At 61.8% G+C, this 230686-nt stretch carries 188 protein-coding genes, 2 tRNA genes and 2 pseudogenes (1 of these 192 cut by a window edge); 99 read left to right on the top strand and 93 right to left on the bottom strand.

Annotated features, from left to right (window positions below; translation table 11 throughout):
- The 5 genes from GCN75_RS05260 to GCN75_RS05240 form a co-directional block, all read left to right on the top strand.
- Positions 1-1259, top strand: partial view of an NAD(P)-dependent oxidoreductase gene (locus tag GCN75_RS05260; RefSeq protein WP_152281669.1) — the 3' portion only. The gene continues 109 nt to the left of window position 1, outside the view; 1259 of the gene's 1368 nt are visible here — the last part of the coding sequence; its start codon lies off the left edge, out of view; it ends in the stop codon at positions 1257-1259.
- Positions 1259-2539, top strand: coding sequence for an NAD-dependent dihydropyrimidine dehydrogenase subunit PreA (gene preA, locus GCN75_RS05255; protein ID WP_226941118.1), 1281 nt, complete (start codon positions 1259-1261; stop codon positions 2537-2539). The genes GCN75_RS05260 and preA overlap by 1 nt, the downstream gene beginning before the upstream one ends.
- Before the next feature lie 142 nt (positions 2540-2681).
- The gene (locus GCN75_RS05250) at positions 2682-4166 is read left to right on the top strand and encodes an NCS1 family nucleobase:cation symporter-1 (RefSeq protein WP_152281667.1); all 1485 of its coding nucleotides are present in this window, start codon (positions 2682-2684) and stop codon (positions 4164-4166) included.
- 33 nt (positions 4167-4199) lie between these two features.
- The gene (gene hydA / locus GCN75_RS05245; protein ID WP_152281666.1) at positions 4200-5591 is read left to right on the top strand and encodes a dihydropyrimidinase; all 1392 of its coding nucleotides are present in this window, start codon (positions 4200-4202) and stop codon (positions 5589-5591) included.
- A 10-nt stretch (positions 5592-5601) separates the two neighbouring features.
- Complete coding sequence (locus GCN75_RS05240) at positions 5602-6837, top strand: Zn-dependent hydrolase (RefSeq protein WP_152281665.1); 1236 nt, start codon at positions 5602-5604, stop codon at positions 6835-6837.
- Positions 6838-6858: 21 nt separating this feature from the next.
- Here GCN75_RS05240 and GCN75_RS05235 read toward each other — a convergent pair whose 3' ends face one another.
- Complete coding sequence (locus GCN75_RS05235; RefSeq protein WP_152281664.1) at positions 6859-8613, bottom strand: allantoate amidohydrolase; 1755 nt, start codon at positions 8611-8613, stop codon at positions 6859-6861.
- 73 nt (positions 8614-8686) lie between these two features.
- A complete protein-coding gene (locus tag GCN75_RS05230) occupies positions 8687-9625 on the bottom strand; it encodes a LysR family transcriptional regulator (protein WP_034754583.1) in 939 nt (312 codons plus the stop codon).
- A gap of 131 nt (positions 9626-9756) precedes the next feature.
- Between GCN75_RS05230 and GCN75_RS05225 the strand changes: the two genes are divergently transcribed.
- The 14 genes from GCN75_RS05225 (at position 9757) to GCN75_RS05160 (ending at position 25629) form a co-directional block, all read left to right on the top strand.
- Positions 9757-10989, top strand: coding sequence for a urate hydroxylase PuuD (locus GCN75_RS05225; protein ID WP_152281663.1), 1233 nt, complete (start codon positions 9757-9759; stop codon positions 10987-10989).
- Positions 10986-12221: a M20/M25/M40 family metallo-hydrolase gene (locus GCN75_RS05220; protein WP_152281662.1), complete on the top strand. Its 1236-nt coding sequence runs from the start codon at positions 10986-10988 to the stop codon at positions 12219-12221. Before GCN75_RS05225 ends, GCN75_RS05220 begins: the two co-directional genes overlap by 4 nt.
- Positions 12222-12290: 69 nt before the next feature.
- Positions 12291-13217 carry a LysR family transcriptional regulator gene (locus GCN75_RS05215; protein ID WP_152281661.1) on the top strand — a complete coding sequence of 309 codons (927 nt, stop codon included), beginning with the start codon at positions 12291-12293 and terminating at the stop codon, positions 13215-13217.
- 146 nt (positions 13218-13363) lie between these two features.
- Entirely contained in the window at positions 13364-14038 is a 675-nt protein-coding gene (locus GCN75_RS05210) for a DUF4286 family protein (protein WP_152281660.1), read from the top strand.
- Between the two features lie 108 nt (positions 14039-14146).
- Positions 14147-15481, top strand: coding sequence for an MFS transporter (locus GCN75_RS05205; RefSeq protein WP_152281659.1), 1335 nt, complete (start codon positions 14147-14149; stop codon positions 15479-15481).
- A gap of 7 nt (positions 15482-15488) precedes the next feature.
- Positions 15489-16166, top strand: a complete 678-nt coding sequence (locus tag GCN75_RS05200; RefSeq protein WP_152281658.1) for a DUF2848 domain-containing protein — start codon at positions 15489-15491, stop codon at positions 16164-16166.
- Positions 16167-16170: 4 nt separating this feature from the next.
- Complete coding sequence (locus tag GCN75_RS05195) at positions 16171-17529, top strand: amidase (RefSeq protein WP_152281657.1); 1359 nt, start codon at positions 16171-16173, stop codon at positions 17527-17529.
- 127 nt (positions 17530-17656) lie between these two features.
- Positions 17657-18952, top strand: coding sequence for a paraquat-inducible protein A (locus tag GCN75_RS05190; protein ID WP_405002781.1), 1296 nt, complete (start codon positions 17657-17659; stop codon positions 18950-18952).
- Positions 18945-20576, top strand: coding sequence for a PqiB family protein (locus GCN75_RS05185; protein ID WP_152281655.1), 1632 nt, complete (start codon positions 18945-18947; stop codon positions 20574-20576). Before GCN75_RS05190 ends, GCN75_RS05185 begins: the two co-directional genes overlap by 8 nt.
- Positions 20573-21169, top strand: coding sequence for a PqiC family protein (locus GCN75_RS05180; protein WP_152281654.1), 597 nt, complete (start codon positions 20573-20575; stop codon positions 21167-21169). Before GCN75_RS05185 ends, GCN75_RS05180 begins: the two co-directional genes overlap by 4 nt.
- Positions 21170-21222: 53 nt before the next feature.
- Positions 21223-21615: a DUF2946 domain-containing protein gene (locus GCN75_RS05175; protein WP_152281653.1), complete on the top strand. Its 393-nt coding sequence runs from the start codon at positions 21223-21225 to the stop codon at positions 21613-21615.
- A 77-nt stretch (positions 21616-21692) separates the two neighbouring features.
- Positions 21693-23804, top strand: coding sequence for a TonB-dependent receptor family protein (locus GCN75_RS05170; RefSeq protein WP_226941114.1), 2112 nt, complete (start codon positions 21693-21695; stop codon positions 23802-23804).
- Positions 23805-23812: 8 nt separating this feature from the next.
- Positions 23813-25153, top strand: coding sequence for a PepSY-associated TM helix domain-containing protein (locus tag GCN75_RS05165; RefSeq protein ID WP_152281652.1), 1341 nt, complete (start codon positions 23813-23815; stop codon positions 25151-25153).
- A gap of 89 nt (positions 25154-25242) precedes the next feature.
- Entirely contained in the window at positions 25243-25629 is a 387-nt protein-coding gene (locus GCN75_RS05160) for a hypothetical protein (protein WP_152281651.1), read from the top strand.
- 10 nt (positions 25630-25639) lie between these two features.
- Here GCN75_RS05160 and GCN75_RS05155 read toward each other — a convergent pair whose 3' ends face one another.
- The gene (locus GCN75_RS05155) at positions 25640-26554 is read right to left on the bottom strand and encodes a LysR family transcriptional regulator (RefSeq protein ID WP_152281650.1); all 915 of its coding nucleotides are present in this window, start codon (positions 26552-26554) and stop codon (positions 25640-25642) included.
- A 102-nt stretch (positions 26555-26656) separates the two neighbouring features.
- Here GCN75_RS05155 and GCN75_RS05150 point away from each other — a divergent pair, with 102 nt between their 5' ends.
- The 4 genes from GCN75_RS05150 to GCN75_RS05135 all read left to right on the top strand — a co-directional run bounded on the left by GCN75_RS05150 (position 26657) and on the right by GCN75_RS05135 (position 30424).
- Entirely contained in the window at positions 26657-27766 is a 1110-nt protein-coding gene (locus tag GCN75_RS05150; protein ID WP_152281649.1) for a muconate/chloromuconate family cycloisomerase, read from the top strand.
- Between the two features lie 10 nt (positions 27767-27776).
- A complete protein-coding gene (catC, locus tag GCN75_RS05145; RefSeq protein WP_152281648.1) occupies positions 27777-28067 on the top strand; it encodes a muconolactone Delta-isomerase in 291 nt (96 codons plus the stop codon).
- 33 nt (positions 28068-28100) lie between these two features.
- Entirely contained in the window at positions 28101-28916 is an 816-nt protein-coding gene (pcaD, locus tag GCN75_RS05140; RefSeq protein ID WP_152281647.1) for a 3-oxoadipate enol-lactonase, read from the top strand.
- Between the two features lie 104 nt (positions 28917-29020).
- A complete protein-coding gene (locus tag GCN75_RS05135) occupies positions 29021-30424 on the top strand; it encodes a sodium:solute symporter family protein (RefSeq protein WP_152281646.1) in 1404 nt (467 codons plus the stop codon).
- Between the two features lie 12 nt (positions 30425-30436).
- On the opposite strand, the gene GCN75_RS05130 is transcribed toward GCN75_RS05135, so the two are convergent.
- The 3 genes from GCN75_RS05130 to GCN75_RS05120 form a co-directional block, all read right to left on the bottom strand.
- The gene (locus GCN75_RS05130; RefSeq protein ID WP_152281645.1) at positions 30437-31831 is read right to left on the bottom strand and encodes a GntP family permease; all 1395 of its coding nucleotides are present in this window, start codon (positions 31829-31831) and stop codon (positions 30437-30439) included.
- Positions 31832-31982: 151 nt separating this feature from the next.
- Positions 31983-32059: transfer RNA gene (locus GCN75_RS05125), tRNA-Pro, on the bottom strand.
- A gap of 54 nt (positions 32060-32113) precedes the next feature.
- Positions 32114-34207 carry an AsmA family protein gene (locus GCN75_RS05120; protein WP_152281644.1) on the bottom strand — a complete coding sequence of 698 codons (2094 nt, stop codon included), beginning with the start codon at positions 34205-34207 and terminating at the stop codon, positions 32114-32116.
- Between the two features lie 122 nt (positions 34208-34329).
- Between GCN75_RS05120 and GCN75_RS05115 the strand changes: the two genes are divergently transcribed.
- The 3 genes from GCN75_RS05115 to arsH are packed head-to-tail and all read left to right on the top strand — an operon-like array spanning position 34330 to position 35862.
- On the top strand, positions 34330-34704 hold the full coding sequence (locus GCN75_RS05115) for an ArsR/SmtB family transcription factor (RefSeq protein ID WP_193317384.1): 375 nt from the start codon (positions 34330-34332) through the stop codon (positions 34702-34704).
- Positions 34701-35123, top strand: a complete 423-nt coding sequence (gene arsC, locus GCN75_RS05110) for an arsenate reductase (glutaredoxin) (RefSeq protein ID WP_152281643.1) — start codon at positions 34701-34703, stop codon at positions 35121-35123. Before GCN75_RS05115 ends, arsC begins: the two co-directional genes overlap by 4 nt.
- Position 35124: 1 nt before the next feature.
- Positions 35125-35862 (top strand): arsenical resistance protein ArsH, encoded by a 738-nt coding sequence (gene arsH / locus GCN75_RS05105; RefSeq protein ID WP_152281642.1) that lies wholly within the window; start codon positions 35125-35127, stop codon positions 35860-35862.
- Positions 35863-35928: 66 nt separating this feature from the next.
- On the opposite strand, the gene ispB is transcribed toward arsH, so the two are convergent.
- A complete protein-coding gene (gene ispB / locus GCN75_RS05100; protein ID WP_152281641.1) occupies positions 35929-36918 on the bottom strand; it encodes an octaprenyl diphosphate synthase in 990 nt (329 codons plus the stop codon).
- A gap of 304 nt (positions 36919-37222) precedes the next feature.
- On the opposite strand from ispB, the gene rplU reads away from it, so the two are divergent.
- The 5 genes from rplU to proB all read left to right on the top strand — a co-directional run bounded on the left by rplU (position 37223) and on the right by proB (position 40640).
- On the top strand, positions 37223-37534 hold the full coding sequence (rplU, locus tag GCN75_RS05095) for a 50S ribosomal protein L21 (RefSeq protein WP_034754730.1): 312 nt from the start codon (positions 37223-37225) through the stop codon (positions 37532-37534).
- 40 nt (positions 37535-37574) lie between these two features.
- Positions 37575-37847 carry a 50S ribosomal protein L27 gene (gene rpmA / locus GCN75_RS05090; RefSeq protein WP_070219281.1) on the top strand — a complete coding sequence of 91 codons (273 nt, stop codon included), beginning with the start codon at positions 37575-37577 and terminating at the stop codon, positions 37845-37847.
- 114 nt (positions 37848-37961) lie between these two features.
- Positions 37962-39071, top strand: coding sequence for a GTPase ObgE (gene obgE, locus GCN75_RS05085; RefSeq protein ID WP_152281640.1), 1110 nt, complete (start codon positions 37962-37964; stop codon positions 39069-39071).
- Positions 39072-39143: 72 nt separating this feature from the next.
- A complete protein-coding gene (locus tag GCN75_RS05080) occupies positions 39144-39494 on the top strand; it encodes a hypothetical protein (protein WP_226941111.1) in 351 nt (116 codons plus the stop codon).
- 27 nt (positions 39495-39521) lie between these two features.
- Positions 39522-40640 (top strand): glutamate 5-kinase, encoded by a 1119-nt coding sequence (gene proB, locus GCN75_RS05075; protein WP_152256550.1) that lies wholly within the window; start codon positions 39522-39524, stop codon positions 40638-40640.
- Between the two features lie 177 nt (positions 40641-40817).
- Here proB and GCN75_RS05070 read toward each other — a convergent pair whose 3' ends face one another.
- From GCN75_RS05070 to GCN75_RS05040, 7 genes are read right to left on the bottom strand one after another with little or no spacing between them, the layout of a single operon-like run.
- Positions 40818-41948 (bottom strand): MBOAT family protein, encoded by a 1131-nt coding sequence (locus GCN75_RS05070; protein ID WP_193317383.1) that lies wholly within the window; start codon positions 41946-41948, stop codon positions 40818-40820.
- A gap of 1 nt (position 41949) precedes the next feature.
- A complete protein-coding gene (locus GCN75_RS05065) occupies positions 41950-42834 on the bottom strand; it encodes a hypothetical protein (RefSeq protein WP_152281637.1) in 885 nt (294 codons plus the stop codon).
- 1 nt (position 42835) lies between these two features.
- Entirely contained in the window at positions 42836-44635 is a 1800-nt protein-coding gene (locus tag GCN75_RS05060) for an AMP-binding protein (RefSeq protein WP_152281636.1), read from the bottom strand.
- Between the two features lie 14 nt (positions 44636-44649).
- A complete protein-coding gene (locus tag GCN75_RS05055; RefSeq protein WP_152281635.1) occupies positions 44650-47508 on the bottom strand; it encodes a class I adenylate-forming enzyme family protein in 2859 nt (952 codons plus the stop codon).
- A 27-nt stretch (positions 47509-47535) separates the two neighbouring features.
- Positions 47536-48183, bottom strand: a complete 648-nt coding sequence (gene nth, locus GCN75_RS05050; RefSeq protein ID WP_152281634.1) for an endonuclease III — start codon at positions 48181-48183, stop codon at positions 47536-47538.
- The gene (rsxB, locus tag GCN75_RS05045) at positions 48180-48911 is read right to left on the bottom strand and encodes an electron transport complex subunit RsxB (RefSeq protein WP_152281633.1); all 732 of its coding nucleotides are present in this window, start codon (positions 48909-48911) and stop codon (positions 48180-48182) included. Before rsxB ends, nth begins: the two co-directional genes overlap by 4 nt.
- A gap of 21 nt (positions 48912-48932) precedes the next feature.
- Complete coding sequence (locus tag GCN75_RS05040) at positions 48933-49232, bottom strand: hypothetical protein (RefSeq protein ID WP_152281632.1); 300 nt, start codon at positions 49230-49232, stop codon at positions 48933-48935.
- Here GCN75_RS05040 and GCN75_RS05035 point away from each other — a divergent pair.
- From GCN75_RS05035 to GCN75_RS05025, 3 genes are all read left to right on the top strand, one after another.
- Positions 49231-50016 carry a substrate-binding periplasmic protein gene (locus GCN75_RS05035; RefSeq protein WP_226941109.1) on the top strand — a complete coding sequence of 262 codons (786 nt, stop codon included), beginning with the start codon at positions 49231-49233 and terminating at the stop codon, positions 50014-50016. The genes GCN75_RS05040 and GCN75_RS05035 overlap by 2 nt on opposite strands.
- Before the next feature lie 126 nt (positions 50017-50142).
- Complete coding sequence (locus GCN75_RS05030; protein WP_152281631.1) at positions 50143-52707, top strand: TonB-dependent receptor plug domain-containing protein; 2565 nt, start codon at positions 50143-50145, stop codon at positions 52705-52707.
- A gap of 42 nt (positions 52708-52749) precedes the next feature.
- Positions 52750-53445, top strand: coding sequence for a DOPA 4,5-dioxygenase family protein (locus GCN75_RS05025; protein ID WP_152281630.1), 696 nt, complete (start codon positions 52750-52752; stop codon positions 53443-53445).
- 54 nt (positions 53446-53499) lie between these two features.
- Here the strand turns inward: GCN75_RS05025 and GCN75_RS05020 are convergent, their stop codons facing one another.
- From GCN75_RS05020 to GCN75_RS05005, 4 genes are all read right to left on the bottom strand, one after another.
- A complete protein-coding gene (locus GCN75_RS05020; protein WP_152281629.1) occupies positions 53500-54720 on the bottom strand; it encodes a polyhydroxyalkanoate depolymerase in 1221 nt (406 codons plus the stop codon).
- 275 nt (positions 54721-54995) lie between these two features.
- Positions 54996-55319 carry a ferredoxin FdxA gene (fdxA, locus tag GCN75_RS05015; RefSeq protein ID WP_010395176.1) on the bottom strand — a complete coding sequence of 108 codons (324 nt, stop codon included), beginning with the start codon at positions 55317-55319 and terminating at the stop codon, positions 54996-54998.
- A gap of 332 nt (positions 55320-55651) precedes the next feature.
- Positions 55652-55939: a protealysin inhibitor emfourin gene (locus GCN75_RS05010; RefSeq protein WP_152281628.1), complete on the bottom strand. Its 288-nt coding sequence runs from the start codon at positions 55937-55939 to the stop codon at positions 55652-55654.
- Positions 55940-56034: 95 nt separating this feature from the next.
- A complete protein-coding gene (locus GCN75_RS05005) occupies positions 56035-57435 on the bottom strand; it encodes a gluzincin family metallopeptidase (RefSeq protein ID WP_152281627.1) in 1401 nt (466 codons plus the stop codon).
- A 199-nt stretch (positions 57436-57634) separates the two neighbouring features.
- On the opposite strand from GCN75_RS05005, the gene GCN75_RS05000 reads away from it, so the two are divergent.
- The 4 genes from GCN75_RS05000 to proX all read left to right on the top strand — a co-directional run bounded on the left by GCN75_RS05000 (position 57635) and on the right by proX (position 61905).
- Positions 57635-57919 carry a polyhydroxyalkanoic acid system family protein gene (locus GCN75_RS05000; protein ID WP_152281626.1) on the top strand — a complete coding sequence of 95 codons (285 nt, stop codon included), beginning with the start codon at positions 57635-57637 and terminating at the stop codon, positions 57917-57919.
- Positions 57920-58510: 591 nt separating this feature from the next.
- Positions 58511-59743 carry a glycine betaine/L-proline ABC transporter ATP-binding protein ProV gene (proV, locus tag GCN75_RS04995; protein ID WP_076569217.1) on the top strand — a complete coding sequence of 411 codons (1233 nt, stop codon included), beginning with the start codon at positions 58511-58513 and terminating at the stop codon, positions 59741-59743.
- On the top strand, positions 59740-60843 hold the full coding sequence (gene proW / locus GCN75_RS04990; protein WP_152281625.1) for a glycine betaine/L-proline ABC transporter permease ProW: 1104 nt from the start codon (positions 59740-59742) through the stop codon (positions 60841-60843). The genes proV and proW overlap by 4 nt, the downstream gene beginning before the upstream one ends.
- A 9-nt stretch (positions 60844-60852) precedes the next feature.
- Entirely contained in the window at positions 60853-61905 is a 1053-nt protein-coding gene (gene proX, locus GCN75_RS04985; protein WP_152281624.1) for a glycine betaine/L-proline ABC transporter substrate-binding protein ProX, read from the top strand.
- Positions 61906-62007: 102 nt separating this feature from the next.
- On the opposite strand, the gene GCN75_RS04980 is transcribed toward proX, so the two are convergent.
- From GCN75_RS04980 to GCN75_RS04970, 3 genes are all read right to left on the bottom strand, one after another.
- Positions 62008-62478 carry a GNAT family N-acetyltransferase gene (locus GCN75_RS04980; RefSeq protein ID WP_152281623.1) on the bottom strand — a complete coding sequence of 157 codons (471 nt, stop codon included), beginning with the start codon at positions 62476-62478 and terminating at the stop codon, positions 62008-62010.
- Positions 62479-62525: 47 nt separating this feature from the next.
- On the bottom strand, positions 62526-62780 hold the full coding sequence (locus tag GCN75_RS04975; protein ID WP_152256538.1) for an acyl-CoA-binding protein: 255 nt from the start codon (positions 62778-62780) through the stop codon (positions 62526-62528).
- Positions 62781-62976: 196 nt separating this feature from the next.
- Positions 62977-63333: an FKBP-type peptidyl-prolyl cis-trans isomerase gene (locus GCN75_RS04970; RefSeq protein WP_034782471.1), complete on the bottom strand. Its 357-nt coding sequence runs from the start codon at positions 63331-63333 to the stop codon at positions 62977-62979.
- Positions 63334-63530: 197 nt separating this feature from the next.
- Between GCN75_RS04970 and GCN75_RS04965 the strand changes: the two genes are divergently transcribed.
- From GCN75_RS04965 to GCN75_RS04935, 7 genes are all read left to right on the top strand, one after another.
- Complete coding sequence (locus tag GCN75_RS04965; protein WP_034760259.1) at positions 63531-64502, top strand: YVTN family beta-propeller repeat protein; 972 nt, start codon at positions 63531-63533, stop codon at positions 64500-64502.
- Between the two features lie 7 nt (positions 64503-64509).
- On the top strand, positions 64510-65445 hold the full coding sequence (locus GCN75_RS04960) for a polysaccharide deacetylase family protein (RefSeq protein WP_405002780.1): 936 nt from the start codon (positions 64510-64512) through the stop codon (positions 65443-65445).
- Positions 65442-66482, top strand: a complete 1041-nt coding sequence (locus tag GCN75_RS04955) for a sterol desaturase family protein (RefSeq protein ID WP_152281622.1) — start codon at positions 65442-65444, stop codon at positions 66480-66482. The genes GCN75_RS04960 and GCN75_RS04955 overlap by 4 nt, the downstream gene beginning before the upstream one ends.
- A complete protein-coding gene (locus GCN75_RS04950) occupies positions 66482-67309 on the top strand; it encodes an EI24 domain-containing protein (protein ID WP_152281621.1) in 828 nt (275 codons plus the stop codon). Before GCN75_RS04955 ends, GCN75_RS04950 begins: the two co-directional genes overlap by 1 nt.
- Before the next feature lie 31 nt (positions 67310-67340).
- Positions 67341-68126, top strand: a complete 786-nt coding sequence (locus GCN75_RS04945) for a competence/damage-inducible protein A (RefSeq protein WP_152281620.1) — start codon at positions 67341-67343, stop codon at positions 68124-68126.
- Between the two features lie 364 nt (positions 68127-68490).
- Positions 68491-71607 (top strand): transglycosylase domain-containing protein, encoded by a 3117-nt coding sequence (locus tag GCN75_RS04940; RefSeq protein WP_152281619.1) that lies wholly within the window; start codon positions 68491-68493, stop codon positions 71605-71607.
- Positions 71608-71667: 60 nt separating this feature from the next.
- Positions 71668-72048, top strand: coding sequence for a hypothetical protein (locus tag GCN75_RS04935; protein WP_152281618.1), 381 nt, complete (start codon positions 71668-71670; stop codon positions 72046-72048).
- On the opposite strand, the gene GCN75_RS04930 is transcribed toward GCN75_RS04935, so the two are convergent.
- A complete protein-coding gene (locus GCN75_RS04930) occupies positions 72045-72650 on the bottom strand; it encodes a glutathione S-transferase family protein (RefSeq protein ID WP_152281617.1) in 606 nt (201 codons plus the stop codon). The genes GCN75_RS04935 and GCN75_RS04930 overlap by 4 nt on opposite strands.
- Positions 72651-72781: 131 nt before the next feature.
- Here GCN75_RS04930 and GCN75_RS04925 point away from each other — a divergent pair, with 131 nt between their 5' ends.
- A complete protein-coding gene (locus GCN75_RS04925) occupies positions 72782-74128 on the top strand; it encodes a TAXI family TRAP transporter solute-binding subunit (RefSeq protein WP_152281616.1) in 1347 nt (448 codons plus the stop codon).
- 85 nt (positions 74129-74213) lie between these two features.
- On the opposite strand, the gene GCN75_RS04920 is transcribed toward GCN75_RS04925, so the two are convergent.
- Positions 74214-74675: a rhodanese-like domain-containing protein gene (locus GCN75_RS04920; protein ID WP_152281615.1), complete on the bottom strand. Its 462-nt coding sequence runs from the start codon at positions 74673-74675 to the stop codon at positions 74214-74216.
- 385 nt (positions 74676-75060) lie between these two features.
- Here GCN75_RS04920 and glnA point away from each other — a divergent pair, with 385 nt between their 5' ends.
- From glnA to GCN75_RS04885, 7 genes are all read left to right on the top strand, one after another.
- Complete coding sequence (gene glnA, locus GCN75_RS04915; RefSeq protein WP_152281614.1) at positions 75061-76476, top strand: type I glutamate--ammonia ligase; 1416 nt, start codon at positions 75061-75063, stop codon at positions 76474-76476.
- 183 nt (positions 76477-76659) lie between these two features.
- Positions 76660-77142 (top strand): DUF4124 domain-containing protein, encoded by a 483-nt coding sequence (locus GCN75_RS04910; protein WP_152281710.1) that lies wholly within the window; start codon positions 76660-76662, stop codon positions 77140-77142.
- A 7-nt stretch (positions 77143-77149) separates the two neighbouring features.
- Positions 77150-78238: a nitrogen regulation protein NR(II) gene (glnL, locus tag GCN75_RS04905; RefSeq protein WP_152281613.1), complete on the top strand. Its 1089-nt coding sequence runs from the start codon at positions 77150-77152 to the stop codon at positions 78236-78238.
- A 48-nt stretch (positions 78239-78286) separates the two neighbouring features.
- Positions 78287-79777: a nitrogen regulation protein NR(I) gene (ntrC, locus tag GCN75_RS04900; RefSeq protein WP_152281612.1), complete on the top strand. Its 1491-nt coding sequence runs from the start codon at positions 78287-78289 to the stop codon at positions 79775-79777.
- A 139-nt stretch (positions 79778-79916) separates the two neighbouring features.
- Positions 79917-80882, top strand: coding sequence for a magnesium/cobalt transporter CorA (gene corA, locus GCN75_RS04895; protein ID WP_131374183.1), 966 nt, complete (start codon positions 79917-79919; stop codon positions 80880-80882).
- A gap of 134 nt (positions 80883-81016) precedes the next feature.
- A complete protein-coding gene (locus tag GCN75_RS04890) occupies positions 81017-82390 on the top strand; it encodes a GAF domain-containing sensor histidine kinase (RefSeq protein WP_152281611.1) in 1374 nt (457 codons plus the stop codon).
- Positions 82391-82694: 304 nt separating this feature from the next.
- Positions 82695-85511: a TonB-dependent receptor plug domain-containing protein gene (locus GCN75_RS04885; RefSeq protein ID WP_152281610.1), complete on the top strand. Its 2817-nt coding sequence runs from the start codon at positions 82695-82697 to the stop codon at positions 85509-85511.
- 79 nt (positions 85512-85590) lie between these two features.
- Here GCN75_RS04885 and GCN75_RS04880 read toward each other — a convergent pair whose 3' ends face one another.
- Together GCN75_RS04880 and GCN75_RS29105 are read right to left on the bottom strand one after the other, a co-directional pair.
- Positions 85591-87222 (bottom strand): NAD(P)/FAD-dependent oxidoreductase, encoded by a 1632-nt coding sequence (locus tag GCN75_RS04880; protein ID WP_152281609.1) that lies wholly within the window; start codon positions 87220-87222, stop codon positions 85591-85593.
- Positions 87223-88068: 846 nt separating this feature from the next.
- The gene (locus tag GCN75_RS29105; RefSeq protein ID WP_193317387.1) at positions 88069-88410 is read right to left on the bottom strand and encodes a hypothetical protein; all 342 of its coding nucleotides are present in this window, start codon (positions 88408-88410) and stop codon (positions 88069-88071) included.
- On the opposite strand from GCN75_RS29105, the gene GCN75_RS04875 reads away from it, so the two are divergent.
- Complete coding sequence (locus tag GCN75_RS04875) at positions 88316-91312, top strand: TonB-dependent receptor (protein ID WP_193317382.1); 2997 nt, start codon at positions 88316-88318, stop codon at positions 91310-91312. The genes GCN75_RS29105 and GCN75_RS04875 overlap by 95 nt on opposite strands.
- A gap of 857 nt (positions 91313-92169) precedes the next feature.
- Positions 92170-94950 carry a TonB-dependent receptor plug domain-containing protein gene (locus GCN75_RS04870; protein WP_152281607.1) on the top strand — a complete coding sequence of 927 codons (2781 nt, stop codon included), beginning with the start codon at positions 92170-92172 and terminating at the stop codon, positions 94948-94950.
- 122 nt (positions 94951-95072) lie between these two features.
- Here GCN75_RS04870 and GCN75_RS04865 read toward each other — a convergent pair whose 3' ends face one another.
- Positions 95073-95798, bottom strand: a complete 726-nt coding sequence (locus GCN75_RS04865) for a 16S rRNA (uracil(1498)-N(3))-methyltransferase (RefSeq protein WP_152281606.1) — start codon at positions 95796-95798, stop codon at positions 95073-95075.
- 188 nt (positions 95799-95986) lie between these two features.
- Here GCN75_RS04865 and tkt point away from each other — a divergent pair, with 188 nt between their 5' ends.
- Together tkt and gap are read left to right on the top strand one after the other, a co-directional pair.
- Positions 95987-97984 carry a transketolase gene (tkt, locus tag GCN75_RS04860; RefSeq protein WP_152281605.1) on the top strand — a complete coding sequence of 666 codons (1998 nt, stop codon included), beginning with the start codon at positions 95987-95989 and terminating at the stop codon, positions 97982-97984.
- Between the two features lie 101 nt (positions 97985-98085).
- Complete coding sequence (gene gap, locus GCN75_RS04855; RefSeq protein ID WP_152258909.1) at positions 98086-99096, top strand: type I glyceraldehyde-3-phosphate dehydrogenase; 1011 nt, start codon at positions 98086-98088, stop codon at positions 99094-99096.
- Positions 99097-99154: 58 nt separating this feature from the next.
- Here the strand turns inward: gap and GCN75_RS04850 are convergent, their stop codons facing one another.
- From GCN75_RS04850 to glnE, 3 genes are all read right to left on the bottom strand, one after another.
- Complete coding sequence (locus GCN75_RS04850; RefSeq protein ID WP_152281604.1) at positions 99155-99343, bottom strand: hypothetical protein; 189 nt, start codon at positions 99341-99343, stop codon at positions 99155-99157.
- Between the two features lie 135 nt (positions 99344-99478).
- Positions 99479-100258, bottom strand: a complete 780-nt coding sequence (locus GCN75_RS04845; protein ID WP_152281603.1) for a YoaK family protein — start codon at positions 100256-100258, stop codon at positions 99479-99481.
- A 13-nt stretch (positions 100259-100271) separates the two neighbouring features.
- Positions 100272-103025 carry a bifunctional [glutamate--ammonia ligase]-adenylyl-L-tyrosine phosphorylase/[glutamate--ammonia-ligase] adenylyltransferase gene (gene glnE / locus GCN75_RS04840; RefSeq protein ID WP_405002779.1) on the bottom strand — a complete coding sequence of 918 codons (2754 nt, stop codon included), beginning with the start codon at positions 103023-103025 and terminating at the stop codon, positions 100272-100274.
- Between the two features lie 260 nt (positions 103026-103285).
- Between glnE and GCN75_RS04835 the strand changes: the two genes are divergently transcribed.
- The 3 genes from GCN75_RS04835 (at position 103286) to tldD (ending at position 109828) form a co-directional block, all read left to right on the top strand.
- Positions 103286-107455, top strand: a complete 4170-nt coding sequence (locus GCN75_RS04835; protein WP_319633282.1) for a YhdP family protein — start codon at positions 103286-103288, stop codon at positions 107453-107455.
- 43 nt (positions 107456-107498) lie between these two features.
- A complete protein-coding gene (locus GCN75_RS04830; RefSeq protein ID WP_152281602.1) occupies positions 107499-108299 on the top strand; it encodes a carbon-nitrogen hydrolase family protein in 801 nt (266 codons plus the stop codon).
- A gap of 68 nt (positions 108300-108367) precedes the next feature.
- Positions 108368-109828: a metalloprotease TldD gene (gene tldD, locus GCN75_RS04825; RefSeq protein ID WP_152281601.1), complete on the top strand. Its 1461-nt coding sequence runs from the start codon at positions 108368-108370 to the stop codon at positions 109826-109828.
- 182 nt (positions 109829-110010) lie between these two features.
- Here tldD and GCN75_RS04820 read toward each other — a convergent pair whose 3' ends face one another.
- Positions 110011-112857, bottom strand: a complete 2847-nt coding sequence (locus GCN75_RS04820; RefSeq protein WP_152281600.1) for a TonB-dependent receptor — start codon at positions 112855-112857, stop codon at positions 110011-110013.
- 508 nt (positions 112858-113365) lie between these two features.
- Between GCN75_RS04820 and aroG the strand changes: the two genes are divergently transcribed.
- Complete coding sequence (gene aroG / locus GCN75_RS04815; protein WP_319633281.1) at positions 113366-114430, top strand: 3-deoxy-7-phosphoheptulonate synthase AroG; 1065 nt, start codon at positions 113366-113368, stop codon at positions 114428-114430.
- Between the two features lie 77 nt (positions 114431-114507).
- On the opposite strand, the gene GCN75_RS04810 is transcribed toward aroG, so the two are convergent.
- From GCN75_RS04810 to GCN75_RS04800, 3 genes are all read right to left on the bottom strand, one after another.
- The gene (locus GCN75_RS04810) at positions 114508-117354 is read right to left on the bottom strand and encodes a TonB-dependent receptor (protein WP_152281599.1); all 2847 of its coding nucleotides are present in this window, start codon (positions 117352-117354) and stop codon (positions 114508-114510) included.
- A 349-nt stretch (positions 117355-117703) separates the two neighbouring features.
- Positions 117704-120376, bottom strand: a complete 2673-nt coding sequence (locus tag GCN75_RS04805; RefSeq protein ID WP_152281598.1) for a TonB-dependent receptor — start codon at positions 120374-120376, stop codon at positions 117704-117706.
- Between the two features lie 179 nt (positions 120377-120555).
- Entirely contained in the window at positions 120556-123336 is a 2781-nt protein-coding gene (locus tag GCN75_RS04800) for a TonB-dependent receptor (protein ID WP_152281597.1), read from the bottom strand.
- 622 nt (positions 123337-123958) lie between these two features.
- On the opposite strand from GCN75_RS04800, the gene GCN75_RS04795 reads away from it, so the two are divergent.
- From GCN75_RS04795 to scpB, 7 genes are all read left to right on the top strand, one after another.
- On the top strand, positions 123959-125815 hold the full coding sequence (locus tag GCN75_RS04795; protein WP_193317380.1) for an ABC transporter substrate-binding protein: 1857 nt from the start codon (positions 123959-123961) through the stop codon (positions 125813-125815).
- A 28-nt stretch (positions 125816-125843) separates the two neighbouring features.
- A complete protein-coding gene (locus tag GCN75_RS04790) occupies positions 125844-126782 on the top strand; it encodes an ABC transporter permease (protein ID WP_131374152.1) in 939 nt (312 codons plus the stop codon).
- A gap of 6 nt (positions 126783-126788) precedes the next feature.
- Positions 126789-127907, top strand: a complete 1119-nt coding sequence (locus tag GCN75_RS04785) for an ABC transporter permease (RefSeq protein WP_152281596.1) — start codon at positions 126789-126791, stop codon at positions 127905-127907.
- A 9-nt stretch (positions 127908-127916) separates the two neighbouring features.
- Positions 127917-129608 (top strand): ABC transporter ATP-binding protein, encoded by a 1692-nt coding sequence (locus GCN75_RS04780; protein WP_152281595.1) that lies wholly within the window; start codon positions 127917-127919, stop codon positions 129606-129608.
- A gap of 27 nt (positions 129609-129635) precedes the next feature.
- On the top strand, positions 129636-130598 hold the full coding sequence (locus GCN75_RS04775) for a VTT domain-containing protein (RefSeq protein WP_152258920.1): 963 nt from the start codon (positions 129636-129638) through the stop codon (positions 130596-130598).
- Between the two features lie 390 nt (positions 130599-130988).
- Positions 130989-132008: a glucokinase gene (locus GCN75_RS04770; RefSeq protein ID WP_152281594.1), complete on the top strand. Its 1020-nt coding sequence runs from the start codon at positions 130989-130991 to the stop codon at positions 132006-132008.
- 397 nt (positions 132009-132405) lie between these two features.
- The gene (gene scpB, locus GCN75_RS04765) at positions 132406-133200 is read left to right on the top strand and encodes an SMC-Scp complex subunit ScpB (protein WP_131688802.1); all 795 of its coding nucleotides are present in this window, start codon (positions 132406-132408) and stop codon (positions 133198-133200) included.
- Here the strand turns inward: scpB and GCN75_RS04760 are convergent.
- Positions 133147-135015 (bottom strand): alkaline phosphatase D family protein, encoded by a 1869-nt coding sequence (locus GCN75_RS04760; RefSeq protein ID WP_226941105.1) that lies wholly within the window; start codon positions 135013-135015, stop codon positions 133147-133149. The two genes, scpB and GCN75_RS04760, sit on opposite strands and share 54 nt — an antisense overlap.
- A gap of 185 nt (positions 135016-135200) precedes the next feature.
- Here GCN75_RS04760 and GCN75_RS04755 point away from each other — a divergent pair, with 185 nt between their 5' ends.
- The 11 genes from GCN75_RS04755 (at position 135201) to GCN75_RS04705 (ending at position 144662) form a co-directional block, all read left to right on the top strand.
- Complete coding sequence (locus GCN75_RS04755) at positions 135201-135926, top strand: YebC/PmpR family DNA-binding transcriptional regulator (protein ID WP_152281593.1); 726 nt, start codon at positions 135201-135203, stop codon at positions 135924-135926.
- A gap of 58 nt (positions 135927-135984) precedes the next feature.
- Complete coding sequence (gene purD, locus GCN75_RS04750) at positions 135985-137253, top strand: phosphoribosylamine--glycine ligase (RefSeq protein WP_152281592.1); 1269 nt, start codon at positions 135985-135987, stop codon at positions 137251-137253.
- Between the two features lie 124 nt (positions 137254-137377).
- Positions 137378-138175 (top strand): SHOCT domain-containing protein, encoded by a 798-nt coding sequence (locus tag GCN75_RS04745; protein WP_152281591.1) that lies wholly within the window; start codon positions 137378-137380, stop codon positions 138173-138175.
- Between the two features lie 90 nt (positions 138176-138265).
- Positions 138266-139180, top strand: coding sequence for an oxygen-dependent coproporphyrinogen oxidase (hemF, locus tag GCN75_RS04740; protein WP_152281590.1), 915 nt, complete (start codon positions 138266-138268; stop codon positions 139178-139180).
- 5 nt (positions 139181-139185) lie between these two features.
- The gene (gene nadD / locus GCN75_RS04735; protein WP_405002785.1) at positions 139186-139872 is read left to right on the top strand and encodes a nicotinate (nicotinamide) nucleotide adenylyltransferase; all 687 of its coding nucleotides are present in this window, start codon (positions 139186-139188) and stop codon (positions 139870-139872) included.
- Positions 139873-140562: a ribosome silencing factor gene (gene rsfS / locus GCN75_RS04730; protein ID WP_152281588.1), complete on the top strand. Its 690-nt coding sequence runs from the start codon at positions 139873-139875 to the stop codon at positions 140560-140562.
- A gap of 6 nt (positions 140563-140568) precedes the next feature.
- Complete coding sequence (gene rlmH, locus GCN75_RS04725) at positions 140569-141039, top strand: 23S rRNA (pseudouridine(1915)-N(3))-methyltransferase RlmH (RefSeq protein WP_034747108.1); 471 nt, start codon at positions 140569-140571, stop codon at positions 141037-141039.
- 6 nt (positions 141040-141045) lie between these two features.
- Positions 141046-141666, top strand: coding sequence for a Maf family protein (locus GCN75_RS04720; RefSeq protein WP_152281587.1), 621 nt, complete (start codon positions 141046-141048; stop codon positions 141664-141666).
- 43 nt (positions 141667-141709) lie between these two features.
- The gene (rng, locus tag GCN75_RS04715; RefSeq protein ID WP_092796031.1) at positions 141710-143173 is read left to right on the top strand and encodes a ribonuclease G; all 1464 of its coding nucleotides are present in this window, start codon (positions 141710-141712) and stop codon (positions 143171-143173) included.
- Positions 143174-143175: 2 nt separating this feature from the next.
- Positions 143176-143955: a helix-turn-helix transcriptional regulator gene (locus GCN75_RS04710; protein ID WP_152281586.1), complete on the top strand. Its 780-nt coding sequence runs from the start codon at positions 143176-143178 to the stop codon at positions 143953-143955.
- A gap of 83 nt (positions 143956-144038) precedes the next feature.
- Positions 144039-144662, top strand: a complete 624-nt coding sequence (locus GCN75_RS04705; protein WP_152281585.1) for a LysE family translocator — start codon at positions 144039-144041, stop codon at positions 144660-144662.
- Here GCN75_RS04705 and GCN75_RS04700 read toward each other — a convergent pair.
- Both GCN75_RS04700 and GCN75_RS04695 read right to left on the bottom strand, forming a co-directional pair.
- On the bottom strand, positions 144638-145177 hold the full coding sequence (locus tag GCN75_RS04700) for a hypothetical protein (RefSeq protein ID WP_152281584.1): 540 nt from the start codon (positions 145175-145177) through the stop codon (positions 144638-144640). The two genes, GCN75_RS04705 and GCN75_RS04700, sit on opposite strands and share 25 nt — an antisense overlap.
- A gap of 73 nt (positions 145178-145250) precedes the next feature.
- Positions 145251-146276, bottom strand: a complete 1026-nt coding sequence (locus tag GCN75_RS04695) for a LacI family DNA-binding transcriptional regulator (RefSeq protein ID WP_152281583.1) — start codon at positions 146274-146276, stop codon at positions 145251-145253.
- 207 nt (positions 146277-146483) lie between these two features.
- On the opposite strand from GCN75_RS04695, the pseudogene GCN75_RS04690 reads away from it, so the two are divergent.
- From GCN75_RS04690 to GCN75_RS04675, 4 genes and pseudogenes are all read left to right on the top strand, one after another.
- Positions 146484-147722 (top strand): annotated as a pseudogene (locus GCN75_RS04690) (malic enzyme-like NAD(P)-binding protein); the annotation flags it as partial.
- A 255-nt stretch (positions 147723-147977) separates the two neighbouring features.
- Positions 147978-149189 (top strand): O-antigen ligase family protein, encoded by a 1212-nt coding sequence (locus tag GCN75_RS04685; protein ID WP_152281581.1) that lies wholly within the window; start codon positions 147978-147980, stop codon positions 149187-149189.
- 58 nt (positions 149190-149247) lie between these two features.
- Complete coding sequence (gene msbA / locus GCN75_RS04680; RefSeq protein WP_152281580.1) at positions 149248-150981, top strand: lipid A export permease/ATP-binding protein MsbA; 1734 nt, start codon at positions 149248-149250, stop codon at positions 150979-150981.
- A 34-nt stretch (positions 150982-151015) separates the two neighbouring features.
- On the top strand, positions 151016-152116 hold the full coding sequence (locus GCN75_RS04675; RefSeq protein WP_152281579.1) for a glycosyltransferase family 9 protein: 1101 nt from the start codon (positions 151016-151018) through the stop codon (positions 152114-152116).
- 15 nt (positions 152117-152131) lie between these two features.
- Here the strand turns inward: GCN75_RS04675 and GCN75_RS04670 are convergent, their stop codons facing one another.
- The 4 genes from GCN75_RS04670 to GCN75_RS04655 form a co-directional block, all read right to left on the bottom strand.
- Positions 152132-152743, bottom strand: coding sequence for a response regulator transcription factor (locus tag GCN75_RS04670; protein WP_152281578.1), 612 nt, complete (start codon positions 152741-152743; stop codon positions 152132-152134).
- Positions 152730-154325 carry an ATP-binding protein gene (locus tag GCN75_RS04665; protein WP_152281577.1) on the bottom strand — a complete coding sequence of 532 codons (1596 nt, stop codon included), beginning with the start codon at positions 154323-154325 and terminating at the stop codon, positions 152730-152732. The genes GCN75_RS04670 and GCN75_RS04665 overlap by 14 nt, the downstream gene beginning before the upstream one ends.
- A gap of 118 nt (positions 154326-154443) precedes the next feature.
- The gene (locus GCN75_RS04660) at positions 154444-155832 is read right to left on the bottom strand and encodes an ATP-binding protein (protein WP_152281576.1); all 1389 of its coding nucleotides are present in this window, start codon (positions 155830-155832) and stop codon (positions 154444-154446) included.
- A complete protein-coding gene (locus GCN75_RS04655) occupies positions 155829-156515 on the bottom strand; it encodes a response regulator (protein ID WP_152256710.1) in 687 nt (228 codons plus the stop codon). Before GCN75_RS04655 ends, GCN75_RS04660 begins: the two co-directional genes overlap by 4 nt.
- A 157-nt stretch (positions 156516-156672) precedes the next feature.
- Here GCN75_RS04655 and GCN75_RS04650 point away from each other — a divergent pair, with 157 nt between their 5' ends.
- The 4 genes from GCN75_RS04650 (at position 156673) to GCN75_RS04635 (ending at position 159590) form a co-directional block, all read left to right on the top strand.
- Positions 156673-157494, top strand: coding sequence for a MipA/OmpV family protein (locus GCN75_RS04650; protein ID WP_193317379.1), 822 nt, complete (start codon positions 156673-156675; stop codon positions 157492-157494).
- A 103-nt stretch (positions 157495-157597) separates the two neighbouring features.
- A complete protein-coding gene (locus tag GCN75_RS04645; protein WP_152281574.1) occupies positions 157598-158137 on the top strand; it encodes a universal stress protein in 540 nt (179 codons plus the stop codon).
- Positions 158138-158182: 45 nt separating this feature from the next.
- The gene (locus GCN75_RS04640) at positions 158183-159178 is read left to right on the top strand and encodes a VirK/YbjX family protein (RefSeq protein ID WP_193317378.1); all 996 of its coding nucleotides are present in this window, start codon (positions 158183-158185) and stop codon (positions 159176-159178) included.
- Between the two features lie 181 nt (positions 159179-159359).
- Positions 159360-159590: a DUF6139 family protein gene (locus GCN75_RS04635; protein ID WP_152281572.1), complete on the top strand. Its 231-nt coding sequence runs from the start codon at positions 159360-159362 to the stop codon at positions 159588-159590.
- Positions 159591-159653: 63 nt separating this feature from the next.
- Here the strand turns inward: GCN75_RS04635 and dnaE are convergent, their stop codons facing one another.
- A complete protein-coding gene (gene dnaE, locus GCN75_RS04630; protein WP_405002778.1) occupies positions 159654-163202 on the bottom strand; it encodes a DNA polymerase III subunit alpha in 3549 nt (1182 codons plus the stop codon).
- 213 nt (positions 163203-163415) lie between these two features.
- Between dnaE and GCN75_RS04625 the strand changes: the two genes are divergently transcribed.
- Positions 163416-164324 carry a sulfurtransferase gene (locus GCN75_RS04625; RefSeq protein ID WP_226941103.1) on the top strand — a complete coding sequence of 303 codons (909 nt, stop codon included), beginning with the start codon at positions 163416-163418 and terminating at the stop codon, positions 164322-164324.
- 37 nt (positions 164325-164361) lie between these two features.
- Here GCN75_RS04625 and GCN75_RS04620 read toward each other — a convergent pair whose 3' ends face one another.
- From GCN75_RS04620 to GCN75_RS04555, 14 genes are all read right to left on the bottom strand, one after another.
- Positions 164362-165600, bottom strand: coding sequence for a lipopolysaccharide biosynthesis protein (locus GCN75_RS04620; protein WP_152281571.1), 1239 nt, complete (start codon positions 165598-165600; stop codon positions 164362-164364).
- A gap of 69 nt (positions 165601-165669) precedes the next feature.
- A complete protein-coding gene (locus GCN75_RS04615) occupies positions 165670-167607 on the bottom strand; it encodes a polysaccharide biosynthesis protein (RefSeq protein ID WP_152281570.1) in 1938 nt (645 codons plus the stop codon).
- Positions 167608-167724: 117 nt separating this feature from the next.
- Positions 167725-168903 (bottom strand): DegT/DnrJ/EryC1/StrS family aminotransferase, encoded by a 1179-nt coding sequence (locus GCN75_RS04610; RefSeq protein WP_152281569.1) that lies wholly within the window; start codon positions 168901-168903, stop codon positions 167725-167727.
- A gap of 1 nt (position 168904) precedes the next feature.
- The gene (locus GCN75_RS04605; RefSeq protein WP_151096885.1) at positions 168905-169579 is read right to left on the bottom strand and encodes an acetyltransferase; all 675 of its coding nucleotides are present in this window, start codon (positions 169577-169579) and stop codon (positions 168905-168907) included.
- Positions 169579-170184, bottom strand: a complete 606-nt coding sequence (locus GCN75_RS04600) for a sugar transferase (RefSeq protein ID WP_152281703.1) — start codon at positions 170182-170184, stop codon at positions 169579-169581. The genes GCN75_RS04605 and GCN75_RS04600 overlap by 1 nt, the downstream gene beginning before the upstream one ends.
- Positions 170185-170192: 8 nt before the next feature.
- On the bottom strand, positions 170193-171428 hold the full coding sequence (locus GCN75_RS04595; protein ID WP_152281568.1) for a glycosyltransferase family 4 protein: 1236 nt from the start codon (positions 171426-171428) through the stop codon (positions 170193-170195).
- 24 nt (positions 171429-171452) lie between these two features.
- On the bottom strand, positions 171453-172583 hold the full coding sequence (gene wecB / locus GCN75_RS04590; RefSeq protein ID WP_099378153.1) for a non-hydrolyzing UDP-N-acetylglucosamine 2-epimerase: 1131 nt from the start codon (positions 172581-172583) through the stop codon (positions 171453-171455).
- Positions 172584-172585: 2 nt separating this feature from the next.
- A complete protein-coding gene (gene wbjC / locus GCN75_RS04585; RefSeq protein WP_226941102.1) occupies positions 172586-173713 on the bottom strand; it encodes a UDP-2-acetamido-2,6-beta-L-arabino-hexul-4-ose reductase in 1128 nt (375 codons plus the stop codon).
- The gene (locus GCN75_RS04580; protein ID WP_151096887.1) at positions 173694-174728 is read right to left on the bottom strand and encodes a polysaccharide biosynthesis protein; all 1035 of its coding nucleotides are present in this window, start codon (positions 174726-174728) and stop codon (positions 173694-173696) included. Before GCN75_RS04580 ends, wbjC begins: the two co-directional genes overlap by 20 nt.
- Positions 174729-174762: 34 nt before the next feature.
- A complete protein-coding gene (locus GCN75_RS04575) occupies positions 174763-175959 on the bottom strand; it encodes a hypothetical protein (protein ID WP_151096888.1) in 1197 nt (398 codons plus the stop codon).
- Entirely contained in the window at positions 175952-176944 is a 993-nt protein-coding gene (locus tag GCN75_RS04570; protein ID WP_152281567.1) for a glycosyltransferase, read from the bottom strand. Before GCN75_RS04570 ends, GCN75_RS04575 begins: the two co-directional genes overlap by 8 nt.
- A 15-nt stretch (positions 176945-176959) precedes the next feature.
- Positions 176960-178189: an oligosaccharide flippase family protein gene (locus tag GCN75_RS04565; protein ID WP_152281566.1), complete on the bottom strand. Its 1230-nt coding sequence runs from the start codon at positions 178187-178189 to the stop codon at positions 176960-176962.
- Between the two features lie 85 nt (positions 178190-178274).
- Positions 178275-180338 carry a beta-glucosidase family protein gene (locus GCN75_RS04560; RefSeq protein ID WP_193317377.1) on the bottom strand — a complete coding sequence of 688 codons (2064 nt, stop codon included), beginning with the start codon at positions 180336-180338 and terminating at the stop codon, positions 178275-178277.
- A 999-nt stretch (positions 180339-181337) separates the two neighbouring features.
- Positions 181338-182879, bottom strand: coding sequence for a DEAD/DEAH box helicase (locus GCN75_RS04555; protein ID WP_152281564.1), 1542 nt, complete (start codon positions 182877-182879; stop codon positions 181338-181340).
- 318 nt (positions 182880-183197) lie between these two features.
- Between GCN75_RS04555 and GCN75_RS04550 the strand changes: the two genes are divergently transcribed.
- A complete protein-coding gene (locus GCN75_RS04550; RefSeq protein WP_226941099.1) occupies positions 183198-183461 on the top strand; it encodes an oxidoreductase-like domain-containing protein in 264 nt (87 codons plus the stop codon).
- Here the strand turns inward: GCN75_RS04550 and GCN75_RS04545 are convergent.
- Entirely contained in the window at positions 183458-185140 is a 1683-nt protein-coding gene (locus tag GCN75_RS04545) for a methyl-accepting chemotaxis protein (RefSeq protein ID WP_152281563.1), read from the bottom strand. The genes GCN75_RS04550 and GCN75_RS04545 overlap by 4 nt on opposite strands.
- A 76-nt stretch (positions 185141-185216) precedes the next feature.
- On the opposite strand from GCN75_RS04545, the gene GCN75_RS04540 reads away from it, so the two are divergent.
- The 3 genes from GCN75_RS04540 (at position 185217) to GCN75_RS04530 (ending at position 187090) form a co-directional block, all read left to right on the top strand.
- Positions 185217-185432: a hypothetical protein gene (locus GCN75_RS04540; RefSeq protein ID WP_152281562.1), complete on the top strand. Its 216-nt coding sequence runs from the start codon at positions 185217-185219 to the stop codon at positions 185430-185432.
- Positions 185433-185696: 264 nt separating this feature from the next.
- On the top strand, positions 185697-186416 hold the full coding sequence (locus tag GCN75_RS04535; protein WP_034779829.1) for a Crp/Fnr family transcriptional regulator: 720 nt from the start codon (positions 185697-185699) through the stop codon (positions 186414-186416).
- A 68-nt stretch (positions 186417-186484) separates the two neighbouring features.
- A complete protein-coding gene (locus tag GCN75_RS04530) occupies positions 186485-187090 on the top strand; it encodes a glutathione S-transferase (RefSeq protein WP_152281561.1) in 606 nt (201 codons plus the stop codon).
- 4 nt (positions 187091-187094) lie between these two features.
- On the opposite strand, the gene GCN75_RS04525 is transcribed toward GCN75_RS04530, so the two are convergent.
- Positions 187095-187511 (bottom strand): GFA family protein, encoded by a 417-nt coding sequence (locus tag GCN75_RS04525; RefSeq protein ID WP_152281560.1) that lies wholly within the window; start codon positions 187509-187511, stop codon positions 187095-187097.
- 120 nt (positions 187512-187631) lie between these two features.
- Between GCN75_RS04525 and GCN75_RS04520 the strand changes: the two genes are divergently transcribed.
- Positions 187632-188126 carry a DUF4265 domain-containing protein gene (locus GCN75_RS04520; RefSeq protein ID WP_152281559.1) on the top strand — a complete coding sequence of 165 codons (495 nt, stop codon included), beginning with the start codon at positions 187632-187634 and terminating at the stop codon, positions 188124-188126.
- A 15-nt stretch (positions 188127-188141) separates the two neighbouring features.
- Here GCN75_RS04520 and GCN75_RS04515 read toward each other — a convergent pair whose 3' ends face one another.
- Positions 188142-188675, bottom strand: coding sequence for a DUF2947 family protein (locus GCN75_RS04515; protein ID WP_152281558.1), 534 nt, complete (start codon positions 188673-188675; stop codon positions 188142-188144).
- Positions 188663-189388 (bottom strand): pyridoxine 5'-phosphate synthase, encoded by a 726-nt coding sequence (locus GCN75_RS04510; RefSeq protein ID WP_152281557.1) that lies wholly within the window; start codon positions 189386-189388, stop codon positions 188663-188665. The genes GCN75_RS04515 and GCN75_RS04510 overlap by 13 nt, the downstream gene beginning before the upstream one ends.
- Positions 189389-189518: 130 nt before the next feature.
- Here GCN75_RS04510 and GCN75_RS04505 point away from each other — a divergent pair, with 130 nt between their 5' ends.
- Both GCN75_RS04505 and GCN75_RS04500 read left to right on the top strand, forming a co-directional pair.
- The gene (locus tag GCN75_RS04505) at positions 189519-190232 is read left to right on the top strand and encodes a YjjG family noncanonical pyrimidine nucleotidase (protein ID WP_152281556.1); all 714 of its coding nucleotides are present in this window, start codon (positions 189519-189521) and stop codon (positions 190230-190232) included.
- Between the two features lie 97 nt (positions 190233-190329).
- Positions 190330-190806, top strand: coding sequence for a DUF2726 domain-containing protein (locus GCN75_RS04500; protein ID WP_152281555.1), 477 nt, complete (start codon positions 190330-190332; stop codon positions 190804-190806).
- Positions 190807-190822: 16 nt separating this feature from the next.
- Here the strand turns inward: GCN75_RS04500 and GCN75_RS04495 are convergent, their stop codons facing one another.
- The 11 genes and pseudogenes from GCN75_RS04495 to ybiB all read right to left on the bottom strand — a co-directional run bounded on the left by GCN75_RS04495 (position 190823) and on the right by ybiB (position 202398).
- Entirely contained in the window at positions 190823-191158 is a 336-nt protein-coding gene (locus GCN75_RS04495; RefSeq protein WP_152281554.1) for an FKBP-type peptidyl-prolyl cis-trans isomerase, read from the bottom strand.
- Between the two features lie 225 nt (positions 191159-191383).
- Positions 191384-192028: a retron system putative HNH endonuclease gene (locus tag GCN75_RS04490; RefSeq protein ID WP_152281553.1), complete on the bottom strand. Its 645-nt coding sequence runs from the start codon at positions 192026-192028 to the stop codon at positions 191384-191386.
- Positions 192025-193350, bottom strand: a complete 1326-nt coding sequence (locus tag GCN75_RS04485; RefSeq protein ID WP_152281552.1) for an ATP-binding protein — start codon at positions 193348-193350, stop codon at positions 192025-192027. The genes GCN75_RS04490 and GCN75_RS04485 overlap by 4 nt, the downstream gene beginning before the upstream one ends.
- Before the next feature lie 182 nt (positions 193351-193532).
- Positions 193533-193835: pseudogene (locus tag GCN75_RS04480) on the bottom strand (tyrosine-type recombinase/integrase); the annotation flags it as partial.
- A gap of 311 nt (positions 193836-194146) precedes the next feature.
- A tRNA-Ile gene (locus GCN75_RS04475) sits at positions 194147-194225 on the bottom strand.
- A 108-nt stretch (positions 194226-194333) separates the two neighbouring features.
- Positions 194334-196574 carry an RNA polymerase sigma factor RpoD gene (rpoD, locus tag GCN75_RS04470; protein WP_152281551.1) on the bottom strand — a complete coding sequence of 747 codons (2241 nt, stop codon included), beginning with the start codon at positions 196572-196574 and terminating at the stop codon, positions 194334-194336.
- Between the two features lie 464 nt (positions 196575-197038).
- Positions 197039-198835, bottom strand: a complete 1797-nt coding sequence (gene dnaG, locus GCN75_RS04465) for a DNA primase (protein WP_152256679.1) — start codon at positions 198833-198835, stop codon at positions 197039-197041.
- Between the two features lie 130 nt (positions 198836-198965).
- Positions 198966-199418, bottom strand: coding sequence for a GatB/YqeY domain-containing protein (locus GCN75_RS04460; RefSeq protein ID WP_152256678.1), 453 nt, complete (start codon positions 199416-199418; stop codon positions 198966-198968).
- A gap of 320 nt (positions 199419-199738) precedes the next feature.
- Positions 199739-199951, bottom strand: a complete 213-nt coding sequence (gene rpsU / locus GCN75_RS04455) for a 30S ribosomal protein S21 (RefSeq protein WP_008451879.1) — start codon at positions 199949-199951, stop codon at positions 199739-199741.
- Between the two features lie 183 nt (positions 199952-200134).
- On the bottom strand, positions 200135-201349 hold the full coding sequence (locus tag GCN75_RS04450) for a BaiN/RdsA family NAD(P)/FAD-dependent oxidoreductase (RefSeq protein WP_152281550.1): 1215 nt from the start codon (positions 201347-201349) through the stop codon (positions 200135-200137).
- Positions 201350-201405: 56 nt separating this feature from the next.
- The gene (gene ybiB / locus GCN75_RS04445) at positions 201406-202398 is read right to left on the bottom strand and encodes a DNA-binding protein YbiB (RefSeq protein ID WP_152281549.1); all 993 of its coding nucleotides are present in this window, start codon (positions 202396-202398) and stop codon (positions 201406-201408) included.
- A gap of 160 nt (positions 202399-202558) precedes the next feature.
- Between ybiB and GCN75_RS04440 the strand changes: the two genes are divergently transcribed.
- Together GCN75_RS04440 and GCN75_RS04435 are read left to right on the top strand one after the other, a co-directional pair.
- Complete coding sequence (locus tag GCN75_RS04440) at positions 202559-203236, top strand: hypothetical protein (RefSeq protein ID WP_152281548.1); 678 nt, start codon at positions 202559-202561, stop codon at positions 203234-203236.
- Positions 203237-203386: 150 nt separating this feature from the next.
- Entirely contained in the window at positions 203387-204448 is a 1062-nt protein-coding gene (locus GCN75_RS04435; protein ID WP_099666639.1) for a 3-deoxy-7-phosphoheptulonate synthase, read from the top strand.
- A 47-nt stretch (positions 204449-204495) separates the two neighbouring features.
- Here the strand turns inward: GCN75_RS04435 and GCN75_RS04430 are convergent, their stop codons facing one another.
- Positions 204496-204906, bottom strand: coding sequence for a Rieske (2Fe-2S) protein (locus tag GCN75_RS04430; RefSeq protein ID WP_152256674.1), 411 nt, complete (start codon positions 204904-204906; stop codon positions 204496-204498).
- Between the two features lie 209 nt (positions 204907-205115).
- Here GCN75_RS04430 and tsaD point away from each other — a divergent pair, with 209 nt between their 5' ends.
- The gene (gene tsaD / locus GCN75_RS04425) at positions 205116-206156 is read left to right on the top strand and encodes a tRNA (adenosine(37)-N6)-threonylcarbamoyltransferase complex transferase subunit TsaD (RefSeq protein ID WP_152281547.1); all 1041 of its coding nucleotides are present in this window, start codon (positions 205116-205118) and stop codon (positions 206154-206156) included.
- A 10-nt stretch (positions 206157-206166) separates the two neighbouring features.
- On the opposite strand, the gene eutC is transcribed toward tsaD, so the two are convergent.
- From eutC to ybaK, 21 genes are all read right to left on the bottom strand, one after another.
- Positions 206167-206940 (bottom strand): ethanolamine ammonia-lyase subunit EutC, encoded by a 774-nt coding sequence (gene eutC, locus GCN75_RS04420; RefSeq protein ID WP_152281546.1) that lies wholly within the window; start codon positions 206938-206940, stop codon positions 206167-206169.
- Positions 206941-206949: 9 nt separating this feature from the next.
- Positions 206950-208338 carry an ethanolamine ammonia-lyase subunit EutB gene (locus GCN75_RS04415; protein ID WP_152281545.1) on the bottom strand — a complete coding sequence of 463 codons (1389 nt, stop codon included), beginning with the start codon at positions 208336-208338 and terminating at the stop codon, positions 206950-206952.
- Positions 208339-208382: 44 nt separating this feature from the next.
- The gene (locus GCN75_RS04410; RefSeq protein ID WP_152281544.1) at positions 208383-209846 is read right to left on the bottom strand and encodes a TIGR01777 family oxidoreductase; all 1464 of its coding nucleotides are present in this window, start codon (positions 209844-209846) and stop codon (positions 208383-208385) included.
- Entirely contained in the window at positions 209843-210448 is a 606-nt protein-coding gene (locus GCN75_RS04405; protein ID WP_152281700.1) for a DUF4166 domain-containing protein, read from the bottom strand. The genes GCN75_RS04410 and GCN75_RS04405 overlap by 4 nt, the downstream gene beginning before the upstream one ends.
- 35 nt (positions 210449-210483) lie before the next feature.
- Entirely contained in the window at positions 210484-211047 is a 564-nt protein-coding gene (locus tag GCN75_RS04400) for a GbsR/MarR family transcriptional regulator (protein WP_152281543.1), read from the bottom strand.
- Between the two features lie 67 nt (positions 211048-211114).
- On the bottom strand, positions 211115-212233 hold the full coding sequence (locus GCN75_RS04395) for a fatty acid desaturase family protein (RefSeq protein ID WP_226941097.1): 1119 nt from the start codon (positions 212231-212233) through the stop codon (positions 211115-211117).
- Positions 212230-213345, bottom strand: a complete 1116-nt coding sequence (locus GCN75_RS04390; protein ID WP_152281541.1) for a sterol desaturase family protein — start codon at positions 213343-213345, stop codon at positions 212230-212232. Before GCN75_RS04390 ends, GCN75_RS04395 begins: the two co-directional genes overlap by 4 nt.
- Positions 213342-213980: a phosphatase PAP2 family protein gene (locus tag GCN75_RS04385; protein ID WP_152281540.1), complete on the bottom strand. Its 639-nt coding sequence runs from the start codon at positions 213978-213980 to the stop codon at positions 213342-213344. The genes GCN75_RS04390 and GCN75_RS04385 overlap by 4 nt, the downstream gene beginning before the upstream one ends.
- Positions 213977-215281 (bottom strand): F390 synthetase-related protein, encoded by a 1305-nt coding sequence (locus GCN75_RS04380; RefSeq protein WP_152281539.1) that lies wholly within the window; start codon positions 215279-215281, stop codon positions 213977-213979. Before GCN75_RS04380 ends, GCN75_RS04385 begins: the two co-directional genes overlap by 4 nt.
- Complete coding sequence (locus GCN75_RS04375; RefSeq protein ID WP_152281538.1) at positions 215278-216108, bottom strand: MBL fold metallo-hydrolase; 831 nt, start codon at positions 216106-216108, stop codon at positions 215278-215280. The genes GCN75_RS04380 and GCN75_RS04375 overlap by 4 nt, the downstream gene beginning before the upstream one ends.
- On the bottom strand, positions 216101-217138 hold the full coding sequence (locus GCN75_RS04370) for an NAD-dependent epimerase/dehydratase family protein (RefSeq protein WP_152281537.1): 1038 nt from the start codon (positions 217136-217138) through the stop codon (positions 216101-216103). The genes GCN75_RS04375 and GCN75_RS04370 overlap by 8 nt, the downstream gene beginning before the upstream one ends.
- A 10-nt stretch (positions 217139-217148) precedes the next feature.
- Entirely contained in the window at positions 217149-218129 is a 981-nt protein-coding gene (locus GCN75_RS04365) for a 3-oxoacyl-[acyl-carrier-protein] synthase III C-terminal domain-containing protein (protein WP_152256662.1), read from the bottom strand.
- 49 nt (positions 218130-218178) lie between these two features.
- Positions 218179-219087, bottom strand: coding sequence for an ion transporter (locus GCN75_RS04360; RefSeq protein ID WP_152281536.1), 909 nt, complete (start codon positions 219085-219087; stop codon positions 218179-218181).
- Positions 219088-219168: 81 nt separating this feature from the next.
- Positions 219169-220920, bottom strand: coding sequence for a cation:proton antiporter domain-containing protein (locus tag GCN75_RS04355; RefSeq protein WP_152281535.1), 1752 nt, complete (start codon positions 220918-220920; stop codon positions 219169-219171).
- Positions 220921-221025: 105 nt separating this feature from the next.
- Entirely contained in the window at positions 221026-222270 is a 1245-nt protein-coding gene (locus GCN75_RS04350) for a metal-dependent hydrolase (protein WP_152281534.1), read from the bottom strand.
- Between the two features lie 50 nt (positions 222271-222320).
- Positions 222321-223976 (bottom strand): GDYXXLXY domain-containing protein, encoded by a 1656-nt coding sequence (locus GCN75_RS04345; RefSeq protein ID WP_152281533.1) that lies wholly within the window; start codon positions 223974-223976, stop codon positions 222321-222323.
- Entirely contained in the window at positions 223973-224938 is a 966-nt protein-coding gene (locus GCN75_RS04340) for a DUF2157 domain-containing protein (protein WP_152281532.1), read from the bottom strand. Before GCN75_RS04340 ends, GCN75_RS04345 begins: the two co-directional genes overlap by 4 nt.
- Before the next feature lie 47 nt (positions 224939-224985).
- Positions 224986-225276 (bottom strand): DUF427 domain-containing protein, encoded by a 291-nt coding sequence (locus tag GCN75_RS04335; protein WP_152281531.1) that lies wholly within the window; start codon positions 225274-225276, stop codon positions 224986-224988.
- A gap of 70 nt (positions 225277-225346) precedes the next feature.
- On the bottom strand, positions 225347-226012 hold the full coding sequence (locus tag GCN75_RS04330) for a DsbA family oxidoreductase (RefSeq protein ID WP_152281530.1): 666 nt from the start codon (positions 226010-226012) through the stop codon (positions 225347-225349).
- A gap of 90 nt (positions 226013-226102) precedes the next feature.
- Positions 226103-226747 (bottom strand): glycerol-3-phosphate 1-O-acyltransferase PlsY, encoded by a 645-nt coding sequence (gene plsY / locus GCN75_RS04325; protein ID WP_226941095.1) that lies wholly within the window; start codon positions 226745-226747, stop codon positions 226103-226105.
- A 104-nt stretch (positions 226748-226851) separates the two neighbouring features.
- Positions 226852-227343: a Cys-tRNA(Pro) deacylase gene (gene ybaK / locus GCN75_RS04320; RefSeq protein WP_152281529.1), complete on the bottom strand. Its 492-nt coding sequence runs from the start codon at positions 227341-227343 to the stop codon at positions 226852-226854.
- A gap of 37 nt (positions 227344-227380) precedes the next feature.
- Here ybaK and GCN75_RS04315 point away from each other — a divergent pair, with 37 nt between their 5' ends.
- On the top strand, positions 227381-228358 hold the full coding sequence (locus tag GCN75_RS04315) for an endonuclease/exonuclease/phosphatase family protein (RefSeq protein WP_152281528.1): 978 nt from the start codon (positions 227381-227383) through the stop codon (positions 228356-228358).
- A gap of 8 nt (positions 228359-228366) precedes the next feature.
- Here the strand turns inward: GCN75_RS04315 and GCN75_RS04310 are convergent.
- On the bottom strand, positions 228367-230686 hold a 2320-nt coding region (locus GCN75_RS04310; RefSeq protein WP_226941093.1), incomplete at its 5' end, for a putative bifunctional diguanylate cyclase/phosphodiesterase.

Raw genomic sequence — 230686 nt, 5'->3', positions numbered from 1 at the left:
AAAGCGCCCGCTGCCTGTACTGCTACGACGCGCCGTGCAGCCGCATCTGTCCGTCGGAAATCGACGTGGCCAGCTTCATCCGCAATATCCACGTCAAGAACATCAACGGCGCCGCCGCCGGCATCCTGAAGCAGAATATCCTGGGCGGCAGCTGCGCCCGCGTCTGCCCCACGGAAATCCTGTGCGAAGACGTCTGCGTGCGCAACCACGACGCCGAAGGCCAGCCCGTGAAGATCGGCCTGCTGCAGCGCTATGCCGTCGACCACATGCATTTTGCGCAGCACCCGTTCCGGCGCGCGGCCGCCACGGGCAAGACCATCGCTATCGTCGGCGCGGGACCGGCCGGCCTGTCGTGCGCGCACCGCCTGGCCATGCTGGGCCACGACGTGGTGGTGTTTGAAAAGGAAGACAAGGCGGGCGGCCTGAATGAATACGGCATCGCCAAATACAAGCTGACGGACGACTTCGCGCAGAAGGAAATCGACTTCCTGCTGCAGATAGGCGGCATCGAGATCCGATGTCGCCAGGTGCTGGGCGAGAACCTGCAGCTGCGCGACCTGCACGCGCAGTACGATGCCGTCTTCCTGGGCCTGGGCCTGGGTGCCAGCCGCAAGCTGGGCCTGACGGGCGAGGATGCGCCGGGTCTCCTGGCCGCCGTCGACTACATTAGCGCGCTGCGCCAGGCCGACGATCTGGCTGCGCTGCCCGTGCCGAAGCGGGCCATCGTGATTGGCGCCGGCAATACGGCCATCGATATGGCCGTGCAGATCCAGCGCCTGGGCGCCGAGGAAGTCACCCTGGTCTACCGGCGCGGTTTCGACGCCATGACGGCCACCCACCATGAACAGGAAATCGCCAAGGCCAATCAGGTGCGCATGCTGACGTGGGCCCAGCCGCAGCAGGTGCTGCTTGACGCTGGCGGTAAGGTAGCCGGCATGCGTTTCGAGAAAACGTGCATGCAGGGCACGCGCCTGGCGGGCACGGGCGAGACGTTCGACGTGGCCGCCGACGCCATCTTCAAGGCCATCGGCCAGAGCCTCGACACGGAAGTGCTGCATGACCCGATGGCGTCGCTGTTGCGGCGCGAGGGCGACAAGATCGCCGTCGATGCGCTGTTTCGCACGGTGCTGCCGGGGATCTACGCGGGCGGCGACTGCGTGGCGCCGGGACAGGACTTGACGGTGCAGGCCGTCCAGCATGGCAAGCTGGCCGCACTGGCCATCCATGCCGATCTTCTTTCCAAAGTGGAGGCTGCATAATGGCTGATCTCAGCATCGAATTTTGCGGCATCAAGTCGCCGAACCCCTTCTGGCTGGCCTCCGCGCCGCCTACCGACAAGGCCTATAACGTGGTGCGCGCTTTCGAGGCGGGGTGGGGCGGCGTCGTGTGGAAGACGCTCGGTGAAGACCCGGCCGCCGTCAACGTCTCGTCGCGCTATTCCGCCCTGTATGGCAAGAACCGCGAAGTGGTGGGCTTCAATAACATCGAACTGATTACCGACCGCTCGCTGGACATCAACCTGCGCGAAATCACGCAGGTGAAAAAGGACTGGCCGGACCGCGCCATCGTCGTCTCGCTGATGCTGCCGTGCGAAGAGCACTACTGGGCCGATATCCTGCCCAAGGTCGAGGCCACGGGGGCCGACGGCATCGAGCTCAATTTCGGCTGCCCGCACGGCATGCCGGAGCGGGGCATGGGCGCGGCCGTGGGCCAGGTGCCCGAGTACGTGCAGATGGTGACCGCCTGGTGCAAGAAGCACAGCCGCCTGCCCGTCATCGTCAAGCTCACGCCCAACATCACGGACGTGCGCATGCCGGCGCGCGCGGCCAAGGCGGGCGGCGCGGACGCCGTCTCGCTGATCAACACCATCAACTCGATCACCTCGCTGGACCTGGACCGCATGGTGGCCTTGCCCATCGTGGGCGGCGCCAGCACGCACGGCGGCTATTGCGGTGCGGCCGTGAAACCCATCGCGCTGAACATGGTGGCGGAAATCGCCCGCGATCCGCAGACGCGTGGCTTGCCCATTTCCGGCATCGGCGGCATCGGCAACTGGCGCGACGCGGCCGAATTCATCGCCCTGGGCGCCGGCTGCGTGCAGGTGTGCACGGCCGCCATGCTGCATGGCTTTCGCATCGTCGAAGAGATGAAGGATGGGCTGTCGCGCTGGATGGATGAAAAGGGCTATGAACGCATCGGCGACTTTGCCGGCAAGGCCGTGGCCAACACGACGGACTGGAAATACCTGGACATGAATTACCAGGTCATCGCGCACATCAACCAGGACGACTGCATCAAATGCGGCAAATGCTACGTGGCTTGCGAAGACACGTCGCACCAGTCGATCGCCCAATTGATCGACGCCGCCGGCATGCGCACCTATGAGGTGATCAAGGAAGAATGCGTGGGCTGCAACCTGTGCGAAATCACCTGTCCGGTGCAAGGCTGCATCACGATGGTGCCGCAGGCCACGGGCAAGCCGTACATGAACTGGACGCAGGATCCCAGGAATCCCCGCGCGTTGGCGGAGACGGCATAGGGCACGGTTATTGCGTGCGTTTATTTTATAAACAGCGGCGCGTCTTTGCAGTAAGCTAGATTACTTAAAAGCCGAGCCGTTTCCACATTGCCGTATCCCTGGCGCCTTCGCGCGCCAGCGGTCTAACCGATGGAGCAACCCTGTGAACCACGACTACTCAGGCAACACGCAACTCTGGAATGAAGACCTGGCGCCCACCACGGCGGCGCAGCGCACCTGGCGCTGGTATCACTTCGCCGCGCTGTGGGTCGGCATGGTCATGTGCATCCCCGCCTACACCCTGTCGGCCAGCCTGATCGACAGCGGCATGTCCGGCTACCAGGCCGTGCTCACGGTATTTCTCGCCAACGCCATCGTGCTCCTGCCCATGCTGCTGATCGGCCATGCGGGCACCAAGTACGGCATCCCGTATGCGGTGCTGGCGCGCGCCTCGTTCGGCACCATGGGCGCGCGCTTGCCGGCCCTGATGCGCGCCATCGTCGCCTGCGGCTGGTACGGCATCCAGACGTGGTTCGGCGGGCAGATGATCTATACCCTGATGGGCGTATTGATGGGCCATGAACTGGGCGGCGAGAAGATCGCGGGCCTGGGCATCAATGGCAGCCAGTTGCTGTGCTTCCTGGCCTTCTGGGCCATCCAGTTCTATTACATTCTGCACGGCATGGAGTCGATCCGCAAACTGGAAACCTACACGGCTCCCTTGAAAATCCTCATCTGCTTCGTGCTGCTGTACTGGGTGCACAGCAAGGCGGGCGGCGTGGCCAGCCTGCTGGACCAGCCATCGCAGTTCATCCCCGGCGGCAAGAAGGCGGGCCAGTTCTGGAGCGTCTTCTGGCCGTCGCTGACGGCCATGGTGGGTTTCTGGGCGACCCTGGCATTGAACATTCCCGACTTCACGCGCTTCGCCAGGACGCAGCGCGACCAGGTGATCGGCCAGTCGATCGGCCTGCCCGTGCCCATGGGTTTACTCGCCATGCTGGCCGTCATCGTCACGGCCGGTTCGGTGGTCATGTACGGCAAGGCCATCTGGGACCCCGTCGACCTGGCCAGCCGCATGACGGGCGCCGCCGTGCTGATCGCCCTGATCATCCTGCTCATCGATACGGTCAGCGTCAACCTGGCGGCCAACCTGGTGGGCCCCGCCTATGACTTTTCCTCGCTGGCGCCGAAGCAGATTTCGTACAAGATGGGCGGCTATATCACGGCCTTCATCGCCATCGTCATGATGCCGTGGAAGGTGCTTGAATCGACGCAGGGCTATATCTTCACCTGGCTGATCGGCTACTCGGCCCTGCTGGGTCCCATCGCCGGCATCCTCATCGTCGACTACTACTTCGTGCGCAAGACGCAGCTCGACGTCAGGCAGCTGTACCGCGACGATGGCGTCTATTCGTATGGCAGCGGCTGGAACATGGCGGCGCTGATCGCCTTTGTCATCGCCGTGCTGCCGAATATCCCGGGCTTTTTGAATGCGGCGTTTCCCGCGGCCTTCCCCGACGTGGCCGCAGGCTTTAAAACCATCTATACCTACGCCTGGTTCGTGGGCGTGGCCATCGCCGCCGTCGTCTACGGCATCATGATGAAGGGCAAGGTGACGGCGCGCGTGCAGCAGGCGCCGCAATCCTGAGCTGTTCGGGTCTGTTCGAGTAAAGGAGACAAGATGACTACACTGATACGTGGCGGTACCGTCGTCAATGCCGACCGCGCCTTCCGCGCCGACGTGCTGATCGAGGGCGACACGATAGCCGCCGTCGGCGAGAACCTCGCCGTTCCGTCCGGCGCCACCGTGATCGATGCGGGCGGCCTGTACGTGATGCCGGGCGGGATAGACACGCACACGCACATGAATCTGCCCTTCATGGGCACGGTGACGTCCGACGATTTTTTCACGGGCACGGCGGCGGGGCTGGCGGGCGGCACCACCACCATCATGGACTTCGTCATCCCCGCGCCCAAGCAGTCGCTGATCGAGGCCTATCACCAGTGGCGCGCATGGTCGGCCAAGGCGGCCGGCGACTACACCTTCCACGTGGCGATCACCTGGTGGAGCGAGCAGGTACATGAAGAGATGGGAGTGCTGGTGCGCGAGCATGGCGTGAACAGCTTCAAGCATTTCATGGCGTATAAGAACGCCATCATGGCCGACGATGAAACCCTGGTAAAAAGCTTTACCCGCTCGCTGGAACTGGGAGCGCTGCCCACCGTGCATGCGGAAAACGGCGAGCTGGTTTTTCAATTGCAGCAAGCCTTGCTGAAAAAGGGCATCACGGGGCCGCAGGCGCATCCGCTGTCGCGCCCTCCAGCCGTGGAAGCGGAGGCGGCCAACCGCGCCATCGCGATTGCCAACGTCCTCAATACCCCCGTGTACATCGTGCACGTGTCGTGCGCCGAGTCGCTGGACGCCATCACGCGGGCCCGCGCGAACGGCCAGCGCGTGTACGGCGAAGCGCTGGCGGGCCACCTGGTGATCGACGACAGCGTCTACCAGAGCGACGACTTCGACTACGTGGCGGGCCACGTCATGAGTCCGCCGTTCCGCGGCAAGCACCATCAGGCGGCCCTGTGGCACGGCCTGCAAAGCGGCAACCTGCACACGACGGCCACCGACCACTGCACTTTTTGCGCGGAACAGAAGGCGGCGGGCAAAGACGACTTCACGCGCATCCCGAACGGCTGCGGCGGCGTCGAGGAACGCATGGCCGTGGTGTGGGATGCGGGCGTCAATTCCGGCATGCTGACGCCGTCCGAATTCGTCAAAGTGTCATCGACCAATGCGGCGCAGATCTTCAATATGTATCCGCGCAAGGGCGTCATCGCCGCGGGCAGCGACGCCGACATCGTGCTGTGGGACCCGCAGGGCACGCGCACCATTTCCGCCGCCACGCAGTTCGCCAAAGGGGGCTTCAACGTCTTCGAAGGGCGCACCGTGCGCGGCATTCCCCGCACCACGATTGCCGCCGGCAAGGTGGTGTTCCACCAGGGCGAGCTGACGGCCGTCGAGGGCGCGGGGCGCTATATCGAGCGCCCCGCGTTTTCCGCCACCACCGCATAAGGAGTTGACGATGGATGAATTGCGTATCAATGGCGAGCGCCTGTGGGCAGCCCTGATGGAACTGGCGCAGATCGGTGCGACAGCGAAGGGCGGCGTCAAGCGCCTGGCCCTGACCGACTTGGACAAGCAGGGCCGCGACCTGGTGGTGGGCTGGGGCCGTGAAGCGGGCATGAGCATCACCATCGACCAGATCGGCAATGTCTTCATGCGCCGCGACGGCGTGGACAATACCCTGCCGCCCGTGATGACGGGCAGCCATATCGACACGCAGCCCACGGGCGGCAAGTTCGATGGCAACTACGGCGTGCTGGCGGGCCTGGAAGTGGTGCGCACCCTGAACGATCTGAAGATCAAGACGCAGGCCCCCATCGAAGTGGCTTTCTGGACCAACGAGGAAGGCTCGCGCTTCGTGCCCGTGATGATGGGCTCGGGGGTGTTCTGCGGCGCCTTTTCGCTCGAAACCTCCTACGCGGCGAAAGACACGGAAGGCAAAACGGTAGGCGAGGAGCTGGCGCGCATCGGCTATCGTGGCGACCAGGTACCGGGCGACCATCCCATCGGTGCCTACTTCGAGACGCATATCGAGCAGGGGCCCGTGCTGGAAGACGCGGACAAGGTGATCGGCGTGGTGCCGGCCGTGATGGGGCTGTCGTGGTACGACTGCGTGGTGACGGGCATGGAAGCGCACGCGGGCCCCACGCCCATGGGCTTGCGCAAGGATGCGCTGCAGGTGGCGACCGCCATCATGCAGGAAGTGGTGGCCATTGCCAACCGCTACCCGCCGTACGGGCGCGGCACGGTGGGCATGGTGCAGGTGTTCCCGAACAGCCGCAACGTGATCCCCGGCGAAGTCAAATTCAGCATCGACCTGCGCAATGTGAACGACGAACTGCTCAACACCATGCATGGCGAAATCACGGCCTTCATCGATGCCACGCGTGACAAGACTGGGCTGGGCATCACGCTGGAGCGCGTCTCCTACTACCCGCCATGCCCGTTCCACCCCGACTGCGTGGGCGCCGTGCGCAACGCGACTGAAAAGCTGGGCTACTCCGTGATGGACGTGGTCTCCGGCGCCGGCCACGACGCCATCTATGCGGCCCGGCTGGCGCCGGCCGGCATGATCTTCGTGCCGTGCAAGGATGGCATCAGCCACAATGAAATCGAGGACGCCAAGCCCGAGCACCTGGAAGCGGGCTGCAATGTACTGCTGCACGCGATGCTGGAGCGGGCCGTGGCTGTGTAGCTCCGCCGGCCCGCGCCTCCTTCAGGGCCTGGGCTGGAAGTGGCGCAGGAAGGCCAGCAGCGCGCGCGCCGCGATGTCGGCGTCGTCGGCCGTCATGGTTTCCAGCGGGTTGTGGCTGATGCCGCCATTGCCGCAGCGGGTAAACAGCATGGCCACGTCGGTGATGGCGGCCATGGCCATGGCGTCGTGGCCGGCGCCCGACAGCAGCGCGTACGGTTCGACGCCGACCGATTCCACGGCCTGCGCCAGCTGCGCCATCAGCCATGGCGCGCACGGTGCGGCACGCGCCGACAGCAGCAGTTCCAGCTGGTAGTCGATCTGGCGCCGCGCGCAGATGGCGGCGATGCCATCCAGAATATCGTCGACGGCCGCCTGGCGCACGGCGTCAACGGCCGCGCGGATGTCGAGCGACAGGGTGCAGGCACCGGCGATCACGTTGACGGAGCCGTTCGGCACGTGCAGCTGTCCCACGGTACCCACCAGCGCCTCGCCCTGGTTGCAGCGCCGTTCCACCAGCAGGATGATTTCGGCGGCCGCGCTGGCCGCATCCTTGCGCATGTTCATGGGCGTGGTGCCCGCATGGCTGGCCACGCCGCCAAGACTGACCAGGTAGCGCGAGCTGCCGGCGATCGCCGTGACGATCCCCAACGGCAGGTCGCGCTCCAGCAGCACGGGGCCCTGTTCGATATGCACTTCCACATAGCCGAGCAAATCGGCGGGATCGCGCGCGATGGCGCCGATGGCGGACGCTGCATGGCCGGCGGCGGCCAGCGCCTCGCGCATGCTCACGCCATCCGTATCGAGCTGCTCCAGCAGCGAGACGTCGAACTTGCCCGTGACGGCCGTGCTACCCAGGAAGGTGCTCTTGAAGCGCACGCCTTCCTCTTCGGCGAAGCCGACGATCTCGAGGTGGAACGGCAGTTTTTCGCCCCGCTCATGCAGGTGGCGCACGACGGCGATCGGCAGCACGATGCCCAGGCGGCCATCGTACTTGCCGCCGTTGCGCACCGTGTCGTAGTGCGATCCCGTCATCAGGGTCTTTGCGCCGGGGACGTCGGACAGGTAGCGGCCGACGACATTGCCGACGGCGTCGATATGCACCTGCATGCCTGCTTCCCGCATCCAGTCGGCCAACTGCGCCGCCGTCTTGCGGTGCGCCGACGTCAGGTAGGCGCACGTCAGGTTGTAATCGCTGTCGCTCCAGCCGGCCAGTATTTCCGCATGCTGCATGATGCCCGGACCGAAATCCAGGCGCACGTCGAACAGGTCGTTCAGGCGCAGCTCGGCAATGCGCTTGATCTGCCGCAGCGATTCGGCCAGTTCATCGGCGTGGCGGTTTTTCAGGCGCCGCGCGAACGTGGCGATGATGTCCTGGCGCGTCAAGCCTTCGCCCGTCGGGCCCTTGACGGCCAGGATGAAGGGAAAACCGAACCTGGCGTTGTACTCGGTATTCAGGCGCTGCAAGGTGGCAAATTCGTCAGCGCTGCACAGGTTCAGGCCGGACTTGGCCTGCTCGCGCGTCGACTCCGCCGTCAGCTGTCCCGCGATGGCGGCCTTGCCGGCCAGCTCCGGGTGGGCGCGTATCAGCCCCAGTTGTTCTTCGGGCGAGGCTTGCGCCAGCACGCGCTGCAGCTCCGTCTTGAGCGCCGTGAGGCTGGCAAACGGCCGGGCGGCGGCCGCGCGCTGGGCGATCCAGGGCGAATGTTCATAGATGCCATGCAGGTGCGCGATAAAATCGGCCTGGCTGCCGGCGTTCAGGTCTGAAAGGGTGGTCATGGTTTTCCGATCATGCAAGCGGTGATGATAGCGCCCCGTTCCGCCATCCATTATATGCGCGCGCTGATAGCGGCTATCGCTGCACCAGCGCCTTGGCGGCCGCGCTGACCTGGTCGCGCAGCCATTTGTGCTCGGGCGCCTGGTGCACGCGCTGGTGCCACAGCTGGTAAAAACGCATGGGCGGGAATTTCAATGGCACGGTATACGTTTTCAGCGGCAGGGTCTTTTCATAGAAGCGCATGAACTGCCGGCCCGTGGTCAGTACCAGGTCGGTCTGCGTCAGCATGTAGGGAATCAGGCCGAAATACGCCGATTCCACCACCACGTTGCGCTGCAGGTTCTGGCGTTCCAGAAAGGAGTCGATCACGCCGTGGTAGCCCGGCATCATCTGCGACGGCGCCACATGGGGCAGGCTCAGATAATCGTCGAGCGTCATGGCGTCGCTGGCCGTGCGGCGCGCATACGCGTTTTCCGCATGCATGGCGCAGATGATGGGGTCTTCGAACAGCTTCGAGATGTGCAGATGGGCGGGCGGCTCGTCCCAGTTGGCGATCACCAGGTCCAGCCCCCCGTCGGACAGCTGGCGGATATGGTCGATGCCCGGCCCCAGGCTGTGCAGCACCACGCGGCTCTTCGGCGAACCGCGGCGCAGCAGGGCCACCACGTTGGGCAGGAACTGGCTGTCCAGGTAGTCGGGCGCGGCGATGTGGAAGGTGCGCGCCTCTTCCTGCGCCACGAACGGCGTCTTCTTGACGAACAGGCTCTCCGTCTGGTCGAGGATGCGCTTGGCCGGATTGAGCAGGCTTTCGCCATGCTGGGTGGGCACCATGCCGCGCGCGCCCCGCACCAGCAGCGGATCGCCCGTCAGTTCGCGCAGCTTGCGCAGGGAAGCGGAAATCGAAGGCTGCGGCTGATTGAGTTTGAGCGCCACGCGCGAGACATTCTTTTCCACCAGCAGCAGATAGAGGATGCGGATCAAGTGCAGGTCGAGGTGTTGCGGCAGGCTGGACATGTGGCGGCGGCTCTGTTGTATATCGATTTGAATATGTCAAATATACGATATTTTTCATGTGATGGGCGGTAAATCCGTTTATCTTGTGTAGATTGGCACGAATATTGGTTCGGTCTGACTAGAGGAAATTTATGGAAGTATTTGCCTACCTGATTCCGTACGGCCTGGAGTGGCTGAACCTGATCGTCCGCTGGCTGCACGTCATCACGGGCATCGCCTGGATCGGTGCTTCCTTTTATTTCGTCTGGCTCGACAACTCGATCCGCCCGCCCGCGCCCGGCTCCGAGCTGGCAAAGAAAGGCGTGTCGGGAGAATTGTGGGCCGTGCACGGCGGCGGCTTCTATAACCCGCAAAAATACCTGGTGGCGCCCGCCGAACTGCCGAAGGAACTGCACTGGTTCAAGTGGGAAGCGTATTCCACCTGGCTGTCCGGCTTTGCACTGCTGACGATAGCCTACTACTTCAATGCCCAGGCCATGATGATCGACAAATCCGTGGCCGACATCAGCAGCGGCCAGGCGATCGGCATCGGCATCGCCACCCTCGTCATCGGCTGGACCGTGTACGACCTGCTGTGCCGCTCGAAGCTGGCGCAATACGAGCTGTGGTTCGGCGTGACGGTGTTTGCGCTGATCGTCGGCGCCGCGTATGTGCTCACGCACCTGCTCAGCGGGCGCGCCGCCTACATCCACGTGGGCGCCATGATCGGCACCATCATGGTGGCCAATGTGCTGATGCTGATCATTCCCGGCCAGCGCAAGATGGTTGAAGCCATGGCCGCCGGCAAGCTGCCCGACCCCAAACACGGCCTGAAAGCCAAGCAGCGCAGCGTGCATAACAATTATTTCACCTTGCCCGTGCTGTTCATCATGATCAGCAACCACTACGCGATGACCTACCGCAACGATCACGCCTGGCTGGTGCTGGCGCTGATCATGGCGGCCGGCGTCTTCATCCGCCACTTCTTCAACCTGCGCCACAAGGGCCGGGTCGAGTGGCGCTATCCGGCCCTGGGCGTGGCCTTGCTGGTGGCCGTGGCCGTGGCCATCGCGCCGAAAGCGCCCGTGGCCGTGGCGGCCGCGCCGGCCGCGGACCCCGCAGCGCAATTCAAGCACGTGCATGCCATCATCGCCCAGCGCTGCGCCACCTGCCATTCGGCCCAGCCCACGCAGCCGGGCTTTGCCACGGCACCGGCCGGCATGATGCTGGATAATGAAACGGAAATCCGCCAGCATGCGGCGCAAATCTACAAGCAGGCCATCGAGCTCAAAGCCATGCCGATCGGGAACCTGACCAATATGACGGACGCCGAGCGCAGTGAACTGGGCGTCTGGCTGCAACAGACCATGCAAGGAACAAAATGACAACGCACGCAGAACGTATCACGGCCTGGATCGACGAACACTTCGACGAGGAAGTCGCATTTTTACAGAAGGTGGTGCAGCAGCCGACGGACACGCCACCCGGCAACAACGCGCCTCACGCGGAACTGGTGGCGCAGCTGCTGCAGGCCTACGGCTGGCAGGCGGAACAGCATGCCGTGCCAAAAGAACAGGTGGAGGCGTATGGCATGCAGAGCATCACCAACCTGATCGTGCGCCGCCCGTATGCGGCAGGCGGTCCGACGGTGGCCCTGAATGCGCATGGCGACGTGGTGCCGCCCGGCGACAACTGGACGTATCCGCCGTATGGCGGCCAGATCGACGGCGGCTATATCTACGGCCGCGCGACGGCCGTCTCAAAAGGCGATTTCGCCACCTATGTGTTTGCCGCGCGCGCGCTCGAAGCGCTGGGCATTCCACTGCAAGGCCAGCTGGAACTGCACTTCACGTACGACGAGGAATTCGGCGGCTTGCTGGGGCCGGGCTGGCTGCTGGAACAGCAGCTGACCAAGCCCGATTTCGTCATCGCGGCCGGTTTCAGCTACGGCATCGTCACCGCGCACAACGCCTGCCTGCAGCTGGAAATCACCGTGCACGGCAAGTCGGGCCACGGCTCCATGCCGGAGACGGGGCATGACGCGCTGCAGGCGGCCAACAAGATCCTCAACGCCATCTACGGCCAGCTGCCGGAGCTGAAAAAGATCAAGTCCAAGGTCGCCGGCATCGACTCGCCCACCATGCTGGTGGGGCGCATCGATGGCGGCACGAATACCAATGTGGTGCCGGGAAAAGTCGTCATGAAGATGGACCGCCGGATGATCCCGGAAGAAGACCCGGTGGCGGTGGAAGCGCAGGTGCGGGCCCTGATCGAAGACGCCGTGCGGGGCGAACCGGGCATCCGCCTCGAGATCCGTCGCCTGCTGCTGTCGCACGCGCTGCGCCCCTTGCCCGGTTCCGAGCAGCTGGTGGGCAGCCTGCAAAAGAATGCGCAAGCCATCCTCGGCGAGACGATTCCCGCCGTCGGCACGCCCCTGTATGCGGATGCGCGCCTGTATGGCGAACGGGGCATCCCGGCCGTGCTGTATGGCGCCGGCCCGCGCACGGTGCCCGAATCGAATGCGAAGAAGGCCGATGAACGCCTGGCGCTCGACGATCTGCGCAAGGCCAGCAAGATCGTCGCCCTGACCTTGCTCGATTTCCTGGGCAAGAAATAGGGCGGGAAATAAGGCAAGGCAGTTTGGCTTACAATGGGCCGACCACACATTATGTGAAGAAGAGCTCCATTGAATACCCGTTTTCTCGAAGCGTTTGTCTGGGCTGCGCGGCTGGGCAGCTTCCGCACGGCGGCCGACAAGCTGCACATCACGCAGGCGGCCATCTCGAACCGCATCGCCTCGCTGGAGCAGGACTTCGGCACGCGGCTGTTCGACCGCGATGCGCGTGAAATCCGCCTGACCTTCGCCGGGCGCAACCTGCTCGTGTACGCCGAGCGCATGCTGGAACTGTGCCGCGACATGTATGCGGCCAATTCCTCGCCCGCGCACATCACGGGCGAAGTGCGCATCGGCGTCATCGAAACCATCGTCCATACCTGGCTGATCCCGTTCCTGCAGCGCGTGCAGGAACGCTATCCGGGCATCGAGATCCAATTGACGTCCGAATCGACGCGCCGCCTGCACGAACAGCTGCAGCAGGGCGAACTCGATATCGCGCTGCAGACGGACATGCTGACGGGCGACCATATCCGCAGCACGGGCAGCGGTGCCATCGCCATGGGCTGGGCGGGCAGGAAGGCCGACTGGCCCGACACGGGCAAACCGTTCACCGTGGCGCAACTGGCGCAGCATCCGATCATCACCATGAACCGGGGCTCGCAGCCCCATTCCGCATTGAAAGCGCTGTGCCAGGACGAGGGCGTGCAGCTGGGCAGGGTGCACTGCGTCAGCTCGATCTCGGCCATCGTGCGCCTCGTGAAGGCGGGCTTCGGCATCGCCGTGCTGCCGCTGGCGCCCCTGCGCGAGGAAATCGAGCAGGGCAACATCGCGCTGATTCCATGCGCCAGCGCCCTGGCGCCGCAGCGCATCGTCATCAGCTACAGCGAAGACATCACCACGGAAGCGATCCAGCTGGTGGCCATGCTGGCGTGCGAGGAAGCGGCCAGGTTCACCCTGGGGCTGGGCGAGGAGTATGGCGCCGGTGCACGGACGTGACAATTAGCGTGACAATTAAGTTGCTGTAATCGCCGCGACCCACAAGAAAAACTTATCAGTCGCGTTCAGAATAACCCGTTTGCCAAGTGATGGCGTGCCGCCTATTCTGGGTTGGCACACCACTTACAACGCACAACGGAACCATCATGACGACGTTCACCACCACCTTGCCCGGCATCCTGTTTGTCTGGACCAGCGCCGACCCTGAACACGAACTCGATTTCAACCGCTGGTATGACCGCGAGCACGTGGAAGAGCGCGTGCGCATTCCCGGTTTTGTCAGCGGCACGCGCTACCAGAGCGTGCGCGGTCCCCGCAAATACCTGGGCCTGTACCGTACCGTCTCGCTCGACGCCTTCCAGACGCCGGACTATTTCAAGGCTTTCGGCCAGCAGACGCCATGGTCGGTGGCGAATCTGCAGCGCATGCGTGATCCGATGCGCCGGGTCTGCGCCATCGAGGCGGAAACGGGCATGGGCACGGGCGCCTGGCTGGCCGTGCTGCGCCTGGGGGCGCCAGCCATCGGCCAGGACGCGCAAGCGGTGGCCGGCATGGCGGCGCTGGGGACGAAGCTGCTGCAGATCGATGGCGTGATTTCCACGCGCCTGCTCACGCCCGATGCCAATCTGTCCGGTCCTTTGCCGGCGGAGCAGAAGGAAGGCCGCGTGCTCGATCCCATCTTCCTGATCGACGCGTCGTCGGAAAGCGCCGCCGTGGCGGCGGCAAACGAAGCCGGTGCGGCGCTGGGCCTCGATGGCGAACAGGCGGCCATCCTGCAGCTGTCCTGGCAGCTGCGCGAGGCGGACCTGCAAGCGGCCTGACGCGGGCACGCGCATCTTGCCGGCACCGATAACACGAGACACGGGCCACGGCGCAGGGCAAAGCATCCTGCGCCGGGCCTGCAATAAAACTGACGAGAGAGGTAGGCTATGACCACACACACCACGGCGCGCGCCACTGCGCAGCGAGAATCGCATGCGCCCGCAGCGGGCGGGAAGCCCAAGACGGGACGCCTGGCCACGGCCAGCATGGTCGGCACGACCCTGGAATGGTATGACTTCACCGTCTACAACACCATGGCGGCGCTGATTTTCAATCACCTGTTCTTCCCTTCATTCGATCCGCTGACGGGCACCATCCTGGCCTTTTCCACGTATGCCGTCGGCTATATCTCGCGCCCGATCGGCGGCGTGATCTTCGGCCATCTGGGCGACAAGCTGGGACGCCGCTGGGTACTGGTGGTGACCCTGATGCTGATGGGCGTGACGACGGGCCTGATGGGCCTCCTGCCCACGTATGCGACGGCCGGCATCTGGAGCCCGGTCCTGCTGGTGGCGCTGCGCTTCGTGCAGGGCATCGCGCTGGGCGGCGAATGGGCAGGCGCCGTGCTGATCTCCGTCGAACACGGGGCGGCGGACAAGCGGGGCCGCAATGCCTCGTGGACGCAGGTGGGGCCATCGTTCGGCACCCTGCTGGCGACGGGCTGCATCGGCCTGATCACGTATCTGCTGCCGCATGAAGCATTCATGGACTGGGGCTGGCGCATGCCGTTCATCGCCAGCCTGCTGCTGGTGGCCTTCGGCATGTGGATACGCAGCGGCATCGAGGAAACCCCGCTGTTCAAGGAACTCGATCAGCAGGATGCGAAGGCGGAAGCGCCGATCGGCGACGTGCTGCGCCTCTACTGGCGCCGTCTGCTGATCGCCGGCGGCGTGCGCATCGGCTCGGACGTGCTGTATGCGCTGGTGGTGGTGTTCACCCTGACGTACGTGACGACGGTGCTGCACCTGTCGTCGACCCTGGCGCTCACCGCCATCATGATCGGCACGGCCTGCAATGCGCTGTCGGTACCCGTTTTTGGCGCCCTGTCGGACAAGATCGGCCGCCGTCCCGTGTATGCGCTGGGCGCCACCCTGGGCCTGGTGTGGGCGTTCGCCTTCTTCACCCTGCTCGATACGGCCAGCCCTGCCGCCATCGTCGTTGCCGTCGTCGTGGGCCTGGTCATCCACGCCATCATGTACGGTCCGCAGGCGGCCTTCGTCATCGAACAGTTCCCCACCAAGGTGCGCTATGCGGGGTCTTCGCTGGCCTACACGCTGGCCGGCGTCATCGGCGGCGGCTTCGCGCCCCTCGTTATCGCCAGCCTGTACCGCTCGTACAACAGCACCATGGCCGTCTCGCTGTACGTGGCGGCGGCCTTGCTGATCACCGGCGCCGCCGTGTTTGCGGCCAGAGAAACGGGCCGCGGCCCCCTTGAGGAATAAGGAAGTCATGAGCACCCATACCTTCAACCTGGCCGGCCACGGCCCCGTCACCTTCGACATCGACAATCTGATCATCGCCGGCTGGACGGGCCGCGACATGGCGATGGTCGAACACCATATCGCCGAACTGGAAGCCATCGGCGTGGCGCGCCCCAAAAGCGTGCCGACGTTTTACCGCGTGGCGGCGGCGCTGCTGTCCAGCGATGCGGCCATCGAAGTGCCGGGCCGCGATTCGTCGGGCGAGGCCGAATTCGTGCTGTTCTCCACCGAATACGGCCTGCTGGTGGGCATCGGCTCCGACCACACGGACCGCAAGGTGGAAAGCTATGGCGTGACGGTCTCGAAGCAGATGTGCGGCAAGCCCGTGGGCGACACCTTGTGGCGCCATGCCGACGTGGCCGGCCACTGGGACCAGCTGCAGATGCGTTCCTGGCGCGAACGGGCCGGCGTGCCGGCCCTGTACCAGGATGGCCCCGTGACGCGCATGCTGTCGCCGGAAGACCTGATCCTGCGCTACACGGGGCAGGCCAGCCTGCCCGTGGGCAGCGCCATGTTCTGCGGCACGCAGCCGATCATCGGTGAAATGGGCCATGGCGACGCGTTCGAGCTGGAGCTGTATGATCCTGCCTTGCAGCGCCGCCTGCAGCACCGCTATGCCGTGCAAACCCTGCCCGTGGAAGGATAAGAACATGACCCAGTTGACCAAGACCATCCGCGACCTGGCGGCCGACCTGGCCGCCGGCCGCACCAGCAGCGTGGCATTGACCGAGCAGATGCTGGCGCGCGCCGAGGCGCACCGGGCGCAGGGCGGCCATGCGTATGTCGGCCTCGATGGCGAACAGGCGCTGATGGAAGCGCGCGCCAGCGATGCGGCGCGCGCGGCCGGCCTGGTGCCTTCGCCGCTGGCGGGCATTCCCCTGTCCATCAAGGACCTGTTCGACGTCAAGGGGCAGGTCAGCAGCGCCGCTTCGCTGGCGCTGGCCGAGGCGCCGCCTGCCGTTGCCGATGCTGGTGCCGTGGCGCGCCTGCGCGCGGCCGGCGCCATCCTGCTGGGCCGCACCAACATGAGCGAATTCGCATTCTCCGGCCTGGGCCTCAATCCCCATTACGGCACGCCGCGCCATCCGCACGACGGCGCGCGCGTGGCGGGCGGCTCCACCTCGGGCGGCGCCGTCACGGTGGCGCTGGGGATGGCGGCCGGCGCGCTGGGCACGGACACGGGCGGCTCGATCCGCATCCCGTCCGCCTTTTGCGGCTTGACGGGCTTCAAGCCGACGGCGGCTGCCGTGTCGCTGGCGGGCACGGTGCCGCTGTCGCGCTCCCTCGACTCGGCCGGTCCCATCGCGCACAGCGTCGATTGCTGCGCCATCCTGCATGCGGTGCTGTCCGGCCACGCGATTGCCGCTCACGCGCCAGCCTTGAAAGGCTTGCGCTTCGGCTTTACCCTGGACTACGTGGGCGCCAATGTCGAGCCGCAGGTGCAGCAGGCTTACGCGCGCGCACTGGACGAACTGCGCGCGGCCGGCGCGCAGGTGGAACAGTTCGATTTTCCGGAACTGCTGGAGCTGCCGACGATCAATGGCGGCGGCGGCCTGGTGGCGGCGGAAGCGTGGCACTGGCACCGCGCGCTGCTCGACGAGAAGGGCGCGCAATACGACCAGCGCGTGGCGGCGCGTATCCGCCGCGGCCAGCAGCAGGGCGCAGCCGACTACATCGATTTGCTCGATGCGCGCGCGCGCCTGATCGGCGTCGCCCGGCGGCGCCTGGCGCCATTCGATGCGTGGCTGATGCCCAGCGTGGCCATCGTGGCGCCGGAAGTGGCGCCGCTGGAAGCGGATGACGCCACCTTCTTCGCCACGAATGGCCTGGTGCTGCGCAATGCCAGCGTGATCAACTTCCTCGACGGCTGCGCGCTGTCGCTGCCGTGCCATGCGGACGGCGAACTGCCCGTGGGGCTGGGCATCTGCGGCCTGGCGGGCGCCGACGACACGGTGCTGCAAATCGGCCGCGCCGTGGAAGCGTTGCTGCGGGGGAATGCAAAAGAATAATGCTGTAGTGCAGGAAAATGCCAACTCTGTCATGATTGCTGGCATTGATATGGGATAGTCGCGCTTGCGCGCCGGCAAACTTCACACTGTGCACCGATACGACCTGATTAGCTGCCATGACTGCGGCGTGCTGTACCGCAAACGTCCGCTGCGTCCACGCGAAAAGGCGCGCTGCGTCCGTTGCCGCTCGGTGCTGTACCGGGCCGCCTCGGGCCGCGGTGCTTCCGCTGGCCTGGACAAGGTCGTGGCGCTGACCCTGGGCGCCGCCCTGGTCTTCCTGATCGCCCAGTTCTTCCCCATCGTCGAACTCGACGTCAATGGCCTGACTTCCAGCGCCACCTTGCTCGGTTCCATCCGCGTGCTGTGGTCCGAGCAGATGCAGGTGGTGGCGACGATGGTCTTCCTGTTTACCATCCTCTTTCCCGCCATCGAACTGGGTTCCCTGCTGTACGTGGCGCTGGGTCTGCGCGGCGGCATCAAGGTGCCCGGTTTTAACCGCGTGCTGCGCGCCGTGCAGACGGCGCGCGAATGGGGCATGACGGAAGTGCTGATGATCGGCATCCTGATCACGGTCGTCAAGATGACCAGCCTGGCCACCGTGCTGCCGCAACCGGGCCTGTTCGCGTTTGGCGCGCTCACCCTGCTGCTGGCCATCGTCGTCTCGTTCGACCCCAAGGCCTTGTGGAACCTGGGCGACGACCTGACCCGGCAAGCGCTGCCCGGCATCCGCTACAAGGCGTTCGCGCCCGGCGCGAAGATGGTGCCCTGCCATGCCTGCGGCCTGGTGGCGCCGCCCCTGGGCCATGGAAAACACCTGCGCTGCGTGCGCTGCGGCTCGGCCCTGCATGTGCGCAAGCCAAACAGCATCAGCCGCACCTGGGCCTTGCTGATCGCCGCCATGATCCTCTACATTCCCGCCAACCTGCTGCCCGTGATGGTGACGCAGTCGCTGTTCGGCGCGCAGGACGACACCATCATGAGCGGCGTGGTGCTGTTCTGGACCAGCGGCTCGAAAGGCCTGGCCATCATCATTTTCATCGCCAGCGTGGTCGTGCCCATGCTCAAGCTGGGCGTGCTGGCGCTGCTGGCGTTCACCGCGCAGCGGCGTTCGCGCTGGCGGCCGCGCCAGCGCACCGTCCTGTACCGCATGGTCGAATTCATCGGCCGCTGGTCCATGCTCGATATCTTTGTCGTCACCCTGACGGTGGCGCTGGTGCGTTTCAAGTCGCTGGCCGTGATCACGGCCGGTCCCGGCGCGCTGGCCTTTGGCGCCGTGGTGGTGCTGACCATGCTGGCAGCGATGCAGTTCGACCCGCGTCTGATCTGGGACCCCGTCGACGAGCAGGTGCCAGGCGAGGAAGAACCCGTGGTGGTGACGACAAATACCGGAAACAATACAGTGATTGGAGAACAGCATGTCTGACAAAGAAGCAGGCGACCTTGCCGAAACGGGTGGCCGGCCATTGCCCGAGCCCGACGTGGAACAGGGCAGCCGCTGGCTGCCGTCGCTGGTATGGCTCATTCCCTTGCTCGCTGCGCTGATCGGCGCCGGCCTGGCCGCCAAGTCCATCCTGGACCAGGGCCCCACGGTGACGGTCAGTTTCAAGAGCGCGGAAGGCCTGGAACCGGGCAAGACCAAGGTCAAGTACAAGGATGTCGATATCGGCCAGGTGCGCGCCATCACCCTCGGCGACGACTTGAGCAAGGTGCTGGTGACGATCGACATGAGCAAGGAAGCACGCCGTTTCGCCACCGCCGATTCGCGCTTCTGGGTGGTGCGCCCGCAGATCGGCGCCAGCGGCGTGACGGGCCTGGGCACCTTGCTGTCGGGCGCCTACATCGGCGTCGACACGGGCAAGTCGGAAGCCAAAAAGGATAGTTTCGTCGGCATGGAAGACCCGCCCCCCGTGGCCGGCGACCAGAAGGGCAAGCTGTACACCCTGCATGCGGACAGCCTGGGATCCGTCGATGTCGGTTCGCCCCTGTTCTTCCACCGCCTGCGGGTGGGCAAGGTGGTCAGCTTCGCGCTGGACAAGGATGGCCACGGCATCACCATGTCGGTGTTCGTGAACGCGCCGTACGACCAGTTCGTCGGCAAGAATGCGCGCTGGTGGCATGCCAGCGGCGTCGACGTGCGCCTCGATTCGAACGGTTTCAAGCTCAACACGCAGTCGCTGGCCGCCATGCTGGTGGGCGGCATCGCCTTCGAGGCGGAAAATGGCCGCAAGCCGGAAGACCCTGCGCCGGCTGGCACCAGCTACCGCCTGGCCGCCGACGAGGCCAGCGCCATGCGCGAGCCCGATGGCGAAGCCATTACCACCGTGTTCTATTTCGACCAGTCCCTGCGCGGCTTGCAGCCCGGCGCCACGGTGGACTTCCGCGGCATCGTGCTGGGCGAGGTGCGCTCGGTGGGCATCGAATTCGATCCCGTGAAGAAGAACTTTCGCATGCCCGTCACCGTCAGCCTGTATCCGGCCCGCCTGGGCATGCGTTTCAAGACGGCCGTCGATGATGCGGAAGGTTCGGCTGGCCACCAGCTGCTCGAACGCATGGTCAGCCGTGGCTTGCGCGCCCAGCTACGCACGGGCAACCTGCTGACCAGCCAGCTGTACATCGCGCTCGACTTCTTCCCGAAAGCGCCGAAGGTGGCGCTGGAGCTGAACAAATATCCGCTGGAAGTGCCGACCGTGCCGAACACGCTCGACGAATTGCAGACGCAGATTGCCAGCATCGCCCGCAAGCTCGACCAGGTGCCGTACGCGGAGATCGGCAACAACCTGAATGCCACCATCAAGCAGGCCAATACCCTGTTCAAGCAGCTCGATGGCCAGGTGGTGCCGGAAATGCGCGATACCCTGACGGCGGCGAAACAGACCTTCGGCACGGCCGAACAGGTGCTGCAAAAGGATTCGCCGCTGCAGTCGGACGTGCGCCAGGCCTTGCAGCAACTGACGCAAACCCTGCAATCGCTCAACGCCCTGTCGGATTACCTGGAACGTCATCCGGAGTCCCTGATCCGCGGTAAAAAAGGAGATGAGAAAAAATGAAGCAGCCAATTCTTGCGCTTGTGATGACGGCCATCCTGCTGGGCGGGTGCTCCACGCCCCAGCCCGAGCATTTCTATACGCTCAGCGGCGGCGCCGACGCGCAGCCGGCCAAGCCCGTCAAATACTATGTCGAGGTGCTGGCCGTCAGCGTGCCGCAGCAGGTGAGCCGCAACCAGTTCGTCGTGACGGCGCCGTCGGGCCGCATCGAATTGCTGGAGCAGCAGCGCTGGGCCGGGCCGCTGGCCGGCGAGATCGGCCAGGCCTTGTCGACGGCCGTGACGAACGAGCTGGGCGCCATCGACGTGTTCCGCACGCCGCATCCGGACAACCTGCCCGTGTACCGCATCAGCACCAATGTGCAGCGCTTCGAGTCCGTGATGGGCCAGTATGCGCTGATCGATGCCGTGTGGAGCGTGCGCCAGCTGGCCAGCAACAAGGTGGTGACTTGCCGCACGATAGCCAATGAAAAGGTGGGCGCGGGCTACGATGAACTGGTACTGGGCCACCGCCGCGCCGTCGGCCGCATCGCCGCCGATACGGCGAGCGTCGTGCGTGGTTTTGACGGCGGCAACGCCGCCTGTCCGGCCGCCTGAGCCGCTTTCCGCTACCCAGTCCCGGCGGCCGCTGGTAAAATGCGGCCATGGGAATGACCTCTTTCACACGCCGCTGCGCCGCCTGGATCGCCTGTTTCGCGATCCTGCTGGCGGCGCTCGCGCCATCGGTTTCCCAGGCCGTCGCCAATGCCAAGCAGGAGTCCGGCTCCGGCTGGGCGGAAATCTGCTCGGTGGCCGGCATCCGTTTCGTCCAGGTCGACGATGATGGCGGCGCCGACGGCAAGTCCGGCGGCAAGGCCATGCAGATGGAGCATTGCGCCTTCTGTTCCACGCATGCGGGTTCCGTGGGCTTGCCGCCCAGTCCCGTGCTGCCGCTGCCCGTCGCCGGCGGCACGGCCATTTTCCCGGCCCTGTACTACCAGTCGCCGTCCCCGCTGTTCATCTGGTCCACCGCGCAATCGCGCGCGCCGCCCGCACTCGTCTAAGTCCTTGCATTTTCAATGTTGGCGCTGTCCGCCTTGCGGTGGGACACGCCGCATCCGCACACTTAAACGAGAATCACATGAACAAGAAACTGTTGGTGCTGGCCGCGGCCATCACCGTGGCTTACCCCTGCGCGCAGGCGCAATCGGATCACACCATCGACACCGTCGTCGTTTCCGGCTCGCGCGCGCAGTCCTGGCTGTCCGAAACGCCGCAGGCCATCGGCGTCGTCAATGCCAAAATGCTGGAACGCGACAAGCCCAAGACCATGGGCGATATCCTCAACCGCATCGCCGGCGTGTACTGGAATGACCTGGGCAACGAACAACACAGCATGAGCATCCGCCAGCCCATCGGCACGAACGCCGTGTACCAGTACCTGGAAGACGGCATTCCCATTCGGCCGCTGGGCGTCTTCAACCACAACTCGCTCAACGAGATGAACATGGCCGGGGCCAGCGGCGTGGAAGTGGTGAAGGGAGCCGCTTCCTCGCTGTATGGCAGCAATGCCGTGGGCGGCGCCGTCAATTTCCTCACGGCCGGCGCCAGCGCCACGCCGACGGCCACGGTGGGCGCGCGGCGCGACAATACGGGCGGCTACACGCGCTACGACACTGCCGCCAGCGATACGTGGGGGCCGCTGGGACTGCGCTTTTCCCATTACAGCTCGCGCCGTTCGCGCGACAACTGGCAAGAGTACAGCTACGGCGACAAGGATTCGTTTTCGCTGCGCGCCGACTATGCGCTCAGTCCCGCTTCGCAGCTGCGCGCCACCATCGTCCACACGGATCTCGACGCGGCCATGACGGGCAGCCTGTTCGAGAACGATTACCGCAATGACCCGGGCAAGAGCCTGAACACGTTCACCTACCGCAAGGACAAGACCACGCGCATGAATCTGGCGTGGGAGGGCGAGACGACAGCCAATGGCACGAGCACCGTCACCGTGTTTACGCGCAAGAACGACCATGGGCAGATTCCCGCCTATTCCATCGGCAGCTGCGCGGGCATGCTGTGCAAGGGCGTCATCAACAACAACCATGTCGATTCGCTGGGCCTGGACGTGAAACACCAGCAGAATTTCGCGTGGCTGAACTCGCGCCTGATCGCCGGCGTGTATGTGGACAAGAGCGACAATCCTTTTGTCAGCGATAACCTGTCCATCGTGCGCGATGCCGCCACGGGCCGCTACCTGTCCTACACCCTGGCCGATGCCGCCAATCCGCTGGGCGTGCGCGACTACCAGACGGACATCCTGAACACTGCCGTCTTCGCGCAATGGGAATTTTCTCCGATGGCGGGTACGCGCGTGGTGCTGGGCGGCCGCTCGGACGCCATCCGCTACGATTACCACAACAATCTGGCGCCCGGCGGCAGCGTCAATTACGGCGCGCCCGACGAGTCGCGCAGCTTTTCCCACGCCAGCCCGAAGCTGGGCGCCACCTACGCCATCGGCCATGCGGGCAGCGTGTATGCGAATGTCAGCCAGGGATTCACGCCGCCCGAAGTGAGCCAGCTGTATGGCAAGACGGGCATCGCCGACTTGCAGCCGTCGGTCTACAACAACTATGAACTGGGCTTGCGCTGGGCCTTCCTGCAGGGGCGCCTGAAACTCGATACGGCTGTGTACCGGCTCGACGGGCGCGACACCATCGTCAGCTACACGCTGTCGCCGGGGAACAGCGAAAACCGCAATGCGGGGCGCACGCGCAGCGAAGGGCTGGAGCTTGGCCTGACCTACGACAGCGGCCCGTTCGACGCGCGCTTTGCGACGGCCATCGCGCGCCACCGCTACCTGCGCTACCAGGTGTCTGCCAGCCTTGATTACAGCGGGCGCGACATGCCGCAGGCGCCGCGCGACATCACCTCGTTCGAGATCGGCTACAAGCCCGTGGCCGGTGCCAGGGTGGCGCTCGAAGCCGTGCACCAGGGCCGCTACTGGATGAACAATGCCAACACGGTGGAGTATGGCGGACACGCGCTGTTCAACCTGCGCGCCAGCTATCGGATTGCGCGCGGGCTGGAGGCATGGGCGCAGGTGCGCAACCTGACGGACAGGCGCTATGCGGATTCGGCCAGCAGCAGCTATTCGGGCGCGGGCAGCTACGCGGCCAATACGCAGAACCAGTACACGCCCGGCGCGCCGCGCAGCGTGATGCTGGGCCTGTCCTACACCTACAACGCCCTGTGAGGATGGCCATGGACGATTTCACCTTTCTCATCGCCCGGCGTAAAAGCCTGTATTGGCGCATCCACTTCTGGGCCGCGTTGATCGCCTCGCCGTTCGCCTTGCTGGCGACCTTGACGGGCATCCTGTACGTGTTCACGCCGCAGATCGAAACGGCGCTGTACGCCCACCTCGACCATGTGGCGCCGCAGGGCGCCATGCGGCCGCTGGACGCCGCCGTGGCGGCAGCGGAACGGGCGGCGCCGCGTGGCTGGGAAGTGCAGCACGTGGTGCCGCCGTTTCAACAGGACGACGCGGTGCAGGTGGCGTTTGCGCCGCCCGGCGGCGCGCAAGGCGAACATGCTGAACATGCGGGCCACGGCGGGCATGCCGCCGCCAAGCCGAAATTCGGCCTGCCCGCGCAAGCCGTCGTCGTGTATGTGAACCCCTACGATGCGCGCGTGCTGGGCAGCCTGGCCAGCAGCGAACGCTTCGGCAACTGGGCGAAGAAGCTGCATTCGCGGCTGCTGCAAAACGATGGCTGGCGCTGGATGATTGAACTGGCGGCCAGCTGGCTGATGGTGATGCTGGTGACGGGCGTGGTCCTGTGGTGGCCGCGCGGCGCGCAAGCGGGCTTGCCGAAGCGGGGCGCGCGCGGGCGCAATGGCTGGCGCCAATGGCATGCCTTCCTGGGCGTGGCGCTGGGGCTGGTGAGTGTCGTGATTCTGACGACGGGACTGACGTGGAGCCAGCAGGCGGGCGCGCGCATCCGCGCGCTGCGCGACGTCAGCGGCCAGGCATCGCCGCCCGCGCCGCGCGGCCTGCAGTCAACCGAGGAAGGTGCTCCGCTCGACTGGCAGGGCGCCTGGCAGGTGGCGCGCAGCCATGCGCCCGCCATCGCCGTGCAATTGACGGCGCCCGCCAGCCAGGACGACGTGTGGCGCGCCACCATGGCCGACCGCAGCCGGCCCACCTTGCGCTTCGACCTGCAGTTCGACGCTTACAGCGGCAAGCCCCTGTACTACGCGGGCTGGGATGCGCAGACGGCGTTCGGCAAGGCCACGGCCATCGGCATCCCCTTCCACAGGGGCGAATTCGGCTGGTGGAACCAGGCGCTGTTGCTCGTGTTCGGCGCCAGCGTGCTGTTCTCGCTCGTATCGGGCTGGGTGATGTTCTTCAAGCGGCGCCTGCCAGGTTCGCTGGGCTTGCCCAAGCTGCTGCCGGGCGCCTGGACGTCGCCCTCGGTCCTGGCCTGGCTGACGGCGGCGGGCATGTGCGCGCTGATGCCGCTGCTGCTCCTGTCCGGCAGCCTGCTGATGCTGCTGGAGCTGGGACTGGCGCGCCATGGCCGCCGGCGCCGGCTTGCGCGATGACGGACCATATGGCCTGGCGCTGGCTGGGCTAGAATGCAAGGGCGCGGCCAGGCTCGTTGCCATGGGCCGCCCCTTGCATAGGCTGAACCATGGTATTCATCGATTTTCCCGCCCTGTCCACCCTGGCCGCCGCGTCGGCCGCGGTTACCCAGAAATGCAGCTGCTGCGCCGTTCCGCTGGACGCCTGGCAGCGCCTGCCCACCTCGCTGGAGCTGGACCGCTTCGAAGAAGTCGGCACCCTGCGCGAAGACCCGTACGAAGAACCCACGTTTGACGAGTACCACCCGCAGGGCACGCGCTACGACAGCGTGGACGCGCCCATCGCGCCGCGCTTCTATCCCGCCAACCTGAGCCAGGTGGCCCGCTGCCTCAATTGCGGCCGCCACTACCTGCGCTACAACGAGGCGGGCGGCTACTTCACGGAATTGCGCATCCGCGCGCTGCGCCCCGAACTGCTGGCCGACGCGCCGCTGTAGCGGGTGCCTGTTACAGGCTTTCCTTGACGTGCGCAATGCCGTGTTCATCGTAGATCGAATACACGGCAGCGAGAATGTTTTCCAGCTCGGGCGAGCGGTCCATGTGCCGCATGCTGAACAGGATGGGCGAGAACGCATGCCTGTCGTCCAGCTTGCGGTACACCACGTTACGGTGATGCATGGCCTGCACGCTTTCGGGCACGATGGAAATGCCCTGGCCGGCTGCCACCAGTCCCATGGAAATCTGCAGCTCGCGCACTTCCGTGACGGGGCCGGGCGTGACATTGCCATCGCTGAACATGGCCAGCACCTGGTCGGCAAAGCTGGGGCGCGGCGCTTTCGGATAGACCAGCAGGGTTTCATGCGTCAGGTCCGCCAGGCGCAGGCCGCCCTCGCCATGGGCCAGCCGGTGCCCGGGCGGCAGGGCCACCACCAGGCGCTCTTCGCGCAGCAGGATGCGGCGGATGCTGGGGTCCTCGCTTTTCAGGCGCCCGAAACCCACGTCGATGCGGCCTTCCTTCAAGGCCTTGATCTGCTCCACCGTCGTCATTTCATGCAGGGTCACGTCGACCTCGGGGTGGCGCTCGCAATAACGGTGCACGACATCGGGCAATTCGCCGTACAGGGTCGAGGCGACGAAGCCGATCGACAGGGTGCGTTCCAGCTTGCCGATGCGCTGCGTCATCGCCTTCAGGTCGCGCACCTGGTCGAGCAGCGGGCGCGCGTGGGCGAGGAAAAACTCGCCCGCTTCCGTCAGCCGCAAGGGACGCGAACCCTTTTCGATCAGCGCCACGCCCAGGGTTTCTTCCAGCTGCTGCATCTGCCGGCTGAGCGGCGGCTGCGCGATATGCAGGCGCGCGGCGGCGCGCGTGAAGTTCTTTTCTTCGGCAACCGCAACGAAGTAGCGCAAGTGGCGTAATTCCATCTTCATACCTTTCAGGTATAGGTTCCATACCAACTCGGTGTTGGACGGGGGGACTTTGGGGGCATATCGTGTCACCACTCCACAGAATTATACGGAATAAATATGATTCAAAATATCGAGACCTTCCTGGTCGATGTGCCCACCATTCGTCCGCACAAGCTGTCCGTCGCCACCATGAACACGCAGACGCTGGTACTGGTGCGGCTGCGCTGCGCCGACGGCATCACGGGCTGGGGCGAAGCCACCACCATCGGCGGCTTGAGCTATGGCGGCGAAAGCCCGGAAAGCATCAAGACGAATATCGATACCTACATCGCGCCCCTGCTGGTCGGCATGGAAGCGAGCGAGGTGGCCAAGGCCATGGCCAGGGTGCGCAAGGTCATCCAGGGCAACCGCTTCGCCAAGTGCGCGATCGAGACGGCGCTGCTCGATGCGCAGGCGCGCCGCCTGGGCGTGCCGCTGTCGGAATTGCTGGGCGGCCGGGTGCGCGATGCGCTGCCCGTGGCCTGGGTGCTGGCCAGCGGCGACACCGTGCGCGATATCGCGGAAGGGGAAAAAATGCTGGAATTGCGCCGCCACCGCATCTTCAAGCTGAAGATCGGCCTGCGCGACGTGATGGACGACGTGGCCCATGTGCTGGAGATCAAGCGGGCGCTGGGCGAGCGCGCCAGCGTGCGCGTCGATGTCAACCAGGCCTGGAGCGAGACGGACGCCGTGCGCGGCATCGCCGCGCTGGAAGCGGGCGGCATCGACCTGATCGAGCAGCCCGTCAAGGCGGGCAACCGCGCCGCGCTGGCGCGCCTGAAACAGCGCTTCGACGTGGCCATCATGGCCGATGAAGCCTTGCACGGTCCCGCCGATGCGCTGGCGCTGGCGCAAGCCGATGCGGCCGACGTGTACGCGGTGAAGATCACGCAGTCGGGCGGCTTGCTGCCCGCGCTGGAAGTGGCGACAGTGGCGCGCCTGGCCGGCGTCGGCCTGTACGGCGGCACCATGCTCGAAGGCGGCGTCGGCACGGCGGCCACGGCCCACGTCTGCTCCACGTTTGCGGAACTGGCCTGGGGCACGGAACTGTTCGGGCCACTGCTGCTGACGCAGGAAGTCTTGCGCGAGCCGCTCGTGTACCGCGACTTCATGCTGCAGGTGCCGACGGGGCCGGGCCTGGGCGTGGAGATTGATACCGACAAGCTGCGTGCCATGCAGCGTCAATAAAGGAGACACCATGTTATTCCATGTACGCATGAACGTGAACCTGCCCGTCAGCATGCCGGCGGAACAGGCAGCGCAGCTGAAACAGATGGAAAAGGAACTGGCCCAGCGCCTGCAGCACGAGGGCAAGTGGCGCCACCTGTGGCGCATCGCCGGCCAGTACGCCAACATCAGCGTTTTCGATGTGGACAGCGTGGACGAGCTGCACAACTTGCTCACTTCGCTGCCCTTGTTTCCCTACATGCAGATCGACGTGATGCCGCTGTGCCGCCATCCTTCGTCCGTGCGCGACGGCGATGCCTGACCCGCGCTGCGGCACAAGCAAAGGAGCCATGCCATGAAACACACGGATACGGGAATCGTCGTGACCACCTGGAACGGGGACGATACGCTGCTGCATTACCGCACCGATGGCGAGCGGGGCAAACCATGTCTGCTGCTGTCGAATTCCCTGGGCACGGACCTGTCCATGTGGGATGCCCAGGCGGCGAACTTGGCCAGCGACTTTTATGTCGTGCGCTACGATACGCGCGGCCATGGACGCTCGGCCAGCGGCAGCGCGCCGTTCGGCATCGAGCGCCTGGGCCTGGACGTGGTGGCGCTGCTCGACCACCTCGAGATCGCGCGCGCCGCGTTCTGCGGCATTTCCATGGGCGGCTTGACGGGGCAGTGGCTGGCCATCCACCAGCCGCAGCGCCTCACGCATCTGGTGCTGGCAAATACGGCGGCGCGCATCGGCGCGGCCGACGCGTGGCTGGCGCGTGCGGAACAGGTGCGCCGCGACGGCATGGACACGGTGGCCGATGGCGCCGCCGCGCGCTGGTTCACGCCAGCCTTCATCGCGCGGGAAGCGGCCACGGTGGCGCGCATGATCGCCACCTTGCGCGGGCAGGATGCCGAAGGCTACGCGGCCTGCTGCGCGGCGCTGGCGCAGGCGGACTTGCGCGCGCAGGCGGCCACGATCACGGTGCCCACCCTGCTCATCGCCGGAGAGCACGATCCCGTCACCACGGTGGACGATGCGCGCTGGCTGCAGCAGCAGGTGGCAGGTGCGCAGCTGGCCCAGGTGCCCGCGTCGCATTTGTCGAATGTCGAGGCAGCGCAGGCATTCACGGCCCGGCTGCGCGCCTTTGTATCGCCGCCGGCAGGGTAAGATTTCGCTTTGCCCCTGAGCACCGCCACCGGCAGGGCCGGCACGCGGCAGGGGAAGCTTTTTTGAAAAAATAATAAGAAAAAAAGCAAACTTGGAGTAGACAGATGGAAAACAGATTGATCATCATCGCGGCGATCACGGTGGGCTATTTCGCCCTCATGTCGTACATTACCTATAGCGTGCGCAAGCACGCCAACAGCGCCGAAGGCATGACGGCGGGCGGACGCAACTATCCCGCCTACCTGATCGGCGCGCTGTTATTGTCGGAATTCATCGGCAGTTCCGTCAGCATCGGCACGGCGCAAAAGGGCTATGAGCTGGGCATTTCCGCCGCCTGGAACCTGGTGGCGCTGTCGCTGGGCTTTTTGCTGCTGGCCATCGTGCTGGTGAAGAAATACAAGGAAAGCGGGCAGTCGACGATTTCCGGCATCCTGGCGCAGACGTATGGCGAACCCGTGCGTTATGCGGCGTCCATCCTTACCATCGTCGCGCTGGGCATCGTGGCCGTGGCCCTGTACGCGAGCGGCGGCGCCGTGCTGGCGGCCGTGCTGCACATCAATAAAACCGTGGCCATCCTGCTGGTGGGTGCCATCACGGTGATCTATGTCAGCCTGGGGGGCATGCGCTCGGTCGTGTACACCAACTTCGCCCACTCCATCGTCAAATACCTGGGCGTGATCCTGGCGCTTGCGTATGCGCTGGAAGCGAGCGGCGGCATCGGCGCACTGCAGGCACAGTTGCCGGCCAAGATGTTCAACTGGGTGGAGATCGGCTGGGGCCAGATCATCGCCTGGATGATCGGCGGCATCGGTTCCATCTTCGCCACGCAATACGTGATCCAGGCGCTGGTCAGCACGGACAACCCGGCCGTGGCCAAACGCGCCTGCTATTACGTGTCTTCGCTGATGATCCCGTTCGGCCTGATGGCCGCGCTGATCGGCATGTGCAGCGCCGTGCTGTATCCGGGCATGAAGTCGATCGACGCGTTTCCCACGCTGATCGCCCACATGCCGGCCTTTTCCGCCAGCATCATGATCGTGGGCCTGGCCGGCGCCCTGTTCGGCGGCATTTCCGCCACCACCCTGGCATCGGCCACCCTGGCCATGAAGGATTTCTATGATCCCTGGTACAACAAGGCAAAGAACGACGCGAAATCGCTGATGTTCCTGCGCATCGCCATCGTCGTGGCAGGCTTGCTGCCGCTGGTGCTGGCGCTGTATGCGGAAAAACTGCTGATGATCGCCTTCCTGGGCAAGGCCTTGCGCGCCACCCTGGCCGTGCTGGTGCTGATGGCCTTTTATGCGCCGAAATTCGGCACGCCGCGCGGCGCCTTTGTCGGCGTGATCGTCTCGGTGATCGCCACCATCGGCTGGTTCCTCGCGGGCAACCCGTACGGCGTGGACAGTTCTTACCTGGCGCTGGCCGGTCCGCTGCTGACCATGGGCATCAGCCATTTGTTCAAGCCGGCGCAAGCGGACGTCAAGCCGGCGTCGTCCGCCCGGCCTTAATGGACGCCAGCCTTACACCAGTCCCGTCATGTAATAGATGGCGATCACGAAAAACACGACCACGGTCTTGATGATGGTGATGCCGAAAATGTCGCGGTAGGACTGGCGGTGCGTGAGGCCCGTGACGGCCAGCAGGGTGATCACGGCGCCGTTGTGCGGCAGGGTATCCATGCCGCCGCTGGCCATGGCCACCACGCGGTGCATGACTTCCAGCGGAATGTGCGCCTGTTGCGCTGCCTGGATAAAACTGTCCGACATGGCGGCCAGCGCGATGCTCATGCCGCCCGAGGCCGAGCCCGTAATGCCGGCCAGGGTCGTCACGGAAACGGCCGCGTTGACAAGCGGATCGGGCACGCTGCGCAAGGTGTTACTGACGGCAAGAAAACCGGGCAGCGCGGCGATGACGCCGCCGAAGCCATATTCGGACGCCGTATTCATGGCTGCCAGCAGGGCGCCGCCCACGGCTGCCTTGGTGCCTTCCGCAAAGGCGGCGCGGATGCGTCCGAAGGCCGTCACGCAGACGAGCAAGATGCCCAGCAATAGAGCGCCTTCCACGGCCCAGATGCCGGTGACGGAAGCGATCGACGTGGTCACGGGCGCATGCAAACCCGGCAGTGTCTCGGCGGTGAGCGAGTAGCTGGCGCCGTACCAGTGGGGAATCAGCCGGGTCAGCGCGTAATTGGCCACGCCGACGAGCAGCAGCGGCGCCACCGATAGCAGCGGATGGGGCAAGTCGCCCACGCCGGCCGTGGCCTGTTCGGCCTCGGCCCCATAGCCTTCGCCCGTCGCCATGACGGAGCGCCGGCGCCATTCGAGGAAGGCCAGTCCCATGACCACCGTCAGCACGGCGCCGATGGTGCCCAGCCATGGCGCGGCCCAGCCCGTTGTATTGAAAAAGGTGGTGGGGATGATGTTCTGGATCTGCGGCGTGCCGGGCAAGGTATCCATGGTGAACGAGAACGCGCCCAGGGCGATGGCGCCCGGCATCAGCCGCTTGGGGATATTGCTCTGGCGATACAACTCAGCCGCAAACGGATACACGGCAAACACCACCACGAACAGCGACACGCCGCCATAGGTGAGGGCGCCGCAGACGGCAACGATCACGGCATTCGCGCGCGAACTGCCGATGTAGCGGATGGCCGCCACGACGATGGACTGGGAAAAGCCGGACAGCTCGATCAGCTTGCCGAACACGGCGCCGAGCAGGAAGACGGGGAAATACAGCTTGATAAAACCCACCATCTTTTCCATGAAGATGCCGCTGAAAACGGCCGGCACGGCCGAGGGATCGGTCAGCAGCACGGCGCCCAGCGCGGCGACCGGTGCAAACAGGATCACGCTGTAGCCGCGGTAGGCGGCCAGCATCAGGAAGGCCAGTGCGGCCAGGACTATCAGGAAAGACATAAGACCAGGACCTCGCCGAGAAGTGTATAGGATACCAATTGTTCAATTAATATCATACTTCCCAGCAACACGCCAACGCGTGGGTCAAGGTTTGAGCAGCTTGCACAGGCGCAGATTATCGGCCCGTTATTTCATAGGGAAGAGGGCGTGCTGGTCGGGGTGAGAGGATTCGAACCTCCGGCCTCTGCGTCCCGAACGCAGCGCTCTACCAGGCTGAGCCACACCCCGCTTTCCTTCATTACAGCAGATGGCGGAACGGGTTTCAAGCGGCTGCATCAAGGTCTATTTCTTTTCCTGCTGCGCCTTTCTGATGTCCGCTTCGCTCACTTTCTTGGCTGGCGCATTCGTCGCCGGCGAAGTGGGCGCCTTGCGCGTGGCATTTGCTTGCGCCATGACGGCGGCGCAGTCCGTGTCGGGCGCCTTGTCGACGCTGACCAGCGGCAGCAGGGCGGCCAGCGGCGTGACGACGGTGGCCAGCGCCACGGCGGCGCCCGCCTTCAGGGCCAGCGGGCCTTTTTGCGGACCCACGTCCGGGTTCTTGAACGTGCCTTTCGCGTACAGCGGCGTGCGCAGGGTGATGATGCGGGCGCCCTTGGTGCGGGGACGCACGTCCAGGTCCAGGGTTTCATTTGCCAGGTTGACGTTACCCGTGACGTTGACGACGGCGCTGTCCGTGTCGAGCACGAAGCGGCGCACGTCGGCCTGGCCGTTCGTGACGGCGAAATCGCTGGCCATGCAGTTCAGGTGCACCTGCTTGTCGCCGAAGATTTTCACGAAGACGGCATTGGCCAGGTTCAGGCCGGCCAGTTCCAGCATGAACTGGCTGACGGAGCCTTCGCTGACGGTGGCCGCCAGTTCGCCATTCGCGCTGGCCAGCATGGCCGAGACGGAGTTGCCGTGGCCCGTGAGGGCTGCGTCGCCGTACACTTCGCCGAAACTCGCTTGCATCGATTGCAGCTTGGGAAACAGTTCGCGAATTTTGAGGTGGCGCGCCGCCACCTTGGCTTGCGCGGCGATGGTTTTTTGACGGCCGTCGAGCGTGATATTCGAGGTAATGTCGCCGCCGGCCATGCCGAAGTTGAGCGGCGTCAAACTCAGCACCTTGTCTTTCATATGGATATTGGCGACGATGTCGTTGAATGGAATGTCGTGCGTGCGTACCAGTTTCTTGCCTGTAAATTTCACGTCGGCATCGAGCGCATCCCATTTGGCCGTGTTGAACTGTTCCACGGGCAAGGCTTTGTTGTCCGGTTGCACGGGGGCCTTGCCGCGCGCCTGTTTCTGCGCATTGCTGTCGGCGCCGATGGTAGGGCCCAGGTCTTCCAGCCGCAGCTGCTGCGACGTCACCTCGCCGCGCAGCAAGGGACGGGGCTGGCGCGGCAAGTATTGCAAGGTGCCGGCCAGGTCGCTCTGGCCCACCTTGCCCTTGAAATTCTGATAGGTCCAGTTCCAGGCGTCGCCATCCTTCTTGCCCAGCAGCCGGCCCTTGGTGGCGTAGTCCGGCGTTTCCGGCAGCAGCACGCCCGTCAGCGGGTACAGGTCGGCCATGCTGGCGCCGGCCAGGCTCAGCTGCAAATCGATGCCGGACAGCGAGCGCGGGTCCGTCAGGGTGCCGGCTATGCTGGCCTTGTTCTTGCCCAGCACGGCGTGCGCCTGCACGGGATACACGGTGTTGTTGTCGGTCAAGGACAGCACGGCGCCCGCCTTGCCGCCGCCCGTCACGGGCGCCTTGCGATAGGTGCCGCCCAGGGTGAATGCGATGCCGTATTTTTCCACGGGCGCGCCGCCTGGCGCATCGCCCGGCGTGGCGTCGGGCGCCGTGGAGCTGACCTTGGCGCGCAGGTCCAGCGCGATGCCCTCGTCCAGATAACGGATGGTGCCGTCGCCGAAGGCCATGCGCTGGACTTCCACTTCCCATGGCGAGGGGCCGTTGTCCTTCAAGGTCCAGCTGTTGCTGCCGTCGGCGCGGCGCTGCAGGGCAATGTTTGGCGCCTCGAGCGCCAGGTCCGTCAGCACCACCCTGTGCTGCAGCAAGGGCAATGGGTGGAGGGCCACGTCGATGCGTTGCGCGCTGGCCATCTGCGGGCCCGTCGTGGCCCAATCCGGGTTGCTCATGCGCACGTCCTGGGCGCTGATGACGGGGCGCGGCACGTAGCGGCGCCAGCCCGGTTCCGTCTTCAGGCCCTGCCGCCATTGCACCCGGAGGTCGCCGCCGATGACGAAGGTACGGCCCGTGCTTGCCGACACCTTCTCATTGATATAGGGGCGGGCGCGGTTCCAGTCGAAGGTCAGCACAAGGATGACCACGATGGCGATGAGGGCCAGCAGGGCGGCCAGGCTCCAGCCGAGGATTTTCAGGGGTGTCGAGCGTGTCATGGGATGCCGATCGCAGTAATTTTTCATCAAGGTAGACCGATAGGCCATATCGGTCGGTGCGCTAGGTTACGTACGCAGCGCGATCGCTGGCATTGATTCCATAATTCGAGTATTATTGAATTATGGAAAACGAAACTACAAGCGCAGCGCAGGCTGCGCCACTGACGAGTACGGCAGCCATCGCGGCCCTGGCGGCGCTGGCGCAGGAATCGCGGCTGGCCGTGTTCCGCCTGCTGGTGCAGACGGGACCGGGAGGCATGGCCGCCACGAAGATTGCCGAGGCGCTGGCCATTGCGCCCTCGTCGCTGTCGTTCCACCTGAAGGAATTGGCGCATGCCAATCTGGTGGCGGCCAGCAAGGCGGGGCGCTCCATCATCTACTCGGCCAACTATGCGGGCATGAATGGCTTGCTGGCCTTCTTGACGGAAAACTGCTGCGCGGGCGTGCCTTGCTGCGTGCCGGACATCACCACTTTATCGAAGGAAACTACGACATGACGATTACCATTTACCACAACACGGCGTGCGGCACCTCGCGCAATACCCTGGCCCTGATCCGCAACACGGGCGTCGAACCCGTCATCATCGATTACGTCAAGAACCCGCCCACGCGCGAGCAACTGCTGGACCTGATCGCCCGCGCGGGCCTGTCTGTGCGCGCCGTCATGCGCGACAAGGGCGCCCTGTACGACGAACTGGGCCTGGCCAATCCGGACTTGTCCGATGCGGCCCTGCTCGATGCCATGCAAGCCCATCCTATTTTGATCAACCGCCCCATCGTCGTCACAGAACTGGGCGTGCGCCTGTGCCGGCCGTCGGAAAAGGTGCTGGAGATCCTGCCGTTGCCGCAGCAGGGTGCATTTGCCAAGGAAGACGGTCAGGCCGTCGTGGGCGCCGACGGCAAGCCGGTGGCTTGAGATGGCGGACCTTGCCAACGAGTTGCCCAACATCAGCGCCGCGCACCTGGACGTGCCGGACCTGAACAAGCTGGCGCCGGCCAGCGTGTCCACCCACGCGCCGCGCATCCTGCTGCTGTATGGTTCCTTGCGCGAGCGCTCGTACAGCAAGCTGCTGACCCTGGAAGCGGAACGCATCCTGCGCCACTTTGGCGCCGACACGCGCGTGTTCGACCCGCACGGCTTGCCCATGGTCGACAGCGTGTCGCCCGAACACCCGAAAGTGCAGGAACTGCGCGCGCTGTCGCTGTGGTCGGAAGGGCAGGTCTGGTGCAGCCCGGAGCGCCATGGCGCCGTCACGGGCGTGTTCAAGTCGCAGATCGACTGGCTGCCGCTGGAAACGGGCAGCGTGCGGCCCACGCAGGGACGAACTCTTGCTGTGATGCAAGTGTCGGGCGGCTCGCAATCGTTCAACGCCGTCAACGGCTTGCGCGTGCTGGGGCGCTGGATGCGCATGGTCACCATTCCAAACCAGTCGTCCGTGGCCAAGGCTTACCAGGAATTCGATGACGACGGCCGCATGAAACCGTCGCCGTATTACGAGCGCCTGGTGGACGTGATGGAAGAGCTCTACAAATTCACCCTGCTGGTGCGCGACCGCCGCGATTACCTGGGCAGCCGCTACAGCGAACGGCTGGAAGCGGAGCCGGCCATCGTGCAGGAGTTGGCGGGCGCGGCAATGGAACACGAGCGCACATAGTTTTTCTGTAGTGCATAAAAAACGGCGCCATCGGCGCCGTTGTCTTTGCTGCAAGGTCAATCGCGATCAGTGATTGCGGTCCACGGCAAACGAGCACAGTTGCAGCATGGATTGCTTGTAGACGCTGTCCGGCCAGCCGGCGATGGCGTCGGCGGCGCGCTGGCCGGCGATTTCCGCCTGCTTGCGCGTGTAGTCGAGGGCGCCACTATTGGTGATGGCGGCCAGGATGGCGTCGAAATGCTGCTCGTCGCCCTGCTCGATGCAGCTGCGCACCAGTTCGCGTTGCTCTGGCGTACCGTTTTCCATCAGCCAGATCAGCGGCATGGTCGGTTTGCCTTCGCGCAAGTCGTCGCCCACGTTCTTGCCGATTTCCGCGGCGTCGCCTGCGTAGTCGAGCACGTCGTCGATCAGCTGGAAGGCCGTGCCCAGCGAGCGGCCGTATTCGGCAGCCGCTTCGATATCGTCTTCGCTGGCGCCGGCGATCAGTGCGCCCAGTTGCGCCGACGCTTCGAACAGCTTGGCTGTTTTCGAGCGGATGACGTTCAGGTAGCTCTCTTGCGTCACGTCCGGATCGTGCATGTTCAGCAACTGCAGCACTTCGCCTTCGGCGATCACGTTGGTGGCGTCGGACAGGATTTGCATGACACGCATATTGTTCAGCGAGACCATCAGCTGGAACGAGCGCGAGTGCAGGAAGTCGCCCACCAGCACGGAGGCGGCATTGCCGAACAGGGCATTGGCCGTCTGGCGTCCGCGGCGCATCGACGATTCGTCGACGACGTCGTCGTGCAGCAGGGTGGCGGTGTGGATGAATTCGACCACGGCGGCCAGTTCATGGTGCGCCGTGCCGCGATAGGTGTGGGCATTGGCCACCAGCAAAATCAGCACGGGACGGATGCGTTTGCCGCCCGCGCTGATGATGTATTCAGCGATCTGGTTGATCAGAATCACATCGGAGTGCAACTTTTGGCGGATCACCGTATTGACTGCGTCCATATCGGCGGCAATCGTTTGCACGATGGTGTTTTGGTTAACGTGTTTGTTAGCGTCAGACAAGGCGAACCTGCATTAGATTGTGGGTGCCGCGATTATACGACAAGGCTTGCGCGTGCGTGACGTTTGCCTATGGCTGTAGAGCAATTGATTGATCTGGTTGGCACTGGCGCGCGCTTTTCTGTCCGCCTGGCGCAAGCCTGACACGATGGTCAGGTTGTCGATATACCACGATCGTCAAGCTTTGTGAATAGTTTTTGACGCAATTTCTCAGTCCGTGTATAATCGCTGGTTCCCCCTGTTGTGTACGGCTTGCTTTGCACGGCAATGGGACAAATTCTTTCAACATTTGATGAGGTTTCAAATCATGTACGCGGTCATAAAAACCGGTGGCAAACAATACAAAGTTGTCGCTGGCGAAAAACTTAAAGTAGAACAGATACCGGCAGACATTGGTTCCGAAATCACCATCGATCAAGTTCTCGCAGTAGGCGCGGGCGACAGCATCAAGTTTGGTGCTCCATTGGTCGAAGGTGCAACGGTACTGGTTACGGTTGTGGCGCATGGTCGCCATGATAAGGTCAAAATTTTCAAGATGCGTCGTCGTAAGCACTACCAAAAGCATCAAGGCCATCGCCAGAATTTTACCGAAATCCAAATCGTTTCGATCAACGGCTAATCGCCGCTGTTTGAATTAATCAGCTATCAAGGAGTCTTAAATGGCACATAAAAAAGGCGGCGGCACAACGCGAAACGGCCGTGATTCAGAATCAAAACGTCTGGGCGTTAAAGTCTACGGCGGCCAAGCTATCAATGCTGGCGGCATCATCATTCGTCAACGCGGCACCCCAGTGCGCGCCGGCGAAGGCGTAGGCATGGGCAAGGACCACACGCTGTTCGCGCTGATCGCGGGCAAAGTGAAGTTCGTTGTCAAAGGTGCTGGCTCGAAGCAATTCGTGACCGTTGTACCAAACGAAGCAGTACCAGCGTAATTCATACGCGGGGCGCCAGTTCGCTCCGCAATGATCGCATGATGTAAGGCGCAAGCCTTCAATCGAAAGGCTCTGCCCAAGGTAGAGCCTTTTTAGTTTTATGGCGGCAAAATTATGAAGTTTATCGACGAAGCAAAAATCGAAGTCATCGCGGGCGATGGCGGCAACGGCTGCGCATCTTTCTGCCGTGAAAAATTCCGGCCTTTCGGCGGTCCCGATGGCGGCGATGGCGGCAAGGGCGGGTCCATCTGGGCTGTCGCCGACCGCAATATCAACACGCTCGTCGATTTCCGTTTTTCCAAAATGCACAAGGCTCGCAATGGCGAGCCTGGCCGTGGCGCAGATTGCTATGGCAAGGGCGCGGATGACATCCACCTGCGCATGCCTGTGGGCACCTTGATCATCGACAACGCGAGCGGCGAAATCCTGGCCGATTTGACCGAACACGGCCAGATCGAATTGCTGGCCAAGGGCGGCGAAGGCGGCTGGGGCAATATCCACTTCAAGTCCTCGACCAACCGCGCACCACGCCAAAAAGGCGAGGGCAAGGAAGGCGAACGCCGCGAACTGCGCCTGGAACTGAAAGTACTGGCCGACGTTGGCCTGCTGGGCATGCCGAACGCGGGCAAGTCGACGTTCATTTCGGCCGTGTCGAACGCGCGCCCGAAAATTGCCGATTACCCATTTACCACCCTGCACCCGAATTTGGGCGTGGTGCGCGTGTCGCACGAGAAGAGCTTTGTGATCGCCGATATTCCCGGCTTGATCGAAGGCGCTTCCGAAGGCGCGGGCCTGGGCCATCAATTCCTGCGCCACTTGCAGCGCACGGGCTTGCTGTTGCACATCGTCGACCTGGCGCCGTTCGAAACCAACGTCGATCCTGTCAAGGAAGCCAAGGCGCTGGTCAAGGAACTGAAGAAATACGACGAGTCGCTGGTCGACAAGCCGCGCTGGCTGGTGTTGAACAAGCTCGACATGGTGCCGGAAGAAGAGCGCAAGAAGATCGTCAAGGACTTCCTCAAGCGTTTCGCCTGGAAAGGTCCCGTCTTCGAGATCTCCGCGCTGAACCATCAGGGTTGCCCGGAACTGGTCAATGCGATCTACCAGCACCTGGAAGAGAAGAAACACAGCGAAAGCCGTGCCGAAGAAACGCAGATGACCGAAGAAGCACGCGGTATCTCGTCGATCGACCCGGATGATCCGCGTTTCAAGATCATCGACTAAGGCTTTACCCCGATGTCATACCAGGCGGCCGCTGTCGCGCCAGCGCGCAAGCAAGCGTGGCAGCGCCGTGTATTGCATCTGATCGCGTATGCTTACGGGCTGAGCGCGGTCGCCTGTCTGCTGTTCGCCGATGAGATGGCGGCCGGCATGGGCATCTTCCTCAATGGCGTCAACGGCTACAGCCAGTTCTACGCTTCCCATGTCGGTGTCTGGGGCGCTACCGCGCTGCTGGCACTGTTCGCAGCACGGCAGGGCGAACCGCCTGTCCTCGGCGATATCACTGCAATGTTGGTCCTGGCGCAGCCCGCCGGCCGCTTGTTCGCGGCCATCAGCTTCGGCTTGCCCCAGGGTTTTGTGTTGTTCATGTGCGCAATGGAGCTGACGGCGGGGCTGGCCTTGCTGCTGCTGCGTCCTGCGCGCTGACGTCTATTAAGTGAAGAGCGCCGCCCCATGGATTCCGTGATTCAAAAAGCTACCCGCATCATCATCAAAGTCGGCTCCTCGCTGGTCACCAACGATGGCCGCGGGCTCGACCATGCCGCCATCGCCCGCTGGGCCGCGCAGATCGCCGGCTTGCGCGCCCTGGGCAAGGAAGTCGTGCTCGTCAGTTCCGGCGCCATTGCCGAAGGCATGCTGCGCCTCGGTTTCGAGCAGCGCCCCACCGATATCCACGAATTGCAGGCCTGCGCCGCCGTCGGCCAGATGGGCCTGGCGCAAATCTATGAAAGCAGCTTCCGCGCCCACCAGCTGGGCACGGCGCAAGTGCTGCTCACGCACGCCGACCTGGCCGACCGCGAACGCTACCTGAACGCCCGTTCCACCCTGACGACCCTGCTGCGCCTGGGCGTGGTGCCGATCATCAATGAAAACGACACGGTCGTCACGGATGAAATCAAGTTCGGCGACAACGATACGCTGGGCGCCTTGGTGGCCAACCTGATCGAAGCCGATGCGCTGGTGATCCTGACGGACCAGCACGGCCTGTTCTCGGCCGACCCGCGCAAGGACCCGAACGCTTACCTGATTACGCAAGGCATCGCCGGCGATCCGGCCCTGGAAGCGATGGCCGGCGGCGCCGGCAGCAGCCTGGGCCGTGGCGGCATGCTGACGAAAATTCTCGCCGCCAAGCGCGCCGCCAAGTCCGGCGCCCATACGATCATCGCCTGGGGCCGCGATAGCGACGTACTCAGCCGTCTCGCCCAGGGCGAAGCGATCGGTACGGAGTTGCGGGCGCAAACGGGGCAGTTGACGGCGCGTAAGCAGTGGATGGCCGATCATCTGCACACGGCCGGTGCCGTCGTGCTGGACGCGGGCGCCGTGCAAAAGCTGCGCCAGGAAGGCAAATCCTTGTTGCCGATCGGCGTGACGGGCGTGAATGGCGAATTCGGCCGCGGCGCCGTGATCACCTGCGTGGATGCCGACGGGCATCCGGTGGCGCGCGGCCTGTCCAACTACACGAGCGGCGAAGCGCGCCGCATCATGCGCAAGCCTTCCACCGAGATCGAAGCGATTCTCGGCTACATGGAAGGCCATGAGCTGATCCACCGCGACAATATGGTTTTGCTGTAGGCGGCAACGGGGCCGGTGCGTGCATCGGTCCCTGCTTACAGCTGTCCATAACGGAAGCCCGTCCCCAATGCCAGTGGCCACTTCAGCCACAGCATCAGCAACAGTCCCCCATACCATAGCGTGAAGAGCAAGTGCACAAGCGGCACGGGCAGGTAGCGCAAGAGAAATTGGTACACCTTAATAACTCCCAGGTAACAGTGGTGCGAACAGTACCGCCAGGCAAGCCCAGGCTGCATGGAGGTCTGCTGTCGACGTCAGCGCGAAGCTCAAAATGACAAATTGCAAGGTGAGGAACCAGCTGAAAGCACGCCAGAGAGCGTAGCGGCGCAGCTGCTCCGCCCATGGCATGTGCTTGCCCCACAGGTGGACGATGGCCAGGCCGGCGCCGTGGAACAGGCCCCAGGCCAGGTAGCGGGACGACAGCTCGTGCCACAAGCCCAGCACGATCATGCTGCCCAGGCTGGCAAACAGGTATTGCCGCGTGCGGGTGAGGAGGGGGCGGAAGACGAAATCGCGGCACCATTCCGATACCGTGATGTGCCAGCGCCGCCAGAAATCGGACAGGTTGCGTGCGGCGAACGGGAAATGGAAGTTTTCCGGCACCCGCATGCCCAGCAGCGCGGCAAAACCGATGGCGATATCGCAATAACCCGAGAATTGCCAGTACAGATTCAAGCCATACCCCAGCAAGGGAAGATAGGCGTCGAGCCAGGCATGGCCCGTCGACAGGTTCAGGCCGTTGAGCTTGGCGGAGACGAGATATCCCGCCAGCAAAACCACCTTGCAATAGCCGTACAGCATGCGCTGCAAGGCTTGCGAGGCGAGTTGGCGATCCCAGCGCGCGCGCAGCAATTCCAGGCGGAAGGCGTCATGGCGTTGAACGGGGCCGACGGCCAGGGTGGGCGGGAACAGCAAATAGCCCAGGGTGGTGCCCGTGCGGCCATCGCGCGCGATGCCGCCGCCATGCTCGGCGATCAGGTGCCAGGCTTTCAGCGAGACGAAGGCGTAGCCCATATAGGCGGCCAGGCCATGGCTGGCTTTTGCGTACTGGTAAGCGAGAAAGGCGAACAGCACGCCGGCCAGCCCCAGTGTCTGCATCAGGGCCGGGCGCCGCCACTGCGGACCGCAGATGAAGGCCAGCCATGCCAGCAAGGCGCTCCAGGCTGCCACGCTGGCCCAGCCGTCATGCACTAGCAAGATGGCGCCGCCCAGCGCCAGCAGCCAGGGCCGCCATGCAGACGGCAGGCGCCAGTAGAGCATCACCAGCACGGGCATGCTCAGCATGCCGAGGGTTGTCAGCCATACCATGCTAGCGTCCGTCCCGCAGCTGTTGTAGTTGCGCGGCCCACCAAGGCGCAAACAGACGCACGCCATGAATATTCATATGGCGGCCATCACAATGCAGGTTTGCTTGCGTAAAGGCTGGCGAAGCGAGATAGCGGATATTGGGGCCTGCTGGCAGTGCCTGCCGCAAGCGCATTTGCCAGTCTTTTTTTTCAGGCGCAATGACTTGTTCCACTAATTCGGAGCGGCGCATTTCCAGCAGGACGATACGCACGCCATGCAGCGACAAGCGCTGGAGCCACTGCGTCAGTTCGCGGTCGACTGGCGCAAGGTGGAACCAGCGCTTTATGTCCGCGTTACGTTGCGCTACCTCTCGTGACAGGAGCATGGGGGCGATCTCTTCGCACTGGAAAGACGCGCGTTGATCAAGCAATGCCGGGTATTGTAGCTCCGGTGCAAGCCATTGTTGTCCTATGAGCCGGTACGCCAGCTTTTTCGTTGCCAGATAAAAATCCATCCGCATTGCCTCCATTGCTGCGCTGTCCTGAGCAAGAACGAGCAGATTTTCATCAATGACGAGTACATCCGGTGGGAAATGGTCGATTACCTCCAAGCTGGGCCTTAAATAGCCGATGCCGGTGGCAGGCTTGGTCATGCGCATCCAGTTGACGCCAGGAACGACGGGTATTTGCCCTGGCGGCGTACTTGCCCATAGCAGGGACGAGCCCAAGGCCAATATGCGCACGTTTCCCGCTGCCGCTGGCGCAGCGAGAAATTGTTGCGTGTGAAGGGCGACGGCCATGTCTGGCTCGCGCCACGGCGCCCAGCGTAATAGCGCCAGCAGCGCGAGCACGCTTGCCGACAGCGCCGCACTGTACAGCCAGATGCGCAGAGGAGGTGCGCTTGCCATCTCAGCGCGTCAGCCGTTTGATCAGTTGGACGGTGGCATCCATCGTTTCCATGTGCACCACATCCGATGGACTCAGGCGTACCTTGAACAGGGTTTCCAGGCCGATCACGAAGTTGATATGCGCCAGCGAATCCCAGCCTGGCGTATTGGTCGGGCCCGAATCGGCTTGCAATACCCCCGCCGGCAAATGGAACAGACTCGCGGCCAGCGCAAAAATATCTTCCTGCTGATTGCCGTGTGCGCTGGCCTCCATGGGGCTCACCGATAGCGCGTGCTGCAATTGCGCCGTGATGACCTTGCCGGACGGCGTGCGCGGCAACTGGCCCGTAAAGTTGATGCGTTTCGGCAATTCGTGTGCCCCCAGATACTGGGCGCAGTGCTGCAGCAGTTGCTGCTGATCCGCCTCCATGCCCGGGCGTAAGACGAGACAGGCAACGGGGACTTCGCCCCAGGTCGGGTCGGGCAAGGAGACGGTGGCCGCCTCCAGCACGGCCGGATGCTGCATCAGTACGCCATTGATGGCTTCCGGCGACAGGTTGTAGCCGCCGCAAATGATCACATCCTTGATGCGCCCCGTGATCCAGTACACGCCATCGCTGTCGCGCCGTGCCAGGTCGCCCGTGTGCAGCCAGCCCTCGCGCAGGACGGCAGCGCTGGCTTGCGGATTATCAAGGTAGCCATGCATCAGGTTGGCGCCTTGCAGGCACAGTTCGCCTGCTTCATCGCAGCCGGCCTCGCTGCCATCGTCGCGCACGATTTTTGCCCGCATGTCGCGCGGCACGCCCACGCTGCCGACCTTGTGGCTGGCGGCATCCGGTCCCGCATACAGGCCGCAGGCGCCTGTCTCGCTCAAGCCATAGGTATTGATGAGTTTTACGTTGAAACACTGGCTGAAGCTGTTCCACGTGGCTGCGCTCAGGGGCGCACTGCAGGAAATAGCAAAGCGGAAATGACCATTGTCGAAGTTTTCCGCCAGGTGGGCGCCATATTGCTGCATCAGGGCCAGCGCTGTCGGCGCGGCGATCAGATGGGTCACCTGTTCGCGGTAGATGGCGATCAGAATGGCCTCGATGGCCACGATGCTGAATGGGGTAGGACGCACAAGGGTGCAGCCCCGCTGGTAAGACAGCAGCACGCCTTGCACCAGGCCATCGGCGTGCGACAGCGGCATCAGGTTCAGCAGGCGGGAAGCGGGAGTCAGCGCGTAATGTTCGCCTATCGTATGCAGGTGGGCGAGCAGGGCGGGCCAGTGCATTTCCACGCCTTTCGGACGGGCCGTGCTGCCGGACGTGAACACGACATAGGCGGGCCCATCCTGCCGCGCGGGCGGCAAGGGCGCCGGTGCCGGTGCCGGTGCCGTCAGCAGGCCGGGCCAGTTGTCCAGGTCTGCGGGCGCGCGCCGTCCCAGCAATTTACTCAACAGGGCACCCTTGGCCTGGACAGCCCCGACGCGGATCTGCTGCGCAGGCAGCGGTATGTCCTGGGCGCGCCATAGCTCGATCGCATCGGCGTCGGCAATGACTGCATCGACGCGCGTGTGTTCCAGCAAATCCTTGACTTGCCGCGCGGCCGTACCCGGATCGAGCAGCAGGGGAATCGCGCCGGCCCGCATGCAGCCGAGCAGCAAGGGCGCAAATGCCAGGTCGTCGCGCACCATCAGCAGCACGCGCTTGTGCTGCAGTCCGCTCGCGATCAGTCTGGCCGCCACTTGCCGCAGTTGTTCTTCCAGGTCGGCATGGCCAAGCGTTCGGGAACCGATCAGGAATGGCGTATTCGTGGGCGTGGGGCGGGTCTGAAACATGGTCAGCGTGTCTGTTATGGTGAGATGGATTGAGCCAATGCGCGACGGTCGAGTTTTCCTGCCGTGGTGTACGGCAAGGCTGCTTGTACGCGCAATTCCCGGGGGAAAGCGTCGATGTGCGGATGTTGACGGCAAAAGGCGACAAAAGCGGGCAAGTCAAAGCCATCGTCGACCACCAACATGGCGATCAAGCCCTGTGGCCCGGCGGTGACGGCAGCTTGCCGTATCAGCGGATGGCTGCACATGGCGTGCTCGAGCGGAGCGGGATGGACGATGTCGCCATATTCATTCTTGAGCTGGTCGTCGTGTCTGCCCAGCAGGGTGATGTTGCCCAGGCCATCATGGCTGGCAATATCGCCCGTATAGATCCAGCCGTCGCGGGCGGTGACGGCTGTTTGCGCCGGATCGCCCCAGTACGCGGTCATCAGCTGGTTGCTGTGCACGCGCAGCTCCCCTGCCTGCCCCGGACCGAGCGGCAGGCCGTCGCCATTGCAGATTTGCACCACGGCGCCGACGGGACGGCCGCACGCTTGCGTGGCGCCGGGCGTGTGCTGGAACAGCATGCACAGGCCGCCCGTTTCCGTCAGTCCGTAGTAATCGACGATGGCGAGGCGCATGCGCTCGCTCAATGCCGTGTGCAGCGGCGATTGCAGGGGCGCGCCGGTGGAGATGATTTGCCGCAAGCTGGCCGGGTGCAAGGTCAGGTGCGCCGGCAGCCGCTGCAGCATGGCCAGCCAGGCGGGGCCTGTAGCCAGCACCGTCACGCCATGGCTCTGCGCCGCTTGCAAGGTCTTGCTGACATTGCCCCGTTCGTTTTCATCGGCCAGATACACGCTGGCGCCGGCAAACAGGGCGGCGACCATGGGGTTGCGCAAGCCGCTCATGGTGTGGCAGTCGCCCAGCGACAGCAGGACGTCGCCATCGTGCCAGCCAAATTCCGTGGCCGCCAGCTGCCCGCTTTGCATGAGGGCGCGCTGGCTGTGGACGACACCCTTGGGGATGCCAGTGCTGCCAGAGGTAAACAGGATCACGGCAGGATCGTCGGGCCGGACGGCCTGTCCCGGCAGCGCCGGCGTGGGTGGCAGTTCCATCCAGTCTTCCAGCAAGGCCGACAGTTCTGGCAGCGCGCAGCCCGGTGGCAAGGCCGCTGCCGCTTCCTGGCCTATGTCGTCGAGCAGCAGCGCCGGGCACCTGGTCAAAGCGCAGGCGCCGTGACGGGGACGGTCCAGCACCAGCAAGGCTGGAGCGATGCGTTCTAGCAGCGGTTGCAACAGGGCGGGCGTGTCCGCCAATTCCTTGCGTAAAGGAACCACGACTGCGCCGATGCGCCAGCAGGCCCAGCTCAGCAGTACCGCTTCAGGGTGTTGGGCGCACAGCATGACGACGCGGTCGCCTGCCCGGACGCCCATCGCCAGCAAGCCCCGCTGCAACGCCGGCACGAGCAGCTCGACTTCCGCCCAGCCAAACGCACTGTCGTCCATGCCGCACAGCAACAACGGGCGTTGCTGGTATAGCGCCGGCAGTAATACCCACAGATATTCGAAGGTTTCTTCCTGGGGCAGCGGACGCACGATCTGGCTGGCATAGTAGGACTGCAAACGGGCCATGGCGCCGCTGATGGGGGCCATCTGCAGCAGTTCGGTAGCGGCCATGCTCTTTGCTTGCTGGCAAACGTATTCCACGGGCAGGTGCAGGCGCTGCGCTACCTGTTCCAGGGTACGCAGCTGCGCCAGCTGGAACAGGATCTGCAATTGTTCTGCGCTCAGTTTTTGCGGCCCCAGACGCGCCAGCCGTTCTGCATAGCAGGGGTGGCGCACCAGCAAGTCTTGCATCAGGCCGCCCAGTGCATCGGTATCGGGCACGGCGCAGCCGTTCAAGCTGTCGAGCCGCAGCAGGGCATTGACGACGGCGCGCGAAGCAGGCAAGGCAAGGTCGAGATCGGCCTGGCGCAGGGGCGCCCCTTCCCATGCGGGCGGCACGAGCGCCACCAGGCCATTGTAGTGCGCAGTATCCGGTTCGCCATGCAGCTGTCCGCTGGCGTCGAACAGGGTCACTTCCGACATCACCAGCGTCTTGCGTTCACCGCGTGCTTGCGCAGCATCAAAGCGCCGCTGGTAGCTGCGGCCGTGCAGGATGTTGCCGCCGCGCTCGAAATACGGCGTGGGCTGGCTATTGGCCATGTGTACGTGCGGGAAGATGATCGGCGCATCGCTGCGGGCAATGCGCAGCATGTCGCCGGCAAAGGTCGATGGGGTGTAGCGATGCAGCGAATCGAGGCCGTGAATCAGCGCAAACGTGCTGTCGCGAAAAGGCATGGGACTGCCCGGTGGCAAGAAAATGATGTCGTGGTTGGGCGCGCGCCGTCCTGCGGCCAGCCAGTGAGCGTATCCCATGTAGCCGAGCACATCGAAATTGCCTTCCCATATGGAAATGACATGCTGCTGGGGAAATGCCGCCGCCAGCATTTCGCCGCTCCAGCCCGTGCGGCCCCAGGTATCAAGGATGAGGTCGCCTGCTTGCAGATGCGCGCTGGCCAGGTCCAGCAAGGCATAAAAGGCGCGGGTGGATTCGTTGAAGGGCTGAAAGGCGGCGTAACGGTCGGGAATGCGGCGCACATGGCGGCGGTGCATGAAGGACAGATAATCGGCGCTGGGCGTCAGCTGGGCGCGCAGCGCCGACAGCATCTGCGCATCGCCACTTTGCCGCGCTTCCGTGAAGAGCACGAAGCCTTGCACGACGGGAATCTCGATCGCGCAGGCAGGGCAGCTCAATAGCGCTTCCAGCAACGGTGCCGATGCCCCGGCGGGCGTGTCGCTGTGCAGGGGCAGGCGGCAGGCGGGGCAAACCAGGGTATCTAATGTCGTTTTCAACATGGTGTAGCCATTTGCAAGTGCATGTTGTCAGACGACGGCCGGCATCGGCGACTTGTCCTTGTAGTCGCACAGGTCGGCAATCATGCAGTTCCAGCATTGGGGCTTGCGCGCCGTGCACGTGTAGCGGCCGTGCAAGATGAGCCAGTGGTGGGCGTCGTGCAGGAATTCCTTGGGAATGAATTTCAGCAGCTTTTGCTCGACGATATCGACATTCTTGCCTGGCGCGATGCCGGTGCGGTTCGAGACGCGGAAGATATGCGTGTCCACGGCCATGGTCGGTTCGCCAAATGCCGTGTTCATGACCACATTTGCCGTCTTGCGGCCCACGCCGGGCAAGGCTTCCAGCGATTCGCGGTCGCGCGGCACTTCGCCGCCGTGCTGCTCGAGCAGGATCTGGCAGGTGGCGATGACGTTCTTGGCCTTGGTGCGGAACAGCCCGATGGTGCGGATGTAGCTGGCCAGCTCGTCGACGCCCAGGGCCAGTATCTTGGCGGGCGTATTGGCGACCGGATACAGCAAGCGGGTCGCCTTGTTGACGGACACGTCCGTCGCCTGCGCCGACAGCAGCACGGCGATCAGCAACTCGAACGGCGTCGTGTACTCGAGTTCCGTTTTCGGGGAAGGATTGGCGGCGCGGAAGCGCGTAAAGATTTCCAGGCGTTTGGCGGCGTTCATGCGTCTTTTTTCGGGGTGGTGGGGGCTGGCTGGGCGGTATCCGTGCTGGCGGCCGCGGCCTTGGCGCGCGCGCGCTCCATGGCGGCGGCGATGATGGCGCGCTTGCGCTCTTTCTCGGCCAGTTCATCTGGCGTGACGGGCACTTCCTGCGTCACTTCCTGCATCTTGGCGACGGCCTTGGCAGCCAGGCGGGCGTCGTTGGCTTCGCTTTCGCGGCGCAGGCGCTGCGTGCGGAAATCGTGGCGCGCGCGCGCGTCGTCGGCCTCTGCCTGGCTCCAGGCATCCCAGCCCGTGGCGTCGCCGCTGACGGGGTACATGACGATGCAGTCGACGGGGCAGGGCGCCACGCACAGGTCGCACCCCGTGCACAAGCTCGTTACCACCGTATGCATCTGCTTGGCGGCGCCGACGATGGCATCCACGGGGCAAGCCTGGATGCACAGGGTACAGCCGATACACAGCGATTCGTCGATGTAGGCGACCGATCGCGGACGTTCGAGGCCATTGACGGGATTGAGCGGAATGACTTTCTTGCCCAGCAAGCCGGCCAGGCGCACGATGCCTTGCGCGCCGCCCGGTGGACACTGGTTGATGTCGGCGCTGCCTGCGGCAATCGCTTCCGCATACGGGCGGCAGCCGTTGTAGCCGCATTTGGTGCATTGCGTTTGCGGCAGCAAGTCTTCGATCTGGTCGGCAAGTGAGGGAGAGGCGGGATGCGGCACGGTCATCTTCAATACGGTAAAACGTCATTATCGGCCATCTGGGCCGCGCACAAGTAAAAACCTGTTGACTGGGAGGGGATAGCGCCTGCCGCGGCCGGCTGTTGCGGGCGCGCCGCAATCGTATTTTATTTCCCCTGGGAATGTCAAAGTGCAAATAAACAACTTTGCAATTCCTTTTTTTTGTGGGAGCATGATTTTGATCAAGTCTGTAATCAAAAAAGCCGACCGCCAGTCCTGTTGCTGCGCCTGCACTGCAAGGCGCGCCAGGCCATAGGAGCAAAACATGCGTTTCCTCCGGACAGTTGGTTTGCCCTTCTGTTTGTTCATGCACTCTACACTTGCCGTGGCGCACGGGCAGGCTGGCTCTCCCGTGGCGGTGCCGGGCGCGGCCAGCTCGCGCATCGTCCGCTTCGCGGCGGAAGACTGGCCGCCCTTCATTTCCCGCAGCCTGCCTGCCGACGGCATGTCGGGCGCCATGGTCAGCGCCGTCTTCGAGCGTCTCGGCTACACGGTCAAATATGAATATTTCCCCTGGAAGCGCGCCATGCAGTTTGGCCTGGCCAGTCCCCGCTACGCGGGTTTCCTGGCCGTCTGGCGCACGCCGGAACGGGAAAAGCTTTGCCACTTTTCTGCTCCCGTTGGCAACACGCAGGGTGTGCTGGCCTACCTGAAAGAGGATGGCGCGCCTGGCGCTACCCTGGCGGAGCTGGGCAAGCTGCGCATCGGCACCGTGGCCGGCTATTCGAACGGGGAACAGTTCGATGGCATGGTGGCGCGCGGCGAGCTGAAGACGGAAGAGGGCTTGAACGACGCCACGAACCTGAAGAAGCTGTTCATCAAGCGCTACCGCGTGATCGTCATCGAGCGCCATGTCCTGCAGCATCTGCTGATGGGACGCAACTTCAGCAAGGCCGAGCGCGAGCGCATCGCCATCATCGACACCGTCTTCAAGGAGCGCCCCGTGCATGTGTGCTTCAAGCGCGATGACGAAGGTGCCGCGCAGCAAAAACGCTTCAACGAGGCGGCGCGCGATATCGACATGGCCAGGCTGGAGCGCGACTACTGGAAACGGCTCGACCAGAGCCTGGCGACAGCTCCTTCCGGTCCCTGACATCCCGCGCCCCTGTTGTTAGTTGCCAAAACGAAATATCTAAATACGAAACCATTCGTTCTTGTTTGTTTGTCCATCCTTTAGTCTGCAGCCACTGTGTTGACGACTTTGAAAGGATGTTTTCGTATGCTGGAACCGATTCACAAGCAAGATCCTGCTCCGCGCCTGCGGCAACTGGCGCACGCCGTCTCGGCCGCCGTACTGCTGCTGGGAGTGCCGGGCGCAGCGTATGCGCAAGCCGCGCCGGACGGCGCTGGCGCGCTGGCTGGCACCCCGCCCGATACCGTCATCGTCACGGGCGCGCGCGGCACGGGACGCACGGTGGCCAACAGCGCCGCGCCCATCGACGTGATCAGCGCGCAGCAACTGCTGGCTACGGGCAAACTGAACTTGCTCGACGCGCTGGACACGGCCCTGCCATCGTTTAACCTGCCCGCCCGCGTGCAACCGGACCTGGGCAGCATCGTGCGCGCGGGGCAGCTGCGCAACCTCGACCCCTCGCACACGCTGGTGCTGGTCAATGGCAAGCGCCGCCATACGACGGCCATCGTCAACGAGGATGGCTTCCCCGGGTCCGTCGCCACCGACCTGGCCCTGATTCCCACGGGGGCCATTGCCCGCGTGGAAATCCTGCGCGATGGCGCTTCGGCCATCTACGGTTCCGACGCCATTGCGGGCGTCATCAACATCATCCTGAAATCCGATGACAAGGGCAGTTTCAGCACGCAGCTCGGCTCCACCTACGATGGCGACGGCACCAACGGTTCCGCGCGCATCGACGGCGGCACGCGCCTGGGCGAGCATGGCTTTGCCCACTTCGGCGCCGAAGTCCAGCGCCAGGGCATTGCCGTGCGCAACTTCGGCCTGAATCCCGGCTATCTGTCGTATCCGGCCGTGCGCAACAGCGATGGCCAGCTGGTGAAATTGGGCGCGAACAACAGCTTGCCAGCGGGCGCTTCGCCGAACCCGGCCGAAGCGAACCGCAACAGCAATCCGTGGCGCAACACGGGCGTGCCGCAAAGCACGACCACCTCCCTTAGCGCCAACCTCGGCTATGACCTGTCGAACGACGTGCAACTGTACGGTTTCGGCACCTACGCCCACCGCAATGCCCGTTCGGCGCAGAATTTCCGCCTGCCCAATACCATTTTCAATAACAACCGGGGCTTGCTGTCCGTGTATCCGGACGGCTTCACGCCGTATGAAACGACAAGCGAAAACGATTTTGCGCTGACGGGCGGCATCAAGGGCGAGACGGCGGGCTGGAGCTGGGATGTCAGCAGCACCTACGGCCGCGACGATATCGACGTGGGCGTGGAAAACTCGGCCAATTATTCGCTGACCTATCCAGGCGGCAAGACCGACTTCCGCATCGGCAATCAGCGCTACAGCCGCTCGACCACCAACGCCGACGCGCGCCGTCCCGTAACGCTGGGATTGAGCGAGCCGGCCGACCTCAGCGTCGGTCTCGAGTACTCGCATGAAACGCAGCAGCGCAGCCCCGGCGAACCCGCTTCCTGGCAGGGCAGCGGCTCGTCGGCGCTGGCTGGCTACCTGCCCGTCGATGCATCCGATACGGCGCGCCACAGTTACGCGGCATACGTGGGCCTGGGCGCGAAACTGACGCCGCAATTGCTGCTCGATACGGCCCTGCGTGCCGAAAAATATTCGGATTTCGGCAGCAAGACGACGGGGCGGCTGTCCGCCCGTTATGACGTCACGCCCGCCGTGGCCGTGCGCGGTACCGTCAGCAATGGTTTCCATGCACCCAGCCTGGTGACGCAATCGTATTCGAATACGTCCGATCATGCGGGCGTGCCCTACACCCTGGCGCAGCCGAATTCGGCCGCCGCGCGGGCCCTGGGCGCGCAAGCGTTGAAACCGGAAAAATCGACGAATCTGTCGGCCGGACTGACCTTCAATCCTACCTCCACGCTGCGCCTTGCCGTTGACGCGTATCAAATCAAGGTCAGCGACCGCCTGGGCGTGTCGTCGAACATCGGCATCGACCGCAGCTCGGGCGTGGCGCTCGACGGCAGCGGCCGTCCGCTGACGGCCGCGCAAGCCACGGTGATTGAAAACCTGCTGCGCTCGGCGGGCTTGGCAGTCGGTAATGGCCTGGTGGCGCATTACTTTGCCAACGTGGGCGACACGCGCACGCGCGGCATCGACTTGACGGCCGAGGATGTGTTGCGCGTGGCCGACGGCAAGCTGCGCTGGACGGTGGCCGCGAACATCAACCACACGAGCCTGGTGGGCAAGGCGGCCTTGCCGACGGTGCTGCAAGGCTTGCCGAACATCGGCACCCTGAGCAAATCGGCCGAGTACGACTTGCTGTACCGGGCGCCGCGCGACAAGGAAATTGTCACTGTGGCGTATGAAAAGGCGGGTTGGACGTTCAATTTGCGCGAGACGCGCTACGGCAAGCTCAAGCGCCTGAACGCCATCACGGGCGGCGACTATCAGCTGAAAGCGGCCTTCGTGACGGATGTCAGCGTGGGCTACGACATCAGCAAGCGCATCAACGTGACGGTGGGCGCCAACAATGTCTTTGACCAGAAGCCGGGCCAGGTGCCGCGCGAAGCGCGCAGCGCCGCCAGTCTGGCGCAGTACACGGGCGCGTATGACAACTCGGGCCCGCTCGGCGTACTGGGCGGCTATTACTACGCCCGCGCCACCGTGCACTTTTGATCTGCCTTCTTTTCATACTGATAATCAAGAACAGGAAATCCTATGTCTGACAACACTCAACACGCGGCCATCGATCTGGAATGGGCGAACCTGCTGTCGCCGCAACGCCGCACGGTCTTGCGCGGCGGCGGACTGGTGGCGGCACTGGCCGCTTCCGGTTTGGCGGGCTCCGTCCTCGCGCAGGACGGGGCCGTCAAACGCGCAAAAGACGTCAAACCCGCGGCAACGGGCAAGAGCCCGTGGGGCGAGCATACGGATACGGCGCCCACGCCGCGCCCCGTCAGCGTGCGGCCCGGCGAGGAAACCTTGCCCTCGAAGCCGCGCGCCTACACGGATATCGAGAGCTATCACGCGCACATCTATTTTGACGAAGACAGCTACCAGAAGGCTGCGCTGATACGCAAATGGGCGGCCGAGCGCTTCCAGATCGAATTGGGCGACTGGAATCTGGAACCGCGGGGCCCGCACGTGACCCCCTCGTTCTATTTCGGCTTTACCAATGACTTGTTGCCCGTGATCGTGCCGTGGCTGCAGTTGAACAGCCTGGGGCTGACGATCTTGATCCACCCGAATACGGACGATCCCCGCGCCGACCACCTGTATTACGCGCTGTGGGTGAACCGCTCGCAGCCCGTGAATGGCTATGCGATGAAAAAGCCGGGGCCGGGCGAGCCGAGAGTGGAGCAAATCTTTGTCAATACGCGTCCGACGGTGAAAATCGAAACGTCGCACGCATGAAAAAAACGCCACGTCAGTTGAAGCTGGCGTGGCGTTTTGTTGAAATGAAGCTTATCAGGCGTGTTTCTGGATGAATTCGCCGATTTTCGGGCAAATGATTTCGCGCCAGCGGCGGCCCGAGAAAATGCCGTAATGACCACATTTTGGCGCCACGAAATCCTGCTGCATGTCGGCAGGGATTCCTGAACACAAGTCATGCGCCGCCTGCGTCTGTCCGGCACCGGAAATGTCGTCCAGTTCGCCTTCTACGGTGAACAGCGCCACATTCGTGATGTCTTGCGGACGCACCAGCTGGCCGCCCACTTTCCACGTGCCCTTCGGCAGGCTGAATTCCTGGAAGACAGTCTTGATGGTTTCCAAGTAGTACTCGGCCGGCATATCCAATACGGCGTTGTACTCGTTGTAGAACTGGCGGTGGCCTTCCGCCGGCTCGTCGTCGCCCGTCACCAGGTGCATGTAGAACTCGCGGTGGCTTTGCGCGTGGCGGCCCGGATTCATGGCGATGAAGCCGGCGTGTTGCAGGAAGCCGGGATACACCTTGCGGCCAAAGCCCGGGTAGTTCGGCGGCACCGCGTAGATCACGGTGTTTTCAAACCACGAGAATTTCTTTTCCGTCGCCAGGTTGTTGACTTGCGTAGGCGAGCGGCGCGGGTCGATGGGGCCGCCCATCATCGTCATGGTTTTCGGCATGTGCGGATCTTTTGCCGTCGCCATCAGCGAGATGGCAGCCAGCACGGGCACGGTCGGTTGACAGACGGAAATGACGTGCAAATCAGGCGCCAGCAGGCGGATGAACTCTTGCACATAATAAATGTAGTCGTCCAGGTGGAACGGGCCTTCCGTCAGCGGTACCATGCGCGCGTCCGTCCAGTCGGTGATGTAGACATCGTGCTCGGCCAGCAAGCCGCGCACGGTGTCGCGCAGCAGGGTCGAGTGGTGACCGGACAGGGGGGCAACCAGCAAAACTTTGGGCTGTTGCAAGCCAGTGGCTTCTTTCTTGAAGTGGATCAGGCGGCAAAACGGTTTTGTCACGACAACGTGTTCGCGGATGTCGACGCTCTCGCCTTTGACGAGAACGGATTTGATGTCGAATTGTGGTTTTTCGTAGTCTTTGCCAAGGCGGTACATCAGCTCGTAGCCGGCTGCGATGCGTTGCGAAAACGGGGTGTGGGCCAGTGGGGAAACCGGGTTGGTAAATAACTTGGAGGACATGTCTGCCCATTGCATCACCGGGGTGAGGAAAGAGCGTTGCAGTTCGTGCAGTTGGTAAAGCATATAGAGTCCTTGTTTAATTCCAAGCGCCAATATCGGCTCAAATATCATAATCCAATTTTACGATATTTGTTGAGGACAAAATGTGCTTTACCGCGCATAGGTCCACGCTTTGCGCATTGCTGTGACAGCGCGCCACACTTGCGTGGATAGACCTGCAATGATGTTTTAAAAGTAAAAAAGCAGCGTTTCCGCTGCTTTTTGTGGATTTTTTTTGCTGCTACGCCCCTGCGGGGAGAAGTGTCCCCGCCGCAATGGCCGCCGCAGATGCCGTGCGCTTAGCGCACCAGCATGTCGAGCTTGTCCTTGACGTCCTTGTATTGCTCGGCTTCCGGCAAGGCAGCTTTCGTCTTGGTGATCGAAGGCCAGTTGCGGGCCAGATCGACGTTGATCTTGATGAAGGCTTGCTGGTCGCCCGGCACGTCTTCTTCCGCGAAAATCGCGTTCACCGGGCACTCTGCCACGCAGACTGCGCAGTCAATACATTCGTCCGGATCGATTGCCAGGAAGTTTGGGCCTTCCCGGAAACAATCTACCGGGCAGACATCGACGCAGTCGGTATAGCGACAGGCGATGCAGGATTCGGTGACAACGTGGGTCATAACAGTCCTATCAATATGGGGGAGGTGCTGTAGCGCCTGCAGGAACCTCGGCGGCGCATACTAAAGCAAAGCATTGTATTTTAAGGCAATTCGCTATTTCTCACAAATCCCGCTTATATACAATACGTATAAGCAAATTCATTTTTTCGTGTCGTCCTTGCCGCGCAGAGCGGGCATTTCAGCGAGTATCCGGGACGTTGCCATGAAGAACGCGGCAAGAAAGCGACAGTCGCCCGCCGCGGCATGGCGCCGGGCGGGCGGGGGGCTGTCTTGCCGTGTGGTGTTTTTGTTTTACTCAAATCAAGACCGCTACAAAATAAGTGCCAGAAACATCAGGCGCTGGCGCGTATTTGCCTCAGCAACTGTTGCCAATGTGCATTTTCAGCACTGCCATCCTCGGCAAACGTGATGGTGCGGCGCGCAGTGGGCGCATCGACGGTGATCTGCCATTGGGGGATGTCGGCGCCCACCTTTGTGCCCGTGGCTTGCTGGTGCGTGAAAAAACCGCTGCTGGCCAGTGTTGCCTCCAGCCCGGGACCAGCTGGATGGGCTTGCGTATCGATGTCATATTGTTCGCTCAGGCCGGCAAAGCCGCCACTGCTGCGGGCTGAAATTTTCATGGTGCTCCTTGCTGTCGATGGTGGTGGGGACGTGATGCGGCATGCCGTTGCCTGCGGCTGGCTGCAGGCGGGCCCGCGGCCACGGCGCACGGCGTTTATTGTCGGGGACCGTAGCTGCGGCACCAGGCGGCCAGCGCTTCGCGTTCCGTTTCCAGCAATTGATCCGATTCGCTGTATTCCGCATGGTTCATGGTACCGCAGCAGGCGCGCCGGTCTTGCACGGCCCCCGCTTCGTCGACGATGTGGGCGGCAAATGTCATCTGGCCGTCTTCCGTCATGGCATTGGCCTTGAGCACTTCGCGCACGGTAAAACTGTTGCGTATGAATTCCAGGTAGGCGCTGTTGCCATCGGCCTGGGCAATCGTCAGCATGTGGCCGGCCACGTCGGCATACGTGGCCGCTTGCTCGGGCGATGCCAGCAGGGCGCGCAGGACCAGGCCGCGCAGGTAGTCGCCGCAGCGGTGCAGCACGGCCGCGTCGTCTTCCAGCTGGGGCTGGCGTTCGTGGGAAAAGATGTCGGCCAGGATGTCGTAGATGGCGCCCGTAAACACTTGCGAGATGGCGTGCACTTCCGTACCCGCTTCGGACAGCTTGATGTCGTTGTCCGCATTGCGCAAGCCGTTGGGCCGGCCCAGGGCCAGGCCGAACTGTTCCGCCAGGTCGGCCAGGAAGGTTTTATCGTGCAGGTCGGACTTGGTCTGGGCGATCACCGCTTCCACCTGGTCCAGCTGCGACAGGGCCAGGAAGATGGCGGTCAGGTCGCCGAACGATTCGTGCAAGCCGCCCGTTTGCGGCGGATTGTTGCTGAGGAGCCAATTCGGCTTGAGGCCGTCGAGCACGGCGTGCCCCGTTTCATGGGAGACGATGTCGAGCGAGCGGCAGGTGTAGACGCGCTCGGTGGCGCCGCTGGGAATGAAGTCGCCGAACTTGAGGGCCTTGTCGCTGCGGCTGTAATACGCGTTCATGACGTTGGGCAAGCCGTGCGGGAACACGCTCAGGGGCGCCGTGTTGCTGGCGCTATTCCATTGCCAGGGCAGGGGCGGCGCCGTGTCGTTGCTGGCCAGCGCGCGCTGGTACATGGTCAGCGTCATGCGCACGATGGAAAACGTGTGGACTGCATCGAACTGGTCCGTGTTGGGCGAGACGATGAAGTCGCCGAAGGCATTCGGGCTCACTTGCGCAATGCCCGGTACGCCAAACGTGATGCGCGCATCGCGCGGGCCTTGCAGGATCAGCCCGGGCAGGAAGGCCTTGCGCGTGCCCAGCTCGCTGACGGACGGGTCTTGCTTCCAGATCAGCACGCGCGACCCCACGGGGACGGCGGCCAGGTTGCGGGCCGCGGCCTCACTCAGGCGGGGCGGACCCGGCTGCAGGGTCAGCTGTGCATTCTTGCGGTGCTCGCGGTACGGCGCCGATGGGGTAGGGACGTAGCCGACGGGCAGGGACACGCATTTGGTCAGTACGGCTTCGACCGGCACGATGACTTTCTGGTCCATGATAGCTCTCCAAGACACGCGCAACTGGAACTGGAATAGTCGTCCCGCTTCGGCGCGTCCGGTTTGATCCGGCGCAAGCGTTGCGCGGGATGGCGCGGTTTTTTTCGCCCTCCCGGTGCCTTCTGCCGCCGTGCCCGCCGCATGGCGGCTGGTATGATGCTGGCCGTATTGCCCCCGTTTTTAATAAAAGGATTGTTTGATGGCGGATATAAATATAGTTCAGCAACATAAGCTGACAGCAGCAAAGGCGCGCGAAGCGGCGCAGCAAGTGGCCGACAAGCTGGCCCAGGAATATGACCTGGCGTGCGCCTGGGATGGCGATGTGCTGCGCTTCGAGCGCAGTGGCGTCGATGGTTCGCTGACCCTGGGAAAAGAGCAGGCGCAACTGCAAATCAAGCTGGGCTTCATGCTCAGCGCCTTTGCTTCCACGATCGAAGGCAAGATTGCCGAGAAGATGCGCAAGGTGTTTACCGAGCCCGTTTGATGGCGTTTCACCCGCTTGTCTGCCGCCGCTTTTGGTGGTAAGGATAGTGTTCGGGTGCCGGGCGAAAAGACGATGCGGACAGCTCGCTTTTCGCCCCTTTACCCCCTTGTTTTGCACTTGACTGTACGCTGGCGAACATTGCTAGCACATTTCTATTTGGAAAGCCATTGGACTTTGGTGGCTTTTTGCGTTATACTTGAGTCATATTTACAACAGCTACACCGCGTTTCACCTTCTGCTTCGCAGTACTCCCACTCGCTGAGTGGTGAATAATTCTTCGGGTTTTACACCCGCATCCAGTTAAGTAGCTTGGTCGATTTTTTTTCGGTCAAATACATTTGGTGCCATGTATTTGCATGGCGCTAGCGTTGTTAAAAGTCCTGAACCACAGCCTCTTTTAGCACGCACACGGCACCCCGGCACCGGCTTTGGCCATCCGCTGGTCACACGCGTGTCACCCCCTGTTTTCTGTCGCTCCCGTGCGCTTATGCGCCGTGGCGTAGCCGACGCAACAGGGTTTGCTGATTCCCGCCGCAAGCTGGCAGCTTGCTGGGTTTCATTCCATTCGTCAAATCGAGGGAGAACCACATCGTGGCAAAACAAATCATTATCGACCATGTGTTCAAAGTGTTCGGCGACAAGCCAGAAGAAGCACTTGAACTCGTCCGTCAGGGCGCCAGCAAGCAGGACATCCTGGCCAAGACCGACTGCACCATCGGCGTTTTCGACGCCACCTTTACCATTGAAGCGGGCGAGATCTTCGTCATCATGGGCCTGTCCGGTTCGGGCAAGTCGACGCTGGTGCGCATGCTGAACCGCCTGATCGAGCCCACCGCCGGCCGCATCCTGATCGACGGCAACGACATCAATACCCTGCCGGACGCCCAACTGCGCGCCCTGCGCCGCAAGGACATCAGCATGGTGTTCCAGTCGTTCGCGCTGCTGCCGCAAATTACCGTGCTCGACAACACTGCCTTCGGCATGGAACTGGCCGGCATGCCCAAGGCCGAGCGCCATGCGCTGGCCCAGCAAGCGCTGGAGCAGGTGGGCCTGGACGGCTACGGCGCCAGCTATCCCGACGAATTGTCGGGCGGCATGCAGCAGCGCGTGGGCCTGGCCCGTGCGCTGGCCTGCGATCCATCGATTCTGCTGATGGATGAAGCGTTTTCCGCGCTCGATCCGATTATCCGTACGGAAATGCAATCGGAACTGTTGCGCTTGCAGCAAATCAAGCGCCGCACCATCGTCTTCATTTCGCATGACCTCGACGAAGCCATGCGCATCGGCGACCGCGTTGCCATCATGAAAGACGGCCACGTGGTGCAAGTGGGCACGCCGGAAGAAATCCTGCGCAAGCCGGCCAACGATTACGTGCGCAACTTCGTGCGCGGCGTCGATGCGGCGGCCGTCTTCAAGGCCAGCGATATCGCCCGCAAGAGCCAGATCGTCGTGTCGGAATCGCCGAGCCGCGGCTCGCGCGCCGCGCTGTCGATGCTGGAAGAGCAAGATCGCGCGTTTGCGTATGTTGTCAATCCGCAGCGCAAGTTCCTCGGCGTCGTCTCGGCCGATTCGCTGCGCAATGCGCTCGACGGCCATGTCGGTCCGCTGGGCCTGGCGCATGCCTATCTGCCCGACGTGCAGACCATTAATGCAGATGAGCCAGTCGCCGGCCTGTTTGGCCAGGTGGCGCAACTGCCTTACGCCGTCCCTGTGGTGGCCAACGACGGCAGCTTCCGCGGCGCCATCAGCAAGACAACCTTGCTGAAGTTCCTCGACCGCGATACGCCAGCCATAGCCGAACAACAACAGAAAGGACAAGCATGAACCCAAGCACCGTTTCCACAGTAGAACCTGTTGTTGAACAGGCCGCCCAGATCAATCCCTGGGCGCTGACGCCGCCCACCGACGCCAGCACCGCGTGGCTCGATGCCGCCGCGCCTGCCGTGCAGCCGGAACACGCGTCCGGCTTTCACCTGACGCAGATTTTCGACGGCTCGCTGCCGCTGGAAAGCTGGATCAACCAGGGCCTGGGCTGGGTCGTCGCGCATTTCCGCCCGTTCTTCCAGGCTGTGCGCGCGCCGATCGACAGCGTGCTGTCCGGCGTGGAAGGCGTGCTGCTGGCCGCCCCGTCGCTGACGGTGATCGCCATCATCGGCTTGCTGGCATGGCAATTTACCAGCCGCACCCTGGCCATCGGCACCGTGCTGGCGCTGCTGCTCGTGTCCATGCTGGGCATCTGGCCGGAAGCCATGACGACCCTGTCGCTGGTGCTCACTTCGCTGGCGTTCTGCCTGGCCATCGGCTTGCCGTTGGGCATCTTCCTTGCCAGCAGCGACCGCGCACAGAATATCCTGCGCCCCCTGCTGGATGCCATGCAGACGACGCCTGCCTTCGTCTATCTGGTGCCCGTCGTGATGCTGTTTGGTATCGGTAATGCGCCTGGCGTGATCGTGACGATCATCTTTGCCCTGCCGCCGCTGGTGCGTTTGACCAACCTCGGCATCCGCCAGGTGCGTCCGGACCTGATCGAAGCGGCCCGCGCGTATGGCGCCTCGCCGTGGCAGTTGCTGACCCGCGTGCAGTTTCCGCTGGCCATGCCGTCCATCATGGCCGGTATCAACCAGTCGCTGATGCTGTCGCTGTCGATGGTGGTGATTGCCTCGATGATCGCCGTGGGCGGCCTGGGCCAGATGGTATTGCGCGGCATTGGCCGCCTGGACATGGGCCTGGCCACCGTGGGCGGCCTGGGCATCGTGCTGCTGGCCATCACCCTGGACCGCTTGACGCAGGCGATGGGCCAGCCACGCCGTGGCGTGCGCCACTGGTACCAGACGGGTCCCGTCGGTTGCGTGCTGCGCCTGGTGCGCGGCAATGCGGAGAAAAATAATGTTGAACAGCAAGCTACGCTGGCCAACGCACAATAAAGGATACCTATGCATCAAATCGAACATTTTAAAGTGACGCAAAAATCGCAACGCAAGTTCCAGCTGTATTCCGCCCTGGCGATTGCCGCCCTGGCCCTGACCACCAGCCTGGCCATGGCGCAGACGCCGGCCGCCGATGCGCTGCCCGGCAAGGGCGTCAAGGTGCAGCCGCTGCAAAGCTCGATCGCGGAAGAAACCTTCCAGACCATGCTGGTCGACAAGGCGCTGGAAAAGCTCGGCTATGAAGTGCAGCCGATCAAGGAAGTGGAATACCCGACCGCGCATATCGCCATCGCCAACGGCGACGCCACGTTCATGGCCGTGCACTGGGACCCCATGCACAAGGATTTCTATAACAATGCGGGCGGCGACACCAAGCTGTTGCGCACGGGCCAGTATGCGGGGCCCGCCGCGCAGGGTTACCTGATCGACAAGGCGACGGCGGAAAAGTACAACATCACGAATATCGACCAGTTGCGCGATCCCACCCTGGCCAAGCTGTTCGACCACGATGGCGACGGCAAGGCCGACTTGACGGGGTGTAACCCCGGCTGGGGCTGCGAAGCGCTGATCGAGAACCACATGGATGCGTATAAATTGCGCGAAACGGTGACGCACGTGCAGGGCAGCTATGCGGCCCTGATCGCCGACACTCTGGGCCGCTACAAGCGTGGCGAACCGATCCTGTACTACACGTGGACGCCGTACTGGGTCAGCGGCGTGCTGGTGCCAGGCAAGGATGTGATCTGGCTCAAAGTGCCGTTCTCAGCCAATCCGGACAAGGTGAATACCCGCCTCGACGATGGAAGCGATTACGGCTTTGCCGTCAACACGGCGCGCATCGTGTCGAATAAAGCATGGGCGGAGAAAAACCCCGCCGCGGCCAAGCTGTTCGAAGTGATGCAACTGCCCGTGGCCGACATCAATGCGCAGAACGAGCGCATGCGCCGCGGCGAAAACACGCAAGCCGATATCGCGCGCCATACGGCCGGCTGGATCAAGTTCCACCAGCAGACGTTTGACGGCTGGATCGCGCAAGCGCTGGCAGCAGCAAAGAAGTAAGTTTCAGCGCTACCCGGCATTGAAAGAAGTGGCTACCGATTCGGTAGCCACTTTTGCGTTAACGGCCTGTTTTGGTGGTTTTTCGTGAGTTTTCAGGCCTTTTTAGGCCATTTCGGTCAGTTTCAGGTGCAAAATGGGGAAAGGCTGGCCAAACGGATCGCGTTCCGAGCGGTTTTCCGCGATAAAGCCCAGGTGGCGGTAAAAGCCGTGCGCTTGCGCGTTGTGCTCGTTGACGTCGACGGCCGTGGCGTGCAGGTTGACAATGGCGTGTTGGACCAGGCTGCGGCCGGCGCCGCTGCCCCGGTGATCCGGATGGACGAACAGCATCTCGATCTTGGCGTGCTCGACGCAGAGGAAGGCATAGGGGACACCGTCGGCAGCGCGCAGCACGTGCAGCAAGCCTTCGGCGGCGACCCTGGCCAGCTCGTCGCGCACGAAGGGCATCAGGAAGGCGATATCGCTATCGGCGAGGAAATCGTGGGTGGCGCGTACGGACAGGTGCCAGACGTCGAACAAGCGGGGCAGGTCGACGGCGTGCGCCAGGGAAACCTGGGGAATCGGTGATGGTGTCATGCAGAAATTATACTGCCCCGGCAGGCGCCAGGGCAGGCGAGGGACGATCAGTCCTTCAGGTCTTCGATCAGGTCAATGTACTGCTGTTGCGCCTCGTCCTTCGAGGTGCCGGCCAGGGCCGCCCAGGCGTCGAACTTGGCGCGGTTGACGAAATCGGTCATGCCAGGACGCTCGCCCGTGGCGTCGCCGCTCGACGCTTGCTTGAACAAGGCGTAGATTTTCAACAAGGTCATATTGTCCGGACGCTCGGACAGGGTCTTGGAATCGAGCTGCGCTTGTTCGAATTGCTCTTGTAAACTCATGATGGCTCCTGTGTGCTGATGGAATCGCTGGAAAAGTGCGGCAGGCCCGGCGGAGTGGCCACCGTGCGTGCTGCAGTGCCTGACATCATAGTGAAAAAAGGGCGCCGTGCATTAGAGGACATACTCAAAACAAAAACGCCGCCCCTCGGTGACGAGGGGCGGCGCCTGGCGCGGTCATGCGAACGCGGCCGGTTTCTTATACGCCCAGCAGTTCGACGTCGAAAATCAGGGTGGCGTTCGGTGGAATCACGCCGCCGGCGCCGCGTGCGCCATAGCCCAGGGCTGCCGGGATGATCAGCTGGCGCTTGCCGCCCACTTTCATGCCTTGCACGCCTTCGTCCCAGCCTTGAATGACGCGGCCGGCGCCCAGCGGGAATTCGAATGGGTCGTTGCGGTCCTTGCTCGAGTCAAATTTCGCACCGGCGCTGCCGTCGTCGTTCTGCAGCCAGCCCGTGTAATGCACGACAACATTGTTGCCGGCTTGCGCTTCAGCGCCTTCGCCGACGGTGGTGTCGATGTATTGCAGGCCGGAAGCGGTAGTGGTGGTGGTCATGATTATCCTTGTGTAGGCGATGAAAGCTTCAGATTGTAGAGCAATGAGTTGCAAAGCGCCATTCCAGGCCCCGGACGGGGAAAAAGAGGCGATTACGGCGATGTGTGACTGTTGCTCGCATTTAAGGGGGGATTTAATACAAAAAATACAGTGTTCCACGTAAAATGCATGTTTTGTATTTAACAGTGATTTCTCCCATGTTCCGCAGTCTACGCCGCCTTGTTTTTTCCTCGCTGTGCCTGGTTTCCGCAATATCGACGGCGCAAGCCGAAGTGGTGGTGGTGCTCAATTCCCGTGATGCTACGGTGCAACTGCTGGACCAGAAAACCTACGCGCCCCTGTCCACCTTTGCCGTCGGCAAGGAACCGCATCATCTGATGGAGACGCCGGACGGCAAGTCGCTGATCGTCGCCAGTTCCGTGGGCAACGAGCTGATCTTCCTCGACCCCGTGTCGGGCCAGATCCAGCGCCGCATCAGCAATATCCTCGACCCGTACCAGATCGGTTTTTCGCCGGACCAGAAATGGTTCATCTCGAACTCGCTGCGACTGGACCGTATCGACCTGTACCGCTACGACGGCAAGAACCTGACCCTGGCCAAGCGCATCCCGCTGCCGAAACTGCCCAGCCACATGGCGTTCACGGCCGACAGCACCATGGCCTTCATTACGCAGCAGGGCAGCAACCAGGTCAGCGCCATCGACCTGGCCACGCAAACGGTGAAATGGACCATGCCCGTCGGTCCCGCGCCGGCCGGCATCACGATGACGCCCGATGGCAAGCATTTGCTGGTGGGCATCATGGGCAGCGATTACGTGGAAGTGATCGACTGGCGCACGCAAAAGACCGTCAAACGCATCAAGGCGGGCGCCGGCACGCACAATTTCCGCGCGCTGGGCGACAACCGCATGACGTTTGTGTCGAACCGCGTGTCGAACACCATCAACATCATCGACCAGCAAACCCTGGAAAACGTGGGCACCATCAATGTGCCCGGCGGCCCCGACTGCATGGAAATCACGCCCGATGGCAAGACCATGTGGGTGACCTTGCGCTGGATCAAGAAAGTGGCCGTGATCGACCTGACCACGCGCAAGGTGATCAAGACGATACCGGTGGGCCGCTCGCCCCATGGCGTGTATTTCGCCACCCACTCGCCGCGCATGTGATGCGCCGTTGATGATGACACGCTTCATTTTCGCGGGCCACGCGCCCGCCATGCTGCTGTGCGCCAGCGCCATGTGGTCGCCCGCCCCCGCGCAGGCGACCGTGGCTGCCGCTGTATCTGCCACTGCAGCTGTCACTGCACCTGTCACTGCACCTGTCACCGCAGCTGCCAAAGCGTCTGCCGCCACGCCTGCCGCCGCACCTGTTACCCCTGCCGCCTCGTCAGCCCCGGCCGCCTGCAAGGGCACCATCTACATGACGTTCGATACGGGCAGCCAGTCGCAAGCGCAGCTGATCGCCGACGTGCTGAATAAACGCCATGTGAAGGCAACCTTCTTCCTGGCCAATGAAAAGACCACGCGCGGCGACTATTCGCTGGACCCGTCCTGGGCGCCGTACTGGAAAGCCCGCGTCGCCGAAGGCCATGCGTTCGGCACGCATACGTTTGACCACGTGTACTGGAAGAAGGATCTGGCCAACGGCTTGATCCAGGTCAAGCCTCAGTTCGGCAAGGATGGTGGCAAGCTGGCCTCGTTTACGGATAAACAGTTCTGCGAGGAATTGCGCCGGGTCGATACGCGCTTCCAGGAACTGACCGGCCGCAAGCTCGACCCGTTCTGGCGCGCACCGGGCGGCTACACGTCGCCGCGCACCCTGGCGGCCGGCAGCGCCTGCGGCTACCAGCACGCGGGCTGGGCGCCGGCCGGCTATTCCGGCGATGAGCTGCCCAGCGACAAGTATCCGAACGCCATGCTGCTGAAGAAAGCGCTGGCGAACTTGCGCAGCGGCGATATCTTTATTTCTCACATGGGCATCTGGTCGCGCAAGGATGCGTGGGCGCCCGCCAACCTGGACGCCCTGATCGCGGGCTTGCAGGACAAGGGTTTCTGCTTTGCCACCCTGCGCGAGCATCCTGCCTACGCGCAGAAGAAGGGCCAGCCATGATCGCCGCCGACATCGCCAGCTTCGCCACTGCCGCCATCGACGCCGTGGTCGACGCTTTTGGCGTGGCGCAAGGCTGGCTGTTCCAGACCGTGGTCAATCCCCTCGTGTACCACCTGGGCTTTGGCGAATTCACGGAAGAAGCGTTCGAGGGCACGGAGTGGCTGCTGATCGGCCTGTGCGAGCTGGTGCTGCTGTTTCTCGTGCTGCGCCCGCTCGAAGCCTGGATTCCCGCGCAAAAGATCACGGATCCCCGCGCCCGCTGGAACGATTTTTTCTATACCGTGCTGCACCGCATCGGCCTGTTTTCCGTGCTGGTCTTCTTCACGCTCGATCCGCTGATGGATGTGCTGGCGGGCGCCTTGCGTTTCGACAATATCCATCCCCTGAACCTGGAGTCGCTGTTGCCCGGCATCAGTCCCTTGCTCAGTTTTATCATTTATTTTGTGATACTGGACTTCGTCGACTATTGCTACCACCGGGCCTCGCACCATTTCGGCTGGTGGTGGGGCTTGCACAGCCTGCATCACAGCCAGCAAAACATGAACTTGTGGAGCGATGACCGCAACCACCTGCTCGATGACTTCTTGCGCGACGTGGTGATGGCGCTGGTGGCGCTCGGTATCGGCGTGCCGCCTGGACAATATGTGCTGCTGGTGTCGATTTCGCGCATCCTGCAAAGCTTGCAGCACGCGAATGTGAGGATACACTTCGGCCGCATCGGCGAGCGGCTGCTGATCTCGCCCCGTTTCCACCGCACGCACCATGCCATCGGCGTGGGGCATGAGTCGAAAGGCAAGGGCAGCATGGGCGGTTGCAACTTCGGCGTGGTCCTGCCGATTTGGGATATGCTGCTGGGCACCGCGAACTTCTCGGCGGGCTATGCGCGCACGGGCGTGCGCGACCAGCTGGCCCGCATCGACAGCAATGGTGTCGGCCGGCCGGGACGCAACTATGGCCGCGGCTTTTGGCAACAGCAATGGCTGGGCCTGCGCCGCATGGTGGAATTTGCAAGATTGAAACGAAAAGGACGCCGTTGATGCGTAATGTGTTGAATTCGTATGGCCGCGCCTTGCTGTCGCAATTGCACGGCAAGATACTGCTGCTGAGCGTCGTGCCGTTCATCCTGTCGCTGATCCTGTGGGGTGCTCTGCTGTATGTGGGCTTGCAGCCGCTGATCGACAGCCTGCATGCGCTGTTTACCGAGTACGATTTCTTCCGCACCAGCGGCCAGGTGCTGGCCACCTTCGGCCTGGGCGTGCTCAAAGCCGTGATCGTGCCCCTGATCGCCATGTTCATGCTGCTGCCGCTGATGATCTTGACGGCGCTCATTTTCATGGGCCTGTTCGCCATGCCGGCCATCGGCCGCCACATTGGCGGGCGGCACTTTCCGCAGCTGGAAAAAAAGCATGGCGGCAGCCTGCTGGGCAGCGTGGGCACCTCGCTGGCCACCTTCCTGCTGTTCATCGTCGTCTGGGTGCTCATGTTGCCCCTGTACGCGTTTCCGCCCGCCGCGCTGGTGGGCCAGGCCGTGCTGTGGGGCTGGCTGACGTACCGCGTGATGGCGTACGACGCCATGGCCGATTACGCCAGCGTGGACGAGCGCCACGCCATCATGCGCACGCAGCGCTGGCCCCTGCTGGCCATCGGCATGGTCTCGGGCGCGGCCGGCGCCGTGCCCGGCATGCTGTGGATGGGCGGCGTGATGTCGGTGGTGTTCTTCCCCTTCCTGGCCGCGTTCGCCATCTGGCTGTACGTACTGATCTTTATCTTCACGGGGCTGTGGTTCCAGTATTACTGTCTGGAAGCACTAGCGCGTTTGCGGGGCGTACGCGGCATGACCGACGTGGCGCCGGCGGACGCCTGACCTTATTAATCGAATCGAACGAGGAAGTTCCATGGCTATCGGATTGATCATCATCGGCGACGAAATCCTGTCGGGCAAGCGGACGGACCAGCATTTCCCGAAAGTGGTGCAAATGCTCAAGGCGCGTGGCTTGCAGCTGAGCTGGGCGGAATACGTCGGCGACGAGCCCGCCCGCCTGGTCGCCTTGCTCAAGCGCAGCTTTGCCAGCGGCGACATCGTTTTCAGCTTTGGCGGCATCGGCGCCACGCCGGACGACCATACGCGCCAGGCGGCGGCCGATGCGCTGGGCTTGCCGCTGGTGCTGCATCCGCAGGGCAAGATCAATATCCAGCAGCGCATCACGGAAATGGGCGAAGAGGCGGGCGTGCCGGCCGATTTGCACTCGCCGGAAAACCTGCACCGCCTGAAAATGGCGGAATTTGTCGAAGGCGCCGAGCTGATTCCGAATCCGTACAACAAGATTGCCGGCTTTGCCGTGCGCGAGCATTATTTCGTGCCGGGCTTTCCCATCATGTCCTGGCCCATGATCGAATGGGTGCTCGACACGCATTATGCGCACCTGTTCAACCAGGTGCCGCATGCGGAACATGCCTTGCTCGTGTATGAAACGGCGGAATCGCTGCTCACGCCGCTGATGGTGCGCCTGGAAGCGGAGTTCCCGTTGATTAAGGTTTTCAGCCTGCCCAGCGTGGGCGACGCGCAGACGCGCCGGCATATCGAACTGGGCGTCAAGGGCGAGCCGGCGCAAGCGGCGGCCGCCTTTGCCGACATGTGCGCCACGCTCGACGCCATGCAGGCGGAATACACCACCATCTGAGGTGCTGCCAGCCCGGCGCCGGCGGCTTTTGCGCCGGCGTCCAGCCCGTCGTGCATCTATGTACGCAAGCGTACATTCCAAGACGTTGTTTTTTTGCGAAAATCTTCAATGAAGCAAGATTTTTGTGCGCGCTCGTCAGTCGTTTTCATGCCGATGTGGTGGAATGGTGAACAGGGGCTTCGCGTGTCAAACGCGGGGTCGCCTGCCTGTGCAGTAGCGTGTTTTTTCGATTTACCGGTATGGACATCATGTTAAGCAAGCTTTGTTGTGACCGGCCCTGGCTGGCTCTCGTCTTACCCTGCGCGGAGCGGTATCGCTGCCGCATTTCCCGCGCCGTCCAAACCCAACCTTACCCCAGCATCCCATGAAAGACACAGGCGTCAATCTGGCCGCGCAAGAGCGGCCCCCATCTGATCCAGCTGCCGAGGCGCCGCCGCCGGCGAGCCCGCCGAAGAAGCGCCGTTCGCGCATCTGGCCGATCTTTGCCATCATTGTGCTGGCGCTGATCGCCGGCGTGGCATGGTTCGTCATGCGCGAAGTGCGCACCTCGGCCCTGCAGGCGGAATTTTTCACGCGCCTGGACCGCCAGCTGACGTTCAAGGTCGAGCCTGGCCCCGCACCGGCGGGCGCCATCCGCTATCCCCAGCACGGCCCATATGACGAGCGGCTCGGCTATGCCAGCTTGCCGGACTTCATCACCAAGCTGAACGCGCGCGACTATGCCGTCACGGCGCAGGCACGCATGTCGCCGAAGATGGTGCAACTGGTCGACCGGGGCATCTTTGCCACGTATCACGAGAAAAACCGCGCGGGACTGAGCATCCTCGATTGCCGCGCCGCGCCCCTGTTCGCGGCCAGCTATCCCGAGCGCATGTTCGACGGCTTTGCCGAAGCGCCGCCCGCGCTCGTGCAAAGCCTGCTGTTCATCGAAAACCGTGAATTGCTGGACCCGGGCACGCCCCAGCGCAATCCGGCCGTGGAATGGGACCGCCTGAGCAAGGCCATTCTCGACAAGGCGCTGAACCTGTTCGGCGGCCACCGCGGCGGCGGCGGCAGCACCCTGGCCACGCAGATCGAGAAATACCGGCATTCGGAAGACGGCCGCACCAGCTCCATGCAAGACAAGCTGCTGCAGATGCTGTCGGCCAGCCTGCGCTCGTACCAGGATGGCGAAAACACCATGGAAGCGCGGCGCAAGATCGTCGTCAACTACCTCAATACGGTGCCGCTGTCGGCGAAAAGCGGTTTTGGCGAAGTCAACGGCATCGGCGACGGCATGTGGGTCTGGTATGGCCGTCCGTTTGCCGACGTGAAGACTTTACTCAAGGGCAATATGGACCATCCGGGCAGCGCGCTCGCCTACAAGCAGGCGCTGAGCCTGCTGATCGCGCAGCGCCGTCCCTCGCATTACCTGGTGGCGGGCGGCGCCGACCTGGAAGTGCTGACCAACAGCCATCTGCGCCTGCTGGCGCAGGCGGGCGTGATTTCGCCGCAGTTGCGCGATGCGGCCATCGCCGAGAAGCTGCGTCCGTCGACGGCCTCGGGCGTGCAATCGGAAGCGTCCACCTCGTTCGTCACGCGCAAGGCGTCAAATGCCGTGCGCAACCACCTGGCCAGCATGCTGGGCGATCCCCGTTTGTACAACCTGGACCGACTGGACCTGAAGGTGGTCAGCACGCTCGACGCGCAGGCGCAAAACGCCGTCACCAAGGTCTTGCGCGAGTTGCGCGACCCGGAAGTGGCGAAAGCGGCCGGCTTGACGGGCAAGGGCATGCTGGGCAATGGCGACCCCGCCAACGTGGTCTACAGCTTTACCCTGTTGCAAAAGGGCGAGCAAGCCAACTTGCTGCGCGTGCAAACGGATAACTTTGACCAGCCGCTGGACATCAACGAAGGCGCCAAGCTGGACCTGGGTTCCACGGCCAAGCTGCGCACCCTGGTCACCTACCTGGACATCATCGACCAGCTGCACCAGCGCTACAGCGGCATGGGCGCCGCCGAGCTGAATAAAATTGCTGTCGATCCCAAGGACATGCTGTCGCAGTGGGCGATTGCTTACTTGAAACCATTGCCGCTCGGCGAAGCGCGCAACCTGCCCGCCATGCTGGCGGCCGCCATGGAGCGCAAATATTCGGGCAACCCGGGCGAAGGCTTCTTCACGGGCGGCGGTTTGCACCATTTCGGCAACTTCTCCAAGCTCGACGACAGCCGCATCATGACGGTGCAGCAGGCGCTGCGCCAGTCGACCAACCTGGTGTTCGTGCGCCTGATGCGCGACGTGGCCCGCTACTACATGTTTTCGCGCCCTGATTCCTCGGCCTCCTTGCTGGCGGACGCGGACGATCCGCGCCGCGCCCAGTACCTGAGCCGTTTTGCCGACAAGGAAGGGCGCGAATTCCTGCACCGCTTCTACCAGAAGTACCGCGGCAAGAGCGTGGACGAGCAGGAAAAGATCCTGTTGGCCAGTATCCGCCCGACCCCCGTGCGCCTGGCGAACATCTTCCGCACCATCAATCCGAAGGGCACGGTGGCCGAGTTTGGCGATTTCCTCAACGCTAACTTGCCGTCGCAAAACGAAGTGCCGCCCGAGCGCGTGGCCAAGATGTACCAGCAGTACGCGATGGAAAACTGGTCCTTGGCCGACCGCGGCTACCTGGCCAATGTGCATCCGCTGGAACTGTGGATGGTGGCGTACTTGCGCCAGCACGAGGGTTCGACCCTGTCGCAGATGGTGGCGGCCAGCGAGAAGGAACGCCAGGAAGTGTATAAATGGCTGTTCAATACGCACCGCAAGCATGCGCAGGACCGCCGCATCGCCAACTTGCTGGAAGTGGAAGGTTTCCTGGAAATCCACCGCCAGTGGAAGAAGATGGGCTACCCGTTCGATTCGCTCGTGCCGTCCTACGCGACGACCCTGGGCGCCTCGGCCGACCGTCCTGCCGCGCTGGCCGAATTGATGGGCATCATCATCAACGATGGCGTGCGCAAACCCAGCGTGCGCATCGATTCCATGCATTTCGCCGCCAACACGCCGTACGACACCATGGTCAAGCGGAGTACCAAGGTGGAAGCGGAGCAAGTGTTGTCGCCGGACGTGGCCAAGGCCGTGGCCAAGGCCATCCGCGAAGTGGTGTCGGACGGCACGGCGAAACGGGCCAAGACGGCATTCGTGGGCGCCGACGGCGTGCCCATTCCCATGGGCGGCAAGACGGGGACGGGCGACCAGCGCTTCGACGTGTATGGCGCGGGCGGCCGCCTGATCGAATCGCGCTATGTGAACCGTTCGGCCACGTTTGTGTTCAATATCGGCGAGCGCTTCTATGGCAGCATGACGGCGTATGTGCGGGGGCCGGAATCGAAGCACTACGATTTCACCAGCGCCTTGCCCGTGCAATTGCTGGTGTCGCTGGCGCCGAGCCTGATGCCGCTGATCGAACCGCCTGCGCCAGCTGAAGGCGTGGCGAAGCAGTGCACGAATTAAATCGTTGCTGCAACTAAAAGCCGGCCTGCATGGCCGGTTTTTTTATGGAGGAGAGTGACGATGGACAAGACGCAGCAACTCTTTGATCAATATCACCGTTTTGACGATGGGACGCTCGTATCATTCGGGCACGTGTATGGCCCCCAGGGCGTGCAGGCCGTGCGCATCGTCTTGTCCGCGAGAAATCATGCGCTGGAAGGCAATGTCTGGCGCCAGGTGGCCATCACGGTGGGCGACGTGCGGGAAGTGTTGGTCAGGATGCCGGGCAACTTCATCAACCGCATCTGCTGCGGCGTGAAGCTGCTGCGTTTCGGCGACGTCTGGTGTGTCGATGTCGACGGCACGTATGCGCACGATGATCCGGCGACCCTGGAAGAGGTGCGCCGCGATGGCGATTGCTACGTCATCGGCGGCACGGTCGAGGCTGTGGAACTCGATTAACCGGCAAATTCTGCCGTCTTGCCGGCCAGACGCGCGTGATACGCGGCAATGGCAGGGTAGTCGGGACGCTGCATGGGCGCCATCAGCCAGCGCTTGACGGACAGGCCCAGCACGATATCGGCCAAGGTAAATTGCTCGCCGCACACATACGCGCCCGTGCGCTGCAGCTGCTGCTCCAGGATGCCCATCATATTGTTCCATCCGGCAATACCGGCCGCCAGCTGCGCCGCATCCTGGTGGGCGGGGCTGTGGCGCACCAGCGACATGAAGGCGTAGCGCCAGCTGTTGTTCAAATCGCCCATTTGCCAGTCCATCCATTTTTCCACTTCCGCGCGGGCGCGGGGACTGCTTGGCAGCAAGTCGTCGCTGCCCGCCTGGGCGCACAGGTAGCGGCATATCGTGTTCGATTCCCACAGTACCAGGTCGCCATCGAGCAGCACGGGCACCATGGCGTTCGGGTTCAAGGCCAGGAAGGCCGGGTCGTCCGTGCTGCGAAAGCCGCTGCCCCAGTCTTCGCGTTCGTAGGGGAGGTTCAGTTCCTCGCACGTCCACAGGACTTTGCGGACATTGATCGAGGCGGCTTTTCCAAGAATTTTCAGCATGCAGGGCTCCGGGGGGCAGGTGGTTGATCCGCCACTGTAGCGGATTTGACCACGCCGCGCCTGTGAAAGTGCCTTGCATAGTTGCGCTTTTCTTGGCATCGTAGCCACCCATGAAACCTATGCGCCATCACATGTCCAAAATCCTCGCGTTCAGCCGCTTTTCCGTGCGCGATTTCCTCGCCACCGCCGGCCCCACCTTGCTGCTGGTGGGCGCGTTTTGCGCGCTGGCGTACTGGTTGGTCGATCCGGCGCCGCCGCGTCAGGTGAGCCTGTCGACGGGGCAGGACAATAGCGCGTACGAAGAGTTCGGCAAGAAATATGCAGCCACCCTGGCCAAGCACGGCATCAAGGTGACCTTGCAGCCATCGCTGGGCTCGCAGGAAAACCTGCAGCGCCTAAACAGCGGCAAGACCGATATCGCCTTCGTGCAAAGCGGCTCGACGGAACACGCGGATGCCGAGCGCCATGGCCTCATTTCGCTGGGAAGCTTATTTACGGAACCCGTCTGGCTGTTCATGCGCGAAGACAAGGCGGTCACGGAACTGACGCAATTGAAAGGCATGAAGATCAACCTGGGGCCGGAAGGCACGGGCGTGCCCAGCCTGTTCCGGCAGTTGCTGTCCGTGAACGGCGTGGAAGCGAAGGAGCTGACCGTCAGCGACTTGCAGAACACGCCTGCCACGGTGGAGCTGCTGGAAGGGCGCATCGACGGCCTCGTGTTCAGCTCGGCGCCGGAAGCACCGCTGATCCAGATGCTGCTGCAAACGCCGGGCATCAAGCTGTTTGATTTTTCGCAGGCGGAGGCGTACACGCGGCGCCTGCCCTTCCTCACGCATGTGGTCTTGCCACGTGGCATCGTCGACCTGGGGCAGAACATCCCCCCGCAGGACTATCACCTGATCGCGCCGACGGCCACCCTGGTGGCGCGCGAAGACTTGCATCCGGCCCTGGTCGACCTGTTCGTGCAGGCGGCGGCCCGCATCCACGGGGGCACGGGCTGGTTCCAGCAGCAGGGGCAGTTCCCGTCCGCGCGCTACACGGAAATTCCCGTGGCGCCCGAAGCGCTGAAATTCTACAAGGATGGCGCGCCCGTGCTGCAGCGCTATATGAGTTTCTGGCTGGCCAACTTCTTCGACCGCATGTGGGTGCTGGTGGTGGCCCTGGGCGCCCTGATCCTGCCCCTGTCGCGCGTGGTGCCGCCCCTGTACGTGTGGCGCATCCGTTCGCGCGTGTACCGCTGGTACGGCCAGTTGCGCACGGTGGAGCAGGCGCTGGAAGACGTGCCGCAAGACCAGCGTGCGCACGTGTATGCAGAGCAATTAAAACGGCTGGACCAGATCGAGGAAATGGTCAACCAGATCTCGATACCGCTGTCGTTTGCGGACGGCCTGTATGGCTTGCGCAGCCACATCAATTTCGTGCGCAAGCGCATATTGACCCTGATGGGCGAACATCCCGAAGCAGGCGAGCCGGCCTGAGCGCTTAACCCGCTTAAACGAGGGTGATCGACAGCTTGCGGCCCACCAGCGCGGCGGCCCGCCAGATCAAACACTGTTCAGATAGTCAGGCGCCCAGCCACGGCAAGCCCGCCTTGCACCAACCGCCGATCTGTTTGCGGTGGCCGTCGGCATCCTTGTCGCCCTCGAAGCCTTCGAGGATGTCGAAGCAGTTGATATAGCCGTGCTCGGTTGCCAGCTTGGCCGCATGGCGCGAACGCACGCCGGAGCGGCACAGGAACAGCAGCACCTCGTCCTTGCCCGCCTGGGCCGCCAGTTGCGCGAGGAAGTCGGGATTCGGCACGCCGCCCGGGTAGGTGGCCCACTGCACCGCGCCATGCTGGGTATCGGCGATGTCGACCCGGCCGACCCAGTCGCGCTCGGCATTCGTGCGCACGTCGATGAGCTTGACGGCGGCATCGCCTTGCAGCAGCGCATATGCTTCCTGCGGCGTGACGGCGCCGGCATACGGCGTACCTTCATTTGCCCGGCTGCGGGCGATGGTCAGGATGTCGGCGGCGGTAGTCATGGCGTCCTCGGTGAAAGTGGGCAGGTGTGTACGATTATAGTGCGCCGTCCGCGCCCCGCAAACGGGAATCCATGGTGCACGGCGCACGCACCACAAGGAGGCATTTTTCGGGAATTCGCACAAAATGCACGATAATGGTGCGTTATTCGTTTTTTGCACTTGCTTAGTGCATTCTTGATTGGGCGCAAACGCTGCGTGGAAATCGCGGACAGGAAAACTTTCACTGGAATGGCAGTCATTTTGCTGCCTGCCCCAGGGCGCTCCTGGAGCTGGCATGGAATCTGCTATGATCCTTATGAGTTTTGGTGGCACGCAATGTTTGCTTCGCTTCATCAGCCCAGACGCACTTAGGTCGGCTCACCCCACATTCATTTAGGAGATACGCATGGCAATGACAGCCGCAGAAGTCTTGAAGATGGTAGAAGAAAACGAAGTCAAATTCGTTGATTTCCGCTTTGCCGATACCCGTGGTAAAGAGCAGCACGTGACGGTTCCCGTGTCGCACTTCGATATGGACAAATTCGAGTCGGGCCACGCCTTTGACGGTTCTTCGATCGCTGGCTGGAAAGGCATTGAAGCCTCCGACATGATCTTGCTGCCGGATCCAAACACGGCCAATATCGACCCGTTCATGGAAGAAACGACCCTGTTCATGCAGTGCGACGTGATCGAACCGTCGGACGGCAAGGGCTACGACCGCGACCCGCGCTCGATCGCGAAACGCGCCGAAGCCTACCTGAAATCGTCGGGCATGGGCGACACCGCCTACTTCGGCCCTGAGCCGGAATTCTTCATCTTCGACAGCGTGCGCTGGAAGATCGACATGTCGGGCTGCTTCGTCAAGATCGGTTCGGACGAAGGTTCGTGGTCGACGGGCAAGGACCTCGAAGGCGGCAACAGCGGCCACCGTCCTACCGTCAAGGGCGGCTACTTCCCAGTGCCACCAGTGGACAGCTTCCAGGACATGCGTTCGGAAATGTGCCTGATCCTCGAGTCCTTGGGCATCCCGGTTGAGGTACATCATCACGAAGTAGCCGGCGCCGGTCAGAATGAAATCGGCACCAAGTTCTCGACCCTGGTCGAGCGCGCCGACTGGACGCAAAACCTGAAATACGTGGTGTGGAACGTGGCGCACAGCTATGGCAAGACCGCCACCTTCATGCCGAAACCTATCGTTGGCGACAACGGTTCGGGCATGCACGTGCATCAATCCGTATGGAAAGATGGCAAAAACCTGTTCGCTGGCGACGGCTATGCCGGCCTGTCCGATTTCGCCCTGTACTACATCGGCGGCATCATCAAGCACGCCAAGGCACTGAACGCGATCACCAACCCGGGCACCAACTCGTACAAGCGTCTGGTACCAGGCTACGAAGCGCCGGTGAAACTGGCATACTCGGCGAAAAACCGTTCCGCGTCGATCCGTATCCCGCACGTGGCCAATCCAAAAGGCCGCCGCGTGGAAGCGCGCTTCCCGGACCCACTGGCGAACCCGTACCTGTGCTTCGCCGCACTGCTGATGGCCGGCCTGGACGGCGTTGCCAACAAGATCCATCCGGGCGAAGCCGCCTCGAAAGATCTGTACCATCTGCCGCCGGAAGAAGACGCACTGATCCCTACCGTGTGCGCTTCGCTGGAAGAAGCACTGGACGCCCTGGACAAGGACCGCGAGTTCCTGACCCGCGGCGGCGTGTTCAGCGATTCCATGATCGACGCTTACCTGGAACTGAAAATGCAGGACGTGCAGCGCATGCGCATGACCACGCATCCTGCCGAGTTCGACATGTACTACTCGCTGTAATGGCGCCACGCCGGCAATGTGCCGGTAGTGAATAAGAAACGCGGGTGAGGCGATGGTCTCGCCCGCGTTTTTTTATGCCGCAGCCCAATGCGGCGCCTGGGCGGTGTTGTATAGTCGGCCCAGGAACGATGCGGCATGCGCCGACAGGAGTGGAGATTGAGCAAGTATTACAGAATGGCGCTGATGGCAGGATTGCTGGGCGCGGCAGCACAGGCGCACGGGCAGCTGTATGTGTGCGCCGATGCGCAGGGACACAAGACGTACACGGACAGGAGTGCTGGCAAGCATTGCCAGCTGCTCGACTTACCGGGCGCCATGACGGAGCCGCCGCGCAAGACGGCGCCGCTGGCGGGCGCGCCGGCACGCTCCGCCACGCAGGCGGTGGCCACGGCAGCGCCTGCCGCCGGCGCCTTTCCCAAGGTCGATGGCGCCGAGCAGCGCGCGCGCGACCTGGACCGGCGCCAGATCCTGCAGGACGAGTTGCGCAGCGAAGAGCAGAAACTGGCGGCGCAGCGCCTGGAATTTAACGGCGGCCAGCCCGAGCGCCAGGGCAATGAGCGCAACTATGCGAAATACCAGGAAAGAGTGGCGCAGTTGAAGGACAACATCAGCCGGACACAGCAGAACGTCGAGGCCCTGAAACGCGAGATCGCCAATATCCGATGACGAGACCATGACCATAGACTACCATTCCACCCGTCCCGCCCACCTGGCCGGCCTCGATTTGCTGGCCTCGGCCGTGATCCTGCTCGATGGCGACGGCCGCATCGGCTATGCCAACGCGGCGGCGGAAAACCTGTTGGAAAGCTCATTGAAGGCCCTGTCGCGGCAAAAGCTGACGGCCCTGTTCCTCAATCCCGAGGAGCTGGCCGGCATCTGCGCGCAGGCGCTCGAACACAAGTTTTCCGACTTGCGCCAGGACCTGACGCTGGAGCGCCTGGGGCGCGAGCCGCTGCGCGTGCACAGCATCATCAGCGCGCTCGATGCGCCGCGCGACGGCGTGCTGATCGAACTGCGCGAGAACGTGCAGCAGTTAAAGCTCGACCGCGAGGAGCGCATCCTCGACCAGAGCCAGGTCAACAAGGAGCTGATCCGCAACCTGGCGCATGAAATCAAGAACCCGCTGGGCGGCATCCGCGGTGCGGCCCAGCTGCTGGAGCTGGAATTGCCGGCCCTGCACCTGAGCGAGCTGCGCGAATACACGCAAGTCATCATCAAGGAAGCGGACCGGCTGCAAACCCTGGTCGACCGCCTGCTGGCGCCGCACCGCCGTCCGCACATCGTGGGCGACGTGAATATCCACGAAGTGTGCGAAAGGGTGCGCAGCCTGATCCTGGCCGAGTTTCCCAGCGGCCTGACCATTTCGCGCGATTACGATGCCTCGATCCCCGAGTTTCGCGGTGACAAGGAACAATTGATACAGACCGTGCTCAATATCGCGCACAACGCGGCGCAGGCGCTGGCCGAGCGCATCGAGGCGGGCGATGCGGAGCTGATTTTCAAGACGCGCGTGGCGCGCCAGGTGACCCTGGCCAAGGTCCGTTACAACCTGGCATTAGACTTGCATATCATTGACAATGGACCGGGCATCGCACCCCAGATCCGCGACCGGATTTTCTACCCGCTGGTGTCGGGCAGGGAAGGCGGCAGCGGTTTGGGGCTGACCTTGGCGCAAACCTTCGTGCAACAGCACCTGGGCGTGATCGAGTGCGAAAGCCGGCCTGGATACACCGATTTCAGGATCGTTCTCCCCTTGCCATAAGCGAGGAAGTATCCCACCCATGAAATCCATTGCGGGACGCACACACTAATGAAGCCAATCTGGATAGTTGACGACGACGAATCAATCCGCTGGGTGCTGGAAAAAGCCCTGGCGCGGGAAAATCTCGCCACCAAGAGTTTTGCCAATGCGCGCGACGCCATCGCCGCACTGGAATTCGACACGCCGCAAGTGCTCGTGTCCGACATCCGCATGCCGGGCGCGTCCGGCCTGGAACTGTTACAGACGGTCAAGTCGCGCTTTCCCGGCTTGCCTGTCATCATCATCACGGCGTTTTCCGACCTCGATTCGGCCGTCGCGGCCTTCCAGGGCGGCGCCTTCGAATACCTGGCCAAGCCTTTCGATATCGACAAAGCCGTCGAGTTGATCCGCCGCGCGCTGGAAGAAAGCCTGCGCGAGACGAGCGTCGAGTCGGGCCCGTCGGAAACGCCGGAAATCCTCGGCCAGGCACCCGCCATGCAGGAAGTGTTCCGCGCCATCGGCCGCCTGTCGCAATCGAATGTGACGGTGCTGATCACGGGCGAATCCGGTTCCGGCAAGGAACTGGTGGCGCGCGCGCTGCACAAGCACAGTCCGCGCGCGGCGCAGCCGTTCATCGCCCTGAACACGGCGGCGATCCCGAAGGATTTGCTGGAATCCGAACTGTTCGGCCATGAACGGGGCGCGTTTACGGGCGCGCAGACGACGCGCCGGGGCCGTTTCGAGCAAGCCGAGAACGGCACCCTGTTCCTCGATGAAATCGGCGACATGCCCTTCGATTTGCAGACCCGGCTGTTGCGTGTGCTGTCCGACGGCCATTTTTATCGCGTCGGCGGGCACCAGCCCATGAAGGCGAACGTGCGCGTCATTACGGCCACGCACCAGAACCTGGAACAGCGCGTACGCGACGGCCTGTTCCGCGAAGACTTGTATCACCGCCTGAACGTGATCCGCCTGCGCCTGCCCAGTTTGAGGGAGCGGCGCGAGGATATCCCCATCCTGGTGCGCCACTTCCTGGTGCAAAGCGCACGTCAGCTGGGCGTGGAAGCCAAGCGCATGAGCGAACCGACGATGCAGTTCCTCAGCAGCCTCGATTTGCCCGGCAACGTGCGCCAGCTGGAAAACCTGTGCAACTGGATCACCGTCATGGCGCCGGGCCAGACGGTGGAAATCAAGGACTTGCCGCTGGAATTGACGCAGGGGCAGGGCGATGCTGCGGCCAGCGCGGCGGCGGGCGAAGCGGCGCCGGCGGCCGTGGCCCATCCGCACGGCGGCCAGGTGTTCGAAGCGGCCGCGCCCGCCAACGGCGCGCCGCCCGGCTGGATCGGCTTGCTGGAATTGCAGGCGGCCGGCATGCTGGGCGCGGGGCAGCAGGAAGTCATGGCCGTGCTGGGGCGGCAATTCGAGTCGGCCCTGATCAAGACGGCGCTCAAGCATACGCACGGGCGCAAGAACGACGCTGCCGTGCGCCTGGGCATCGGCCGCAACACCATCACGCGCAAGATCTCCGAGCTGGGCATCGACGGTGCCAAGGACGATTGACGCATGAACGGACGGGGACTCCCCCGTCCGCTTTTCCCCACGGCGTCCCTCGCACGCCACAACACGCAGTGCAGGCGATAAGGTAAGCTGGCGCCTGCCGGACTGTTTCGTCCGGTGTTAACTTGAACTGTGGAATAGCATGCTCATAAACTGCGTGGCCTACCAGGATGGCAAAAAACTGGCCGACTTGCCGATCGACGATATCAGCGACTACGTCGAGCGCCCCGATTGCTTCGTCTGGGTGGCCCTGCTCGACGCCACGCCGGATGAGCTGAAACAGATGCAGCACGAGTTTTGCCTGCACGAACTGGCCGTCGAGGACGCCCAGCGGGGGCACCAGCGCCCGAAGATCGAGGAATATGGCGACTCCCTGTTTGCCGTCGTGAAAACCGTGGAAATGGTCGAGAACGAGCTGGTGCTGGGCGAAGTCGACATTTTCGTTGGCGCCAATTACGTGCTCTCGTCGCGCAGCAACAGCTCGCAAGGTTTCCTGGGCGTGCGCGCGCGTGCCGAGCGCGAACCGCACCTGCTGCGCCAGGGCTCGGCCTTCGTGCTGTACGCGCTGATGGACGCCGTCGTCGACCGCTATTTTCCCGTGCTCGACGCGCTGGAATCGGAACTGGAACTGATCGAGGACCGCATCTTCGACCGAGGCACCGAGCGCGACAATATCGAACGGCTGTACCAGCTGAAACGCAAGGTCATGGTCTTGCGCCATGTGGTGGCGCCCCTGATGGAAGCGGTGGGCAAGCTGCACGGCGGGCGCGTGCCGCCCCTGTGCCACGATACCCAGGAGTATTTCCGCGACGTGCACGACCACCTGGCGCGCATTAACGGCACGCTCGACACGATCCGCGATACCATCAGTACGGCCATCCAGGTGAATCTGTCGATGGTGGCCATCGATGAGAGCGAAGTGAACAAGCAATTGGCGGCCTGGGCGGCCATCTTCGCCGTCTTCACGGCGTTTGCCGGCGTATGGGGCATGAACTTCAAGTTCATGCCGGAGCTGGACTGGCATTATGGCTACCCGGTCGCCGTGGGACTGATGAGTTGTGTCTGCGGTTATATGTATTACTTGTTCAAGCGTTCCGGCTGGCTGTAAAAAATTCCTGTATATCTGTATTATTGAACAATATCCAGGGGTACAATCGCGGCAGGTCCGCTGGGGCGGGTCATGGCTGAGAGTTGCAGCGCCGGCAGGTGTGCCTGCGCTGCCGGTGCCGTGCAGGAGCATTCATGAGTATTCCGTTGTTTGATGTGAATTCGCAAGAACCCCTGTTCGATGCCGAGCAGCGGCGCACCCTGGCGGAGGCGGCCCTGCGCTCGATTACCGCCTCGACGGCGCACGCCCGTGGCGACGACTTCCTGCGCATCCTCGTCAAGGACCTGGCCGAAGCCCTCGACGTGCACTATGTGATCGCCGGGCGCCTGGTGCGCATGGACGATGGCAGCGAAGGCATCCGCACCCTGGCCCTGTGGGGCGGCGACGGTTATCAGCCGAATATCGAATACAGCCTGCAGCACACGCCTTGCCAGGATGTGACCTGCCAAAGCATGTGTTTTCACGGCAGCGACATCCAGCGTCGCTTTCCATTCGATACCCTCCTCGTCGACATGCATGCGGAAAGCTATGTCGGCATGCCGCTGATCGATACCGATGGCAAGACCCTGGGCATCCTGTCGGCCATCGACACGCGTCCCATCGATGAAAACAAGCGCTTGCTGGCGCTGCTGCTGCTGTCGATCTTTTCGGCCCGCGGCGCGGCCGAGCTGCAGCACCAGGAACGCACGCAGCAGCTCGAAGAGATCGTGCGCGTGCGCACGGAATCGCTGCTGGCGGCGCAGGCCAACCTGATCGAGCAGGAGCAGATGGCGGCCCTCGGTTCGCTGGTGGCGGGCGTCTCGCATGAGGTCAACACGCCCATCGGCGTGGCGCTCACGGCCGCGTCGAGCATGGGCAGCTATGCCGACCAGCTGGTGCAGCTGCTGGGCGGCGCCAAGGTCAGCCGCGCCGAGCTGATCGACCTGGCCGAATCGCTGAAGGGGGCGGCCGCCCTGATCGAGCGCAACCTGGCGCGCGCCGCCGACCTGATCGGCAACTTCAAGCAGCTGGCCGTGGACCAGGTCAGCGAATACGTGGCCGACCTGGCGCTGCACGACTATGTGCACGGCCTGGTGTCGGCGCACAGCCCGGAACTGCGCAAGGCGGCGCTGGGCGTGGAACTCGATATCGCGCCCGATTGCCAGGTGCGCCTGGCGGCCGGCAAGCTGTCGCAAATCCTGTCGAACCTGCTGATGAACAGCGCCCGCCACGGCTATCCGCAGGGCGGGCCAGGGCGCATCACCATACGCGCGCGCATCGAGGCGGACGGCGACGACGCGGCTGCGCGCTGGCTGCTGCTGGAGTTTTCCGACGATGGCATCGGCCTGGCGCCAGCCGTGCGCGAGCATATGTTCGAGCCATTTTTCACCACCAAGCGGGGCCAGGGGGGCTCCGGCCTGGGCATGCACATCGTCTATACGATCGTGCAGCAACTGGGCGGCCAGGTGTGCGCCATCGACAGCACGCCCGGCTGCCATATACAGATCAGACTGCCGCTGGCCAGCTGACCACGCCTGCGTTTGCGCCGTCTCGGGGTGGCATGCCTACCCGACTTCTATATTTATTGCAATGTTGTATGCGCGCCATACACGTGCTGAGTTCTGTTGACACTCGGATTGGCATTGTGATTCCATGTAATTCCCTAGTTAACTTTTAGTTGTCCAGTATCTGTTTTCCGCGCAGGTAGCATGGCGCTCCAGCCCGGAGCCCGGGCTTGAAAACTGTGCGCTGCAAAGAGTGCCTTGATGTGAACGACAACAGTGCGGACACCAGATCCGCTGCTTGTATAACGTACAATGAGAAGGGTTCACCATGCTTAAAGAAACCGTCATTTCCCACGCCGTGCGCATCGTCTGCGCCGGTGGCGTGGCAGCGGCGCTGTCCGTCGCGTCACAGTCGGCTATCGCGCAGGATGCGCAAGGGGCCGATGCACAGATACAGCGTGTGGAAGTCACCGGCTCGTCGATCAAGCGCATCGCCGCCGAAGGCGCCTTGCCAGTCACCATCCTGACCGCCGAAGCCATCCGTACCTCGGGCGCCACGTCCGTCACCGACCTGGTCAAGAAACTATCGTCCGCCCAGGGCGCGACGACGGAAAGTTCCTCGGTCGGGGGCAGCACCTTCGGTTTCTCCGGTATTTCCGTGCACAACGTGGGTGAGACGCGTACGCTCGTCTTGCTGAACGGCAAGCGCCTGGCCCAGTTCGGCGGCCAGACCCTGACGGGCTTTGCCGCCGGTTTCGACTTGAACTCGATCCCGATTTCCGCCATCCAGCGCGTTGAACTGCTGACGGACGGCGCGTCCGCCCTGTACGGCGCCGACGCCATTGCCGGCGTGGTCAACTTCATTACCAAGCACGACACCACGGAAGGCGACGTGAGCATCGGCTACTCGGCGCCCAAAAACGGCGCGCGCGAGAAACGCATCAGCGCCACCAAGGGCTTCGGCAACCTGGAGGACGATGGCTACAACGTGGTGCTGACCTTCGGCCACGACGAGCGCGACAAGCTGGGCTCGGTCGACCGCTCGTTCGCCAGCACGGGCAAGGTGCAGTTTTCGGCCAATGGCAAGCGCTATCAGAAACAGCAATTCTCGGCCAGCCCGATTCCCGCCAACGCCACCGATGACCAGGGCCAATTGATCAGCCCTTATCAGAAGACCAACGGCTCCTGCCCCGACAAGACCTTCCGCGTGATCGAGCCGTATAACGATGGCAGCGGCCTGGTCGACGATTACTGCGGCTATGATTTTGTAAAGGATCTGGAAATCTATCCGGAACGCAAACGCGACAACTTCATGGCTTCGGGCACCTTCAAGATCGCCGGCCAGGAAGTGTATGCGGACGTGTTGCTGTCGCGCACCAAGCAAACGTCGCGCATCGCGCCCGTGCCGGGCGCCATCGCCGTCGACGCGGGCACGGCGCTGCATAACAAGTATTTATTGCCAATTGGCATTACAGGCGACAGTACGGCTTTTTACCGGCTGTTCGACATGGGCCAGCGCACCTCGAAGGATACGGCAGACTTCGCCAGCGTGGTGGTCGGCACGCGCGGCGTGGCCGCCGGCTGGGACTACAATGCGTCGTACAATTTCTCTGAAAGCCGCGTAAAAGGCAGTATTTCCGGCTATCCTGGCGCCATCGCCGTCAATAACCTCACGTCGAGCGGCTTGCTCGATCCTTTCGTCGGCCCGGGCAAGCAATCGACTGCAGCGCAGGAAGCGATCAAGGCGGCCACCTTCTCCGGCTACTGGGATGGCGGCACGTCGCGCCTGCAAACCATCAATTTGAATGCGTCGACGGAAGTGCGGCGCTTGCCGGGCGGGGCCATGATGCTGGGCGTGGGCGCCAACATCAACCGCGAGGAATTTTCCGCCAAGCCGAGTCCGTTTGCACAGGGTATCCTGGCCGACCCCGTGAAGGGCACCTTGTGCGGCGGCACGACGGGCCTGGAATGCGACCAGCGTTTCGGCGACGCGGCCAGCAGCCAGCCCTACAGTGCCAGCCGCACGTCGAAAGGCGTGTTTGGCGAACTGATTGCACCCGTGCTGAAAGAACTGGAATTGGGCGCGGCCCTGCGTTTCGACGAATTCTCGGACTTCGGCGGCGCCACGACGGCCAAGGCCAGCTTCAAGTGGACGCCAGCGCCCACCTTGCTGATCCGCGGTTCCGTCGGTAACGGTTTCCATGCGCCGACAGTGCCGCAAGTCAATGCCTTGCAGCGCGGCTACGGCGTTACCAGCGACAAGTACACGTGTACGCCGGCCCTGCAAGCCATCGCCACGCGCCTCAATGCCCAATGCCAGCCAGGCAATCGCCAGTATGACCAGCTGGCCGGCGGCAACCGCGACCTGCAGCCGGAGAAATCGAAGCAGGCAACCATCGGCTTCCGTTACGAGCCCATCAGCGCCATCACCCTGGGCGCCGACCTGTGGCATGTGCAGATCCGCGATTCCTTCGGTCAGTTGACGGAACAGCTGGTGTTCGCCAATCCGGCCAACTTCCCGAAATCCTGGGGCGTCAACAAGGACGTGGGCACGGGGACGACCTACCTGGCCTTCCTGGCCGATAATCAGAACCTCGGTAAATCGTTTGCCACCGGCGTTGACATCGATATCAGCGGCCGCTACCGCTCCGGCATCGGCCTGTTCACGTCGCAGCTGAACGCGACGCGGATGCTGCGCGAGGATGTGCAGCTGGAACGCAACGGCAAATACTATTCGGCGCTGGGCAACTTCGCCGATCTGGGTACGGTAACTTTCCGCACGCGCGGCCAGTGGACGAATACCTTGAAAACGGGCAACTGGGCCAACTCGCTGACGGTCAACTTCCTGTCCGGCTACAAGGACCAGGAAACGACGGTCGACGTGCTCGACGCTTCGGGTGCCGTGACGGGCCAGGAAAAGATCCGCATGGAGGTGGGCTTCTATTCGACGCTTGACTGGCAAACCGTGTGGACGCCAAGCAAGAGCTGGGTCTTCACCGCAGGCGTGCTGAACCTGACCGACAAGAGCCCGCCATTCGTGCCATCGACGTCGGGCGCGAACCGCGGCCAGCAGTTCGGCTATGACGACCGCTACTACGATCCGCGCGGCCGCACGGGCTACCTGAATGCCTCGTACAAGTTTTAAACAGGGCACGCAGGCATAAAAAAACCGGCACTGGGTGCCGGTTTTTTTTCGTCCTGCCGCAGGGGGAGGAGGGCGTGGCCTAGCGGCGCGCCGCCATCGACAAGGCCACCGCTTCGGCTACCTTGATGCCGTCGACGGCTGCCGACAGGATGCCGCCCGCATAGCCGGCGCCTTCGCCGGCGGGGAACAGGCCCCGCGTGTTCAGGCTTTGCAGGTCGTCGTCGCGGCGCTTGATGCGGATCGGCGACGAGGTACGCGTTTCCACGCCCGTCAGCACGGCGTCGGCCTTGTAGTAGCCCTTGATCTGCTTGTTGAATGCAGGAAACGCTTCACGCAGGGCCGTGATCGCATACTCGGGCAGCGACGGCGCCAGGTCCGTCAGGTGCACGGCCGGCTTGTACGACGGCACCACGCTGCCGAATTCCGTCGACGCGCGGCCCGCCACGAAGTCGCCGACTAATTGCCCTGGCGCATCGTAGTTGCCGCCACCCAGTGCAAACGCGCGCTCTTCCAGTTCGCGCTGCAGGGCGATGCCGGCCAGCGGGTCGCCCGGATAGTCGGCCGGCGTGATGCCGACCACGATGGCGCTGTTGGCGTTGCGCTCGTTGCGCGAGTACTGGCTCATGCCGTTCGTCACCAGGCGGCCCGGTTCTGAGGCGGCTGCCACCACCGTGCCGCCCGGGCACATGCAGAAGCTGTAGACGGAGCGGCCGTTGCTGGCGTGATGCACGAGCTTGTAGTCGGCCGCGCCCAGGATAGGGTGGCCGGCGCTGGGGCCGAAGCGGCAGCTGTCGATCAGCGACTGCGGGTGTTCCACGCGGAAGCCGATCGAGAACGGTTTCGCTTCGATGTACACGCCGCGGCGGTGCAGCATCTCGAAGGTGTCGCGCGCGCTGTGGCCGATGGCCAGCACGACGTGGTTGCTGGCGATGGTTTCGCCATTGTCCAGCACCACGCCGCGCACCTGGCCGCCGTCGGCACCTGGCACGATGTCGAGATCGACCACTTTGCTGCTGAAACGGTATTCGCCGCCCAGCCGCTCGATATTCGCGCGCATTTCTTCCACCATCTTGACCAGGCGGAAGGTGCCGATGTGGGGCTTGCTCACATACATGATTTCCTCGGGCGCGCCCGCCTTGACGAATTCCGTCAAGACCTTGCGGCCATAGTGCTTGGGATCCTTGATCTGGCTGTACAGCTTGCCGTCCGAAAAGGTGCCGGCGCCGCCTTCGCCGAACTGCACGTTCGACTCCGGGTTCAGCTCGCGCTTGCGCCAGAAGCCGAAGGTGTCGACCGTGCGTTCGCGCACCTGCTTGCCCCGCTCCAGGATCAGGGGGCGCAAGCCCATCTGTGCCAGGATCAGCGCCACGAACAGGCCGCACGGGCCCGTGCCGATGACGATGGGGCGCGGTTCGTTCGTGTGGCCGGCCAGCTGTTCGCCGCCGGCGACGAATTTGTAGTCGGTATCGGGCGCGGGCATCAGGTGGATGTCGTGGCTCAGGCGCGCCAGCACGGCCGCTTCGTTCTTGATCTCGACATGCAGCGAGTAAATCAACACCACGGCGCTGCGCTTGCGCGCGTCATAGCTGCGCTTGAAGACGGTAAAGCCGAGCAAATCGGCGGCGGCGATGCCCAGGCGCGCCAGGATGGCGGCGGGCAGGGCCGCTTCGTCGTGTTCGAGGGGGAGTTTTACTTCGTTGAGTCGCAACATGGTGTGTATTTTTAAAAATTGCCGGGCTCCGTATCTAGCGGAGAGTGTGTTGTGCCCCGTGAGGGCATCAGGGCGCTATTTTACCTCTACATCACGCACCGTATCGTTTGCCCCGACTTTCTTTGGGCGCAACATGTCGTCTGGCAGGCATGGCCGTCACCGTGCCGTGGCGCCGGCGCGCAGTGGTTTCCGGCTGTCGCCGCATGCCACATTTTGGTGCAAAACGGTGTGTTGCTGGTGCGCGTGCCGCTCCATGTTGGGGAGCGCAAAACCGGGCCTTATTTTTCAGGCGAATTTGTGTTGCTTTTTTGTTGCGGCAACTTGATTTTGTTGACTCCCTGCCATTACGTGTGATTTGATAGTGTTTTGCTTCTTGCCGAAGCAAGCCTGTATTTTTGTTTCGCACTCATTTCGGGAAATGAACAGCGTCGCCTTTTGTCGCTGCTGTTTTTCCAATGGAAGGCGATGTTTTATTTTTATAATATGGCGAGGAATTTCTTTTCATAGATATGTATTTCTGAGGAAAATGTGATTCATCTATTGCGGGGTCTTTCCGTAATATGTTTTTCCTCGCCTCGAAAAAATGATTCTGTCTTTCATGTCATTTATTTCTCCGGCTCCGTATATTCATCTTTTTAGAATAAGCTGTTTCCGCAGTTCTTGATTCCATTGGCGCAAAGCCACTGTCTGCAGGCATTCCCAATAGATGCCCCTTCGTCCGCGAATGTTTTCATTCAGCCCGGATGCGATTTCGTGCGCCTGTTTGTTAGCTAAATTGAAGTGTTGCGTCAACAGAACAGTTTTTCTAATTTTATTGACCAGCTCGATTCAATATGTTTCGATGTGTCATTCTGTTTTATTTTGCGTATGCAAAGTGGAGACCGAGAGGATGCCTTGTGTGACGGGATAACAAGGCGATGAGAGTAAAGCGTTCAAAAACGCATAAGTGTGAGTGATGAACTCCTTTACCAAAGCAGTATCACTACGCTCATAAATAATAGGGAATGACATGTTGAGAAAAACTGTAATAGCACGCGCATTAACGATCGCATTCAGCGCATCGGTATTGAGCGCCGCGATTGTTCCAGCGGTAATGGCACAGTCGAATGCTACCGGCAACATCATCGGCAAGATTGCGCCGGATGCCAGCGCGTCGGTGTTGATCGTCGGTGCAGACAATGGCTTCAAACGGACCATTTCACCTGACGCAAATGGCACGTTCCGCATCACCTCCCTGCCAGTTGGCAACTACAAAGTGACGCTGCTGAAAGGCTCCTCCGTCGTCAGCACGCAGGACGTGGAAGTGCGCATCGGCCAGGAAAGCGAAGTCGCCCTGCAGCAGGTGCAAACCGTGAACGTGACGAGCCGCCGCCGCGCGATCGATGTCACCAGTTCCAATTCCGGTTCCTCCTTCAATTCCCGCGAACTGGCTACCCTGCCACTGGCCCCTACCGTTGCCAACATCGTGCAATTGGCTGGCGGCACCACGCGCGCCGACTCGCGCTACGGCAACAACGCCGCCAGCTTCGGCGGCTCCAGCGCGTCGGAAAATGCGGCGTATATCAACGGTTTCCCCGTTACCAACAGCCTGTACCAGGTCGGTTACTCGTCCTTGCCGTTCGGCTCGATTGCTGAAGCGCAAATCATCACCGGTGGCTACGGCGCCGAATTTGGTCGTTCGACGGGTGGCGTGGTCAATATCACCACCAAGAGCGGTACCAATAACTGGGAATTCGGTGCCGGCTTTACCTACGCGCCTGATTCGCTGCGCGGCAAGGCAAAGAACATCATGTTCCCGAACACGGGCGCCAATCCGAAAACGGATGGCACGATCTTCAACTACCGCGAAGGCGACAAGCTGACCGAGAAGGTCTACAACGCCTATGTCAGCGGCCCGCTGATCAAGGACAAGCTGTTCATCTATCTGGGTGGCGAATTTACCAAGATGGACCGCGAAACGGCACGCCTGGGATCGACCAGCACCGTGAATGGCCAGACTGGCTGGCTGGTGCAAAAATCGGACGTGCCACGCTATATCGCCAAGATCGACTGGAATATCACCGACAACAACCGCCTCGAATACACGCATATTTCGGACGAGTCGAACGTTGACGATCAATACTACGGCTTTGACTATGCCACCAAGAAGCGTGGCTATGTACAAAACGGCGGCGCCAAGTTCAAGAACTATTCGGCTGGCGTGCTGTTCCTCAACGCCACCGGCGCCGCACTGGCAGCCGCCCAGGGTTCGAACATCGACATCCTGAAGCTGACCAGCTATGTGACCGACGATCTGACCGTGCAAGCCCTGGTCGGCCAGGCCAAGACCCAGCGCGAGCAAAATCCGTTCGGCTACATCCCGGGCTTGCGTCCTGTCGTCGCTTCCCCGGACAACCAGGTGCCAGGCTTGAATTACCAGCCTAGCCAGGTGCAGGGTTTCAGCTCGGCCCTGTTGCGCGACGGTGCGCAAGACACCAACCGCGGCTATCGCCTGGATCTGGAATACAAACTGGCCAAGCAGCACACGATACGCGGCGGTCTTGACCACAACAAGATCAATGCCCTGAACGGTACGGAAGCTGCCGGCGGCGGTACCTGGACTTACCTGAAAACCGATCCGAACACGGTATTGTCCGGCCACAATATTTCCCCGGCAGCGGGCGGCGGTTACGGTACCCAGGGTTACTACGTGCGTGAAAACCTGCAGCGCGGCGGCTCGACCCCGTCCGTCGTGCAATCGGCACAGTACATCGAAGACCGTTATCAAGCCACCGAAAACCTGGTCGTGACCCTGGGCTTGCGCAATGAATCGTTCAAGAACATGAACGGTATCGGCGAAACCTTCGTGGAACAGAAAAACATGCTGGCACCGCGTTTGAATGCGGCCTGGAATGTGTATGGCGACGGTTCGCTGAAAGTCTTCGGTACGGCTGGCCGCTACTTCATGCAGCTGCCTGCGAACATGGCAGTACGTTTCGCCGGCGCCTCGCTGAATACGGACCGCTTCTACACCTATACCGGCGTCAATCCGACCACGGGTGCACCGCTGGGCCTGAACCCGATCAGCAATGTTGTTTCGGCTAACAATGAATTTGGCCAGGAAAAACGCGCCAATGAATTGGCTTCGACCAACCTGAAGGCCCACTTCCAGGACGAAATCAACCTGGGCTTCGAGAAAGTGCTGACGCCTGATTTCAACGGCGGCATCAAGTTCACGTATCGCAAGCTGAAAAACACGATCGATGACTACTCGGATCCACGCGCCATTTCCGCCAAGCTGACGGGCGCTGAAAAAGAGTACTTCGACGACCATGGCTGGAACGGCGCCCTGTTCAATCCAGGCAAGGACAACACCTTCATGATCCCGGTGGGACCAAATGGTGCACAGCGCGCAGTGACGATCACGGCTGCCGATGCGGGCTTCCCGGAGCAAGCCAAGCGTACCTACACGTCGCTGGAATTCATGCTGGAACATCCGATGCGCAATGGCTGGTACGGCAAGATGAACTACACCTGGTCGCGCAGCGAAGGCAATCAGGAAGGTCAGACCAAGTCGGATAACGGCCAGGCCGACGTGGGCTTCAGCTCGAGCTGGGACTTCCCGGAAACGATGCTCAACGGCAGCGGCTTACTGCCGAACAACCGTGCGCATCAGTTGAAAACCTACGGTTACTATGAGTTCACGAGCCAGTTTGGCGTCGGTGGTAACTTGCTGGTGGCGACGGGCCGCCCTATGTCGCGTACCTGCAATATTCCAGCGTCCATGGATCAACAGGGTCTGGGCTTGTCGCAATACGGCTCGATCTTCTTCCTGTGCCCAACCGGTGCAAACGGCCGTGGCGCTCTCGGTACGCTGCCTACGGAAATGCGCCTGGACTTGAACTTCATCTACAAGCCAGAGCAAATCAAGGGCGTCGTGCTGAAAGTTGACGTGCTCAATGCAACCAACCGTCAAGTGGCGCAATCGATCGATGAAGGCTACAACACCAGCGCCGCCGGCACTGCTGTCAGCCCAACCGCTCTGATGGTCAATTCCTACTCGAGCCCACGTTCCGTACGCTTGTCGGCCCAGTACAGCCACAAGTTCTGATGTGATTCCATCTTCACCGGCTGACGGTTGTCAGCCGGTGAAGGCTGGAGTGTACAGACGGATATAGCAACAGGCATGGTCAGTCATGCCGCTCAATACCCCGCAAGCTGCAAAGCTCGCGGGGTATTTTTTTGGCGGCACGCCTTGCCCGGCCGGCGTCACGCATGCCTTGCATGCTGTCCCGCAGGACGCTCACGGTGCACAGCGCCGCCAGGCCCGCCGTGTCGTGCGCAGGACGCGGCCCCATGGACAACCGTTGGGCCTGCGGGCCCGCGCATCAGCGCGATCGCTTGCCGCGGCTGGCGACAGCACGCAGCGTGGCGCGCGCGGCAGGCAGCCGATTTAACAATGTGCCGTTCGCACATTGATATTTGATGGGAAACGTGGCAGGTGCAGCATTTCATTTCGATAGTTTCTTCGTTTTCCATTAAAAATATTGTTTCGTGAAAATATATTTCTTTATTGATAAGTTCTGTGGGGGAGTATTACTGCGCAAAATGGTGCCTGGAACAAGCGGTTTTCTGTGCGTTTTCATTGGGGAAATGAGGGTGGCGACAGGCTGGAAAACGGTCGGCATGACGGTGCTGCGACCCGCCCGTTTTGTTGCTTTGTAGCATGATAAATCGCTGAAAAAACGCTAACGTTGCTCAATTTCAATGTTAAAAAACAACAGAAAAAGAGTATTTGACAGTTTTTTCTGCAATACCTTAAGGATTCGACCATGTTAATTGACAATATTTTTCCTGTTACAGATACTTACTTGTGTCAAAAAATTTGATACAAAAAAGTGCCACATGAGCCACTGTGATCCAGTTGCCTGGTTTTCATTAAAAATTACAAGTTGAGATTGCTAGAACATGATGCTGAGTAAACCAAAATTAAGCCCTATCAGTAAGGCGGTGTTTTTTGCTTTGAGCGCCATTGCTGCCTCCGCCCACGCACAAAACACAGCAGGTACCGCGGAGCCGGTGATGCAACGTGTTGAAGTGACTGGTTCGAACATCAAGCGCATGGATACCGAGACTGCCTCGCCCGTGACCGTCTTGCGTCGTGATGAAATCAAGGCGACTGGTGCCAATACCGTGCGTCAGATTCTCGATACGCTGACCTCGTTCGACACGGGCGCGATCAAGGATGATGGCAACTCCAGCAGCTTTGCACGCGGTGCGTCCGGCGCATCGATGCGTGGCCTGGGCACCGGCGCTACCCTGGTGCTGGTCAATGGCCGCCGCGTTTCCAATTATCCGTTCGCCGATGGCGCGAAAGATACGTTCGTCAACCTCGATTCCATTCCGGCCGACGTGATCGACCGCGTCGAGGTGCTCAAGGACGGCGCCTCCGCGATCTACGGTTCCGATGCGCTGGCTGGCGTGATCAACATCATCACCCGCAAGAGCTTCCAGGGCGTCAGCACGAGCGCCAACTATCAGCAAGGCATTGAGCCGAACATCGGCAAGCAAACGACGGTAGGCGTGTTGGCTGGTTATGGCGATCTGGAAAAAGACCGCTACAACGTTTTCTTCAACATCGAAGGCTACAAGCGCGAAGGCTACAAACTCAGCAAAGTGCTGCGCGAGTACCCTGAGTGGCACAAAAAATATGTTTCCACCGCCTTCGGCGACCCTAGCCTGACCTCGTTCCCGGGCAACCTGAACGAAAGCGGCCGCAAGGTACGCCAGGCAGTCAAGGGCTGTACCACTTTCAACGCTTCCGGCCTGTGCGTCAGCGATTTGAACGGCATTAACCCGTCGTCGGATGGCGCCGAACGCGTCAATCTGTACAGCGCATTGCACTTCAAGCTCAGCGACACCACGCGCGGCTTCGCCGAAGTGTCGTATTCGGATACCCGCACCGATTACTCGCCACTGCCATTCGGCATGGCTGCTGGTTCGCCATGGAGCTGGTTCGACGGCAACAAGAAGCAATCGCAAACCGTGCAGAAACCTAAATTGCCGGCAAACTCGCCTTACAACCCGTATAACTTCCCCGTGGGCCTGGACTATCGCTTCATGGATTCCAACCTGGACTGGAAATCGCCAGCAAAAGCGACGCAGTACCGCGTCATGGCTGGTCTGGAAGGCACGATCGGCACCTATGACTGGGAAGCCACCATTGGCCGTACCGGCGGCGAGGGTACCCAGCGCAGCCGTGGCGCGCACCGTGACCGCCTGCCTGCCGCTATCGTCAGCGGCGAATACAAGTTGGGTGGCGGCAATAGCGATGCATTGCTGAACAGCATGTTCCCACTCGCCGGTACCGATGCCGACCTGTCGACCAACTTCATCGACGCCAAGCTGACCGGTGAACTGATGAGCTTGCCAGGCGGCCCATTGGCATTTGCTTTCGGCACCGAGTTGCGTCAAGAAAAGATGTACATCCGCTCCGTCGACGCGGTGATGAATGCCGAGATCATCAATACAGGTTCTCTGTGGATCGATGGTCAGCGCAACCTGAGCGCGGCGTTCCTGGAGTTGAACGCGCCCGTGCTGAAAAGCCTGGAATTGAACGGCGCATTGCGCATGGACAAGGCGCCAGGTTTCTCGGCCCACGTGTCGCCTAAATTGGCTGCGCGCTGGACGGTAACGCCGAAGCTGATGTTGCGCGGTACGATCGCTGGTGGATTCCGCGCGCCAAATATCCCGGAAACACTGGGTAAAGTGGGCGTGACCGGTTTCTACAACAGCATACTTGATCCAAAACGTTGCAATACCGCCACCGCGATCCGCGATATCCTGAAAAAAGGTAATGCGAACGACGTTTCCGATTCGGCCACCGCCTACAACTCGGGTTGCCTGACATCGGTTCCGGCCATGATTTCGTCGAGCTCGACCTTGAAACCGGAAACCTCGCGCAGCCTGACGCTGGGCTTCGTGGCAGAACCGATCAAGAACGTCAGCATCGCTGTCGACTACTTCAAGATCGAGCGCCGTGACGAGATCAGCACCCGTGACGTACCGTATGTGCTGGCCCGTGAAGATGTGCCTGGCTATGCTGAAAAATTGGCGCGTAATCCGATCAGCGATACCGACCGTCGTCTGGCCGCACGTGCCAACGAACTGTCGCCAGGCGCGAATGTCGCCTGGGGGGCCGGTAGCATTCAATCGCTGTTCCTGGGCTATGAAAACTTCGGCAAGACCGATACCCAAGGCGTGGACATCGACGTGAACGGCCGTTTCTCGGCTGGCGAATATGGCACGGTGACGATGGGTCTGGCGACGACTGTCGGCCTGAAGCTGCGTTACTGGGACATCGATGCCAACCAATACCGTCCAAACACCATCGGCTTGCGTGGCAACCCGCGTGTCGTGTCGGTATTCAGCACGGCATGGCGTAACGGTCCGGTCACGGCTGGCGTACGCGTCAACTACAAGTCCGGAACGACGTTGAACAACGACGAGACGGATGAAGCACGCTGGGGCGATGCTGGTTGCCGCGCTGCGTTGAAAACCGATGACCTGCCATGCCGTTTGGGCAGCGACGTGCGTACCGATCTGAACTTTGCATACACGGGCTTCAAAAACCTGCGTTTGCTGGCGAATATCAACAACGTCTTCGATCAAGCGCGTCCAATCAACGTGCGTGACGGCTATGTGCTGCGTCCGCGTACCCTGAAACTGGGTGCCGAGTACACGTTCTAACAGGAAAAGAAGGGCAGCGCCGGAACGGGCTGCCTGATGATCTGGTTCCGCATACCTGGTGTGCGGAACCGCTGGCGCAGTGCGGGTAACCGCCCTGCGCTTTTTTTATGGATTGTTGCGTCTTACATCCCGCCCCACAAGGCGCCCAGCGTGGCCAGCGCCGTCAGGCCCGCCGTTTCCGTGCGCAGGATACGCGGTCCCATAGCCAGGCCGATGGCGCCGGCGGCCATGGCCGCCTTTTCCTCCGCTTCCGAAAATCCGCCTTCCGGTCCCACCATCACGGTGATCGCCTGCGGCGGCTGGTGACGGGCCCAGTCGGCCAGCGACTGCTCGGCGCGCGGCGTCAGGATGATGCGTTTGTGTAAATCTTGCTGGCTGCTCCAGTGATTGAAATCCTGCAATGGCGCCAGCTGCGCCAGGCGGTTGCGGCCGCTTTGTTCCGAGGCGGAAACGATGATGGCTTGCCAATGCGCCAATTTCTTCTCGGCCCGTTCGGCGGACAGGCGCACCACGCAGCGTTGCGCCGACAGCGGCACGATGCCGGCCGCGCCCAGTTCGATGGCTTTTTCAATGATCCAGTCCATCTTCGACGCTTCCGGCAGCGCTTGCGCCAGGGTCACGGCGTAGGGCAGCTCCGCTTCGCGCGCCACGTGCGCCTGTATCTGCGCCGTCACGCTGCGCTTGGCCACCGCCACCAGGCTGGCCTGCACTTCGCCGCCTTCGCCATTGAACAGGGTGATCAGGTCGCCCGGCGCCAGGCGCACGACCTGGATATGGTGGGCGACGGCCTCCGGCAGGGAGACGGTGGTGCCGGCGACGAGCGGCTGGGGGCAGAAAAAACGCGGCATGCAAATCCTAGATTGGGCGAAATATGGGTGGGAAAGACGTCAAAGTATAGCCATTTGGCGGGCCAGTACGCCGCAATTCTAATTTGCGGCCCCCCAGTCTGGTAAAATACTTGACTACAGAAAGCAGCCGGCTTCCCTGTCCGCGCTGTTGCAAACGAATTCCAAACTCGCGACTGACCCACACCATCATGACAACTACGCTCCCGACTACCAAAATGGCCAATGCGATCCGCGCACTGGCAATGGACGCTGTACAAAAGGCCAATTCCGGCCATCCAGGCATGCCGATGGGCATGGCCGAGATCGCAGTTGCCTTGTGGAGTGGTCATTATCGCCACAATCCCGCGAATCCAAAATGGCAGAACCGCGACCGTTTCCTGCTGTCGAACGGCCACGGCTCCATGCTGCACTACGCGCTGCTGCACCTGACGGGCTACGACCTGTCGATGGATGACATCAAGGCCTTCCGCCAGATGCATTCGAAAACCCCGGGCCACCCGGAAGTCGATATCACGCCAGGCGTGGAAACGACCACCGGCCCGCTGGGCCAGGGCATCGCCAACGCCGTCGGCATGGCCCTGTCGGAGCAACTGCTGGCTGCTGAATTCAACAAGCCTGGCTACGACATCGTCAATCACTACACCTACGCCTTCGTCGGCGATGGTTGCCTGATGGAAGGTATTTCGCACGAAGTGTGCGCGCTGGCCGGCACCCTGGGCTTGAACAAGCTGATCGCCCTGTACGATGACAATGGCATTTCCATCGACGGCAAAGTCGAAGGCTGGTTCACGGACGACACCCCGGCCCGCTTCGAAGCGTACGGCTGGAACGTCATCCGCGCCGTCGACGGCCACGATGTTGCCGCCGTGGCTGCCGCCATCGCCGCCGCCAAGACCGCCAGCAAGCCTACGCTGATCTGCTGCAAGACCATCATCGGCAAGGGTTCGCCGAACCTGCAAGGCGGCGACAAGGTCCACGGCGCCGCACTGGGCGACAAGGAAATTGCTGCCGTACGCGAATACATCGGCTGGGATGCCGCCCCGTTCGAGATGCCGGCCGACGTGTACGCAGCCTGGGATGCCAAGAAACAAGGCGCCCTGCTGGAAGCGGACTGGAACGAGCGTTTTGCCGCCTACGGCCGCGAATTCCCGCAGCAAGCCGCTGAGCTGTCGCGCCGCATGCAGGGCGACCTGCCACAGGCATTCGAAGCGGCATTGAGCGCCGCCATCGCTTCCTGCGTCGAGAAGAAAGAAAACATCGCCACCCGCAAGGCCAGCCAGAACGCCATCCAGGCGCTGGCCTCGTCCTTGCCGGAATTCCTGGGCGGCTCGGCCGACCTGACCGGTTCGAACCTGACCAACTGGAAAGAGTGCGTGGCCGTGCGTTCGGGCCAGCCTGGCAACCACATCAACTACGGCGTGCGCGAATTCGGCATGAGCGCCATCATGAACGGCATCACCCTGCACGGCGGCTACATCCCGTTCGGCGCCACGTTCCTGACGTTCTCCGACTACAGCCGCAATGCGCTGCGCATGGCTGCCCTGATGAAACTGCGTTCGATCTTCGTGTTCACCCACGATTCGATCGGCCTGGGCGAGGACGGCCCGACGCACCAATCGGTCGAGCACGTCTCGTCGATGCGTCTGATCCCGAACCTGGACAACTGGCGTCCGTGCGACACCGTCGAGTCGGCTGCTGCCTGGGGCGCCGCCGTGCGCCGCAAGGATGGCCCGTCGACCCTGATCTTCTCGCGCCAGAACCTGCCGTACCAGGAGCGCAGCGCCGAACAGATCGAAAACATCTTCCGCGGCGGCTATGTGCTGAATGACGTGGCCGACGCCAAGGCGATCCTGATCGCCACCGGTTCCGAAGTGGAACTGGCCGTGGCCGCCGCCAGCGCGCTCGCGTCGGAAGGCATCGCCGTGCGCGTGGTGTCGATGCCGTCGACCGACGTGTACGACCGCCAGGACGCCGCCTACAAGGCCAGCGTGCTGACGAAGGGCGTGCCGCGCGTGGCCATCGAAGCGGGCGTGACCAGCTTCTGGTACAAATACGTGGGCCTGGAAGGCGCCGTGGTCGGTATCGACACGTTTGGCGAATCGGCTCCGGCTGGCGTGCTGTTCAAGCACTTCGGCTTCACGGTCGACAACGTCGTGGCCAAGGTCAAAGCCGTCATCGCCGGCTAATCGACCTACTCGTTTCCGCCGCCAGCGCTCCGCAGATGGGCGCGGCGGCGAGCAGATTTTTTTAATGTGCTTAGTACTTTCTATTCAATCAGGAGCAGAGTATGACGATCAAAGTTGCAATCAACGGCTACGGCCGCATCGGCCGTAATGTGTTGCGCGCTTTCTACGAAGGCGGCAAGAAACAGGATATCCAGATCGTTGCCATCAACGACCTGGGCGATGCCAAATCGAACGCCCACCTGACCCGCTACGACACCGCGCACGGCAAGTTCCCGGGCACGGTGACCGTCGAAGGCGACAACATGATCGTCAATGGCGATCCGATCCGCGTGTTTGCACAGCGCAACCCTGCTGAAATCCCATGGGGCGAGCTGGGCGTGGACGTCGTGCTCGAGTGCACGGGCTTCTTCACCACCAAAGAGAAAGCTTCCGCTCACTTGAAGGGCGGCGCGAAAAAAGTCATCATTTCGGCACCAGGCGGCAAGGACGTCGATGCTACCGTCGTGTTCGGCGTGAACCACTCCGTGCTGAAAGCCACGGATACCGTCATCTCGAACGCATCGTGCACCACCAACTGCCTGGCACCGCTGGTCAAGCCGCTCAACGACGCCATCGGCATCGAAACGGGCCTGATGACCACCGTGCACGCCTACACCAACGACCAGGTGCTGTCCGACGTGATGCATGAAGACCTGCGCCGCGCCCGTTCGGCCACCATGAGCATGATCCCGACCAAGACGGGCGCTGCTGCCGCCGTTGGCCTGGTCTTGCCTGAGCTGAATGGCAAACTGGACGGCTTCGCCATCCGCGTGCCGACCATCAACGTGTCGCTGGTCGATCTGTCCTTCATCGCCAAGCGCGACACCACCGTGGAAGAAGTCAACGCGCTGATGAAAGCCGCTTCGGAAGGCGCTCTGGAAGGCATTCTGACGTACCAGACCGAACCGCTGGTATCGATCGACTTCAACCACAATCCGGCGTCGTCGAACTTCGATTCGACCCTGACCAAAGTGTCGGGCCGCCTGGTGAAAGTGTCGTCGTGGTACGACAACGAGTGGGGTTTCTCGAATCGCATGCTCGACACCACCGTTGCACTGATGTCGGCCAAGTAATTCTTTGACCGCATAAAAAAAACGCCCTCCGGGGCGTTTTTTTTCGTCCGTAGCCCGCTTATTCCTTCGGTTCGCACTGATTGCGCCACTGTTCGCACGATGCCTCGACACCCTGGTAGCACATATTGAGGATGTAGTCGCAGTTTTCCGACGGAATCCATGCGCGCACGGCGGCCGTGCTGGAGAACGAAGCGGCGGCGCCGGCGGCGATGGCAAAGACAAACAGGGCTTTTTTAATGGAAATCATTTTTTTCGCTTTCATCATTGGACAACGGTAGGGTGTCGAATCAAAAGACCATCCAGCCAGGCTTGATCAGCCCGCCGGATGCAGAAAAATATTAGCATTAAAACCAGTGAATTATTGCCATAAAGAAAAATATTTCTAATGGCGCAAGGCGCGCAGGCGGCGCCGGTAGAAGCGCCACAGCAGGCGCAAGTCGCGCAGCACGGGCACGCCGGACAGCAGGGTCAGCACGCCGGCGAGGATGATGGTCGCGGCAGGAAAGCCGATGTGCTTGAAGGCCAGTGCGCCGCTGACGCCGCCGATGAAGAAGCAGGCGATCAGCAGGCTGTGCGTCCTGAGCTTGCCCCGGTTCACCTTGACCACGCGGTCCGGCAAGGCACGCCGGTTGTAATACGCCATCTTGCCCAGTTCGATGCCGATATCGGTCGACAGGCCCGTCACGTGGGTGGTGCGGATGACGGCGCCTGAAATCTTGGTGATGATGGCATTTTGCAAGCCCATGACAAAGCACAACAGCAAGATGGTGACGGGGCCCAGCACGTCGGGCATGGCGGCCAGGTAATTACCCGTCAGGCCGAACAGCAATAACAGGGCCGCTTCCAGCAGCAGGCTGGCGGCAAACTGGCTGTGCAGGCGGCGCCGCTTGCCCCAGTTCACCATGATGGCCGTCACGGCCGCGCCGCTGACGAAGGCCAGCCAGGCGCCCAGCGCGGCCAGCGCCACCGTGATATTGCCAAGCGCGAGGTCATCGGCCATGCCCGAGACGATGCCCGTCATGTGCGAGGTATAGCCGCCGATGGCGAGAAAGCCGCCCGCATTCACGGCGCCGGCCACCAGCGCCAGCACGCAGCCCAGCTGCAGGTTGGCTTGCGTATCGCGCGCCGCGCCGCTCAGGCGGGACAGGTAATGGAGCGGCATGTGCGGTCCGGCCTCAGGCTGCGGCGCCGAAGATGGCTTGCCACAGGCGCATCACATTGTCTGCATGCACGCGCACTCTTTCCGGTTCCACCCGTGCCAGGTCCTGTCCTTGCAGGCGCAGCTGGTGCTGCAGCTTGCGCAGCGCGCGGTAGGCGTCGGCCACCAGGGCGGCCAGCTGGGCGTCGATCAGCCCCAGCTCGCCGCACAGGCGCAGCAGGGCGATATTGCCCGAGTTGGCCGTCAGTTGCGGATACCGCGCCGCGTGTTGCAGTACCAGGTATTGCACCATGAACTCGATGTCGATCATGCCGCCCGGGTCCTGTTTCAGGTCGAAGCTGCCGGGGCGGGGCGGGTGGGCGTCCAGCATTTTCTTGCGCATGGCCACCACTTCGCCCTTGAGCGGGCCGTTTTCCGGCCGTTCCTTGCGCAGGATCGTGTCGCGGATGCGTTCGAAGTGCTTGCCGATGGTGGCGTCGCCCGCGCAAAAGCGCGCGCGCGTGAGCGCCTGATGTTCCCACACCCAGGCCGCGCTGCCCTGGTAGCGTTCGAATGCCTGCACGCTGGAGACCAGCATGCCCGAGGCGCCGTCGGGGCGCAGGGCGATGTCGATGTCGAACAAGATGCCGGCCGAGGTGTGCGAGGTCATCCAGGTGATGAAACGCTGCGCCAGCTTCGCGTACAGGCCGGGCGCTTCTTGGTCGTCGTCGTCGAACAGGAAAATGACGTCCAGGTCGGACACATAGCCCAGTTCCTTGCCGCCCAGCTTGCCGTACGCGATGACGGCAAATTTCGGTACGTCGCGGTGGCGCGCGGGTAAGGTTTGCCAGACGGCTTGCACGGTGGCGGCGACGATGATGTCGGCCAGCTGGGACAGGTAGTCGGCCAGTTTTTCCACGCTCAGGTCGCCCGCCAGGTCTTGCGCCAGGCACTGGAACAGCTGTGCATGGTGTGTTTCTCGCAGGATATCCATCTGCCGCTCCGTGTCGCCGGGCGCGTCGTCGAGCTGGCGCTGCAGGTCCAGCGCCAGCGCGGCCGGGTCCGGCACCGTGTTGCGGATGCGCTCATCGAGCAGTTCGTCGAGCAGGATCGGGTGCTGCGTGAGGAAGGTGGCGGCCCAGCCGCTGGCGCACACCATGCGCACGACGCGCTCGAGCGTGTGCGGATATTCCGTCAGCAGCGACAGATAGGCCGAGCGGCGCGCGATGGCTTCCAGGAAATCGAGCAGCCGGCCCAGGGTGGCCAGCTGGCTGGCGTTGCCGTTGGACACGGAGCAATCGGTAATCAGGGGCAGGGCGGAATTGACGAGGGCCACTAAACGCGTGCGGCTCGCCTCGGGCAACGATTGCAAGCGCGGCGCCTGCCACGTGGCCAGCAAACGCCGTGCGCAGGCGGCAGGCTCATGGAAGCCCAGCGCGGCAAACCGGGCTTCGATGGCTTCCTGCTGATCGGACGCGGCGCAGTCGTTCGACGTCTGCGGGTCGATGCCCGTGTCGGCGGGCGGCGCGCCGCTGCTCTTGTCGCTGAACATCTCGTCGAACTGGCCGGCGACAAACACGCGGTGCGCTTCCAGCTGGGCCAGCAGGGTAGGCGCGTCGGGCAGGCCCATCATCTGCGCCACGGTCAGGCGGTCGACCTCGTTGGCGGGCAGGGTGTGGGTTTGCGCATCGTCCAGGTATTGCAGCCGGTGTTCGAGGTTGCGCAGGAAAGTGTAGGAACCCAGCAACTGTTCCACGATGGCCGGTTCCAATAGCCCCTTGTCTGCTACCGTGCGCAGGGTGGCGCGCGTGGAACGCTCGCGCAGTTCGGCGTCGCGCCCGCCCCGTATCAATTGAAACACTTGCGCGAGGAATTCGATTTCGCGGATGCCGCCACGGCCCAGCTTGACGTTGTTGCTGCGGTCCGGGTGCAAACGCTCCTGGCGGTTGACCTCGGCGCGGATCTGGCCGTGCATGGTGCGGATGGCGTCGATGACGCCGAAATCGAGGTAGCGGCGGAAGACGAAGGGGCGCACGATGGCGTCGAGCGCAGCGATATCCTCGGGCTTGCCCGTCACGGCGCGCGCCTTGACCCAGGCATAGCGTTCCCATTCGCGGCCTTGCACGATCAGGTATTGCTCTACCATGCCCAGGCTGGCGGCCAGCGGGCCGGAATTGCCGTTCGGACGCAAGGCCATGTCCACGCGGAACGTAAAGCCGTCCTGCGTGATCTCGGCCAGGGCGGCGATCAGTTTCTTGCCCATGCGAATGAAAAATTCGTGGTTGGACAGGCTGCGCTGGCCCGGCAAGGTCGCTTGCGTGTCGCCATCTTCCGGGTAGACAAAGATCAGGTCGATATCGGACGAGACGTTCAGCTCGCCGCCGCCCTGTTTGCCCATCGCCAACACCATCAAGGCCTGTTCCTCGCCCGATTCCTCGCCGATGGGCATGCCGTGCAGGGCCACCATCTCGGCCATGATGGCGTCCACATGCGTGCGGATGGCAAAATCGGCAAAGCCCGTCATGGCCGTGACGACTTCGTTCAAGTCCGCCTGGCCTTCCAGATCGCGGGCGATCAGGCCGCAGACGAGCAGGTTGCGCAGGCGGCGCATGGCCCGCTCGGCCGGCAGCGGCGGCGTGGCGGCGTTCGCCTGCTCAAGCAGTGCGGCGGCAAAATCGAGCCCGTCCAGCGGCGCGCGCACCAGTTGCGCCACCTGCGCGGCGCGCTCGGGGGCGGCATTGAGCCAGCGCTGGTAGAAACGGGAGGCGGAGATCAAAGGCTGTGTGCTCATGGTATCGGTAAGGGTCTCGTGGATGCTGCGTGCATGTTCTTGTTTAACTTGGCTGCGAACGGCGGGGGATGCGGTAAAATTGTGCCGCTGGCGCGAATGCCGCCGGCAGTGCGTGCTCTTCCGGACGATGGTAAGGGAGGCTTTGCTCTGACGCAAGCGCAAGGATGCAGGCGCGCACCACGAATGCAGACGATTTTTGCCATTATTTGACGCCGGGCCAGTTTATTAGCTTATTGATGCAAAAACCGCCAGAAGCAAGCGTGACAGAACATGTGCCACTGGCCCTGCGCTGGCAGCGGCTGCGTGCCGCCTATCGCATGGCCAACCTGGCCACCCACCATGTGCTGGGTTTTGCCATCAAACTGGTGCTGCTCGCGTATTTCGCCTTCGCCGTGCTGTTTTTATTCCTGCGCTACGCCATCCTGCCCAATATCGATTACTACAAAGGCGATATCGAGCGGGCGGCCAGCCGCGCGCTGGGCAATCCTGTCAGTATCGCGCGTATCTATGCTTCCTGGCATGGCGTACGTCCCAATCTCTTCCTGGGCGACGTGACCCTGCGCGACCAGGCGGGGCGCCAGGCGCTGAGCCTGCCGAGCGTATCGGCTACCTTGTCGTGGTGGAGCGTGTTCGGTTCCGTGCGCTTCGAGACCCTGGAAATCACGCGGCCCGACCTGGACGTGCGGCGCAGCAAGAATGGCAAGCTGTATGTTGCCGGCGTGCTGGCCGACAGCAGTCAGGGCAGCGACGGCAAGGGCGCCGACTGGCTGCTGTCGCAGCATGAGATCATCATCCGCGACGGCAAGGTGCGCTGGACGGACGAAGCGCGCGGCACGCCCGAGCTGGCCTTAAGCCAGGTCAACTTGCTGCTGCGCAACCACTGGCGCAGCCACCGGCTGGGTTTGCAGGCCACGCCGCCCGCCAGCCTGGCCGCGCCCATCGATGTGCGCGCTCACTTCACGCATCCGCCTTTCAGCAAGCGCATCTCCGATGTGTCGATGTGGAAGGGCGAGCTGTACGCGGACCTGAAGAACGCCGACCTGGCCGCCTGGCGCCGTTACCTCGATTATCCGTTCGAGCTGAGCCAGGGCAAGGGCGCCTTGCGCGCCTGGCTGAACCTGGATCATGCGCGCCTGGCCGGCTTCACGGCCGATGTGGGCTTGACGGATGTGCAGGCCCAACTGGGCCAGCATATCGCCCCGCTCGACCTGCTGTCCGTCAGCGGGCGCGTTTCTGCCAAGGAAGAGCTGTCGGCGCAGGTGCCGGACGGCAAGCCAACCTTTGGCGCGTATGGACACCAGGTGGAGTTGACGAATTTCGCGGTGGAAACACGCGATGGCCTCAGCCTGCCGCCCACGACCTTGTCCGAACGCTTTGTTGCTGCCACTAAACGCAAACCGTCGCGCACGGAAATCGCGGCCAAGTCCCTCGATTTGCAAACCCTGGCCGCGCTGGCCGACAAGCTGCCGCTGGGCGAGCAGCAGCGTCAGCGTCTCGACGCCCTGGCGCCGCGCGGGCGCTTGCAGGATTTCTCAGCGCAATGGGAAGGCGAGATGACCGCGCCCGCCAGCTACCGTTTGCGCGGCAAGCTCATCGATCTGGGCCTGAATGCGCAACCCGCGCGCCTGGCCGTGGCAAAGACGGCGGCCAGTGCCGGACAGGCGGCCGCACCGGCCATTCCCGGCTTCGACCACCTGACGGGCAGCATCGACGCCAATGACAAGGGCGGCAGCATCAATATCGACGCGCAAGACCTGGTGCTGCAGTTCCCCTCGTATCTGAGCGAGCCGGCCTTGCCGTTCGAACAATTCGCCATGCAGGCGCGCTGGACCTTCGAAGCGGAAAACATGCTGCAAGTCGAACTGGACAAGCTCGACTTCGATCAGCAGGGTTTGCGCGTCGCCTTGCAAGGCACGCACCGCCTGCCGCTCGATGGCAAGAACCTGGGCCAGGTCGACTTGACGGGCACGATAGACAATTTCCAGATCAATACCATCGGCCGCTATCTGCCCCTGCAAACGCCCGAGCATCTGCGCCACTGGCTGACGGGCGCGCTGGAAGGCGGCATGGCGCACGACGTCAGCCTGCGCCTGCGCGGCGAGCTCGAACATTTCCCGTTCAAGGCCGACACCCCGGCCCAGCGCAACCGCGGCGATTTCCGCGTGGCGGGCAAGATCGAGAATGGCACCTTGAATTATGCACCCGGCGAATTTGCGGAAAGCGGCCCGCTGGCGGGCAAGGCACCGCTGTGGCCGCAGGCGGAAAAGATCAAGGGCAGTTTCATTTTCGAGCGCGCGCGCATGGAAATTCGCGGCGACACGGCCACCACGGGCGGCGTGGCATTGACGAACGTCAAAGCCGTGATCCCCGACCTGACCGTGTTCGACACCTTGCTCGACATCGACGGCAACGCGGCCGGCCCCATGCAGGAATTCCTCAAGTACGTGACGGCCAGTCCCGTGCTGGGCTGGATCGAGCATTTCACGGATGAAACGACGGCGACGGGCAACGCCAAGCTGGCCCTCAAATTGCACTTGCCGATCGAGCGCATGCTGGAATCGACCGTGCAGGGCAGTTTGCAGCTGGCGGGCAATGACGTGGTGCTGTTCCACGACATGCCGCCCGTGCTGGGCACGCAGGGCAAGATCGAATTCAACGAAAAAGGCGTCAACCTGAATGGCTTGAACGGCAACCTGCTTGGCGGGCCGCTGGCCATCTCGGGCGGCACGCAGCCGGACAGTTCCATCCAGGTCAAAATCGCCGGCAACATGACCATCGATGGCTTGCGCAAGACCTATCCGGCGCCCGTGCTGCAGCGCCTGGCAAAACATTTGAGCGGCGGCGCGCGCTACAACGGTCTGATCACGGCGCGCGACCACCAGGTGATCGTCAATGTGGAATCGCCGCTGACGGGCCTGGGCCTGGATTTCCCCGCGCCCCTGAAAAAACCGGCCGGCGACAGCCTGCCCGTGAAATTTACCTTGACGGGCAATGCGGCGAACGGGGCCGGCCTGCGCACGGACGATATCCGCATCGCGCTGGGGTCCGGCATCGCTGCGCGCTACCAGCGCCAGAAGCAGGGCAAGGACGCCTGGCGCCTGGTGCGCGGCGGCATCGGCGTGAACGTGCCGGCGCCGGAACCGGACAGCGGCATGATGCTCAACGTGAACATGAAAACCCTGGACGTGGACAGCTGGATTGCCGCCGGCAGCGAAATCGCCGGCAGCGCCGCGGCGCCGGCCGACGCGGGCGGCAGTGCCGACGACGCGCCCGATATCGCGCAATACGTGGTGCCGGACATGATGGCGGCCCGTGCCAGCGAACTGATGCTGGGCGAGCGCAAGCTGGAAAACGTGGTCGTGGGCGCCACGCATCAAAAGGATGTGTGGCAAGCCAATATCGACGCAAAACAAGTGTCGGGCTATGTGACGTGGCTGGAAACGCCATCCGGCCTGGGCAAGATGACGGCGCGCCTGTCGTCGCTGATCATTCCGGAATCGGCCGCCAACGATGTGAAGAATTTGCTAGAAGGCAAGAGTGGCGCACAATCCATCCCCTCGCTCGATATCGTGGCCGAGCAATTTGAACTGTTCAACAAGAAGATCGGCCGGCTGGAATTGCAGGCCTATAACACCATGGCGGCGGGCGGGCGCGAGTGGCGCGTGGGCAAGCTGCAACTGTCGAATCCCGATGGCGCGCTGAGCGGCAATGGCAAATGGGTGATCAAGGATGGGCAAAGCACGACCAGCCTGCGTTTCGGCCTCGACATCGTCGATGCAGGCAAGCTGCTGGACCGCTTCGGCTTTGCCGATACGGTGCGCCGCGGCAAGGGACGCCTGAGCGGCGATATCGCCTGGAATGGCTTGCCGTATTCGCTCGACATTCCCACGTTGTCGGGGCAGATCGAGATGAATGTGGAGTCGGGCCAGTTCCTCAAGCAGGACCCGGGCGCGGCCAAGCTGTTGGGCGTGCTCAGTCTGCAAGCCTTGCCCCGCTTGCTGAAACTCGATTTCCACGACGTGTTTTCCGAAGGCTTGGCCTTCGACGGCATCACGGCCAACGCCAGCATCAAGCGCGGCGTGGTGACCACCGACAACCTCAAGATGCACGGCGTGGCGGCGACCGTGCTGATGGATGGCACGGCCGACATCGCCAATGAAACGACGAATCTGCACGTGGTGGTGATCCCGGAATTTAACCTGGGCACGGGGCCGCTCGTGTATGCGCTGGCCGTCAATCCCGTCATCGGCCTGGGTAGTTTCCTGGCGCAATTATTCCTGCGCGCCCCCGTGATGAAGGCGCTCACTTACCACATGCAGATCGCCGGCCCGTGGAAGTCGCCCGTCGTGACCAAGCTTGATGGTGGTAAATTGGAGCCTGTCGCCGTGCCTGCCGCTGCAGCGGCGGCGCAGGATGCTGTCGCTAAATAAGTGCCGCACAGTCAGCTCGCCGTGCGCTTGAAGGTAGGGGTAAATGATGCATACAGTCGCAGCAGTACAAATGATTTCCTCGCCGTCCGTGGCAGACAACCTGGCCACGGCGCGGCGCCTGGTGGCGCAGGCTGCCGCCGGCGGTGCGCAGCTGGTGGTGCTGCCCGAATACTGGGCCATCATGGGCGAGCGGGAAACGGACAAGCTGGCCCATGCGGAACAGCCCGGCAGCGGCCCCATACAGGATGGCATGGCGCAGATGGCGCGCCAGCACGGCGTCTGGCTGATCGGCGGCACCTTGCCCCTGATCTCGGGCGAGGAGGGCAAGGTCCTCAATACCACCCTGGTGTACAACCCGCAGGGCGAGCCGGCCGGCCGCTACGACAAGATCCACCTGTTCGGCTTTACGCGCGGCACCGAGTCCTATAATGAATCGCGCACCATCGTGCCGGGTGCGCAGGTGCGCTCGATCGAGACGCCGTTCGGCCGGGTCGGCCTGTCCATCTGCTACGACTTGCGCTTTCCCGAACTGTACCGCGCCATGGGCGATTGCGCGCTGATCGTCGTGCCGGCCGCGTTTACCCACACGACGGGCAGCGCCCACTGGGAAGTGCTGCTGCGCGCGCGCGCCATCGAAAACCAGTGCTATGTGCTGGCCTCGGCGCAGGGCGGCTTGCATCCGAACGGCCGGCGTACCTGGGGCCACAGCATGCTGATCGACCCGTGGGGCGAAGTGAAAGCCGTGCTGCCCGAAGGCGAGGGCGTGGTGAGCGGCGAGATCGACCTGGTGTTCCTGGCCGGCGTGCGCGAGTCGCTGCCAGCCCTGGCGCATCGCACCATGTGAGGCGTCCCTGACATCAGCTGCTGTCAGGTACTGAGAATGCGTTGAATATTATTAGCGAGTACAAAGCCATGATCCCATTTGAACCCAATCTGTCGAGCCTGGCCGTGGCGCGCGATATCCTGCTCACGCCGTTCGGCCTGGACGAGGACAAGCTGTTGAAAGCCCTGGGCACGATGTTTACGCACAAGGTCGATTACGCGGATCTGTATTTCCAGTCGACCAAGAGCGAAGGCTGGAGCCTGGAAGAGGGCATCGTCAAGACGGGCAGCTTTTCCATCGACCAGGGCGTGGGCGTGCGCGCCGTGTCCGGCGACAAGACGGCCTTTGCGTATTCCGACGATATTTCCGAGCGGGCCCTGCTGGAAGCGGCCGCGGCTACGCGCACCATTGCGCGCGCAGGGGCCGGCAAAGTCAAGATCGCGGGCCAGATGCTGGCGCAGGGCGGGCGCTCTCTGTACCTGCCCAACGATCCGCTTGCCTCGCTGGATGCCACGGCCAAGGTACAACTGCTCGAGCGCGTGGAAAAGATGGCGCGGGCGAAAGATCCCAGGGTGGTGCAAGTGATGGCGGGCTTGACTGGCGAATACGACGTGGTGCTGGTGTTGCGCAGCGACGGCGTGCTGGCGGCCGACATCCGTCCGCTGGTGCGCGTGTCGCTCACCGTGATCGCGGAACAGAATGGCCGCCGCGAAACGGGTTCGGCCGGCGGCGGCGGGCGTTTCAGCTATGACTATTTCAGCGATGCCGTGCTGGAACAATATGCGGCGGACGCCGTCAATTCGGCGCTGGTCAACCTGGAAGCGCGTCCCGCGCCGGCCGGTCCCATGACCATCGTGCTGGGACCGGGCTGGCCCGGCATCCTGCTGCACGAAGCCATCGGCCATGGCCTCGAGGGCGATTTCAACCGCAAGGGCTCGTCCGCGTTTTCCGGACGCATCGGCGAGCGCGTGGCGGCCAAGGGCGTCACCGTGGTCGACGACGGCACCCTGGCCGGCCGGCGCGGTTCGCTCAATATCGACGACGAGGGCAACCCCACGCAATGCACGGCCCTGATCGAGGACGGTATCCTGAAAGGCTATATCCAGGACACCATGAATGCGCGCCTGATGAAAATGCCCGTGACGGGCAATGCGCGCCGCGAATCGTTCGCCCACCTGCCCATGCCGCGCATGACGAATACCTATATGCTGGGCGGCGACCGGGACCCCGGTGAAATCCTTGCCTCCGTAAAAAATGGCTTGTATGCCGTCAACTTCGGCGGCGGCCAGGTCGATATTACCAACGGCAAGTTTGTCTTCTCGGCCAGCGAAGCGTACATGATCGAAGACGGCAAGCTCAGCTATCCAGTGAAGGGCGCCACCCTGATCGGCAATGGCCCGGACGTGCTGAACCGCGTCTCCATGATCGGCAACGATATGCGCCTCGATTCGGGCGTGGGCGTGTGCGGCAAGGAAGGCCAGAGCGTGCCCGTGGGCGTGGGCCAGCCGACCCTGCGCCTCGATGGCATCACGGTCGGCGGGACTGCCTGATCTTTCGGACACTGTGAGGCTAGCGCGATCGTCGGATTACGCCCTCCGGGCGAATCCGAGCTACTTTTTTCTGGCATGGCGCTCGCGTAGGTCGGGTTAGCGCCAAGCGCGTCACCCGACACCACCAGCACGCCAACAGCACGCCAACAGCACCGGCCGTGCCGACCCGGTTGCTGGATTGCTCAGAACTTGTACTTCACCCCCGCACTGAAAAACCGTCCTGCCGCGCCCGCGTAATCGAGCGGGTTGTAGCCCGTGGCGCCATACGTGAGCGGGTCGAGCGGGGCGATCTTGTCGAACAGGTTTTGTACCGTTGCAAAGACTTCCAGCTTGGGCGTGGCCAGCCAGCGGGCCGTCAGGTCGACCGTGGTGAACGAGGCGATGCGGCAGCCGCGCGGCGCATCCGTGCCGTCGGCGAAGTGCGTGGCGCAGCCGTCGGGGTCGTTCTTGAACAGCACATTGTCGAGGTGGGCGCGGTAGTTGACGTTGGCCGTGACGCGCCAGTTCTGGCGTTCCCAGGTAGCGCCCAGGTTGACGCGGTCAGCCGGCGTGCCCATGCAGTTTGATACATCGCAATTGCCATGCGTGCCGGCAAAATCGCGCTGCGTGCCATCCTGTTCCGTGCGCAGCCATTTGTACAAATGCGTCCACTTCAGGTCGAATACCAGGTTGCCATAGTCGTTGCCCAGGTTGAAGCGCTGGCGGGCGTCGACATCGATGCCGCGCACCGTCGTCTGCGCCGAATTCACGTAGTTGGCCAGCACGGCGGTAATGGCGCCCGGATCGCCCGCGATGCCCGTGGCCGTTGACGGGTCGCGCGCCACATGGCCTTCGGCAATGGCCGTGTCCGTTTGCTCCTGGTTGATTTCATTCTTGCGGCGGATTTGCCACAGGTCGACGGAAATGCTGGTACGCGGCAGCGGGTCCCACACGGCGCCCACGGAATAGCTGCGCGAACGCTCGGGCGACAGCTTCGGATTGGGCGAGGTGATGACGGCGATGGAGGCCGGATCGCACGCGGCGCTCACACCCAGCGCGCAGCGCAGGGGATCGCTGGCCGTGGAGAATGCGGCCAGGCCGCCCACGCCGTTTTCCGCCGCGCTGGGCGCGCGGAAGCCTTTGGCGAAGGTGCCGCGCAGGGCCAGTTCGCGCACCGGCGTCCATTTCACACCTACCTTTGGCGTGTAGGAGTTGCCCACGTCGGTGAAATGGTCGGCGCGCAGGGCCGCCGACAGCTCGACGGTGCTCAGCACGGGCGCCAGCACCTCGGCATAGATGGCCGAGGCATTGCGGCTGCCCTTGTAGGCGGAATAGCCGAGGCCGATGATATTGCCCCGTTCCGTACCCGTCGTGGGTTTGAGTTCCGTCGCTTCATGGCGGAATTCGGCGCCCACGGCCACGCCCAGGCCGCCGCCGTCGAGCTTGGCCACTTCGCGGCTGGCCTTGAAGTCGATCTGCGCGATATGCGTCTTGGCATCGTTCGAGATGCGCGGCGACAGGGCCGCATACAGCGCGGCCGAATTGAGGCCCGCGTTTTCCGCGATGCGCCACAGGCTGCCGGCGGGCAAGGCCGCATACGCGGGGTTCAGGCTGGCAGCGGCCACGTTGGCAGCGGTGGGGTTGAGCAGGGCGAACGCCACGTCGCGCTGCAGGTAGCCGCCCAGGCCGTTCGAGACCTTGTTCTGCGAATACAGCAGCGCACTGTCGATATCCCAGCCCGCCACGCTACCCTTGATGCCGGCGACAAAGCGGGTGAAGGTGGAATCGACTTCCGACGTGCGGGGACCCACGTCGGCCGCCAGGTAGCGCAGCCGTGCCGCCGTGCCGAAATACGGATTGTCCGGATGCGCGGCACCCAACGCCACGCCCGCGTTACTGACGGGGCCGCCCGGAAAACCCACCGAGCCGCTGACGGTCGAGGGCGTGGTGGCGGAATTCGATTCGCTGTGATACAGGTTCAGTTCGGCATACGTCTGTAGGGCGGGCGTCAGTTGCCAGGCGGCGCGGCCGAAGAAATTGATGTTCTTTTGCTTGGGCTGGATCTGGCCGTACTGCTGCGCCGCGTCCGTCAGGCAGCCGCCGCCCGGGTCGCCCTGCGGATGCGTGGTGAAGTTGCCGCAGGCGGCGCCGGGAAAGGTGCGCGTAAAACCCGCGCCGGCCAGGTTGCCGCGGTTGTAGTAGTCGAGCGTGTCGGGATTGCGCACATTGCCGTTGACGGCGCTGCCGGCCGCGTTGTTGGTGGTGATGGCGCCCGCGCCGCTGAGGGTTTCCTGCGCGCTGAAGCCCAGGTCGCGCAAGTCGCTGCGGCCGACGGCGCCCCGCCCGGCCCGGTCGCGGTTCCAGATGGCGGCCTTTTCGCTGTACTCGAGGTTCAGCAGCACGTTGTAGCGGTCGGTATCGATGTCGCCGAAGCCATGCGTGATGGCGGCGCGCGCGTCGCGCCCGTCCCAGTCTTTCGTCTTGCCGTAATTGCCCTTGATGGCCGTGCCCTGGTAGTCGCGCCGCAGTATCACGTTGACGACGCCGGCGATGGCGTCGGAACCGTAGATGGCCGAGGCGCCATCCTTGAGGATTTCCACCCGTTCCACCGCTTCCAGGGGAATGATGTTCAGGTCGGCGAACACCTTCTGGCCATCGTCCGCCAGGCCATACGGCGCGACGCGGCGTCCGTTCAGCAGCACCAGGGTCGAGGCCGTGCCCAGGCCCCGCAGCGACACGCCGGAGGCGCCCGCCGCAAAGCCGTTGCCGAAGGTGGTGGGGACGGAACCCTGGTTGTCGACGGCCAGGGTTTGCAGCAGTTCGGCCACGCTGGACTTGCCCGACTTTTCGATGTCGGCCGCGCTCAGGGTTTGCACGGCCGATGCCGTTTCTGCCTGCGCGCGGCGGATATTCGAGCCGGTGATTTCCACGCGCGCAATCGGTGCGGCGTCCTGCGCCAGGACGGGTAGACTCAGCAGTGCACTGGCCAGTGCCAGACCCAGTCTGGGTGGTGAAAAGGTTGCGGACGGTAAGGATGGTGTGGGAATCATGCGGTTCTCCGGAAAGGTGAGGCAGTCAAAGGGCATCGATACGTCCTCGAGTTTTGTCCGCGCGGCGACGCCGGGATTAGATCTGGATCAAGGAGTGCGCCGCTTGTCGTCGATAGAATGGCTGGCGTGGCGTGGTTGCCACGACGGGCACAGCGGTAGCGCCCGGGTTCAAAGGTGCAGCGAGATTCACGGCGCGCAACTTTTTATGCTTTTTTGCGTGTTGTGCAGTGTGAAACGGCGGTGCCATGCGGCTTTGCCGACAAATATGCTTGCCAAGCCTTGCAATTTAGGTTTATAGTCGTTCATCACTTACGGATGACTTCGCATGTTCGCTCGCCACTTTTTTACCGCTTATTTTTACTTTAGCAATTCCAACCCAAAGGCGGTGGAGTAGCGGTCGGTTCACGTAGCAGCAAAACGAGATCCCAGCAAATTCTAAAAAACCGCCACCGATGGCGGTTTTTTTTTACCCAGATGTTTTACCCTTCCTTAAATTTTGGAGAAAATAATGCCCCGCACCGATGATTTGCGTATTCGCGAAATGAAGGAATTGACTCCGCCGTCCCACCTGATCCGCGAATTTGCCTGCTCGGAGCAAGCCGAACAGACCGCCGCCAGCGCCCGCATTGCCCTGCACCGTATCCTGCACGGCCAGGACGACCGCCTGATGGTGGTGATCGGCCCTTGCTCCATCCACGATACGAAGGCGGCCATGGAATATGCGCGCCTGCTGGTCAAGGAGCGCGAGCGTTTCGCCGGCGAACTGGAAATCGTCATGCGCGTGTACTTCGAGAAACCGCGCACCACGGTGGGCTGGAAGGGCCTGATCAACGATCCGTACATGGACAACAGCTTCCGCATCAACGATGGCTTGCGCATGGCGCGTGAACTGTTGCGCGATATCAATGAGCTGGGCCTGCCTGCCGGCACCGAGTTCCTCGACGTCATCAGCCCCCAATACATCGCCGACCTGATCAGCTGGGGCGCCATCGGCGCGCGCACGACGGAGTCGCAGGTGCACCGCGAGCTGGCGTCGGGACTGTCGTGTCCTGTCGGCTTCAAGAATGGCACGGATGGCAATGTGAAAATCGCCGTGGAAGCCATCAAGGCCGCCTCGCAGCCGCACCATTTCCTGTCCGTCACGAAAGGCGGCCACTCGGCCATCGTCTCGACCAACGGCAACGAGGATTGCCACATCATCTTGCGCGGCGGTAAAACCCCCAACTATGACGCGGCCAGCGTGGACGAAGCGTGCAAGGCCATCGCGGCGCAGGGCCTGGCGGCGCGCCTGATGATCGACGCCTCGCATGCGAACAGTTCGAAAAAACCGGAAAACCAGATCCCCGTGTGCGCCGACATTGCCAGCCAGGTGGCAGGCGGCGATGGCCGCATCGTAGGCGTGATGGTGGAATCGCACCTGGTGGCGGGGCGCCAGGATCTGATCCCGGGCAAGGAATTGATCTATGGCCAGTCCGTCACGGACGGCTGCATCGACTGGAGCGCCAGCGTGGCCGTGCTGGAAAACCTGGCGGCAGCCGTCAGGCAGCGCCGCTTGCAGGGCGACGCCGAATAAGGTGGCGCGCAGCATGAAAAAAAGCCCGGAAAGCTAAGCTTTCCGGGCTTTTTCAGTTTGCAGCCGATGCGATCAGCTTAGAACTTGTAGGAACCGCTCAGGTAGAACTGGCGGCCCAGGGCGCTCGAGTACGATGGGTTGTAGCCCACTTGATGCGAACCCGTGTTACGCAGGGTGAACGGCGGATTGCGGTCGAACATGTTCAAGATGCCGCCCGTGATTTCCACGTTCTTCATCGGACGGTAAGCCGTCTGGAAGTCGAACGTGGTGTAGCTCGGCACTTCCAGCTGGATGCCATAGCATTCGCCAGGGCTGCCGGCCACGATCACGGCGCAATCGTCGGCCGTCTGTTCCTTGTCCGTATAGCCGTTGCGGTAGCTGGCGCTCAGCGTATGCGTGAACTTGGCCGTCTCATACGTGCTGGTGGCGCGGATGATGTTGCGGAAGCTGACCTTGTCGTTCGAACCGTAGCGGTTCAGGCTGGTTTCCCATTGATCGTTGGTGCCTGGCGTCGTGTAGCGAGAGCGCAGCAGGTAGGTACCCATCAGGCGAGTCGTCAGGCGGCCGTCCAGCAGCTTCATCTTGTGGGTGAAGTCGTAGTCGATACCGCGGTTTTCCACTTTGCCGATGTTGATCGGCAGCAGTTTGACGGCCAGCACGTCCTTGCCCGTCGAGCTGATGTGCTTGGTGGTGAACAGCTCGGCGTATTTGGCTGGATTGTTGAAGATCAAGCCTTCGGAAACCGCAGTCACCTGGTCGTTGATCTGCACGTTCCACAGGTCGAACGACATCGACAGGCTGTCGATCGGCTCGAACACGGTGCCGATGCTCCATTGCTTCGACGTTTCCGGCTTCAGGTCAGGATTGCCGCCCTGGAAGGCTTCGAATTGCTGGCGTCCCACGCCGCTGCAGTAGCTGGCCAGCGGATGGCCACCCATGCCGTTCGCTGCCGTCAGCGGGCATTGGTAGTTACCACCGGTAACGCCCCAGTCTTCCAGCGGGCCGGCGATTTCCTGCATGCTGGCGGCGCGGAAGCCCGTGCCGGCAGCGGCGCGGAACATCACGTTCTTGGTCGCCGAGTACTTGCCGCTGATTTTCCAGGTGGTGGCGTTCTCTTTCTTGCCCACCGTCTTGCCCGTCAATTTGTCATCGATGGCGCCGATCTGGTCATAACGCACGGAACCCGTCATTTCCAGTTTTTTCGAAATCGGCATCATCAGCTCGGCATACGCGCCAGCGTTGTCGCGTGCGTATTCGCTGTCGACTTGTTGATTGTCAAACAGGATCTGCGCCTGCTTGGCGACGTCCGCCTGTTGCACCTTGAACGAGGTGTTGCGGTAGTCGGCGCCCACGCCCAGCATGGCGGTGCCGCCCGGCAGCGAGAACACAGGGCGCGAAGCGCGGCCGTCGATGCCCTTCATTTCCACGGTTTGCGTATTGTAGGTACCGCTGAAACCCGTGCCCAGCAATGCCTGGCGCATGGCGTCCGGCATCGAGCCCACGGGGTAGGCGAACGGGTCGATATTGCCGGCGGCTATCTGCGCGTCGAATTTGTCGGCCAACGGGAAACCGCTGACGTATTTTTGCGTCTGCTTGTTTTTCGAGTATGTCACGGCCGAGTTGACATCCCAGCCGAATGCATTGCCATCGACACCGGCAACGATATGCGTGGCCTTGGTGCCGTAGTCGTAGACGCGGTTGCCCATTTCCGACAGGCGGTACTTGGCGATGGCATCCGTGGCGTTGGCCAGTTGCGCTGGCGTCAGGTTCGGTGCCAGGTACTTGTTGAACAGCGGCGAGCCAACCGGCACCGAGAAGTCTGCCGGGTACGGTGCAATGCTGGCGATGATGCGCGCTTCCGTGTAGGCCAGGTCATAGAAGCCCTGGAAGCCGGTCTTGCCCAGCTTGACGGTACCCGAACTGAAGAGGGAGTCGCGCTTCGATTCGGGATTGATTTCGATGGTCGATGGCGAATCGAAATAGCAGTTGCCATCGCCATAGAAATCCATGTTGCTGGCAGCGCACTTGCCGCCATGGGTCAGTGCATATGGGTTCAGGTTGACGTTGTCGACGAAAGGCTTGTTGGTATCTGGATTGATGACCACCTGGCCCGTTACCGGATCGGTACGGTTGTAATCGACAGTGGCGTTGCCTGGCGCCGAGCGCGACGAACCGTTGATGAATTGCAGCGCCTTGCCGGTCTTCGGATCGTTGAAATTGATGATGCCGCTTTTCGCGAAGCTGCGCTGCGATGCTTTCAGCGATTTTTGTTCGTCATGGCTGGCCGACACGAAGATGCTGTAGCCGTCTTCGTCGATATCGCCGAAGCCCTTGCTGATCGAAATCGAATTGCTGGCGCCGCCTTTTTCTTCAGGACGCGAGTACTTGGCGTTGATTTCCAGCGGCGATGCGCCTTTTTTCAGGATGAAGTTGACCACGCCGGCGATGGCGTCGGCGCCGTACAGGGCCGATGCGCCGTCCGTCAGCACTTCCACGCGCTCGATGGCCGACAGGGGGATCGAATTCAGGTCGATGGTGGTGCCGGAATTGGATGGGGCAATACGGCGGCCGTTCAGCAGCACCAGCGTGTAGGCTGCGCCGATATCGTGGATCGAGGCTGTGGTGACGCCACCGCCGCCGCCGCCAACCGAATCGGCGGCCACGGAGAAGCCCTGCATCGCAGGAATTTGCTGGATGAAATCGGTAACGGTGGTGACGCCCGTTTTCTTGATGTCTTTTTGATTAAACGACTGCACGGGCAGCGACGCTTCGGAAGCGATGCGCTTGATGCTCGAACCCGTGACTTCCACGCGCTGCATGGTGCCATCTGTTGCTTCTTGTGCATACGCAGCGTGCATGCTCAGAGCCATGCCGCCAGCAAACATCAGGCGCAGCGACCGAGATATTACATTTTCTATCATCATCTTAAATTCCTTGTTATTGTGATAAAGGCGGCAATTATTTTGAAATAACTTGTTGCTTACTAACAATTTATTTGCCTTTTTACAAATCCACCAACAAAAATTCTGTAAATTTTCGGGGCCCTCATCAAAACATTCACGATTCAGATTGTCAATTTCGTGGAGGCTTTTTGGATGAAATGCAACATATTGCTATTTTTTTTGCATTACTTCAGGAATAAAATATCGTGAACCCTTGTCAGCCGTGCTCAGATGCGTAAAATAAAACGGCGCGCAGCATCGCTGCTGGCGCCGTTCTCCGCATGCCTGGCAAATGCTTGCCAGCGATGCCTGATGTACCGAAAAACTCCCCTTAAAACGTATAGCTGCCGCGCAGGTAATAGGCGCGCCCGACCGGGTCCGTGTAGCGCGGGTCATAGCCTTTCTGGAACAGGGTGCCCTGGTTCGAGAACGGCGGCTCCCTGTCCAGCAGGTTCTTCACGCCGGCCGTCAGCAGCCAGCCTTGCCGTGCATAGCTGCCCGATACGCCAAGCAGGCTGTACGACGGCACGTCGTGCCGGTATGGCGGCGCGACCAGGTTCTGGTCCGTGTAGCCGGACTTGAACGATTGCGACAGGGTGGCGCCCCAGTTGCCCCTGCGCCAGTTCAGCGTGGCAGTATGTTTCCAGCGGAACACCGGGTTGTTGTCCGCATAGCGGCCCACGTTGGCGATAAAGTCGCCGCCGCGCTCGTTCTGGTAATCGTATTTGCGGGTCCACGTGCCGTCGAGCGACACGCTGACATCGCCATACGCGCCCCGTGCCAGGCGTGCATTCAGGCTCACATCGATGCCGTCGGTTTTCACTTCGCCCAGGTTGTCGTTCAAGTCCAGGATGGCATAGGGCGAACCGTCCGGATTGCGCAGGAACAAGGCCTTGTATTTTTCGTAGTTGCCATAGATCGATTGCTCTGGTAGCGAGGAAATCTTGTCCTTCAAATGGATGTTCCAGTAATCGATGGCGACGGTCACCTCCTTGAGCGGTTCGAGCACGAGGCCGACGGCGAAGGTGGTGGATTTTTCCGGCTTCAGCTTTTCATTGCCGCCTTGTAGCTTGAACTGCTGCAAGTCGCAATCGCGCAGGGGGTTGGCGCCCGGCTGCGGCACGCCGCCGGGGCACAGGATCGGGTCGTCATAGGTGTCGTTGGTATCGTTCTTCGAGGGCGGCGCATTCTTTTCAAACAGGGTGGGCGCGCGGAAACCCGTGCTGGCCGAGCCGCGCAGCACCAGCGCGCTGCTGGCCTGGTAGCGCACGGCCAGCTTGGGATTGGTGGTGCTGCCCACGTCGCTGTAATGGTCGAAACGGGCGGCCAGCTGCACTTCCAGGTCTTTGATCAGCGGCAAGTTGACTTCGCCGAAGACGGCCTGGATCGTGCGCGAGCCGCTCTTCGACAGCGAGCCGGACAAGCCGGAACTGGCGGCCTGGCCGGCGATGTCGCGGTTGACGTTGAAGTCGGCTTTTTCGCGCCGCACTTCGCCCCCGAGCGCAATGGCCAGCGGGCCGCCGGCCAGCGGCATCAGCTCGCGGCTGCCCTTGATGTCGAAGCCCGTGGTGGTGACCCTGGCGTTCTGGACTTCGCCGCGCAGGGCCGTGCCGGCGAGGTAAGCCTTGCCGGCCGCGTCCTGCACGGCAAACGGGTTGAGGATGCCGTTCAGCACGCCAGCGGCAAAACCCGCATCCTGCACATAGCCGTTCGTGAATTGCTCCGACGACTTGCTGATCGCATGGCTCAGCCCTGTCTTGTAATCCCAGCCGGCCAGCTCGCCTTCCAGCGCCAGCACCAGGCGGTCGGCCTTGCCATCGGAATCGATTTGCCGCTGGCCTGCCTCGACGGGACGCCAGTTCACGCTCAGGGGCTGGCCCGACAGGCCGGGCTGGGCCGGCACGCCGCCCGCGTTGCTCGGATAGTATGGGCTGGTGCTGGGCAGGACCAGGCCCGTTTGCGGCGGCGGCGCCGTGCGCGCCTTGACCTTGTTTTCCGAGTGCAGATATTCCACGGTGGCCAGGCGGCCGCCGCCCAGCTTGAAGGCGCCCTTGCCGAAGAACGCCAGCTGCTGCTGGGCCGGCAAGTCGTCGATCTGGCGCGTGTAGTCCTGGCGGCAGGTGCCGTTCGCCGGCACGGCCGGCACCGACAGGGGGGGATTGCAGCCGGTCGCCGCGTAGGGATTGCCGGCCAGGCCCTTGCCGCCGTTGGCCGCCGCGTCAAAGTAGTTGCCAGGGAAAGTCGTGCCGCTGGTAATGGACAGCCCGCGCGCGGGGACGATGCCCGTTGCCGAAAAGGCGCGGTCCTGCGAGGTCAGCACGTTTTGCTTGTGATAGTCGAGCACGCCGAAAATATTGTAGCCATCCGTGTCGAGTTCGCCAAAGCCCGTCGACAGGTTGATGCGGTGCTCGCCGCCGCCCTTGTGCTGGGGGGCGATCACCTCGGCGGTGATATTGCTGGCGTTGACGGAACGCCGGGTGATGAAGTTGATGACGCCGCCGATGGCGTCCGTGCCGTAGATGGCCGAGGCGCCGTCGCGCAGCACTTCGACGCGCTCCAGGGCGGCGATGGGAATGATGTTCAGGTCGACGCTGGCGCCGTCATACGGATGGTTGGCGATGCGCCGGCCGTTGAGCAGCACCAGGGTCTTGTCGCCGCCCAGCCCCCGCAAGTCGGCGCTGGCCTGGCCGCCCGTGGGCAAGCCGCTGGTATTGCCGCCGACGGCATTGCCGCTGCCCATGCTCGACGCATTCGATGGAATCTTGCCCAGCACTTCCTGTGCCGTCGTCAAGCCCTGTCTGGCAAAGTCCTCGGCCTTGAAGATGGACAGCGGCGTGGCCGTTTCCGAGACGAGGCGCTTGATGGAGGAACCGGTCACTTCGACGCGCTGCATGGCGGGCGGCGCATCGGCGGCGTCCTGCGCCATGGCGGCATGGCCATGGGCGCCAAGCAAGGCGGCGCACAGCAGGCGCAAGGTAGGGGAGGGACTGCGGATTTGCATCATCTGACACTCCTGTCGCGTGGTCATGGGCCGGGCGGCCTGCAAGGGAGTTTTACAGGCGCGCAGCAGGCAAGGTTTGCGCTGGCACAAGAGGTGTGTGGATGTGTGGCGGGCGCCACAGTCAGGGACGAAAAAAAAGGCGGTGATTGCTCACCGCCTCGCGTCAGGATATGGCTGTCAGCTTAGAAAAACTTGTAGCTGGCGCCCACTTTGAAGTAGCGGCCGATGGCGCCGCTGGCGTCCATCGGGTTGTAGCTCATGCCGCCATAGGTCAGCGGGTCGAGCGGTGCGATCTTGTCGGTCACGTTGTTGATCGAGGCAAACAGTTGCAACTGCTTGCTGTAGTTCCAACGGGTCGACAGGTCGAGCGTGGTGAACGAAGCCAGCTTGCAACCGTTCGGCGCCGGTGTGCCGTTCGCCAGTTTGGAGGCGCAAGGGTCGCCTTCGAACTTGATATTTTTCATATCCGAACGGTAGTTCAGCACGCCGCTGACATTCCAGTTGCCCAGGTCCCACGAGCCGGTGACGTTGATCTTGTCCTTCGGCGTGCCGGCGCAGTTCGACGTATCGCAGTTGCCGTGCGTGCCGGCGAACTGGTAGCGCACGGTGGCCGACTCGGCCCGCACCCACGATGCGATGTGGGTCCAGGTCAGGCCGAACGTGGCGCGGCCGTAGTCGCCCAGGCGCACGCGTTGCTTGACGTCCAGGTCGATACCCTTGATCTCCGTGTAGCTGGAGTTGCGGTACGGCGCCTTGGTGATCAGCAGGGTGCCCGTGTTCGGCGTGACGACGCCGTTGATGGTCAGGTTGTTGTCGGAACGGATAGCCGTCGGCAGGGCGGCCGCTTCGTTGTACGGCAGGGGATTGATCTCGTTTTCACGCTTGATCTTCCAGCCGTCCAGCGACAGGCTGGTATCGTTGAACGGATCCCACACGATGCCCAGGGTGTAGCCCTTGGATTTTTCCGGTTTCAGGTTCGGGTCGCCGATCTTGACGGCCGCCACTTGCAGTTCGCAGTCGCTGGCATTGGCGCCAGGCAATTGCTTGCCGCCGGGGCAGCGCACGGGATCGCTGACGGTCGAGGTGCCCGTCGATTGCGAATTGGCATTGCTTTCGGCCGGGCCCGGTGCGCGGAAGCCTTCCGAATACGTGCCGCGCACGGCGAAGGTCTTGACGGGCGTCCACTTGGCGCCCAGTTTCGGCGTGGTCGACGAGAAACGGTCGTATTTGTCGTAACGCAAGGCACCGGACAATTCCACCGTCTTGATCACGGGCGCCAGCACTTCCAGGAAGACGGCCGACACCTTGCTGTCGCCCTTGGCGGCCACATAGCTGGAGTTGATGGAACCGTTTTCCGTGCCCGACAACGATGGATTGTCGAGCTTGTCGCGGCGGTGTTCCGCACCCACGGCCAGGCCCAGGGCGCCGCCCGGCAATTGCATCAGCTCGCGCGATGCCTTGAAGTCGATGATGTCGAGCTTGGTCGTGGAGTCGGACGTGGCGTTGGTCACCATGGCCGCGTACAGCGAGGCCGGATTCTTGTTTGCCTGCGCACCGATGTAGTACGGGAAATATTTGCTGTTCGGATTGCCCAGGGCATCCTTGACGACGGCCATGTTCAGCATGTTGCTGTAGTCGAGGTGCAGCTTCGATTCCGAATGCGTGTAGCCGGCGTCATAATCCCAGCCCATGGCATTGCCCTTGACGCCGAGCACGATGCGGTTGAACTCATTGTTGGCCTGGCGCGTGCTGGCGCCCACGTCGAAGGCCTGGTAGCGCACGCGCACGGGCACGCCATAGGGATTTTGCGGATGGTTGGCGGCCAGCACGATGGTGGTGCCGGCGCCAGAACCGTAGTTGATGACGCCAGTCGGGCTGGTGGCGTTGGGCGGGAACGCGATGGTGGGCGTGACCGATGGCGGTATCAGCGTGAACGCCGTGTCGCGCTTCGAGTAGCCCGCTTCCGCATACACCTGGGTGTCGGCATTGACTTGCCAGGTGCCGCGCGTGTACAGGTTGATCGATTCGATCTTCGGCTGCATCGAGCGGAACTGGTCGTGGTGCCACAGACAGCCGCCCTTCGGATCTTGCGGCGAAGACACGGACAAGTTGGCGCAGCCGGGCAGCGACACATAGTTGTTGGTGACGGGATCGCGGATCAGGCCCGTGGGCGAGGCATTCGCATCGTTGGTGCCGTTGATGTAGCCGCCGGCGAACTGGGTGTTGATCGCGTAGCCATACGGACGCAGGTCGGCCTTGCCTATCCATTTGCGGCCGGAGCGCTCATTGTTCATCAGCATGTCCGATTTGGTGTATTCGGCATTGACGACAAAGTTGTATTTATCCGTGTCCAGGTTGCCCTTGCCGAAGGTCAGCGAGGCGCGGTGCTGCTTGGCGTCGCTGTCGCCGGAGATGCCCGTGTCGCCTTTCAGGGTCAGGCCTTCGAAGTCCTTGCGCAGGATGATGTTGACGACGCCGGCGATGGCGTCGGCGCCGTAGGTGGACGAGGCGCCGTCCTTGAGGATCTCGATGCGCTCGACGATCTGCATCGGCACCGTCGACAGGTCGGTGAAGCTTTTCTGGCCGTCATCGGCACGCGCGAACGGCGCCATGCGGCGGCCGTTCAGCAAGACCAGGGTCGAAGTGGCGCCCAGGCCGCGCAGCGAGATGGCCGTGGAACCGGCCGCAAAGCCGTTGCCGAAACCCGTCGGCAAGGAACCCGCGCCATCGGCGGTCAGGGTTTGCAGGTATTCGGCCACGGTGGCCTTGCCCGACTTCATCAGGTCGTCGCGGCTGATGACCTGTACCGGTGACGCGGTCTCGGCCGTGGCCCGTTTGATGCTCGATCCGGTAATTTCCACACGTTGTACATTGGCATCTTGCGCCATTGCCGGCACAGCCATCATGCCAAGGCTGACCGCTGCTACGCTACCTGAAAAGATCAGGCGTACGGAGCGGGACATAACTGTTTCCATCATCATTCTCAAAACTCCGAAAGTAAGTTCGGCTGGCCGGTTTGCGACACAACCTCGCTAAGCTAAAAAAGATTGCTGCGTCGGCAATCGCTGTGGGTCAAACGGCATTTTGTGAGTTGCCGTGATTGATAAGACCACTTGCCGAGAAAGCTTGTCAACGCCGGGATGTGACCTTTCAGCATGGAAACAACAGTGTTTTTTCCAATGTTGCGATGTTTTTAAAATGGCATTTTTTTTAATGCTGCGCTGCGATATATGCTTTCCGCCGGCCTATTGAAATGGCGCTCATTCGTGGACGTAAGGGTTTCTACCAATACGTTTTTTTGCGGCGCCGATGCGGCTATGTTGCGTTGCGGAAAATGTTCGCAAGGCCGCGAGCGATCCTTGCCGCGCGTTGCACGCATGCTGCGGCTTTTTGCCCGGCGAACAGAATATGCGTTATCGTTACGCCTTTTTCCAGCTCGTCAGGACAGCGGCGCGACTGGCGGAAAACAAGGCATAGATCTTGCGAGGATGGACTGGTTTTGGCGGTGGAATCCTGTATCCCAGGGGGAAGCCAGTACAAGCGCACCAATACGGTGCGACAGATAATCGAGATGAAGGGTATTACATGAAGTCACCATGGATGCGGCGCGTGGCGCTGCTCGCCTGCCTGGCCACCCTGCCGCTGGCGGCCACTGCCGTTGCTGCGGATGCCGCCCCTGCCGCCGCGGCCGCGCCGGTCAAAACCTTGCGCTATATCCTGCCGGCCGCCGAGACGGGCTTCGATCCCGCTACCGCGCGCGACCTGTATTCGAACCACATCACGCAGGCCGTCTTCGACACCCTGTACACCTACGATTACCTGGCGCGCCCCGTCAAGGTGGTGCCCGGCGCGGCGGCCGCCATGCCGGAAGTGTCCGCCGACGGCAAGACCTACACCATCCGCCTGAAAAAAGGCATCCTGTTCACGCCCGACGCCGCGTTCGGTGGCAAGCGCCGCGAACTGACGATGGCCGATTATGTGTATTCGTGGAAGCGCCTGTTCGACCCGCGCCTGGCTTCGCCGCACAGCTGGCTGTTCGAAGGCAAGGTGGTGGGCCTGGACGACCTGGCGAAGGACGCGGCCAAGTCGAACAAGCTCGATTACAGCAAGAAAGTGGCCGGCCTGGAAATCCTCGACCCGTACACCCTGCGCATCTCGCTGACCAAGACGGATTTCAATTTCCCCATGATCCTCGCCTACGTGCCGACGGCCGCCGTGGCGCGCGAAGTGGTGGACAAGTATGGCGACGTGAAGGGCGAAGTGGGCTCGAATCCCGTGGGCACGGGCTACTACACCCTGGGCGAATGGACGCGCGGCAACCGCATCGTCCTGAACCGCAATCCGCAGCACTTGCCCGAGACGTGGAATTTCATGGCCGGCGACGACCCGGACGACCAGCGCATCGTGCGCCAGATGCAGGGTAAACGGATTCCCGCCATCGACCGCATCGAAATTTCCGTGATGATCGAAGACCAGTCGCGCTGGCTGTCCTTCCAGAGCGGCGGCACGGACGTGTTCTGGCTCGACGGTCCGCTGGCGCCGAAAGCGCTGCTCAACGGCAAGCTGCGTCCCGAGCTGGCGGAGAAGGGCGTGCAACTGTCGCGCCTGCTGGACCCGGAGATCAGCTATTACTACTGGAACATGGAAGACCCCACCCTCGGCGGCTTCAGCAAGGAAAAGATCGCGCTGCGCCGCGCCATTGCCATGGCGCACAATATTGATGAGGAAATCCGCATCATCTGGAATGGCCAGGCCAAGCGCCTCGACTATCCGATCCCGCCCGGCGTCGTCGGCTACGATCCGCACTACAAGAGCCTGCTGCAATACGATCCCGTGCTGGCCAACAAATTGCTCGACAAGTTCGGCTACAAGAAGGGCGCCGACGGCTGGCGCACTCTGCCTGACGGCAAGCCTTTGCTGATCCGCTACGCTTCGCGCAACGAAGCGAACGGCGTGCTGCAGGCGGAGATGTGGCGCAAGACCTACAACTCGCTGGGCATCCGCATGGAAAACGACCGCATGATCTTTTCCGACATCTTAAAAACGGAAAAGCAGTGCAAGATGCAGACGCGCACGGCGCCGTGGCTGGCCGACTATCCGGACGGCGACAATTTCATGCAGCTGTTCTATGGCCCGAACACGCACCAGAACAACAACGGCTGCTACCAGGACCCGGAATACGATAAATGGTACGCGGCCAGCCAGGCCATGCCGGCCAGCCCCGAGCGCGACGAGCTGTTCCACAAGATGGCGCGCCGCCTGGAAGTGAATGCGGGCGCCCTGATCGGCTATGCGCGCTACCGCAACATGCTGGCGCAAAAGTCGGTGCTCGGCTACAAGAAGCACCCGATCCTGTTCCAGGAATGGGCGTACATGGATATCGACAGCACGGGCACGCCCGTGGTTGCCGCGCCAGCCCCTGCGGCCTCGGCCAATAAATAAGCAGCGCTTATAACAACAAGGAATCATTATGTTCGCTTATATCCTGCGCCGCTTGTGGCAGATGCTGCCGACCATGCTGGGCGTGGTCTTGCTGGTGTTTATCCTGTTCAACTGGGTGGGCGGCGACCCCGCCTACATCCTGGCCGGCAAGATGTCGAGTGCCGAAAGCATCGCCAACATCCGCCGCCAGCTGGGCGTCGACCAGCCGTACTACGTGCAGCTGTGGATCTTCATCAAGCAGATCGTCACCTTTGACTTCGGCCAAAGCTGGGCCACGGGCGAAACCGTGTCGCACATCATCACGTCGCGCCTGGGCCCGTCCATGATGGTGCTGATCCCGCTGACCGTGCTGGAAACGTTTTTCGGCGTGGCGCTGGCGCTGGCCATCGCCTTCGTGCGCGGTTCGCTGACGGACCGCGCCGTCATGATCGCCTGCACGGTGGGCATGTCGATTTCCATCCTCGTCTACATCATCGTCTTCCAGTACGGCTTCGCTTATAAATTGGGCCTGTTCCCCGTGCAGGGCTGGGGCGACAGCTTCTGGGAAAACCTGCTGCGCTATTCCACCTTGCCCATCCTGATCGGCCTGGCCGTGTCCATCGCGCCCACCTTGCGCCTGTTCCGCACCTTCGTGCTGGACGAGGCGAACCAGGATTACGTGCGCACGGCGCGCGCCAAGGGCTTGAAGGAAGGCCGCATCATGTGGGTGCACGTGCTGCGCAACGCCGCCATTCCCATCATTACCTATGTGATGTCGAACTTGCCGGCCCTGCTGATCGGCGCTTTCCTGCTCGAGCGCTTCTTCGGCATCCCCGGCATCGGGCGTGAAGTGATCCTGGCCGTCGAGCGCAGCGACTTTCCGGTGATCAAGGCGATCACCGTGTATGTTGCCGCCGCCACCATGCTCTTCAACCTGCTCACCGACCTGCTGTACCAGGCGGTCGACCCTCGCGTACAACTGAAGTAGAAAGAGATGATGTCGAAACCTCATACTTCGCCCGGCCTGTGGGCCCTGGCGTGGCGCCGTTTGCGCGGCGACAAGATTGCAATGGTATCGCTGGCCGTGGTCGGCGCGTTTTTCCTGCTGGTGCTGGCGTCCGCCAGCGGCCTGGTGGCGGCGAACTGGGAAGATGAAGTGGCCGTCAGCTATGCGCCGCCCACGTTTGTCGGCGCCGACAAGGACGCGGCCGCGGCCGGCGACGGGGCCATTCCCCTGGCCGACGAGCGCAGCGCGCCCACGCCCGTCAACGTGCTCGATCCGCTGGCCGACGACATCGCCGAATTGCGCGCCGAGTTGAAAAGCGATCCGTCCGCCGGCGTCGACATGTATGGCGTCACGGACCCGCTGGCCGACGACTTGACGGCCTTGCGCGCCGGCATGGGCAAGGCCAAGAAACTCGTCACGCACAAGGCGGCGACACTGCCGTTCGGCGCCGACAAGTGGGGCCACGACATCCTGCAGAAAACCATCAAGGGCGGCGAAACGTCGATCGTGGTGGGCCTGGTGGCAGCCTTGCTGGCCGTCGTGCTGGGCACGCTGTTTGGCGCCGTGTCCGGCTACTTCGGCGGCATGGTCGATGACTTCTTCAACTGGTTCTACAGCATCTTCACATCGATTCCGTCGATCCTGATGATTCTCACCGTGGCGGCCGTGCTGCAGCAAAAGGGCGTGCTGACCATCGTGCTGATCCTGGGGTTGACGGGCTGGACGGGACCGTACCGCTTGATCCGCGCCGAATACATCAAGCACAAGGCGCGCGAATACGTGATGGCGGCCGACGCCATCGGCGCTTCGCACTGGCGCAAGATGTTCTCGCACATCTTCCCCAACGTGAGCCACGTGGCGCTGGTGCAGATGTCCATCCTCGTGGTGGGCTTCATCAAGGCGGAAGTGATTTTGAGCTTCCTGGGCTTTGGCGTGCCGGTGGGTACCGTGTCGTGGGGCAGCATGCTCAACGAGGCACAAAATGAACTGATCCTGGGCAAATGGTGGCAGCTGACGGCCGCCGCCACGGCGATGGCCGTGCTGGTGACGGCGTTCTCGCTGTTTACTGATGCCTTGCGCGATGCGCTCGACCCCAAAGTGAAATAGGAGTTGCTCATGGACCAGAATAACCTGTTGGAAGTGCGCGACCTGCGCGTCACCTTCCGCCTGGACAAGAAGACCACGTTCGAAGCCGTCAAGGGCATCTCGTTCAACGTGCCGCGCAACAGCACCGTCGCGCTGGTGGGCGAATCGGGCAGCGGCAAGTCCGTCAGCTCCCTGGCCGTGATGGGCCTGCTGCCGCCGGATAACACCATCATCGATCCCGGATCCAGCATCCATTTCGGCGGGCGCAATTTGCTGGACCTGTCGATCGCCGAGCGGCGCACCATGTGCGGCAAGGATATCTCGATGATCTTCCAGGAGCCGATGTCGTCCCTGAATCCCGTGTTTACGGTGGGTTTCCAGATCGCCGAAGTGCTGCGCCAGCACATGGGCATGAACCGCAAGCAGGCGCGGACCCGCACCCTGGAACTGCTCGAGGAAGTGGGCATCCCCGACCCGGCCACCAAGATCGACGCCTACCCGAGCCAGATGTCGGGCGGCCAGCAGCAGCGCGTGATGATCGCCATGGCGATTGCCTGCGAACCGAAGCTGCTGATCGCGGACGAGCCGACGACTGCGCTGGACGTGACGATCCAGAAGCAGATCATGGACCTGATCGCGGCGCTGCAAAAGAAACACCAGATGTCCGTGCTGTTCATTACCCACGACCTGGGCCTGGTGGGCGAGATTGCCGACCAGGTGATCGTCATGCGCCACGGCGAAGTGCGCGAGACGGGCGAGGTGCGCCAGGTATTCGAAGCGCCGCAGGACAGTTATACCAAGGCCCTGCTGCATTGCCGCCCGTCCCTGGACGAGCGGCCGTGGCGTTTGCCCGTCATCGCCGATTATATGGAAGGCAAGGCCGGCCCCGGCGTCGAGGTAAAGCAGCGCACGCGCGGCTACACCCCGGGCGATGAACCTGTGCTGGTGGTGAATAACTTGAGCAAGAGCTTTTATACGCGCGAAGGCCTGTTCGGCAAGCGCGAATTCCAGGCAGTCAAGGATGTGTCGTTTACTTTGCCACGCGGCAAGACACTGGGCGTGGTGGGCGAATCCGGCTCCGGCAAGACGACGGTGGGATTGACCTTGCTGCGTTTGCACCAGGCGACGGGCGGCACGGCCATGTTCCACGGCAAGGACCTGATTGCCATGCCGAACAAGGAATACCTGCCGTATAAGCGCCGCATCCAGATCATCTTCCAGAATCCGTATGCTTCGCTGAACCCCCGCTTCACGGTGGGACAGATCTTGCTCGAGCCTATGCGCATCCACAAGATCGGCGCCGACGACAAGGAGCGCATCGCCAAGGCCTACTGGCTGCTGGACAAGGTGGGCTTGCCGGAGCAGGCTTTCCACCGCTATCCGCACGAGTTTTCCGGCGGCCAACGCCAGCGCATCGCCATTGCCCGCTGCCTGACCATGCAGCCGGAAATTCTCGTGTGCGACGAATCCGTATCGGCGCTGGACGTGTCCGTGCAGGCGCAGGTGCTGAACCTGCTGCAGGACTTGCAGGATGAATTCGGCCTGTCCTACATCTTCATTTCGCACGATTTGTCGGTGGTCAAATACATCGCCGACCAGGTGATGGTGATGCACAAGGGGCAGGTGGTGGAGCTGGCCGATTCGGATGAGCTGTACCGCAATCCCGTGCATCCGTACACGCGTACCTTGCTGAGCGCCATCCCGAAGGGCGTGCAAATATAAACACGCTTTTGCGGTAAGATAGCGCCCATGCCCAACCTCATTTACCTGCTCGAACATTACGGTGTCCTGATTGTCTTTGGCATCGTGCTGGTGGAGCAGCTCGGCCTGCCGATTCCCGCCTTTCCCATCCTTGTGGTGGCGGGAGCGTTGGCCGTCGATGGCGACATGAATGGGGGACTGGTGCTGGCCGCCGCGCTGGGCGCCTGCCTGATCAGCGACTTCACGTGGTTCCGCGCGGGCCGCCATTTCGGCAAGCGCATCCTGCGGCTGCTGTGCCGCATCTCGCTGTCGCCCGATTACTGCGTCAGCCAGACGGAAGACAAATTCAAGCGCTGGGGCCCGAAAGCCCTGGTCGTTTCCAAGTTCGTGCCGGGATTCAATACCGTGGCCGCACCCATGTCGGGCGCGCTGGGCACGCCGCCGGGCCAGTTTTTCCTGTACGCGGGCCTGGGCGCCTTGCTGTGGAGCGGCACGGGCATCGTCGTCGGCGTGATTTTCCATGCCAGCGTGCAGCAGGTGCTCGACTTGCTCAGCACCATGGGCAGCACGGCCTTGCTGATGCTGGCTACCTTGCTGGGCCTGTTCCTGCTGTACAAATTCCTCGAGCGCCGGCGTTTCCGCCAGGCCTTGCAGATCGAGCGCATCGGCATCGATGAATTGCTGGACCTGATCGAGCAGGGTGAAGAACCGCTGATGGTCGATGCGCGCAGCGCCACGGCGCAGGCGCTGGAACCGGCCGTGCCGGGCGCCTTGTTCTTCAATGGCAAGGAACCGGTGCCGGCCATGATCGCCATGGACAAGGACCGCCACATCATCGTGTATTGCAGCTGTCCCAACGACGTGACGGCCGCGCAAGTAGCCAAGCTGCTGCACCAGCACGGCTTTCACCGGGCCAAGCCCCTGCATGGCGGCCTCGACGCGTGGAATGCCGCCTACCGCTCGGACCAGCCGGCGCCCGCCAGCCTGCTGGGCGAAGGCTTGCCCTCCTGATCCGCACTGCCGCCGGCACGCCAGGCTGGCAGTAAAACGCCACGGTAAAAACCGGTAGTAATAATACGAAAACACCATTGCCGGGCTGCCCGGACGGCAGCGCGACAGCGGCACCGCCACGGACAAAGCGGCTTTGCGCAAACTCCGGCATACTCTGCTTTTCAGGTGATTCCTGCTGCTGTGCAGCATGGTTTTCGTGCGTCTGCCGAGTGCAAGTGCTTACTACAAATCATTGTTTATGAGCAACTTTTGCCTTGCCTGTTGCATTTGGAGTGGAACTACCAATAAAGGCTTGTTTTGATGTACTTAAACTACAAACTTTGCTTGCCTCCGGGCGCATTCATCCTTTAAGCTTGGCGTCCCATGCGTCCCACTTCATCATTTAAAATCATGAGCGCTTCGTCTTCACCTGTATTGCCGACTTCTGCCTTTGCCGATGGACCGCGCCTGCTGGCCGACGTGGGCGGCACGAATGCCCGTTTCGCCCTGGAAGTGGCCGCCGGCCACATCACCCTGGTGGAAGTGCTGCCCTGTGCCGATTACCCGAGCCTGTCCGCCGCCCTGCAAGCCTACCTGGCCCTGCCGCACATCGCTGCCGCGGGCGGACAAGCCGTGCGCCATGCCATGATCGCCATCGCCAACCCGGTCGACGGCGATTTCCTCAGCATGACGAACCATCACTGGTCGTTCTCGATCCGCGCCATGCGCGAAGAGTGCGGTTTCACGACCCTGGACGTGGTCAACGATTTCACGGCCCTGGCGCGTGCCTTGCCGCAGCTGTCGAGCGAGCAGAAGCATCAGATCGGCGCGGGCACGGCCCGTCCGAACACGGCCATCGGTTTGATCGGCGCCGGTACGGGCCTGGGCGTGTCGGGTCTGATTCCGTCGCACGGCGGCTGGATCGCCCTGCAAAGCGAAGGCGGCCACGTCAGCTTTGCGCCGTTCAATGAAGTGGAAGTGAGCATTCTGCAATTTGCCTGGCGCGAATATGAACACGTCTCGGCCGAACGCCTGATTTCCGGCGATGGCCTGGAACTGATCTACCGCGCCCTGGCCGACCGCGCGGGCGTGCCGGCCGAAGACTTGCCGGCGGCGGAGATCACGCGCCGCGCGCTGGCTGGCGAATCGCAGCTGTGCGACGACGTCATCGAAGCGTTCTGCTGCATGCTGGGCACGGTGGCGGGCAACGTCGCCGTTACCCTGGGCGCGCTGGGCGGTATCTATATCGGCGGCGGCATCGTGCCGCGCCTGGGCGCGCGCTTCGACCGTTCCGGTTTCCGCGCCCGTTTCGAGCGCAAGGGCCGCTTCGCCAATTATGTGTCGCAAGTGCCTACCTTCGTCATCACGGCGCAGTACCCAGCTTTCCTGGGCGCATCGGCCATTCTCTCGGAGAAACTCGCCTCCCTGTGATGCGGGGAGCGGGCGATGTGTCGCGCCAGGACCGGGTAAAACGCGTGTTTTGCCCGGTTTTGCGCTTTTCCGCTTTTTATCAGGTACAATTGGCATCGTTGGATGAAACGACGACTGTCGCTCTCCGGTCTGGCTGATTGGCCGCCACGGGAGAAGCAGCTGCTCCGGAGTTCGTTTCATTGCTGGTTATTTAAGGCCAGCACCATGGATGGCAGGACTTTCACTGCATCCGCTTTAGTCCCGCTTTGCGCGCATCGGCCAAGGCGTCGGAAAAACAGCCTCAACTAGTAACCCAGCACGGCGTCATCATGATGTCTGCCATCTGTTACGTTGAAATGAACGTTTTTGATTTCTTTCTCTGCATACGAATTGCAACACACATCCGCACAGAATTGCTATGAATACAATTGAGGCTAAAAAAGTCCTCGAAACCGCGTTGCTGTGCGCTCGTGAATCGCTGACGATCCACAGCCTGAAAAAGCTGTTCGTCGATGCGGACGAGAATGGTCGCGTGCGTGGTGTCGGCGTCGGTGCCGACACGATCAAGCAATTGCTGGAAGAGTTGCGGCAAGAGTGGGAAGGGCGCGGCATCGAGATCGTCAGTCTGGCCTCGGGCTGGCGCTTTCAAAGCCGCCCGGAAATGAAGATGTATCTCGACCGCATGACGCCCGAGCGGCCGCCCAAGTATTCGCGGGCGACCCTGGAAACCCTGGCCATCATCGCCTACCGCCAGCCGGTGACGCGCGGCGATATCGAAGAGATTCGCGGCGTTGCCGTCAATTCGCAGACGATCAAGATGCTGGAAGACCGTGGCTGGGTCGATGCCATCGGCTACCGCGACGTGGTGGGACGGCCGGCCTTGCTGGCCACCACCAAGCAGTTTTTGGATGACCTGGGTTTGCATTCGCTGTCCCAGCTGCCGCCTTTGCAGCAAATCAGCGAGATGCAGGGCAATGGGCTCGAAGCCCTGGAAGCGGCCCTGCAGGAAAATTTTGATAAAGCAAGCAATGAGCTTGCCCACCAGCTTGGTGCAGGTAGCAATACGGCTGTGACAGATGTAGATGTGACAGCAAGCCTTGATGCCGGCCCCGATGCTTCGCCCACGGACGAAGCCTACACTCACGACCCTGCGCCAGAACTAACGGTTGACGCTGCGCCAGGTCAGCACAGCCAAGAAACGAAGAATGAATAATCCGAACACACCCGAGACAGTAACCGCCAGCGACGAAGCCGTCGTTGCCAAGCCCAAGCGCCGCACCAAGGCCCAGATCGAAGCTGACGCCGTTGCTGCAACTGCTGCCGCCGCTGCCGGCGACACCGTCGCTGCCAAGCCGAAGCGCCGCACGAAAGCCGACGTGGCCGCCGACGCGCCTGTCGCCGCTGCTGGCGATGCCGCTGAAGCTGCGCCAGCGGCCAAGAAAACCCGCGCCAAGCCGGCCCTGAAAGCCGTGGCCGACGCTGCGGAAGCCGCTGCCGAGGCAGTCGCCGCGCCGGCAATGGCCATGGCGGCGGCCTGCGCCACGCCTGACGACGCGCCCGCCGTCGAAGCGGCCACGATGGCGGACGCCAGCGGCACGCTGCCGCCCACCAGCGGCAGGGTCGTGGCGATGGCCTGGCCCACGTTCGACATGGCGCTCAGGGCCAGCAAGGTGGCGATCGCATCCGTACCATTCAGGCCCATGCGCAGCAACGACACTTCATTGCCCCACAGCTTCCAGGTGGACGTGGCGGCCTTCATCTTGCCCTTCCACCAATCGCGCTGCGTGCTGCCCAGCATGCCGACGGCAGCCAGCGGGTCGGCGCCGGCCTTGGTGGCGGCCGCCATTTTCTGCCCTTCCACGCTGTCGAACAGCGCCTGCGGCACCAGGTAGCGGCTGCCGATGCTGCCCAGCGGCTTGCCCGTGGCCGGGTTGATGGTCGACTCGGCGATCGCATGGTCGGCGCGGTACAGGCGCTCGTCCGTCATCACCAGCTGCATCAGCTTGCCGAACTGGAAATCGCGGTAGATCTGGATATTCTGGAAGGTCGTCGCGGCGGCGTCGAACGTGACGTCGGCCGGCATGTATTCGAACCAGGCCTGGTTGGCGCTGCGGCGGCGGTTGGGCTGATGCAGGTCGCTGCCGTCCGCCGCCACGATGCCCTCGTAGGTGGAGGCATCCTGCCAGGCGTCGTCCGTGAACTCGTGGTCGTCCCAGATGGCGATGAAGGCGAAGCGCTCGTGCACGGCCTGCAGGCGCGTATCGGTGCGGTATTTCTTGTACAGGTAGCGGTAGTCGGCCACCGTGGTCGCATATTTCGCGCCCGCGTTGCCGCTCTTGTACGTGCCATCGGGCAATTTCAGCTGGTCGTGGCGGCCTTCCACGGCGCCGCTCTGGAACGCCTCGCCCACCGTTTCATAGATGTAGTCGCCCAGGTGGACGATGAAATCCAGCGATTCGTTGGCGGCGATGTGCGACAGCGCGCCCCAGTGGTTGATGCTCCAGTCCTGGCACGTCAGGTAGGCAAACTGCAGCTGGCTCACGTCGGCCGTGGCGGCAGGCGCCGTCTTGAAGCGGCCCACGTTCGAGCGCACGTCGCCGGCGATGAACTGGTAAAAATACACCTGGCCCGGCTGCAGGCCCGTGACCTTGTGGCGCAGGGTGTTGTCGAAATCGGCTTTCAGCGGCAATTTCGCATCGACGATCGGCGTGCCGGCCAGGGCCGTGTTGCTGCCCAGCGCGGCCGTATTGTCCGCCACGCTGACGATCAGGCGCACGGCCACGTCCGACTTGCCGGCCACGGCGGGCGCGACGGCATCGAAACTGGCGGGCACGACGCGCGTCCACAGCATGGCGCTGTCGGCGCGCGGATCGCCCGAGGCCACGCTTTGCGGGAATTTCCAGTCGCTGCCGCTGGCCAGGGGCACGCCAGGATCGCTGTAATCGGTGCTGCCGCAGGCGGCGAGGCCGACGGTGGCGACAGAGACGGTGATAAAACCGCCCAATTTCAGAAATTGCCGTCTATCCATTTGACTTGCCATGATGTCGCGCCCTTAATCTTGATTATTGGAGTGGTGGGATGATGCATAACATGAAAGCGCGTCACTTTAACAACAAAATGTGTCGGCTTGATGACGGAGCCATGCCGCTTCGCAGGGGGGCAATATGCTAAAATGTCGGCCACAATTGAACACCCGTCTAAGGAAGATTCGACATGGCAGGACATAGCAAATGGGCCAATATCAAGCATAAAAAGGCTGCCACCGATGCCAAGCGCGGCAAAATCTGGACGCGCCTGATCAAGGAAATCACGGTTGCGGCCCGCATGGGCGGCGCCGATATCGCGGCCAATCCGCGCCTGCGCCTGGCAGTCGACAAGGCGGCCGATGCGAACATGCCTAAAGACAACGTCCAGCGCGCGATCAACCGCGGCAGCGGCGGCGTCGATGGCGCCAACTACGAAGAAGTGCGCTACGAAGGCTACGGCGTGGGCGGCGCAGCCGTCATCGTCGAATGCATGACGGACAACCGCGTGCGCACGGTGGCCGAAGTGCGCAACGCCTTCAACAAGAATGGCGGCAACATGGGCAACGAAGGCTCCGTCGCCTTCATGTTCCAGCACTGCGGCCAGCTGCTGTTCGCGCCGGGCACGGATGAAGACAAGCTGATGGAAGCAGCCCTGGAAGCGGGCGCCGAAGACGTCATCGCCGACGAGGAAGGCGGCTTCGAAGTGCTGACTCCCGTGCACGATTTCGCCGCCGTCAAGGAAGCGCTGGAAGCGGCCGGCTTCAAGGCCGAAGTGGCCGAAGTCATCATGAAACCGGCGACGGAAACCGTGTACGCGGGCGACGACGCCATCAAGATGCAAAAGCTGATCGACGCGCTGGAACTGCTGGACGACGTGCAGGAAGTCTTCACCAACGCCCTGATCGAAAACTAAGCAACAACCTCAAGGGCGGCACTGCCGCCCTGCAACCCACACTGAACGAACGGTCCTTATGAAAATTCTGGTAGTCGGCTCTGGCGGCCGCGAACACGCCCTGGCCTGGAAACTGGCCCAGTCCGAACGCATACAGATGGTGTATGTCGCGCCGGGCAATGGCGGCACCGCGCGCGATGCGCGCCTGGTCAATCTCGACATCAGCGACCCGCAATTGCTGGCCGACTTCGTTCAGCAGGAACACATCGGCCTGACCGTCGTCGGCCCGGAAGTGCCGTTAGCAAGCGGCATCGTCAACCTGTTCCGCTCGCGCGGCCTGAAAATCTTCGGCCCCACGAAAGAAGCGGCGCAGCTGGAGTCGTCGAAGGACTTCGCCAAGGCCTTCATGCAGCGCCACGGCATCCCCACGGCCGCCTACCAGACGTTTTCCGACGTCGCTCCCGCGCACGCCTATGTCGATGCCATGGGCGCGCCCATCGTCATCAAGGCCGACGGCCTGGCCGCCGGCAAGGGCGTGGTCGTGGCCATGACCCTGGAAGAAGCGCACCAAGCGGTCGACATGATGCTGTCCGATAACCAGTTCGGCGACGCCGGCGCGCGCATCGTCATCGAGGAATTCCTCGCCGGCGAAGAAGCGAGCTTCATCGTCATGTGCGACGGCAAGAACATCCTGCCGCTGGCCACCAGCCAGGACCACAAACGCCTGAAGGACCACGACCAGGGCCCGAACACGGGCGGCATGGGCGCGTATTCGCCCGCACCCATCGTCACGCCGGCCATGCATGCGCGCGTCATGCGCGAGATCATCGTGCCGACCATCCAGGGCATGGCCAAGGATGGCATCACGTTTACGGGCTTCCTGTATGCGGGCCTGATGATCGACGACAAGGGCACGCCGAAGACCCTGGAATTCAACTGCCGCATGGGCGACCCGGAAACGCAGCCCATCATGGCGCGCCTGAAGACCGACCTGGTCACCGTCATGGAACACGCCGTCAACGGCACGCTCGACGCCGTGGAACTGGAATGGGACCGCCGCACGGCCGTCGGCGTCGTCATGGCCGCTGCCGGCTACCCGGACGATCCCGTCAAGGGCACGCCGATCGGCGATATCCCGGCTGAAACCGCGGACGCCGTCACCTTCCATGCGGGCACCCGCATCGAGGGCGAGCGCCTGGTCACCAACGGCGGGCGCGTGCTGTGCGTGGTGGGCCTGGGCGACAGCATCAAGATGGCGCAGAAGCAGGCATATGAAACCGTGGAAAAAATCCATTTCGACGGCGCGCAGTACCGCCGCGACATCGGCTGGCGCGGCCTGAAGCACTGATCAGCCCTTTGCGGCACACGGCAGGGCCGGCGCGGAGCTTCTCCGTCCCGGCCCTGTTGTTTTTCGGGCGCCAGGAAAACGGGCTTTGCGCTAACATTTTGCTTTCCTGGCAAATTGGCACAGCATGACACTTCCATCCCACCCCAGCCTGGCCGGACTGCGCCAACGCGGCCTGATCACGGCCCAGGAATTCGACGAGGCGATGGACGAGCTGGACATCCTCGCCCTGCCCGACGAAGACGACTTCGACATGCCGCGGCTAGCCGCCGGCGCGGGCCTGGCCGACACGCTGGCCTGGCTGCTGCGCACGGACCTGCTGCCGCAGGACGCCTTCCTGCAGCGGGTGCGCGAGCTGCCGCGCCAGCATGACGGCGCAGCCCTGCAGGAGCGCCAGCAGCTGGCCGCCGCCGCGCTAAAACAGGTCAACCGCCTGGCCGTCGATACCCTGTACGATGAAAACCTGATCGACCAGTGGCAGCGCGACGCCGCCCACGCCAGCCTGCCCGGGGACCGCATGCTGGCCTCGCCCATTGCCGCCCTGCGCGACATGCTCAGGCAAGGCACCTTGACGGCGCAGCAATTCGAGACGCTGCGCCAGCGCACGCGCCAGCATGGCAGCGAGCTGGCGCGCATCATCGTGGAAGGCGCCGCGCGCCAGGCGCGCCAGGACAGGCCCGCCTATGCGCGTCCCGCCACCTGGGTGCTGGCCGCGCTGATGCTGCTGGTGCTGGCCTTTGCCGGCCGCGCCATCGTCGGCGGACGGGCGGCCGCGTCCCGCGCGACTGGCATCGAAGGGCAAGCCGTCGAACGGAGCGACTTGCAGCAGCGCGCCGCGCAAGCCGTGGAAAGTGCGCGCGTGCCAGGCGCCAGCGCGGACCTGTCCATCACGGTGGTGCAGGACGGCGCTGCGCCGCCCCCCTGAACCACAGCGCAAGCGCCGCCCTATCACAAAAACGCGTAACAGGGTACAATCCGTCCTTACTTTTTTATTTCGGCCTCGTCGGCCCACGCGATGTCGTCAAACCCCTCTCCTTCGGCCGTCAAGGCTTATTTGCTCGATCTGCAAAGCCGTATCGTGCAGGCGCTCGAAGCGCAGGACGGCAAGCCCTTCCTGACCGATGCCTGGCAGCGCCCCGAGGGCGGCGGCGGCATTTCGCGGCTGATCGAGGAAGGCAATGTGTTCGAACGTGGCGGCGTGAATTTTTCGCACGTCACCGGCGCCGCACTGCCGCCATCGGCAGCGGCCGCGCGCCCTGAACTGGGCGGCAAGGCGTGGGAAGCGATGGGCGTGTCGCTGGTACTGCATCCGCGTAACCCGTATGCGCCCACGGTGCACATGAACGTGCGGTTTTTCAGCACTGTCAATGCCGATGGCGAACCCATATGGTGGTTCGGCGGCGGCATGGACCTGACGCCGTATTATGGCGACGCGGGCGACGTGAAGCACTTTCACCAGGTGTGCCATGATGCGCTGGCGCCGTTTGGCGAAGAGCTGCATCCGAAGTTCAAGCAGTGGTGCGACGATTATTTCTACCTGAAGCACCGGCGCGAAGCGCGCGGCGCCGGCGGCATCTTCTTCGACGACTTCAATGCCCTGGGCTTTGACGACAGCTTTGCGATGCTGCGCAGCGCCGGCGACGCCTTCATCGACGCATATGTGCCGATCCTGGCGCGCCGCAAGGATACGCCCTACGGCGAGCGCGAACGCGATTTCCAGTGCTACCGGCGCGGACGCTATGTCGAGTTCAACCTGGTATTCGACCGCGGTACCCTGTTCGGCCTGCAGTCGGGCGGACGCACCGAGGCGATCCTGATGTCGATGCCGCCCGTGGTCAAGTGGCGCTACGACTGGCACCCGGAAGCGGGCAGTCCCGAAGCGGCGTTGTATACTGACTTCCTCGTGCATCGCGACTGGCTGCAGGCGTGACCGCAATAAGCACGACGGCGGGCACGGCGCGCAGTAACCCATGCGTGGCGCTGCTCGGCGGCAGCTACGATCCGGTTCACATGGGGCACGTCGCACTGGGCACGCATTTTTCCAGCCTGCTGCACGCCGACGAGCTGCGCGTGATTCCGGCGGGCGCGCCCTGGCAAAAAGGCAATCTGGGCGCCACCGGCCAGCAGCGCGCCGAAATGGCCGGCCTGGCCTTTGCCGGCCTGCCGCTGCCCGTGATGATCGACCGCCAGGAAATCGAGCGCAGCGAACATGGCCAGGCCAGCTACACCATCGATACCTTGCGCCAGGTACGCGCCGAACTGGGAACGCGCGCTTCCATCGTTTTCCTGATGGGCGCCGACCAGCTGCAGCGGCTCGCGACATGGCGCGAATGGCAGCAATTATTTGAATACGCGCATATCTGCGTCGCGGCCCGCCCCGGCTTCGCGCTGAATGACACCGCAGTGCCGCAAGTGGTCGCCGAAGAATTTTCGCGCCGCCTGGGGTCACTGGAAAGCATCCGCAACACGCCGCACGGTCTGACTTATCTGGCACAGGACTTCGCGGTGGATATCTCCGCCACCGAAATACGTGCGGCATTACAACGGGGGAATCGGGCAAACCCGCTTGTTTCCCCGCTAGTGCTAGACTATATTGAACAACATAATTTATACAAAAGCTAAATGGACATCAAAAAACTGCAAACCCTCGTCGTTGACGCCCTTGAAGACGTCAAAGGCCAAGACATCGCTGTCTTCGAAACGAGCCACCTGACCAGCCTGTTCGACCGCATCGCGATCGTCTCCGGTACCTCGAACCGTCAAACCAAGGCGCTGGCCGCCTCGGTACGCAACAAGGTCAAGGACGCCGGCGGCGACATCATCGGCATGGAAGGCGAGGACACCGGTGAATGGGTGCTGGTCGATCTGGGCGACATGATCGTCCACATCATGCAAGCGCCTATCCGCGCCTACTACCGCCTGGAAGAAATCTGGGGCGATACCCCGGTCAAGCTGGGTGCCGCCAAGCGCGCGCCGAAAAAAGCTGCCGGCGACGAGCCGAAAAAGGTCAGCGGCCATCTGGCAGCAAGCAAGGCCAATGTGGAAGCGACGCCCGTGATCGAGAAAAAGACACCGGCCAAGAAAGCTACGGCAGCCACCGCCGCCAAGAAAGCCCCGGCAAAGAAAGCCACCGTTTCCAAAGCCGTCGGCAAGACCGTGAAAGTCGCGCCTACCAAGACCGAAGCGGCTGCAGTGAAAGCGCTGAAAGCGCTGCCGGAGAAAAAAGTACGCGCCCCACGCGCGGCCAAGCCGGCAGCCGATGCTGCACCGGCAAAAACCGTGATCAAGCGTATCAAAAAAGTCGAAGCGTAAGCCTCGATGCAGCTCATCATCGCTGCGGTCGGCCATAAAATGCCGGCCTGGATAGAGACGGGCTTCGCGGAATACGCGAAGCGCATGCCGCCGGAATTGCGCATCGTGCTGAAAGAAATCAAGCCGGTGGAGCGTTCCGGCAGCAAGACCGCCGCCACGGCGATGGCGCTGGAACGCGAACGCATCGAAGCCGTCCTGCCCAAGGGCGTGCGCATCATCGCCCTCGACGAACGCGGCAAGGACCTGACCAGCGTCGGCCTGTCGCAGCAGTTGATGGCGTGGCAGCAGGATGGCCGCGACACCGCCTTTTTGATCGGCGGCGCCGACGGCCTCGATCCGCAACTCAAGGCGCGTGCCGAAGGCATGCTGCGCATTTCCAGCATGACCCTGCCGCACGGCGTGGTGCGCGTGATCCTCGCCGAGCAGCTGTACCGCGCCTGGTCGATCACGCAAAACCACCCCTACCACCGCGTCTGAATTCCCATGAAACCGGCCGATAACAAGATCTATCTCGCCTCCAAAAGCCCGCGCCGGCGCGAACTGCTGCGCCAGATCGGCATCGATTTCGAATTGCTGCTGCTGCGCAGCGACGGTCCGCGCGGCGCCGACGTCACCGAGGAAGTCCTCGATGGCGAGTCGGCGCTCGACTATGTGGCCCGCGTGGCAAACGAAAAAGCCGCCTTCGCCTGGGACCTGGTGCGCCGCCGCCACCTGACGCCGCGCCCCGTGCTGGCGGCCGACACCACCGTCACCATCGACGGCGTCATCCTCGGCAAGCCGGCCGACCGCGCCGAGGCCGTGGCCATGCTGCAGCAGCTGTCGGGCCGCACTCACCAGGTGCTGACCTCGATCGCCGTGCACTACAAGGACTTCGCCGAGCAGCGCACGCAGATCTCGCAGGTGCGCTTCGGCGTGCTCTCGCCCGCCTCCATCGCCGCGTACTGCGCCACGCCGGAACCGTACGACAAGGCCGGCGCCTATGGCATCCAGGGCAGCGCCGCGCTGTTCGTCGAGCACATCGAAGGCAGCCATTCCGGCATCATGGGCCTGCCCCTGTACGAAACCGCACAGTTGCTGAGGCAAGCAGGTTTGCCCCTGCCCTGATCCCGGGTATGATGTCATTCGTTGCCTCCACTCCCGCGCCTCCATGAACGAAGACATCCTGATCAATATCACGCCGCAAGAAACGCGCGTCGCCCTCATCCTGCAGGGCGCCGTGCAGGAATTGCACATCGAGCGCACGCTCACGCGCGGCCTGGCCGGCAATGTGTATTCCGGCAAAGTGGTGCGGGTATTGCCGGGCATGCAGTCGGCCTTCATCGACATCGGCCTGGAACGGGCCGCCTTCCTGCACGTGGCCGACATCTGGGAAGCGCGCGGCCACGATGGCCAGAACGCCACGCCCGCCCCCATCGAAAAGATCCTGTTTGACGGCCAGGTGCTGACGGTACAGGTGATCAAGGACCCGATCGGCACCAAGGGCGCGCGCCTGTCGACGCAGATTTCCATCGCCGGACGCATGCTGGTGTACCTGCCGCAGGACAAGCACATCGGCATCTCGCAGAAAATCGAAAAGGAAGCGGAGCGCGAACTGCTGCGCACGCGCCTGCAAAGCCTGCTGCCGCCCGACGAAAAAGGCGGCTACATCGTGCGCACGATGGCCGAAGATGCATCCGACGCGGACCTGAAGGCGGACGTCGACTACCTGCGCAAGACGTGGAGCACCATCACCCATGGCGCGCGCACGCGGCCCGCCACCAGCCTGCTGCACCAGGACTTGAGCCTGGCCCAGCGCGTGCTGCGCGACTTTGTCGGCGATGAAACGGCCACCATCCAGGTCGATTCGCGCGAAAACTACGTGAAATTGCGCGAATTCGCGGAAATCTACACGCCCAGCGAACTGACGCGTCTGCAGCACTACACCGGCGAGCGCCCCCTGTTCGACCTGTACGGCGTGGAAGAAGAGATCCTGCGTGCGCTGGGCCGCCGGGTCGACCTGAAATCGGGCGGCTACCTGATCGTCGACCAGACGGAAGCGATGACCACCATCGACGTCAACACGGGCGGTTTCGTAGGCGGACGCAATTTTGCCGACACCATCTTCAAGACCAACCTGGAAGCGGCGCACGCCATCGCGCGCCAGCTGCGCCTGCGCAACCTGGGCGGCATCATCATCCTCGACTTCATCGACATGGACAACGCCGAGCACCGCAATGCCGTGCTGGCCGAGCTGAAACGCACCCTGTCGCGCGACCGCACCAAGGTCTCGGTGAGCAATTTCTCGCCGCTGGGCCTGGTGGAAATGACGCGCAAGCGCACGCGCGAATCGCTGGCCCACATCCTGTGCGAACCGTGCCCTGCCTGCGCCGGCAAGGGCCAGGTCAAGACCTCGCGCACGATCTGCTATGAAATCCTGCGCGAACTGCTGCGCGAAGCAAAGCAGTTCAACCCGCGCGAATTCCGCATCCTCGCCTCGCAGGAAGTGGTCGACCTGTTCCTGGAGGAGGAATCGCAGCACCTGGCCATGCTGGGCGACTTCATCGGCAAGAAAATCTCGCTGCAGGTGGAGAACGCCTACCACCAGGAGCAGTACGACGTGATCCTGATGTAGCCATGCCCGGCGACACCGCCTTCTGGCGCGACCCGCTTCTGCCCCACGTGGAAAGCCGGCGCGCCTGTCACAGCCGGGCTTGCTACAAGCCCCATAGCCATCCCACGTTTTCCATCGGTGCCGTCGATGCGGGCGGCAGCGTCTTCACGGGCAGCCATGGCCGCCAGAGCGCGCTGCGTGCCGGCAGCCTGGTGCTGGTGCCGGCCGGCTGCGTCCATGCGTGCAATCCCCTGCCCGGCATTGGCTGGAGCTACCAGATGCTGCATCTCGATGCGCAGTGGCTGCGCGTGCACGCGCCGGCGCTCGATGGCGGGACGGCGCGCGTACTCGATTGTCCGCTGCTGTATGCGCAGTTCTGCGCGATGAACGCGTTGCTGTTTTCTGCAGGCAGTGCGCACGACAAGGATGTTGCCCTGCTGGCGTTTCTGGCCGATTGCGCCTGCGCCAGCGCAGACGTGCTGCCTTCGGCGCGCCAGCCGCTGCCGCAACGGCTGGCGCCCGTGCTGGACACGCTGGACGCGCAGCCGCTGGCCAGCCTGGCGCAACTGGCGCAGTCGGCGGGCCTGAGCCGCTATCAGCTGATCCGCGCCTTTCGCGCCGCCACCGGCATGACGCCGCATGCATACCAGCTCAATGCCAGCATCAACCGCGCGCGCGGCAGCCTGCAGGCAGGCACGGCCCTCGCACAGCTGGCCCATGAGCTGGGCTTTGCCGACCAGAGCCATTTCCAGCGCGTCTTCAAGGCCCATGCGGGCATCACGCCGGGACGCTACCGCAGCTAGGCCGGAGCGCGCAATTTTCTTCAATACGCGCCGTCGGCCCATCGCCATACTGGCCGCTCCATCGTTGCCGGAGCCGCCTGGCCATGCAGGACTTTCTACTTATCGCCGGTGCCCATTTCCTGGCCTTGCTGTCTCCCGGTCCCGATTTTTTCCTCGTTGCCCGCAGCTCCCTGGCCCATGGCTGGCGCGGCGCCACGGGCGCGTGCATCGGCATTGCGCTGGCCAATGGCGTATTTATCGCGGCGGCGTTTGGCGGCTTGTCCGTGCTGCAGGCGGGCAGTAAAGCATTTCTTGTGGTGCAGCTGGCCGGCTGCGCCTATCTGTTTTACCTGGGCTGGCTGTTCCTGCGCCATGCAGGCAAGAGCCGCCTGGATGCACGGCCCGCCGCGGGCAAGGCGCACTGGCGCGGCGGCCTGGTGATGGGTTTTGTCTCTGCCATCCTGAATCCGAAGAATGCGTTGTTCTATGTCAGCCTGGCCACCGTGCTGGCCGGCCGGCAGACGGGTCCCGGCACGATGGCGGCGTATGGCGCGTGGATGGTCTTTGCCGTGCTGGCGTGGGATATGGCGGTGGCGCTGGCGATTGGCAGCGCCGCCCTGCGCCAGCGCTTTGCGCGTGCGCTGCCGTCGCTGGAACGGCTATCGGGCGTGATGCTGGTGGGACTGGCGGTGCTGCTGCTGGTTCAGGCTGGCAGCGGATCCAGGTAAAACACGGCATACACTTTCAAGGGCGACGTTTCGGTGGCCTTTTCCGAGCGCACGACGGAGCAGTCGTCTGCCGCCAGGCTGCGCCAGTTCTGGATGCCGGCCTTGGCGAACATGGCGTGCGCAGGGGCATTGGCGGCCAGGTCCAGCACCAGGCAGGCGTTGCGCGGGCCGGCGCCGTAGTTGACGGCGCGGATCTCGATGCCGAAAGTCGTCATCCACGGTTCCCACAGGCCTTTTTCCTTGCCGGCCGCAATGCGGTCCAGCATTTCGCCAAACGTCAGGCCCTTCTTGACGGTATCGCGCAATGCCTGCAACGACGGCGCCAGGCGCGGGTCGGGCTGCTTGTTGCCGGCGCGGATCTCGGCGATCGCCTTCAATTCCTTGATGATGGCCGCATCGCGCTCCGTGTAGTCGCGCATGCGCGCGTAAAACTCGGCATCGAGGAAAGGATTGACGGTCAGCTTGGCGACGCCCTCTTCGCGGCGTTTGGGGGAAGGCGTGTTGGTTTTGGTCATGGCGATGGAGGGGCAAAATACGTTGAGGGGCGCCAGTGTACCACCTTGCAGCGGCGCGGCCACCGGCGTTGCATCAGCCCCGGGGAGCGGCCGTCGATTCGCGCACCACCAGCTCCGGTTTCAGGCGCACGTCGAGCACAGAGGAATCGGGCGAGTCGATGGTCTGCAGGATCAGCCGGGCCGCTTCCGTGCCGATGCCGTGGTGGCGGATGCGGATGGTGGTCAGGGGCGGGCGGATCATGTCCATGTACGGCATGTCGTTGTGGCCCACGACGGAAATATCTTCGGGGCAGCTCAAGCCCAGTTCGCGGATGGCGTCGTAGCAGCCGAGGGCCACCAGGTCGCTGCCCGTCACCACGGCCGTCGTCTGCGGCGACTGGCGCAGCAGTTCCAGCAGGGCGGCCTTGCCGCATTCGCGCGAATAGCCGCTGCTCTCGAAGACGAAGGCCTGCGACGGATCGAGTTCGCTGGCCTGGATGGCGGCCAGGAAGCCCAGGCGGCGCACGTGGCCCGTGGACAGGTTTTCCGGCCCCGCGATGTGGGCGATATGGCGGTGCCCCAGCGCCAGCAAGTGTTCCACGGCCAGGCGCATGCCCACCACGTCGTCGCTGACCACGCAGGAAGCGATGCCCGTCTCGTCGCTGCGGTTGACGGTGACGACGGGCACATTCTGGTCGATGCACATCTTGATGACGGGATCGTGGCGGCGCGCCGTGGCCAGGATCAGGCCGTCGACCTGCTGCCCCAGCAGCCGGTTGATGACGAACAGCTGCTCTTCCTCGTCGGCGCCCACATTGGCGACGATGGCCAGGTAGCCATGCTTGCGCAAGCCTTCCTCGATGCCCAGCAAAATCGGCGGGAACACGGCATTGGTAATGTCGGGCAAGACCACGCCGATGATGCGCGACTTGCGCGTGACCAGGGTGGAGGCGGCGCGGTTCGGCCGGTAGCCGAGCCGGCCCGCTTCGGCCAGCACGCGCGCAGCCACCTCGGCGCTGACCATCTGCCGCGTTTCCGGGTTCATCACGCGCGAGACGGTGGAAAAGTGCACACCGCTGGCCCGCGCAACGTCGCTTAAGGTGGGGTTCTTGTTTGTCATGGGCTTCCCGGATCGCAATACAGTGATTTTATCGCAAAAATTCCCCCTTCCGTCAAAAACCGAGCAAACGCTTGCATTGAAATAAAGCCGTTACCCAAAGCGGTTTTGATCGACTTCGCCACAAACGAGCCTTGACAGCGTGCAAACGCTTGCATAACATGGCTCAGACTTACCACTCGGGCTCTATCGGCCCTTCCCAGAATTCCTATGTCTACTTCCCACAGCAAGCACGCCGACCAGAACGGCGAAACCTTCAACCTGAAAGAAGCCGCCCTCGCCTATCACGCGGAACCCCGCGCAGGCAAGATTTCCGTCACGCCAACCAAACCGCTGGGCGACGCCCGCGCCCTGACCCTGGCGTATTCGCCGGGCGTGGCCTTTGCCTGCGAAGCCATCGTGGAAGATCCGCGCACGGCCGGCACCTACACCTCGCGCAGCAACCTGGTGGCCGTGATCACCAATGGCACTGCCGTGCTGGGCCTGGGCGATATCGGTCCGCTGGCCAGCAAGCCGGTGATGGAAGGCAAGGCTTGCCTGTTCAAGCAATTTGCCGACGTCGACGTGTTCGACATCGAACTGGCCGAGAACGATCCCGACCTGTTCATCGACACCGTGGTGCGTATGGAGCCGACCTTCGGCGGCATCAACCTGGAAGACATCAAGGCGCCCGACTGCTTCTATATCGAACAGCAATTGCGCAAGCGCATGAACATTCCCGTCTTCCACGACGACCAGCACGGCACGGCCATCATCGTCGCGGCCGGCATCCTGAACGGCCTGGAACTGGTGGGCAAGGACATCGGCAACGTCAAGGTGGCCGTCTCGGGCGCCGGCGCGGCCTCGATCGCCTGCCTGGACCTGCTCGTCTCGCTGGGCCTGAACAAGTCGCTGCTGAAAGTATGCGACAGCCAGGGCGTGATCTACCCGGGCCGCGACGCCAACATGGAGGAGAACAAGGCGCGCTACGCGAATGACACCAGCGACCGCGACCTGGCCGACGCCATGGTCGGCGCCGACATCTTCATCGGCGTCTCGAAGGGCGGCGTGGTCAGCGCGCAGATGGTCGAATCGATGGCCGCCAAGCCCTTGATCTTCGCCCTGGCCAATCCGCATCCGGAAATCGCTCCCGAGAAAGTGCATGCCGTGCGCGACGACGCCATCGTGGCCACGGGCCGTTCCGACTACCCGAACCAGATCAATAACGTGCTGTGCTTCCCGTACATCTTCCGCGGCGCGCTCGACGTGGGCGCCACCACCATCAACGAAGAGATGAAGCTGGCCTGCGTGCGCGCCATCGCCGCACTGGCCAAGGAACCGTTGCCGGGTCACGAGAGCAGCGCGCTGACGCCGCTGCAACTGATTCCGTCGCCGTTCGACGAGCGCCTGCGTAGCTGGGTCGCCCCTGCCGTGTCGCAAGCGGCCATCGCCACCGGCGTCGCCACCCGCGTGCCGGCAAACGCCTGATCCGCCTGACAGGCTTGCGGGCCTCGTCCATTTAACGGCAAGTTACCATTGCTTACAAAAAAACCATGGCTGAAAACCATGGTTTTTTGCATTCTCCCCCCTTGAGAGCGCCTATACAGTTATCGAAGAACAAATTCTCCCGCGGGCGTTTTTGCAGCCACCTTCGATTACAATGACGCCTACTTTATGTTGCTACAGTTGCCATAACGGCGACGACGTGCGTTACCAAGGATATTCATGCTCGGCCTGACCTCTGTTTGTGTTTTTCTCTTTTCGGCATTGGCACTGGCTGTCACCAGCGGATACTCCCTTGGCGCGCTGGTTCTCTTGCTGGCCAGCAGCTGGCTGCTATGGAAACGTCCCCGTCTGAACCTGCAACGCCGCGATTATCTGATGCTCGGCACCCTGCTGCTGTACTTCTTCATCTTTACTGCCAATATGCTGTACCACGGCGATCCGGCACGCGAACTCGACATGCCATTGCGGGCACTGCTGGCCGTGCCGGTCCTGCTGCTGCTGATTGCCTATCCGCCGCGGCCTGCTGCATGGTGGAGTGGATTGGCAATCGGTGCCACAACTGGCGCTGCGCTGGCCTTCTCGCAGTTTCTCGCCACCAACGCCACACGCCCACAAGCGGCGACCAGCAATCCTATCCATTACGGGAACGCCAGCATGCTATTTGGCATGCTGGCGTTGTCAGGACTCGGCTGGGCCCGTGAGCAACGGCACTCGACCGCCTGGACATGCCTATTGCTTGCGGGCGGCCTGGCCGGCGTTTTTGGCTCCGTCATCAGCAGCAGCCGGGGCGGTTGGGTGGTGCTGCCTATCTGTCTCGTGATTATCGCGGTACATCACGCCAAACAGCATGGAAAACGCTACCGGATCGCCATGTTTACCTTGTTGCTTGCAATAATCGCAGCGGCCTATGCAATGCCAAGCTCGCTTGTCTACCAGCGCGCGATCATTGCAGTTTCTGAACTGGAAAAATTCGAAAGCACCGGCGATGCGGCGACATCTGTGGGGCAACGACTGGAGATGTGGCATACCGCGCTGGATATGTCCAAGCAGAATCTCTGGCTGGGTATGGGGCGCACAGGCTATCTCGCACAAAAGCAAGAGCTCGTGGCCGAAGGAAAGATGAGTACCTCTATCAGCGCCTATACCAACGCCCACAATGACTATCTCGACGCCTTGGTCAAGCGCGGCCTCCTCGGCCTACTGGCCTTGCTGGCACTATTTATTGTTCCGCTCACCCTGTTTGGGTATGCTCTGCGCCACAGCCTGCCAAGTGCACGGCCATATGCCCTCGCCGGCGTAATATTGTGTACCTGCTATCCTGTTTTTGGACTGACGACGAGCTCGCTTACCCTGAATATCGGCATCATCATGCTGGTCTTCCCCATGGTGATATTGTGGGCGCTGTTGCGCCAGCAAGAGCGTACTGCCTGAGCTCGTTTTCCGCCCGACCGTTTTTGCTGTCTGCTGTCCCCTGCAAGGAACCATACCGATGCTCACGCCCGACCTGAAGCGCCTCACCGCGCTGCACGCGCCCTACAAGAAACACCTGGCCCTGGCCCTGCTGGCGATGGTCGTCACGGCGGCCACGGAACCGCTGCTGCCGTATGCGCTCAAGTTGCTTCTCGATAATGGTTTTGGCGGCAAGGTGAGTTTTTCCTTCTGGCTGGTGCCGCTGATCGTCATCGGCATCTTTGCCATGCGCGGCGCGTCGACGTTTGCCAGCAGCTACCTGATGAGCTATGTCTCTACGCGCATCCTCAACGAATTGCGGCGCCGCATGTTTGCCAGCATGCTCAACTTGCCCATCGACTTCTACAACACGCACACGGTGGGCAAAGTCATCAATTCCATCATGTTCGAAGTGCAGCAGATCATCGAAATGGTGACCAAGGTGTTTACCTCGATCGTGCGCTCCTCGCTGACCGTGCTGGGCCTGCTGGCATGGCTGCTGTACCTGAACTGGGTGCTGACCCTCGTCACCCTGGTGCTGTTGCCCCTGCTGACCATCGTCGTGCGCACCACGGGCAAGCGCCTGAAAAAGCTCAACCGCGACTCGCTGGCCGTCAATGCCGAACTGACCCAGGTCATCGAGGAAACCACGCGTGCCCAGCAAGTGATCAAGATCTTCGGCGGCCAGGACTACGAAAAATCGCGTTTCGAAGAGCGCGCGGAACAATTGCGCCGCTACAGCATGCGCATGACGACGACCTTTTCCGCCACCGTGCCCATCACGCAGGTGATCACGGCCGCCGCCGTGGCCCTGGTCATCGTGATGGCCCTGTTCCAGTCGGAGCAGGGCCAGATCACGGTCGGCGGCTTTGTTTCCTTCATCACGGCCATGCTGATGCTGCTCACGCCCCTGAAGCAGCTGGCCGAAGTCAACGGCCCCCTGCAGCGCGGCATGGCCGCCGCCGAGGAAGTCTTCCAGCTGATCGACAAGACACCGGAACGCACGGGCGGCATGCCCTTGGCTGGCCGCTGCAGCGGTCGCATCGAATTCCGGGACGTGAGCTTTGCCTACCCCGGACACCAGGAACTGGCCCTGCGGCACATCGACCTGAGCATCGCTCCCGGGCAAACGGTGGCCTTTGTCGGCATGTCCGGCGGCGGCAAATCGACGCTGGTCAGCCTGCTGCCCGGTTTTTACTCGGCCAGCAGCGGTGAAATCCTGCTCGATGGACAGAATATCGATGCCATCGCCCTGACCAGCCTGCGCAGCCAGATCGCCATGGTCAGCCAGCAGGTGGTGTTGTTCGACGATACCCTGGCCGCCAATATCGCGTATGGCGACGCGGCCCCGGACCGGCAGCGCGTCGAGGCGGCGGCAGCGGCGGCCTTCCTGTCGGACGTCATCGACGGCTTGCCCGACGGCCTGGAGACGCGCCTGGGCGACAACGGCTCGCGCCTGTCCGGCGGCCAGCGCCAGCGCGTGGCCATCGCCCGCGCGATCTACAAGGATGCGCCCATCCTGATCCTCGATGAAGCCACCTCGGCACTGGATACGGAGGCGGAACGGGCCGTGCAAGCGGCACTGGAACACTTAATGCAAGGTAAAACGACCTTAGTTATTGCTCATAGGCTATCAACAATTGAACGTGCGGACCGTATCGTGGTATTGTCACATGGGAAAATAATGGAAACCGGCAGTCACCAGCAATTATTGGATGCCAACGGTGCGTATGCCAATCTGCATCGCCTGCAATTTTCCCAGCAAGTGGCTTGACCCATCGAATGAATACCTGAAATCGTACTGATACATGACGCCTTTGATTCCCGCCGAACTTCTACAAAAGTCGGACAAAATTCTGTTCATCGCCCATCTGGCGCTGGGAGACTTTACATACCTGCAAAACGGTTTCCGCGCCTTTGCCGCGGCCTACCCCCATATCCAGATCCACCTGTGGGTCGATGAAGTACGCCGCACGTCCGACGCCAGGCAATGGGAAGGCTTGCGCACCTATTCGCTGTACGACTGGGTGGAGCAATCGGGCCTGTTCAGCAAGGTGTACCGCAAGACCTACAGCCCCGCCCTCTACGAAGAGTCACTGCGCGAAGCACAGGCGGAGCGCTATCCTGTCGTCGTGTCGCTGGCCCACGTACGGCCGCAGCAGTACGCGGACCTGGCCCGCGCAATCAGTCCGAACGGACTGGTGATCGGCACGCGCAAGCCGTTCAGCCCGCTACGCCCCTGGCATTACCTGGCCTACCGCAAGATCGATGCCGTCCTGGCGTCGTATGCGGGGCAGGATGCCGGCGAGCACCATATCAGCAGCGTGTATGCCGACTGGTTCCATCAATTGACGGGACTCGACATTCCCGTGGCCGAACGCTATCCCTTCGTGCACATTCCCCAGCCCGCGTTGCAGCAGGCACAGGAACAGTTGACGGCCTGGGGCTTTGCCCCGCGCCAGGGTCCGCTCGTACTGCTGAACCCGTTTGCCAAGTCGCACAAGCGCGGCTGGCCGCTGGAGCGCATTGCCGAGCTGATCGCACGCATGCAGACGCTGCCGAAATGGCAGCATGCCTGCTTCCTGATCAATGCCATGCCGCAGGAACTGGCCAAGGTGAATGCCGTCGTGCAGGCGCACAACTTGCCGCGCACGCAAGCCTTCAGCGCCGTCGACAACTTTTTCCAGCTGCCTGCCATGCTGGCGCAATGCGACCTGATTATTTCGGTGGAAACATCGATCATGCACCTGGCGAATGCCGTGCATGTGCCCGTGGTGGCCTTGATGCGCAAGAAGAATCCCGAATGGGCGCCCTTCGACAGTGCCAACAGCACCGTCATCACGGTGGCGCGGCGCAGCGACTGGGTCAAGGCGATTTCAGTCGATCAGGTATTGAAGACCATCGCGTAGACGACTGCTCAACGGCTAGCCGGTGCCCAGCATGCTGATGCGCACCAGGTCGGCCACATTATCGACCCCCAGCTTGTCCATCAGGCGCGCCTTGTGCACTTCCACCGTGCGCACGGAAATGCCCAGCGCCGGGGCGATATCGCGGTTGTGCTGGCCCGTCACCACCAGATGCATCACTTCCCGCTCGCGCGGCGTCAACGCGCGCAGCAAGGCTTGCCCCTCCGCCTGGCGCTGCAGCAGCCCCCGCGCATGCGCCTCGCGCGAAAACGCTTCATCGATGGCTGCCAGCAACTTGTCGTGATCAAATGGCTTTTCCAGGAAATCGCTGGCCTGCGCCTTGAAGGCCTGGCGGGCCAGGGCGACGTCGCCATGCCCCGTGATAATAATGATGGGCAACATACATTCCAGCTCCAGCAGGCGGCGCTGCAAGCTCAGGCCATCCATGCCCGACATGCGGATATCGATCAGCAGACAGCCGGCCCACTCGGGCCGCCACCCTTGCAGGAAATCCTCGCCGCAGGAGAACAGGGCCGTGCGATAGCCGCGTATGCCCAACAGCAAACCCAGCGCATCGCGCACGGCGGGATCGTCATCCACGATAAACACCGTCAAATTACTTGTCACCATACTCTCCCGTAGCGGCCGCACTGGCACGCGCCAGGGGCAGGATAAACCGAAAAATACCATGCTGGCCCACTTCGGCCCACAGCTGGCCGCCATGCGCCTCGACGATGGTGCGGCTGAGTACCAGCCCCAGTCCCAGGCCGCTGGCCTTGGTCGAGACAAACGGTTCGAACAGGCGTGCCGCCAGGCTGTTGGAAATGCCGGGGCCGCTATCTTCCACGGACAGGCGCAGCCGCCCGCCCTCGAGCCGCTCGGCCGACACCGTGATGCGGCGCTGGCCGCGCGGCTGGCCCATCACCGCATCCTGCGCATTGGCCAGCAAGTTACGCAGCACCAGCTCGATCTGCAGGCGGTCGGCATTGACGGCCAGCGGCGACGGCGGCGCCAGCACCAGCTCGATGCCGTGTTCATGGAACAGGGGCGTGAACTGGCGCGCCATGCCCTCGATCAAGGCGCTCGCCTCGACCGCCTCGAGCTGCATCGCGCCCGTGCGGAAAAAGTCGCGCAGGCGGCGCACCACGTCTGCGGCGCGCCCCGATTCCACGATCATATGTCCCACGGCGCCCTGCAGCAAGGCGCCGCTCTCGCCCCGTTCCAGCAGGTATTCGCACGCCTTGCCATAGGTCGACAAGGCCGTCAGCGGCTGGTTCAGCTCATGCGCGATCGCGGCGGCCATCTCGCCGGCCGCCGCCAGGCGCATCGTGTGCTTGAGTTCATCAGCCACCTGGCGCATTTCATCGACGACAATGCCGATAAAAAATCCCACCAGCGCCAGCACGGCATCGAGCAGTTGCAATTCATAAAACTGGATATCGACGGCATGCGTCCATTTCACCAGAGTAATGATGCATAACTGCAATACAAACACGGCCAGCACGGCGCCATGCAAGCCCTGGCGCGAGGCGGCCCAGATCACGGGGAGAAACAGGAAATAGAAATGCTTGTATTCGGAGCGCACGATGGAGCCGAAGACGCTCCACAGCACGAAGCTGGCCAGGGCCAGATACGCGAGGGTTTCCCAGCGCCAGACGGCGGCGTGCAGGCGCTCGCGCCCCCGCTCGCTGAACAGCACCCAGATCAGCGGCATCGAGACGAGCAGGCCGACCGTGTCGCCGATGCCGAAACGCCATACGGCCGTCCCCCATTCGCCGGCCGGGATGCGCCCCGTCAGCGACAGCAATGAAATATAGCCGAGCGCATTGAGCGCCGTGCCAAGCAGCACGATGGCGACCCAGGCCCCCAGGCGGCGCCGGTTGTCGAAGATATCGCTGCTGCTGAAACTGCGGCGCAGGGCCACGCCGATGCCGCCATAGCCGAGCACCAGCCACGCCGAACAAAGCAGGGTCAGGGGCAGGCCCGCCGGCATGCCGCGCACCAGCACTTCGCCGGCGAGCAAGGCGATAAACCACGGCAACGCCGCCTTGCGGCCGTGGATCAGCCAAAATACGAGGCCCAGCGCGGGATCGGGATTCCAGGGGGTAATGTTCAACCCATACATCGGATCGATGTATGTCGCCCAGTCAAACAGCAGATACAGGCCGACAAAGGCGGGGTAGGACAGGTAGCGGGACAGGAATGGGCGCATAACGGTGTTTTCGGACTGTCCCGCATTATGCATCGCAGGCGTGCGCCACGCCATGCCATCTTGCGTTATAGGCACATAAAATAATTTTCATGCAATATCGCAAGACACGCCGGCGGCGTCAGGCCTCGGCCAGCGGCAGGCGCACCTCCACCAGCAAGCCCAGGCCGCCATTGCCTCTGTGCAATTGAATCGTGCCGCCATGCTGGTGCACGACGGAAGCGACGATGGACAAGCCCAGGCCGCTGCCCGGCTGCGCCTGCTGCGGCGCACGGAAAAAACGGTCGAACACGCGCGCATACAGCTCTGGCGCGATGCCCGGCCCCTGGTCGGCCACATGCAGCACGGCCTGGCCCCGCTCCGCATGCAGCGACACCGTCACGCTGCTGCCGCGCGGGCTGTACTTGATGGCGTTTTCCACCAGGTTGTCGATCAGCGACACGAGGCTCTCGCGCTGTCCGGGCACGCTGAGCGAAACGCTGGCTTGCAGCTCGAGCTCGATATCGCCCGCCTGCGCCAGGCCGGACAGGGCCGCCAGCCGATCTTGCAGCAAGGTATCGAGTGCCTGCCGCCGCGGCAGCTCGCCCGCGCCCGCCTGCACTTCGCTGCGCGTCAGTTGCAGCAGCTGGCCCACCAGGCGTGCGGCCCGGTTTCCGCTGTTCAAGATACCGTCCAGCAACTCTTGCTGGCGCGCGTCATGCGCCTGGCCTTGCAAGGCTTCCACATTCACGCGCATGGCTGCCAGCGGCGTGCGCAGCTCATGCGTGGCATCGGCGATGAAACTGCGCTCGCGCGCGGCACTGGCGTCGACGCGCTGCAGCAGCGCATTGATATTGTCGACCAGTGCCGCCAGTTCGCCATGCGGCGGCTTGAACGTCAGCGGACGCAAGTCCTGCGGCCCGCGCGCCGCCACCTCCTGCGCCACCTTGCGCCACGGACGCATGGCAAGGCGGATCGACAGCCAGGCCGGCACCAGCAGGAATGGCAGGCTGATCAGCAGCGGCAGCAGGTAATAGCCGTGCGAGTTGATCGTGATGAAAAACTGCCAGGCCCCGCCCACTTCCAGTACCGTCACGCGCGTCTCCCCTTCGACCAGGCTGCGGCTGCGCCAGGCCTGTCCCTTAACGTACACCACTTCCATCTGTTCCGGACCGGCGCTGCGGATGCCGCTGGGCGCATTCGGCGACTTGTAGACCAGCTTGCCCTCGCGCCAGACCAGGATGCGCGGCGCCAGTTCCGGCACTTTCCCCATTTCAAACTCTTCGCGCAAGGCTTCGTCGATGGCGCGCAAGCTTTGCTCCTGGCGCACGGGCTGATCAGCCAGGTTGTCCGTCACGCTGATAATGGCGTGCAAGACCCCGCGGGTCACGTTGCTCGCTTCGCCCGTGCCCTCGAACAGCACGTAGGCCACGGCCAGGCTCCACAGCACGGTCAGCATCAGCATTTGCGCAAGCATCAGGCGGCGCACCAGAGTGGGCCGGCGCAGCATGGCCCAGAAACGCCCCATCATGCGCCAGCGCCCGGCGGTGCGGGGGTGTCGCCTTGCTGATCGATGACATAGCCAACGCCGCGCACGGTGCGGATATATCCTTCCCCTATCTTGCGGCGCAAGTTGCCCATATGCACATCCAGGGTATTGCTGGCATTGGCCAGCCCGCCAGGCAGGATATGTTCCTCCAGCACGCGGCGCGTGATGACGCGGTTGGCGCGCATCAGCAAAGTCTTCAGCAGGGCGTATTCGCTGGCCGTCAGTTCCACCGGCCTGCCGTGCACGCTGACCCGCCGCGTGGGCACCTGCAGCAGCAGGCCGCGCAACTCGATGGTGTCGCCGTCGAAGCCGTAGCTGCGGCGCGCCAGGGCGCGCACGCGCGACAGCAGCTCGGCCAGCACAAACGGCTTCACCAGGTAATCATCGGCGCCGCCATCGAGGCCCCGCAAGCGCTGCTCCAGCGTATCGCGGGCACTGAGGATCAGCACCGGCAAGCGGGCCGCGCGCAGCCGGGCCAGCAAATCGAGGCCATCGCCATCCGGCAAGCCCAGGTCCAGCAGCACCAGCTCGCAACTGTCGTGCTCGATGCTGCGCGCCGCATCCTCGAGGCTGCGCACCCAGACCACTTGCATGCCCTGGTCGCGCAGGGCAATGCGCACGCCATTGCCCAGGTCCATATCGTCTTCTATCAGCAGTATCTTCATGGTGAGTATTAAACCACCACAAGCTGAAGAATGGGTAAAGAAGCCGTCTTCATGCAATCTTAATAAAAGGCTCATTCTTCCTTCATGGCACGGTCCGATACTGTCGGCAGTCAATCGAGCCACTCCGGACTCGGTTCTCCACCTGACGGAAAACTCCATGCACGCATCTACAACCCTGTTGACCTCGTTGGCACTGGCCTGCGGCCTGAGCCTGAACCCCCTGGCCGCCGCGGCAGCCGAACCAACGTCGGAAAATGTCTTCACCATCGGCGGCGGCGTCGCTGCCGTGTCCAGCTATTCCGGCTCCGACAAGCTGTCGGCCTCGCCGCTGATCATCCTCGACTACGCCATGTCCAATGGCCTGTTCATCAGCACCTCGCGCGGCATCGGCTACGGCGGCCAGGCGGGCGCCTTCAGCTACAGCGCCGCGCTGGGCTACCGCGGCAACCGCGAAGACCACAAGCGCAAGGGCGTCAACGGCTGGGGCGGCAGCGATTACCTGAAGGGCATGGGCGAAGTCAAGGGCAACGCCAGCGCCCTGCTGAGCGCAGGCTATTCGCCTATGCCGGGCCTGTCGCTGAGCGTCTCGAGCGACATTCCCCTGTCGAACCGCGAAAATGGCGCGAATGTGCATTTCGGCGCCACCGGCCAGGTCTACGGCCGCGCCGATGCCAAGGGCGTGCAGCAAGACAGCGTGAGCATCGGCGGCCAGCTGGGCTGGGGCGAGCGCAAGTACGTGCAGACCATGTATGGCGTGACGGCCACCCAGGCCGCCAATACCTCGTTCAAACAATACACGCCCAAGGGCGGCTTCTATGAAGCGCAGGCCACCGTCAACTGGGAGCACCGCTTCGATGCGCGCTGGAGCCTCAATACCCTGGTCGGCGTCGAACACCGCATGGGCGACGCGGCCAAGAGCCCCATCGTGCAACGCAAGACGGCGCCGATCGGTGCCGTGTATGTCACCTACCGCTACTAAAACGGGGCCGGCGTAAGGGAAACCCGTACGCCGTTTCGCCAATTTACAGGGGGCGGGGGCGTGGATAAGATGGCTTGGTTTTCCCACCACGGCCATTCCTTCCATGCATGCATCGCGCCCTGCCCCGCAACGTGACCGCGCCCCGAACAGCGCCGCGGATGCGTGCGGCATGCCGGGCCAGGATACCTTGCTGCTGCTCTTGCCCGTCAAGCGCGCCAGCGACATCGTCTATGGCGCGCGCTATGCCCGGCGCTTGCAGGAATGGGGCATCAAGGTGCGCGTCAGCCTGCTGCACGTGACACCGGCGCCGCCGCGCCAGGCCAATGGCGTGCCCCAGCACAGCGCCAGCGAAGGCCATGCGCTGGACCTCGCCACGCAACAGATGATGCACGAGGCGGGCCTGTACCTGAGCCGTACTCATATCGAATTCAACACCCACATTTTCGCCGGCGAGCTGCTGTTTACGATCCTCGATACGGCTGAACTGCTGGGCTGCCACGAAGTTGTCTTGCCGGCGCACAGGCACAGCAGCTGGCCGCGCCATTTTTCGGGCGGGCTGGCCGGCAAGCTGGCGCGTGGCAGCCGCAGCACCACCATCTTGCTGGCAAACCACGAGGGCGTCAGCAGCCCGGTACCCGTCTGAGCCGAAACGGCCTGGACGTTCTCTCTTTACATGGACATGCGCACGATGATGCCAACTATTACCCTGTCTGACGGCCTGATGGCGATGCCGCCCGGCATGCGCCGCTGGCGCGAAGTATTCAAGCTGCATTTGCGGGCCCGCGTGCAGCAACGCCCCACCCGCCTCTGGCTACAACTGCTGAACTCGCATCCGGCGTTTCAGGATCTGGTACAAGCCTATCCGCACATGATCCACAAGGTCTACCGCCCTTACCTGAGCCTGACCTTGAATTGCCAGCAGCGCGTGGAATTGCTGGCCGAGCACTACCGTTTCATCCTGCAGCAAGGCTGGGGCACGCTGATGGCGCAGGCGGCCCGCGGTCCCGTGCGCCTCGGCACGGTGCCGGGAAAATCGGGTGCGCCCTACCATTTGCAACTGTGTTCGCTGCACCCGATGGACCGCGAAGGCGAGATGGTGCTGCAACTGATGCATGAGGACAACGTGCTCTATTCGATCGCCTTCTCCTTCTTCGGCTGCCCGCTGCGCGCCACCCTGGGCATGCGCATCGGCTGCGTGCAAGGTCCGAAGGGCCAGGAAAGCGCACAGCGCGTGCGCGAAGCAACGCGCGACTTGCACGGCTTGCGCCCCAAGACCCTGATGGTGCGCCTGGTGCGCCAGCTGGGCCATGAACACGGCTGCCGCAAGATGATTCTTGTCGGTAACATCAACCGCGCCGTGCACCATTCCGCCAAGAAAGGCCGTCTGTTCGCCGACTACAATGCGCTATGGCAAGAACTGGGAGCGCAAGCCCGCCAGGATGGCGATTTTGAGTTGCCGTGCGAAAACCTGCCTTCGCCGGTCATGGAAGAGATTCCCTCGAAGAAGCGCTCGGAAGCGCGCAAACGCCACGAATTGACACTGGCCATGATCGCCAGCCTGCGTAGCGGCCTCGACGACCATCGCTGCCCCGTGCAGATCGCCTTGCCAGGCGCCGCGGCAACCTCCAGCGAGGTACGCCAATCGGCCATCGACGACGACGACTACGCCTCCGCTATCGCCTGAACGACCCTGGCCACCGCACGACGCCCCGCCCCCGCGTCCTTGCCCGCCATCACCCGCGCCTCTCCCTTCCGCTTCCCGCCCCACACGCTTAAACCCGTCCGCGGCACAATCCTGTTACGCTAGCACTATCGGCATGCATTACGGTGCGCCGGTTTCCCCAACGCTTACTAGGAGGCAAGTCATGCGCGTAGACATCTACCGCCGGGCCGAACACGACGGCATTTTTTCCTACCTCGCCGTGCCGGAAGGAAAGATCATTCCTGAAGAAGTGACCAATACCGACTGGCAACTCGAAGCACGCGCCAGCGAAGTGGCCGACGATGCCCAGATCTTGCCCGACTACCATATTGAACAGCCGCACCAGCAGATCGCCGCCAAGGGCTATGCGATCACGGGCCTGAAAGACATGTAAACGTAAAAAAGCCAAACCAGAATGTCTCCGGTTTGGCTTTGTCATTTGCGGCGCGGCCAGCGGTCAGTATTCGACCGCCACCTCTTGCGCACCGAGCACCTGCTCGAGCGCCGTCTGCAACTCGTCCGATGGCGCCACACGCCACGCATCGCCAAACTGCAGCACGCAGCTGACGCCCTGCGGGCTGACCTTGGCGGCGATCGGCAATCCATCCTCGGCCCGGTGCGGCATGATCACATCGCTGATGCGTTTCATGTCCAGCGTCGTGGGCAGGGTCAGGCCCAGCTGGCGGCCATACTGCACGCGCGCGGCGATGATGTCGAAGGCGCTCTCGGCCGTGATGCGCAAGCCGCCCGAGAAACGGTCTTCCGACACCTTGCCCACAACGGCCAGGAATTCATCTTCCTTGAAGATTTTCCGGTTGGAATCAAACAATTCGCCGTACACCGTCACTTCCACCGTGCCGCTCTTGTCGTCCAGGGTGACGATGAGGATCTTGCCCCGCTGCGTCATCTGCGTGCGCAAGCCCGTGATGACGCCGGCCATCATGCGCGGTTCGCGCGACGGCGACAGTTCCGACAATTTCGTGCGCGCAAAACGGCGCGCCTCGGGCGCATACGAATCGAACAGATGGCCGGACAGGTAGAAGCCCAGCGCGATCTTTTCTTCCGTCAGGCGCTGTTTATCGGTCCACACGGGCACCTTGACGTACTCGGGCGGCGCCACCATGTCGCTGTCGTCGCCGCCGAACAGACTCACCTGATTGGCCGCCTTGGCCGCCTGGTCGGCGCATTCCATGGCGAAGGCCACGGACGCGAGCAAGATGGCGCGGTCGACCTTCAGGCAATCGAAGGCGCCGCTGCGTATCAGCGATTCGATGGTGCGGCGGTTGATCTGTTTCTTGTCCACGCGTTTGCAGAAATCGAACAGGCTCGTAAACGGCCCGCCCGCCTCGCGCGCGGCGATGATGGCTTCGATGGCGTTCTGGCCCGAGCCCTTCACGGCGCCCAGGCCATAGCGGATCTGCGTGACCTTCTTGCCGCTGACTGACGGCGCTGCGCCGCTCGGCGTGAAGCGGTAATCGGATTCGTTGATATCCGGCGGCAACAAGGTCAGCTTGCAGATTTCCAGCGAGTCTTCCACCAGAATCTTGATCTTGTCCGTATCGTCCATGGCCAGCGACAAGTTGGCTGCCATGAAGGCGGCCGTGTGGTGCGCTTTCAGGTAGGCCGTGTGGTAGGACAGCAAGGCGTAGGCGGCGGCGTGCGATTTGTTGAAACCGTAGCCGGCGAACTTTTCCATCAAGTCGAAGATCTCGTCGGCCTTTTCCGCCGTCAAGCCGTCTTTTGCCGCACCGGCGCGGAAAATCTCGCGGTGCTCGGCCATCTCTTCGGCCTTCTTTTTACCCATGGCGCGGCGCAGCATGTCGGCGCCGCCCAGCGAGTAGCCGCCGACGATCTGCGCCATCTGCATCACCTGCTCCTGATACACCATGATGCCGTAGGTTTCGGACAGAATCGATTCCGTGCGCGGATCGGGATAGTCGAAGCGTTCGCCGTGCTTGCGCTTGCAGAAGTCGGGAATCAGGTCCATCGGGCCCGGACGGTACAGGGCCACGAGCGCGATAATGTCTTCGAAGCGGTCGGGGCGCGCATCTTTCAGCATGCCCTGCATGCCGCGCGACTCCAGCTGGAACACGGCCACGGTCTTGGCCTTGGTCAGCAGGTCGTAGGACGGCTTGTCGTTCAGCGGCAAGGTCGCCAGGTCGAAGTTCGCCTGCGCGGGATCGAGCTGCTTGATGTAGCGCACGGCGCGGTCGAGAATGGTGAGGGTCGTCAGACCCAGGAAGTCGAACTTCACGAGGCCGACGGCTTCCACGTCATCCTTGTCGTACTGCGACACGACGCCGGAATCGCCGCCCTGCGTGTACAGCGGGCAGAAATCCGTCAGCTTGCCCGGGGCGATCAAGACGCCCCCCGCGTGCATGCCGATATTGCGCGTGATGCCTTCGACTTGCTGCGCCAGGTCCAGCAGCTGCTTGACCTCTTCCTCGTTTTCCAGGCGCTCCTTGAGCAACGGCTCCTCTTCGATGGCGTCGGCGATCGACACGGGTTTGCCGGGCTTGAACGGGATCAGCTTGGAGATGCCGTCGCAGAAGTTGTAGCCGAAATCCATCACGCGGCCCACGTCGCGGATGGCGCCCTTGGCCGCCATGGTACCGAAGGTGGCGATCTGCGAGACGGCCTCCTTGCCATACAAATCCTTGACGTGCTGGATGACGCGGTCGCGCCCTTCCTGGCAAAAGTCAATATCGAAGTCGGGCATCGAGACGCGTTCGGGATTCAGGAAACGCTCGAACAGCAGGTTGTACTGCAGCGGGTCCAGGTCGGTAATGAGCAGCGAATACGCCACCAGCGAACCGGCGCCCGAACCGCGGCCCGGGCCGACGGGCACGCCGTTTTCCTTGGCCCACTGGATAAACTCGGCCACGATCAGGAAGTAGCCGGGGAACTTCATGTTGCAAATCGTGTCCGTCTCGAATTTCAAGCGCGACTCGTAGCGGGGGCGCTCCTTTTCGCGCCGCTCCGGGTCCGGATACAGCTGAATCAGGCGTTTTTCCAGGCCCGCCTGAGATTCGGCAACGAGGAACTGGTCGATCGTCATGCCCTCGGGCGTGGGGAAGTTCGGCAGTTGCGGCTTGCCCAGGGTCAAGGTCAGGTTGCAGCGCTTGGCGATTTCCACGGAATTGGCCAGCGCGGCCGGCAAGTCGGCAAACAGCTCGGCCATGTCGGCCTGCGACAGGAAGCGCTGGCTGTCGTTGAAACGTTTCACCCGCTTGGCGTTGGCCAGCATTTCGCCTTCGGCGATACAGGTGCGGGCTTCGTGGGCAATGAATTCTTCAGGGGAAATAAATTGCACGGGATGCGTGGCCACCACGGGCAAGCCCAGCTTGGCTGCCAGCGCTACCGCATGGCGCACCTGCGCCTCCTGGTTGGCCTGGCCGCCGCGCTGGATCTCGACATAGAAATGGCCGGGAAAAATCTCGGCCCAGCGCTGCGCATTGCGCTCGGCCAGGGCCAGGTTGCCATTTTCAATGGCGATGCCGACGTCGCCGAAATGCGCGCCGGACAGGGCGATCAAGCCATTGGCCGCGCTTTCGCCCGGGTACAGGTCGTAGGTATTCGTCGCCAGCGCCTGCAGCCACTCGATGCGCAGCTCGGCGCGCCCCTTGTACTGGTTGGTCAGCCAGGCCGTCGACAGCAATTCGCACAGTTGCAGATAGCCCATGCGGTTCTTTGCCAGCAACAGCAGCCGCGACGGCTTTTCGCGGTTGTCGTCATTCGTGATCCACACATCGACGCCGATGATGGGCTTGATGCCCTTGCCGCGCGCTTCCTTGTAGAACTTGACCATGCCAAACAGGTTGGACAGGTCGGTGACGGCCAGCGCCACCTGCTTGTCCTTCGCCGCCGCCTTGACCACGTCGTCGATGCGCACCAGGCCGTCGACGATCGAGTACTCCGAATGCACGCGCAAGTGGACAAATCCGGGACCTTGCGGGACGTGCTGCATCGCTTGCGGTGAACCTGCCGGAGCGCCGGCCTCTTGCATTACCATTTCCATCCTGTGTACCGTTTCCTGCAAAATTCAATGGGGTCTATTCTACCGCGTCGCGGCCAGGGACCGGCGATGTGGCGCCGGGTTGCAAGCAAGAAATTCCTGTCGCGCACGGTCCGCCGGCATGCGACCAGGCGGCATGGCGGGTATCCCGCCCGGCCCGCCGGGCTTATAATATCGGCTGTTCAGTCTAACCCGATCGCCATCATGCAAGCCATCACCCCAGCAACACCGTCCGTTTCCGCCGCCGCCAGCCCGCTGGCCGCCACGCCCGCCGTCACTTTTGTCAATATTGCAGCGTATAAATTCATTACGCTCGACGATACGGAAGCCATGCGCCCCTTGTATCAGGAGCAATGTCTGGCGCTGGGCTTGAAGGGAACGATCCTGCTGACGCCGGAAGGTATCAATATGTTCCTGTCGGGCACGCGCGAGCATATCGACGCCTTCCTCGCGTGGGTGCGCAGCGACGCCCGCCTGGCGGACCTGGAGTGGAAGGAAAGCTTGTCGAATGAGCAATCGCACAAGCGCATGCTGGTCAAGCTGAAAAAAGAAATCATCACCATGCGCATGCCGCTGATCAAGCCGGAACTGGGCCGCGCGCCGTCCGTCGATGCGCATACGCTCAAGCGCTGGCTGGACGCCGGCGTCGACGATGCGGGCAAACCCGTGGTCATGATGGAAACGCGCAACGCGTTCGAAGTGGACGTGGGCACGTTCAACAACACGCTGGATTACCGTATCGACAAGTTTACGGAATTCCCGGCCGTCGCCGCGGCGCACAAGGACGAGCTGGAAGGCAAGACCGTCGTCACCTTCTGCACGGGCGGCATCCGCTGCGAAAAGGCGGCCATCCACATGAAGGAAATCGGCTACGACAGCGTGTACCAGCTCGACGGCGGCATCCTCAAGTATTTTGAAGAAGTGGGCGGCGAGCACTACACGGGCGACTGCTTCGTGTTCGACTACCGCACGGCCCTGAACCCGAAACTGGAACCGACGGAAACCGTGCAATGTTTCGTCTGCCGCGCCGTCGTCACGCCGCGCCAGCAGCTGGCGCCGGAATACGTGTATGAAGTGTCATGCCCGCATTGCTACAGCAAGCACGTCGAATAAATTACAGGTAATTTACCCGACGCCCCCTAGAACCGGCTTACTCAGCCGGTTTTTTTGCCTTGGTCGTCACCCATTGGCGCGCCAACACAAGTAATCCGGAAAGTAATACGCCTCCCAGGAAGCTCATCATCAAAGCGGTCGAGAGTCTGGTCGACGGATGTTCCGGCAAGCTCGGTCCCGCAATGAAACGGCTTTTCTCAAGGTACACATTCATGGCACTTTGATTATCAATGGTGATTTGGTTGTAAACCTCCTTCACCAACTCATCATTCAAATCCTTGCTCTTGAAGACCCCTTCTTTGATCTCCTCCAGTGCGCGCAACACTGTTTCACCGGATTTATTGTTGTCGATTAAAACTTTGGCCTTATCGTAATATTCACGCATCAGCAAGTTCTGCTTTTTTTCGCGTTGAAATTTGATGATCGACTCATTCGCCGACAATGCTTCCAATTCTGTCGACATAAGATGGGTTACCGGCGACAAGTAGCGGGAATTCTCCTCCGTAATGGTGACCACTTGCCTGTTTCCTTGGTTTACCGCATCCGGATAATGGCTGACGATCTGCTTCAACGCGCCACCTTTACGCTGGTAACTTTCAAGCTTATCTTTAAGATCGATAATCTGATTATCCAGGCGAGTGATTCTTGTCGTAATTTCAGCATGCTTAAACCGCAAGGCATCGGAATAAATCAGATACACGATACTATCCATTGCATACCGCCCCAGAAACGCAACCATCGCCTGTGCATCGGCAGGATTACGTGCCTCAAAATTGATGCGCAAGCCAATCACGTTGTTGTCGCTATCTTTCGGCGGCTCCATCAATTCTTTAGCATCGATTTTGGTAAATGGATATACCGGCTCAATAATCTTTCCAATGCCATCACGCGAGAAGAACGCCTTGCGCAGCTCACTCAGTGCAGGATCGCCCTGCAGCTTGTTTTGCACTACAAAATCATTAAACCGGCTACCGGTGGTGTAGGCAGCAGCGTAACGTTTATAGTCCGCCAAGGAAATTCCATTCGCTGGCTCCTTGCTCTTGGCATCCATGTCGGTTTTGACAATCAATGGAATCGGGCCACCGAACTGCAAAAATCCATCGCTGCGGTATTTAGAGAAATACATCGTGCTCGATACGCCCAATATCATGATCAGCGCCGTGCCACCCACTAATGTCTTACGACCATTCCACAATATGGAAAATACTTCGCTCCATACGATAGGTTCATCGTTGCTATTTCTTTTCAATTCAGGCATATCATCTAATTTTTTCATAATTCTCTTCAAATATTTCATTAACCGCTACTAAGTCAATTGACCACCGACACGCACCTTTTCTTAAAGTCAACGTGCCAATGTAACCACCGGCTTGTAATCGCATGCAGTCCGGCTATATTGTACTGACCAAAGCAGGTCCTCAATACCGCACTGCGGTGCATATTCACGCACAATCCGCAACAACAAAGTACGTATTTGTTCATGGTCAAAATTATTACAAGCCTCGGTCATTTCGTTCAACATTGGCTCCAATTGTTGCCAAGGAATTTCCGACTCTTGCGCCCGCATAATCAGTGGATGTTCAGTCCCTTCCACATTCTCACCAATCAACAATTCCTCATACAGCTTTTCGCCCGGCCGCAAGCCCACATGGTGAATCTCAATCGTTCCGTCAGGGGTCGACTCGCTTTTCACTTCCAGTCCACTCAAGTGAACCATACGCTTGGCGAGATCAACAATCTTTACCGGATCACCCATGTCCAGCACAAATACATCTCCACCAGCCCCCATCGCTCCCGCTTGCAATACCAGTTGAGCCGCTTCAGGAATCGTCATGAAGTAACGGGTTATCTCCGGGTGCGTGATGGTAATGGGACCACCTGCCATAATTTGCTTGCGGAACAACGGCACGACAGATCCTGAAGAACCCAGCACATTTCCGAAACGCACCATGCAAAAACAGGTATGCGTTTGCTTGCGCGAAAATGCCTGCAAAATCAATTCGGCCATCCGTTTTGTCGATCCCATAACATTCGTCGGACGCACTGCCTTGTCGGTCGAAATCAATACAAAACGCTTCACGCCAGCCGATACCGCCGCCTGTGCCAGGCTCCATGTGCCAAGCGCATTATTGCGAATGCCGTCGATCGGATTATGTTCGACCAGTGGCACATGCTTGTAGGCCGCAGCATGATAAACCGTCTCGACATTGAAGCTGCGCAAAATCTTCTCGCACTTCTCCGTTTCCAGCACCGACCCCAAAAAGGGGAGCAATTCCACCTCAATGCGCAAGGACTTGCGCAAGGCTTGCAGTTCCTGCTCAATGGAGTACAGCGCAAATTCCGACATTTCCAGCAAGATCAGGCGCGCTGGCTGCTGGCGCAATATTTGACGGCACAGTTCCGATCCTATCGACCCCCCAGCGCCACTCACCATCACGGATTTTCCAATAATGCACATGGCCATCAATTCGTGGTCAGGCTCGACCGCATCCCGTCCCAGCAGATCCTCGATCTCGATTTCACGAATATCTTGTACCCTCGCAATACCACTCACCAGACTCTTGATTGGCGGCGTCACGAGTGTTTTGATCTTCAAGGGTTCCAACTGGTCCAGGATGCGACGTTGCTGCGCCTTGGACAGTGAGGGCATCGCAACCAGAATCTTGCTAATCTGTTTATCAACGATCAAATCCGGCAGCGCCTCTGGTGCATAAACACGAATACCGCCCAGAGTTGCTCCTTGCAATTCTTTCTTATCATCAATAAAAAACAGTGGGCGATATTCACCAGCACCGTTCAGAGCTTGGGCCAATTGATTTCCGGAACTTCCCGCACCGTAGATGGCAACCCGCACGCCACCGTCGGTTCTCGCTGTCCGCACAAAATAGGCACGCGCAAAGAATCGACTGGCCAACATGTACATGATGGCGTTCACCCAATAAATGCCGAACACGCCCCGCGACAAGCCATTGAGCCCGCTCACGAACGCCGCCAATGTCACCAGCACGGCCACAGAGAGGGTCACTCCTATCATAACCACATAGACAATCTTGTAGTCGATGAAACGGATGACGGCCCGGTATAAACCAAATCGGATAAAAATCGGAATGGCCACCAGTGGCGCTGCAATGATCAGCCACACATATGGCCGGAACAAGGCGAGGTTGAAGCCGTCAAAACGCAAAAAAATCGCCACGCAAAAAGTAAATGGCAGGAAAAACATATCCACCATCATCGCGACGATTTGTTTACGTAACCGCGAAAAACTTAATAACGGTTTCATTAATTATTACCCATCTAAATATAAACTATGGCGCGTTCACGGGCCAGAACGGCATCGCTAAAATTCACGCCAGCGCCGTCGTCGACACAGGCGCTGTACCAAATACGCTGCAAGCAGTTAACGCGATGCCTCGGCAAGTACCGCTCGTATCACTTCACCGACCGCCCGCATATACTCGGGCGCCAACGTAGGATGAACCAAGAACATCAGGCTCGTCTCCCCCAGCTCATGTGCCACTGGCGTGTGCACGGCACGCTTAGGCAAGCTCTCGAATGCTTTTTCAAGATGTATTTCACTGCAAGAACCGGAGAAGCAAGGTACACCTGCGGCATTGAGTTCAGCCATGAGACGGTCGCGACTCCAACCCGACGCAAGGCATTCCGGCTTTACGAACACATAATACTTATAGTAAGCATGGCCAATCTCGGGCGGCGGCAATGTCAGTCGCAGCGCGGGAATCGTGGAAAACACCTCGGTCAAGAAAGCGGCATGCTGTTTGCGCGTGATGATCCAGTCATTTAATTTGGCAAGTTGCAGGCGACCTATCGCCGACTGTACCTCTGTCAAACGCCAATTCGTCCCGAAGGTTTCTGTCAACCAGCGGAATCCTGGTGGGTGCTCGCGCCGGTAGACAGCATCGTAGCTTCGACCAATATCTTTGTAAGCCCAGGCCTTTTCCCATACAGCCTCGTCGTTGGTGGTCATCATCCCACCTTCGCCTCCGGTTGATATGATTTTGTCCTGGCAAAAAGAAAATGCCGCCGCATGACCGATCGACCCGACTTGACGTCCCTTGTAGGTGGCGCCATGCGCTTGTGCGCAGTCCTCGATCACCTTCAGATTAAATTCTTCGGCCAGGGCCATGATCGCGTCCATGTCGCATGGCCAGCCAGCCAGATGCACAACCAGAATGGCTCTGGTTTTCGGCGTGATTGCAGCACGAATCGCAGCAGGCGAAATATTTTGCGTGTCGCGGTCAACGTCGACGATAACAGGCACGGCACCGCGCATTACTGCACAGCTTGCCGAAGCGATATAAGTACGACTGGTGGTAATAACCTCATCACCGGAACCGATGTCCAGTGCATAAAGTGCAAGCTCCAGCGCTACGGTTCCATTGGCAACTGCAATGGCATGCTTGCTCCCGACATAGGCGGCATATTCACGCTCAAAAGCCCGGCCGGTATCGCCAGTCCAATAGTTAACTTTCCCTGATCGCAATATATCCGTGACGACAGCAATTTCGTCTTCCGGATAAACAGGCCATGCAGCAGGAGGAGGTAATGTAGATTTCATCTTATGATCCATGATGCCAGCCAGGCTGGCGAGTTTTAATCACTTTGGCGGGAACGCCAACAACGGTAACGTCAGATGCGACGTCATGTATAACAACGGTTCCGGCGCCGATAATCGACCAGGGACCTATACTTTTCCCCTGGATAATGGCGCTACCGATTCCCAAATCGCAACCTTCACCAACTTGCACTGCGCCAGAAATATTGACTGACGGTGCAACAGTGACGTAGTCATGAATGTGTGCATCATGAAAAATCGCAGCACCAACATTCACGATAACATGCTTGCCAATCACAATATCCGTAGTCAAGCGCGCGCCTGCACAAATAATGGCACCATCGCCGATCGCTACGCGATTTCCGATCCAAGCCTGCGGATGCACCAGTTTATGAAATTTTACGTCGCAGCTTTGTTCAATGCGCGCAACGATTTTTTGTCTTGCGATCGTATTGCCAATCGCAATGACAACATGTACATCGATATCACTGTGCTGCTCCAGCCATTCCAGTCCACCCAGTACGGGAAATCCATGCACATCGCATCCATGGTTCTCCCGCTTTTCGTCTAGAAAACCAAGAAAGTTGAACTCAGGTGCCACTGCATTGATATCCTCGACAATCTGATGCGCCTCGCGTCCCATGCCGCCAATTCCAAAAATCACCAGGTTCTTATACATTAGCTTTTTTCCTTGATACCACCTTGAAAGCGTGGCATCGTCTCCACTCCTTCAGCGCTAATGCCTTCTTTAACCAGCACTTTCTTTACTGTAAGAAACAATATTTTCATATCTAAAAGAAATGACTGATGATCTACATACCAGACATCCAGTTCAAATTTTCGTTCCCAGCTAATAGCATTACGTCCATTTACCTGCGCCCAGCCTGTGATACCTGGCCGTACCAGATGCCGACGAGCCTGCTCTGAGGAATAGAGTGGCAAATATTCCATCAATAATGGCCTTGGTCCTACCAGACTTACATCTCCTTTCAATACGTTGAACAATTGAGGCAGCTCATCGAGACTGCTACGACGCAGAAACTGGCCAAAACGCGTCAAACGTATCTCATCAGGCAACAATTCACCAATTGCATTTTTTTCATCCGTCATGCTACGAAATTTATAGACGGTAAACGGCTGTCCATGCAACCCAGGACGTATTTGCGAGAACAAGACAGGGCTGCCAAGAAATAGGCGGACCAGCAATGCCAGTACGATGATCAGAGGCGACAGCACAATGATCGCGAACAAGGCCGCCATGAAATCAAAGGTTCTTTTCAACATATGCATCACTACTTTCCAGCATTTTTTTTGGAAAACAAAACATGCTCAAAAACCTTGATGAAGGCGGCCACACCAACACTCAAGGAAAGCTTGTTCTTATAGAACTGAGCAGCCTTCTGTCCCATCGTTTCGCGCTCGGGCAACGGCAACCGGGCCAGTTGCAATACGCCTTGCGCAATCGACTCAGGGTCCTCTGGTATCGCCACGACACCGGCTTCCGCTTCACGCAACAAGTCAGCAGCGTCACCCCGCACTGCCATGATAATTGGCCGCCCAACAGCAAGATAAGCTTGTGTCTTGGATGGAATCGTGATGGAGAACAAAGGATCATCCTTCAGGTGCACCAGCAAGGCATCTGCACGGGCCAATACTTCGCCAACCTCGTTCATCGGCATGCGAGGCACAAAACGCAAGTTCGGCAAGTTATACCGCGCGCATAACGCCTTCAGGTTTTCCACCTCAACCCCGCCACCAACCAGTACAAATTGCACACGGCTCTCTTCCGCCGCCACCAGCTGCGCAGCAGCGATGACCGCCTCCAACGCCTGTGCCTTTCCCATATTCCCCGCGAATACCACATTAAAGCGGCCATTCATAAAGGACAGGTCAGCAACCCCGCCCACTGGCGCTTGCAACCCAGTCTCATCACACCAATTGTAGATGAGCGACATTTTCTTCTCGGGCACCCCACGCTCGGCCAACAGACTCCGAAAGCCCGGCGACAACACAACAATATGGCTGGCTCGGCGATAAATCCAGTTACACACAGCCCCCGCGACACTCAATATGCGGGGATTGCCGATCATGCCCGTCGCCTTCAGGGTGTCTGGCCACAGATCCTGGATATCATAGACAAAAGGTGTACGCCGGAACCAGCCGATCAAGGCGCCGGCGACACCCACCGTCATTGGCGGATGATAAACGTAGATGATATCCGCCTTGCGCGCCATGAAAATCCCGTACAGGCTGGACGACAAAGCAAAGCTAAAGTAATTCAACAGACGTTTCAAGGCAGAGCTATCATGGCTAGCATACAGCGGTACGCGTGCTATCCGCACACCGCCGATGCTTTCGCGATGGCACCACGACTGACGATAACCGGCATAGATCTTTCCCTCAGGATAATTGGGGAAACCAGTAACGACCTCGACTTCATGTCCGAGTTCCTGCAATTTTTGGGCAAATAAAAGCCCCTTGAAGGTTGGCTCTGGATCAAACCACTGGGTTAACAAAAGAATACGCAAGGGGTTCCTTTTCCGTGAACGGGCTTATGCCTTCTTCCACACCACGCGATTAACGTAGTCGGTATAGCTATGAATAATGCGCAGCACTTTTTCCGATACGTTTGGCATGCTGTAATCGGCAATCTGGCGCAAATTGCGCTGCGCGCCACGAGATTGCGTTTCCAGAATCGCCAATGCCTGCAAGATACGCTCGCCATCCAGGCCGGTCATCATCACCGACGCTTCTTCCATGCCTTCGGGACGTTCATGAGCCTCACGAATATTGAGCGCAGGGAAGTTCAGGATCGAAGACTCTTCGGTAATAGTGCCGCTATCAGACAATACAGCACGCGCACGTGCCTGCAGATGGACATAGTCCTTGAAGCCCAGCGGCTTGAGCAAGCGCACCAGCGGATGAAAGACAAAACCCTTGGCATCAATGCGCTTTTGCGTGCGCGGATGCGTCGATACAATGACAGGCAACTGATAGGTTTCCGCCACCAGATTCAGTGCCTGCATCAGCTTGAGAAAATTGACATCCGAATCGATATTTTCCTCACGATGTGCGCTGACCACAAAATACTGTCCCTCCTCCAGGTCGAGGCGTGCCAACGCGTTCGAGGCATCGATGCCCGGCATATAATGGTGCAGGACCTCAAACATCGGGCTGCCAGTCTTGATGATGCGGTCGGGCGGCAAACCTTCGCGTAACAGGTACTCGCGTGCGATATCGCTATAGGTCATATTGATATCGGCAGTATGGTCGACAATCTTGCGATTCGTCTCTTCTGGTACCCGCTGATCGAAACAGCGATTACCCGCCTCCATATGAAAAATAGGGATCTTGCGACGCTTGGCAGGAATCGCAGCCAGACAACTATTCGTATCTCCTAAGATCAACACGGCATCCGGTCGTTCCTGCTCCAGCACCGCGTCCACCGCGATGATGACTTTTCCGATGGTTTCTGCCGCGTTGCTTCCTGCAGCATTCAAAAAATGATCGGGCTTGCGCACTTCCAGATCCTGGAAAAAAATCTCATTCAGCTCGTAATCATAATTCTGTCCGGTATGGGCGATCACATGATCGCAATGCCGATCCAGTACGGCCATGACACGCGACAAGCGAATGATTTCCGGACGTGTGCCAACCACTGTCATTACTTTTAATTTTTTCATCTTTAAACCTTGTACGTGATAGTGTCTGGATGTGCCCGGTCAAATATCTCATTCGCCCACAGCATCACGATCATTTCCTCCTCACCGATATTGGTAATATCGTGCGACCATCCAGGAATGGTTTCCACAACTTGCGGAGTCTCGCCGTCCGTGAGCAGCGTGTAGGTTTCGCCAGTATCGATCTGACGGAATCCAAACCGTGCACGTCCTTTTATGACAAGAAATTTTTCTGTCTTGGTATGGTGATAATGTCCACCACGGGTAATCCCGGGATGTGCCGTGAAGTAGGAAAATTGCCCAGCATCGCGGGTTTTGAGCATCTCGACGAATACGCCGCGCGGATCCGCATGGCGGACCAAAGGATATGCAAACTGCTCCGGGGTGAAATAACTGATATAGGTGGAATACAAGGCGCGTATCAGACCTGTTCCCACAGCCTCGATGACCATGGACGTACGGCTGTCACGAAACGCCTGCAGCTGTTGAGCAAGTGCACCCACAGTAATTGCATAGACAGGCGCGACCTCGCGCTCCCCGGCCGCTGGCTGAGTATCGAGTACGCGCAAAAAGTCAGTAATCACATCATCGACATACACCAGCTGCAACGGCACGGCCGGGTCATTGATCTGAATCGGCAAACCATGCGCAATATTGTACGAAAATGTCGCGACAGCAGAATTGTAATTAGGGCGGCACCATTTACCGAACACATTCGGCAAGCGATATATATAGGTTCGCGCCAAGCCCTCAGACGACAGCGTCCGCAACGCATCTTCCGCGCTACGCTTGCTGACGCCATACGGATTGTCGCGGCTGGCCTGGGAAGACGAAGTATACAGGACAGGGACACCACGTCCATCAGCGCGTACGATTTCGCAAAGGCGCTGCGTCAGGTCGGCATTTCCCTCGACAAACTCGGCTTCATTTTGTGGCCGATTTACGCCAGCCAAGTGAAAAATGAAGTCGGCCTCGGCCACCTTCTCTGCCAAGGAAGACAGCACTTCCCCACGTACGAAAGTGAGGACATCAATGTCGCCGCGCTCGCGCAAGCGGATCAACAAATTCTTGCCGATAAACCCATTTGCGCCAGTAACAAGTACTTTCATGGCATCAGCTTTCTGCAACAGCATTTTCGCCGCGGACAATACTCTTGATGAATTCCAGTTTCATCAGGAGTGCCTGCATGCCCTTCACGTCAAGGCGGTGCGTATTGTGCGAGTTATAGTCCTCTGCGGTCGAAATCTTCTGCTCGCCGTGCTCGACAAATTTTCCGTAATTCAAATCCCTTAAATCAGGGGGAACACGGAAATAATCTCCCCGATCCTCCGCCGCAGCCATTTCTTCACGGCTGAGTAAAGTTTCGTAAAGCTTCTCTCCATGGCGCGTGCCGATGATATCCACCTGATGGCCAGCTTTGTCCAGCAATCCCAACAATGCTTGCACGAGTGTATCAACTGTGGCAGCTGGCGCCTTTTGCACAAAAATGTCACCATTGCTGCCATGCTCGAAAGCGTACAGCACCAAATCAACGGCATCTTCCAGAGTCATCATAAAACGCGTCATCGCCGGGTCAGTAATCGTGAGCGCGGCCCCAGCCCGTATTTGATCGACAAACAACGGAATAACGGAACCGCGCGATGCCATCACATTGCCGTAGCGGGTACCGCAAATGACCGTCTTGGCATCATCCACATTGCGAGACTTGGCTACCATGACCTTTTCCATCATGGCTTTGGAGATGCCCATGGCATTAATCGGGTAGGCAGCCTTGTCCGTGCTGAGACAGACTACGCGGCGTACGCCATTCTGAATTGCCGCCTCCAGCAAGTTTTCAGTTCCGATGATATTGGTCTTGACAGCTTCCATTGGATGAAATTCACACGATGGAACCTGCTTTAATGCCGCAGCATGAAAAATAAAATCAACCCCACGCGTGGCATTGAGAACACTGGAATAGTCACGCACATCGCCAATATAAAATTTCAGCTTCGGATGATTGTACTTCTTACGCATGTCATCTTGCTTCTTTTCATCTCGGCTGAAAATCCGTATCTCACCGATAGATGTATCCAAAAAACGCTTCAACACAGCGTTTCCGAATGAACCCGTTCCGCCAGTAATCAACAAAACCTTGTCTTTAAACATAATATTTTTCTCTATAAATAATTAACATGACACGTCAGGTACGGTTGCGCATACGCGCCACATATATCACCGACACCCATAAAATAATCGCAATCACTGGCTGGAAAAAATTCCCACTTGCAAAAAGCATATTCAGCATGGACATGAGGAAAATCAGCACTGTCGCTTTTCGATCTACATCAGCGCTCATCAACGTGTCGAAGTAATAAGTTGCTTTATAAATCAACGTGATGAAATAAATCAACAAGGCACTAAACAAAGGCAATCCTGCAATTGAAATTATATCAAAATATGCATTATGCATCATTGGCAAATCGGGATAACCGAGAGAGCCGGAACCACCAAATACACCCATGCCCCAGAACAGCCTGTTCAAGCCATAAAAATCGAAGACAATACCTGGCAATTCAATGATGCGATCAAATGCACTTTGCAAGAGGGATACGTCGGATTGAACGTCCTCACCAGCGGCACCTAGCGAACTCTTAAATCCTACTTCAGCAATATCATATAGTCCTGTGCTCCACAAAACAACTGCACCAATAACTAATACAATCACGCCAATCTTAAACAGCTGCTTAAAGGAAACTTTTTCAATTATCGCAATACCTACCGCTGCGATGAAAATATTTGCAATCGCAGCTTTCTGCAGAGAAATAAAGCCGCCAGAAACAATTATGGCTATCAGCAATATTCTTTTCCATCCTTGGAAATAAAAATAGCTCGATATTATGGCCATCCCACAAATTACTCCGTACACGGTCAGGCTTCCTGCGAGTGATGCATATCGAGAAAAACCAGCTCGCTCACTTGACTCAGCAAACCAGTCAATGGGACCGAAGATAAATTGAAAATATAATGACAGGGCGCACAATGCCATGAACTGACTAAAAATCATCCAAAATACATCGACTTTATCGCTCCGGACAACCATTAATGCACTCAAAAATGCCATAATCAAGCTTGAGAAACGGAATATACCGAGTGCAGCACCACCATAATCATCATTGTAAATAACGGACAATAACAAAACATAAAAGAATACACAGCAAAGTATCGCAATAGCAATAACATCACTCTTTGTCAACTTATAGCTCACATAAAACCAGGCACAAGTCGCAAAAAAAATAATGCCCTGAATTGCAACATATGCACTATTTACGTTTCTCAATAAATGAAGGAAAAATGACCATATGAGCAACGATATCAATACATTATAGACTTTAGTCATACCATCCCGCCCCAACACTAGCCTGCGTCAGGCGATCCTCACGCGACCTGACTCCGGCGAGATAATTGCATAGCAACACATAACGATATGCTCGTGAAAAATAGAAATTTCTTTTTGCATCTGTTTTTTGCAAAAATAACTCAACGGCACGACAAAGATATCGATTAAACAGAATCGAGAAAAGGGTTCTTGCCAATACAGTCGAAATTCCTTTTACAGAATAGATCGTCTCGATCATCCTCAGTTTTCGATGCGAATGCACGATTTCTGGTGCCAAGCATGAGAGCATGTACATTCCATCACGTGCCGTGCAAAATATTTTTCGTTTATATTTGACAATATCACCATCATATTCGTGATGATCAATACAAAACCTTCCCATCCTGATCTTCATCCCGGCCTTGAGTATACGCCATGGAAATTCGTGATCCTCGCAACCGTAACCGATAAAACGCTCATCATAAAACAAACCTGCCTGTATCAAATCTCTCTTTTTTGCCACCATATTCATGGAAACAAAACTCCACTGATCCAGCTCCCGAAATGGCCGAGATGAAAAAGTAGGATGCTTTGAATCCCGATAACGATAATAATTACTGCCTCCTACCAGACTGGCAGGGAATCGAATTTCGCCACACAATATGACGCCTGGATTGTTACCCACATCAAGAAAAACATTCTTCAAGTAGTCAGCTTGCGGAACACAGTCATCATCAAGAAAAATCAACAAATCATGACGAGCCTCGCGGATGCCGACATTTCTTTTTTGGGCAACAATATTTTCACATTGCAAATGACGGATATTCAAACACGGATGAACTTCCTGGGCGCGCATGATGATTTCTTCAATTTGTCCGCCACTATGGCTGTCACATACCAAGACTTCAGCCTCTACGCCGGACGGTATCTGTTCAGCCAGACTGGAAAACATCAGTTCTATCTGTTTTTCACGTTTCCAGTAAGGAATAATTATTGATATATTCATTTTCCTTGCTAATTCCTAATTTTTATAACTGCGTATGCGTAATGCCATACAGATGCCCACTACCAGTTCTACCGCCAGCAATGTCACAGCGCCACCCGTTTCTTTGAGATAGTATGCCGCCGGCGCCACAATTACCAAACTCACTGCTGCTCCAGAAAAAATCGATCCCAGATAACCTTTCATATCGCCGCGAGGAATCATGAACAACAATCCCATCACCGAATTTATCAGAATAAAAAGTGGTGCAAAGGCAAGCACTTTTAATGCCGGGATAGCAGCCAAATACTTCACTCCAAATGCTTTTTCAATGAGAATTTCCGATATAAAAAATAAAACCAAAGAAATCACAAGCAGCATCAATGCCATCCACTTTAATATCTTTGTCGCCAGCGCTCGAGACACCTCCGGCTTATCAATATATAAGGCGTTCACTTTGGGGAAATATGCTTGCAAAATGGGAGAAAATAATCCACACACCGCCTGCTTGACGGTATTTGCGACATTCAAGTAGCCGACCGATTCCGGTCCGGCAACAAATCCGACTACTACCGGCGTCATCAGCGTATACATACTGGTTAACAGTGTCGATGAAAATACCTGGACACCTTCCAAAAATGATTTCCGGATTTCCAGAAATGAAAATTTCACCCAAAACACAAGACGTTCATGATATATCGTCAAGATCGCAAATATTCCGGCCAGTACATTAGGAACAGCCAGCAAGAACATCGCCATATTGATGTCGCCTTCGCCGTTCACCAAGAAATAAAATGATATCAATACGCATGCACGTGACAAGATGGAAAAAGCGGTAATCGAACCCATCTTTTCCAGCCCTTGAAATAACCAAATAGGGTATATTACTGTGCCAATTACCGCTATAAAATTTATAAAAAGCAACTCTTTGATTGCACTGTAAGCATCAAATACCACAATCAAAAACAGCATCACAAATAATGAAATGACACTTAGTATTGCTTTCGCCCACATGGTGCGAAAAAAGACATCCGAAATAATACGCTTGTCTTTTCCCGCTATTGAAATACTTTTTGTCGCGCTATAATTAAAACCAAAGTCGGTCAACAAGATCAAAAACTGCATTGTAGCCAAAGAAAAACTAAGAATACCGAATTTCAATGGCCCCAACGTATGCATCAAAAATGGGAAAACCAAAAGCGGCATCAAATAATTAACGCCCTGATTCCCCATAAGGTATACAACATTCAACTTCTGTCGGGAAATCACATCCAATCCCCGTAAAAAAAAGAAATCATTAATTTTATTTTTCTAAATGCAAAGCCGAATCATCAACACTAGAAAATCACTCTATTTATAATGACTTAGTGTTGCGTAATATATTACGGGCTCTTGATGAATTTGCGACACGAAACTCGTAATTGCCTTTGGGTATAAACCATTGCCGCTTTAGTGCATCCCATACCTGCAAACGCTCCCGCGCAATTGTCAACTCCACAGTTCGTTGCTGGCCGCTCTGCAAATGCACCTTCTCCCACCCTACCAGACGCTGCGGCGGTTCACCATCGAAGGGGATGGATGCATAAATTTGCATGACTTCAGCGCCGCTGCGACTGCCAGTATTTTTCAGACTAAAGCTGATCTTCACGTCACCATTCTGAGCTAATTCAGTTTTCAGATCCGTATAATCAAAGCTGGTGTATGACAATCCGTAACCAAATTCGAACAATGGTTCAATCTTGTGATGATCGTACCATCGATACCCCATCATCAGCCCTTCGTTATATCTGACACTTAAATTGCTTGATGAAATATTTTTCTGAGGTAAATCTTGTTCCATCTTGGGGAAAGAAATAGGTAACTTCCCCGAGGGGTTAACATCACCAAACAAGATATCAGCGATAGACTCGCCTCCGCTATCTCCTGGATACCACGAAGCCAGCACCGCAGAAACGCTATTCAGCCATGGCATAGTCACTGCGGTACCGTTTTCCAGTACGACCACAGTACGAGGATTCTTTTTCGCCACAGCCTCGATCAATGCGCGTTGATCGTAAGATTGATTGGCGGGATCGGTATGCTGGTCAGGCAACGCCAACGAAACCAGATCCCGCCCTTCGCCGCTGAACTGTGAAGCAAAAATAATTGCCACGTCAGCAGTCGCCGCGGCATCCGAGGCCGCACGACTATCATTGCCATCAAAATAACGAACTTGAGCAAGCCCAGCCTTGGCCTTGATTGCCTGCAATGGAGATGAGGACGAATATGGAGCACACTCCGAAAACATTTTTTCAGGCAATAAGCAGGCCACAGGATTGTTCACTGAGGCAAAAGGACCACCGGAGCCACCTCCTGCCATTACGCCAACAGAAGCGTGCGCACCGATGACGACGATAGATTTGACAGCCTTGCTATCAAGCGGAAGAAGTCTTTTGGCCTCACCATTTCCGCCTTGATTTTTTAACAAAACAATAGAAGCGTCGGCCACTTTTTTGGCGACTGTACGTCCATCGGCGCGATTTATGATGCCACCAGGAACGGGTGGAGAGTCCATAATGCCGACCTGAAACAGCGTTCGCAGCTTCCGTGTCACCATATTATCCAGCCTGCTCATGGAGACGAGGTCAGCAGTAATTGCAGATTTCAGTTTCTGATTAAAGTACGTAGGCTCTCCACCAGCGCCTACAGCATCATCCAGCGAGCCTGGTTGCTCTTCATCCAATCCAGCGTTAGCCGCCCTCACGGTATCACTGACAGCGAAACTCCAGTCGGACTGCACGTATCCCTTGAATCCCCATTCATTTTTCAACACGGAATTCAGGAGATAAGAATTTTCACATGCCTTGACTCCATTGACATAGTTATAAGCACACATGACATTACCAGGCTGCCCATCCTTGATCGCTATTTCAAATCCGAGCAGGTATAGTTGCCGCATAGTCCGCTCATCGACCACCGAGTCCGAAGTAAACCGGTTTGTTTCCTGGTTATTCAATGCAAAATGCTTGACCGTAGCGATAACCTTCTGCTGCTGCGTACCTAGCGTGCGCTGAGCCAAAAGATACCCAGCCAGTACGGGATCCTCGCCCAAATATTCAAAAGTACGACCGTTCCTTGGCTCCCGGATCAAGTTAATGCCGCCCCCAAGCCCCTCAGCGAAGCCCAACGTCCGTAACTCTCGCCCGATTAAAGCGCCGTACTCAAATGCCATCTCCCGATCCCAGCTGGCAGCGAGGGCCAATGTCGATGGCATCACCGTCGCATTCACATTGGCAACCCGGACGCTGGTCGATGAATCCGCCATGTTGATATCTGGAATACCAAGGCGCTTGATACCAGGAATATAGCCCGCTCCATTCAACGGCGAGGCGCCGGGCCCGACCCCATGGACCAATTGGATTTTCTCTTCCAGCGTCATTTTCTGTACCAGAGCGGTAGCCCGAGCATCAGGGCTCCCTTCCGCCACGCGAGGAACTTCAGCATTATTGTTGCCACACCCCAGGAGAAAGGTAGCAATAAAAAAAACGGCTGACGAAGAAAAACCCGAGGACTGCATTGTTGTTTAACCCTTTTCTATTATTAGTATTGGCAATACACGTGAAAACTCAATCTCACGCGATGTCCTCCGATGACGGCATTTCAAGTACTCGTTGCTCTTTCGAATTTCAATAAAAAATAGCTTCAGAGCGGGAATAAATAGCAGGTCTCGAAGCGGGTAACGGAAGCAACATGAGGAACATAAGGGCGTGCAAATCATTGAAACGTCGCTGCTCACCCTTGACAAAAACCTCAGAATTGAAGGGCTTGACATTTTATACGAAAATACAAACTCCGACCACAAGCGCTTTACATTATTGCATCATTTTCAAAGAGGCAAGAAAAACACATAAACAATAAAAACTTAAAAATAGAATCTCAATAATATCAATAAAATACTGAAATATAATGACAGGAATTATTGATAAAAGTTATCATAAATGAAATTGTTGAGGTGCAAGTCATACTACACGCATAATATCATGCAGGATAAACATGATTAGCACACGTAAAGATAAATCTTACAATTGGATATATTTGTTACAAAGTGGGTTGGCGCCAGCGCAAACAATCCATGCAGAAAATGCAGGACTCAGGTGGCGCATAGGCAGAAAGCTGAAAGTGGCTGGAACACCATTCAAACCGGCTGCGCGTCGCGGTTTGCGGCCAGCGACGCTCACTGTCTCGACGGCTCAGTACATTCGCACAGCTGCGCTTCTCTGCTACAGCTCACTGCGCTTACCACGGTGCTATTAGGCGCTGCAAATCGATTTGGCAGGAAAATATAGCAAAGCCACTCTTTCCTGCCACTACCCACATAAAATGAGGACAAAAAGGAACTCAATGGAATAGCCGTATGGAAATACGGCTCCAAAAGATATCAGCTCTTCAACAATCCACCCAGCAAGGCCGCCACTTTCTGCTTCGGCTTGGCCACGACTGGCGCCATGCTGGCCGCCGCCGGGGCTGCCGCTTTGGCAGGCTCATATGGCTTCAGGAACCAGGGATCGGTCTTTTCGCGACGGGCGCCGGGACCAAAGGCTGGACGCGTGCCGCGCTCGGCGGAACGGCTGTCGCGGCTGTCGCCCGCATGGCGGCTCTCGGGAGCGCGTGCAGGACGCGCCTCGCCACCTTCGCTGCGGCGCGGCGGACGGCGCTCGCTGTCGCTGCTGCGGGCGGGTGCCGGATTGAAGCCGGCGAGTTCACCGCGCTTGATGCTTTGCTTGATGAGTTTTTCGATATCGGCCAACAAGCGCTCGTCTTTATCCGAATAGATCGAAATGGCGTCGCCCGAAGCGCCCGCGCGGCCCGTACGGCCGATGCGGTGCACATAGTCTTCCGCGTTGTACGGCAAGTCGAAGTTGATGACGCAAGGCAAGTCGGAAATATCGAGGCCGCGCGCCGCCACGTCGGTGGCCACCAGCACGTCGATCTCGCCCTTCTTGAACGCTTCCAGCGCCGCCATGCGTTCCTGCTGGCTCTTGTCGCCATGAATCGCCGTAGCGCTCATGCCTTCCTGTTCCAGCACGCGGGCCAGGCGCGAAGCGCCGATCTTGGTGTTGGAGAACACGATGACCTGCTTCAGGTCGCGCTGGCGCAGCAGATGGGCAACCAGTGCATGCTTCTGGTCTTCCGGCACCTTGTAGACCACCTGCGTGACCTTGTCGGCCGTCTGGTTGCTGCGCGCCACTTCGATCGTCAGCGGATCGTTGAGGAAGGTCGCAGCCAGCTTCTTGATTTCTGGCGAGAACGTGGCCGAGAACATCAGGTTCTGGCGTTGCTTCGGCAGCAAGTTGATGATGCGCTGCAAGTCCGGCAGGAAACCCATGTCCAGCATGCGGTCCGCTTCATCCATGACCAGCATCTGCACCTGGCTCAGGCTGATGTTCTTTTGCTCGATATGGTCGAGCAAGCGGCCAGGCGTGGCGATAACGATTTCCACGCCGCCGCGCAGGATGACGGTTTGCGGCTTCATGTCCATGCCGCCGAAGACGACGGTCGAGCGCAGCGGCGTGTGCTTGGCGTAGGCCTTGACGTTTTCGGCCACCTGCACCGCCAGTTCACGGGTCGGCGTCAGGATCAGCGCGCGCACCGGGTGGCGCGCTGGCGACATGCTGCTGCTGGCATGCGCCAGCAACAACTGGATGATCGGCAAGGAAAAACCCGCCGTCTTGCCCGTACCCGTTTGCGCGGCGCCCATCACATCGCGGCCTTGCAGCACGACGGGAATCGCTTGTTCCTGGATCGGTGTCGGGTGGGTGTAGCCTTGCTCGGTCAGGGCGCGCTGGATTTCAGGCGCGAGGCCGAAGTCGGCAAAAGTCAGGGCGGGAGCAGCGGATGCGGCAGGTGCAGGGGCGGCGGCAGGCGCCGCTTCAGGGGTAATCGCCGGGCTGGGCGTAGGAGTCGATTCGGTTTCAGACATAAATTTTCTGGTGTGCCTCCGCACTGCGGAAGCCATGCTTTCTCAATAAACAACATTTCGGGGCACAGGCAGCTCCGTCTTGCAAGCCATGGATCATCGTTCTTGCGGCACCTGCGCGCTCCGGGACATGCTGAACGGCGTATGCGGGAGCGTCGAAGAGGTGTGCTGCGATGGCGGCGGAGATCGCGCCGGCGGAACATCGCGCGCAGAAGATACAATATCAGTGCTGTAAACGATACCCTAATTCACCGCAACTGTACACGGAAACCGTGATTTTTGAGCAAAAAGCGTTCCAGCAAAGGCACGGCAGGATGCCGTATGATGCCTGCTCCGATGCCAGCTCCGCCGCCCCCTGCCCTCACCATGCCCACCCCGCCTTTACCCCACGATCCGCAACCGCAAGCGCCCAGGAAACCGGACAATGACGAGTGCTGCCGCAGCGGTTGCACCTTTTGCGTGCTGGAAATGTATCAGGAAGACCTGGCCGCCTACGAAGCGGCCCTGAGGGCATGGCAGCAGCGCCAGCAAGCCGCTGCCGCGCCCGCCACTCCAGCCATCAAAAAACCGCGCAAGCGCCCTTAAAAGCTTTCCCACTCATCCACTGGCGCCGTGCTGCGCGGCGTGGCGGCCAATTGACGGGGCGCCGGCGCCACCGCTGCGGGCGCCTTGACAGCCTTGGCAGGCGCGCGCGGCACGCTCGCGGCGGCGCTGGCAGCGTTGAGCTTGAAGATGCTGACCACGGCGCTCAGGCTGGCGGCCTGCTCCTGCATCGATTCGGCCGCCGCGGCCGCCTCTTCCACCAGGGCCGCATTTTGCTGCGTCACCTGGTCCATCTGGGCGATAGCCTGGTTGACCTGCTCGATGCCGGCGCTCTGCTCGCTGCTGGCGGCCGTGATCTCGCTCATGATGTCCGTCACGCGGGTGATGCTGGCAACGATGTCATCCATCGTGCGGCCCGCCTGGTCCACCAGTGCCGATCCCGCTTCGACTTTCTCGACCGAATCGCCGATCAGGACCTTGATATCCTTGGCTGCCGCAGCCGAGCGTTGCGCCAGGTTGCGCACTTCCGTGGCGACGACGGCAAAGCCGCGTCCCTGCTCGCCCGCGCGCGCCGCCTCGACGGCCGCATTCAGAGCCAGGATATTGGTCTGGAAGGCGATGCCGTCGATGACGGCAATGATGTCGACGATCTTGCGCGACGATGCGTTGATCGACGCCATCGTGCCCACCACTTCGCTGACGACCTTGCCGCCCTCGATGGCGATGCTCGACGAGGTCAGCGCCATGGTATTGGCCTGGCGCGCATTGTCCGCATTCTGCTTCACGGTCGAAGTCAGCTCTTCCATCGAGGACGCCGTTTCTTCCAGCGAACTGGCTTGCTCTTCCGTGCGCGACGACAAGTCCTGGTTGCCGGCGGCAATCTGGCTCGATGCCGTGGCGATGGTGTCCGTGCCGCTGCGCACCTGGCCCACCAGGTTCTGCAGGCTGGCATTCATGTCTTTCAGGGCCTGCATCAATTGCCCCGTTTCGTCTTGCGATTGCACAACAATATGCGCGGTCAAGTCACCCGCCGCCACTTGGCGCGCCACGCCGACCGCCTCGATCAGCGGACGGGCCACGCTGCGCGCCACCCACAGCGCCAGCAGCATGCCGATGACGACGATACCGACCAGCAAGCCGATCAGGCTGGCGCGCGAAGCCGCATACGTGGCATCGGCGCTGGCGCTCGAACGCGCGCCGCCCTCCGTATTGATGGACACGAGTTTATCCAGGGTCACCATCATGTCCGCCATGACCTTGGCCGACGGCCCCACGGCCAGCGCGCGCGCCTCTTCCTTTTTCATCTCGCGCGACAGGCTCAGCATGGTTGCATGCAGGCGCATGAATTCATCGTTGAGCGCGAGGAAACGCTCGAAGACTTCCTTCTCGCCCGGCTCCGAAATCAGGGCGCGGTAATTGTCGCCGTCCGTCTTCAGCTTGCTCTGCGTTTCCGTCATGCGCGTTTCATTCTGCGCCATGTCGGCATCCTGCGCGGCCAGCATGTGCGCCAGTTCCCAGCGACGGAAATCGCTGACATCGCTGCGCATGGACATGGCTGCCAGCACGCTGGGCATCCAGTTGGCGGACAGGTCCGTTGACGCGGTATTGATACGCGCCATGGAAAAGATCGCCGACACGCCCAAGGCCGCCGTCAACAGCAGCACGGCGCCAAACGACAAGATCAGTTTGGTGGCAATTTTCAAATCAAAAAACCATTTCATGCGTTGCTTTCCTTCATTAAACGGGACTGGACAGGTACCCGCCGGCAAATGCACGGCACGGGCAGTGAGGCGATCCATGAAAGCATCGCAAGGTGAAGCAGAAAGGCCAGGTTCAGCAGCGAGAGCAGCGGCACCTGCCGACACACACGTCAATTTCCACAAGGCAACATTTTATCACTACCGTATTTCAACGCCGGTTGGTTTGATCGCGGCAGACGGCCAAAGTTCGCGGAAAATGGCTGCAGGCCGTCTTTTTGCCCGGGCATGGTGGTTGCCAAGCGGGGAAAAATGAAAAACCAGGCGTAGGAGTCGGATGACACGAGGCAATGTTCCTAGCCTACATAAGCACGTCGGCTCATCCGATGCCCGCCTGCACCCCCTCGTCTTATAGTGGATACAAGATTCAGCACAACGCTAGCAAGCCAGAAACGCAGCGCCATCCAACAAAATCAGAAGACGAGGCCCTACCATGTACAAAGCTTATAGCAACCTGACCCCAGCAACGAATAACCACGCCGCCGTCCAGCACAACTGGCAAGCCGCTCCCGCCACGCCCATGATCAGCATCACGGGTGCGCAACAGAACGAATTGCTGCGTGCCTTGTCGCGCACCGATCTGGAGCGCCTGTTTTGCCAGCTGGAACTAGTCGCCCTGCCTGCCGGCAAGCACTTGTTCGATTGCGGCGGCAAGATTGAATACACGTATTTCCCCACCAACGCCATCGTTTCCCTGCTGTATGTGATGGAAGACGGCGCCACCACCGAGATCGCCGTCATCGGCCGCGAAGGCGTCGCTGGTGTGGTGCTGTACGAAGCCGAGCGCGCCACCTGCACGGCCATCGTGCAGACGGCTGGCTACGGCTACCGTCTGAAAACGGCCTTCCTGCGCGAAGTGTTCAACGAGGGCGGCGCGCTGGCACAACTGCTGATGCGCTACACCAGCGCCATGTTTGCGCAAATGGCACAGAACGTGGTGGGCGGCCGTCATTGCAGCATCGAACAGAAACTGTGCCGCTGGCTGCTGGACCGCCTCGACCGTTCCCTGTCTAACGAGCTGAAGGTCACGCAAGACACCATGGCCAACATGCTGGGCGTGCGCCGCGAAAGCGTCACCGTCACGGCCCGCAAGCTGCAGGACGAAGGCTTGATCCAGTACCGCCGCGGCACCGTCGAAGTGCTGGACCGCGAAGGCCTGGAAGCGGCCGCCGGCAATTGCTACAAGGCAGCCCGCGCCGGTTTTGAACAGTTCCGCAGCGGCATCAGCGCGCACAATTAAGCAGGACGCTGGTCAGCGGACAGGCAAGCGGGTATCGTGGAGACTCCTGACTACCCCGGAGACTGGCCATGAAACTGATCGGCATGCTCGACTCGCCCTATGTGCGCAGGGTCGCCATCTGTTTGCAACTGCAGGGAATTTCCTACGAGCACTTGCCGCTGTCCGTGTTCCGCAACATGGATGCCATACGCGAGATCAACCCCGTCATCAAGGTGCCGACCCTGGTACTGGACGACGGGCAAGTGCTGATGGATTCCACCTTGATCCTCCACTATCTATCGCTGCTGCGTGCGGACACCCCCGTGCCCGCCCTCGCCGACAGCGTGCGCGCATTGCGCCTGACGGGCCTGGCGCTGGCCGCCTATGAAAAAGCCGTGCAAATCGTCTACGAACGCAAGCTGCGTCCGCTCGACAAGCAGCACGCGCCATGGCTGGAACGGGTCGGCATGCAACTGCACGCCGCCTGGACCGCGCTGGAACACGAGTGCGCGCAGCTTCCCCTGCCTGGCGAGACGGGCAGTATCGACCAGGCGGGCGTGACCATCGCCGTCGGCTGGAGCTTCGCCCAGCTGGAAACACCCGATATCGTCAAGCCGGCCGACTATCGCTGCGTGCACGCCTACACGCGCTCGGCAGAAACCCTGCCCGCCTTCCTGGCCACGCCGCCCGTCTGAAGGATTACTTGCCTGCGCCGCCCGGCCCGGGTGCGGCCATAGCCCCATCGAAGTGCCACCAGAGCGGCCTGAGATCGTCAAATGAGTGGCATGCGGGCGCAAAGGCCGCCCGGGCAGGATGATCGAAACTGCCCACCAGCAAGGCCACCGTCGGCGCATCGTCAATGGCGCCGATGGAACTGCCGCACGCGGTGCAAAAGGCCCGGCTCGAATACCCGGAAGAACGGTATGTTGCTGGTGCACCAGCCGTGCCCGTCCAGCGTACCTGATCGCGCGCAAACTCCACCCACGCGACAGTGGGCGCGCCCGTGTGCTGCTGGCAATTGCGGCACGAGCAGCTGTGCGGATTGCTGCCCTCGCCTGTCACTTCGAAGCGCACGGCGCCACATAAGCAGCCACCGGCCTGCACCACATTCTCCATTGCCTCTCCTCGTTTGCACTGTTGCGTACCCGGCCAGCGGGCACGTACCCGGTACAATATTGCCATAAACCCACCCTGGCGCAGCCCGCAGTAGGTGACGCCGGCACTATGAAAGAATGAATGGAAGACATCAATTGCGAAGGCTTGCCGCACATCCGCGTAATGGCAGGCGAAAACACTCACGGCCCCGTGTATGAAACCCTGCCCGCACGCCAGATTGACGAGCACGTCTATGAACTGCTGGCCTCGCCCGGCCTGACCCTGAACCTGGCGCGCGGCGACATCGTCAACATCGCCGACCCGCTCGCCCCCGCCGAAGTATTGAAGCGCGGCGGCAACTTCTGCATCCATATCTACGACGCCAACGACGTGCCGCAAGAAGCAGTGGACCAGCTCGAACGCGACGTGCAAAGCCAGCTGGGCGGCACCATGGACGGCCAGTACAAAGGCAACCTCACCTTCAGCGTGCCGGGACACCACGGGATCTACAACGTCAACGGCCCCTTCGACGCCTTCCGCACAGCGACGGGCGTGGAATGGTATTTCGCCAATATCTACGTCAACCTCGATGACGACGACGATGAAACCTTGCTCAATTGGTGGGTGGAAATGTAATCGCTGCGTACGCACTCACGGCGCGGATTCCTGCCCGTCCTCTCCACCGGCCAGCGCCCCATGCGGCCGGCACCAGACGAACTTGCCCGTGGCCGGCTGGTACAGCAAGGGACTCTCGTCAGACAGGGCCAGCAAGCAAGGCCAGCATGCGACGAGCGCGGCCGGTGTCAACGCGTAGGCGAGTTCTCGGCTGGCCATGAACAAGACGGGTGCCGCCCCCGCAGCCTGAAAGTGGGAAACGAGAAACGCGGCCACGCGGCCCGATTGCGCCGGGTGCTCGCTGGAAACGGCGTCAAACTCGGCCAGCCACTCCGGCCCCGCTATCGTTGGCTGCAGGCGGTGTTCCTCACGCAACTGCATCGGATGCGTTTCAACGGGATGCGCCGACACATGGCGCGTCCACAGCAGCGCCGCGGCGCGGGGCGTCAGCGCCTGTACCTGCGCCAGCATCTGTGCCGGCACGGAAAAATCGGCATCGAAGAACGGCCAGTCGTGGTCAGGCTGCAGCGGCCGGCCAGCGTCATCGCCCAGGTCCCCTACGATCGACATATTTCAAGGTAGCGGCTCATCACCTTGTCCATGCCTTGCTCGATGCACTCGACCACCAGCGCGTGGCCGATCGACACTTCCAGGATGCCGGGAATATCCAGGAAACGCGCCAGGTTGTGCAGGTCAAGATCGTGCCCCGCATTCACGCCCAGTCCCAGCGCCTGGGCACGGCGCGCCGCTTGCAGATAGGTATCGAAGACGGCATCGGCCTGCTCGCTGCCATAACTCTCGGCAAACCGTTCCGTGTACAGCTCGACCCGCGCCGCGCCCACTTCGCGCGCCCAGTCCAGCGCCGGGTAGTCAGCATCGACAAACAGGCTGACGCGGATGCCCAGGTCATTCAATTGCGCAATGGCGGGACGCAGCAGCGCCGCATGCCGCTCGATGTCCCAGCCGTGATCGGACGTCAATTGCCCCGGCATATCGGGCACCAGGGTGCATTGCGCTGGACGCGCGCTTTTCACGACCTGCAGAAATTCCGCCGCCGGATATCCCTCCACATTCAGCTCGCGTCCCCGCTCCGCGCACAGACGCTGCAACGGGGCCACATCATCGTAGCGCGCATGGCGCTGGTCCGGACGCGGATGCAAGGTGATGCCGGCGGCGCCCAGGTCGAGAAAGCGCGCGGAAAAAGCGAGCAGGTCGGGGTAGTTGCGGCCGCGCGAATTGCGCAGCAGGGCGATTTTATTGACGTTGACGGAGAGATCGGTCATGGACAGGAATGGAATGAAGGCAACAGGTATTGCAGCGATTGTAGCGGATCGCCCGTGCAGGGCACGGCCAACCGAACTCGGCGCTACGTGCTACGATGCAAAACAAGTTCCACGCTTTCAACAACACGCCATGAAATACAAATTATTCCTGTTTGACCTCGACGATACCCTGCTCGACTTCAGGGCATCCGAAAAACGCTCGTTCCTGCACACCATGCACGAACTGGGTTTGCGCGACGGCATCGACGGCTTGTTTTCCCAATACCAAGCGATCAACGTGGACCTGTGGAAACGTTTTGAGACGGGTGACGTGAGCAAGGATTTCCTGAAAGTGGAGCGCTTCCGCAAGACGTTTGCACTGAACGCTATCGCCATCGATCCGGAACTGGCCAGCCGGCTGTATCTGGATTCGTTGCCGGACACGGTCGTGCTCATCGATGGCGCCAAACAAGTGTGCGAAACCCTGTCGCGCATCGGCGAAGTGGGCATCATCACCAATGGCGTCGAAGCCATCCAGAACCGCCGCATCGCCGCCTCCGGCTTGGGCGACTACATTTCCTTCGTCGCCACCTCCGAAGCGTGCGGCCACGCCAAGCCGGACGTGCGCTTCTTCGAATATGCGGCCGACATGGCGCGCGCCTTCAGCAAGGAGACGACCATCATCATCGGCGACCGCCTGGACGCCGACATCCTGGGCGCCAACCGCTACGGCATCGACAGCTGCTGGTTCAACCCGGACAGCATGGCCAATACCTCGGCCGCCATCCCCACCTATGAAGTGGCCAGCCTGGACGACATCGTGCCGGCACTGGACGTGATGCAGATCAACTTGAAACAGGCTTGATCTTCAACAAGGACTGCGCCTGAAATACGCCGGCAGCGGCACGAAAACACGCCGCTGTTCGCGTACCATCAGGCATCGTCCATCCTGATGCCTGCCCATGCCTTCCTACACCATCCTGCTCGTCATCGCGGCCTTGCTCCTGCTCTTTGCCATGCTGGCCATGCGCGGAAACGCGAAGTCCCGTAAGCCGCTGCGGCTGCACAGAAAACCCGTCATGACGGCGCGCGAGCAACAGATGTACCACCTGCTGCAAACGGCATTACCGGAATGCACGGTGCTGGCACAAGTGGCGTTTTCCGCGCTGGTGACGGCAAAGGGATGGGCGAACAGAAACCGTTTCGATCGCAAGGTGGCCGATTTTGTCCTGTGCAGCCAGCAACTGAACGTCATCGCCGTGATCGAGCTCGACGACAGCAGCCACGCCGGCCGCGAACGCCAGGACAGGGAACGCGACGCCATGCTCAGGCTGGCCGGCTACGTGACCTTACGCTATGCCACCTTCCCCACACAGCAGGCGCTGCGCGCCGACATCGAACAGCTGCTGCTGAAAAAAGCGGAAGTCGTATCGGCCTGATTGCGCCATCCAAACATCAATCGCGCGTCAGCACTTCCAGCAACTCGATCTCGAAGACCAAATTGGAATGCGGCGGAATCAAGCCCACCTGCCGCTCGCCATACGCCAGTACCGCCGGCACCCACAGCTTGCGCGTACCGCCCACCTGCATGCCCTGCAAGCCCAAAATCCAGCCCTGGATCACCTTGTTATTGCTCAACACGCAGCGAAAAGGCTCGCCCCGCTTGTGCGACGAGTCAAACTCCGTGCCATCTTCCAGCCAGCCCCGGTAGTGCGCCGTAATCAGCGCACCGCGCGCCGCCGCGTTGCCGTTACCCACGACGATATCTTCCATCTTCACTTCAGCCGTCATCTCGTTTCATCCATCATCAATCGCAATGCCGCAATTGTACGACAGCACGAAAAAAGCCCCGGCAGTCACCCGCCGGGGCTTGATCTATTGCTGCAAATTCTGGTGGGTCTCCCGTGAGTCGACCATTTCACTCACGGATTATGAGACACATGCTCTACCCACTCCGACTAAAGGCTTGCAAAACCCTGCATTCAAGTCTGCACTGAGGCAAACTTTCGAGCAGAATTATAATGCTAAAGCTTGAATCCAAGCATGATATGGCGTTCGATCGGTTCTAGCATCTGCCAACAACTCTGCGTATTCAGGATTCACTAGCTCATCAGGCTTTATAGCAAGCAATGTACGAATATATGTAGACCTAAAGCGGAGCAAATCAGGACGCACATTCAAACCAAAGGTCTCTATCATCAATTGCCCCCTTAGCGTCTTAGCCCTGGCAAGGGCCAGGCGAGACAAGGGGTCGTAAAAAAACTCAATATGATCTAAGGGATCTTCTGTTGCTGGGTCAATAAATGGCCCATTATCGCGTGCTTTTGGAAATTTTGTTCCTTTATGTGCTCCATCATTGCAAGTTGGACAACCAAGTAGGAGATTTGTCCAAGTAAAAGTTAAAGATGGATATTTTTGCTTCGGACGAAAATGCTCAATGTGAGCAGTAGCAACAACAGCTATTAACGACTCACAATAGGCACATTTCCCTGAAAACATTTTATCAAGTGCATCTCTTACATGATGCGAAGCATATTTAGCAATTGCCTTATTGTAAGCAACTGTGTCATTATTTTGTCGAGCCTTTCGCAGATCTTTCAACCAACCATTAGCGCGACTTTTTAAGTAGGCAGGCTCTTGAGTTCGCGTTACCTTTATCACTTAGAGAGCACCTTTGCCAAACTATTAATCTTTTTCTCAAGATCAGTTGAAAAAACCTCCACGCCATATGGATTATTTTCTGAAACGAAGAGCGACAGCTGCTTAAGCTCCTCTTCTTCATTTTTCTTAAGTGGCACCGGCTTAGTTTGCAGCTCAGAAAAACGATTTAATTTCTTTTCAGTTTGTGGCGAAAAAGTGGAAATTAGTCCGAATGCCTCTGAGCGAAGAATATTATCCACATCCATAGAATAAAGACTTTGCGTAATTGGCAAGACAGCCTCTGCACCCCCACCAACCTTTAAGGTCAAGGCATCTGGGCCTGCACCTGCAGCAACCATTGGACTATGCGTTGTGACAATAAACTGAATGCAAGGAAATTGATTCCTCAGCAATTCAGCAATATTTCTCTGCCATAACGGGTGCAAATGAATATCTAACTCATCAATAAGCACAACACCTTTCTCTGCCAATGGATTTTTGCTATTCGGGAAAGCGGCTATAAGTCTCCAAACCAAATCTCCGGCAAGCCCCAAAATACTACGATAACCATCGCTCAAACCAGCAGTTGAGACTTTTACGCCATTAACATCAAATAAAATACGCCCCTCGACATCAATGGAGCTATATCTCACCCCCTTTGGCAACAAGCCATTAATCGCTGCAACACCCAAATCAAATAACCGTCTTGCATCCGGATCTTTTTGCTTTGCATCACGATAATCCAAGTAAATCATCCATTGCTGGAAAGCCGCCAATTCCTCGCCCTCATTAAATTGACTCAGAAAGTTCGTATATCGGCTCGGAGTATCAAGAGTGGGAACAATAACCTGATTGCTACGTGTAAGCCTCCGGAACGCACCATACCCAGCAGCAAACCACCCTTCGCTACGAGGAGAGAAAGCATTCTGGCGCAACCACGTTAAAGCTCTGTCTGGCGATTCATGTATTCCCGGCTGATTATGTTGTTTTGAACGGATAGTGATGGGTTTGCTTCCTGATATATGTTGAGTATATCCAAATGAAACACGCTTTTTTTGGTCGCCAAAATTACCTGAATCATTATCATCTTTGTGCAATCTGACAGAAATTTTCCCAGCCACATCTTCATTATTTAGCCAACCTATTGGACGAGGAAGAAGTTGCGAGGCTGATTCAGGCCCTGCGAGCATTAATGCGAGAGATTGAAGCAATGTTGTTTTCCCTCCCCCATTCTCGCTCAGCAATGTTACCCATTGCGGGCGTGGGTTTGCTTTCGAACTAAATTTCAAATTCAGTTTGTCAAAGCATTTAATATTCTCGATTGTTAATTCTTCAACCCACATTAGATTACCTCAATAAAATTTGACGAGCTTAATCATCAGCCCTGTCTCCTACATTTTCGTTCGATTGTCAAGCATCATCGAGCACATCAGCTACACAAAATAAGCTCACAGCCCGAACGAAGCTAAACGGAATGCTTAACACTATACCAAGTCGCCACAAGTTCGCTAGGGACTAATATACATCAATCACTGCCCAATATCTCTGCAACAAGGGATTGTGGGGTAATCATCAGCACCGGAAGATTGGCCGCATGTGCAGCCAGATGCCCCGCCGAAAAATGAGCATAACGTCTCACCATTTGAGCAGATTGCCATCCGCCTAGTTCCTGCAATACATGCAACGGGGTACCACGCTGCACATGCCAACTGGCCCATGTATGCCGCAGGTCATGCCACCGGAAATTATCAATACCACAACGCTTTAGCGCCTTATACCAAGCAGCCGTTGTAGCGGCAACTATAGGTACACCATCGTAAGTAAAAACGCGCACTGCATGACGGCCATACTGCAAAAGAAGTACGCGCAGGTGGCAGGGTCAGGTCCGCCATTCAGACACAAGCCCAACCATAGCCACGTTGAACAACGATAATGACCTGTACTTTACTTAATTGCAAACACAGGGTCGAACGGCAGGCAAAATGCGCAGCGCCTCCTATGCACTCCGTACCGCTATAAGATGAAATTAGTGACGAAACCAGCTAGTCTGTCCGAATAACAAACCTTGCGGTGAGCGTCTCGCGCATAAAAAAAGCCCCAGCAGTCACCCGCCGGGGCTTGTTCTATTGCTGCAAATTCTGGTGGGCCTCCCGTGAGTCGAACACGGCACCAACGGATTATGAGTCCGCTGCTCTAACCAAGCATGAGCTAGAGGCCCGGGGACTGCGGCGTGGCGGCGCTGTTGATGCCCGCCTCGCGCGGCCGTTTTGGAAACGGACACGCGAGGATAGGGGTATCAGGGGCGTACGTCAAGCCCTATTGGCTTCTAGTTGCCTTCCAAGAAGCTTTTCAGCTTGTCGGAGCGCGATGGGTGGCGCAGCTTGCGCAGCGCCTTGGCTTCGATCTGGCGGATGCGCTCGCGCGTCACGTCAAATTGCTTGCCCACTTCTTCCAGGGTATGGTCGGTGGACATCTCGATGCCGAAACGCATGCGCAGCACTTTCGCTTCGCGTGGCGTCAGGGAATCGAGCACATCCTTGACCACGCCGCGCATCGATGCGTGCAGGGCCGCATCGGCCGGCGCCAGGGTGTTGTTGTCCTCGATGAAGTCGCCCAGGTGGGAATCGTCATCGTCGCCGATCGGCGTTTCCATCGAGATCGGTTCCTTGGCGATTTTCATGATCTTGCGGATCTTGTCCTCGGGCATCTCCATCTTGATCGCCAGGGTGGCCGGATCGGGCTCCGCGCCCGTTTCCTGCAGGATCTGGCGGGAAATCCGGTTCATCTTGTTGATCGTCTCGATCATGTGCACGGGGATACGGATCGTGCGCGCCTGGTCGGCGATCGAGCGCGTGATGGCCTGGCGGATCCACCAGGTGGCATAGGTCGAGAACTTGTAACCGCGGCGGTACTCGAACTTGTCGACGGCCTTCATCAGGCCGATATTGCCTTCCTGGATCAGGTCGAGGAATTGCAGGCCCCGGTTCGTGTATTTCTTGGCGATCGAAATAACCAGGCGCAAGTTGGCCTCCGTCATTTCGCGCTTGGCCTTGCGCGCCTTCATTTCACCGGCCGCCATCTGGCGGTTGATGTTGCGCAAGTCCGGCAGCGGCAGCACGACCCGCGCCTGCAGGTCGATCAGACGCTGCTGCAGTTCCTTGACGGTCGGAATGTTGCGGCCCAGGATGGCGCTGTACGCGTGTCCTGCGTTGACTTCGCCATCGACCCAGTCGAGGTTGGTTTCATTGCCCGGGAAGACCTTGATGAAGTGGGCGCGCGGCATGCCGCAGCGGTTCACGGCCACGTCGAGGATCTGCTTCTCGATATGGCGCACTTCGTCGACCTGGCCACGCAGAGTGTCGCACAGCTTTTCCACCACCTTGGCCGTGAAGCGGATGCCCAGCAATTCTTGCGAAATGGCTTCCTGCGCCTTGGCGTAGGGTTTCGAGTTGTAGCCTTCTTTTTCGAAGGCGCGGCGCATCTTGTCGAACTGCTGAGAAATGACGGCAAATTTTTCCAGCGCCGTGCGTTTCAGGGTTTCCAGCTGTTCCGCCGAGAAACCGGCGGCGCCCGACGCGCTCGCTTCTTCTTCCTCTTCTTCTTCCTCTTCTTCCGCTTCGCCTTCTTCCTCGTCTTCTTCGACGGGGGCGACCACGACAGGCGCGGCGACCGGTTCGTTTTCATCGACGAGACCGTCGACGATTTCGTCGATCTTGATCTCTTCGTTGGCGATGCGGTCGGCGGCGGCGATGATTTCGGCGATCGTCACGGGACAGGCGGAAATGGCCTGGATCATGTCTTTCAAGCCATCTTCGATACGTTTGGCAATCTCGATCTCGCCTTCACGCGTCAGCAGCTCGACCGAGCCCATTTCGCGCATGTACATGCGCACGGGGTCGGTGGTGCGGCCGAAATCGGAATCGACGGTCGATAATGCGGCCTCGGCCGCTGCTTCCGCTTCGTCGTCGCTGGTGACGACGGCAACGTTATCGGACAGCAACAACGTTTCCGCATCGGGCGCGTGTTCGTAGACGGCGATGCCCATGTCATTGAAGGTACCGATGATGCCTTCGATGGCTTCCGGATCGACGATGTTTTCGGGCAAGTGATCGTTGATTTCCGCATACGTGAGGAAACCGCGTTCCTTGCCGAACTTGATCAGGGTCTTGAGTTTCTGGCGCCGGCGCTCGAGTTCTTCCTCGCTCGCTTCCGTGTCGGACGAAAACGCGTCTTTCAGCAGCGCGCGCTCCTTCGCCTTGCGGTCCTTGGCCTTGGCCTTGTCGACAGCCTTCAGCTCGGCCCGTTCGACGGCGTTCAGCGCGGCGACTTCATCATTTTCTGGCTGGAATTCTTTGGGCTTGCGGCCGCGGCGGCCTGGCACTTTTACCGACGGCAAGACATAACCGGACGTATCGATGGCTGCCAGGGTGGCAGCATCGGTGGTCTGGCTGACCACAGGCGGCGCGCTGGTTACGCGGGCTTCTGGCCGGTCGAGCGCCTTTTCGGCTTTCGTGGTAACTTTAGTGGGCTTTGCAGCCGCTTTGGATTCGGGTTTCTTGATTGGCACAGGCGCTTTCGATTACACAACGACTTGCTTTACGGTGGATTAGGATAAAGTTTGCTGCCAGCTCCCTGTCTACCTGCGGGAACCACCATCTTCGAACCTGCCGACTACGCAAATTCGACACTGTTACGTTACTTACACCTCATCGGCCACGATCCGCGGGAAGCGCAGCAATTCCTGTCCACCGGCTGTTGCCAGCCGTCTCGGCAAAAATTCCTGCATCGACCGCGTTGGGAGCGAGAGCCTGGCGCGGCTTGCCAGCGTCTGCGAGCCCTGCCCGCAACGCCGAAAACGCCAGTTGGCCCTGGCTGCCGACACGATCCACCGCGCCGATCAAGAGCCTAACTTACTGAAAACAAATACTATTTACGAAACAGAACTAGCTTGCCAAAGCACACAATACTTAGCATTTAATTATAGCACGCGAAAAATGTTTTTCCAGTGCGCGCCATACCCCCAGAGCAAGGTTATCGATTCACCAACTCGGCATCGCGCTCACGCTCCAGCTCACCTTGCTCCTGCATGATTTCGCGGTAGCGTACACCAATTTTCTCGGATGGCAAACCCGACGCAAACAATTGCTGCAATTCCGCCTTCAAGGCATTCAATTTGATCTCGCGGATGGTGCTCACCAGCCACGACAATTCGCTGTCGTAATCGGATTCCGTGCCGGCCGCGATCTCGCCGATGATCTCGTCGTATTCGCTGCCCAGCTCTTTCAACTGCTGCGCCAACGCGGCAAAGCTGCCGTGCTCGCCCAGCGCCTGGCCCACGGCCACCAGCTGCCCCAGACTGTGCGCCGCATCGGGCCCCAGGTGCTGGAAGGCGGCCAGGGCGGCCTCGTCGATGCGCAGGGTCAAGGGCGGATGCGCCACCAGCATGCGCATGATCTTCAATTCCAGCCCGACAGGAACGGGGCGGCCCGATTTCGGCGGCGCGCGATGCGCCACGGCAACAGGCTTGGCCAGCTCGAACAACGCCTCGATCTCGGCCGGCGTGGACTGCGTCAGCTGCGCCAACCCGCGCACGATCTGCAAACGCAAGGACGACGGCGCCATCAGTTGCAGCAGGGGCTTGGCGTCGAACTGCACGCGGGCGCGCCCTTCCGGCTCCGACAGATCATGCTCGCCCGACACTTCCTTGAGCAGGAATTGCGACAGCGGCATGGCTTCATGCACTTGCTGCTCGAAGCCTTCGGCGCCGAATTCGCGGATGTAGCTGTCCGGATCGTGTTCCGACGGCAAGAACAGGAATTTGATGGTCTTATTGTCCGACACGTGGGCCAGGCTCGCTTCCAGCGCGCGGCGGGCGGCGCGGCGGCCGGCCTTGTCGCCGTCAAAGCTGAAGATCACGCTGTCGGTCTGGCGCAGCAGTTTTTGCACGTGCGTGGGCGTGCACGCCGTGCCCAGGGTGGCCACCGCTTGCGGGAAACCCATCTGCGCCAGCGCCACCACGTCCATGTAGCCTTCCGTCACCAGCACATAGCCGGCGTCGCGGATGGCCTGGCGCGCCTCGAACAACCCATATAGTTCGAAACCCTTGGAAAACAAGGGGGTTTCCGGCGAGTTCAGGTATTTCGGTTCGCCATGGTCGAGCACGCGGCCGCCAAAGGCGATGACCTGGCCCTTGGTATTGCGAATCGGAAACATGATGCGTTCGCGGAAACGGTCGTAACGCTTGCGGTTATTGCCCTCTTCATCGACCTTGTCGATCACCAGGCCCGCTTCGGCCAGGGCCACCACGTCGTAGTCGGGGAAGACGGAGCGCAGGTTGTCCCAGCCGCCGGGCGCGAAACCCATGCCGAAGCGAGCGGCCACTTCGCCCGTCAAGCCCCGGTTTTTGAGGTAGGCGATGGCTTCCGGCGCGTGGCGCAATTGCCCGCGGTAATAATCGCAAGCCTGCGTCATGGCATCGGACAGGGCCAGGCTTTGCGCCTGGATCTGCGCGCGCTGGGCCGGCGGGATCTTGTCGTCCGCTTCCGGCACGACCATGCCCACGTTCTGCGCCAGGTCCTTGACGGCATCGACAAAGCCCATGCCCGAGTATTCGATCAGGAAACCGATCGAGGTGCCATGCGCGCCACAGCCGAAACAATGATAGAACTGCTTGGTAGGGCTGACGGTAAAGCTGGGCGATTTTTCACTGTGGAACGGGCACAAGCCCATGAAATTGGCGCCACCTTTTTTCAGTTGCACATAGCGGCCCACGACATCGACGATATCGACGCGGTTGAGCAAATCGGAAATGAAGGATTGAGGTATCACTGGCTAGGGCGGGTCTTGTTATAGGTCAGACTATACTACCGCACGTGGCCGGAGGTTGAGCCAGGTCAACGTGTGGGCTGTTAACAGGCTGCCAGCGCGACGGCTGGCAGCCTTTACTACTATTGTATGCTTACGCTGCCGGCGTCAAGGCTTTCTTGACCAGGGCGGAAACAACGGTCATGTCGGCGCGGCCCGCCAGCTTCGGCTTGACGATGGCCATGACCTTGCCCATGTCTTGCGGACCGGCGGCGCCCGAGGCGGCCACGGCAGCAGCCACTTCGGCCGCCACTTCGTCTTCCGACAGACCCGCAGGCATGTAGCCGATCAGGTGCACCAGCTCGGCTTTTTCGATGTCGGCCAGGTCGGCACGGCCGCCCGCTTCGAACTGGGTGATCGAATCCTTGCGCTGCTTGATCATCTTTTCCACGATGGCCGTCACGTGGGCATCCGTCAATTCGATGCGCTCGTCGACTTCCTTGCGCTTGATTTCCGCCAGCAACAGGCGAATCGTGCCCAGCTTGCCCGCTTCCTTGGCGCGCATGGCGTTTTTCATGTCTTCGGTAATTTGTTCTTTCAAGCTCATGGCAATCCTCGTGTTGGTAAGTGGGGCTCGATGCTGATGTGCGCAGACTAAGAGTACCTGACATAAGCTACTGCGCATCGCGATTTGCGGCCTCCGATGCTCACTGTGCATTCGCACAGCTGCGCTTCTCAGCCGCAACTCACTGCCGCTCGCTATGGTTCTGTCAGGTACTCCAAGCAGGCAGCCACAAAAGCGAAAACCCGCTGCGGCGAACCGGAGCGGGTATGCGACTCATCTGAAGTATCACTTCAGGCGAATCAAAACAAAACCCGTGGCGAACAATGCGCCGAACTACCCGGGTTGGTTCTGACTGAACAGTCTTAGAATAATTTTTTCGGCAGTTGTTGGCTGCGGATGCGTTTGTAATGACGCTTGACAGCAGCTGCCAGCTTGCGCTTGCGCTCAGCTGTTGGCTTTTCGTAGAATTCGCGTGCGCGCAATTCGGTCAGCAGACCCGTTTTTTCGATGGTGCGTTTGAAGCGACGCATTGCGACTTCGAACGGCTCGTTTTCTTTAAGGCGAATAGTGGTCATGTAAAATTCAAACCGTTGAGGTGGTGTATAGGAAGAGATAGATAGTAGCAGCTTTTATTCGGAAAGGGAAGCCCCTCCCCCACTTGCGTGCGGCATGCAGCCTGCGATCGCTGCCGGAATGTGGCGTAAACCACGCACCGGGGCCGGCGCACCGGGCGCCAGAACCCCATCCTACAGACTTGCTTACTGCAAGGCAATACCTGCCGCCACGCCGGAAGCCCAGGCCCACTGGAAGTTGTAGCCGCCCAGCCAGCCCGTCACGTCGACCGATTCGCCGATGAAATACAGGCCCGGCACCTTATTCGCCATCATGGTCTGCTGCGACAGCTCGCGCGTATCGATGCCGCCACGCGTCACTTCGGCCTTGCGGTAACCTTCGGAGCCGTTCGGCACGATGGACCAGGCATTGATGGCCTGCCCCAGCTTGCGCAGCTGGGCGTCGGGCATGTCGGCGATGCGCGCGTCCGGCGCCAGGCCGTTGACGGCCAGCAAGCAGTCCGCCAGGCGCTGCGGCAGCCATTGCGCCACGATATTGCCCAGCTGTTTCTTCAGGGTGCCCTTGCCTTCGATCAAGGTCTGCGCCACATCCACTTCCGGCAGCAGGTTGATGACGATGGGCGTGCTGGGCAACCAATAGCTGGAAATCTGCAGAATCGCCGGGCCCGACAGGCCGCGGTGCGTGAACAGCAAGTCTTCGCGGAAACGCGCGCCCGTTGCCTTGCGGCCTTTCAGGCTGCCCGTCTCCACGTCCACTTCCAGCGCGATGCCGGACAGTTCCGCGAACGGCGCCCAGCTGGCCGGATCGAACGTCAGCGGCACCAGGGCCGGACGGGGCTCGACCATCATCAAATCGAATTGTTTGGCGATGCGGTAGGCAAAATCCGTGGCGCCGATCTTCGGAATCGACAGGCCGCCCGTGGCGATGACGATGCTGGCCGTCTCGATGTCGCCGCTGTCCGTCTGCAGCACGAAGCCGCCATCTGCTTGCTGGGCAACATTGTCGATCTTGCACGGCATGCACCAATGCACGCCGCCAGCGGCGCACTCGTCCTTGAGCATGTCGATGATCTGCTCGGCCGATTCATTGCAGAATTGCTGGCCCTTGTGCTTTTCGTGGTAGCCGATCCGGTATTTTTTCACCAGCGCGAGGAAATCCTGCGGCGTATAGCGCGACAGTGCGCTCTTGCAGAAATGCGGGTTTTCCGAGAGGAAATTTTGTGGCGTGGCGTTAATATTAGTGAAATTACACCGTCCACCACCCGAGATGCGGATCTTTTCGGCCAGCTTGGCCGCGTGATCGATCAACACCACGCGCTTGCCTTGCTGGGCGGCAACAGCCGCACACATCATGCCGGCCGCGCCCGCGCCGATCACTGCCACATCAAATTGTTTTGCCATAAGAATTCCGGTCACCGCTGATTACAAAGACGCCATTGTAAACTGCGGCGGCGCGGCTAGCGCGACCGTGCTGCAATCTGCCGCGACGCCATCAGGCATTGCGCGACCTGCTCGGCGATCGATGGCGGCACGGGCACTTCGCCCCGCAGCACGGCGGCGATCCAGTCGGCCGTGGTGGCCGCATCACGCTCGGCCGGCAAGTGCGGCAATTCGTCCACCAGCAGCTGCTTTTCCACCAGCACCGTGCGTTCGCCGCCATGGAACCAGTCGATCTGCTGCGCCTTGTTGGCATTGGCCACCGTCTCGCCTTCCGTGCCGCGCATCAGGAACGCGTCGCCGCGCGCCGGCGGCGACGCCGTGAGGAAATATTCGCCGAGCATTTCCAGGTATTCCGGATGCGTGTACGACACCAGCCGCAGTGCGGGACCCGCGAACGGCTGCATGATCTTCACCAAGGTATGCGTGGAATTGCGCACGCCCAATACGCGCCGCAAAGACAGCATGTACGCCAGGCGCGGCGCCAGCGCGGCGATGGGCAGGAAGGCGACCTCCCCGCGCGCCATGGCGGCCTCGGCCTGCGCATGGTCGGGCGAGGCCGGCACGCCCAGCGCGGCCAGCACTTCGGCCGTCGTGATGCGGCCCGGGTCGCTGGTGACGCCATGCACGAGCACGGGCGCGCCCGCGCGCGCCAGCAGCAGCGCCAGCAGGGCCGTCAGGTTGGCCATCTTGCGCGCGCCGTTGTAGCTGGGAATGATGATGGGCGCAAACTCGCCGGCCGGCGCGGCCAGCGGGACGAACGACGCTTCGGCCGCGTCGAGGAAGCCGGCGATTTCCTCGACGGACTCGCCTTTGATGCGCATCGACAACAAAATGCCGCCCAGTTCCAGGTCCGACACGCGGCCCTCGAGCATGGCGCGGTACAGGGCGCAGGCGTCGTCGCGCGTCATGCTGCGCGCACCGTTCTTGCCGCGTCCTATTTCCTTGATGAAACGCGCGGCGGGAAATGGCTCGCCGGCCACGTCGGTATGGGGTATGGAAACAGTAGTCATGGCACCAGCTTACACGGATTTTTCCCCAGGCAGACGGCCTGGCGGCAGCAAAATGCGCCAATGCAACAGTCCGCCAGAAAAATATTTCCTCCCGAAATATGCATCGCGTTGAATCCAGCCATGCCACCGCTGCGTATATCCATACACAGGAGGACTCATCATGGAACACGCGACCAAACAGGAAAGCGCCTTCGTCGGCATCGAAACGAGCAAGCTGTTGCTCAAGGCCGTACTGATCTCGGCCGGCGAGGTGCTGTGCAAGGTACTGGAAAACGACCTGGCCGGCTACCGCTGGCTGCGCAGCTGGCTGCAAAGGAACGACGTGCCCGTCATGGGCTTGCGCGTCTGCATGCGCCTGGACGATCCGTACAGCGAGGTGGCCGCCCGCGTGCTGGCCGACATGGGCATGCTGGTGTGCGATGCCCAGCCGGGTCCGCTGGAAGCGTATGCGCGCGGCTGCGGCTTGCCTGGCGGCGCAGTGCGCGGCGCCGTGGTGCTAGCGCAGTATTGCGCCGCGACACGCCCTGCCCCCTGGACGCCGCCGTCGGCCGCCTACGTGGAACTGCGCCTGTGGCTGCGCCGCCTGCAAGCCGTGCGGCAATTGCGCAAGCAGGAGATGCTGCGGCTGGAAGACCATTTCCATGCGGGACAGATTGCACTGCATCAATTGCTGCGCCAGCAGATCGCCTGCCTGGATGCGCAGATACGCCAGCACGAAACGGCCATCCTCGCGCACGTGCGGCGCCACCCCGGCCTGCCCAGGCCGCCTGAGCTGGCCGACAACTACCAGCGCATCGCCCGCTACACCTTTGGCGCCAGCCTGGCCGGCGGCCATTGAACAGCTGATTAATGGGGGCCGGCAGCGTGCCGGCCCTGCCATAAAAACAACTCATCCATTCCCGTTTTACCCCCTTCCCCGCCGCCAGCCCGCATTTCCGCTACACTATTGCCTCTTAAAGAACGCAATAGCGAAAGCCTAGCCAGAATCATGAATACGCCAGACATCGAAAATATCAACGTCACCTCCTTCGCGCCCATGCCGACGCCGGCCGAACTGCACGCCAAGCTGCCCCTGTCGGAAAGCGCCTTCGACACCGTCAGCCGCGGCCGCGAAGCGCTGCGCAACATCATCGACCGCAAGGACCAGCGCCTGTTCGTCGTCGTCGGTCCCTGCTCCATCCACGACCCCGTCGCCGGCCTCGATTACGCGCGCCGCCTGAAAGCGCTGCAAGAGGAAGTCAAGGACACGATGCTGCTGGTGATGCGCGTGTATTTCGAAAAACCGCGTACCACCACGGGCTGGAAAGGCTATATCAACGACCCGTACATGGACGACTCGTTCAAGGTCAACGAAGGCATGGAAAAGGCGCGCCAGTTCCTGCTCGACGTGTGCGAACTGGGCCTGCCCACCGCCACCGAGGCGCTGGACCCCATCTCGCCGCAATACCTGGGCGACCTGATCGCCTGGACGGCCATCGGCGCGCGCACCACGGAATCGCAGACGCACCGCGAAATGTCGTCGGGCCTGTCGACGCCCGTCGGCTTCAAGAACGGCACCGATGGCGACATCAGCATCGCCGTCAATGCCATCCTGTCGTCGGCGCATCCGCACTCCTTCCTGGGCATTAACGGCGAAGGCAATGTCGCCATCGTGCGCACGCGCGGCAACGCGTACGGCCACGTGGTGCTGCGCGGCGGCGACGGCCGCCCGAACTACGATTCGGTCTCGATCGCCATCGCCGAACAGGCACTGGCCAAGGCCAAGCTGCCGGCCAACCTGGTGGTCGACTGCTCGCACGCGAACAGCTACAAGAAGCCGGAACTGCAACCGCTGGTGATGGCCGACGTGGTCAACCAGATCCGCCAGGGCAACCGCTCGCTGGTGGGCGTGATGATCGAATCGAACATCGTCGGCGGCAACCAGAAGATCCCGCAAGACCTGTCGCAACTGACCTACGGCTGCTCCGTCACCGACGGCTGCATCGACTGGGACACGACGGCCACCATGCTGCGCGATGCGCATGCGCATTTGTTAAACCGCCCGGCATAAGCCAGCTGCGGATACGAAAAACGGCGCCTTGTGCGCCGTTTTTTTCCTCATCCTGCCATCTGCACATGCGGCAGCACGGCAAACGATCCCGCCAGCGCCTGTTCGGCCTTGCTGGCCGGGATATTGAGTTCATTGACATCCAGGTAGATGCGCCCATCGAGGATGCGCACGGCGTACAGGCGCGCCATGCCCTGCACGGGCGCCACCAGGCGGCCCGAATCGAGCTCGATGATCCAGCTGTTCTTCGGGCCCATCAGGTTTTTCTCCATCAGCACCCCGTGCGCCAGCGGGCCGCCCAGGCAGGGCACCGTGTCGAGCAAGGCGTACACCGTATCATCCAGCGCGCGGAACAGCGCCACGCCCGGCAAGTCCTGCCACGCCAGGCCCCGCTGCACCATGCGCGCGCCGGCCAGCGGCATGTCCTTCAGGCGGCATATCATTTTCCATTGTTCTGGCATCGCGGACTCCCGTGAAAAAGGCACATGCCTGTCTAAGCAAGAGCGGTGCCAGTGCCGCTGCGGGCGCAGAACGGCCAAAATACGGGAAAAGACCCACCGCAGCGCACTGCGCGAGTGCACACTGCCGCCGAAATGGTGCGCCCGCCGCACGGTGGACTGCCCGGCTTTCCTTTACAATGGCGGATTACTCCTCCCTATTTAGCACCTTCATGATTGTTCTTGGCGTCGAATCCTCCTGTGACGAAACCGGCCTGGCCTTGTACGACACGCAACGCGGCCTGCTGTCGCACGCCCTCTATTCGCAAGTAGCCATGCACGAGCAATATGGCGGCGTGGTGCCGGAACTGGCGTCGCGCGACCATATCCGCCGCGCCATCCCGCTGCTCGATGAAACCCTTTCCAAGGCCGGCATCACCCTGCCCGAGATCGACGCCATCGCCTACACGCAGGGTCCCGGACTGGCCGGCGCGCTGCTGGTGGGGTCCTCCGTCGCCTGCAGCCTGGGCCTGGCCATCAACAAGCCCGTGCTGGGCATCCACCACCTGGAAGGCCATCTGCTGTCGCCGCTGCTGGCGTCGGAGCCGCCGGAATTTCCGTTCATCGCGCTGCTGGTATCGGGCGGCCACACGCAACTGATGCGCGTCGATGGCGTGGGCCAGTACACGATGCTGGGCGAAACCCTGGACGATGCGGCCGGCGAGGCATTCGACAAGTCGGCCAAGCTGCTGGGACTGGGCTATCCGGGCGGCCCCGCCATTTCGCGCCTGGCCGAATTCGGCGATCCGCTTGCCTACAAGCTGCCTCGCCCCATGCTGCACTCGAAGGATTTCAACTTCAGCTTTTCGGGGCTGAAGACGGCCGTGCTGACGGTCGTGAAGAACCATGAAGAAAAAGTCATCGCCAATATCTGCGAGCAGGACAAAGCGAACATCGCGCGCGGCTTCGTCGACGCCATCGTCGACGTGCTGACGGCCAAATGCGTGTCCGCCCTCAAGCACACGGGCTTGAAGCGCCTGGTGATCGCCGGCGGCGTGGGCGCCAACGCGCAATTGCGCGCCTCGCTCAACGCGGCGGCCGCCAAGAAACGCTTCAAAGTGTATTACCCGGAGCTGGAATTCTGTACCGATAACGGCGCCATGATCGCCTTTGCCGGCGCCATGCGCCTGCAGATCAACCCGCAGGCGGCCAAGCACGATTACTCGTTCAATGTGCGCCCGCGCTGGCCGCTGGACGAAATCCGCGAAGTCTGATCCCCGCCGCTCACTCCAGCAGGAAATTACGCGTGCCCGCCAGGGCCGCGCCCTCTTCCACCGTTTCATCCTTCAAGTCCACGCCCGACAGCTGCCGCCGGAACGCCTGCGCCAGCAGGTAGTGCAGCCGGTACGCGGCCGGCGCATACGCCAGGCCTTGCGGACGCACGTTCGAGATGCAGTTGCGGTGCTCGTCCAGCAAGCCTACTTTTGGCGCCCACGTCAGGTACAGGCCCAGGCTGTCGGGGGAACTCAGGCCCGGCCGCTCGCCGATCAGCACCAGCACGGCGCGCGCCTTCAGCAACGCCCCCACCTCGTCGCCCACCGCCACCCGCCCCTGCGCCACGATGTGCAGCGGCGACAGCGTCCACGCTTCCAGCGCCAGCCGTGCGCGCAAGGCGGCCAGGAACGGCGCCGCGTGGCGCTGCACGGCCAGCGCCGACAGGCCGTCGGCCGCCACCAGCGCCAGATCCACGCCCGTTACACCAACGGCCAGCCGTGCGCGCGAAGCGTCGTCGAGCCGGCGCCCCAGGTCGGGCCGCTGCAGGTAGACGGTGCGCGTGGCAGCGGCGCTGTGCAGCTGCACGCTGGCCAGCCCCTGTTCCGCCAGCGCCTGCGCCAGGGCCTCGCCGTCGAGCGCCAGGTGCACGGCGTCGCGCGCCTGCGCGTGGGCCAGCTGGAAGGCCAGCTGCGCGCGGGTGGGCACGCTCACGCCGCGGCGTCCCAGCGCGATGCGCGCCGCCGTATGCGTGCGCAGCGCGTGCCACGGCTTGTTCTCGTCCATGCATCCTCCCTAGTCGTCCAGGCGCAGCAGGGCCGCCTGGAAGGCGGGCGCCAGCGCCGTGTGCAACAGGCCCTGTGCATCCGTGATCTGCATGCGCGCCAGCCAGGCCTCGAATTCGGGCGCAGGACGCAGGCCCAGCACGCGGCGCGCATACAGGGCGTCGTGGAACGAGGTGCTCTGGTAGCCGAGCATGATGTCGTCCGCGCCCGGCACGCCCATGATGAAATTGCAGCCGGCCACGCCCAGCATAGTCAGCAAGGCGTCCATGTCATCCTGGTCCGCTTCCGCGTGGTTGGTGTAGCACACGTCGCAGCCCATGGGCAGCCCAAGCAGCTTGGCGCAGAAATGGTCTTCCAGTCCCGCGCGCAGGATCTGCTTGCCGTCGTACAGATACTCGGGGCCGATGAAGCCCACCACGGCATTGACCAGCAGCGGCTGGAACGCGCGCGCCACCGCATACGCGCGCGCCTCGCACGTCTGCTGGTCCATGCCGTGGTGGGCGCTCGCCGACAGCGCGCTGCCCTGGCCCGTCTCGAAATACATGACATTGCGACCCACCGTGCCGCGCCCCAGCGACAGGGCCGCCGCCCGCCCCTCGGCCAGCAGGGACAAATCGATGCCGAAGCTGCGGTTGGCCGCCTGCGTGCCCGCCACCGACTGGAACACCAGGTCGACGGGCGCGCCGCGGCGTATCGCTTCGAGCGTATTGGTGATGTGCGTGAGCACGCACGACTGCGTGGGAATCTGGTACTGGTCGATGACGGCGTCGAGCAGCTGCAGCAGTGCCACCACCTGCACCACATTGTCGGTGGCGGGATTGATGCCGATCACGGCGTCGCCGCTGCCCAGCAGCAGGCCATCGAGCATGGACGCGGCAATGCCCGTGGCGTCATCGGTGGGATGGTTCGGCTGCAGCCGCGTGGACAAGCGGCCCGCCAGGCCCAGGGTGTTGCGGAAGGCCGTGACGGCCTGGCATTTGCGGGCCACCAGCACCAAGTCCTGCAAGCGCATGATTTTTGAGACGGCCGCCGCCATCTCGGGCGTGATGCCGGCGGCGACCTCGGACAGCGTTTGCGTATCCGCTGCGTCGTCGAGCAGCCAGTCCCGGAAATCGCCCACGCACAGGTGCGAAAGGGACGCAAATGCGGCACGGTCATGCGAATCGATGATCAGGCGCGTGACTTCATCGTCTTCATACGGCACCAGCGCCTCATTGAGAAAGGTCAATAAGGGCACGTCCGCCAGCGCCAGCTGCGCCGCCACCCGCTCCCGCGCGCTGGCGGCCGCCACGCCCGCCAGCACATCGCCCGAACGCAGCGGCGTGGCCTTCGCCAGCAGCTCCTTCAGGCTGGCGAAGGCATAGGTATGGCCGTCTATCGTATGGCTGAAGCGGGGCATAGATTGAACTCCAATGCATCTCCAATGCCCCATTCTACGCCAGGCTACAGGCTGCGCAGCGCGCCTTCCACGGTCGGATAGCGGAAGACAAAGCCGTCTTCCGTCAGCCGGCGCGGGGCGACCCGCTGGCCTTCCACCAGCAAGTCGGCCTGCTCGCCCAGCAAGGCGCGCATCAGCCACGCCGGCGTGGGCATGAACGCGGGCCGGTGCAGCACGGCGCCCGCCACCCGGGCAAAGCGGCGCTGCTCGATGGCGTCCGGGGCGCAGAAGTTATACGCGCCGTTCACCGCATGGTCTTCGCTGCGGCGCGCCAGATGGGCAATGCCGCGGATGACGTCGCGCACATGCACCCACGTGACCCACTGCCTGCCGCTGCCCAGCGGACCGCCCACGCCGAAGCGTATCGGCAGCAGCATCTGCGGCAGCGAACCCTGGTGGCCGAAGACGAGGCCAAAGCGCATGCAGCCCACCTGCACGCCGTATCGTTCCGCCTGGCGCGCGGCCGCTTCCCATTCCTGGCACAGCTGCGACATGAAGATGGCTTGCGGCGCGCTGTCCTCCGTCAACGCCGTGGCATCGCCCTGCGGCTGCACGCCGTAGTAGCCGATGGCCGACGCCGACAGCAGCACCCTCGGCTTGTGCTGCGCGCGGGCGATCCACGCCACCAGGTCCTGCGTCAGCGCCACCCGGCTGCGGCGCAGGGCCGCCTTGCGCGCTGGCGTCCAGCGACGTCCGACGATGCGCGCGCCGGCCAGGTTGACCACCATGTCGATGCGCTGCGCGGCCGACAGCTCGTCCAGCGCCGCGATGCAGCGCACCTGGCCGTCGAAGGTCCATGCGGCCTGTTTCGGCTGGCGCGTCAGCACCGTCACCGCGTGGCCATCGGCCAGCAAGGCAGCCACCAGTTGCTGGCCGATGAAGCCCGTGGCGCCCGTCACCAGCACGGACTGCGGCGTGCTGGCAAAGCACAGCTGCTCCTCCTGCTCTGCCGTCTCCTGTGCCTGGCGCCGTCCCAGCTGCCACACGGCATACGCGTCGCGCAGGCCGGACAGGCCCACGCCCACGCCGCACAGGGCGAGAAAGACGCTGAGCCAGCCATACGGCTGCCACACGAGGGCCGTCGGCAAGCTGGCCCACTCGCTGCTGTTCAGGGCCAAGAGCGCGATGAAGGCGCCAGCGTTAATCGCCAGCACCGTGTGCGTGACCCGTTCCGTGGCGGGCAGGAGACGGGTCTGGTCTTCCACCACGAAATCCCACAGGGTCAGCACGATTTCCACGCCAAACACGATCACCAGTACCCAGGCCCAGGCGCCATGCCACTCCCAGGCGGCCAGGCCCACGAACAGCAGGCTGTAGATCAGGGCGCGCGTCGCATGGATCGTCAATTCGAGGCGCGCCGACGCCTTTTGCGGCAGCGCCTCCGTGATTTCATGGTGGTAGATGGTGTCGAAGGCGCCCAGGCAGCCTTGCGCCGCCATCAGTTGCAGGGCCAGCAGATGCGTATTCATGGTGTCTCCTTGTGACTTGCCGGCGCCGCGCTTTCGCGGAATACGCCGACCTGGGTAAACGTGGTGCCGAACAGCGCATGGCGGATCTCGATGCGGATGTTGAACTGCTGCGGCGTGTCGTTGCGGTGGCACAGATAGGTCTTGCCGGGCGTGAGCACGCCGGGCAGCGGCATCCGCCAGCCGAAAATATCCCAAAAATAGCCGTCGCTGGTGAAGTGCAGGTTGCCCTCCTCGACGTGGAGCAGCAGCTTCATGCCCAGGCCCATGCCCACGTATTCGAGCACTTCGCCTTTTGCGCTTTCCGCCATGTAGGAGGTGAAGCGGATCGGCGCGCGGCCATGCAGGCGGTAGGTGCGCTGCTTGTAGATGAAGGGGCAATCGGGGCGCGAATAGACTTCGATATCGACGGGGAAATCGTGATCGTCATGCGGAATCAGGGCGCCGTCGATGAAGGGACGCGTGAGCCAGCCCAGCACCTTGCCCAGGCGCGAGCTGGAAAGTTCGGTGAGTTCGCCCTGGTAGTACAGGGGCTGGCCCGGCGCGGGATTTTTCTCGAAGCGGCGGCGGATGTCCGGGTGCAGGGCGAGCCACTGCGCCCCCATCACCTTCCGGAACAGCTCTCCTTCGGACGGCCCGTTCACGACTTGCCCGGCTTTTTCGGTTTGGCCGGCTTGTCGTCCGGGCTGAGGAACTTGGCCACCTTGCCGCCCATCGACAGCATGCGCTGCAGGGTCGCCGGCGGCAGATTTTTATAGTCGCTGTAGGTGCTGCTCAGCATTTCCAGGAAGGCCAGCACTTCGCCCATGCGCGCCAGCGTTTCTGGCGGTATGGCCGCATCCTGTTCGCCCTCGATCGCGCACTCGCGCAGCACCGTCAGGGTCGGATCGATCTCGCGCCGCTTGCGCTCTTCCATGATGACCCTGAAGATTTCCCACACATCCTGCAAGGCGACGAAGTGGTCGCGCCGGTCCTTCAACACGTGCGTGATGCGGACCAGGCCCCAGCTTTGCAATTCCTTCAGGCTGTTGCTGACATTCGAGCGGGCCACGTTCAGGCTGGCCGCGATGTCTTCCGCCGTCAGCGGTGCATTTGCCAGGAACAGCAGCGCGTGGATCTGCGCCACCGTGCGGTTGACGCCCCAGCGGGTGCCCATTTCGCCCCAGTGGAGGATGTATTTTTGCGTGGTTGGACTCAGTTCCATGGTTTTCTCTTATTTCTGTCGTTACAGAAATGTAAGACGGAACGGAAACCGAGTCAAGCGCGATTCGTCAGGACTTTGCGGGCGGCTGCCCCATGGCGCGCAGGAACTTCTGCTGCGAAGCGTGCAGCTGGCCGTAACCGAGTTCGCGGTAGGCGAGCCCGTGGCGGGGCGCCAGCTCGGCCAGGATGCGCGCCAGCGCCGGGTAGTGGCGGTGGTTCCAGGTGGGGAACAGATGATGCGTGAGGTGCAGATTCAAGCCGCCGAGCCAGTAGCCGAGCCAGCGCAGCGCGCGCGGCTGCGGCGTCCAGTCGCAGGATGTGTAAAACGTGTGCTGGTACCAGTCGTGCGGCAAGGTGCCGTCCGCCCCCGGCTGGAAAAACTCCACCTCGGCCCAGTGCGTGCCCAGGATCAGCGCCACCAGCGCGCACGAGGCGATCATCTGGCCCACGAAATACGCGCCCAGCACCACGTTCCAGGCGATGCCGTGCTGCTGCAGCACCCACATGGGCAGCGCCAGCACCAGCGCCACGTGGCCCAGCTTCCAGCCCAGGAAGGACAGCCAGCCGCGCCAGCCCTGCAGGCGGCTGTGCGCGGCCACGGGCGTCTTGCCGAAGCGGTCCAGCCAGTCGCCATACCAGTTCAGGTAGGGCAGCGACAGGGCCGCCACCACGGGCCAGTACAGGTACTGGTAGCGGTACTGGGGCGACCAGCGTTGGTACGGCGTCTGGCGCAAAAACGGATTCGGTTCCGTGTCGAGGTCATAGCCCTCCACGTTCGCATACGTATGGTGGAAGTGCACGTGGCGGATGGTCCAGAAATCCGTGTCCACGCCCACGGGCAGGCCCACCAGGCGGATCAGCACGCGGTTCCAGGCTCCCTGGCGGAAGACGGCGCTGTGGGCCGCGTCGTGCAGGGTATTCATGGCCAGCGCCATGGCCGTGACCAGGCAGGCCACATAGCTGGCGACAAACGGCCAGGTGCTTTCGGCGTTCAGCGCCAGCGCATACAGCCCCACCGTCAGCGCGGCCAGGAAGAGGATCTTCGCATGCATGCGCAGGTCGCCGAAGCGGTGTTTTCCTTCGTCCGCCAGGTAGGCGTCGGCGCGCGCGCGCAATTCACGGCGAAAGGCGGACTCGCGGGCGGGCTGGAAGCGCAGCGGCGGCAGCGAAGGTACAGGCTGCGTCACGCGCGCGTCCCCGCCGCTGCGGGCCACCACAGGCGGCGCGCGCCATCGAGGCCATGCGCCAGCAGCGCGGCCAGGAAGACCATGCCCCACGCGTCGCGCGCGCCATACCAGCCCAGGAACAGCAGCGGCATCGCCACGGCGATGGCCACCCAGGCGATGGCGCCCCAGCGGCGTGCATCGGACAGGCCGCCCAGCGCCAGGGTGCCGCCAAAGATCAGCGCGAACAGGATGGCCTGCTGCGCGCCGGCCAGCGCCGCCTCGTGATTGACGTAATAGATCACCAGTCCAAACAGGATCACGCCGCCGATGCCGATGAACAGCTCGGGCACGTGGAAGGTGCCGCGCGACTGCCAGTGGGGAAAGCGCGCGCGCAGCCAGCCAAACAGCTTGCCGTTGCTGGCCAGCAGCGGGTTGTGCGTGGGTGTCATGCCCTTCACGCCATAGCGCATTTCCACGCCCTCGAGCTCGGGCTGGAAGCTGCCGAACAGCCTGTCCCACAGCAGCAGGGTGCCGCCGAAATTGCGGTTGATGTAGCGTTTGTCGGTGCCGTGATGCACGCGGTGGTGCGAGGGCGTGACCATGAAGCTATCGAGGATGCCGGACTTGTTCACCAGCGCATTGTGGTTGTAGAACTGCACCGTGTAATGCAGGGACGAGACGACGAGGAAGATTTCCAGCGGCACGCCCAGCACGGCCAGGATCGCGACAAACGGGAAATTCGTCAGCGACGAATACCAGGAATTGCGCACGCCCAGCGACAGGTTGAAATGCTCGCCCTGGTGGTGCACCACGTGCACGGCCCACAGCAGGGGGATTTTGTGATGCAGCCGGTGCATCCAGTAAAAGCACAAATCCCAGGCAAAGAAGGCAAAGATCCATTGCGCCGCCACGGGCCACTGGTCGACGATGTGCAGGTTCACATGGCGCAGCAGCAGGGCGAAAGCCGCCACTTCCACGCCGCGGAACACCCACATCAAGATATGCCCGGAATTGAGGTTGAAGATGACGTCCTTCCACGGCACGGGCGTCTTGCGCACCCATTTGAGGATCAGCAGTTCGGCCAGCACGAAGGCCAGCATGACAAGAAAAGAGAGGGCGAAGGGATTCATCATGATGCGGTTTCAGTAGAAATGGCGCGGCGCGCAGCCCAGAATACCTGCATTTTCGCCAGCATGCCGCCCGCCACGCCCACGGCCAGGCCGGCGGCCAGGTCGATGCTCACGTGCCGGCGCAGCGCGATGATGGCGTAGCAGATGCTGATCCCCAGCAGCGCGACCAGCGCGGAACGCAGCAGGTGGCGCCTGTCGCACAGGGCCCACACGCACAGCAATGTCAGGGCGCCGTGCAGCGACGGCAGGCAGTTTTGCGTGGAATCCGCCGCCTGCAGCATGCGCAGCGCCTGCGTGCTCCAGGCACTGCCCTCGCCCACGGGCGGATACGCGAGGGTGGTCGGGTACAGCAGGAAGACCACGCCGCAAGCCAGCGCGGAAAGCGCCATGGCGCGCGCCAGCCAGCGCACGCGGGCCGCATCGGCCGCCAGGTAGGCGTAGGGAATCAGGACGAAGAAGGACAGGTACAGCCAGATGGCGCCGTCGTTGTAGGCAATGGCGCGGTCGATGGCCGTTTCGGGCAGCAGCGCGCCCTGCCCTTGCAGCAGGTCGCTGGAAAAATACACGAGGCCGACGCTGCCCCAGCCGGCCAGCAGATGCAGCAGGCGGCTGCGTACGGTCATGGAAGTATCGTTCATGCGGTCGCCAGGCGCCGGATGCGGCGCCGTTTCATGGTGGGGTCAAAGGGGGGCAGTTCGCCGCTTACCGTCCAGGCCAGGCCGTCGACGGCCACGCCCAGCTCCCGCAGCACCGTTTCCAGATGCGCGCGCAGGGCGGCCAGGCCGGCGGCGTCCACGGCCGCATGCAGCTGCAAGGCGTTGGCGCCCGACTGCACCAGGCGGTAATCTGCGTCCGGCGGCAAGGCTTGCGCGAATGCGCGCGTCAGGACGTCTGCAAACACGGCGACGGGCGCGCCGCCGTTCGCCGAAGGCAAGGATGGCAAGAACAGCATGTCGTCGCAGCGCCCTTCGATGCCGGCGATGGCGCGCGTGGCGCGGCCGCACGGGCATGGCGTGTCACGCGCAATCAGGATGTCGTCGAGGCGGTAGCGCACGATGGGCTGCGTGATACGCGTGAAGTCCGTAATCACGGGCACGAAGCGGCGCTGCTCCGCATCGAGCCACTGCGGTTCGATGTGCACGTATTCCTCGTTCAGGTGCAGCACGCCATGCTCGCAGCTGCTGGCGAGGAAACCTTCGGTGGCCTGGTAGATTTCATGCACGGCGCCAAACGCCTGCACGATCAGCGCGCGGTCCTGGGCTTCCAGCACTTCGGCCACCGAGATGACTTTTTTCGGCGCCAGCGCCAGGCTGCCATCGATCACGCGCAAGGCCAGCTGACGCAGCACCTGGGCCGGCGCAACGATGACGGAAGGTTGATAGTGCGCCAGCCGCGCGCACAGGCTGTCGAACGGTTCGAACAGGTCGTAGAAGGCAAACGTCAGCCACGGCGAGCGCACGGCCGTGTACAGATTGCTGTTCGCGCGCAGGAACAGCGCCACCTTTTCGCCGGAAAACAGGCCATCGGGCAGCGCCTTGGCCAGCATCACGCCCGCCCATTGCGCTTTTTCGCGGGGGCTGACGGTAAACACGGCGCGCCGCGACGACGTGCCCGACGACAGGCCCACGGTGATGTCGCCCACGGCCGGCGTGAAGTCGCGGCTGTGCTCGGCCGCCATGGCCGCGTCCATCGCCTGCGCCAACGTCACCCCCTCGGTGTTCATGGCGTCGAAATGCTCGAGCATCAGCGCCTTGTTCATGGTCGGCCACTGCGCCAGCGGCAGACCGCGGAATGGGGCAAAGTAGCTGCTGCGCGCGCACAGCACGTCGAGGAAGCGCGCCAGCTGCTTGTGCTGGTAGGCGCCCAGCTGCGCGCGGCTTGTGAACCGCAGGCGGCGCGTGCGCCAGTACGACAGCAACAGCCAGACGATACGCTTCACGGGCGGCCCGCCACAGGAACATAGTCCGCCGTGTCTTCATGCGTGATGCGGATGTGCGCATTGCCCGAGCGGTGCAGCTGGTGCAGGCGGTTCAGGGTCGCATAGTACGGCGCGCGCTTGTGCTGGATGAGGAACGACAGTTCGGACGGCCCGCGCAGCTGCTGGAAGCTTTCCGGCACCCAGGCCGCGTCCGACGCCAGCAAGGTCCAGCCGCTCTCCTGCAGCACGAAGGCGCCCAGATGGCCGATGGCGTGGCCGGGCAGGTCGACGATGTAAATCTCACCCGTGCCGCTGACGTCGCGCCCGTGCGTGAATGGCAGCAGGGCGGCCGGCAAGGCCGTCTCGGGCACGCTTTCCACGAAAGCCAGGCGGTCGGCGATGTCGTTGGGCAGCAGCTCGGGCACGAAGGCCTGGCGCACGGCAGCCACGCCGGACAGGCTGCGCACGGCGTCCCAGCCCGTTTGGGAAGCCATCAGCCGCGCGCCGGGGAAGTCGCGCAGGCCGGCGATATGGTCGGCGTGGAAGTGCGACAGCAGCAAGGTGTGGATGTCGCCGGGCGCCACGCCATGCGCGCGCAGCTGGCCCTGCAAAGACTCGTTCTCGTCGAAGGAAATCGGCGTCACCCACGCATACATGCGGTACACGCCTTTCGACGTGGCGGCGCGGAAGTGCTCGGCGTAACCCGTGTCCCACAGGTACAGGCCCGCGCGCGTTTCGATCAGGTAAGCGCGCGACGGGAAGCAGCGGCTGGCCAGCCCGCTGCCTTTCAAGACCATGCAGGACGGGTGGGTGCAGTGGCCGACGCGAAACGCGGTAATGCTAGCCATTGCGCTCCTTGCCCACCTTGTGCGCCGCCGCCTCCTGGCGCATCCACTGCGCCGTCAGCGCAATGCCTTCCTGCAGGCTGACGATGGGACGGTAGCCCAGCACCTTGCGCGCCTTGGCGTTATCGAGCGTCATGTCGAAACTGAGCGCGCCGATGCTGTAGGGCGTGAGCGACGGCTCGCGCCGCGTGAAGCGCGAGGCGAACTGCATCAGGCGGGCAGCCAGCGCCAGCACGCGGTAAGGCACGCTGACGATCTCGAACGGCTGCTGCAGATGCTCGCAAAACAGCGCGCGCAAGATGTCGCACAGACGCGCCGGTTCGCCGTTCGTGATGTTGAAGGCGGCGCCTGAAGCGATGGTCTTGTGCACGGTGGCCAGCCACATCGCATGCACGACATTGTCGACATAGGTGACGTCGATGGTGACCGCGCCGCCCCTGGGCAGGGGCAGCTTGCCGCCGCGCTCCTGCAGCACGCGCGCCAGGCGCGGGATCAGGACCTGGTCGTGCGGGCCGAAGATGGCGCGCGGACGCAGAATCACGCAGGTCATGCCGCGATGGCGGTCCACCGCCTCCTGCACCAGCTTTTCCGCCATCGCCTTGGAGCGCGCATACGCGTTGACGAAAGCGTCGGGACGGAAGGTTTCCGGCACTTCGTAGCGGTTGCGGTAATCGAAATACATGGCCGGCGTGGAGATGTGCACGAAGCGCGCCACATGCTGGCTGGCGGCCGCGCGCAGCAGCTGGCCCGTGGCCGTGACGTTGGCGGCGATGAAGTCGCGCTCGGGGCCCCACGGCGAGGACAGCGCGGCGCAGTGCCAGACGGTGTCCATGCCGCGCACCAGCTCGTCGACCTGGCGCGGCGACGCTTGCGCCAGGTCGAGCGCGACGAATTGCGCGCCCATGCGTTCCAGTTCACGGCCCACGGCGGCGTTGCGGCCCGTGGCGCGCACTTCCACGCCCTGCGCCAGCAGGGTGCGCACGGCATTGCGCCCCAAGCCCCCCGTCGCTCCCGTGACCAGTATCCGCCTCATCGCACTGCCCTCATAAATCGACGATCATGCCGCCGATGGTCAGGCCTGCGGCCGTGCCCATCATCAGCAAACGCTGGCCCGCCACGGCCCGCCCCGTCATCACCGCCTCATGCAGGGCGGTGGGCAAGGAGGCAGCCACCTGGTTGCCGTGCGTTTCAAAGATCTTGATGATTTTAGCATCGGGGACGTCGAGGATGCGCGCCGCATGCGCGAGGCCCAGCGGGCTGGCCTGGTGCGGCACGACCACGTCGACTTTTTCCAGGCCCGCGCCCGATTCCTGCATTAATTCCGCGAGGAAATCCGGCATCACCTTGACGGCCAGGCGGAACACGGCCTTGCCATCCATGCGGAACAGGTAGTCGCCCGGTTCGCAGCCGTTGCGCGGGTTGCGCTCGGTGCCGCCGCCGCGGATTTCGCAGTAACGCCGCCCTTCCGGATACGTGCCCATCTTGTAGGCGCGAATGCCGGCGCTGCCGTCGCCCCGCTCGACGATGACGGCGGCGGCGCCGTCGCCAAAGATCATCGACGCTTCCGGCTCGCTCCAGTCGACCCCGCGCGAAGCGAGGTCGGACGAGACGATGGCGATGCGCCGGTAGGCGCCGCCCGCCAGCATGGACGCGGCCACGCGGAAGGCGGCCATGAAACTGAGGCAGCTGGCGTTGACGTCGAAGCTTTGCGTGCCTGGCGGCAAGCCGGCGTGTTCGGCCACGAAGCAGGCCGTGTTCGGCAACGCTTGCTCGGGCACGCCGCAGGCGCAGATCAGCAAGTCGATGTCGGCCGGACGCAGGCTGGCATTCTTCAGCGCGTCGAGCAGGGCGGCGGCGCCCAGCTGGCTCTGCGACTCGTCGGGCGCGGCGACAAAGCGCGACAGCACGCCGCTCTTGCGCAAGGTATAGCCGGCCGGGTGGCCCAATGTCAGGTCCAGGCTCTCGGAGGTAACGCTGTGCGACGGCACGGCTTTGCCCGTCGCGATCAGGCGAACTGGAATCATGTCAGCCTTAAAAAAGTAAAGTAAATACGGTTGATGTAGGGTCTATGCGCTAATCGCGTGCCAGCGGCGGCAAATCGACGCCGCAGTTCTTGCAGAAATTGGCATCGTCATCGAGCCCTTCTTTCAGGCACGTGGGGCAGGTGCGCGTGGTGACCAGCTTGGAACTGCGCTGTACCGTCATTTCCGCGCTGATAATGCCGGTAGGCACTGCCAGGATGCCCCAGCCCAGCAGCATCATCAGGGAAGCGATGGTACGCCCGATGTCCGTGCGCGGCGTGATATCGCCGAAACCCACGGTGGTCATGGTGCTGATGGCCCAGTATATCGACGTGGGGATGCTGCTGTAGCCATTTTCCGGCCCTTCCACGACATACATCACAGTACCCAACAGAAAGACCACCATCATGACGAAAGACAAGAAAATGAGAATCTTGCGCCGGCTGGCCAGCAAAGCCCGTCCCAGCACCGTGTATTCATGCACATAGGACGTGAGCTTGAGGATACGGAACATGCGCAGCAAACGCAGAATACGCACGTCGATCAGCACGTGGGCGCCTGGCAGCAGCAAGCCGATGTAGGTGGGCACGATGGCCAGCAAATCGATAATGCCGAAAAAACTCTTGGCGTAACGCACCGGATGCTGCAGGCAGGACAGGCGGGCGAAATACTCGATGGTAAATAAAATGGTGAAAAACCATTCCAGCGCCGTCAGCCAGGCGCCGTAGCGCTCGGCCACGGAAGCGACACTGCTGAGCACGACCACCGTCACGCTGACCAGGATGGCGGCGATCAGCGCCAGATCGAAGGCGCGGCCCGTGCGCGTTTCCGCCTCGAAAATGACGGTGTACACCTGCTCGCGCCAGCCCCGTTCGGGCTTGCCAAATTTCTGCTGCGTTTCCTGCGCCGCCAGCTGCTGCGGCGTCAGGGGCGCCGCTCCGCTCTTCGTCGCGGCTTTCATGTGGGTAATGTGCTCATATACTATTATTGTATAGATAATTTACAAAGCACGGCGACACGCACGGTTGCGCTACAGTTTTCGCTACGACAGCTTTTTCGCCAGCAGCACGGCATTGCGCCGGTCGCGCTCGGCCTGCACGATGTCCGTCGTGCGCGCTTCGCTCAAACCCACGGTGTGCAGCACGGTGGCCGTCAGCTGCAGCGCCGACTCCAGCGCCTCGGGCACGACCAGGGTGGCGCCCGCCTGTATCAGGGCCACCGCATGGGCCTCGTCGCGGGCCCGCGCATACACGGGCAGCTGCGGATACTCGCGGCGGATCGATTTCACGGCATGCAGCACGGACGCCGCATGGTCCATCGTCAGCACCACGGCGGCAGCCCGGTCCGCATTGACCTTTTGCAGCAGTTCCGCGCGCGAGGCATCGCCGAAATACACGGGGAAGCCGCGCGGATGCAGGGTCGTCACCAGGCGCGCATCATTTTCAATCGCCACATACGCGATATCCTGTTCCGTCAGCACCTTGGCCAGCAGCTGCCCCACCCGGCCGAAACCGGCGATGATGACGGTGCTGCCCTGCGGCGGCAGCGCGCCGTGCGCCAGGTCGGCCAGCTGATGGTGGTGGCGCTGTTCCCACCAGTTGCCGAAAGCGCGCGCCGCCTTGGCCAGCGCCGGCGTGGCAAACAGGCTCAGGCCCACCACCAGCATGACGAACTGCGCCACCTGCGGGCCGATCAGTTTTGTGCCCAGCGCATAGGCGACGACGATGAAGGCGAATTCGCCGCCCTGCCCCAGCAGCACGCCCGTTTCCACGGCGCGCCCCCAGTGAAAGCCGCCCAGGCGGAAAATCACGCCGATGACCAGGGTTTTCACCGCAAACAGGCTCAGCACGGCCAAAGGAATCAGGATCGGCGACTTGAGGATTTCGCGCACGTCGATCTGCATGCCCACGGACATGAAGAACAGGCCCATCAGCAAGCCCTTGAAGGGCTCGATCGTCACTTCCACTTCATGGCGGAATTCCGTTTCCGCCAGCAGCAGGCCGGCCAGCAAGGCGCCCAGCGCCATCGACAGGCCCGCCAGGTACGTCAAGCCCGCGATGCCCAGGGTGCTGAGCAGGGTCAAGGCCATGAACACGTCGGGCTGGCGTTTCTTGACGAAAAACTGGAACAGGGGGCGGATAACCCGGCGTCCCAGCAGATAGATCAGCAGGATGGCGCCCGCCGATTTCACGGCGGCAAAGCTGAGCAGATACGCGAGGTCGTCGCTGCGCCCGCTGGCGAACACATCGATCAGGATGAACAGCGGCACCACCATCAGGTCCTGGAACATCAAAATGGAAAAGCCCGCCTGGCCGGCCGGCGTCTGCAGTGAGCGCTGGTCCGTGAGCAACTGCATCACGACGGCTGTGGACGACAGCGACAACACCAGGCCCAGCACGATGGACGCTTCCAGCGACAAGCCGAAGTAATACGCGACGCCGCCGATCAGGCAAGCGCTGACGGCCACCTGCCCCACGCCCGCGCCGAATACCCAGCGCCGCAGCGCCCACAGCCGTTCCGTCGACAGTTCCAGGCCGATCATGAACATCAAAAACATCACGCCCAGCTCGGCCAGGCCGCTGACCTGCTCGGCACGCACGAACGAAAAATACGTGAGCCACGTGTAGTCGCCGGCCCACAGGCCGAAACCGAACGGGCCGAACAGGGCGCCCACGGCCAGGAAACCGAGGACCTGGTTGACTTTCAGGCGTTGCAATAAGGGAATAAAAATCCCGGCCAGGGCAAGAAACAGCAGGGTTTCCCGCAAATACGGTAAGGCGTGTTGCTCTTCCAAAATAATCCTAACTAAATATCATTCATGCTGAATTGGTCGTGTCGCCTGCGCGGCCATGGCGAAGTAAGTGCACACACGATATTTTGCCACAAGGCAATAAATTCGCTACGGGCGCGCCCCTTGCGGCGGTGCCAGCATGTCCGCGCGGGGGCGGTCCCAGCCCGGCACGTAGGCGGGACACGGCCGGTTGCGGAACTGCTGCAGTTCGACGGTCGTAAAATTGGGCAGCATGCCGGGATTGAAACGCACGTCCGTCAGCTTGTCCGCATTCAACCTGGGCATGCGGGCAAAGCGGAACCAGGCGTCGGCATAGCAATTGTCTTCCTGCAGCGCGCGCAAGGCGGCCAGGCTGCCCGCCGCCTGGGCCGACACGGCGATGCCGGGCGCCAGCTGCTGTTCCCGCTTGCCCGTTTCCGCCAGCCCCGCCGGGCAAGCGGCGGGCGCCAGCGCATCCGGCAGCAGGCTCAAGGTGCCGCGCCGCAGGGTGTACACGTCCGTCTTGCTGTCGAGCGAGACATAGATCCAGCACAAGGGGTTGCTGGGGAAGGCCGTCATCGCCACGTCCCACACGCGCGTGCCGGGATCGAGGCGCTGCACGGCCGCCTCGATGCGGGCACGGCCGAGGGCCGAGGCCACGCCCTGCGTGCCGATAAACGTGGCGGCCAGCGCGAAGGCCAGCAGCAGCGGTCCCCGCCCCCGCTCGCCGGCCCGTCCCTGCAGCACGGCCAGGATCGCGCCCAGCCCCAGCAGGATGACCAGCGAAGCGGGCGCCAGATAGGTTTGATAGGTAAAGAAACACAGGGCCGCCGCCAATCCCGCCAGCAGCACGCTTTTGACGATGCCGTAGCGCAAGGACATGATCACGGGCACACCCAGCAACACCCAGAACATGGGCTCGACAATGAAGACCATGTCGCCATACAGCCAGCGGCTGTCAAACGGATAGAACGGGTGCAAGCCATAGGAATTGAGGAAATCCATGCCCATGTGCAAGCAGAATCCCAGCAGCAGACAGGCTGCCAGGCCGATGCGGGCGGGCACGCTGTCCTTCAGCAACCGGCGCGCGCCGGGCCACAGCAGCCATAGCAGGGCCAGCAGCAACAGCGCCTGCGGCAAGGCCAGCAGCAAGGTATGCGTATGCCCGCGGTGGTGCAGCATGTAGCCGAACGGACGCGGCAGCAGCTTGGTCAGCACCAGGTCCAGGTCGGGCGCATTGCTGGCAAACCAGGCCGTAAAGAGAAACAGCGCGCGCCGGGTGCGCTGGGCGGGGACCTGCGGCTCGGGCGGCAGGCTGCGGTGTACCAGTTCGCCGACCCCGAGGCCGATGACCGAATGCGTAATATTATCCATCGGGCAATTTTACAGGATGGCCGCCCCCGCGTGCTCGTGCGCTACCGCAGTTACAGTTTCTCCAGCTGCTCGCCGCGCATGCCCACCAGCAAGGCACGGCCATCGGGCAGGACGCGGAACTCGCCATAGCGGGCCTTTTCCCAGCGCGCCGCCTCGCCTTCCTTGAAGAACCAGGCGTCGCTGACCAGCACCCAGCGCCCATCTTTCGGCGTCAGTTCGAGCAGGAATTCGCCGGGCGCCAGCGCCTCTTTGGTGTACGGGCGCAGCAGTTCCGCCACGCCGCGCGCATCGCGCATGGCCACCACGAGGGGCCGGCCAGGCGCCTGCTCCACGCTGGCCAGAGTAGACAGGACACCCAGGTTGACGAAATTGAGGCGCATGTAGTCGCCCTGCATCAGCGAGCGGGGATCGACGGGTTCCAGCGCCACGAAGATGGATTCCCCCTTGGCAATCAGCTGCTCTTTTTGCCAGATGCCGCCATTGGCGACCAGCAACACCAGCAGCAAGCCGCCCAGCACGCCCACGCGCACGGCGCGGCTTTCGGCCAGCGCGGCGGCCGGCTTGCTTTCCACCAGGTGCAATACCTTGCCCCGCGTGGCCAGCCACGACAGCACGCACAGCAGCGCACCGGCCATGGCCAGCAGCGCCGCCTTGCTGGCCAGCGGCCAGGCCAGCTGATAATAAAAGCTGCCGAGTATCCACGCCGCCGCCAGCGCGGCCGCCACGGCCACGCGCGAGCGCCCGCTCGTCAGGCAATACGCGAGGATCAGCAGCACGGGCCCCAGCGCCGGCATGAACCACGCCAGCACGATCAGCACCAGCGCCACGCCGATGGCGGGCAACTGGCGCAGCGCCGGCCAGCGCCACCCCGTCCAGGCGGCGGCCGCCGTGGCCAGCACGAGCGACACCCCGTTCAGCGCCTGCGCATACCAGGCGCCGCCCTGGTGCCGGGTCGCTTCGCGCGCCAGCTCGCCGGTTATGCCGCCGCCCACGACACCGCCCAGCATGAAAGTCATGCCGGACCAGAAGACCAGCCCCAGCAAGATTGCCACTACCCAGCCCGTCGACAGCGATTCCAGGAAGGCGGCGATGGGCGCGCCGCGGCCATCGTTGAACGCCTGCTTTTGCAGCCAGTGGGCGCCCAGCCAGAAGGCCAGGGCCAGCATCCAGGCCAGATACAGTTGCGTGGGGTCGTTCTCGAAAATCCAGTCGCGCGTGCTATCGACGATGCCCAGTCCCAGCAAGCCGCAGGCGACCAGCCCCAGCAGCACGCGCAGCCAGTCGCGCGGCAGGGAGGCGGCCACCACCAGGCACGCCAGGCACATCAGCAGCGAGGCCGTCTGCGTGGCATAGTCGCGGAACAGGGCATAGCCAAGCAAGCCGCCCCCCACCAGCAAACAGGGCACGGCCAGCTGCTCGACGAACAGGGCCACGCCGCGCATGCGGATCACCAGCACGGCCGCCACCAGCACGATGGCCGCCACCACATACGCGCCGGGACCGTGGCGCACCACGCTTTCCAGGCCCACGCCCAGCGCCACGACCAGGGGAATGGCCGCCAGCCAGGCGCCAAACGCCGTCATCAGCACCAGCGGCCAGGGCCGCACATCCTGCACGGGCCGGGCGGCGCCGGGCGGCAGCAGGCCGGCGCGCGTGGCGTCGTCGATCAGGGTAGCGAGCGCATCGGCGCGGTTCACGCTGTTCATGCGGCCTCCTTGCGCGAGCGCCACAGGATGCCTTGCACGGTCAGCGCCAGCAGCACGGCCGCAAACAAGCCCAGCATCAACAGCCTGCCCACGCCATCGCCATTGCCGCCGCCATTGAACAGCACGTGCGTCAGCCCTCCCACCAGCAGGGTGTTGAGGCCCAGCGCGACGGCGCTCAGGCCGAACACGTCAAAGAACTGGCGTTTGGCCAGCAGCACGCTGGCGACGGCCAGCAAGCCCAGCCCGGCCCAGTACGGCGATGCGATATGGCTGCCGAACAGGGCGCTGACGGCCGTGCCCGTGATGAGAATGGTGGCCAGCACCAGGCCCAGGCGCAAGGCCCAGTTGCCCGCGCCCGTCCAGCGCGCCAGCAGGGGCGAGACGAAGGCACAGCCAGCCAGCACGACCAGCCAGCCGCTGACGAAAATGCCGATGTCTTCCGACTCGATGCGCCAGCTGTGGCGCGCCTGCGCCTGCATCCACAGGGCGGCGGCCGTGGCCAGCACCAGCATCCACGGCGTCCACAGCACGTCGCTGCGCGCTGCCAGGCACAGGGGCAGCGCCAGCACGGCCCACAGGGCGAACAACTGCCACGGGTCGGCGCCCGTCTGGTACGTCTGGCCGAAATACGCGAACAGGCCGCCGATGGCCAGCAAGGCCAGCAGCAGCAAGGGCACGCGCGCCTTGGGCACGGCGAACGCGCCCACGCAGACGGCGGCAAACACGCCTTGCAGCAGGGCAAAGCGGCCCATGCGGCCCAGCTCTTCCCAGTTGGCGGCGACCCAGCAAATCAAGCCCATGCCCAGCAGCGCGGCGCCCAGCACGGCCACGCCGCGGGGCAGCCAGTAGGCCAGGCGGGCAGGTTCGCGCTGGAAGCCGGCCACTTCCTGCAACTGCCGGGTTTGTTGGGCATCGAGCGCATTGTCCGAGGCGAGCTGGTACACGGCGAGGCGTAAATCCATCGTCTGCTTTCTGTTGATTTTTAGTTTTTAAATAGGGAAAGAAAGCGTCAGCGCTCGACGCTCACGCCGCGCCAGAAGGCGACATGGCCGGCAATTTGCTTGGCGGCATCCTTGGGGTGGGGGTAATACCAGGCCGCGTTGGCATTCGTCTGGCCATCGACGACGACGTCGTAATAGCTGGCCGTGCCCTTCCAGGGGCAGACGGTGGTATGGCTGCTGGGACGCAGGTAGTCCTGCGTCACGGCCGCCAAAGGAAAATACACATTGTTTTCAACGACTTGCACCTGCGCATCGGTGGCTTGCGCAATGACGGCGCCATTCCAGCTGGCTGTTGGCATTTGACTATCCTCCTTCTGCGCCGAGTGTAGCGCAAAAAGTCTGCCATGGCGCGCGCCATTGGCGCCCCGTTCAAGCGCCGCTGATGATCTGGCGCAAGGCTTGCTCAAACACTTCGGGCGGCTGGCCGCCGGAAATCAGGTGGCGCTCGTTGATGATGACGGCGGGCACCGAGTTGATGCCGTTCTGCTGGTAGAACTGTTCCTGCGCGCGCACTTCGTCCGCGTAGGCGCCGGACGCCAGCACCGCGGCCGCCTTCGCGCCATCGAGCCCCACCTTGCCGGCCGCAGCCAGCAGCACCTCGTGCGAGGATGGATCCTGGCCCTGCGTGAAATACGCATCGAACAGGGCCATCTTGAGTGCTTTCTGGCGCCCTTCCAGCCCGGCCCAGTGCAGCAGACGGTGCGCGTCAAACGTGTTGTAGATGCGGCCCCGCTTGTCCATGGCAAAGGTAAAGCCCAGGCCTTCGCCGCGCGCGCGGATCGCTTCGCGCGACTGCGCCATCTGTTCTTCGGTGGAACCGTATTTGCGGGCGATGTGTTCGCCGATGTCCTCGCCTTCGGCCGGCATGTTCGCATTCAGTTCGAAGGGCTGGAAGTGGATGTCGGCCTGGACGGTGTCTTGCAGCTTGTCCAGCGCCTGCTCCAGCGACTTGAGGCCGATCACGCACCAGGGGCAGGAAACGTCGGAAACGAAATCGATACGGATGGGGGTGGGTGTGGCGGGAGTGGAACTCATGGTGGGCAGCCTTTGCGCGAGTCGGTGGCGGCCGCACCGCGCGGCGCCGCAAGCACAGCATATGCGTGCGGGCCGCCGGAAATCAAGCGCTTACTTCTTCTTGACGGGCGCCTTGGCCCCATCCTTCTTGCCGCCGATCTTGCTTTCCTTGCCAGAGAGCAGGTTGGCGATATTCTGGCTGTGGCGGTAGGCCAGCAGCACGCTCATGACGATCACGGCCAGCAGGATGGGATCGACGCCGAACAGCAAGCCATAGTAGAACGGCGCGAACAGGGCCGCCACCAGCGCTGCCAGCGAGGAATAGCGGAACGCATAGGCGATGATCAGCCAGGTCGCCAGGGTCGCCAGGCCCAGCCATGGATTGATACCGAGCAACACCCCGAGGGCCGTGGCCACGCCCTTGCCGCCCACGAAGCGGAAGAACACGGGCCACAAATGGCCGAGGAAGACGGCGATGGCGACCAGGGCCACGGCCGTGTCGCCCACGCCCAGCACCGCGGCAAAATGGTCGGCCAGGAACACGGCCAGCCAGCCCTTGGCGCCGTCGCCCAGCAGGGTCATGATGGCGGCGCCCTTGTTACCGCTGCGCAGCACGTTGGTGGCGCCCGGATTTTTCGAGCCATAGGTGCGCGGATCGGCAATGCCGTAGACCTTGCTCATCACCACGGCAAACGATATCGAGCCGAGCAAGTAAGCGGCCACTGTCATTGCCACGGTTGTAATTACTGGATTCATTTCTTCCCTTTATTGTGTTTATTGCACCAGCATCGAGGCTGGCGCAGCAGAATATACACCAGCGCCCGGCCCACGGACAGGGCGGACCCGGCTTTCTTGCTCTCTTAATCCTGCAAGGCGCACTGCACCGGCTTGGCGTGCAACAATTCGACAAGCACCTGCGGCGCCAGCGAGACGAGAAAACCGCGCCGTCCGCCATTGATATAGATACGTGGCAATTCCAGAATCGACGCTTCCACGTACACGGGCATGGCCTTCTTCGTGCCGAAGGGCGAGGTGCCGCCGATCAGGTAGCCGGAATGGCGCTGCGCCACCTCGGGCTTGCACGGCTCGACGGACTTACAGCCGATCGAGCGCGCCAGGTTCTTGGTCGACACCTTGCAATCGCCATGCATGAGCACGATCATCGGCTTGGCCGCCTCGTCCTGCATCACCAGGGTCTTGACCACAGAATGTTCGGGCACGTTCAATTCGCGCGCCGAGACGCTGGTGCCGCCATGCTCCTCGTACGGATATGGGTGTTCTTCAAAGGAAACTTGATGCTTGCGCAGCAACTGCGTCGCCTGGGTTTCGGAAATATGCTCTTTTTTAGCCATGCGTGATACGCTGATCGTTCAGTGAGGAGTGCTAATTATGCAGCAAGAAATCCGCTTTGCCACATTCAATGTCTGCAACCTGGCCCCGGCCGGGGAAAAACTGTATGACAACCTGGAACCGCTGAGCCCCGCGCAATACGAGGCCAAGGCGGAGTGGACGGCGCGGCAGATCGACCTGCTCGACGCCGATGTGATCGGTTTCCAGGAGATTTTCTCGCAGGCAGCCCTGCGCGACGTGCTGTCGCGCACGCGCCATTACCGCGAAGCCACCCTGGCCAGCTACGATGCAAGCGATGCGGCCGGACGCATGCTGCCCACGGTGGCGCTCGTGTCGCGGCTGCCGCTGGCCGGCGCCGGCGTTGCCTGGGCGAATTTTCCAGCCGGCGTGAGCGTGGCCGCCGACCAGCATACTGCCGATGAACAAGCCTGCCGCTTCGCCCGCGCGCCCCTGTACGTACAGGTGCTCTTGCCTGGAGGACAACTCACGGACGTGGTGGTGGTGCACCTGAAATCGCGCCGGCCCGACTACCGCCATGGCGACGGCAGCGATGCGGCCGCCTATGCGCTGGCCAACCTGCGTTCGCTGCAGCGGCGCGGCGCGGAAGCCGTGGCCCTGCGCGTGCTGGCAAGCGAATTGGGCCGCAGCGGCCGTCCCCGCATCGTGCTGGGCGATTTCAACGACATCGCCAATGCCGTCACCACGTCCATCGTCATGGGGGCGGGCGCGCCATGCGAGCCGGGCATGGAAATGCGCGAGCGCCTGTACGACGCCAACGCCATCCAGCTGCGCCAGGATGCGGCGCGCCACGGGGGCTACACGAATATCCACGACAGCAACTACATGACGATCGACCACATCCTCGTATCCGAGCATTTCCACCCCGCCTCGCCGCGCGCCATCGGCGTGGTGCAGGAAGTCCATTGCCTGAACGACCATTTGCTGCTGGGCCTGCCGCATGCGTCCGACCATGGCCAGGTGCTGGCGCGCATCAAGTTGCTGGGCAATATCGATTGATGTAATCGCTATTGCAACAGCATCGCCAGCGCGCTGCCCTCGACTTGCGCGCTGGCATAGCGTCCCTGGTATTGCTGGCAACCCTGCGCCCGCAGATAGGCCAGCTGCTGCGCCGTTTCCACCCCTTCGGCAATCACCAGCAGTTGCAGCTCGCGCCCCATGGCGATGATGGTGGCGGCGACCGCCGCGTCGGACTCGCCTGCCCCGCCCTCGGCCGCCGCGGGCAGGAATGAAGGATCGATCTTGAGTGTATCCACCGGGTAATGACGCAGATTGGCCAGGCGCGAATAGCCGGTGCCGAAGTCGTCGATGGCCAGCCTGGCGCCCAGCGCGCGCAGCTGCGCCAGCACGCCGGCCAGGCGCGCGCCGCCCTTCATCAGCAGGGACTCCGTCACTTCCAGTTCCAGGCTGGCGGCGGGCAACCCCGATACGGCCAGTGCTTCTTGCACGCTGTGCAATAAATTATTGTGCAGGCATTGCGCCTGCGACAGATTCACGGACACGCGCCAGGCCTGGCCCGCATCGTTCCAGGCACGCGCGCGCAGGCAGGCGTGGCGCAGCACCCAGTTGCCTATCGACACCATCAAGCCACACTCCTCGGCCACGGCGATGAAGCGCTCGGGCGGCAGCACGCCCAGTTGCGGGTGGCGCCAGCGCAACAGCGCTTCGGCGCCCACGATCTGCCCGCTGGCGACGTCGAGCGCGGGCTCGAATTCCAGCACGAATTCATCGCGGCCCAGCGCCGCGCGCAAGCCCTGCTCGAAGCTGGCCCGCTCGACGATCTGCGCATTCATCTCGGCATTGAAAAACTGAAAATTATTGCGTCCGCTTTCCTTGGCGTGGTACATGGCGATGTCGGCGTTGTGCACGAGGGTGTCGATGCTGTCGCCATCGCTGGGAAAGATGGCCACGCCGATCGAGGTGGACACATGCAATTCGTATTCGCCCAGCTGGTACACCTGCGTCACGGCATGCAGCAGGCTGGACGCCACATGCGCCACCTGGTCGATGCCGCCCACCTCGGCCAGGATGATGACGAACTCGTCGCCGCCATGCCGGCTGACGGTGTCGACGCCGCGCACGCAGCGCACGAGGCGCCGCGCCACTTCCTTGAGCAGCAGGTCGCCCACGTGGTGGCCCATGCTGTCATTGATGTACTTGAAATGGTCGAGGTCGAGGTACAGGATGGCCAGCATGCTCAGCTTGCGCCGCGCGGCGGCCAGCGCCAGCGACAAGCGGTCCAGCAGCAGCACCCGGTTCGGCAGGTCGGTGAGGAAATCGTGCTCGGCCAGGTGGCGCGTGTGCTCCTCGTTTTTCTTGCGCTCGCTGATATCGCTGAGGATGGCCAGGTAATTGCTCAATTGCCCCTGCGGGTCGCGGATGGCCGTCAGCGACAGCCAGGCCGGATAGCGCCCGCCCGCCTTGCGCTGGCCCACGATATCGCCTTGCCAATAGCCGTTGGCATCGACTTCGTCCCACACGTGCTCGAAAAACGCCGGCGCATCGGGCTCCACGCCGTGCAGCACGAAGGCCTTGCCCAGCATGTCGTCCGGGCTGTAGCCGCTGATTTCGCTGTACGCGGGATTCATGCTGACCACCAGTTGCTGCGGGTCCAGCACCACGATGGCCTCGCGCGCATGTTCGACCACCTGCGCCGACAGGTACAGCGCTTGCTCGGCCAGTTTGCGCGAGGAAATATCGCGGATCACCGCGTAAAACAGATAGGTGTGGTCGAGCGTGACGGAGGTGAGCAGCACTTCGCCCCAGAACAGCTGGCCCGCGCACGTCTGATAGCGCCAGTCGTGGCGCCAGTTGCCGTGGTCGTGGGCCTGGGCCGCCAGCTGCGTGCCGCGCAGCGAGGACAATTCGCCGTCGGGCTGGCGCAGGGGCGAAAAATCGCTGAGGCGGCGCCCCAGCAGGCGTTGCCGGTCTTCACATTGAAACAGGGCAATAGCGGCCGGGTTGGCGTCGGCGATATGCTCGTCGCGCAGCAGCACGATGGCGTCGGCGGACTTGTCGTACAACTGGCGGAAATTATCGCCCATCAACAGCAAGGCGCCCTGCGCGGCCCCCTCCTGGCCGCTGGCCGTGATGTCGGCATCGATGCAGACCACTTGCCGCACGCGGCCGGACTGGATGACAGGAAACACGGTGGAACAGATGCAGCGCGGCGCGGCGCCATCGGCGTCCAGCTTCCACAGGCGCGCGCTGCGCGCCTTGCCGCTTTCCCACACGGCCGCCAGTTCGCCGGAAAAATCCGCCAGGGCGGCGGCGTCGGGCAGCGAGGCGGCCACCCTGGCCCACGGCTGGCCCAGCGCCAGCTCGGCC

The organism is Janthinobacterium violaceinigrum (assembly GCF_009208555.1).
In the GTDB taxonomy this organism is placed as follows: Bacteria; Pseudomonadota; Gammaproteobacteria; order Burkholderiales; family Burkholderiaceae_D; genus Janthinobacterium; species Janthinobacterium violaceinigrum.
Note: the sequence above shows the minus strand (reverse complement) of the source record. Positions and strands in the feature narration are given on the sequence as shown.

Excerpts from the sequence above, each read along its gene's own strand:
- GCN75_RS05020 (WP_152281629.1), bottom strand. The coding sequence starts at position 54,720 with ATGCTTTACCAACTGCACGAACTGCAACGCTCTTTCCTCACCCCGGTG.
- GCN75_RS04755 (WP_152281593.1), top strand. The coding sequence starts at position 135,201 with ATGGCAGGACATAGCAAATGGGCCAATATCAAGCATAAAAAGGCTGCC.
- scpB (WP_131688802.1), top strand. The coding sequence starts at position 132,406 with ATGAATACAATTGAGGCTAAAAAAGTCCTCGAAACCGCGTTGCTGTGC.
- GCN75_RS04820 (WP_152281600.1), bottom strand. The coding sequence starts at position 112,857 with ATGATTCCCACACCATCCTTACCGTCCGCAACCTTTTCACCACCCAGA.
- GCN75_RS04695 (WP_152281583.1), bottom strand. The coding sequence starts at position 146,276 with ATGACAAACAAGAACCCCACCTTAAGCGACGTTGCGCGGGCCAGCGGT.
- GCN75_RS04770 (WP_152281594.1), top strand. The coding sequence starts at position 130,989 with ATGAGCGCTTCGTCTTCACCTGTATTGCCGACTTCTGCCTTTGCCGAT.
- rsfS (WP_152281588.1), top strand. The coding sequence starts at position 139,873 with ATGGACATCAAAAAACTGCAAACCCTCGTCGTTGACGCCCTTGAAGAC.
- corA (WP_131374183.1), top strand. The coding sequence starts at position 79,917 with ATGCTCATAAACTGCGTGGCCTACCAGGATGGCAAAAAACTGGCCGAC.
- GCN75_RS04875 (WP_193317382.1), top strand. The coding sequence starts at position 88,316 with ATGGCACAGTCGAATGCTACCGGCAACATCATCGGCAAGATTGCGCCG.
- GCN75_RS04615 (WP_152281570.1), bottom strand. The coding sequence starts at position 167,607 with ATGAAACCGTTATTAAGTTTTTCGCGGTTACGTAAACAAATCGTCGCG.
- GCN75_RS04600 (WP_152281703.1), bottom strand. The coding sequence starts at position 170,184 with ATGTTGAAAAGAACCTTTGATTTCATGGCGGCCTTGTTCGCGATCATT.
- hydA (WP_152281666.1), top strand. The coding sequence starts at position 4,200 with ATGACTACACTGATACGTGGCGGTACCGTCGTCAATGCCGACCGCGCC.
- preA (WP_226941118.1), top strand. The coding sequence starts at position 1,259 with ATGGCTGATCTCAGCATCGAATTTTGCGGCATCAAGTCGCCGAACCCC.
- GCN75_RS04410 (WP_152281544.1), bottom strand. The coding sequence starts at position 209,846 with ATGAATACGCATCTGCTGGCCCTGCAACTGATGGCGGCGCAAGGCTGC.
- wecB (WP_099378153.1), bottom strand. The coding sequence starts at position 172,583 with ATGAAAAAATTAAAAGTAATGACAGTGGTTGGCACACGTCCGGAAATC.
- GCN75_RS05120 (WP_152281644.1), bottom strand. The coding sequence starts at position 34,207 with ATGACACGCTCGACACCCCTGAAAATCCTCGGCTGGAGCCTGGCCGCC.
- GCN75_RS04950 (WP_152281621.1), top strand. The coding sequence starts at position 66,482 with ATGCGTAATGTGTTGAATTCGTATGGCCGCGCCTTGCTGTCGCAATTG.
- dnaE (WP_405002778.1), bottom strand. The coding sequence starts at position 163,202 with ATGCAAGAGGCCGGCGCTCCGGCAGGTTCACCGCAAGCGATGCAGCAC.
- aroG (WP_319633281.1), top strand. The coding sequence starts at position 113,366 with ATGCCCCGCACCGATGATTTGCGTATTCGCGAAATGAAGGAATTGACT.
- GCN75_RS05025 (WP_152281630.1), top strand. The coding sequence starts at position 52,750 with ATGTCTGACAACACTCAACACGCGGCCATCGATCTGGAATGGGCGAAC.
- GCN75_RS04625 (WP_226941103.1), top strand. The coding sequence starts at position 163,416 with ATGCAAGCCATCACCCCAGCAACACCGTCCGTTTCCGCCGCCGCCAGC.
- GCN75_RS05055 (WP_152281635.1), bottom strand. The coding sequence starts at position 47,508 with ATGTTGAAAACGACATTAGATACCCTGGTTTGCCCCGCCTGCCGCCTG.
- glnL (WP_152281613.1), top strand. The coding sequence starts at position 77,150 with ATGACCATAGACTACCATTCCACCCGTCCCGCCCACCTGGCCGGCCTC.
- GCN75_RS04370 (WP_152281537.1), bottom strand. The coding sequence starts at position 217,138 with ATGAGGCGGATACTGGTCACGGGAGCGACGGGGGGCTTGGGGCGCAAT.
- GCN75_RS04805 (WP_152281598.1), bottom strand. The coding sequence starts at position 120,376 with ATGATGCAAATCCGCAGTCCCTCCCCTACCTTGCGCCTGCTGTGCGCC.
- GCN75_RS04335 (WP_152281531.1), bottom strand. The coding sequence starts at position 225,276 with ATGCCAACAGCCAGCTGGAATGGCGCCGTCATTGCGCAAGCCACCGAT.
- GCN75_RS04810 (WP_152281599.1), bottom strand. The coding sequence starts at position 117,354 with ATGATGATAGAAAATGTAATATCTCGGTCGCTGCGCCTGATGTTTGCT.
- GCN75_RS04785 (WP_152281596.1), top strand. The coding sequence starts at position 126,789 with ATGATGTCGAAACCTCATACTTCGCCCGGCCTGTGGGCCCTGGCGTGG.
- hemF (WP_152281590.1), top strand. The coding sequence starts at position 138,266 with ATGTCGTCAAACCCCTCTCCTTCGGCCGTCAAGGCTTATTTGCTCGAT.
- tsaD (WP_152281547.1), top strand. The coding sequence starts at position 205,116 with ATGATTGTTCTTGGCGTCGAATCCTCCTGTGACGAAACCGGCCTGGCC.
- glnA (WP_152281614.1), top strand. The coding sequence starts at position 75,061 with ATGGCAATGACAGCCGCAGAAGTCTTGAAGATGGTAGAAGAAAACGAA.
- GCN75_RS04350 (WP_152281534.1), bottom strand. The coding sequence starts at position 222,270 with ATGGATAATATTACGCATTCGGTCATCGGCCTCGGGGTCGGCGAACTG.
- GCN75_RS04540 (WP_152281562.1), top strand. The coding sequence starts at position 185,217 with ATGAAAGCATCGCAAGGTGAAGCAGAAAGGCCAGGTTCAGCAGCGAGA.
- GCN75_RS04865 (WP_152281606.1), bottom strand. The coding sequence starts at position 95,798 with ATGCCGCGTTTTTTCTGCCCCCAGCCGCTCGTCGCCGGCACCACCGTC.
- GCN75_RS04500 (WP_152281555.1), top strand. The coding sequence starts at position 190,330 with ATGCCTTCCTACACCATCCTGCTCGTCATCGCGGCCTTGCTCCTGCTC.
- GCN75_RS04710 (WP_152281586.1), top strand. The coding sequence starts at position 143,176 with ATGCCCGGCGACACCGCCTTCTGGCGCGACCCGCTTCTGCCCCACGTG.
- rsxB (WP_152281633.1), bottom strand. The coding sequence starts at position 48,911 with ATGACCGTGCCGCATCCCGCCTCTCCCTCACTTGCCGACCAGATCGAA.
- GCN75_RS05230 (WP_034754583.1), bottom strand. The coding sequence starts at position 9,625 with ATGTCCAGCCTGCCGCAACACCTCGACCTGCACTTGATCCGCATCCTC.
- GCN75_RS05185 (WP_152281655.1), top strand. The coding sequence starts at position 18,945 with ATGTCTGACAAAGAAGCAGGCGACCTTGCCGAAACGGGTGGCCGGCCA.
- GCN75_RS04795 (WP_193317380.1), top strand. The coding sequence starts at position 123,959 with ATGAAGTCACCATGGATGCGGCGCGTGGCGCTGCTCGCCTGCCTGGCC.
- GCN75_RS04650 (WP_193317379.1), top strand. The coding sequence starts at position 156,673 with ATGCACGCATCTACAACCCTGTTGACCTCGTTGGCACTGGCCTGCGGC.
- GCN75_RS04970 (WP_034782471.1), bottom strand. The coding sequence starts at position 63,333 with ATGACCACCACCACTACCGCTTCCGGCCTGCAATACATCGACACCACC.
- GCN75_RS04525 (WP_152281560.1), bottom strand. The coding sequence starts at position 187,511 with ATGGAGAATGTGGTGCAGGCCGGTGGCTGCTTATGTGGCGCCGTGCGC.
- GCN75_RS05030 (WP_152281631.1), top strand. The coding sequence starts at position 50,143 with ATGCTGGAACCGATTCACAAGCAAGATCCTGCTCCGCGCCTGCGGCAA.
- wbjC (WP_226941102.1), bottom strand. The coding sequence starts at position 173,713 with ATGCTGTTGCAGAAAGCTGATGCCATGAAAGTACTTGTTACTGGCGCA.
- GCN75_RS04570 (WP_152281567.1), bottom strand. The coding sequence starts at position 176,944 with ATGAATATATCAATAATTATTCCTTACTGGAAACGTGAAAAACAGATA.
- obgE (WP_152281640.1), top strand. The coding sequence starts at position 37,962 with ATGAAGTTTATCGACGAAGCAAAAATCGAAGTCATCGCGGGCGATGGC.
- GCN75_RS05195 (WP_152281657.1), top strand. The coding sequence starts at position 16,171 with ATGACCCAGTTGACCAAGACCATCCGCGACCTGGCGGCCGACCTGGCC.
- GCN75_RS05210 (WP_152281660.1), top strand. The coding sequence starts at position 13,364 with ATGACGACGTTCACCACCACCTTGCCCGGCATCCTGTTTGTCTGGACC.
- rplU (WP_034754730.1), top strand. The coding sequence starts at position 37,223 with ATGTACGCGGTCATAAAAACCGGTGGCAAACAATACAAAGTTGTCGCT.
- GCN75_RS04745 (WP_152281591.1), top strand. The coding sequence starts at position 137,378 with ATGACACTTCCATCCCACCCCAGCCTGGCCGGACTGCGCCAACGCGGC.
- GCN75_RS04870 (WP_152281607.1), top strand. The coding sequence starts at position 92,170 with ATGATGCTGAGTAAACCAAAATTAAGCCCTATCAGTAAGGCGGTGTTT.
- GCN75_RS05225 (WP_152281663.1), top strand. The coding sequence starts at position 9,757 with ATGGAAGTATTTGCCTACCTGATTCCGTACGGCCTGGAGTGGCTGAAC.
- ntrC (WP_152281612.1), top strand. The coding sequence starts at position 78,287 with ATGAAGCCAATCTGGATAGTTGACGACGACGAATCAATCCGCTGGGTG.
- arsH (WP_152281642.1), top strand. The coding sequence starts at position 35,125 with ATGGCGGACCTTGCCAACGAGTTGCCCAACATCAGCGCCGCGCACCTG.
- GCN75_RS04850 (WP_152281604.1), bottom strand. The coding sequence starts at position 99,343 with ATGATTTCCATTAAAAAAGCCCTGTTTGTCTTTGCCATCGCCGCCGGC.
- GCN75_RS04535 (WP_034779829.1), top strand. The coding sequence starts at position 185,697 with ATGATCAGCATCACGGGTGCGCAACAGAACGAATTGCTGCGTGCCTTG.
- catC (WP_152281648.1), top strand. The coding sequence starts at position 27,777 with ATGTTATTCCATGTACGCATGAACGTGAACCTGCCCGTCAGCATGCCG.
- GCN75_RS04515 (WP_152281558.1), bottom strand. The coding sequence starts at position 188,675 with ATGTCGATCGTAGGGGACCTGGGCGATGACGCTGGCCGGCCGCTGCAG.
- GCN75_RS04790 (WP_131374152.1), top strand. The coding sequence starts at position 125,844 with ATGTTCGCTTATATCCTGCGCCGCTTGTGGCAGATGCTGCCGACCATG.
- GCN75_RS05160 (WP_152281651.1), top strand. The coding sequence starts at position 25,243 with ATGGTATTCATCGATTTTCCCGCCCTGTCCACCCTGGCCGCCGCGTCG.
- GCN75_RS04845 (WP_152281603.1), bottom strand. The coding sequence starts at position 100,258 with ATGCCGCTCCATTACCTGTCCCGCCTGAGCGGCGCGGCGCGCGATACG.
- GCN75_RS04435 (WP_099666639.1), top strand. The coding sequence starts at position 203,387 with ATGAATACGCCAGACATCGAAAATATCAACGTCACCTCCTTCGCGCCC.
- GCN75_RS04315 (WP_152281528.1), top strand. The coding sequence starts at position 227,381 with ATGCAGCAAGAAATCCGCTTTGCCACATTCAATGTCTGCAACCTGGCC.
- ybaK (WP_152281529.1), bottom strand. The coding sequence starts at position 227,343 with ATGGCTAAAAAAGAGCATATTTCCGAAACCCAGGCGACGCAGTTGCTG.
- GCN75_RS04405 (WP_152281700.1), bottom strand. The coding sequence starts at position 210,448 with ATGGGGGCGCAGTGGCTCGCCCTGCACCCGGACATCCGCCGCCGCTTC.
- GCN75_RS04665 (WP_152281577.1), bottom strand. The coding sequence starts at position 154,325 with ATGCGCCCATTCCTGTCCCGCTACCTGTCCTACCCCGCCTTTGTCGGC.
- GCN75_RS04450 (WP_152281550.1), bottom strand. The coding sequence starts at position 201,349 with ATGGCAAAACAATTTGATGTGGCAGTGATCGGCGCGGGCGCGGCCGGC.
- GCN75_RS05035 (WP_226941109.1), top strand. The coding sequence starts at position 49,231 with ATGCACTCTACACTTGCCGTGGCGCACGGGCAGGCTGGCTCTCCCGTG.
- GCN75_RS04485 (WP_152281552.1), bottom strand. The coding sequence starts at position 193,350 with ATGTGGGTTGAAGAATTAACAATCGAGAATATTAAATGCTTTGACAAA.
- GCN75_RS04975 (WP_152256538.1), bottom strand. The coding sequence starts at position 62,780 with ATGAGTTTACAAGAGCAATTCGAACAAGCGCAGCTCGATTCCAAGACC.
- glnE (WP_405002779.1), bottom strand. The coding sequence starts at position 103,025 with ATGAGCACACAGCCTTTGATCTCCGCCTCCCGTTTCTACCAGCGCTGG.
- GCN75_RS05070 (WP_193317383.1), bottom strand. The coding sequence starts at position 41,948 with ATGGTATGGCTGACAACCCTCGGCATGCTGAGCATGCCCGTGCTGGTG.
- GCN75_RS04430 (WP_152256674.1), bottom strand. The coding sequence starts at position 204,906 with ATGCCAGAACAATGGAAAATGATATGCCGCCTGAAGGACATGCCGCTG.
- GCN75_RS04640 (WP_193317378.1), top strand. The coding sequence starts at position 158,183 with ATGATGCCAACTATTACCCTGTCTGACGGCCTGATGGCGATGCCGCCC.
- GCN75_RS04415 (WP_152281545.1), bottom strand. The coding sequence starts at position 208,338 with ATGCCCCGCTTCAGCCATACGATAGACGGCCATACCTATGCCTTCGCC.
- GCN75_RS04940 (WP_152281619.1), top strand. The coding sequence starts at position 68,491 with ATGAAAGACACAGGCGTCAATCTGGCCGCGCAAGAGCGGCCCCCATCT.
- GCN75_RS05150 (WP_152281649.1), top strand. The coding sequence starts at position 26,657 with ATGATTCAAAATATCGAGACCTTCCTGGTCGATGTGCCCACCATTCGT.
- gap (WP_152258909.1), top strand. The coding sequence starts at position 98,086 with ATGACGATCAAAGTTGCAATCAACGGCTACGGCCGCATCGGCCGTAAT.
- pcaD (WP_152281647.1), top strand. The coding sequence starts at position 28,101 with ATGAAACACACGGATACGGGAATCGTCGTGACCACCTGGAACGGGGAC.
- GCN75_RS05135 (WP_152281646.1), top strand. The coding sequence starts at position 29,021 with ATGGAAAACAGATTGATCATCATCGCGGCGATCACGGTGGGCTATTTC.
- GCN75_RS05175 (WP_152281653.1), top strand. The coding sequence starts at position 21,223 with ATGACCTCTTTCACACGCCGCTGCGCCGCCTGGATCGCCTGTTTCGCG.
- GCN75_RS04345 (WP_152281533.1), bottom strand. The coding sequence starts at position 223,976 with ATGAACAGCGTGAACCGCGCCGATGCGCTCGCTACCCTGATCGACGAC.
- arsC (WP_152281643.1), top strand. The coding sequence starts at position 34,701 with ATGACGATTACCATTTACCACAACACGGCGTGCGGCACCTCGCGCAAT.
- GCN75_RS04545 (WP_152281563.1), bottom strand. The coding sequence starts at position 185,140 with ATGAAATGGTTTTTTGATTTGAAAATTGCCACCAAACTGATCTTGTCG.
- GCN75_RS04550 (WP_226941099.1), top strand. The coding sequence starts at position 183,198 with ATGATGCCTGCTCCGATGCCAGCTCCGCCGCCCCCTGCCCTCACCATG.
- GCN75_RS05005 (WP_152281627.1), bottom strand. The coding sequence starts at position 57,435 with ATGGACCAGAAAGTCATCGTGCCGGTCGAAGCCGTACTGACCAAATGC.
- proB (WP_152256550.1), top strand. The coding sequence starts at position 39,522 with ATGGATTCCGTGATTCAAAAAGCTACCCGCATCATCATCAAAGTCGGC.
- GCN75_RS04365 (WP_152256662.1), bottom strand. The coding sequence starts at position 218,129 with ATGATTCCAGTTCGCCTGATCGCGACGGGCAAAGCCGTGCCGTCGCAC.
- GCN75_RS04945 (WP_152281620.1), top strand. The coding sequence starts at position 67,341 with ATGGCTATCGGATTGATCATCATCGGCGACGAAATCCTGTCGGGCAAG.
- GCN75_RS04800 (WP_152281597.1), bottom strand. The coding sequence starts at position 123,336 with ATGTCCCGCTCCGTACGCCTGATCTTTTCAGGTAGCGTAGCAGCGGTC.
- GCN75_RS04610 (WP_152281569.1), bottom strand. The coding sequence starts at position 168,903 with ATGAAATCTACATTACCTCCTCCTGCTGCATGGCCTGTTTATCCGGAA.
- GCN75_RS05010 (WP_152281628.1), bottom strand. The coding sequence starts at position 55,939 with ATGAAAATTTCAGCCCGCAGCAGTGGCGGCTTTGCCGGCCTGAGCGAA.
- GCN75_RS04400 (WP_152281543.1), bottom strand. The coding sequence starts at position 211,047 with ATGGAACTGAGTCCAACCACGCAAAAATACATCCTCCACTGGGGCGAA.
- GCN75_RS04495 (WP_152281554.1), bottom strand. The coding sequence starts at position 191,158 with ATGACGGCTGAAGTGAAGATGGAAGATATCGTCGTGGGTAACGGCAAC.
- tkt (WP_152281605.1), top strand. The coding sequence starts at position 95,987 with ATGACAACTACGCTCCCGACTACCAAAATGGCCAATGCGATCCGCGCA.
- GCN75_RS04575 (WP_151096888.1), bottom strand. The coding sequence starts at position 175,959 with ATGACTAAAGTCTATAATGTATTGATATCGTTGCTCATATGGTCATTT.
- GCN75_RS05180 (WP_152281654.1), top strand. The coding sequence starts at position 20,573 with ATGAAGCAGCCAATTCTTGCGCTTGTGATGACGGCCATCCTGCTGGGC.
- GCN75_RS04920 (WP_152281615.1), bottom strand. The coding sequence starts at position 74,675 with ATGACTACCGCCGCCGACATCCTGACCATCGCCCGCAGCCGGGCAAAT.
- eutC (WP_152281546.1), bottom strand. The coding sequence starts at position 206,940 with ATGGACGAGAACAAGCCGTGGCACGCGCTGCGCACGCATACGGCGGCG.
- GCN75_RS04925 (WP_152281616.1), top strand. The coding sequence starts at position 72,782 with ATGTCCAAAATCCTCGCGTTCAGCCGCTTTTCCGTGCGCGATTTCCTC.
- GCN75_RS04385 (WP_152281540.1), bottom strand. The coding sequence starts at position 213,980 with ATGAACGATACTTCCATGACCGTACGCAGCCGCCTGCTGCATCTGCTG.
- nth (WP_152281634.1), bottom strand. The coding sequence starts at position 48,183 with ATGAACGCCGCCAAACGCCTGGAAATCTTTACGCGCTTCCGCGCCGCC.
- fdxA (WP_010395176.1), bottom strand. The coding sequence starts at position 55,319 with ATGACCCACGTTGTCACCGAATCCTGCATCGCCTGTCGCTATACCGAC.
- tldD (WP_152281601.1), top strand. The coding sequence starts at position 108,368 with ATGATCCCATTTGAACCCAATCTGTCGAGCCTGGCCGTGGCGCGCGAT.
- purD (WP_152281592.1), top strand. The coding sequence starts at position 135,985 with ATGAAAATTCTGGTAGTCGGCTCTGGCGGCCGCGAACACGCCCTGGCC.
- GCN75_RS04660 (WP_152281576.1), bottom strand. The coding sequence starts at position 155,832 with ATGATGGGGCGTTTCTGGGCCATGCTGCGCCGGCCCACTCTGGTGCGC.
- GCN75_RS04520 (WP_152281559.1), top strand. The coding sequence starts at position 187,632 with ATGGAAGACATCAATTGCGAAGGCTTGCCGCACATCCGCGTAATGGCA.
- GCN75_RS04930 (WP_152281617.1), bottom strand. The coding sequence starts at position 72,650 with ATGCTGAAAATTCTTGGAAAAGCCGCCTCGATCAATGTCCGCAAAGTC.
- GCN75_RS04670 (WP_152281578.1), bottom strand. The coding sequence starts at position 152,743 with ATGGTGACAAGTAATTTGACGGTGTTTATCGTGGATGACGATCCCGCC.
- GCN75_RS04580 (WP_151096887.1), bottom strand. The coding sequence starts at position 174,728 with ATGTTTAAAGACAAGGTTTTGTTGATTACTGGCGGAACGGGTTCATTC.
- rlmH (WP_034747108.1), top strand. The coding sequence starts at position 140,569 with ATGCAGCTCATCATCGCTGCGGTCGGCCATAAAATGCCGGCCTGGATA.
- GCN75_RS04880 (WP_152281609.1), bottom strand. The coding sequence starts at position 87,222 with ATGTTGCGACTCAACGAAGTAAAACTCCCCCTCGAACACGACGAAGCG.
- plsY (WP_226941095.1), bottom strand. The coding sequence starts at position 226,747 with ATGAATCCAGTAATTACAACCGTGGCAATGACAGTGGCCGCTTACTTG.
- rng (WP_092796031.1), top strand. The coding sequence starts at position 141,710 with ATGAACGAAGACATCCTGATCAATATCACGCCGCAAGAAACGCGCGTC.
- GCN75_RS04700 (WP_152281584.1), bottom strand. The coding sequence starts at position 145,177 with ATGACCAAAACCAACACGCCTTCCCCCAAACGCCGCGAAGAGGGCGTC.
- GCN75_RS04510 (WP_152281557.1), bottom strand. The coding sequence starts at position 189,388 with ATGACCGATCTCTCCGTCAACGTCAATAAAATCGCCCTGCTGCGCAAT.
- GCN75_RS04675 (WP_152281579.1), top strand. The coding sequence starts at position 151,016 with ATGACGCCTTTGATTCCCGCCGAACTTCTACAAAAGTCGGACAAAATT.
- GCN75_RS04330 (WP_152281530.1), bottom strand. The coding sequence starts at position 226,012 with ATGAGTTCCACTCCCGCCACACCCACCCCCATCCGTATCGATTTCGTT.
- GCN75_RS04685 (WP_152281581.1), top strand. The coding sequence starts at position 147,978 with ATGCTCGGCCTGACCTCTGTTTGTGTTTTTCTCTTTTCGGCATTGGCA.
- GCN75_RS04910 (WP_152281710.1), top strand. The coding sequence starts at position 76,660 with ATGGCAGGATTGCTGGGCGCGGCAGCACAGGCGCACGGGCAGCTGTAT.
- GCN75_RS05060 (WP_152281636.1), bottom strand. The coding sequence starts at position 44,635 with ATGTTTCAGACCCGCCCCACGCCCACGAATACGCCATTCCTGATCGGT.
- GCN75_RS05065 (WP_152281637.1), bottom strand. The coding sequence starts at position 42,834 with ATGGCAAGCGCACCTCCTCTGCGCATCTGGCTGTACAGTGCGGCGCTG.
- GCN75_RS04530 (WP_152281561.1), top strand. The coding sequence starts at position 186,485 with ATGAAACTGATCGGCATGCTCGACTCGCCCTATGTGCGCAGGGTCGCC.
- GCN75_RS04340 (WP_152281532.1), bottom strand. The coding sequence starts at position 224,938 with ATGGATTTACGCCTCGCCGTGTACCAGCTCGCCTCGGACAATGCGCTC.
- GCN75_RS05170 (WP_226941114.1), top strand. The coding sequence starts at position 21,693 with ATGAACAAGAAACTGTTGGTGCTGGCCGCGGCCATCACCGTGGCTTAC.
- GCN75_RS04955 (WP_152281622.1), top strand. The coding sequence starts at position 65,442 with ATGATCGCCGCCGACATCGCCAGCTTCGCCACTGCCGCCATCGACGCC.
- GCN75_RS04560 (WP_193317377.1), bottom strand. The coding sequence starts at position 180,338 with ATGACGCTGGAAGAGAAAATCCAATTGGTCCATGGGGTCGGGCCCGGC.
- GCN75_RS04935 (WP_152281618.1), top strand. The coding sequence starts at position 71,668 with ATGGACAAGACGCAGCAACTCTTTGATCAATATCACCGTTTTGACGAT.
- ybiB (WP_152281549.1), bottom strand. The coding sequence starts at position 202,398 with ATGACTACTGTTTCCATACCCCATACCGACGTGGCCGGCGAGCCATTT.
- GCN75_RS04655 (WP_152256710.1), bottom strand. The coding sequence starts at position 156,515 with ATGAAGATACTGCTGATAGAAGACGATATGGACCTGGGCAATGGCGTG.
- GCN75_RS04360 (WP_152281536.1), bottom strand. The coding sequence starts at position 219,087 with ATGAAAGCCGCGACGAAGAGCGGAGCGGCGCCCCTGACGCCGCAGCAG.
- GCN75_RS05220 (WP_152281662.1), top strand. The coding sequence starts at position 10,986 with ATGACAACGCACGCAGAACGTATCACGGCCTGGATCGACGAACACTTC.
- GCN75_RS05205 (WP_152281659.1), top strand. The coding sequence starts at position 14,147 with ATGACCACACACACCACGGCGCGCGCCACTGCGCAGCGAGAATCGCAT.
- GCN75_RS04775 (WP_152258920.1), top strand. The coding sequence starts at position 129,636 with ATGCCCAACCTCATTTACCTGCTCGAACATTACGGTGTCCTGATTGTC.
- GCN75_RS05240 (WP_152281665.1), top strand. The coding sequence starts at position 5,602 with ATGGATGAATTGCGTATCAATGGCGAGCGCCTGTGGGCAGCCCTGATG.
- GCN75_RS04885 (WP_152281610.1), top strand. The coding sequence starts at position 82,695 with ATGCTTAAAGAAACCGTCATTTCCCACGCCGTGCGCATCGTCTGCGCC.
- GCN75_RS04645 (WP_152281574.1), top strand. The coding sequence starts at position 157,598 with ATGCATGCATCGCGCCCTGCCCCGCAACGTGACCGCGCCCCGAACAGC.
- GCN75_RS04390 (WP_152281541.1), bottom strand. The coding sequence starts at position 213,345 with ATGATGAATCCCTTCGCCCTCTCTTTTCTTGTCATGCTGGCCTTCGTG.
- GCN75_RS04720 (WP_152281587.1), top strand. The coding sequence starts at position 141,046 with ATGAAACCGGCCGATAACAAGATCTATCTCGCCTCCAAAAGCCCGCGC.
- GCN75_RS04375 (WP_152281538.1), bottom strand. The coding sequence starts at position 216,108 with ATGGCTAGCATTACCGCGTTTCGCGTCGGCCACTGCACCCACCCGTCC.
- msbA (WP_152281580.1), top strand. The coding sequence starts at position 149,248 with ATGCTCACGCCCGACCTGAAGCGCCTCACCGCGCTGCACGCGCCCTAC.
- GCN75_RS05000 (WP_152281626.1), top strand. The coding sequence starts at position 57,635 with ATGGCGGATATAAATATAGTTCAGCAACATAAGCTGACAGCAGCAAAG.
- rpsU (WP_008451879.1), bottom strand. The coding sequence starts at position 199,951 with ATGACCACTATTCGCCTTAAAGAAAACGAGCCGTTCGAAGTCGCAATG.
- GCN75_RS04965 (WP_034760259.1), top strand. The coding sequence starts at position 63,531 with ATGTTCCGCAGTCTACGCCGCCTTGTTTTTTCCTCGCTGTGCCTGGTT.
- GCN75_RS05115 (WP_193317384.1), top strand. The coding sequence starts at position 34,330 with ATGGAAAACGAAACTACAAGCGCAGCGCAGGCTGCGCCACTGACGAGT.
- GCN75_RS04780 (WP_152281595.1), top strand. The coding sequence starts at position 127,917 with ATGGACCAGAATAACCTGTTGGAAGTGCGCGACCTGCGCGTCACCTTC.
- GCN75_RS04705 (WP_152281585.1), top strand. The coding sequence starts at position 144,039 with ATGCAGGACTTTCTACTTATCGCCGGTGCCCATTTCCTGGCCTTGCTG.
- GCN75_RS05130 (WP_152281645.1), bottom strand. The coding sequence starts at position 31,831 with ATGTCTTTCCTGATAGTCCTGGCCGCACTGGCCTTCCTGATGCTGGCC.
- GCN75_RS05040 (WP_152281632.1), bottom strand. The coding sequence starts at position 49,232 with ATGAACAAACAGAAGGGCAAACCAACTGTCCGGAGGAAACGCATGTTT.
- GCN75_RS05165 (WP_152281652.1), top strand. The coding sequence starts at position 23,813 with ATGGACGATTTCACCTTTCTCATCGCCCGGCGTAAAAGCCTGTATTGG.
- GCN75_RS05235 (WP_152281664.1), bottom strand. The coding sequence starts at position 8,613 with ATGACCACCCTTTCAGACCTGAACGCCGGCAGCCAGGCCGATTTTATC.
- GCN75_RS04890 (WP_152281611.1), top strand. The coding sequence starts at position 81,017 with ATGAGTATTCCGTTGTTTGATGTGAATTCGCAAGAACCCCTGTTCGAT.
- GCN75_RS04620 (WP_152281571.1), bottom strand. The coding sequence starts at position 165,600 with ATGAAAAAATTAGATGATATGCCTGAATTGAAAAGAAATAGCAACGAT.
- proW (WP_152281625.1), top strand. The coding sequence starts at position 59,740 with ATGAACCCAAGCACCGTTTCCACAGTAGAACCTGTTGTTGAACAGGCC.
- GCN75_RS04635 (WP_152281572.1), top strand. The coding sequence starts at position 159,360 with ATGCGCGTAGACATCTACCGCCGGGCCGAACACGACGGCATTTTTTCC.
- GCN75_RS04505 (WP_152281556.1), top strand. The coding sequence starts at position 189,519 with ATGAAATACAAATTATTCCTGTTTGACCTCGACGATACCCTGCTCGAC.
- GCN75_RS04830 (WP_152281602.1), top strand. The coding sequence starts at position 107,499 with ATGATGCATACAGTCGCAGCAGTACAAATGATTTCCTCGCCGTCCGTG.
- GCN75_RS04440 (WP_152281548.1), top strand. The coding sequence starts at position 202,559 with ATGGAACACGCGACCAAACAGGAAAGCGCCTTCGTCGGCATCGAAACG.
- GCN75_RS04460 (WP_152256678.1), bottom strand. The coding sequence starts at position 199,418 with ATGAGCTTGAAAGAACAAATTACCGAAGACATGAAAAACGCCATGCGC.
- GCN75_RS04760 (WP_226941105.1), bottom strand. The coding sequence starts at position 135,015 with ATGGATAGACGGCAATTTCTGAAATTGGGCGGTTTTATCACCGTCTCT.
- GCN75_RS05200 (WP_152281658.1), top strand. The coding sequence starts at position 15,489 with ATGAGCACCCATACCTTCAACCTGGCCGGCCACGGCCCCGTCACCTTC.
- GCN75_RS04555 (WP_152281564.1), bottom strand. The coding sequence starts at position 182,879 with ATGTCTGAAACCGAATCGACTCCTACGCCCAGCCCGGCGATTACCCCT.
- rpmA (WP_070219281.1), top strand. The coding sequence starts at position 37,575 with ATGGCACATAAAAAAGGCGGCGGCACAACGCGAAACGGCCGTGATTCA.
- GCN75_RS05155 (WP_152281650.1), bottom strand. The coding sequence starts at position 26,554 with ATGGAATTACGCCACTTGCGCTACTTCGTTGCGGTTGCCGAAGAAAAG.
- proX (WP_152281624.1), top strand. The coding sequence starts at position 60,853 with ATGCATCAAATCGAACATTTTAAAGTGACGCAAAAATCGCAACGCAAG.
- GCN75_RS04605 (WP_151096885.1), bottom strand. The coding sequence starts at position 169,579 with ATGTATAAGAACCTGGTGATTTTTGGAATTGGCGGCATGGGACGCGAG.
- GCN75_RS04980 (WP_152281623.1), bottom strand. The coding sequence starts at position 62,478 with ATGACACCATCACCGATTCCCCAGGTTTCCCTGGCGCACGCCGTCGAC.